The following is a 223,211-nucleotide window of genomic DNA, read 5'->3' as shown; positions in this document are numbered from 1 at the left end:
GGCGCTCGATCATGCGACGGGTTATCTCGCGGCGTTCGGCGCGATGATCGCGCTCGCGCGCCGTGCGACGGAAGGAGGGAGCTGGCACGTGCGGCTGTCGCTCGCGCAGACGGGGCGCTGGTTGCAATCGTTCGGCACGGTGCCGGATGGCCTGCATGCACCGGATTTCACGTTCGACGACGTGCGTGACCGGATCGACCGGACCGCTTCGCCGTTCGGCGTGATCGATGCCGTGCGTCCGGCCGAACGCCTGTCGGCGACACCGTCGCGATTCACGCGGCCGCCCGTGCCGCTCGGCACGGACGAAGCGCGCTGGCGATGAGCGCCGGCGGCGCCGCGCGCATTACTTGCGCAGCTCGACGACGAAGTCGTAGTAGTCGTTGCGGCAGTAGGTATCGGTGAGCTCGATCGCGCGCTGGTCGGCCGTATAGCCGATTCGCGTGATCAGCAGCAGCGCGTCGTGCGGCGCGATGCCCATCTGCTGCGCGATCTCGTCGGTCGCGTTGACCGCGCGGAAATGCTGCAGCGCGCGCACGATCGGCGTGCCGCGTGCTTCGAGATAGCTGTACAGCGAACCGCCGATCGCTTGCGGATCGGGAATCAGCGTGGCGGGGAACGTCGAGTTCTCGACGGCCATCACGATGCCGTCGGCGAGACGCAGGCGTTTCAGCCGTGTAACCGACGCGGCCGGCGACAGGCCGAGCTGGATGACTTCGTCGCGGTTCGCCGGCTGAATCTCGCGTTCGAGCCACTGCGAGCTCGGCTTGAAGCCACGGCGCTCGAGCATCTCGCTGAAGCTCGACAGCCGCGACAGCGGATCCTCGTAGCGCGGCTGGATGAAGTTGCCGGCGCCTTGCGTGCGGCGGATCAAGCCCTGCTCGACAAGCAGCGCGATCGCCTTGCGCGCGGTGATGCGCGACACGCCGAGCGCTTCGGACAGCACGCGTTCGGACGGTAGCGCCTCGCCGGCCGCCCAGCGATTGTCGTGGATCGCGTCGCCGAGCTTGCGGGCGAGCTGCAGGTAGAGCGGCGTATCGTTCTCGGGGTCGGGGCGCAGGTCCTGCCAGCGGTCGTCCGTGGGTGCCTTCATGGAATGGGTATCGATCAGATTGCCGGCCATTCTAAGTCATCATGCGGCGCCGTTATATCCGGTTTTTGCCGTGCAGCGGGTGGACGCCGCACCGATTGACTACACTGATGCGTCGTATTCGATGCCACGGCCGCGGGTGCGCGGCCACCAATCCGCAGCGAGGAGCGCATGACAGACACGATCGCCACGGTCGTCCTGCCGGACGGCGAGACCATTCCGAAGCTCGGCCTGGGCACGTGGGAAATGGGCGAGCGGCCCGCGCGTCGCGCGGACGAGATCACCGCATTGCGCGAAGGAATCGCGCTCGGGATGACGCTGGTCGACACCGCGGAGATGTACGGCGACGGCGCGACCGAGGTGCTCGTCGGGGAGGCGCTGACCGGATTGCGCGACGGCGTGTTCCTTGTCAGCAAGGTGTATCCGCATCATGCGAGCCGGCGTGGCGTCGTCGCCGCGTGCGAAGCGAGCCTCAAGCGTTTGCGTACCGACCGTCTCGACCTGTACCTGCTGCACTGGCGTGGTTCGGTGCCGCTCGAGGAGACGGTCGAGGGATTCGAGGCGCTGCGGCGCGCGGGCAAGATCCGCCATTGGGGTGTCAGCAACTTCGATACGGCCGACATGGCGGAACTCGTCGACGAGGCGGGCGGCGGCGCGTGCGCGACCAACCAGATCCTCTACAACATCGCGCGGCGCGGCGCGGAATTCGACCTGCTGCCATGGCTCGCCGAGCACCGGATGCCGGCGATGGCGTACAGCCCGGTCGATCACGGGCGGCTGCCGAAGCGTTCGCCGCTCGACGAGATCGCGCGGCAACGCGGTGTGTCGGTGATGCGCGTCGCGCTTGCCTGGGTGCTCGCGCGGCCGGGTGTATTCGCGATCCCGAAGGCGTCGCGGATCGAACACGTTCGCGACAATCGCGCGGCGCTCGATTTCGTGTTGAGCGATGACGAGCGCGCGCAACTCGACGGCTATTTCCGTCCGCCGCGCAGCAAGCGCGCGCTCGAAATGCTCTGACCGTACCGGGTCAGGCGATGCGTCGATCAGTGGCCATGGCCACCGGCCGATCCGCCGTTGCCGCCGGCGCCGCCATTGCCGTTCCCGACACCGTTGGCACCGCCGTTGCCGGCGCCGCCGCTCCCGTTGCCATTACCGTTGCCACCGCCGTTGCCGTGGCCACCGTTGCCGCTGCCGCTGCCGCTGCCGCTGCCGCTGCCGCCGCCGCCGCCGGTGCCGCTGCCGCCACCATTACCGTGACCGCCGTTGCCACCGCCGGTACCGCCGGTACCGCCGCTGCCGCCGCCACCGTTGCCGCTGCCGCTGCCGCCACCATTACCGTGACCGCCGTTGCCACCGCCGTTGCCACCGCCGTTGCCACCGCCGCTGCCACCGCCGCTGCCACCGCCGCTGCCACCGCCGGTACCGCCACCATTACCGTGACCGCCGTTGCCGCCACCGCCACCATTACCGTGACCACCACCGCCGCCGCCGTTACCACCGCCGTTACCACCGCCCCCATGCCCACCCGAGGAGCCGCCACCCGAGGAGCCGCCGCCCGAGGAGCCACCACCCGAGGAGCCACCACCCGAGGAGCCGCCCCCTGAGGAGCCGCCGCCCGAGGAGCCACCGCCCGAGGAGCCACCGCCCGAGGAACCACCACCCGAGGAGCCACCACCCGAGGAGCCACCACCCGAGGAGCCACCACCCGAGGAGCCGCCACCCGAGGAGCCGCCACCCGAGCCACCACCCGAGGAGCCGCCACCCGACGAGCCACCGCCCGAGGAACCGCCGCCCGAGGAGCCGCCACCCGAGGAGCCGCCACCCGAGGAGCCGCCACCCGAGGTACCACCACCCGAAGTGCCGTTACCCGAGGTCCCGCCACCTTTACCCCCGTTGCCTGATGCACCGCCGCTACGACCTGTTCCGCTCGTACCACCGGATGTCGCCCCGATCGATCCACCGACGCCCGCAGGCCCGACGGCGCCGCTTCCGCCATTCCCGCTGTTCCCCGGACTGATACCGCCAGAGGTACTTCCGGCACCGCTGCCCACAGCGCCGCGGCCGGCATATATGTGTACCGCGCAAGCAGCCGGACCTGCGGCGCAGGACGCCGAGTCCTCGGCGAGCATCATGACGGGGTCTGCGCTGGCGGTCGGGTCGGACGCGACGTCGGGCATCGAGTCCTGAGCAATCGCGTAAGAACAGCAGCACGCAAACGCGGCTGCGGCCAGCAGGGTCGTGCGATAGCACCGTCCCGCCGCGCGGGACAGTTGATTCGTTCTGCTCATTATTGATCTCCCCGATGCGCGCGATGCCTCGTCACGCGCGACCATCAACGTGTGATGCAGGGGACCAGCAACGATGCATTGTCGTATCGGCGGCCGATGCGTGTCGGACTGGCGTCGGAGGCCAGCCGGGAACACGAATCGGCCCGCGGGCCCGCCGTGCGAATCCCTAACTGCGAGATTCGTGCCAACGGCCGGCCGTGTCCGTGGCGCAAGGCGCGCACGTATCGCGTGACAGCGCGTGATACGCCGTCGTGAGCTTTTTGTTTCCGAAATGAAACGTCTGACTACGTCTATCGCGCCATCGTGTCGGCAGCGCGCGGCCAGCGATGGCAGAGGATCGACGCGATCCAGGCGACGAGAAACAGCGCGACGATGCCGTAACCGATCGCGCCGAAGCGCGCGCCAAGCGCGTCGAGCACATCGCGTACGGGGCCCGTCAGCGACAGCTTGTCGGCGAGCAGGCCGGCGGCCTCGATCCCGCCGACCGCCAGTGCGACGGCCGCCGACAGCAGCGTGATGCTCGCGTTATAGAGCAGCTTGCGCCGCGGATCGTCCATCGCCCAGCCGTACGCATGGATCATCAGCACATTGTCGGTCGAGTCGATCAGCGTCATGCCGGCCGCGAACAGTGCGGGAAACAGCATGACCGAATGGATCGGCAGCGCGTGGCTCGCCTGCGTGGCCGCGATCGCGAGCAACGCGATTTCTGTTGCAGTATCGAAACCGAGGCCGAACAGCACGCCGACCGGATACATGTGCCAGCTTTTCGACACGAACCGGAACAGCGGGCGCAGCAGTCGCGATACGAGGCCGTTCGCGCGATGCGTGTGCGCGGCGCCGTGAGCCGCGTCCGGTGCGCTGCGATAGCGCCGCCACACGTCGCGCAGGATCGCCAGGTTCATGCACGCGAGCACGAGCAGGAAGGTCGCGGACACCGCCGTGCCGATCGTGCCGCCGATCTCGCGGAATGCGTCGAAGCTGTCGCGCAGCGCGAACGCGCTCAGCGCGATGCCGAGCGTCGCGACGACCACGATCGTCGAGTGGCCGAGCGAGAAGAACAGGCCGACCGTCACCGGACGCTGGCCGTCCTGCATCAGCTTGCGCGTCGCGACGTCGATCGCGGCGATGTGATCGGCGTCGACCGCATGACGCAGCCCGAGGCCGTACGCGATCGCCGCGGTGCCCAGCAGCAGCGGATGGTCGTGCAGCACCGCGAGCGCCCACAGCCAGACGGCGACATTTGCGGCGATCAGGCCGGCATACAGCATCAGCAGGCAGCGCAGGGCAGGAGTGGGCGGCATCGGGGTGGTTCCATCGGACGAATCGCGATGCATTGTGGCATGCGCAAAAATGGCCTGGCGTGCCGATCAGAAACGGCGTCGGGGCGTCGGCCACCGGCCGTGCCGCGTTGGACGGATGAAAAAAAAGGCCCGTCCGGAACCGGACGGGCCTGAGGTCTGCGCGCAGCAGGGCGCGCGCCCCGCGCTTACTTCACTTTCGCGTTGATCACGCCTTCCGACACGTTCGCCGGCGTTTCCGCGTACTGCTTGAACTCCATCGTGTACGTCGCACGACCTTGCGTCGCCGAGCGCAGCGACGTCGAATAGCCGAACATCTCGGCAAGCGGCACCTCGGCGCGCACCAGCTTGCCGCCGCCGCCCGCGATGTCCTCCATCCCCTGCACGATGCCGCGCCGGCTCGACAGGTCGCCCATCACGTTGCCCATGAAGTCCTCGGGCGTCTCGACCTCGACTGCCATCATCGGCTCGAGCAGCACCGGCTTCGCACGGCGCATCGCTTCCTTGAACGCCATCGAGCCGGCCATCCGGAACGCGTTTTCGTTCGAGTCGACGTCGTGGTACGAGCCGAACGTCAGGTGCACCTTCACGTCGACGACCGGGTAGCCCGCGAGCACGCCGCTCTTCAGCGTTTCGATGATGCCCTTGTCGACGGCCGGGATGAATTCGCGCGGAATCACGCCGCCCTTGATCTCGTCGAGGAACTCGTAGCCCTTGCCGGGGTTCGGCTCCAGCGTGATCACCGCATGCCCGTACTGGCCGCGCCCGCCCGACTGCTTGACGAACTTGCCCTCGACATCGGTCGCCGTCGTGCGCACCGTTTCGCGATACGCGACCTGCGGCTTGCCGACCGTCGCCTCGACGCCGAACTCGCGCTTCATCCGGTCGACCAGGATTTCGAGGTGCAGCTCGCCCATCCCCGAGATGATCGTCTGGCCGGATTCCTCGTCGGTCTGCACGCGGAACGACGGATCTTCCTGCGCGAGACGGTTCAGCGCGAGGCCCATCTTTTCCTGGTCGGCCTTCGTCTTCGGCTCGACGGCCTGCGAGATCACCGGCTCCGGGAATTCCATCTTCTCGAGGATGATCGGCTTGGTCGGATCGCATAGCGTGTCGCCCGTCGTCGCTTCCTTCAGGCCGACCGCCGCCGCGATGTCGCCCGCGCGCACTTCCTTGATTTCCTTGCGCTCGTTCGCATGCATCTGAAGGATCCGGCCGAGCCGCTCCTTCTTGTCCTTCGTCGCGTTCAGGACCGTGTCGCCCGATTCGACGACGCCCGAATACACGCGGAAGAAGATCAGCTGGCCGACGAACGGGTCGGTCATGATCTTGAACGCGAGCGACGAGAACGGCTCGTCGTCGCTCGGATGACGTTCCGCCGGCTTCTCCGGATCGTGGAAGTCGTGGCCGAGGATCGCGGGCACGTCGACCGGCGACGGCAGGTAGTCGATCACCGCGTCGAGCATCGCCTGCACGCCCTTGTTCTTGAACGCGCTGCCGCACAGCATCGGCACGATCTCGTTCGCGATCGTGCGCTGGCGCAGCGCGGCCTTGATCTCGTCCTCGGTCAGCGATTCATGGTCGTGCAGGTACTTCTCGAGCAGTTCCTCGCTGGCTTCCGCGGCGGCTTCGACCATCTTCTCGCGCCATTCGTGCGCGAGCTCGACGAGATTCGCCGGGATGTCCTCGTACGTGAATTTCACGCCCTGGCTTTCGTCGTCCCAGACGATGGCCTTCATCTTCACGAGATCGACGACGCCCTGGAAATGATCTTCCGCGCCGATCGGAATCTGGATCGGCACGGCGACGCCCTTCAGACGCTCGCCGATCTGGCGCTGCACGCGGAAGAAGTCTGCGCCGATGCGGTCCATCTTGTTGACGAACGCGATGCGCGGCACCTTGTACTTGTTCGCCTGGCGCCACACGGTTTCGGATTGCGGCTGCACGCCGCCGACCGAGTCGTAGACCATGCACGCACCGTCGAGCACGCGCATCGAGCGCTCGACCTCGATCGTGAAGTCGACGTGCCCGGGGGTGTCGATGATGTTGATCCGGTGTTCCGGATAGTTGCCGGCCATGCCCTTCCAGAAGGCCGTGGTCGCGGCCGACGTGATCGTGATGCCGCGTTCCTGCTCCTGCTCCATCCAGTCCATCGTGGCCGCGCCGTCGTGCACTTCACCGATCTTGTGGCTCACGCCGGTGTAAAACAGGATGCGCTCGGTCGTCGTGGTCTTGCCGGCATCGATGTGAGCGCTGATCCCGATATTGCGATAGCGCTCGATGGGGGTTTTGCGGGGCACGTGAACCTCCTGGTGGTTCGGATCGTAAGCGGGCCGGTTGCACCGGCCCGGGCTGGAACTAGCGAGATTTAAAGCATAGCGCTTGTCCGTGGCTTTTGCAGATGCGGGCACCATTGGCCGAATCAAGGCACGCGTCGCCCTCGGCCGGCGAAAAAAAACCGGCGCCCAACACAAGAATGGGCGGCCGGCTTCGGTCGACGTGCGGCGGCGCCGCGGCAATGGCCGTTACTGGGCCTTGGGCAGGCCTTCGAGCTTCATGCCAGGCTTGATGCCCTTCGCCGCGAACCAGCCCTTGCTCATTTCGAGCGCATAGACGCCGTTGTTGCGCGGGCAGTGGTTGTCGGTCGTCTCGGCCTTCATCTCGTCGATGTCGGTGATCGTGCCGTCCGCGCGGATGAACGCGATCGACAGCGGGATCAGCGTGTTCTTCATCCAGAAGCAGTGCACGGCGTTCTCGTTGAACACGAACAGCATGCCTTCGTTTGGCGCGAGTTGCGACCGGTACATCAGCCCCTGTTCGCGGTCGGCGTCGTTTGCGGCGACGGCTGCGTCGATCACGTACATGCCGGCGCGCAGCTTCGCGCGCGGGAACTCGCTCGGCTGCTTGGCGCCGGGCGGCATCTGCGCGTGGGCGGTCTGCATGCCGAGCGCGAGGACGGCGAGCGCGGCGGGAAACAAGGCGGCGCGCGCAAGGCGGCCGAGCGACGAGCGCAGGGAGAATCGCACAGCAGGGCTCCTATCGGGAAAACGAGACCCGCATGGTACGCGAAGCGCGCCGGCGGGCACAAAAAAGAAAAAGGCAGATCGCCTCGCGGTGATCTGCCTTTCAACGCCGTAAGAACGGCAAGACTGCGTGTTCTTGACTGCGTTATTACAGCTTGCTTACTTAGTTCGAAGCAGCTGCCGGTGCTTCGGCTTCGCTAGCTGCCTTCTTAGCTGCGTGGTGCTTCTTAGCAGCGTGGTGCTTCTTGTGCGTTGCCTTCTTAGCCGGTGCCGAAGCAGCTTCTGCCGGAGCAGCAGCAGCCGGAGCGGCCGGAGCCGAAGCTTGTGCGAAAGCAGCCGTTGCGAAGAGGCCAGCGACCAGAGCAGCGATCAGTTTGTTCATGTTGTGTTCCTCAGCTTTAGTTAATTAACCAAATGACCCGGCAATAGGAGTCATGTCGTCTAACGGTGCCATCCACCTTTCGGTTGACAGACGCTTCGAGAAATTTCTCATTGCGCTGCGGGCGCCGAATCGTATTCGATGAAAACGTCGCTTTCGTGACGCAAACACGGATTCGGCTGCCAATGCCGGATAGCTAAGGTTGGCATCTGCGTGGTTTAACGCGCGATCTTCGCAGGCGGTTGACGAAAAAGATGACGAAAAATTCGTGCGGCCGGAATGCGTCATTCAGCGCGCGCGAAACCATCCCACGGGGCGCGCGGCGGCAGCGCGATTGTTTCGCCCGGTGCAATGCCGAGCGCGAATATGTCGAGCGCGCCGATGCCGACGCGCACGAGACGCAACGTCGGGAAGCCGATCGCGGCCGTCATGCGCCGCACCTGCCGATTCTTGCCTTCGGTGATCGCGAGTTCGATCCACGTGGTCGGGATCGCGGCGCGATAGCGGATCGGCGGATTGCGCGGCCACAGCGTATCGGGCGGCTCGATGAATTCGGCGCGGCACGGACGCGTCACGTAGTCGCCGAGATCGACACCGCGCGCGAGCGCTTTCAGGTCGGCCGGGCCCGGCGCGCCGTCGACCTGCGCCCAGTAGCGCTTGACGAGCTTGTGGCGCGGCTCGGCGATGCGCGCCTGCAGCGCGCCGTCGTCGGTGAGCAGCAGCAGGCCCTCGCTGTCCGCGTCGAGCCGGCCGGCCGGGTAGACGCCGGGTGCTTTCACCCAGTCGCCGAGCGACGGCCGCGTCTCGTGCGCGGAAAACTGGCAAATCGTGCCGAACGGCTTGTTGAGGGCGATCAGGGTCATGTCGAGGCGCCCGCCCGACGTGCCGCGGGAAGCGGGACGGGCGGTCTATGGCAAATGGCGGAATCTTAATGCATAATACGGAACGGCAAGTCCTCTGTCTTATATAAGACATAAGGGAAGACTTGATACGCAGCGTCGCGCTTCGTGCCGCCGGCCCCGGTTGGGGCGCTAGAATAGCGCTCGCTGTTGCCGTCACGAGGGTGGCAGGGCCACCTCGCCGCGCGCGCAGTTTCGACCAGCATCACCTGCTCAGCCACGTCACTGGAGTCGATCATGCCGTATCAGCACATCAAGGTTCCGGAGGGCGGTGACAAGATCACCGTCAACAAGGACTTCTCGCTCAACGTTTCCGATCAGCCGATCATTCCCTATATCGAAGGCGACGGTACGGGCTTCGACATCACGCCGGTGATGATCAAGGTCGTCGACGCGGCGGTCGCGCATGCCTACAAGGGCAAGCGCAAGATCCACTGGATGGAGATCTTCGCGGGCGAGAAGGCGACGAAGGTGTACGGTCCGGACGTGTGGCTGCCGGACGAAACGCTGCAGGTGCTGAAGGAATACGTGGTGTCGATCAAGGGGCCGCTCACGACCCCGGTCGGCGGCGGCATCCGTTCGCTGAACGTCGCGCTGCGCCAGGAGCTCGACCTCTACGTATGCCTGCGCCCGGTCCAGTATTTCAAGGGCGTGCCGTCGCCGGTGCGCGAGCCGCAAAAGATCGACATGGTGATCTTCCGCGAGAACTCGGAAGACATCTACGCGGGCATCGAATGGGCCGCGGGCTCCGAGCAGGCGAAGAAGGTCATCAAGTTCCTGCAGGAAGAAATGGGCGTGAAGAAGATCCGCTTCCCGGAAACCTCGGGGATCGGCGTCAAGCCCGTGTCGACGGAAGGCACCGAACGTCTCGTGCGCAAGGCGATCCAGTATGCGATCGACAACGATCGCAAGTCGGTCACGCTGGTGCACAAGGGCAACATCATGAAGTTCACGGAAGGCCTGTTCCGTGACGCCGGCTACGCGCTCGCGCAGAAGGAGTTCGGCGGCGAGCTGATCGACGGCGGCCCGTGGATGCGCGTGAAGAACCCGAAGACGGGCAACGAGATCGTCATCAAGGATTCGATCGCCGACGCGTTCCTGCAGCAGATCCTGCTGCGCCCGGCCGAATACGACGTGATCGCGACGCTGAACCTGAACGGCGACTACATCTCCGACGCGCTGGCCGCTCAGGTCGGCGGCATCGGGATCGCGCCGGGCGCGAACTTGTCGGATTCGGTCGCGATGTTCGAGGCGACCCACGGCACGGCGCCGAAGTACGCGGGCAAGGATTACGTGAACCCCGGTTCCGAGATCCTGTCGGCGGAAATGATGCTGCGCCACCTCGGCTGGACGGAAGCGGCCGATACGATCATCGCCGCGATGGAGAAGTCGATCCTGCAGAAGCGCGTCACGTACGACTTCGCGCGCCTGATGGAAGGCGCGACGCAGGTATCGTGCTCCGGCTTCGGCGAAGTGCTGATCGAGAACATGTAAGTCCCCTTCCGGGGCAGGCCGGCGGACCGCCGGCAGCCCCGGCGCCTACTGCCGGCGCCGGGGCATTTCATGAACGGCAGGTTTGTTGGCAGGGCGGTCCGGCATGCGGGCCGCGGCGCCGCGATGCGGCTCGCACGCCCTGCAATGTAGAACATGACGGCCCTCGCAACACCACCGTCCGGCTAGCCGGCACGCCCCTTTCGCGATCGACCCGGTCGCTCCCCGCCGATTACCGTCGGCGCTCCTCAGTCCCAAATTTTCACGTAGCAACGCATCGACCATGTCCACTTCGCCCAAGATCATCTACACCCTCACCGACGAAGCGCCGGCGCTCGCGACCTATTCGCTGCTGCCGATCGTCAAGGCCTTCACGCGCTCGTCGGGCGTCGCCGTCGAAACGCGCGACATCTCGCTCGCCGGCCGTATCATCGCGGCATTCGCCGACGTCCTGCCGCCGGAGCAGAAGGGTTCCGACGATCTGGCCGAACTGGGCCAGCTCACGCTGAAGCCGGAAGCGAACATCATCAAGCTGCCGAACATCAGCGCGTCGGTGCCGCAGCTCAAGGCCGCGATCGCCGAATTGCAGGCGCAGGGCTACAAGCTGCCGGCGTACCCGGAAGAGCCGTCGACCGACGAAGAGAAGGCCGTCAAGGCCCGCTACGACAAGATCAAGGGCAGCGCGGTGAACCCGGTGCTGCGCGAAGGCAACTCCGACCGTCGCGCGCCGCTGTCGGTCAAGAACTACGCACGCAAGCACCCGCACAAGATGGGCGCATGGAAGGCGACGTCGAAGGCGCACGTCGCGCACATGAGCGAAGGCGACTTCTACGGCAGCGAGAAGTCGGCGCTGATCGCCGATGCCGGCAGCGTGAAGATCGAACTCACGACGGCCGACGGCGTGAAGAAGGTGCTGAAGGAAAAGACGGCCGTGAAGGCCGGTGAAGTTATCGATGCATCGGTGATGAGCCGCAAGGCGCTGCGCAGCTTCATCGAAGCGCAGATCGCCGACGCGAAGGCGCAGGACGTGCTGTTCTCGGTGCACCTGAAGGCGACCATGATGAAGGTCTCGGACCCGATCCTGTTCGGTCACTTCGTGTCGGTGTTCTACCGCGACGCGCTCGCGAAGCACGCGGACGTGCTGGCGCAGGCCGGCTTCAACCCGAACAACGGCATCGGCGACCTGTACGCGCGCCTGAAGGACCTGCCGGCCGACACGCGCGAAGCGATCGAAGCCGACGTCAAGGCCGAATACGCAGCGCGTCCGCGCCTCGCGATGGTCAACTCGGACAAGGGCATCACGAACCTGCACGTGCCGAGCGACGTGATCGTCGACGCATCGATGCCGGCGATGATTCGCGAGTCGGGCTGCATGTGGGGCCCGGACGGCGAACTGTACGACGCGAAGGCCGTGATTCCGGACCGCTGCTACGCGGGTGTCTACCAGGCCGTGATCGAGGACTGCAAGCAGCACGGCGCATTCGACCCGGTCACGATGGGCAGCGTGCCGAACGTCGGCCTGATGGCGCAGGCGGCCGAGGAATACGGTTCGCACGACAAGACGTTCCAGATCCCGGCCGACGGCGTCGTGCGCGTCACGGACGAAGCCGGCAACGTGCTGCTCGAGCACGCGGTCGAGTCGGGCGACATCTGGCGCATGTGCCAGACGAAGGACGCGCCGGTGCAGGACTGGGTCAAGCTCGCGGTGAACCGCGCCCGCGCGACCGGCGCGCCGGCCGTGTTCTGGCTCGATCCGGCACGTGCGCACGACGCGCAGATCATCGCGAAGGTCGAACGCTACCTGAAGGATCACGACACGAACGGCCTCGACATCCGCGTCATGACGCCGGAAGACGCCACGCGCTTCTCGCTCGAGCGCATCCGCGCGGGCAAGGACACGATCTCGGTCACGGGCAACGTGCTGCGCGACTACCTGACCGACCTGTTCCCGATCATGGAACTCGGCACCAGCGCGAAGATGCTGTCGATCGTGCCGCTGATGGCCGGCGGCGGGATGTTCGAAACGGGCGCGGGCGGCTCGGCGCCGAAGCACGTGCAGCAGTTCGTCGAGGAAGGCTTCCTGCGCTGGGATTCGCTCGGCGAATTCCTCGCGCTGGCCGCGTCGCTCGAACATCTCGGCAACGCGTATCAGAACCCGAAGGCGCTCGTGCTCGCGAAGACGCTCGACCAGGCGACCGGCAAGTTCCTGGACGAGAACAAATCGCCGGCGCGCAAGGTCGGTGGCCTCGACAACCGCGGCAGCCACTTCTATCTGTGCCTCTACTGGGCGCAGGCGCTGGCCGAGCAGACCGAGGACGCCGCGCTGAAGGCGCAGTTCGAAGGCGTCGCGAAGTCGCTGTCCGACAACGAGGCGCGCATTCTGGAAGAACTGTCGGCCGCGCAGGGCAGCGCGCAGGCGATCGGCGGCTACTACCGTCCGAACGTCGAGCTGACGAGCCAGGCGATGCGCCCGAGCGCAACGCTGAACGGCATCGTCGACGCAGTCGCCTGACGCCAGCCGCGCCATCGCGCGCGCCACGGCAACGGCGGCAGCCGATGCGGCGGGCCTGGCGGCTCGCCGTTCCGCCGAACATGAAAACGCCCCGGTCACCCGGGGCGTTTTTCGTTGCGAGCGTGTCATTCAGACGTGCACGATTTCCCACTCGGCGATTTCGTGCGGCACTTCGAGCGTGGCCGTATCCAGTTCGGACAATTGCTCGCAGTCGCCGCGGGAGATGTGGTCGGCCGCCACTTCCGGGCACGAGAACGCGCCGAGCAGGGCGTTGCCGAACGTCGCTTCCCAGCCGCCGTTACCCGGCAGGATGTAGAACGACCCGAGCGCTGAACCAAAGCGAAATCCCTTCATTTCCGTTCTCCCTTTCTGATCACAAGCGATTCTGTTGTGCCGCCCGCCGGTTCGTCCGGCCGTGGCCCGACTGGCTGCTTGCGCCGGATTCCGTATCGACCGTCGTGGCGAAGCGTCAGTGCATGGAACAAAGTCTACGTCCGCGGCCCCGCCCGATGGTGCACGTAGAGCGCTTTCTCGAAACAAAAAATATCATGTAAAAACAATTACTTATCGCGTGCGTTTTGTATTGCGGAACGTTTTTTGGCATCGCGAAACAACGAATTTGTGCCGTGCACCACGAATTTTTATAACGCAGGGACTTGTTCCGCATCGTGAAAAATTGGCGGGTTCGCACACGGGGGGGCCCGGCACGCCGATCGCGGGATGAGCAGCAGGGGCGAATTGTCTCGACGTGACGTGGCGAAAGCGGGCGGCGAAGGCCGCCGGTCGGCGCCGATTGCGGTGAATGCGGTGAGGCGCCGCAGCACCCGGCGACGGTCGAAAACGCTCGACGATCCTGGTCCGTTCGTCCGACCGGCCGCGCGCTGCGTCGTATCGACGCTCGCTTGCTGTCGCCGCGCCTCCGCCGAGGGCTGCGGTTATGATGACGCGGGCATCAGGATTCGCGTCGCGCACGAGCGCTTCTCCGTGCCAGCCGGCGCGAGCGTCGCGACGGCCGCGCGACGCAGCACGAATAACGAGGAACGATTGATGATACGGAGAACCTTCCTGTCGCACGCCATTGGCGTCGCGGCGGCATCGCTGTTTGCGCGCACCGCCTGGGCGCAGCATGCCGGTCATACGGGCATGGCCGGCATGGATCAGATGGACGACATGCCGGGGATGTCGGGCATGTCAGGGATGGCGGACCACGCGCAGCACGCGAAACCGGCGCCAGCCGCGCTCGCGGCGGCCGATGCGCTGCCGTCCGGCGCACCGCTCGCGTCGCTGCGCACGCTCGCGAACGAAAGCCGCGAGCCCGGCACGTTTCGCGCGACGCTGGTCGCCCAGCCGGTTGCGCGTCCGATGCTGCGCGGTGCGCGTCCGACGACGTTCTGGCAGTTCGGCGCGGGCACGCAAGGGCCGGTGGTCGGCCCGCTGATCGACGTGCGCGAGGGCGACACGGTCGAAATCCGCTTCGTGAACAAGCTGCCGCAGCCGTCGACGATCCACTGGCACGGCCTGCCGGTGCCGCCCGACCAGGACGGCAACCCGTCCGATCCCGTCGCGCCGGGCGCGTCGCGCGTGTATCGCTTCACGCTGCCGAAGGGAAGCGCCGGCACCTACTGGTATCACCCGCATCCGCACATGATGACCGCCGAGCAGGTGTTCCGCGGGCTGGCGGGCCCGTTCGTCGTGCGTGCCGCCGACGATCCGCTCGCCGGCTGGCCCGAGCGCAACCTGTTCGTGTCCGACCTGAAACTCGCGCGCGACGGCACGATTCCGCCGAACGACATGATGGACTGGATGAACGGCCGCGAAGGCCAGTTCGTGCTGGTTAACGGTGCGCGCCGGCCGCGGATCGACGTCGCGCGCGACGAGCGCTGGCGCGTGTGGAACGCGTGCAGCGCGCGCTACCTTCGCGTTGCGTTCGACGACGGCCGAGCGTTCGAGCAGGTCGGCACCGACGGCGGGTTGTTCGATGCGCCGCGCCGCGTGACGTCGCTGCTGCTCGCGCCGGGCGAACGCGCGGAACTGCTGGTGCGCGCGGGCGATCGCGCGTCACGCGCGGTGCTGCAGGCGGCCGAATACGACCGCCGCAAGATGGCGATGTCGCACGACGGCGGCCACGGCAGTCTGCCGCCCGATCCGACACTGCCACTCGCCGACGTCACGTTCGCACCGGCCGCCGCCCGTGCGCTGCCGGCCACGCTGCGCGCGGTGCCTGCCCTCGGCGAACCGGTTGCGCACAAGGAGGTCGCGTTCGGCGAGGAGATGGACATGGACGCGATGATGAACAGCCCGGCGCATGGCCGCCCGGCCGGGATGCGCTTCACGATCAACGGCGCGACCTACGCGCCGCACCGTGCGACGCTGACGAGCCGCCGCGGCGACGTCGAACGCTGGGCGATTCGCAATGCCACCGACATGGATCATCCGTTCCATTTGCACGGCACGCAATTCCAGGTGATCGAGCGCGCATCGGACGGCACGCGCACGAGCGAACCGTTCCGCGCGTGGCGCGACACCGTGAACGTGCGCAGCGGCGAGATCGTGACGATGCTCGTCATGCAGGACATGCCCGGCGAGCGCATGTTTCACTGCCATATTCTCGAACACGAGGATCTCGGCATGATGGGCACGCTGAAGGTCGTGTAACGAGTATTGAATATGTTTCACGCGTATGACGGCATTCGATCTGCGCGTGCGACAAGACAATACGTGTTCAATTATCGGGATTGAACGAAAAGGCCGGCCAATCGAATTAACGCGTGGCCGGCCTGAAAAAAAAGAAACCCGGCGCAATGCCGGGTTTCTTCGTCTGATATCCGGTGCCTTTACGCGGCCTGGATGTTCGACGCTTGCTTGCCCTTCGGCCCTTGAACGACCTCGAAGCTAACCTTCTGGCCTTCCTTCAGGGTCTTGAAGCCCTGCATGTTGATGGCCGAGAAGTGCGCAAACAGATCTTCACCGCCCTCGTCGGGAGTGATGAAACCGAAGCCCTTCGCGTCGTTGAACCACTTAACGATACCAGTTGCCATTTTCCTACTTCCCCTGTCACACAGTCGCTGCTACTTACCACGAGCACGCTCGAAAAGCTAAACGACCGGAAAATACAGCCGTTCCCCCCTCACAAGCTCACCTTCGGCCTCTTTCATTTCGCCAACCGACGAGTTGAAAAAAGTGCCAGCTTGATTGTTGGCGCTCTTTATTTGAGTGTCAAGCGGAATTTTTAGACGGTTAGAGGGCCGTTGTAAAGAACCCATTTTCAGGGTTTTTCCGGCTTTGCTTTGCAGCATGCCGCCGAGCGCGCGGACTTGAAAAGTCGCATAATCGGCTCATATACCAGGCTCGAGTGACACGCGATCGAGTCGTCCCGGCTTGTGGGATACTGGATGCGGATGCGACGGTCCGGTGCGGTTTCCCCCTGACGGTTCGTGTTCCGCGCCACGCGTGAAAGCCGGCACCGCAGCCGGCTTTCGTATGGCACGAAGACGATCGCGAGTCGTCGGGAACCAGGGAGGGCGCCGGCCGGTCGGTCGGGTAATGGCAGGATTGCGGGCCTGTCCGAGTTGTTTAGAATGGGTGTATGGCGATTATCCCGGACAAGCAGGACAGCACCGTCCTGGAACGCAAGCAGCAGAAGCTCAAGCCGCCTTCGATGTACAAGGTGGTGCTGCTGAACGACGACTTCACGCCGATGGAGTTCGTCGTGATGGTCGTACAGGAGTATTTCAAGAAGGATCGCGAGACGGCCACGCAGATCATGCTGAAGGTCCATCGTGAAGGGCGAGGGGTTTGTGGGGTCTATACGCGGGACATCGCGTCGACCAAGGTTGAGCAAGTCGTTACCCATGCGCGGCAGGCCGGGCATCCGCTGCAGTGCGTGATGGAGGAAGCATGATTGCCCAGGAATTGGAAGTCAGCCTGCACATGGCGTTCATGGAAGCACGCCAGGCGCGCCATGAGTTCATTACGGTCGAGCATCTGCTGCTGGCCCTGCTGGATAATCCGACGGCAGCCGAGGTGTTGCGCGCGTGTGCGGCCAACATCGAGGACTTGCGTCAGAACCTGCGCAATTTCATCCACGACAACACACCGACCGTCCCGGGCACCGACGATGTCGATACCCAGCCGACGCTCGGTTTCCAGCGCGTGATCCAGCGCGCGATCATGCACGTCCAGTCGACGTCGAACGGCAAGAAGGAAGTCACCGGCGCGAACGTGCTGGTCGCGATCTTCGGCGAGAAGGACTCGCACGCCGTCTATTACCTGCAGCAGCAGGGCGTCACGCGCCTGGACGTGGTGAACTTCATTTCGCACGGCATCGCGAAGACGAACGGCGGCGAAGCCGCGAAGTCGGCCGACGCGAACGCGGAAAGCGAAGACGCGAACGCGCAAAAGGAAACCCCGCTCGCGCAGTTCACGCAGAACCTGAACCAGATGGCGAAGGACGGCCGCATCGATCCGCTGATCGGTCGCGAGCCGGAAGTCGAGCGCGTCGTGCAGGTGCTGTGCCGCCGCCGCAAGAACAATCCGCTGCTCGTCGGCGAAGCCGGCGTCGGCAAGACCGCGATCGCCGAAGGGCTCGCCTATCGCATCACGCGCGGCGAAGTGCCGGACATCCTCGCGAACGCACAGGTGTATTCGCTCGACATGGGCGCGCTGCTCGCGGGCACCAAGTATCGCGGCGACTTCGAGCAGCGTCTGAAGACGGTGCTGAAGGAGCTGAAGGAACGGCCGCACGCGATCCTGTTCATCGACGAAATTCACACGCTGATCGGCGCGGGCGCTGCTTCGGGCGGCACGCTCGACGCATCGAACCTGCTGAAGCCGGCGCTGTCGTCGGGCACGCTCAAGTGCATCGGCGCGACCACGTTCACCGAATATCGCGGCATCTTCGAAAAGGACGCGGCGCTGTCGCGGCGCTTCCAGAAGGTCGACGTGACGGAGCCGACCGTCGAGCAGACGGTCGCGATCCTGCGCGGGCTGAAGTCGCGCTTCGAGGAGCATCACGGCGTCAAGTATTCGTCGGGTGCGCTGTCGGCCGCGGCCGAGTTGTCGGCACGCTTCATCACCGACCGTCACCTGCCGGACAAGGCAATCGACGTGATCGACGAAGCGGGCGCCGCGCAGCGCATCCTGCCGAAGTCGAAGCAGAAGAAGACGATCGGCAAGAGCGAGATCGAGGAAATCATTTCGAAGATCGCGCGCGTGCCGGCGCAGAGCGTGTCGCAGGACGATCGCAGCAAGCTGCAGACGCTCGATCGCGACCTGAAGAGCGTCGTGTTCGGCCAGGATCCGGCGATCGACGCACTCGCGGCGTCGATCAAGATGGCGCGCGCGGGCCTCGGCAAGATGGACAAGCCGATCGGCGCGTTCCTGTTCTCCGGTCCGACGGGCGTCGGCAAGACCGAAGTGGCGCGTCAGCTCGCGTTCACGCTCGGCATCGAGCTGATCCGCTTCGACATGTCGGAATACATGGAGCGTCACGCGGTGAGCCGCCTGATCGGCGCGCCGCCGGGCTACGTCGGGTTCGACCAGGGCGGCCTCCTGACCGAAGCCGTCACGAAGAAGCCGCACTGCGTGCTGCTGCTCGACGAAATCGAGAAGGCGCATCCGGACATCTTCAACGTGCTGCTGCAGGTGATGGACCACGGCACGCTGACGGACAACAACGGCCGTAAGGCGGATTTCCGCAACGTCATCATCATCATGACGACGAACGCGGGCGCCGAGTCGATGCAGAAGGCGACGATCGGCTTCACGACGCGCCGCGAGACGGGCGACGAGATGACCGACATCAAGCGCCTGTTCACGCCGGAGTTCCGCAACCGTCTGGATGCGATCATCAGCTTCCGCTCGCTCGATGAGGAAATCATCATGCGCGTGGTCGACAAGTTCCTGATCCAGCTCGAGGAGCAGCTGCACGAGAAGAAGGTCGACGCGCTCTTCACCGACGCGTTGCGCAAGCATCTCGCGAAGCACGGCTTCGACCCGCTGATGGGCGCGCGGCCGATGCAGCGGCTGATCCAGGACACGATCCGTCGCGCGCTGGCCGATGAACTGCTGTTCGGCAAGCTCGTCAATGGCGGTCACGTGACGGTCGACGTCGACGAAAACGACAAGGTGCAGTTGTCGTTCGACAAGCTGGCGAATCCGCCGCACAAGCCGAACGAAGAGACGGTCGAAGTCGAGTAAGCGATAATTCGTTGTTCATGCGAACGGCGCGGGAAGTTTTCCGCGCCGTTTCGCTTTATCGGGCGCCGGTGGCGCGATGGTGGTGCAGGGGAGTGGTAACGCGGTGACACAACAACAACGGTCGTTCGACAACATCGTCGCGCGCGAACTAGGATTGCGCCATGCGCTGACGTCGGGGCAGATGGCGATGATCGCGATCGGCGGCGCGATCGGCACGGGGCTGTTCCTCGGCAGCGGGTTCGCGATCGGGCTCGCGGGCCCGAGCGTGCTGGTTTCGTACGCGATCGGCGCGCTGATCGCGCTGCTGCTGATGGGCGCGCTCGCGGAAATGACGGTCGCGCATCCGACGGCCGGCTCGTTCGGTGCGTACGCCGAGCATTACGTCGGCCCGCTCGCGGGCTTTCTCGTGCGCTATGCGTACTGGTTCGCGGTCGTGTTCGCGATCGGCACCGAGATCAGCGCGATCGCCGTCTTCATGAAGTACTGGTTTCCCGCCGTGCCCGGCTGGTACTGGGTGATCGGCTTCTCCGCGCTGCTGATCGCGGTGAACCTCGCGAGCGTCACGCTGTACGGGTCGGTCGAATATGCGTTCTCGTTGCTGAAGATCGCGGCGATCGTCGTGTTCATCGCGCTCGGCGCGTATCTCGTGTGGTCAGCGCCGGCGGCTTCGGGCATCGGCTTCGCGAACTACACCGCGCACGACGGCTTCATGCCGAAAGGGCCATGGGGCACCTGGGTCGCGGTGATCGTCGCGATCTTCAGCTACATGAGCATCGAGGCGGTCGCGATCGCGGCCGGCGAGGCGCGCGATCCGCAGCATGCGGTCACGCGCGCGTTCCGCTCGACGGTGTTCCGGCTCGTGCTGTTCTACCTGCTCACGCTGTCGCTGATGCTCGCGATCGTGCCCTGGACGCAGGCCGGCACCGACGAAAGCCCGTTCGTGAAGGTGATGGCCGCGACGCACGTGCCGTACGCGGCCGGCGTGATCAACTTCGTGTTGCTGATCGCGGCGCTGTCGGCGATGAACAGCCAGCTCTACGTGACGACGCGGATGATGTTCAGCCTGTCGCGCGCGCGGCTCGCGCCGGCCGTGTTCGGCCGGCTCGGCAACAATGGCGTGCCGCGTGCGGCGCTGTGGATCTCGACCAGCGGCGTCGCGGTCGCGGCGGTGCTGGTCGCGCTGTCGCCGGATACCGCGTTCACCGTGATGATGGCGATCGCGATGTTCGGCGCACTGTTCACATGGCTGATGATCTTCGTCACGCACCTGCGTTTTCGCGCGCAATATCGCGGCCCGGCGCTCGCGTTCCGGATGTGGGGGCACCCGTTCGGCAGCCTGCTCGGTGCAGGGCTTGTCGGCGCGATCCTGCTGACGACCGCTTTCACGCGCGAATTCCGGATGACGATGGTGGTCGGCGTCGTGTTCGTCGTATTGCTGACGCTCGCGTACGCACTGCACTACCGGCACCGGCACGCGCGTTGACGCGTGGCTGCGCGCGCCGCGCGGCGCCGCCACACCGCTAAGGTTCTGTTAAGCCGGCGGCGACTACATTCGAACCTGTCCGCGATCCGCGGCTGGCGCAGGCCAGTCCGTCGCCATCTGTAAAAAGGGGTTCGAATGAACAAACTTCCTGAAATCACGCTCGCGTTCTGGATCATGAAGATCTGCGCGACGACGCTCGGCGAGACCGGCGGCGACCTGCTGTCGATGACGCTGAACGTCGGCTATGCGGTGAGCTCGATCCTGCTGTTCGGTTTCTTTCTCGTGACGCTGGGCGCCCAGCTCAGAACCACGCAGTATCGCCCGGCGATCTACTGGGCGGTGATCGTCGCGACGAGCACCGCCGGCACGACGATGTCCGATTTCATGGACCGGACGCTCGGCCTCGGCTATGCCGCCGGCTCGTCGATTCTCGTCGCGATCCTGCTGGCGATCTTCGCGGTATGGCGGCTGAGCGGCGAATCGCTGTCGGTCGACCTGATCCGCACGCGCAAGGTCGAACTGCTGTACTGGATCGCGATCCTGTTCTCGAACACGCTCGGCACGGCGCTCGGCGATTTCCTCGCGGACAGCTCGGGCCTCGGCTTCGGCGGCGGCGCGCTGCTGATCGGCGGGCTGCTCACATTGATCGTTCTGGCCCACTATTTCACGCGCATTTCGGGCGTGCTGCTGTTCTGGGCCGCGTTCGTGCTCACGCGTCCGTTCGGGGCGACGGTCGGCGACCTGCTGACGAAACCGGTTGCCAAGGGCGGACTCGCGCTCGGCACCGTCGGATCGTCGGCGGTGCTGCTCGGCGTACTCGTCGCGATGGTGATCTACGCGATCATCGTGCAGGCGCGGCGACGCGAGCTCGTGCCCGCGCGGATTGCGCAGACGGCCGATCGGTGAACGGTCACGGAAAAGGAAAGGGGCCGCGAGGCCCCTTTTTTGCGTGGCGTCGTTCAGTGTCGGCCGGTGCTGCCGAAGCCGCCTTCGCCGCGATCGCTTTGCGCGAAGTCGTCGACGATGTTGAATTGCGCCTGCACGACCGGCACGATCACGAGCTGCGCGAGCCGCTCGAACGGGTTCAGCACGAACTCGGTCTGGCCGCGGTTCCATGTCGAGATCATCAGCTGACCCTGGTAATCGGAATCGATCAGGCCGACGAGGTTGCCGAGCACGATGCCGTGCTTGTGGCCGAGGCCCGAGCGCGGCAGGATCAGTGCCGCGTAGCCCGGATCTGCGAGGTGGATCGCGAGGCCGGTCGGCACGAGCGTCGTTTCGCCCGGCTGCAGCGTGACGGGCGCGTCGAGACACGCGCGCAGGTCGAGGCCCGCGCTGCCGGTGGTGGCGTAGGCGGGCAGGTAGTCGCGCATGCGCGCGTCGAGAATCTTCAGATCGAGTTTCATGCGGTCGTCGAATCGGTCGGGAAGGGCGCGGCGGCGCGGGCCGCCGCGCGGGTGATCAGATCAGGCGGTTGTCCGGCAGGCGCTTCGCGATTTCCGCGACGAGCACGTGCGCGAGTTCGTCCTTCGGGGCGCGCGGCAGGCGCGTGAGGCCGGCCGCCTCGAACAGCACGACTTCGTTGTCGTCGCGGCCGAACGTCAGCGGGCCGAGATTGCCGACCAGGAGCGGCACGTTCTTGCGCTTGCGCTTCTCGTCGCCGTGCACGTCGAGGTCGCCGCTTTCGGCCGCGAACCCGACGCAATACGGCGGATCGGGCAGCGCCGCGACCGACGCGAGGATGTCCGGGTTCTCGACGAACGCGAGCGCCGGCATCTTGCGGTCGGCCGTCTTCTTCATCTTGTGCTCGGCCGGATGATCGACGCGCCAGTCGGCGACCGCGGCCACCGCGATGAAGATGTCGGCGTCGGACACGGCTTGCATCACCGCGTCGTACATCTGCTGTGCCGTCTGCACGTCCTGGCGGTACACGCCCCACGGCGTGTCGAGCGCGACCGGCCCCGCGACGAGATGCACGTCGGCGCCGGCCTGCTGCGCGGCGCGCGCGAGCGCGAAGCCCATCTTGCCGCTCGAGCGGTTCGTGAGGCCGCGCACCGGATCGAGCGGCTCGAACGTCGGGCCGGCCGTGATCAGCACGCGACGGTGCGCGAGCACCTTCGGCGCGAAGTGCGCGACGATCGCTTCATAGATCGCCTCGGGTTCGAGCATGCGTCCGTCGCCGACTTCGCCGCACGCCTGCGCGCCCGAATCGGGGCCGAGCACCGTCACGCCGTCGGCGCGCAGTTGCGCGGCGTTGCGCTGCGTGGCCGGGTTCTGCCACATCTGGCGGTTCATCGCAGGCACGACGAGCAGCGGGCAGTCGCGCGCGACGCACAGCGTCGACAGCAGGTCGTCAGCGAACCCGTGCGCGAGCTTCGCGAGGAAATCCGTCGACGCGGGCGCGATCACGATCGCGTCGGCTTCGCGCGACAGGTCGATGTGCGCCATGTTGTTGTCGATGCGCGCATCCCACTGGCTCGTGTAGACGGGCCGGCCGGACAGCGCCTGCATCGTGACGGGCGTGATGAACTGCGTGGCGGCTTCGGTCATCGCGACCTGCACGGTCGCGCCCGCCTTCGTCAGCAGCCGGGTGAGCTCGGCGATCTTGTAGCAGGCGATGCCGCCCGTCAGGCCGAGAACGAGGTGTTTTCCTGCGAGTTCTGCGTGTGCCAACTCAGGCCTCCAAGGGTCAAACGGAACGGCCGGCGCGAAGCCGGCCGTCGACACCGAGTATGCGCGCTCAGCGCGAGCCGCGCACGCGACGCAGTTCGTCGTAAATCAGCAGCACCGCACCGATCGTGATCGCGGAATCGGCGAGGTTGAACGCCGGGAAGTGCCAGGCGCCGAGGTGGAAATCGAGAAAGTCGATCACGTGGCCGTAGATCAGCCGGTCGATCACGTTGCCGAGCGCGCCGCCGAGGATCAGCGCGAGCGACAGGCTGAACAGCCGCTGCTGGCCGTGACGGCGCAGCAGGAAGCAGATCACGAGCGTCGCGCCGATGCCGAGCGCGGTGAACGCCCAGCGCTGCCAGCCGCTCGCAGTCGACAGGAAGCCGAACGCGGCGCCTCGGTTGTACACCAGCACGAGGTTGAAGAACGACGTCAGCGCATGCTGCGCGCCGTACGCGAACGTTTTCAGGATCGCGATCTTCGACAGCTGGTCGAACAGAATCACGATCAGCGAAATGCCGAGCCAGGGCGCGAGCGCGCCGCTGGCCGGTTTCGACACAGTCTTCGCCATATTCAAGCAGCGCTCCGGTTTTCGCCGTTTTCAAACAGGTTCGAGAAGCAGCGGCCGCACAGCGTCGGGTGATCGGCGTGCGCGCCGACGTCCTCGCGGTAGTGCCAGCAGCGTTCGCACTTCTGGTACTTCGACGCCGCGACGTCGACGCTTTCCTGCGCTTCGTCGTCGACCTTCACGACCGTTGCCGCCGACGTGATCAGCACGAACTTCAGGTCTTCGCCGAGGCTCGCGAGGGCGTCGTAGCGTGCACCGCTCGCATGCACGGCCACTTCCGCCTGCAGCGACGAACCGATGCGGTTCGCGGTGCGTGCCTCCTCGAGCGCCTTCGTCACATTGCCGCGCACGTCGCGCAGCAGCGCCCACTTCTCGATCAGCGCGGCCGCGCCGGCGACTTCCGGATACGTGTAGTAGGTTTCCGTGAACACGGTGTCGCTGGCCGGCTGGAACACCTTCCACGCTTCTTCCGCGGTGAACGACAGGAACGGCGCGAGCACGCGCAGCAGCCCGTGCGTCAGGTGGTACAGCGCGGTCTGCGCGGAGCGACGGGCGCGCGAATCGGGAGCGCTCGTGTACAGGCGGTCCTTCAGCACGTCGAGGTAGAAGCCGCCGAGGTCTTCCGAGCAGTACGTCTGCAGCTTCGCGACGACCGGATGGAACTCGTACTTCTCGTAGTGGCCGAGCAGTTCCGTCTGCAGTTGCGCGGAGAACGCGACCGCGTAGCGGTCGATCTCGAGCCATTCGCCGACCGGCACCGCATGCTGCGCGAAGTCGAAGTCCGACAGGTTCGCGAGCAGGAAGCGCAGCGTGTTGCGGATGCGGCGATAGCCTTCCGTCACGCGCTTCAGGATTTCCTCGGAGATCGCGAGCTCGCCCGAATAGTCGGTCGACGCGATCCACAGGCGGATGATTTCCGCGCCGAGACGGTTCGCGACTTCATGCGGGTCGATGCCGTTGCCGAGCGACTTGCTCATCTTGCGGCCTTCGCCGTCGACCGTGAAGCCGTGCGTGAGCAGGCCCTTGTACGGCGCGCGGCCGTCGATCATCGACGCGGTCAGCAGTGACGAGTGGAACCAGCCGCGGTGCTGGTCCGAGCCTTCGAGGTACAGGTCGGCCGGGAACTGCAGCTGATCCTTGTGCGAGCCGCGCAGCACGTGCCAATGCGTCGTGCCCGAGTCGAACCACACGTCGAGCGTGTCGCGGTTCTTTTCGTACAGGTTCGCGTCGTCACCGATCAGCTCGCGCGGGTCGAGCGTCTGCCATGCCTCGATGCCCGACTGCTCGACGCGTTTCGCGACTTCCTCGAGCAGCTCGAGCGTGCGCGGGTGCAGCTCGCCGGTTTCCTTGTGCACGAAGAACGCCATCGGCACGCCCCATTGGCGCTGGCGCGACAGCGTCCAGTCGGGACGGTTCGCGATCATGCTGAACAGGCGCTGCTTGCCCCACGACGGATAGAACGCGGTCGCCTCGACGCCTTCGAGCGCGGTTTCGCGCAGCGTCTTGCCGTCGTCGCGCGGCTTGACGTCCATGCCGGCGAACCACTGCGACGTCGCGCGATAGATGATCGGCGTCTTGTGGCGCCAGCAGTGCATGTAGCTGTGCGTGTATTTCTCGCTGCGCAGCAGCGAGCCGGCTGCGTTCAGCGCGTCGACGATCTTCGGGTTCGCGTCCCAGATCGACAGGCCGCCGAACAGCGGCAGCGATTCAATGTAGCGGCCGTCGCCCATCACCGGGTTGATGAAGTCCGAATCGGTCATCCCGTGCGCCTTGCACGACTGGAAGTCCTCGATACCGTAGGCCGGCGACGAGTGCACGACGCCGGTACCCGTGTCGGTCGTCACGTAGTCGCCGAGGTAGACGGGCGCGGTGCGCTTGTAGCCGGGGTGGGCCGATGCGAGCGGGTGGTGGAAGCGCAGGTTCGCGAGCTTCACGCCGGGCGCGGTCGCGACGACGCGGCCCGTCAGCTTGAAGTCAGCCATGCAGGCTTCGACGCGTTCTTCCGCGATGATCAGCAGCCCGCGCTCGGTGTCGACCAGCGCGTAGACGATTTCCGGATGGAGGTTCAGCGCCTGGTTGGCGGGGATCGTCCACGGCGTGGTGGTCCAGATCACGATGCCGCCCTCGGCGCGCGGCAGCGCCGGCAGGCCGAACGCCTGCGCGGTCTTTTCCGGTTCCGCGAACGCGAACATCACGTCGATCGTCGGGTCGGTGCGGTCTTTGTACTCGACTTCCGCCTCGGCGAGTGCCGAGCCGCAGTCGAAGCACCAGTTCACCGGCTTCAGCCCGCGATACACGTAGCCCTTCTCGATGATCTTGCCGAGCGCGCGGATCTCTTCCGCCTCGTTGACGAAGTTCATCGTCTTGTACGGGTTCGACCAGTCGCCGAGCACGCCGAGGCGCTTGAAGCCGACCTTCTGCTTCTCGATCTGCTCGGTCGCGTACGCGCGCGCCTTGCTCATCACTTCGGCCGCCGGCAGCGACTTGCCGAACTGCTTCTCGATCTGGATCTCGATCGGCATCCCGTGGCAATCCCAACCCGGCACGTACGGCGCGTCGAAGCCGGCCATGTTGCGCGACTTCACGACGATGTCCTTCAGGATCTTGTTGACCGCGTGACCGAGGTGGATGTCGCCGTTCGCATACGGGGGGCCGTCGTGCAGGATGAACTTCGGCCGGCCTTGGCTGGCCGCGCGGATCTTCTCGTAGATGCCGCGCTCTTCCCATTCCTTGACCCACTGCGGTTCGCGCTTGGGCAGGTCGCCGCGCATCGGGAACGGCGTGTCGAGCAGGTTGACCGGATACTTGGCCTGCGGTTTCGAATCGGCTTTCTTGTTGCTCATGATGGGATCGCTATCTAAATCGGGGGACGCTCGTGCGTCGTGAATCGGGGATGCGCGCGAGGGTGCGGCGCGAGGGTGCGGCGCGGGGCGCCACCGGCCGGATCAGCTAATTCGGTCGGTCGCCGATGTCGCGAAGCCGGTCGCGCGGCTGCCCGGCGCGCGGTCGCGCTCGATGAAGTACGCGCGCGCGTTCGCGACGTCCAGCGCGATCGCGCGCGACAGCGCCTCGAGATCGTCGAACTTCGCCTCGTCGCGCAGCTTCTTCAGGAATTCGACGCGGATGAGCTTGCCGTACGCGTCGCCGTGCCAGTCGAGCAGGTGGACTTCGAGCAGCACGCGGCCGGAATCGTCGACGGTCGGACGCAGCCCGAGGCTCGCGACGCCCGGCAGCGGGGCGGGGCCCAGGCCGTGCACCTGCACGACGAAGATGCCCGCGAGCGCCGGCCGCTTGTGCGCGATCGGCAGGTTCAGGGTCGGGAAGCCGAGGTCGCGGCCGAGCTTCAGCCCGTGCGCGACGTGGCCGCTGATCGCATAGCCGTGGCCAAGCGCCTGCGCGGCCGCGTCGAGATCGCCCGCAGCGAGCGCGGCGCGCACGCCCGAGCTGGAGATGCGCGTGCCGTCGCTGCCGGCGACCGTGCCCATCTGCTCGACCTCGAAGCCGTACTGCTCGCCGGCCGCCTTCAGCGTGTCGAAGGTGCCCGCGCGCTTCGCGCCGTAGCAGAAATCGTCGCCGACCATCATCCAGCGCGTGTGCAGCCCGCCGACCAGCGTGCGTTCGACGAACGCCTGCGGCGACTGGCTCGCGAACGTATGGTTGAAGTGCTCGACGACGACGCGGTCGACCCCGTGTTCTCGCAGCGCTTCCAACTTGTCGCGCAGCATCGCGATGCGCGGCGGCGCGCCGGCCGGGTTGAAGAATTCGCGCGGATGCGGCTCGAAGGTCATCACGCACACGGGCAGGCCGCGCGCGTCCGCTGCCGCGCGCACGCGCGCGAGCAGGGCCTGGTGGCCGCGATGGACACCGTCGAAGTTGCCGATCGTCAGCGCGCACGGCGCGCGGCTCTCGGCGTTGGGCAGGCCGCGGAAGACTTTCACGATAGCGGATGCAGCGTCGGGGGAATGGGCGGTGGGATGCCGCAAAGCAAAAGATTATAAACGTTCGGGCGGCCCGGCGGCCGAGAAGGGGGGAAACGCGGGGGCGAATGGTAAAATTCGCGGATGAAAAAACTCGTGATCCTGATTTCCGGTCGCGGCAGCAACATGGAGGCCATCGTCCGCGCGTGCGCGCAGGAGCGCTGGCCGGCCGAGGTTGCCGCCGTGATCGCCAACCGGCCCGACGCGGCCGGCCTGGCTTTTGCCGCGTCGCACGGGGTGGCGACCGCGGTGGTCGACCACCGGTCGTTCGACAGCCGCGACAGCTTCGACGCGGCGCTCGCCGCCGAAATCGACCGCTTCGCGCCCGATCTCGTCGTACTCGCCGGCTTCATGCGCATCCTCACGCCCGATTTCGTCAGACGATATGAAGGCCGGCTGCTGAACATCCACCCGTCGCTACTACCGAGCTTCAAGGGCATCCACACGCACCAGCAGGCGCTGGATGCCGGCGTTGCGCTGCATGGCGCGAGCGTGCATTTCGTGATTCCTGAACTCGACAGCGGCGCGATCGTCGCGCAGGGCGCGGTGCCCGTGCGCGCCGGCGACGACGCGGCCGCGCTCGCGCAGCGCGTGCTGACGGTCGAGCACGTGCTGTATCCGCGTGCGGTGCGCTGGTTCGTCGAGGGGCGCCTGCGCCTCGAGAACGGCCGGGCAGTGGTGGCGCCGGAAGAGGCGCGCTGGATTTTCGCGGATCAACCGCATACCGAAACGAGCGAGGGCGTATGAAGCTGCACGGATTCCTGATTGGCCAGACCGAGACCTTGCTGGCCGAGGTGCTGAAGTTCACCGGCCCCGCCGACGCGACCACGAGCCGGTTCTTCCGCGCGCACCCGAAGCTCGGCCATGCCGAGCGCGGCGTGATCGCCGAGGCGGTGTTCGCGGTGCTGCGCCGGAAGATGGAGTTTTCGCACCTGGCCGAGAGCGGCACGGGCAGCCCCGCGCGGCGCCTGACGTTGCTCGGCCTGATGCAGACGCTCGGCCGCAATGCGCTCAAGCCGTTCGTGTCCGACACCGAGGCCGCGTGGCTCGAGCACGTGTCGAAGATCGATCCGGCGAGCCTGCCGGTGCGCGTGCGCACGAACCTGCCGGACTGGATCTACCAGGCGCTGTCGGCCCGTTTCGACGCCGAGGAGCTCGCGCAGCTCGCCGCGGCGCTGAACTACCCGGCGCCGCTGGACCTGCGCGCCAACGCGCAGAAGGCGACGCGCGAACAGGTGATCGACGCGCTGCGCGCGAACGGCATCGACGCGGGCGAGACGCCGTTCGCGCCGCAGGGCGTGCGCGTCGTCGGCAAGCCGGCGCTCACGCGCCTGAAGCTGTTCGAGGAAGGCCAGATCGAGGTGCAGGACGAGGGCAGCCAGTTGCTGTGCTCGCTGGTCGCGCCGCGTCGCGGCGAGATGGTCGTCGATTTCTGCGCGGGCGCCGGCGGCAAGACGCTCGCGCTCGGCGCGATGATGCGCTCGACCGGGCGCCTGTATGCGTTCGACGTGTCGGAAAAGCGCCTGACGAAGCTGAAGCCGCGCCTCGCGCGCAGCGGACTGTCGAACGTGAATCCGGTGCTGATCGACAGCGAGCACGACGCGAAGATCAAGCGGCTCGCCGGCAAGATCGACCGCGTGCTGGTCGACGCGCCGTGCAGCGGCCTCGGCACGCTGCGCCGCAACCCCGACCTCAAGTGGCGCCAGACGCGCACGTCGATCGAGGAGCTCACGCCGAAGCAGGCGTCGATCCTCGCGAGCGCGGCGCGTCTCGTGAAGAAGGGCGGCCGGCTCGTCTATGCGACCTGCAGCGTGCTCGACGCGGAGAACGAAGCGATCGTCGAGCAGTTCCTCGCCGATCATCCGGACTTCGTGCTGGTGCCCGCGCAGAAGGTGCTGGCCGACCAGCGCATCGAGCTCGAGACCGGCGACTACCTGTCGCTGTGGCCGCACCGCCATGCGACCGACGGCTTCTTCGCCGCGGTCCTCGAACGACGCGCGCAGTAACGGCAGGACCCACGGATGATGCAGAACCGCCTGCTGTCGCACCGGCTCGCGTCGGTGATCCGCGACTTCAACCAGCCCGTGATGATCTGGCAGGCGGCGATCCTCGTCGGCGCGCTGTGTTTCGCGTGGGTCGCCGCGCGCTTCGTGCACGGCCGCATCGACGCGCGCCGGCGCGCGGCCGGCCGGACGCCGGGTGCCGGTGCGCAAAGCCTGAAGCGCGCGCTGTTCCCGCTGTTCGGCGGCCTGTTCGTGCTGGCCGCGCAGCTTGGGTTCGACCCGTTCATGTCGACGTCGCTCCTGTCGCTCGCGCTCGTGCCGCTGTTCGGCATCGGGCTCATCTACGTGCTGTTCTTCTTCGCGCGGCGCGTGTTCGCGCGCGACGGCCACACGCATGCGTGGCTGTCGATCGTCGAGAAGATCGTGTCGGTGATCGTGTGGGCGGCGATGGTGCTGACCGTGCTCGGGATCCAGCGCGACGTGATCGCGTGGCTCGACAGCGTGCAGTTCCGCGTCGCGAATGCGCACCTGACGCTGCTGTCGGTGATTTCCGGCGCGTTGTGGGTGTGCGTGACGCTGATGGTCGCGATGTGGCTCGGCTCGGTGCTGGAGGAGCGCCTCGCGCGCGCCACCACGCTCGACGCGAACCTGAAGGTCGTGATGTCGCGGGTCGGCCGCGCGCTGCTCGTGTTCGCGGCGATCCTGATCGGGCTGTCGCTCGTCGGCATCGACGTGACGGTGCTCGGCGTGTTCGGCGGCGCGGTGGGCGTCGGCCTCGGCTTCGGGCTGCAGAAGATCGCCAGCAACTACGTGTCGGGCTTCATCATCCTGCTCGATCGCTCGCTGCGGCTCGGCGACGCGATCAGCGTCGGCGGGCTGCAGGGCGTCGTCACGCAGATCCGCACGCGTTATACGGTCGTGCGCGGCCTCGACGGCAACGAGACGCTGATCCCGAACGAGAAGCTGATCACCGACGTCGTGCAGAACCAGTCGTCGTACCTGACGCGCGGCTACGCGAAGGTCGCCGTGCAGGTCGCCTATACCAGCGACGTCGAACTGGCGCTCTCGGTGCTCGCGGAAGCCGCGAAGGACGTGCCGCGCGTGCTCGCGGACCCGGCGCCGACCGCTTATCTGGTCAGCTTCGGCGCGGACGGGATCGATCTGGAGCTCGGCTTCTGGATCGAGGATTCGGCGAAAGGCACGTCGGGCGTGCGTTCGTCGGTGAACCGCAACATCTGGCGGCTTTTCGGCGAGCATGGCATCTCGATTCCGTTCCCGCAGCGCGAAGTGCGCGTGGTCGGCCTGCCGGACGGTCTGGCCGCGACCGGCGCCGTAGCGGACGGGATGCCCGTGGCGGCGGTGGTCGGCGGTGCGGCGGACGGACGGGCGTCGGCGGCCTAGGCGCGAATCGGGCGGTCAGAACCGGATCGCCGCGCTTTCCCGGTCCGCCGATGGACTGTTTGCGTTGCGTCAAGACAAGAAAATATTCATTTTTTACAAAGACTTGGAACGGTTGAAGTAAAATTCCGGTCTACACGCGGTATGCTTTCATTTTTATGACGTCGGCTTGCGCCGGCATCGCTCTCACCACAGGTAACTGCCTTGTTGAATTCCCTGCTCGATTTTCTTTCCCACGGGCTCCTGCGCTTTTCGTGGTGGCAGGTCGCGTTGTTCGCGCTCGCCGTCACGCACGTCACGATCATCGGTGTGACGGTCTACCTGCACCGGTGCCAGGCGCACCGCGCGCTGGAGCTGCACCCGATCGCGAGTCACTTCTTCCGTGCCTGGCTGTGGATGACGACCGGCATGCTGACGGGCCAGTGGGCCGCGATCCATCGCAAGCACCACGCGAAGTGCGAAACCGAGGAAGATCCGCACAGCCCGCAGACGCGCGGCATCTGGAAGGTGTTCCTCGAAGGCGCCGAGCTGTATCGTGCGGAAGCGAAGAACGAAGAAACGATGCGCAAGTTCAGCCACGGCACGCCGAATGACTGGATCGAGCGCAATCTGTACTCGAAGTACCCGATCCTCGGCGTGAGCCTGATGATGGTGATCGACATCGCGCTGTTCGGCGTGCTCGGCCTGACCGTGTGGGCCGTGCAGATGGTCTGGATCCCGTTCTGGGCCGCGGGTGTCGTGAACGGCTTCGGCCACTTCTGGGGCTACCGCAACTTCAACTCGGCCGATGCGAGCACGAACCTGTTCCCGTGGGGCATCGTGATCGGCGGCGAAGAGCTGCACAACAACCACCACACGTTCGCGACGTCGGCGAAGCTGTCGAACAAGTGGTACGAGTTCGACATCGGCTGGATGTACATCCGCATCATGTCGGCATTCGGTCTCGCAAAGGTGAAGAAGGTTGCGCCGACGCCGCGTCTGAACAAGCCGAAGACGGTGCTCGACCAGGAAACGCTGCAGGCCGTGCTGTCGAACCGTTACGAAGTGATGGCGCGCTACGGCAAGGCCGTGAAGCGTGCGTACCGCCAGGAGCTCGCGCATCTGAAGGAACTCGGTTCGAGCGAGAAGTACCAGCTGATGCGCGGCGCGCGCAAGTGGTTCCACAAGGACGCCGACGGCCTCGACGAGCCGCAGAAGAAGCTGCTGCCGGAGATTTTCGCGAACAGCCAGAAGCTGCATACGTACTTCCAGCTGCGCCAGGATCTGGCCGCGATCTGGGATCGCTCGACCGCCTCGCGCGAACAACTGCTCGCGCAATTGCAGGATTGGTGCCATCGCGCGGAACAAAGCGGCATCAAGGCGCTGCAGGAATTTGCGACGCGCCTGCGTCGCTACGCCTGATTCGAAATCGATTAGAATCTCAGGACGTCACAAACCCCGCGTTGGCGGGGTTTTTTCATTTGGGCGGCCGGTTTTCGAAGGGCGACCCGACGTGCCGGAATTCGCATGAGACTCGGGGCCGCGCCGACGTGGCGCCCCGGGGCAAGCGTAGAGGATGGGGCCAGAGCAGGTGCTCACGCACTAACTCTGGTCGACCGCGAAGCATGGGACCCGAGTAAGTGCTGAAGCACTAACTCTGGTCGACCGCGAAGCATGGGACCCGAGTAAGTGCTGAAGCACTAACTCTGGTCGACAGGAGATATGGAGATGCAATCGACGATCAAACCCGTCGAGTACGACCGGCCGATCTCGGCAGGGACCGTCTGCGGCGTGGGCCAGGCGTGGGCCAAGGTGCCCGAGGCACCGTCCGCCGAAGAACGCACCGCACTGAAGGCGCGCATCAAGGCGCTGCTCGCGCGTGAAAAGGCCGTGCTCGTCGCTCACTACTACGTGGATGCCGAGCTGCAGGAACTGGCCGACGAAACCGGCGGCTGCGTCGCCGATTCGCTCGAGATGGCCCGCTTCGGCCGCGACCACGACGCACAGACGCTCGTCGTCGCCGGCGTGCGCTTCATGGGCGAAACCGCGAAGATCCTGAGCCCCGGCAAGCGCGTACTGATGCCCGATCTCGACGCGACCTGCTCGCTCGATCTCGGCTGCCCGGTCGACGAATTCTCCGCGTTCTGCGATGCGCATCCCGACCGCACCGTCGTCGTCTACGCGAATACCAGCGCCGCCGTGAAGGCGCGCGCCGACTGGATGGTCACGTCGTCGATCGGCCTCGAGATCGTCGCCGACCTGCACGCACGGGGCGAAAAGATCATCTGGGCACCCGATCGCCATCTCGGCAGCTACATCCAGAAGAAAACCGGCGCGGACATGCTGTTGTGGCAGGGTTCGTGCCTCGTCCACGACGAATTCAAGGGCATCGAGCTCGACCTGCTGCGCGCCGAGTATCCGGACGCGAAGGTGCTCGTGCATCCCGAGTCGCCGGAAAACGTCGTCGCGCAGGCGGACGTCGTCGGCTCGACGACGCAGCTGATCGACGCTGCCGTGAAGTTCGACGCGACGCACTTCATCGTCGCGACCGACCTCGGCATCCTGCACAAGATGCAGCTCGCGGCGCCCGGCAAGACCTTCATCGCCGCGCCGACTGCCGGCAACAGCGCGACCTGCAAGAGCTGCGCCCATTGCCCGTGGATGGCGATGAACGGTCTCGCGAACCTCGCCGACGTGCTCGAGCGCGGTCACAACGAGATCTTCGTCGATCCCGCGATCGGCGCGCGCGCGCGTTTGCCGATCGACCGGATGCTCGATTTCGCAGCAGCGCACAAGAAGCGCGTGCAGGCGAGCGGCGACCTGCAGCGCGATCAGCAACTGTTTGCGAACGTGGGGGCGGCATGACCAGCGCAGTCTCTCCGTTGTTCGAAGCCGTGCGCGCCCAATACGGCGCGGCATTCGACGAAGCGATCGCGCGCAACGTCGCCGATGCGATCGCCGAAGACGTCGGCACCGGCGACCAGACCGGGCGGCTCGTGCCGGCAGGCGAGCGGCGCCGTGCGCGCATCATCGTGCGCGAGGAGGCGGTGTTGTGCGGCGTGCCGTGGTTCGAGGCCGTCGTCGCGCGAATCGATCCGTCGATCGTCGTGCAGTGGCGGTATCGCGAAGGCGACCGGATGACGCCGGATTCGACGGTCTGCGAACTCGAAGGGCCGGCGCGCGCGCTGTTGACGGCCGAGCGCAACGGGCTGAATTTCCTGCAATTGCTGTCGGGTGTCGCGAGCGCGACCCGTCGTTACGTCGATCGCGTCGAAGGCACGCGCGCGAAGATCCTCGATACGCGCAAGACCCTGCCGGGCCTGCGGCTCGCGCAGAAGTACGCGGTGCGCGTCGGCGGCGGCGAGAACCAGCGTCTCGCGCTGTACGACGGCATTCTGATCAAGGAAAACCATATCGCGGCAGCCGGCGGTGTCGGTGAAGCGCTCGATGCGGCGTTCGCGCTCGATGCCGGCGTGCCGGTGCAGGTCGAAGTCGAGACGCTCGCGCAGCTCGATACGGCGCTCGCGCATGGCGCGCAGTCGGTGCTGCTCGACAACTTCACGCTAGACATGATGCGCGAGGCGGTGCGCGTTGCGTCCGGCAAGGCCGTGCTCGAGGTGTCGGGCGGTGTCAATTTCGATACGGTGCGCACGTTCGCGGAGACGGGCGTCGACCGCATCTCGATCGGCGCGCTGACGAAGGATGTGCACGCGACCGACTATTCGATGCGGATCGTCGACTGATCGCACGACATACCGTCTGACGAAGAAAGCCGCTGGCGCGCAAACGCCAGCGGCTTTTTTCGTGGGCCGCAAGCCGGAAGGGCGTGCCGCTCAGCGGCGCGAGCGGGGCGTAAGCACGCTCGGCAGCGCCTTCGGCAACGTGTGCGGCCAGTCGCGGCTGTAGTGCAGCCCGCGGCTTTCGCGGCGCGAATACGCGCTCTTCACGATCAGCGTCGCGACGTCGACGAGATTGCGCAGTTCGAGCAGGTCGCGCGTCACGCGGAAGTTCGCGTAGTACTCGTGGATCTCGTCGCGCAGCAGCGACAACCGGTGCTTCGCGCGCTCGAGACGCTTGTCGGTACGCACGATGCCGACGTAGTTCCACATCAGCCGGCGCAGTTCGTCCCAGTTGTGCGCCACGACGACTTCCTCGTCCGCATCCGACACGCGGCTTTCGTCCCATGCGGGCAGCGTGCCCGGCGTTTCGGCGTCGAAGCCGGCCGCCTCGATTGCCTCGGCCGCCGCGCGGCCGATCACGAGACATTCGAGCAGCGAATTGCTCGCAAGCCGGTTCGCACCGTGCAGCCCCGTGTACGACGTCTCGCCGACCGCATACAGGCCCGCGAGATCGGTGCGTCCCGCGAGGTCGGTGACGACGCCGCCGCACGTGTAGTGCGCGGCCGGCACGACCGGAATCGGCTGCTTCGCGATGTCGATGCCGAATTCGAGGCAGCGCGCGTGGATCGTCGGGAAGTGTTCGCGCAGGAAGGCTTCCGGCTGGTGGCTGATGTCGAGATACACGCAGTCGATCCCGCGCTTCTTGATCTCGAAGTCGATCGCGCGCGCGACGATGTCGCGCGGCGCGAGTTCCGCGCGCGGATCGTGCGCGGGCATGAAGCGCGTGCCGTCCGGCAGCTTCAGCAGGCCGCCTTCGCCGCGCACGGCCTCCGAAATCAGGAACGATTTCGCGTACGGATGGAACAGGCAGGTCGGGTGGAACTGGATGAATTCCATGTTCGACACGCGGCAGCCCGCGCGCCACGCCATCGCGATGCCGTCGCCGGTCGCGGTGTCGGGGTTCGTCGTGTACAGGTAGACCTTGCCGGCGCCGCCGGTCGCGAGCACCGTGTGCGGCGCCTCGATCGTGATCGTGCGATCGTTGTCGACGTCGAGCGCATACAGCCCGTGACAGCGGCGGCCGGGCAGCCCGAGCCGGTCCGACGTGATCAGGTCGATCGCATGGTGGTTTTCGAAGAACGTGATGTTCGGATGCTGGCGCGCGCGGTCGGACAGCGTCGCGAGCACCGCATGGCCGGTCGCGTCGGCCGCGTGGATGATTCGACGGTGACTGTGGCCGCCTTCGCGCGTCAGATGGAAACCGAGTTCGGCCGCATCGTCCTTCGTGAACGGCACGCCTTGCGAGATCAGCCACTCGATCGCTTCGCGGCCGTGCTCGACGATGTAGCGCGTCGCGCCTTCGTCGCACAGGCCGCCGCCGGCGACCAGCGTGTCGTCGACGTGGTTCTCGATGCTGTCCGCCGAATCGAGGACGGCCGCAATGCCGCCTTGCGCGTTATCGCTTGCTCCCTCCATCATCGAACGTTTCGCGATCAGCGCGACACGTCGCGTGCTGGCCAGGTTGAGTGCGACCGACAGCCCTGCCAGGCCGCTGCCGACGATCGCCACGTCGAATTTCATGCTGCATCTCCATCGTTACGCTTTAGCTCTTGTGCGTTCCGTCGACCGTGGCCGCGGAAAGGGGAGAGCATACCGCGTCGGGCCCGCGCGTGCGCGCAAAACCAAAAAGCCCCGCATGTGCGGGGCTTTTTGGTCGCCGTCAGGCTGGCAGAAACCGGAGATTACTTGATCTTGGTTTCTTTGTATTCCACATGCTTGCGGACGACGGGATCGAACTTCTTGATCGCCATCTTTTCCGGCATGTTGCGCTTGTTCTTCGTGGTCGTGTAGAAGTGACCCGTACCAGCGGTCGACTCGAGCTTGATCTTGTCGCGTGCGCCTTTTGCCATGATTGTGCTCCTTGGGCTTAGGCTTCGCCGCGTGCGCGCAGGTCAGCGAGCACGGAATCGATGCCGTTCTTGTCGATCAGGCGCAGGCCGGCGTTCGAGACGCGCAGGCGCACCCAGCGGTTTTCGCTCTCCACCCAGAACCGGCGGTTTTGCAGGTTCGGCAGGAAGCGGCGCTTCGTCTTGTTGTTTGCGTGGGAAACGTTGTTGCCGCTCATCGGCGCTTTCCCAGTTACTTGGCATACGCGTGCCATGAGAGCACTCCTAATACGCTAAATTCGGGGTTCGATCGCCGATGAAGGTTCCATCGTACCGCCACGTGATCCATGGCTGCACTCAGAACGCCGAAGCCTTTACAGACAAGGCCCTTCGATGGCTAGAACTGGTTGGAAAAAAGACAGACGACGATTCTAGCAGAAAAAGTTCAGAAAAATCAAACCTAATTTCGCTTCGTCGTTGCGGCCACCCCGGGGCGGGTCGCCGGGCCACAGTCTACAGCCAACCGGCGCGTGCGAACGAAAATGTATCGGCGGTGCCGACGACCACGTGATCGAGCAGCTTCGCGTCGACGAGCGTGAGCGCTTCGTGCAGCATGCGCGTCAGGCGGCGATCCTCCGCGCTCGGCTGCACCGCGCCGGACGGGTGATTGTGAGCGATGATCAGCGCGGCGGCATTCAGCATGAGCGCGCGCCGCACGATCTCGCGCGGATAGACAACCATTCGCGTCAGCGAGCCGCGGGCGCTCTCTTCCACGTCGATGAGACCGTGACGGGCGTCCAGGTACAGCGTGACGAACACCTCGTGCGGACGCGTGCCGATCCTGAGCCGCAGATAATCCTCGACCGCGCCTGGCGAGCCGATCTGCATTCGCTCGCGGGCTTTCTCGGCCAGTGCGCGCCGCACGATCTCCGTTACCGCGATCAGCACCGCCGAGCGCGCGGGGCCGATGCCGGGGTGCATGGCGAATGCGCCGGGCTCCGCGTCGAGCATGTCGCGCAGCGAATCGTCGAAACGTGCGAGCAGCGCGCGGGCGCTGGCGAACACGTCGTGGCCGCCGCCGCCCGTGCCGAGCAGCAGCGCGATCAGCTCCGCGTCGGTCAGCGCCGCCGGCCCGCGTTCCAGCAAGCGCTCGCGCGGCAGATGGGGTTTCCAGTTTCGCGGGCGGCGCTTGCCTGGCGGCCCGGCTGCGTCGATGAGGCGGGCCGGAGCGACGGGGGCATCGGCGGTGTCGCGACATTCGGTCGCCGGTGCGGCGGGACAGGGTGACAGCATGATCCAGACTCCATTGGCGGCGGGCGCGGGCGCGATGTCGTCGCACTTTCAGCCTTGCGCGCTCAGGTGACTTACAATATTGGCTTTGCGCCGGGCCTTTCGGCCAGTTCGGGCGCCGACGAACACGAGTCATTCATGAGCATCATCGATCTATCCGAAGTGAAGCCCGGTTCCCATGTCACGCTGCATTACCGGCTTGCATTGGCCGACGGCGCCGACATCGTCAACACCTTCTCCGACAAGCCCGCTACGCTGCTGCTCGGCGCGGGGCAACTGGCGCCCTCGCTGGAACAGATTCTGATCGGGCTCAGGGTGGGCGACCATTCGACTTATCAGCTAACGCCCGAGCAGGGGTTCGGTCCCCGCAATCCCGACATGCTCCAGCGCGTGACGCTGTCGACGCTGCGCGAGAACGGGATGGTCGGCGACGATTTCACGCCGGGCGACCTGATCGAGTTCAACGCGCCGGACGGCGGCCGCTATGCAGGGGTGCTGAAGGAAGTCAGCGAAACCTCGGCGCTGTTCGACTTCAATCATCCGCTCGCGGGCCAAGCGCTCACGTTCGAAGTGAAAATCATCGGAATCCTGTAATCATGAGCACCACCGATACGCTGTCCGGGCAGACCGTCGCCGCCGATGCCGAAATCCTGCTGGCCCAGCCGCGTGGCTTCTGCGCGGGCGTCGATCGCGCGATCGAGATCGTCGAGCGCGCGATCGCGATGCACGGTGCGCCGATCTACGTCCGTCACGAAATTGTCCACAACAAGTACGTGGTCGAGGATCTGAAGAAGAAAGGCGCGATCTTCGTCGAGGAACTCGAGGAAGTGCCGGCCGGCAACACCGTGATCTTCAGCGCGCACGGCGTGTCGAAGGCCGTGCGCGACGAGGCGGACGTGCGCGGGTTGCGCATTTACGACGCAACCTGCCCGCTCGTCACGAAGGTGCACGTCGAAGTGGCGAAGATGCGCCAGGACGGGGTCGACATCGTGATGATCGGCCACAAGGGCCATCCGGAAGTCGAGGGCACGATGGGGCAGGTCGAGCGCGGCATGCATCTCGTCGAAAGCGTCGAGGACGTGCAGAAGCTCGAGCTCGCCGATCCCGAGCGCATCGCGCTCGTCACGCAGACGACATTGTCCGTGGACGACGCCGCCGAGATCATCGGCGCGCTGAAGGCGAAGTATCCGAAGATTCGCGAACCGAAGAAGCAGGACATCTGCTACGCGACGCAGAACCGCCAGGATGCGGTGAAGTTCATGGCGCCGCAGTGCGACGTCGTGATCGTTGTCGGCAGCCCGAACAGCTCGAATTCGAGCCGCCTGCGTGAAGTGGCCGAGAAGCGCGGCGTGGCCGCGTACATGGTCGACGCACCCGATCAGATCGATCCGGCATGGGTCGCCGGCAAGCGCCGCATCGGCGTGACGGCCGGCGCATCGGCGCCGGAAGTGCTCGCCCAGGCCGTGATCGCGCGGCTGCGCGAGCTCGGCGTGCGCAACGTCCGCGCACTCGACGGCATCGAGGAAAACGTGTCGTTTCCGCTGCCGCGCGGGCTGAACCTGCCGCCTGCCGCCTGATTGCCGCATCGCACCCGCGATACCCCGAAGCGCGCCGTTTGGCGCGCTTTTTTTTGCGTTGCGAAAATGAGATCGCAACCATTATTCACACCAATGGTGCAACCCGGTTGCTATCGCTGCGCTTAACCGTCTCTCAAAAATGGTTGCAATGCAGGAAAACCCCATCGAATCAGGATTATTGGCGTCCTATAAATGGAGTTACAATGCGCCCGTTTTCAGGCCGGAATGGCTTTGAAATCGGGTTTTGGCAAGGCGCGGGAGACCTACTCGATGCATGTGAAGTTGGCTTACGCCATGTCCGTCGCCGCACCGGTTGCAATGCTTGCCGGCTGCAGCAAAAAGAGCGACGACGAGGCGGGCAGGGACGCTGCGGCACGCGCAGTGCCGGCTGCCAGCGACGTGCGCGCTGCCGGAACCGGTCGTGCGGTGCCGTCGGCGTGCCGCGTTGCGCAATCGGACAGTGACAAGGACAACGGGGCACGTTTGGCGATCGAGGAAATCAACGCGCAGGGCTCGAAGATCGGCATGCGTTCGGCACGGCCGGCAGCACGCGCCGGCGGCGCTGCCATCGACCGGGCGACGGGCATGCAGATTGTCCGACAACGAGCCGCGGACCGTGATGCGGCGACAGCAGGGCGCGTCGAACGACGGACGCCCGGGTTTCGGGGCAACGCAGGCGACGTGCAGATGTCACTGATCCCCTTTCATTTCGATTCGACGAAACAGCGTGTCGCCGCGACCCATCGCGTCGCGGCGGGCGGGCTGCTTCGTTTCACGGATTCCGACGCAGTCCTGACGAAAGTCGGGCGCCACCTTCGCGATGCCGGTTCGGGCGCCGCGCGGGCGGCGGCGGACGGCCCGCTTGCAGCGCAGGCGACGGCGTCCGGCATCGGAGTGCAAATCCTTGGCGACAACGGCATGTGCGCCGCCAAGGTGGTCGAGCCCGCGGGCGACGCGGCGCGGAACCTGATCTGCCCGGAAGCGGGGTTCGCCCCGGCCCGGACGGAAAAAGGCACGGCGTTCGGGCAACCGGACACCGTTGCGGCACGCTGCCCTACGACTTCAAGGAGGCCAAGTACACCGTCCTCGATGTCGTGACGATTTAGCGACGGGACTCATGATGGCACCGGAACAGTGCGGTGCCGTTTCTGTATCCGCTCCGGCGGCAGGTCCGGCCGTACAGGCCGGGCGGCGCGCGCCGGGACGATCCACCCTTACCGGTATCGACTAGTACCCGCAGTGTCGCCGAGAAGGCGCGATTCCTCGCTTACCCGCGGGGCGCAACGTCCTCCGGCAGCATGGGCCAAGGAGCTTTAAATGGATATTTTCATCCAGCAGATCCTCAACGGGCTGGTGCTCGGCAGTGTGTACGCCATCATCGCGTTGGGTTACACGATGGTGTACGGCATTCTCGGCATCATCAACTTCGCGCACGGCGACGTGCTGATGATCGGCGCGATGGTCGCCCTGTCGGCGATCACCGTGCTGCAGAACCATTTCCCCGGACTCGGCAACGTCGCGACGCTGACGATCGGCCTTGGCATCGCCGCCGTCGTCTGCGCGTGCGTGGGCTACACGATCGAGCGTGTCGCGTACCGGCCGCTGCGCCGTGCGCCGCGTCTCGCCCCGCTGATCACCGCGATCGGCGTGTCGATCCTGCTGCAGACGGCCGCGATGATCATCTGGTCGCGCAACCCGCTGCCGTTCCCGCAATTGCTGCCGACCGATCCGATCAACGTGATCAAGGCGACCGACACGACGCCCGGCGCCGTGATCTCGGTGACTGAAATCGTGATCATCGCGGTGGCGTTCATCGTGATGGCGGGCCTCCTGCTGCTCGTGCACAAGACCAAGCTCGGCCGCGCGATGCGTGCGATCGCCGAAAGCCCGAACACCGCGAGCCTGATGGGCGTGAACCCGAACTTCGTGATTTCGGCGACGTTCATGATCGGCTCCGCGCTCGCCGCGCTGGCCGGCGTGATGATCGCGTCCGAATACGGCAACGTGCACTTCTACATGGGCTTCATCCCCGGCATGAAGGCGTTCACCGCGGCGGTGCTCGGCGGGATCGGCAACCTCGGCGGCGCGATGGTCGGCGGCGTGGTGCTCGGCCTGATCGAGCAGCTCGGCGCGGGTTACATCGGCAACCTCACGGGCGGCGTATTCGGCAGTAACTACCAGGACGTGTTCGCATTCATCGTGCTGATCATCGTGCTGGTGTTCCGTCCGTCGGGCCTGCTGGGTGAACGTGTCGCGGACCGCGCGTAACGGAAGGGGAGCAAACAACATGACATCCATTCAACCGATCGAATCCTCGACGTCGCTCGTCGAAGAACGCAACACGACGAAGACCGTCGTCATCGGCATCCTGACCGCGGCCTTCGTGATCGCGGCGCCGATCATCATCGGCTCGGCAGGCGGCAATTACTGGGTCCGCGTGCTCGACTTCGCGATGCTGTACGTGATGCTCGCGCTGGGTCTGAACGTGGTGGTCGGCTTCGCCGGCCTGCTCGACCTGGGCTACATCGCGTTCTACGCGGTGGGCGCGTACACGGCGGCGCTGCTGAGCTCGCCGCACCTGAGCTCGCAGTTCGAGTGGATCGCGGCGCTCGCGCCGAACGGCCTGCACATCCCGTTCCTGATCATCGTGCCGATCGCGATGGCGCTGGCGGCGACCTTCGGGATCCTGCTCGGCGCGCCGACGCTGCGTCTGCGCGGCGACTACCTGGCGATCGTGACGCTCGGCTTCGGTGAAATCGTCCGGATCTTCATGAACAACCTCGACCGTCCGGTGAACATCACCAACGGCCCGAAGGGGATCACGGGCATCGATCCGGTGCACGTCGGCGGCTTCAACCTGTCGCAGACGCACTCGCTGTTCGGCTTCCAGCTGCCGTCGGTGTACATGTACTACTACCTGTTCGTGCTGTGCTCGCTGCTGGTGATCTGGACGTGTACGCGCCTGCAGCACTCGCGTATCGGCCGTGCCTGGGCGGCGATCCGCGAAGACGAAATCGCCGCGAAGGCGATGGGCATCAACACCCGTAACGTGAAGCTGCTCGCATTCGCGATGGGCGCGTCGTTCGGCGGCCTGTCGGGCGCGATGTTCGGTTCGTTCCAGGGCTTCGTGTCGCCGGAATCGTTCACGTTCTGGGAATCGATCGTCGTGCTTGCCTGCGTGGTGCTCGGCGGCATGGGCCACATCCCGGGCGTGATCCTGGGCGCGGTGCTGCTCGCGATCTTCCCGGAATTCCTGCGCTCGACGATGAGCCCGCTGCAGCATGCGATCTTCGGTCACGACATCGTCGACACCGAAGTGATCCGTCAGGCGCTGTATGGCCTCGCGATGGTGATCATCATGCTGTACCGCTCGGAAGGCCTGTGGCCGGCGCCGAAGCATGAGGACAAGATCGCGAAACTGGCGAAGCGCAACAGCAAGAAGCCGGTGCGCGCTTAACCAACGGACAAGGGGATATCACACATGAGCGACAAGCAAATCCGACTGTCCGTCAAAGGCGTGAACAAGCGCTTCGGCGGCTTGCAGGCACTGTCCGACGTCGGCCTCGAGATCAAGGAAGGCGAGATCTACGGCCTGATCGGCCCGAACGGCGCCGGCAAGACCACGTTCTTCAACGTGATCACGGGCCTGTACACGCCGGACTCCGGCGAGTTCAAGCTCGACGGCACGGAATACAAGCCGACCGCGGTGCACCAGGTCGCGAAGACGGGCATCGCGCGCACGTTCCAGAACATTCGCCTGTTCGGCGGGATGACCGCGCTCGAGAACGTGATGGTGGGCCGCCACGTGCGCACCAAGCACGGGCTGCTCGGCGCGGTGTTCCAGACGCCGGCCGAACGCCAGGAAGAGCGCGAGATCAAGGAACGCGCGATCGAGCTGCTCGAATACGTCGGCGTGCTGCAGTACGCGGACTACACGTCGCGCAACCTGTCGTACGGCCACCAGCGCCGGCTGGAAATCGCCCGCGCGCTGGCGACCGACCCGAAGCTGCTCGCGCTCGACGAGCCGGCGGCCGGGATGAACGCGACCGAGAAGGTCGAACTCACGCGCCTGCTCGACAAGATCCGCTCGGACGGCCGCACGATTCTGCTGATCGAGCACGACGTGAAGCTCGTGATGGGACTGTGCAACCGGATGACGGTGCTCGATTACGGCAAGGTGATCGCCGAGGGTCTGCCGCAGGACGTGCAGAAGAATCCGAAGGTGATTGAGGCATATCTCGGCGCAGGGGTGCACTGATGGCAGCGGCAATGTTGAAAATCAAGGGCTTGCAGGTCAACTACGGCGGCATCCAGGCCGTCAAGGGTGTTGACATGGAAGTCCGCCAGGGCGAACTCGTGACGCTGATCGGCGCGAACGGCGCGGGCAAGACCACGACGATGAAGGCGATCACGGGTCTCAAGCCGTATTCGGCAGGCGACATCGAGTACGACGGCAAGTCGATCAAGGGCGTGCCGTCGCACGAACTGCTCAAGCGCGGGCTCGCGATGGTGCCGGAAGGCCGCGGGATCTTCGCGCGGATGTCGATCATCGAGAACATGCAGATGGGCGCGTATCTGCGCAACGACAAGGAGCAGATCAAGAAGGACGTCGACCGGATGTTCGGCTTCTTCCCGCGTCTGAAGGAGCGTGCGACGCAGCTTGCGGGCACGCTGTCGGGCGGCGAGCAGCAGATGCTGGCGATGTCGCGCGCGATCCTGTCGAAGCCGAAGCTCCTGCTGCTCGACGAGCCGTCGATGGGCCTGTCGCCGATCATGGTCGAGAAGATCTTCGAAGTGGTGCGCGAGATCTCGAAGGAGGGCATCACGGTGCTGCTGGTTGAGCAGAATGCACGCCTCGCGCTGCAGGCGGCCGACCGCGGTTATGTGATGGATTCGGGCACGGTCACGATGGAAGGTGACGCGAAGCAGATGCTCGACGATCCTAAGGTGCGGGCCGCGTATCTGGGTGAATGAGCGAGGCCGGCGCGGCGCGGCGGCGGATGCCGGCGTGCCGCGCAAGGGCTTTCGAAAAGCTGTCACGGGATGCCGTGGCAGCTTTTTTTTCGTGCGGCGCACCCGGCGGCGAACTTGTGCGTGCGGAGGCGACTCCATTCATTCGGCGGTGACGCCGACCATGCGGCGCGGGACGCGGCAACCGGCCGTCCGCAAACCGACACGCGGGCTGCGTAGCATGGTCGATCCATCGGGACACGGAGAGCACGCATGAGTCTGGACTACGGTTTCGTGAAGGCGAAGGTGACGTCGGTGGCGCAACTGAAGGGCTCGCCGCACGGCAGCGAGATCCAGTATCACATCCACCTGACACTCGCACTGCCGACGGGCGACTGGGACGTCGCGATCAACGTCGGCACCAACGACGCGGACGACTTGCTGAACTACAAGCTCGTCTACGATTTCCATCATCCGGTCACGGCGACGCTCGCGGCCGCGGCCGAAGGCTACACCGATCTCACCGGGCAAACCGCGCTGCCGGCGCTCGACTATCTGCGCAGCGACATCCTGAACGAGACGGGCGCATGGCGCGCCAGCGCGGTGATGGACGGTACCGAGAACGCGGAGCCGATCCCGTCGCTGCTGCGGCTCGTCAACGCCGCGCAGTCGCAGGGGCTCGACGTCGTCGTGTTCGGCCGCACGTATTCGGAAGGCAACGGCATTCACGACACGCACATGAACCAGGGGTCGACGGGCTCGAACTACCTGCACCGCGCGGGCGACGACCACAACGATCACAACGACGTCTGGCAGGACGGCGCGCTGATCGTGCGCGTGAGCGAGTCGCAGTGGGCCGCGTATTTCGCGGCGTTCGAGCAGCAGGCCGTGCCGACCGACGCGCTCGGCAATCCGCTGCCGGACGCGGGGCCGATCACGCGCTGATGGGGGCTGCCGGCGTCAGGCGGCCGGCAACGTCTTGCCGAACGAAATGCGTTCCTCGACGCGATAGCCGAGCGCCGCATAGAAGCGGCACGCATCGTCGTTGCCGGGCAGCACCTGCAGATTGATCTTCAGGCAGCCGCGCGCGGCGAGCGCGCGTTCCGCATGCGCGATCAGCGCGCGGCCGATGCCGAGTCGCCGTGCATCGTTCGACACGCCGAACGAGTAGAGCCAGCCGCGATGTCCGTCGAAACCCGCCATCAGCGTGCCGACGACCCGCGCGCCGCTGGTCGCGACGAAGAACAGTTCCGGCTGCGTCGCGAGCTTCAGCTCGATCGATCGCAGCGGATCGCGGTGCGGCGGCGCGCCGGCTTCGTCGTACTGCGGGAACGCGTCGCGCCAGACCGCGAGCACGGCATCGGTGTCGGCGCGTTCGAACGGGCGGATAGCGACAGCATCGGCGGCGGCATCCATCGCGGCGGTCTCCTCAGAGCGTGTCGAGGATCGACCGCAGCATCGCCATCATCTGGTCGATTTCCTCGGTCGTGACGTTCAGCGCGGGCATGAAGCGCAGCAGGTTCGGGCGCGCCGCGTTCAGCAGCAGGCCGTCGGGCTGCATGTCGCGGGCCTTCTCGACGATCTGCGGGCCGATGTCCTTGCCGAGCAGCAGCGCGCGCAGCAGGCCTTCGCCGCGTTCGCCTTCGAAACCGCGCTCCTCCGACAGCTCGAGCAGCTTGCGCTTCAGGTATTCGCCGCGCGCGCGCACGCCTTCGAGGAAGCCGGGCGCGACGAGTTGCGAGATCACCGAATGGCCGACCGCCGTCATCAGCGGGTTGCCGTTGTACGTGCCGCCCTGGTCGCCGGCCTCGAACACCGCGACGTCGGCCTTCGACAGCAGCGCGCCGAGCGGTGCGCCGCCGCCGATGCCCTTCGCGAGCGTCATGATGTCCGGCTCGATGCCGGACAGCTCGTACGCGAACAGCGTGCCCGCGCGGCCGCAGCCGCTTTGCACTTCGTCGACGATCAGCAGCAGGTCGTGCTGCTTCGTCAGCGCGCGCAGCGCCTGCATGAATTCACGCGTCGCCGGAATCACGCCGCCTTCGCCCTGGATCGGCTCGAGCATCACCGCGACGGTCTTGTCGGTGATCAGCTTCTCGACCGAGTTGATGTCGTTCAGCTCGGCCTTCGGGAAGCCCGGCACTTGCGGTGCGTAGATCGTGTCCCAGCCCGGCTTGCCGCTGGCCGACATCGTCGCGAGCGTGCGGCCGTGGAAGCTGTGGTCGAACGTGATGATCTCGTACGCGCCGTTCTTGAACTTGCGGCCCCATTTGCGCGCGAGCTTGATCGCGCCTTCGTTCGCTTCCGCGCCGCTGTTCGTGAAGAACACCTTGTCGAACACGCTGTGCTGCGTCAGCAGCCCCGCGAGCTTCGCCATCGGTTCGTTGTAGAACGCGGGCGACGGGTTCAGCAGCTTCTCGGCCTGCGTCTTCAGCGCTTCGACGATGCCGTCGTTGCAGTGGCCGAGACTGTTGACGGCCCAGCCCTGAATGAAGTCCAGATAGCGCTTGCCGGTGTGATCGTAGAGCCACGAACCCTTGCCGTGCGTAAACACGATGTCGGGGCGGTTCGTGATGTACATCAGCGAGTCGATCGGGTAATCGTTCAGGGACATGACAGCAGACTCCAGCGGACGTTGAAAGGGAAACGGGCAATAAAAAAGCCACGGAAGGCCGTGGCTGGTAGGTCGAACAGCTTGTGCGTAACCGGTGAAGCGGAGGGAGGGTTACGCGCGAGTCCGTGACGAGCCGGCGGCATCCGGGCGGAGCGGCGAGCGGCGACGTCGGAGAGCGGACAGGAAGCGGTTCATGTGCGCAAGCATAAGGCATCCCGCGCCCCACTGTAAACCGCCGCGATGCCACGGATGTGACACGGCGGCGCGCAGCGGGGACGCGGGCGCGCCCGGTGCTCAGACCGGGTGCGCGAGATCGGCGGCGCTCGTGAACGAGTCCGCGTAGAACTCGTCGGCCGGCAGCGCGTGGTGCTGCGTGAAGTCGCGCTGCGCGGATTCGACCATCACCGGCGCGCCGCACGCGTACACCTGGTGGCCCGACAGATCGGGCAGGTCCTCGATTACCGCGCGGTGGACGAAGCCGGTGCGGCCCGTCCACTGGTCGGCGTCGTCCGGCTCGGACAGCACCGGCACGTACTTGAAGTTCGGGATCTCGCGCGCCCATTGCTCGGCGAGCTCGCCGAGGTAGATGTCCTTCTTGCGGCGTGCGCCCCAATAGAGCGTCATCGGGCGCGTGATGCCGGAATGCCTGACGTGCTCGATGATCGCCTTGATCGGCGCGAACCCGGTGCCCGATGCGAGCAGCACGATCGGCTTGTCGGAATCCTCGCGCAGGAAGAACGTGCCGAGCGGGCCTTCGAAGCGCAGGATGTCGCGCTCCTTCATCGCGCCGAACACATGGTCGGTGAACTTGCCGCCCGGCATGTGGCGGATGTGCAGCTCGATCGGGCCTTCCTCGTGCGGCGCATTCGCCATCGAGTAGCTGCGGCGCGAGCCGTCCTTCAGGATGAACTCGACGTACTGGCCCGCGAGGTATTGCAGGCGCTCGTTGGCGGGCAACTGCAGCTTCACGACCATCACGTCGTCGGCGCGGCGCTCGAGCGCGGCGATCCGGCACGGCAGCTTCTTCACCTGCACGCCGTCGACGCCGGCGATTTCACGCACGTCGATCTCGAGGTCGCATTGCGCCTTCGAACAGCAGAGCAGCGCGAGGCCGCGCGTGCGTTCGTCGTTGGACAGTGCCGACGCGGCGTGCGGGCCCTGTTCGATCTGGCCCGACACGATCTGGCCCTTGCAGGAGCCGCACGCGCCGTTCTTGCATCCGTACGGCAGATGGACGTTCTGGCGCAGCGCCGCCGCCAGCACGGTTTCGTCCGACTCGACCTGGAACTGCCGGCCGCTTTGCTTGAGAGTAACGTTGAATGCCATAGAACCAAATAGAACAAAATGTGGGGACCGTGCATGTCGGCACGGCAGCTACAATGCAAACCCGTTGCGCGCCGCGCAACGGTGGCTACTGAATTCGCAACCATCATGATCGCGACTCGAATCCTGCGCCGGCCGCGCGCACTGATCGTCGGCTGCGGCGACGTCGGCCTGCGTTGCGTCGCGCAATGGCGCGCCGCGCGCCGCAACCTGCGCATCGTCGCGCTGACGAGCCATCCGGGCCGCTGCGACGAATTGCGCGCGGCAGGCGCGACGCCGATCGTCGGCGACCTCGATCGCCGCGCGACGCTCGGACGTATCGCGGGGCTCGCCCGCACGATCCTGCATCTCGCGCCGCCGCAATCCGACGGCCGCGACGATCGCCGCACCCGCGCGCTGATCGCCGCATTGTCCGTGCCTGCACGGCGGCCATCCGCACCGCCGGTATCGTCGGTCGGCCGGCTCCGCACGCTGCGTGCCGCGACCCGGCAGGCCGGCGTGCCGGCGCGGGCAGCGCGTATTGTACCCGACGCCCTTCGCGCGCCGACGCTCGTCTACGCCAGCACGACGGGCGTATACGGCGATTGCGGCGGGGCGCGAATCGACGAGACGCAGCCGCTGCGCCCCGCGAATCCGCGCGCGTTCCGGCGCGTGTCGGCCGAGCGTCAGTTGCGCGCGGCGACGGTGCGCGGCGTGCTGTCCGCGCGCATCGTGCGCATTCCCGGCATCTACGCGGCGAACCGGCTGCCGCTCGCGCGGCTCGAGCGCGGCACGCCGGCGCTCGACGCGGCCGACGACGTCTACACGAACCATATCCACGCGGACGATCTCGCGGCGATCCTGCGGCGGGCGGCCGTGCGCGGCAAGCCGGCGCGCGCCGTGCACGCGTCGGACGACAGCGAACTGCGGATGGGGGAGTATTTCGACCGGGTCGCGCAGGTGTTCGGCCTGCCGCTGCCGCCGCGGATCAGTCGCGCGGACGCCGAGCATCGGCTCGAACCGACGCTTCTGTCGTTCATGCGCGAGTCGCGGCGCCTGTCGAATGCGCGGCTCAAGGCCGAATTGTGCGTGACGTTGCGCTATCCGACCGTAGACGAATTCCTTCAAACGCTCGCGCCGCGCGGCGCGTCAGGTGAGCGCCGGTAACGCCTCGATCAGCAGGAAGCACAGCAGCGCGCCGATCAGCGCGCCGATCAGGTTCGGATGATATTTGTGCTTCATGTGCATCGCGGCCAGCAGCCCGCCGATCGCGATGGCGCCCACGACCGCGAAGGCGATCGTCACGTACGACAGTTCGAAAGAATGGTTGATGTTCATGATGTCTCCCCTGCATTGCTGCTCGTACAGCTTGTGATTTCAGTATAGCGGGGGATCGTGCGGCCGCGACGCGGCCGGGCACCGAACGATCGTGCGGATTTTCCCTTACAGGGTTTTGACGGAATTGCGCAGGGCTGAAAGGTCGTCTTCCCCGAGCCAGCGCCATGCGCCCGGCGCCAGGTCGTCCGGCAACGTGAAACCGCCGATGCTTTCGCGGTGCAGCGCCTCGACGCGGTTGCTGGCCGCGGCGACCATGCGTTTCACCTGATGATATTTGCCTTCAAGGACGGTCAGCGCGAGCGCGTGCGTGTCGCGCGCGTCGGCGGCGACCGCCGCGATCGGCTTCGGCTCGTCGTGGAGCTGCACGCCGGCGCGCAGCGCGTCCAGTTGGGCATCGTCGAGCGGGTGGCGCACGGTCGCGACGTAGGTCTTCGGCACCTTGCGCTTCGGAGACGTGTACGCATGCACGAACTGGCCGTCGTCGGACAGCAGCAGCAGGCCGGTCGTGTCCTGGTCGAGGCGGCCGACGCACTGCACGCCGCGTGCGACGAGCGGCGCGGGCAGCAGGCTGAACACGCTCGCGTGGTGTTGCGGGTCGCGCGAACATTCGTAGCCGGCCGGCTTGTTGAGCGCGAGATATGCGCGGGCGTGGAACGGCCAGGCGATGTCGTCGACCGTGAACACGAGGCCGTCGGTGTCGAACGACGCGTCGGGGTCGGTCGCGCTCGCGCCCGCGACGGTGACGCGGCCCGTTTCGATCAGGCCGCGGCACTGGCGGCGCGAGCCGAAGCCCTGCGTGTAGAGAATGCTTTCGAGATCCATAGCGCGCGCATTCTATCAAGCGGCGCGCCGGCGCCGGCACGAACTCGCCCGCGCTGGTAAGCTGCGGAGCGCTGGGCGCGACGCGGGGCACGTTCCTTCTTCATGGAAAGTGGACATCGCACGCAAGGTACGTATGGCTCCAGCGTGAAGCAGTGCCACCGCGGCGGCGGGTCCGTGCCAGGGCTGTTGCCGTCTTCACCCGACACGGAGTTTGCCGCATGAATCCGACGACGCTCGATGCACTCGCCGATTTTCCCCGCCAGCTCGAAGCCCATTTCGCCGCCGTGCCGGACGGCTATGCACGCTGGACCCCGGACGACTGGAACGGCATCCCGAGCGAGCACTTCTCGCCGCTCGGGCAACTCTGCCACGTGCGCGACTTCGAGATCGACGGCTACCACGTGCGGTTGAGGCGGATGCTCGATGAGGATCATCCGCTGCTCGTGTCGGTCGACGGCGACGCGCTCGCGATCGAGCGCCGCTACGACGCCGCGAACGCGTCCGACGTGCTCGCGGCGATCCGCGACGCGCGGCGCGAGACGCTCGACGTCGTGTCGCGCCTGACGCCCGGGCAGCTTGCACGCACCGGCGAATTCGACGGCTATGGCGTGCTGACCGTGCGCGGCCTCGTTCATTATCTGTGCAGCCACGACCAGCAGCATCTGGCCGGGATGCAGTGGCTGCTCGGCAAGATCGACGCGGCGCTTTACGCACGCTGATTCACGCGTGCGAGGAGGCCGTGCGACGTGTCGCGCCAAGGCCAAGCAGATTTCGCCGCCCGCGTCGGTGGGGTAGCCCACCGTTCCGGATGCCTGATTGGATCGCTTTTCTGGATAATTCATCCAGCCATGCCCGGCTGACCGGCGCGTCGCGCGTGCCTACACTCCTAGCTTCACCCAACGCAAAAAGGAGTCAACCGTGGCTACTCACACGCTCGCAGACAAGGTCGTCCTGATCGCAGGCGGCGCCAAGAATCTCGGCGGCCTGATCGCCTGGGATCTGGCCGGCCACGGCGCGAAGGCGGTGGCGATTCACTACAACAGCGCGGCATCGCAGGCGCAGGCCGAAGAAACGGCCGCCGCCGTGCGCGCGGCCGGCGCGCAAGCCGCGACGTTCCAGGCCGATCTGACGACGGCCGCCGCGGTCGAGAAGCTGTTCGGCGACGCGAAGCAGCGCTTCGGCAAGATCGACATCGCGATCAACACCGTCGGCAAGGTGCTGAAGAAGCCGTTCACCGAAATCTCCGAGGCCGAATACGACGAGATGTTCGCGGTGAACAGCAAGTCCGCGTTCTTCTTCATCAAGGAAGCGGGGCGGCACCTCGAGGATCACGGCAAGCTCGTCACGCTCGTGACGTCGCTGCTCGGTGCGTTCACGCCGTTTTATGCGGCCTATGAAGGATCGAAGGCGCCCGTCGAGCACTTCACGCGCGCGGCGTCGAAGGAATACGGCGCGCGCGGCATCTCGGTGACGGCGGTCGGGCCGGGCCCGATGGACACGCCATTCTTCTATCCGGCCGAAGGCGCCGACGCGGTCGCGTATCACAAGACGGCGGCCGCGCTGTCGCCGTTCAGCAAGACGGGCCTCACCGACATCGAGGACGTCGTGCCGTTCATCCGCCATCTCGTGACCGACGGCTGGTGGATCACCGGTCAGACGATCCTGATCAACGGCGGCTATACGACCAAGTAACGGGCCGTGCCGGCGGTCGTCGCGTGCGCGCGGGCGACCCGCAATGGACCGTTTGCATGGACAATGGACGGGCGCGCGGGCACAAGACCGCGCGCCCGTTTCTTCTGTGCCGCCGGGATCGGCCGCGACGCGCGGCGCTTGCCGGTGACGGTCGTCCGAACCCACGTTTTCCGCCCGCCGATGGACAAGCTGGACCAGGTCAGGATCTTCCTTCAGGTTGCCGAGATGGGCAGCTTCATCAAGGCCGCGCATGCGCTCGACGTGCCGCGCGCGACGGTGTCGGCCGCCGTCCAGCAACTCGAGACCGCGCTCGGCACGCGCCTGTTGCACCGTACGACGCGGCAGGTGCAGCTGACGGCCGACGGCGCGCTGCTGCTGGAGCGTGGCCGGCGCCTGCTCGCGGAAGCCGACGAGCTCGACCGGCTGTTCCGGCGCCGCGATCGCGACGTGATCGGGCGGCTGAACGTCGATGCGCCGAGCCGGATCGCGCGCCGCGTGATCGCGCCCGCGCTGCCGTCGCTGTTTCGCCGCTACCCGAAGCTGCAACTGTCGCTCGGCTCGACGGACCGCTCGATCGATCTCGTGCAGGAGGGCGTCGACTGCGCGATCCGGGTCGGGCGGCTCGCGGACAGCAGCCTCGTGGTACGGCCCCTCGGCCAGTTCGCGCTGATCAACTGCGCGAGCCCCGACTACCTGCGCGAATGCGGCGTGCCCGAGCACCCCGATGCGCTCGCGCACGGGCACTGGGCGATCGGCTATGCGTCGCCGACGACCGGCCGCGAGCTCGGCTGGGAATACTGCGCGGACGGCGAGCACCGCACACTGGCGCTGCCGAGCCGCGTGATCGTCAACAACGCCGAGACCTATATCGCGAGCTGCATCGCCGGGATGGGGCTGATCCAGATTCCGCGCTTCGACGTCGTGCATCTGCTCGACAGCGGGGCGCTGGTCGAGGTGATGCCCGGCCATCGGGCCGCGCCGATGGACGTATCGGCCGTCTATCCGCATCGCCGGCATCGGTCGAGGCGGCTCAATGCGTTCGTCGAATGGTTCGCGGAGTTGATGGCGGATGCGCTGAACGACACGGGCGCGGCAGCGACCGGCGACTGAAAAAGGGCGCCGCGCCCGCCCGCGCCGGCCGCGACCAAGGGGGCGGCGGCCTGCGACTTGTATCGCGGCCGGCGCGCGCATTCAGTCGGCGTGTGCCGAGAACTGCCGCGTGCGCCCGGTGGCCCGCACCGCGTCGATCAGCGCGGCGCCGGCACCGCCGGGCTTCGAGGCGAACGCGTAAAAGCGTGCGGCCGGCAACGTCGGCAGGCCATCGCGCGGCCCGCATGCGCGCAGGCCGTCGCGCAATTGGCTGCGCGCGAGCGCCGTGACCGCGAAGCCGGCGAGCGCGGCCGACACGCAGCCGGCCATGCTCGCGCTTTCGAACTGCACGCGAAAGCGCCTCAGTGCGGCCGCGAGCGCGGATACCGCAGCTTCCCGGTACACGCATGGCTCCGGAAACAGCGCGAGCGGCACGTCGCTTTCGGCCTCGAGCGGCGTATCCGACGCGAACGCCCATACCAGCGGCTCTTCCCACAGCAGTTCGCCCGGCGCGTCGACCTGCCGGCATTGCTTGCCGAACACGACGTCGAGCCGGCCCAGCGTCTGCTCGCGCAGCAGCGCCGCGGTGATGCCGACCTTCAGTTCGATCGACGTGCGCGGATGGCTGTCGCGGAACGTGCGCAACACCTGCGGCAGCCACGTTCCCGCGAAGTCTTCCGACGCGCCCACGCGCAGCCGGCCATACGCCGACGCGCCGCGCAGCCGGGCGCGCACTTCGCGCTCCATGTCGACGATGTTGCGCGCGTACGCGTACAGCGTATCGCCGGCCGGCGTGAGCGCGATGCGGCGCGTGGTGCGCGCGAGCAGCACCGTGCCGGCCGCCTGCTCGAGCCGCTTGATGTGGCCGCTGACCGCGGACGGCGTCAGTGCCAGGCGTTCCGCGGCCGGGGCGAAGCCGCGGCTGTCGACGACTTCGAGGAAGGTGCGCAACAGCGCGATGTCGAGCGCGGTCGACGCGGGATCGGTCAGCGGTTCCATGGGTAATTCAACGCAATATTCGAAGAATGAATGATGATACGCCGCGAATCGTGATGAAAGGCGGGTCTACCATGGGCTGTTCAGGCTTACTCACTGGAGTGCACATGACCGCTTATCGATATGCGACGACCGCGTCGCTCGAACTTGCCTATCTCGAATGGAATCCGCGCGGCGAACGCGTGGCCGTGCTGCTGCATGGCTGGCCGGACAGCCCGGTCGGCTGGGAAGCCGTGGCCGAAACGCTGGCCGCGCACGGCTACCGCGTGCTCGCACCCGCGCTGCGCGGCTTCGCGCCGACCCGCTTTCGCGATCCCGCGACGCCGCGCAGCGGCCAGCTCGCGGCGCTTGCCCGCGACCTGCTCGAATTCATCGACGTGCTCGGCATCGAACGGCCGGTCCTGGTCGGGCACGACTGGGGTGCCCGCGCGGTTGCGAACGCGTGCGGATTGCGCGACGGCGCGGCCTCGCATCTGGTGATGCTGTCGGTGGGGTACGGCACGAACGACCCGGCCCAGCCGCTGTCGCTGCCGCAGGCGCGCAACTACTGGTACCACTGGTTCATGGCGACACCGCGCGGCGAGCAGGCGCTGCGCGACGATCGCCGTGCGTTCGCGCGCCTGATGTGGGACACGTGGTCGCCGGCTGGCTGGTACGACGCGCGCGACTTCGACGCGGCGGCGACTGCCTTCGACGGGCCGGACTGGATCGACGTGGTGCTGCATTCGTACCGTTATCGCTGGGGATTCGTCGACGGCGGGGCCGCCTATGCGGAAGACGAAGCGCAACTGACGCCCGCGCCCGTGCTGTCGGTGCCGACGCTGGTGCTGCACGGCGGCGCGGATACCTGCAACGGGCCGGAGACTTCGGCCGGGCGCGAGCGATTCTTCACCGGCCGCTATGAGCGCACCGTGCTCGATGGCGTCGGGCACTTTCCGCAGCGCGAGGCGCCGGCGGCCGTCGCGGACGCGATCCTGCGGTTCTGCGAGCAGGGCTGAACGCGCGGCGCGCGCCTTGGGGCGAGGTCGGTCGTGCCGGTCACTCGGTGCGGTGCGGAATGTTGTCCGGGAACGGGTAGGGTGCATGCGGCCCAGGCCAGTCGGGCACGGGCGGCTCGCGGAGCAGATCGCATCCGCCCAGCATGATCGACAGCAGCGCGACGAGCATGCCGCGGCCAAACCGGCTCGAAAAGAAGACGCGCGTGGACATGAGCGGCCTCCGTGCTTGCGTGTCCTGATGCTTGGACCGCCGGCGGAGGGTGCGCGTTGCGGTGTGCGATGCGCGCGGGAAAAACGCGCGGCAAAAACAAAAAACCCGCGAAGCGGCGAGCTTGCGCGGGTTTCGACAGGGTGCAGCGCATGACGCTGCGAAATACTGGTGCCAGGGCCGGAATGAAATAATTCTATGTAAGGCCCGTTGTGTAAGGGAGTCGCTCGGGGGGGCGCTATAGAGTTGCCCCCATAGTTGCCCCCATATCGTTTTGCGTCAACGCTTCCCGATCTTGATAAGTTCGTCGGCGTTCAAATGACGCGGTTCTCGGAGATTTTTGCGAATCGGTTCGAAGACTGCCAACATTGCACGATAGCGAGCGATGCTAGGCATGTGCGAATTGAATTCTCTGCCCTTGAACTCGGTGAAGCGGTCCAGTTCTTCCACGAAAAAACGGGCGATCGACATATATTCGGTCTCGTTATTTCCGTCGAAGCCTTCAAAGCTGCTAATGCCGTACGGAACTTCCGCATCGACGCGCGCCTTATCGCCAGCGGACAACCCCTTGTACCCGCGTTCGATAAACGACCACATGTCCAACACATCTATAACAAATTTGACCGGCTCCGGCGTTGGTTCAACGGAATCGCCAAAAATACCTTGGTACTTCCACTCCAAACCCCAAAGATGATCGTGGAAAATTGCTTCCTTCACGAACTTGGGATCAATTTCGCCCTTGGTTTTGAGGCCCTCCAGAATCTCAGCGAGCATAAAGGTCATCAGTTTTTCAGCATTCGTCATTTTCATGGTCTACCTTCGTTGGTGGATGGCAAATTATAGAGTTTGCTCGTTACACGTGTGTTGAAGAGGTGTCACCCGAATGGATGGCTCGGGCTTTTGTGACGTGAGCGCATGCTCCGTACGAAGGGGGAGGGTTTAGCTGACCTCATACCGGCTCCGTTGCCACGGCGCCATGCTTGCCGAATGGGCCGGTTTACGTAATGCTTACCGATCCAATCTATAGAGGTGGTAAATGGGTGAATATACGTTTCGGGGCGATGGTGAAAAGCAGGTATCCGTCGACAAAGACGGCACGACTACTATCAGCTCGGACAAGCCGGTAAACTTTGATCCTGCACTTCCGGTTACTGATATCCGCGTCAACCTTCTTGAAGTTACCGCGCTCTCGCTCACCGTTGAGGGGAGTACGCGGATTGTCCGCGGTCAATACGCTGACGGTGGGAGCTTCGAGGTATCGCTGGATTTGAGCGGCGGAAAGCTCAGCGGCTCCGGCAACAACGTTACGACGGTTGTTCAAAATGGGGACGATCAATCGCATACGGTGGTGACATACCTGCCGAAAGTGAGATCCATCACCAAAGCGACGCACTAACAAAGTAAAAGAGCCCGCTTGGATCGCTCCGGCAGGCTCTTCGTGTGAGTGAATATGGTGCGCGTCGACAGTATGTGCGGTCAGAGTTCGTGCCTGTCGTCTTCGCTGGACAGTGGCTCGTGATAGTAGGGCATCAGGGCTTTCGCGGCCTCGATGCGATCCTCCATTGCAATGCCGGGGTGGGCCATTACCAACGCCAGAAACTCGCGCGGGTCGTCGGTCTTCGGGATTTCCTGCCATGCGTTGCAGGCGGTCGGTCGCTTCGGCGTCATACGCGCTTACCTCCCGCCGCCGCCAGCTTTGGCGGCGGCGGTGCGCCGAACTTCGACGCTGCTACCTTCGCCGCGTCGGCCTGCTGTTCCTTCTTGCCCTGCTCGCCCTTCTTTGCGTGTGTGTACTGCACCGCCGCGATTGCTGCGCGCACCTGAAGCGCTGTAGCTTCTACGCGGCCGAGCGCGATATCTTGGAGTAGCTGGAGCATGTCACGCCCCTCTAGCGGAGTAGGGGGCGGCTGAACTTTTTTGGGTCGCCCCGCGCCTGGCCGAGCCCCGCCGCTATTGGCTCGCGGCCCGCCGGAGCGGCCTTTGACACCTGCCATTTGCTGAATTCCTATAAAAAGGGGGAAATTTTCTGCGCATGCGGGAGCGGTCGGTCTAGACGAAAAAGGGGCCGGAAGTTTTGACACCCCCCGGCCCCGTTTGAATCCGCGCCGCCGCGCGGGTGCATCACCGGCGGCCAGCGCGCCGCCGGTGCGCCTTAGCTCGTAACGCCCTCAATCACGGTGATCGCGTCCGGGTACTGCGCAACCACGTCGAAACGTGCATGGCACAGGAACACGAGTTGACCGTTCGAGCTTGCCGTTTCTTGCAACAGGCGAACGTTGAAGTTTTCGCGCAGCACGAATTGCACCGTGTTGAAATTGCCGATAAACGCCAATGACTTGTTCGCGCCATCGCCCAAGTTGGTCGGAATGCCAACGCTCGTGCGGCGCGCCACGCCATCCAGCAGCGCCGGAGCGTTGAGCGGTTGGCCGGTCGAATCCACCAGACCGGCGAGGCCGACCAACGTGCGCGGGGCCATGATGATGGACGTAGGCGCGGGCGCGTCGGCCTCCGTTTGCGCTTGATACGCGGCCAGCATGTCGGCATAGCTGAACTTCGCGCCGATCTGCTGGATTTTCTTCACGCTATCCATGCCGTACAGGCCCAGCGGCTCGGGAACCTTGCCGGAGCCCACGAGCGCGGCGCGGTCGAATGCCTTCGCGAACGCCATTGCGAGAGCGAGCGTCACGGCGCGGTTCATATCAACGGCATCGGCCAGCAACTCGCGACTGATCGGCACCGCGATTGCGATGCTGCGCGGCGTGGCCGTCACTGCGCGGAACGCCGGGCCACCGATTGCAACCGGGTCATTCTCGTTACGCCATGCCGGTTCCGGCAACTCGTCCACGGCGGCAATGCTCACGCTCTTGGCGGCATCCAGCGGGAGAATGCTTGCGCCCGCCGCGAGCAGCGCCGAACTGCTTACCATCGCATCCAGAATCCTAGGCATCACAACGTCCGGCACTGCATAGCCGCCGTCCTTACCCACGCCTTCGGACAGGGCCGCGCGCACGCCATCGCTCGTGCCCGCCATACCAGCAGCGCCGCGAATGAAGTCAGCGATACCGAAATTGGCCCGTGGATTGAACGCGCCCGCCGCCGACGCTTGAGCGCGATTGCGATAGAACGCGCCGATCTGCGAGCCACGGTAGCCGGTCGATGCGTGAACCGGTTGTTGCTCCTGTTGTGCAGCGGAATCACCCGCGCCGCCGATCATTTCGCGTCCTGCCATCTTGATCGCCATCTTGTCCATGCCGCCGCGCAGTTCTTCAATGTCGGCCTTGACACTTTCCCTGAACGAAGCGAAAGCGGGGCCAATCGTATCGAGCATTGCTTTGACTTCACCCGGCGACACTTCGGCGCGCACCGACCGGATGCCGCGCGGGTTGATGCCAGCCAGTGCCGCGTGAACAGTTTTGATGCTGCGTTGAACTTGAGTCGATTGCATGTGATTCCTCGTACAGTGAATTTGATTTGCTTGACAAGCAGGCCCATGCACAAATGGTCCTGTTTGTCAAAGTGCTAATATTTTACGTAGTCCTCAGTGTGTGGTCGCTCCCGTCTCAATCCTGCACACTTCCGACTTCTCGCCCGCCGCATCCACGACGCTGATAGCCGTCTCCAACACGCCGCCAGCCATTGCACAACTGCGAAGCTCGACCATGCCGCCGGACGCCAGCACGAGCGAGCATGAGGCGTAGTATTCCGGGTCCTCGACGCGCAATTGATCGAATGCGGCTTGAAACAGGCGCTTCACGGCCCCTTGGTAGTCGCCAACCGCCTTGTCAGTGCTGTTCATTCTTCTTCTCCGTTTTGATGCTGGCCCGCGCCGCCGCGAGCCGTTCAGTGAAATGGGTTAGGTCGGGGCGCAGCGTCGATAGCGGCTGCCGCTCGATACACGACACCACGTGGTCATAGTCGCGATGCGGCCAGCGTTCTAGCCGTGCCAGTTCCGTAACGGCGTCGTATAGCTCGCGCTGCCATTGCCTGACCAGTTCGGGCGTCATATACGGGCCCCAGGGGAGGAACGGGCCATCTTCCAGCGGCAGGCCGTTCAGTTCACGCGCGCACTCGCGCAACGCGATCCGATTCGCACGCATGGCGGGCAACAGTCGATCAGCAGCATCCTTCGGCCCGCGCCACGTAAACCGGTCGCCGTCGACAATCAGCTTGATCCCGCTGCGCCGGCACTCGATCCAGATTTCGAGGGGCGTCATACGTCACCCCCGATGTCAGAATTCGAAGAATCCCCCGAAGGCGACACTCCCTTGGCAATGTCCCCTTCGGGAAAATCGCCAAAATCTACCGCCCGCAAACCCTTGCCAGAGCCGAAGGGGACATGAATTCCCGAAGGGGACACGGTACAGAGAGTGGGATTCTTCGTGTCTTCTTCGGGGGCTGTCTCCTTCGCAAGCGCCCACTCCCATCCTTCCTTCATTCCGATCTTGCGTTTCTCAACGCCGAGTTTCGACCCGGCTCGCTGCATCATCTTCCAGTGGTACCCGGCTCCGTCTGCGTCGGCTTTCAGTACCTTCGTTCGAACCGGCCCATCCGACAGCAGGCCGGCTAGAAACTCGCACGCGTCATCTAGGCCAGTTCGTTCCTCGTCATCCCGCTCAACGTCACCAAGAATGTCGCGAGCCGATCCGTCGATCAGTTCACCCCATACAACGCGGCTGCTTGGGATGCCTTCGATCTCGCCTTGCTCAAGCGTGTAGGAAACGCCGCCTTCGTCCGGTGCGATGTTGGATTTCGCACGCGCGAGGATACGGCGCTCGGCTGTCTCGTCTTTGCCTGCGACAAGCACCATACGAGCCAGAGCAACGAATGCTTGCGACCCGATGACACGCTCGGCGGGCGAACTGCCCTTGGTGCCCTTAGCAAAGTGGCTGATACCAAGCACCGCGCATCGGTACGCGCTCGCCATGTCGACAAGCGATTGCAGATTTCGGCGTACATCATTAACGCGATGCGCGTCCCCGGAAACCGCAGCAACAATCGGATCGAGAATCAGCAGGCTCGCGCCGCCGATTTCTGCCAGTCGCTCGGCCAGCAGAGGAATGTCGTGGGCCGGATCGAACGGCATGATTTCGCCGCTTTCGTCGACGCGGCCGCCGACCTGATAAACCCGGCTCATATCCGCGCCGGCATACAGCAGTCGCGGTGCGAGCGTATCGCTGGCGTCGTCTTCGCCTGACCAGATCAGCACGTTGCCGGGGGTTTGGCAGATCGTTCCATCCGGCCACTTACCGCCGCGCGAGACGGCGGCAGACAGGGCGAGTGCGAGCGTGGTCTTACCGGTTCCCGGCGAGCCTGCGAGAAGCGTCAACTTCCCTTCCGGGAGCCAGTCCGGCCAAAGCCAGCGAATGGCTTCGGGCTTGATGTTCGCGAACGACGTAAGCACGACGGATTGGCGCGCTTTGGTCGACGCGCCGGGAATGCCGACGCAGCCGGGCGCGGTAGCGGCATCCACGCATGCCCGCACCGCCTCCAATCCGCTGAGCGCGTGCAGGTCGTTGAAGTCCGTTGTTGTCTCCGGGCGGTCGGTGCCGAAGTCGGGAACAGCTATCTGTGCGTCGATGACGCGCGCCGCCTCCCTTGCCTTCGCCATACCCGGATTGCCAGCGGTCGCCGTGTCGTCATCCGCGCAGATCACGATACGCAGGCGCGGATACTTTGCCCGCCATGCCTTCGCCACGGCCATCAAGTTCCCTGCGTTCATCGCAGCCGCTACCGGATAGCCGGTAGCCTCGTGCAACGAGCAGGCAGTTGCGAATCCCTCGCACACGAGCAGGGGAGTGTCGTTACCGGGCTTCGCGCCGCCAGTCACGGCGACAAAGCAACCGCTGATACGTCCACCGGTCTGGAACGCCTTGGAGCCGTCCGGCTGGATGTACTGCGCCGAATGGTGCGCGCCGCCAATATCTTGCACCTTCAGGACAAGCTGTTCACGCAGTTGCTTCGCACCGTATGGCTTGATGTTCTTGGCGCGCACATAGGGATGGTCGGCACGGACCGCGCCAGCTTTCTCCCACAGGTCGATGGCCTTCTCTGCTGCCTCTGCCTGCGTGCGTTCGTGACGCGCAGCGGCCGCCCGCGCTTCGTGCTCGCGCTGGCTCTTGCGTCGCGCGATTTCGTCGGCGTCGATCGACTTCAATGGCTCGCTTTCGCGGTAGCCGTGACTGATTGCCTCTTTGAACAGAGTCGCGATAGTAATGCCGCCAGCCTTGAACGATCGCCAGACGGTCGCGGAGTCACGCTCGCTGTAGCTGTCCGCGCCGCCCGACCATGCGTCCCAGAGGTCGAAGCCTGCTTCGCCAAGCTCGGCCTTTACTGCCATGCCCATCTGTACCCACGTATCGCGGGAATCCGCCGGGACGTGACTCAACGCGGCGCGGATGCGGTCCTCTTCGGTCTGTACAGTCATACAGCACCTCGTGAGGAGAACTCAGCACCTTGAATACGCCGACATTCGCCGTTGCAGCGGGCTTCAACTTCCACGTCGGCATCGAGCGCGGCTTGAATGCCTTCCACGAGGTCAACCATCACCCACGAGAAATTACTTCTAGTGATTGAGTCCAGCTCGTCGCAGGCGTATTCGTTCGCTATGGCGATCACGTCCAACATCGCCTTGAGCTGGCCGGCCTTGGTGGAAATTGCGTCGTGAGTCGAGTTACGCATGGCGCACCTCCAGCGGACGGGCCAGCGCGGCGAGCGCGAGCAAGGCGTCCGCCAGCACGTCGAGGGCGTCGATATAGGTGGGTGCAAGCGCAGCGTCGCTGAGCGCACGATTGACGAGCGTAGGGACGTTTTCCGGGAGACGTGCGGGCACGAGGCCCGCGCGGGTTACGGCTTGTCGAGTTCGATCGTTGCGCCGATTGAGCGCATGCGAGCAAGGATGCGATTCACCGTTGCTTCGTCCAATTCCAGCAGGGCAGCCATCGTGAAGAGCATTTGCGCGCTCATCTGCCGCCGGGTGTCGGGATTCGGATTGGTGTACTTCCGCCAGTGCTGGTCCCCAGCTAGCCAAGCCAGTTCGGCCATTTGCTTGCCGGTCTTCCCCAGCGAGTTCTTGAGTGCCGAAAGGTCGTCCGGCGAAGGAGGTGTGTATTTGATGGGCATGGGTAGCCGCGCGGCACGCGGGTAACGTGAGCTTCATGGTTTCGTCCTTACGGGATAAACGGGACTCGCAACTGCGTTTCCCTAGGGATGAAAATGTAGCTCTATTGGGGCTAGTCGTCAATGTGAGATTGTAGCGTGCGTGCATCAGTTCGCCCCCTTCGGATCGGCGGCCAGCGCAGCGAGCCGCAACGCCTGCATCACCTCGCCAGCCTGTTCCGGGCGCAGCGATACGCCAGCACGGCCGGGCTTCCACGCGCCGCCATCCACGACGAACCAGAGGCGGAGGTCGATCAGCGTCCGGCCGCGATATTCCCCGACCGTGACACGCAGACGTTCGGTGTCGGAGCGGCGCAGATCGAGAAAGCAAGTTCCGCGATGTGCGCAACCAATACTAGAGCCGGTGTTAACATCGCCGCACTTGATGAGGTTGCTTACTTGGCTGGCGTTCGCGCTGGCCATTTTTTTTGTGCCATTCATCTTATGCGGCCTCCGCATTGGAGGCCGACCGGTCTTGCTCGCACGCCGACAGCCACGATTCAACGTCCGACTGTCGCCAGCCGACCGAGCGCGTGCCGAGTCGAAGCGGCACGGGGAATTTCCCGTCTTTAACCCACTGGTAGATGGTCGACTTCTTGACGCCAACCGCCTCGATGACGTCAATGATTCTCAGGACCCTGTTAGCCATTCTCTATTCCAAAATGGCCGGCCTCCGGGGTGATGCTGTACGAATGTACAGCCCTATGATCGCATGTAAGTCGATGATTTTTAGTAATAGAACAACATCATCATTTACCGCTTAGGGCGTCAGCCCTAAGATGCGTGCAGCGAGTTCACCATTTCCAGTGGCGGGCTCGCTGTTCCCTCCGGGAACCGGCAGTTCTCACACAGCCAATCGCCAAGGGTCGCGCTCCAACGCTTCCCTCGGCACCTTCCCTCTAGAAAGCCAAGGTCCGACTTCATCCGTCGTAGTCCGGCTTGTCTAAATGGTCTGCGGAGTCTGCCGCGGACGATCGCGGGCCATCCATCGTCCGATCCGACTATTAAGTGATTTCCGGCAACATAATTTCTATTTTTCGTATATTTCAGTGAAATATGCTGACTTATGGTCCTATGTCGGAAGAAGTGATTGAAATTTTAACAAACAAGACAGAATCTACTTATTTTTGATGGGCGCGGGGAGTGCTGTGGTGTTGGTGCCGGCCTTCAGTTGGTCGAGGTAGTCCGCCCATTGCTGCATCATCGAACGGCGTGCCTTGATGAATTTCGTTCGGTTGTACGCCCGCCCAAGGGCGTCGGGCACGGTATGCGCTAGTTGATGCTCGATCACCTCGGGCTTTTCCTCCAACTCCTCATGCAGGATCGTCCGGGCCATCGCACGGAAGCCGTGGCCGGTAATCTCGGTGCGAGTGTCGTAACCAAGCCGACGAAGGGCTGCATTGATTGCGGCCTCGCTCATCGGCCGATTTCGGTCGCGAGCCCCGGGGAACACGTAGACGCCTCCGCCAGTCAGCGCGTGAAGTTCGCGCAAAATCGCAACCGCTTGCGTAGCCAGCGGCACAAGATGATCCGTTTTCGTTTTGTTGACGAAATAGCGCCACTCGCCCTTGTCGAGGTCGAATTGTGACCATTCTGCCTTTCGCAACTCACCAGGCCTCACGAACAGCATCGGGGCCAGCTTGAGCGCGCAGAGAACCGGGAAGGTGCCCGTGAAGCCGTCGAACGCCCGAAGCATCTCACCCACTTTCTCAGGCTCAGTGATCGAGGCAAAGTGTGTTGTCTGTGCGGGCGGGATTGCGTCTACCAGATCGCGGGCCGGATCAGCCTTGCAGTGCCCCTCTTTGATGCCGTAGCGGAACACGCGGCTTATCTCGCTGCGGATGCGGTGGGCGGTAAAACGCGCGCCGCGCCCGTCGACGCGCTTCAAGACGGTAAGAATTTCCGGGGCGTCGATTTCAGCGATAGGGCGCTTGCCGAGCCACGGAAATACATCGTTTTCCATGCGGGCGAGCGTCTTGTCATGCTGCGCTGGCTCAACAGTCGTCTTGCGCTCGTCCATCCAGCCACGGGCGACAACCTCAAACGAATGGGCGGCCGCGAGCAGGCTGGCCCTTTTTTCGGCTTTCTTCGCTTCGCCCGGATCGATGCCGGCAGCGAGCCTTTCACGGGCTTCGTCGCGCTTCTTCCGTGCGGTCGCCAATGGAACGTCAGGGTAGACGCCGAGCGAGTAGCGCTTTTCCTTGCCCCCAAACCGGTATTTGAGCCGCCACCACTTGCCCCCGCTCGGGGCGATTTCAAGATAGAGGCCGCCTCCGTCGAACAGGCGCACGGGCTTGTCGGCGGGCTTGGCGTTCCGTATGGCTGTATCGGTTAGTGGCACGGGGGCAACTCCTGACGGGTAAGGCATTGTTGGGCTGGTTGCCCCCAATATTGCCCCCACTTGCCCCCGGATGTCCATGGACCACGCCAGACTACGCCGGAATGAAAAAACCCGCGAAGCCTTGCGCTGTCGCGGGTTTGTGGACTTTGCCGAACTACGTCGGACTAGCAACTGGTGCCCAGGGCCGGAATCGAACCGGCACGCCTTGCGGCGGGGGATTTTGAGTCCCCTGCGTCTACCAATTTCACCACCTGGGCTTTGATCCTGGCCGCGCATGCGATTGTGCGCGGCGAAACGCGGATTATGGCGGAAAACGGGGCACCGGGCAAGCTGTCCGGCGATCGTCCTTGCGTTACTGGCTCAGATAGACGAACTGGCCGTGCTTCACGATCCCCATCACGCTCGCGCGTTGATCGAGCCCCACGTGATCCTTGTCGCTGGTGTTGACGACGCCGTTCGGCACGACGAGCTCGTGCGCACGCTCGAGCTCGCGCCGCAGCGCCGCGCGGAAGGCCGGCGTGCCGGGCTGCGCGGCCTTGAGCGCGCGGCCGACCGCGTCGGCGAGGCGCGGATACACACCCGCCGCGTCGCCCGCGAACTGCGTGACGGTGCCGGCGCCGTATTTCGCTTCGTACGCATCGACGAACGCGAGCGCGGCCTTGCGGGCCGGATGGTCGGCGGGCAGCGTGCGCGCGACGACGACCGGCTGGGTCGGGAACAGCGTCCCGTCGACGTCCTTGCCGCCGAGCTTGATGAATTCGGGCGTCGCGATCCCGTGCGTCTGGTAGATCGCGCCCTTGTAGCCGCGCTCGATCAGCGTGCGCTGCGGCAGCACGGCCGGCGTGCCCGAGCCCGCGATCAGGATCGCGTCCGGCTTCGCCGCGATCAGCTTCAGCGCCTGGCCGGTGACGCTGGCGTCGGTGCGATTGAAGCGCTCCGTCGCGATCACGCGGATCTTGCGGACTTCCGCGAAGCGTGTGAATTCATTCAGCCAGCTGTCGCCGTAGCTGTCCGCGAAGCCGATGAAGCCGACCGTCTTCACGCCGTGGTTGGCCATGTAGCGTGTCATCACGTCGGCCATCGCGCTGTCGCTCTGCGCCATCTTGAATGCCCAGGTTCGCGCGCCTTCCTGCGGCTCGACGATCGCGCCGGAGCCGACCAGCGTGATCATCGGCGTCTGCGCGGCCGCCACCGCGTCGAGCGCCGCGAGCGCGGCCGGCGTGATGTTCGGCCCGACCACGACGTCGACGTGATCCTCGTCGACCAGCTTGCGGATGTTGCGCACGGCGGCGCCCGGGTCGGACGCGTCGTCGAGCACCGTCACCTGCAGCGGCTGCCCGGCGATCGTCTTCGGCCACATCAGCATCGCGTTCTTGCTGGTGATGCCGATCGCGGCGGCCGGGCCGGTCGACGACAGGTCGACGCCGACCTTCAGATCGGCATGCGCGGCCGCGCAGGCGAGCACGAGGGCGGCGCCGGCGGCGCGGCGCAACAGGGCGGGAAGCGTCATGCGGGAATCTCCGTCGGGCGATAAAAAGGGGCGCAATGTGCGCCCCTGTGTTTATACCTGTCCTTCAAAGCTCGTACGATTCGGATTCGCCCTTGAGCGCCTGTTCGATCAGCTTGCGGTTCAGCGTCGGCGACAGCAGCTCCACGAGCGTATACACATAGCTGCGCAGGTAGGCACCTTGCTTGAGCGCGACGCGCGTCACGTTGCTGCCGAACAGGTGGCCGACCGGAATCAGCCGCAGGTTGCGGTCGCGCTCCGGGTTGAACGCGATGTCGGCCATGATCCCGACGCCGAGACCGAGCTCGACGTAGGTCTTGATCACGTCGGCGTCGATCGCCTCCAGCACGATGTCCGGCGACAGCCCGCGCAGCGCGAACGCATGGTTGATCTTCTTGCGGCCGGCGAACGCGTCGTCGTATGTGATCAGCGGGTATTGCGCGAGATCGTCCAGCGTGACCGGCTTGCGTTCGAGCAGCGGGTGGTCGGCCGGGACCACGGCCGCGTGATGCCACTGGAAGCAGGGCAGCGACACGAGTTCCTTGTAGTCGGCGATCGCCTCGGTCGCGATCGCGAGATCGGCCTGGTCGTGGATCACCATCTCGGCGACCTGCGTCGGGCTGCCTTGCAGGATCGACAGGTGCACCTTCGGGAAGCGCTTCTTGAATTCGGCGATCGCGGCCGGCAGCGAATAGCGGGCCTGCGTGTGGGTGGCGGCGATCGTCAGGTTGCCCTGATCTTGCGCCGCATAGTCTTTTCCGACCCTTTTCAGGCTTTCAACTTCCTGCAGGATCCGCTCGACCGACGCGAGGATGATCCTGCCCGGCTCGGTGAGCGAGCGCACGCGCTTGCCGTGCCGCGTGAAGATCTCCACGCCGAGCTCGTCCTCGAGCTCGATGATCGCCTTCGACACCCCCGGTTGCGACGTGTAGAGCGCCTTGGCGGCCTCGGTGAGGTTGAAATTCTGCCGGACGGCTTCGCGCACGAAGCGAAATTGGTGCAGGTTCATTTATAACCCTTCCGCATATCAACAGAATTTTTTAGTCGTTTGAAATATAAGGCGAGTTTATTACGATTCACCGGAGTTTTTCAAATATGGATATCTGTTTTCGTCATTAGCAATCCAGCCGGGCCGCGGAAGGCCGGCGGTGGCGGCGGAACGGAGATTCGGGCGCGACGTGGCTAGGACGTCGCGCGGTCACCACGAAAACCCTGGGGTCCCCGAATGTATCAGTACGACCAGTACGACCAGACGATCGTCGACGAGCGAGTCGCGCAGTACCGCGATCAGGTGCGCCGCCGCCTGTCGGGCGAGTTGAGCGAAGACGAGTTCCGTCCGCTGCGCCTGCAGAATGGCCTGTACATGCAGCGCCACGCGTACATGCACCGCATCGCGATTCCGTACGGCAACCTGCGCAGCGAGCAGCTCCGCATGCTGGCGCGCATCGCCCGCGAACACGACCGCGGCTACGGCCACTTCTCGACGCGCTCGAACATCCAGTTCAACTGGGTCCAGCTCGAGGAAACGCCCGAAATCCTCGCGAAGCTCGCGTCGGTGCAGATGCACGCGATCCAGACGTCGGGCAACTGCATCCGCAACATCACGGCCGACCAGTTCGCCGGCGTTGCTCAGGACGAGGAGATCGATCCGCGTCCGTGGTCGGAAATCCTGCGCCAGTGGTCGACGTTCCATCCCGAATTCGCATGGCTGCCGCGCAAGTTCAAGATCGCGGTGTCCGGCTCGAAGCACGACCGCGCGGCCGTGCAGATCCACGACCTCGGCGTGTACCTGAAGAAGAACGCGCAGGGCGAAGTGGTCGCGAGCATCCTCGCGGGCGGCGGTCTCGGCCGCACGCCGATCGTCGGCGCGGTGATCAAGGAAGACCTGCCGTGGCAGCACCTGCTGACCTACTGCGAAGCCGTGCTGCGCGTGTACAACCGCTACGGTCGCCGTGACAACCTGTACAAGGCGCGTATCAAGATCCTCGTGAAGGCGCTGTCGCCCGCGAAGTTCGCGCAGCAGGTCGAGGAAGAGTGGCAGCACCTGAAGGACGGCCCGTCGACGCTCACGCAGGCGGAAGTCGACCGCGTGTCGCAGTACTTCTTGCCGCCCGTCTACGAGAAGCTCGCCGACACCGACGCGTCGTTCGAACAGCACCTGCTCGAGAACAAGGCGTTCGCGCGCTGGGTCGAGCGCAACGTCGCGCCGCACAAGGTGCCGGGCTATGCCGCCGTCACGCTGTCGCTGAAGGATCACCGCGTGGCCCCGGGCGACGCGACCGACGCGCAGATGGACCTGGTGGCCGACTGGGCCGACGCGTACTCGCTCGGCGAACTGCGCGTGTCGCACGAGCAGAACCTGATTCTCGCGAACGTGAAGAAGCGCGACCTGTTCGCGGTGTGGGAAAAGGCGAAGGCGGCCGGTTTCGCGACGCCGAACGTCGGCCTGCTGACCGACATCATCGCGTGCCCGGGCGGCGACTTCTGCTCGTTGGCGAACGCGAAGTCGATCCCGATCGCGCTGGCGATCCAGCAGCGTTTCGACGATCTGGACTACGTGTACGACCTCGGCGATCTGTCGCTGAACATTTCCGGTTGCATGAACTCGTGCGGTCATCATCACGTGGGCAACATCGGCATCCTCGGCGTCGACAAGGACGGCGCCGAGTGGTACCAGGTGTCGCTCGGCGGCGAGCAGGGCACGGGCCGCAACGGCGCGCGCCTCGGTCGCGTGATCGGGCCGTCGTTCTCCGCGGAGGAAGTGCCGGACGTGATCGCGAAGCTGATCGACACGTTCGTCGAGACGCGCGTCGACGGCGAGCGCTTCATCGACACGTACGACCGCATCGGCATCGCACCGTTCAAGGAGCGCGTGTATGCGGCGCGCCAGGCAGTGAACGCGTAACCAACCGGGTAGAAGGAATTTGCAGATGGCTTCGATTATCAAGAACCGCGCAGTGATCGACGACGCATGGCAGGTCGTGCGCGCGGCGGAAGACGGTGCGCTGCCCGCGGTCGACGCGTTGCCGGCCGGCAAGGTGCTGGTGCCGTTCGCCCTGTGGCAGGCCGAGCGCGCGGCGCTCGTCGCAGCAAAGACGAAAGACGAACTCGGCGTGTGGCTCGCGCCGGACAGCGAGCCGGCCGATCTCGTGGCCGACTTCGGTGCGATCTCGCTGATCGCCGTCGATTTCCCGCGCTTCGCGGACGGCCGCGGCTACAGCATCGCGCGCCTGCTGCGCGAGCGCCACGGCTGGACCGGCGAGCTGCGCGCGATCGGCGACGTGCTGCGCGACCAGCTGCTGTACATGTCGCGTTGCGGCTTCGACGCGTTCGCGGTGCGTGCCGACAAGGACATCCGCGACGCGCTGAACGCGTTCGGCGAATTCACGCAGCGTTACCAGGGCGCGTTCGACGAGCCGGCGCCGCTGTTCCGCCGCCGCGATGCCGCGGCCGACGCCAAGGTGAGCGCATGAGCACCGCGACCGCACTGACGCCGGAACTCGCCGCGAAGGTCGAGCGCCTCGACGCGCTGCTCGCGCAGATCGGCGCGCGCCACGAGAAGGTGAAGTTCGCGAGCAGCCTCGCCGCGGAAGACATGCTGCTCACGCACGCGATCCTGTCGAAGGGCGTGTCGATCGGCATCTTCTCGCTGAACACCGGCCGCCTGCACGCGGAAACGCTGGGCATGATCGACCGCGTGCGCGAGCGCTACGGCTACGAGATCGAGCAGTTTCACCCGCGCCAGGACGCGGTCGACCAGTACGTCGCCGAGCACGGCCTGAACGCATTCTACGAAAGCGTCGAGCTGCGCAAGTCGTGCTGCCACATCCGCAAGGTCGAGCCGCTGAACCGCGCGCTGGCCGAGGTCGGCGCGTGGGTCACTGGCCAGCGCCGGGAGCAGTCGGTCACGCGTGCGGAACTGCATGAGGAAGAACAGGACGAAGCGCGCGGGATCGCGAAGTACAACCCGCTCGCCGACTGGACGGAAGCGGACGTGTGGGCGTACCTGAAGGCGTTCGACGTGCCGGTCAACCCGCTGCATGCGCGCGGCTACCCGAGCATCGGCTGCGAGCCGTGTACGCGCGCGATCCGCCCCGGCGAGGACAGCCGGGCGGGCCGCTGGTGGTGGGAGTCGCGCGACACGAAGGAATGCGGGCTGCACATCACGATCACGCCGATTCCCGCGAACGCCGAAGCCGGCGCCGCGCACTGAAAGCCGACAAGAAACCGAATATTGCGCCGCCCGCGACAGCGGGCGGCACGAACCCAGAAGAGAAGGACTGAAATCATGAGCACGACGCTCGAGCAATCCGCCTTTGCCCCGCCCACCGGCGCCGACGACCGCATGGGCCACCTCGACTGGCTCGAAGCCGAGTCGATCCACATCCTGCGCGAACTCGTTGCCGAATGCAGCAAGCCGGCGCTGTTGTTCTCGGGCGGCAAGGACTCGGTCGTCGTGCTGCACCTCGCGCTGAAGGCATTCGGCCTCGGCGCGAACCGCAAGACGACGCTGCCGTTCCCGCTCGTGCACATCGATACGGGCCACAACTACGAGGAAGTGATCGACTTCCGCGACCGCCGTGCGCAAGAGCTCGGCGCCGAACTGGTGGTCGGCCACGTCGAGGATTCGATCAAGCGCGGCACGGTCGTGCTGCGCCGCGAAACCGATTCGCGCAACGCCGCGCAGGCCGTCACGCTGCTCGAGACGATCGAACAGCACGGCTACACGGCGCTGATCGGCGGCGCGCGCCGCGACGAAGAGAAGGCGCGCGCGAAGGAGCGGATCTTCTCGTTCCGCGACGAATTCGGCCAGTGGGATCCGAAGGCGCAGCGCCCGGAACTGTGGAGCCTGTACAACGCGCGCCTGCACAAGGGCGAGCACCTGCGCGTGTTCCCGATCTCGAACTGGACCGAGCTCGACGTGTGGCAGTACATCGCGCGCGAAAATCTCGAACTGCCGTCGATCTACTACGCGCACCAGCGCGAGATCGTGCGCCGCAACGGTTTGCTCGTGCCAGTCACGCCGCTCACGCCGATGCGTGACGGCGAGACGAGCGAACTCGCGCAGGTGCGCTTCCGCACGGTCGGCGACATCAGCTGCACGTGCCCGGTCGAGAGCGACGCGGACGACGTCGAGAAGATCATCGCCGAGACGGCGGTGACCGAGATCACCGAACGCGGCGCGACCCGGATGGACGATCAGGCATCCGAAGCCGCGATGGAACAGCGCAAGAAGCAAGGTTATTTCTGAAGCACACGAGGACATTCACATCATGAGCATCATCGAGAACACCGAAGACCTCGGCGTGTTGCGCTTCATCACCGCGGGCAGCGTCGACGACGGCAAGAGCACGCTGATCGGCCGCCTGCTGTACGACAGCAAGGCCGTGCTGTCCGACCAGCTGTCCGCGCTGTCGCGCGCGAAGAACAAGCGCACGGTCGGCGACGAGATCGACCTCGCGCTGCTGACGGACGGGCTCGAAGCCGAGCGCGAGCAGGGCATCACGATCGACGTTGCATACCGCTACTTCGCGACCGCGAAGCGCAAGTTCATCATCGCCGACACGCCGGGCCACGAGCAGTACACGCGCAACATGGTGACGGGCGCATCGACCGCGCATGCGGCGATCATCCTGGTCGATGCAACGCGCGTGACGGTCGAGAACGGCGTCGCGGAACTGCTGCCGCAAACGAAGCGCCACAGCGCGATCGTGAAGCTGCTCGCGCTGCAGCACGTAATCGTCGCGATCAACAAGATGGACCTCGTCGAGTACAGCGAAGCACGCTTCAACGAGATCCGCGATGCGTACGTCGCGCTCGCGAAGCAGCTCGGCCTGAAGGACGTGCGTTTCGTGCCGGTGTCGGCGCTGAAGGGCGACAACATCGTCGGTGCGAGCGAGCGCATGCCGTGGTACGCGGGTGAGCCGCTGCTCGACGTGCTCGAATCGCTGCCGGTCGAGACGCAAGCGCATGACGCGCTGCGCTTCCCGGTGCAGTGGGTCGCACGCCAGGACGGCAGCTCGGCCGACGATTTCCGCGGCTACATGGGCCGGATCGAATCGGGCGAGGTGAAGGTCGGCGACGAAATCGTCGTGCTGCCGTCGAACCGCACCGCGACGATCGCCGAGATCGTCGCGCCGGTGCCGGGCGGCACCGCGTCGGTTGCGCACGCATTCGCGGGCCAGACGGTGACGATTCGCCTCGAACAGGACGTCGACGTGTCGCGCGGCGACATGTTCGTTACGACCGCCGAGACGGTCGCGCCGGCGAAGAAGCTCGAGGCGGACCTGTGCTGGTTCGACGAGACGCCGCTGTCGCCGCAGCGCAAATACCTGCTGAAGCAGACCACGAGCACGGTGTTCGCGAAGATCGGTGCGGTCAAGGAAGTGCTCGATGTGCATACGTTGTCGCACGCGACCGACCGCCAGGAACTGAAGATGAACGACATCGGCCGCGTGGCGCTGACGCTGCAGAAGCCGATCGTCTGCGACACGTACGACGCGCATCCGGGCACGGGCGCGTTCGTGCTGATCGACGAGGCGACGCATCATACGGTCGCCGCCGGCATGATCCGGGCGTTCTCGGCGTAACCGGCGTTTAGCGCCGCCCGTGCGGGCGGCGCGCGCCGGTCGCCGTTCACGAGCAGGACAAGCGAAGCGACAAACATGGGCAAGGTGTATCTGATCGGAGCAGGGCCGGGCGCGGCGGACCTCATCACGGTGCGTGGCGCGCGGCTGCTCGAGCAAGCCGACGTCGTGCTGCACGACGCGCTCGTCGAGCCGGCGATGCTCGACTATGCGCCGAACGCGCGGAAAATCGCGGTCGGCAAGCGCTGCGGGCAGCGTTCGACCGCGCAGCACTTCATCAACAAGCAAATCGTCGACGCGGCGCGCGAGCATGCGTGCGTCGTGCGCCTGAAGGGCGGCGATCCGATGCTGTTCGGGCGCGCCGAAGAGGAAATGCGCGCGCTCGAGGCGGCCGGCATCGATTACGAGGTCGTGCCGGGCATCACCGCGGCGCTGGCAGGCGCGGCGACGCTGAAGCGCTCGCTGACGTTGCGCGGCGTGTCGCGCAGCGTCGCGTTCGCGACGCACAGCCGCGCACCGGGCAGCGACGAGATTCGCGAGGCCGCGCGCGCCGATTCGATCGTCTACTACATGGGCCGCGACAGCGCGCCGGGCATCGCCCGCGAACTGATCGACGCGGGACGTGCGCCCGCGACGCCGGTCGCGATCGTCGAGGCGTGCAGCACCGCGCGCGAACGCACGCTGACGCTCACGCTTGCGCAGATGGCGGCGGGCGACGCACAGGCGTGGCTCGACCCGACGGAGCCGAGCCTGTTGATGATCGGCGATGCGTTCGCCGAACGCGTGCGGCACGTGAAAGAGGGTGATGCGCTGCAGGATGCCGCTTGAGTCGAGCGCGTGGTTCGCAGGCGTAAAAAAAGCGCTGGCTTCCGAAGCCAGCGCTTTTTTGTTTGGGCTCGCCGATTCGCTTACGCGTCGGGGCCGACCTGGTCGATGCAGTAGCGTGCGATCGCATCGAGCACGCCGTCGTCTTCACCGACGGCCGTCGCGCAGCGGATCTCGATGCCCGGATGCACGGCGCGGCACGCGTCGACGAGCTGCGGCAGGTCGCGGCGCACATGGCCGCCCTGGCCGAAGAACACGGGCACCACGGTGATGCGCGTGCAGCCGGCCGCGACCTGCGCGGCAACGGCCGTATCGAGCGACGGCGTCATCAGTTCGAGAAACGCGAGCGACACGTGCGGGGCAGGGGAGCCGGCCGCGCGCAGCCGCGCGGCGAGCCGCTCGAACGGCTCGGCCCAGCGCGGATCGCGTGCGCCGTGGCCGAACAGGACGATGCCGTGCAAACTCATGTCGAAGCCTCCGTCGTGACGGCGCTCAGTGCCGGTCGACCCACTTGAGCGCGAACAGGCCGAGCGCGAGATAGATCAGGCCCGGTGTCGCCGCGGTCAGCGGCGCGGGCCACGTGTTCAGCGTGCCGATGTGCGAGAACAGCGTGTTGAGCAGCTGGAAGCTCATGCCGAGCATGATGCCGCCGAACACCTTCACGCCGACCACGCCGGCACGCGTATGCAGGTACGCGAACGGCAGCGACAGCACGAGCATCACGAACACCGCGAACGGGTAGAGCAGCTTGCGCCACAGCGCGATGTCGTAGCGCTGCGTGTCCTGCTGGTTTTCGCGCAAGTGCTGGATGTAGCGGAACAGGTTGATGAGCGACATCCGTTCCGGTGACACGAGCAGCACCGACAGGATCTGCGGCGTCAGGTCCGAGCGCAACCGGTATTCGGGCAGCGTCACCTGCTGCGATCGGTACACGGGGTTCAGCGCGTCGGCCGGTTCGCCGCTGATCGGCTTGATCGGCGTCAGTTCGGTTTCCGTCACGCCCTTGAGCAGCCAGTGGCCGGGCGGTTCGTAGCGGCCTGTTTCCGCGATCCGCACGTTCTGCAGCTGGAATTTCGAGTCGAATTCGTAGATGCGCACGTTGCTGATCGTCGAATCGGGCGACAGGCTGCCGACGTTGACGAAGCGCGTGACCTGCTCGCCGTTCTCGCGGGCCGCGAGCGTGTCCTTCACCCACACGCCCGACTGGAAGTTCGACGACACCGACGCGCCGAGCGCCTGCAGCCGCACGCGTTCGGACAGCTGGTCGGCGTACGGGCCGACGAATTCGCCGATCAGGTAGGTGATGATCACGAGCGGAATGCCGATCTTCAGCAGCGAGCGCAGCGCCTGGTTGGTCGCGAGGCCCGACACGCGGAAGATCGTGAATTCCGAGTTCGCGGCCATCTGCGCGAACACGTAGATCGCGCTGATCAGCGCGGCGACCGGGATGATCTCGTAGAAGCGCGACGGGGTCTGCAGCGCGACGCGCAGCACCGCGTAGCCGAACTTGTAGTTGCCGTGCCCGACCGAGTTCAGTTCGCTGATCAGGTCGAAGAAGAAGAACAGGCCCGAGAACGCGAACAGGATGAAGATGAACGTGACGTAGATCTGCCGCGCGAAGTATTTTTCATAGAGCCGCATCGATCATGCTCCCGAGCGGCCGAACAGCGCGCGTGTAAACAGCGGACGATTGCGCACGCGCAACCAGAAGATGACCGCGACGATCGCCGCCACGACCAGGTGCAGGCCGACGAGACCGACGCCGAACGACATCTTGCCCTGCTCGATCTGCGCCTGCACGACGTTCAGCAGGTTCGAATACGTGAGGTAGATCAGCACGGCCATCACGAGGTTGATCGTGCGGCTGCGGCGCGGGTTCTGGTACGACAGCGGAATGCCGAGCACCATCAGGTTGATGGCGATCAGCGGCAGCCCCGCGCGCCACGCGAATTCCGCGAGGTTGTCGCGCGTCGGATTGCGCAGCAGGTCGGGTGTCGGCGTGCTGTTGGTAGTCGGCACGTTGGTGACCGGCGTGCTCGTGATCTTCACGCCGTAGCGCTGGAACTCCATGATCTTGAAGTTCGGCTGGCCGGGCGTGCCGTCGTAGCGGCGGCCGTCCTCCAGCACGACGAAGCGATCGCCGTCCTTCGTTTCCGTGTGGCCCGTGTGCGAGACCACGACGTTGACCTTGCCGTTCTCGGTCGACGTGACGAACACGTTCTGCACCTTGCTCTGGTCCGGCGACATCTTCTCGATGAAGAACACGCGATGGTTCGACGCCGATTCGCGGAACTGGCCGGGCGCGAGCAGCGAGATCTCGTCGCGCTGCTGGAAGCGCGCCTTGATCATCTTGCTCTGCTGGTTCGACCACGGCCAGCCGACGAACGCGAAGAACGCGATCAGCAGGACGATCGGCGTGGCGAACACGCCGATCGGCTTGATCAGGCGCGTGAGGCTCACGCCCGACGCGAGCCAGACGACCATTTCGGAGTCCCGGTACCACCGGGTCAGCACGAACAGGATCGACACGAACAGCGTGACGACGAGCATCACGGCGAGATAGCCGATCACGGTCAGGCCGATCAGCACGAGCACGTCGCGCGGATCGATTTCGCCGGACGCGGCGTAGCCGACGATGCGAATCATCATCGTCGTGAGCATGATCGTGAGCAGCACCATGAACACGGCGCCAGCCGTATACGCAAGCTCGCGCTGGAGGGAGCGTTCGAAGATCATTCTTGATGAGAAGAGGGCGGGAGGCTGCGCACGCGTGGTGGAGCGCTCGCGCCGCCACGGGAAAAATAGCGGATAATTGCGGCTTTCATCCTTAGCCCAGATTTTATCCGAGGACAAGCGCGATGGACTTTAGCATAAAAGGCTGTGATTGGAGCAAAGGCGAGGCCAAGGGGTTCCTGACCGGGAAGTCGGACTGCATCGTGCTCGGCATCTTCGAGGCGCAGACTCTCTCGGGCGCGGCGCTCGACATCGACACGGCCACCAAGGGGCTGATCTCGCGCGTGGTGAAGGCCGGCGACATGGACGGCAAGCGCGGCAAGACGCTGTTCCTGCACGAGGTTTCGGGCATCGGGGCGTCGCGCGTGCTGCTCGTCGGCCTCGGCAAGCAGGATGCTTTCAATCAGAAAGCCTACAACGACGCGGCGACGGCCGCATGGCGCGCGCTGCTGGCGACCAAGGTCGTCCAGGTCACGTTCTCGCTCGCGCAACTGCCGGTCGACGAGCGCGGCTCCGACTGGGGCGTGCGTGCGGCGATTCTCGCGCTGCGCAACGAGACGTACCGCTTCACGCAGATGAAGAGCAAGCCGGAACCGGCGTCGCATACGCTCAAGCGCGTCGTGTTCAGCGTCGATCCGGCCGATGAAAAGGCGGCGAAGCTGGCGGCCAAGCAGGCCGTCGCGCTGGCGAACGGGATGGACCTCACGCGCGACCTGGGCAACCTGCCCGGCAACGTGTGCACGCCGACCTATCTCGGCAACACCGCGAAGAAGATCGCGAAGGATTGGGGTCTGAAGGTCGAGGTGCTCGGCCTGAAGCAGATCCAGGCGCTCAAGATGGGCTCGTTCCTGTCGGTCGCGCGCGCGTCGGTCGAGCCGCCGCAGTTCATCGTGCTGCATTACCAGGGCGCCGCCGCGAAGGCCGCGCCGGTCGTGCTGGTCGGCAAGGGCATCACGTTCGACACGGGCGGCATCTCGCTGAAGCCGGGCGAGGGCATGGACGAGATGAAGTACGACATGTGCGGCGCGGGCTCGGTGCTCGGCACGATGCGTGCGGTCGCCGAAATGGGCCTGAAGATCAACGTCGTCGCGATCGTGCCGACCTGCGAGAACATGCCGGGCGGCAATGCGACGAAGCCGGGCGACATCGTCACCAGCATGAAGGGGCTGACGATCGAGGTGCTCAACACCGACGCCGAGGGCCGCCTGATCCTGTGCGACGCGCTCACTTATGCGGAACGCTTCAAGCCGGCAGCCGTGATCGACGTGGCGACGCTGACGGGCGCTTGCGTGATCGCGCTCGGCGCCCACAACAGCGGCCTGTTCTCGAAGGACGATGCGCTCGCGGGCGAGCTGCTCGACGCCTCGCGCGAAGCGAACGATCCGGCGTGGCGCATGCCGCTTGACGACGAATACCAGGAACAGCTGAAGTCGAATTTCGCGGACATCGCGAACATCGGCGGACGTCCGGCCGGCGCCGTGACGGCGGCTTGCTTCCTGTCGCGCTTCACCGACAGCTATCCGTGGGCGCACCTGGACATCGCCGGCACGGCGTGGAAGGGCGGCGCGGCGAAGGGCGCGACCGGCCGTCCGGTGCCGCTGCTCGCGCAGTTCCTGATCGACCGCGCCGGCCAGTGATGGCGGGTCTCACGACGATGCGGGTGCGCGGGCAATGACACGAATCGATTTCCATTCGAACGTCGGCGATTCGCTCGCGTACGCATGCCGGCTGCTGCGCAAGGCCTACCTGGCCGGGCAGCCGGTCGTCGTGCTGGCGGAACCCGCGCGCCTGCGCGCGCTCGACGAGCGGCTCTGGACGTTCTCGCCGCTCGATTTCATTCCGCACTGCGGCGTCGACAGCGCGCACGCGGCCGGCACGCCGATCGTGCTGACCGCTGATCTTGACCAGGCGCCGCATCACCACGTGCTGCTGAACCTCGGCGCGGCCGTGCCCGCGCAGTTCGCCCGCTTCGAGCGCCTGCTCGAGGTGGTCGGCAATGCGCCGGACGAGCTGGCCGCGGGCCGCGATCGCTATCGCTTCTACCGCGATCGCGGATACGCGCTGAACAACTACAAGCAAGGCAGCTAGCCGAAACCGTCGACGGAGCGTCCCCGTGACACAAGCCGATTCCTCTTCGATCCCGACGCTGACCGACGTGCTGGTGCCGGGCAAGCCGGTGCCGGCGCGTTCGTCCGCGACCGATGCGCAGCCGCGCGACGATGCCGCCGCGCCGGAACACGCGGAAACCGACCCCGAATTCGTGGTGGTCGAGCCGGTGCCGACGCCGGACGTCACGGCCGTCGAACTGCCGGGCGACAGCGATGCGCCGGCGCAACCCGATGCTGCCGGGCACGTCGTCGCCGAGGAGTCGGCTGCGGCACAGGCGCCGTTGCGCTCCGCGCTGGCCGAGGACGAGGGGCAGCAGGCAGGCGCCGCCGCGATGCCGCGCGATGCCGGCGAAGCGATGCCGTCTCACGCGGTCGCACCGGCTGCCGACGAACTGGCCACCGATCATCTGGCTCGCGCAGTGCACCCGGAGTCGCATGCGGCCGCCGCGCTGACGCCAGAGGACGCGCAACATATCGCCGAGCGTCTGCGCAATCGGCTGACGAATTATCTGACCGGGGAAGGACGCGAGGCCATCGAGGCACGCTGCCGCGAGGCGCTGCACGACCATACGGCCTGGCTGGTCGGCCAGATCACGCGCGAAGTGGCGCTGGCGCTCGAAACCGAAGTGATGGAATGGGTTCGCGACGCGGTCGACGAAGAGATCGCTCGCCGCCGGATCGGACGTTCAGCCTGAGCGCACGGCGCGTTTCGTGCGCGGGTGCCGCGGGCGCGGCTCCTGTCGCAACGAGAAGCATGGCGCGCGTGCACGCGCCCGGTCATCCGGTTCAGCGCAGCGACAGCACCCATTGCGCGAGCGTATGCGCTTCGCCGCTCGTCAGCTGCGTATTGGCGGGCATCGGCACGCCGCCCCACACCCCGACGCTGCCTTTCACGATCGATTGCGCGAGGTAATCGACGGCGTCGGCACGTGCGGTGTACTTGCCGGCGATGTCATGGAACGACGGGCCCATCAGCGGCTTGCCGACCGCATGGCAGGCCATGCAGTTCTTGCGCTGCGCGAGCACGAGTCCGTCGCCGGCCTGGTCGGCGTGTGCCGCCGCCGCGCTGCCGGTCAGCAGCGCCACGAGCAGCGCACGCGATATCGTCTGTTTCATGCGAGTCTCCGCCGGCGGGAACGGCCGGCTTCACGGTCCGCGCATTATAAAAGCAAAGGGAAAGCGCGTTTTGCGCGTTTTCCCGGCGGCCGTCCGCAATGGGGTCGCATGACCCGCGTGCCGCGTCAGCCGGTGACGGCACCCTTGTTCGCCGGGCGCGCGAGGGCCGCGTACTTGGCGAGCACGCCGCGCGTGTAGCGCGGCGCCGGCTGCTTCCATGCAGCGCGCCGGCGCGCGAGCTCGGCGTCGTCGACGTTCAGCTGCAGCACCAGCCGGTGCGCATCGATCGTGATCGAGTCGCCTTCCTGCACGAGCGCGATCGTGCCGCCGACGAAGGCCTCGGGCGCGACGTGCCCGACCACCATCCCCCAGGTGCCGCCCGAGAAGCGGCCGTCGGTGATGAAGCCGACCGATTCGCCGAGCCCCTTGCCGATGATCGCCGACGTCGGTGCGAGCATTTCCGGCATGCCGGGGCCGCCCTGCGGGCCGAGATAGCGCAGCACCAGCACGTCGCCCGCGCGGATCCGGTCGCCGAGGATCGCGTCCATCGCGCTTTGCTCGTCGTCGAACACGCGCGCCGGGCCCGTGATCACCGGGTTCTTCAGGCCGGTGATCTTCGCGACCGCGCCGTCTTCCGCGAGGTTGCCCTTCAGGATCGCGAGATGCCCTTCCTTGTACAGCGCGCGATCGATCGGGAAGATCACCTTCTGGTCCGCGCGCGGCACGCCCGGCACATCCTTCAGCTCCTCGGCGATCGTACGGCCGGTGATCGTGATGCAGTCGCCGTGCAGCAGCCCCGCATCGAGCAGGATCCGCAGCACCTGCGGGATGCCGCCGGCCTGGTGCAGGTCGGTGGCCACGTACTGGCCCGACGGCTTCAGGTCGCAGATCACCGGCACGCGCTTGCGGATGCGCTCGAAGTCGTCGATCGTCCAGTCGACCTCGGCCGCGTGCGCGATCGCGAGATAGTGCAGCACCGCGTTGGTCGAGCCGCCGGTCGCCATGATCAGCGACACTGCGTTCTCGATCGACGCCTTCGTGATGATGTCGCGCGGCTTCAGGTCGCGCTTCACGGCCTCGACCAGCACGCGCGCCGATTCGGCAGCCGAGTCGACCTTCTCCTGATCGGGGTTCGCCATCGTCGACGAGTACATCAGCGACATGCCGAGCGCCTCGAACGACGAGCTCATCGTGTTCGCGGTGTACATCCCGCCGCACGACCCCGACGTCGGGCACGCGTTCTGCTCGACTCCTTCGAAATCTTCCTGCGACATCCGGCCCGCGGTGAACTCGCCGACCGCCTCGAACGACGACACGATCGTCAGGTCGCGGCCCTTCCAGTGGCCGGGGCGGATCGTGCCGCCGTACACGTAGATGCCCGGCACGTTCAGGCGCGCGAGCGCGATCATCCCGCCGGGCATGTTCTTGTCGCAGCCGCCGACCACCACCACGCCGTCCATCCACTGGCCCTGCACGCAGGTCTCGATGCAGTCGGCGATCACTTCGCGCGACACGAGCGAGTACTTCATCCCCTCGGTGCCCATCGACATGCCGTCCGAGATCGTCGGCGTGCCGAAGATCTGCGGGTTCGCATCGGCCGCCTTCACCGCCGCGACGGCCGCGTCCGACAGCCGCTGCAGGCCCGAGTTGCACGGCGTGATCGTCGAGTGGCCGTTCGCGATGCCGATCATCGGCTTGTCGAAATCGTCCTTCTGGTAGCCGAGGGCGTAATACATCGAGCGGTTCGGCGAGCGGGCCACGCCTTGCGTGATGTGCTTCGAGCGACGGTTGTACGGCATGGGGGACTCCATCGTTGTATTGGCGACGCCCGCGAACGGCGCGCCGGTTCGGATCAATCAAGAATGGAGTTTCCGGTTTGGGATGTCCAATATATTATTTGTCGCTTATTAAGTCGTTTTGCGAATGAGTGAAATATGGCTGACCCGACGCCCGATCTGCGCCAGTGGCGCTATTTCGTGACCGTTGCCGACGAGCGCCATTTCGGCCGTGCGGCCGAGCGCCTGTCGATGACGCAGCCGCCGCTGTCGCAAGCGATTCGGGCGCTCGAGGACGCGCTCGGCGTCGCGCTGTTCGCGCGTACCAAGCGCTCGGTCGCGCTGACGGCAGTCGGTGCGGCGCTGCTGCCCGACGTCCGCCGGCTGCTCGCGTCGGCCGACGCGCTGCCGCCGCTCGCGCGGCGTCTCGCGCGCGGCGAAGCCGGCTCGCTGTCGCTTGCGTTCGTGTCGACCGCCGATTACGGGCTGCTGCCGTCGCTGCTGCGCGCGTTCGGCGCACGCTATCCGCAGGTGCGGCTGCAACTCGCGGAGGCGACGAGCGACGTGCAGATCGACGAACTCGTCGCGGGCCGCATCGACGCGGGGCTCGTGATTCCACCGGTACCGCCGCGCCACGCGGCCGGGCTGTCGTACCTGCCGGTCGTGCGCGAGCCGCTGGTGGTCGCGATGCCGGCGGCCGCGGCGCCCGGCGTGCCCGAAGACGAACCCGTGCATCTGGCCGAGCTGGCCGCGCTGCCGCTCGTCATCTTCCCGCGTCGTTTGGCGCCCGGCTTTTATGACATCATTACGGGCTGCTACGGCGCGGCGGGGGAAACCCCGCGCATCGGCCAGGAGGCGATCCAGATGCAGACGATCGTCAGCCTCGTGTCGGCCGGCATGGGCGTCGCACTGGTGCCGCAGTCGTTGCGTAACCTGCGGCGCACCGGCGTGGTCTACCGGCCGCTCGCCGGCGACGCGCCGGTCGTCGAGACGGGCCTCGTGTGGCGCACGGGCGATGTCAGCCCCGTGCTCGCCGGCTTCATCGACGTCGTGCGCGCGCACGGTCTCGCCGCATGATGCGAACGATGGCGCGCCGGCGCCGTCCAATGCGCGGTGCGGCGCCGGTGGGCGCGCCGTACCGCATTCGAAAACTTCATCGCTAACCCATGATCATTCACCCGAATTTCGACCCCGTAGCGATCCATCTCGGGCCGCTGGCCGTACGATGGTACGGCCTCATGTATCTCGTCGGCTTCATCGCGGCGATCGTCGTCGGCCGGATCCGCCTGAAGCTGCCGCACGTCGCGGCGCAGGGCTGGACCGCCAAGGACATCGACGACATGATGTTCTACGGCGTGCTCGGCACCGTGCTCGGCGGCCGGCTCGGCTACGTGCTGTTCTACAAGGCCGACTTCTACTTCTCGCATCCGCTCGACGTGTTCAAGGTGTGGGAAGGCGGCATGTCGTTCCACGGCGGCTTTCTCGGCGTGACGCTCGCGATGGCGCTGTTCGCGTGGCAGCGCAAGCGCCACTGGCTGCAGGTCACCGACTTCGTCGCGCCGATGGTGCCGACGGGGCTCGCGGCCGGGCGGCTCGGCAACTTCATCAACGGCGAGCTGTGGGGCCGCGTGACCGATCCGAACGCGCCCTGGGCGATGTTGTTCCCGGGCGCGATGCGCGACGACGCGGCATGGCTGCCGAAGCATCCGGCGCTCGTCGAACAGTGGCACCTTGCCGACGTGTTCATGCAGTACCAGATGCTGCCGCGCCATCCTTCGCAGCTCTACGAGATCGCGCTCGAAGGCATTGCGCTGTTCTTCGTGCTGTTCTTCTTCTCGCGCAAGCCGCGGCCGATGGGCGCGATATCCGCGCTGTTCCTGATCGGCTACGGGCTCGCGCGCTTCACCGTGGAATTCGCGCGCGAACCGGACGACTTCCTCGGCCTGCTCGCCCTCGGCCTGTCGATGGGGCAGTGGCTGTCGTTGCCGATGATTCTCGCGGGCATCGCGCTGCTGGTGTGGGTGTATCGTCGCCGCGCGGCGAGCGTGGCGGCTTGATGTTGCATGCGTCATGCGGTCGCGTCATGCGCGAGCTGTGTGACGCATGACGCGTGATGCGATGCGGATGCGCACGATCGGCGTGCGCATCGATTGCAGGATCCCGAACGAAAAACGCCGGCCCGAAGGCCGGCGTTTTCACATCTGCCGCGCGTTGCCCGACGTGCGTTACTTCATCTGCACCGAGCCGTTGACCGTGACCGACACGGTCGCCTTGCCGCCTTCGACCGCGATCGGCGCGCTCATCTTCGCGCTGTCCATCGGTGCCGCGGCCATCGCCATCATGCGCGGGTACGGCTGCACGTTGCGGCTGCCGCCGACGTTCACGTCGCGGATCGAGTAGCTGTTGTAGCCGAAAGCCTTCGCGGCTTCGTCCGCGCGCGCGCGGAACGACTTGATCGCTTCGGTCGTGAGCTTCTGCTCGGCCGCGCGCTGCGCTTCGGGCGACAGCGAGAACTCGACGTTCGCGACCTGCATCTGGTTCGACAGCTGGCCCGCGAGCTTCGACGCCGCCGCGAAATCGCGCGATTCGAGCACGACTTCGGTACGGCCGCGCCATGCGGAGATCTTGCCGTCGCGATCGGTGGTCGGATACACGGAGAACGCGCCGGTGTGCGCGGTGACGCCCGATACGCCCTTCGCCTGCGCGAGCGCCGCGTCGGCGCGCTGGTTGAGCGCGGACGTCAGGCTGCCCGGGTCCTTCGCCTGCTGTTCGTAGAACAGCGTGATGTGGATGATGTCTTGCGGCACGTCGGCGCTGGCCTGCGACGACAGCGACAGCACGCCCGCCGGTTCCGGAAAGTGCGGGTTCGCGGTTTGCGCGTGCGCGGCCGGCGACGCGAGCGTCAGCGCGACGGGCACGGCGGCGGCGAGGGCGAGCGACAGCGCGAGTGCGGATTTCTTGGTCATTGTTGGACTCCTTGTGCGAGGGCGCGCATGCGGATCACGCGTGCGCGACGCGGGCGTACCGCGCGACGAAAAAAACAGCCGTCGTCCCGATCGGGCGACAGCGGTTGCTTAGGCTGCACGAACGCGCCGCGAGTTCCGTGGCGGCGGCGCGTATTGACCGGATTTGACCTTTGGCGTGTGTCTGTTGCGTGGACCGACGCGTGCGCCGACTGTGTGCGCCTACTTCATCAGCTTTTCGGTGATGAAGCGCCACTCGGCGCGCGTGACGGGTGTGATCGACAGCCGGTTGCCGCGCGCGAGCACGCGCATGTCGGCGAGTTCGTCATGCTCGCGCAGCGCGGCGAGCGGCACGAGCGGCGACTTCTTCACGAAGCGCACGTCGACGAGCAGCCAGCGCGGTGATTCCTGCGTCGACTTCGGATCGTAATACGGGCTTTTCGGATCGAACTGGGTGGGGTCGGGGTAGGGCGTCGACGAGACTTCGGCGAGGCCCGCGATGCCCGGCTCGGGGCAGCTCGAGTGATAGAACAGCACGCCGTCGCCGATCTTCATCGTGTCGCGCATGAAATTGCGCGCCTGATAGTTGCGCACACCGGTCCACGGCAGCGAGTGCTGCGGCGCGTGCGCGAGATCGTCAATGCTTGCTTCGTCCGGTTCGGACTTCATGAGCCAGTATTGCATGGATCGTAATCGACGCAGAAAGGGCATGAAGGTCTGTTTGCATGCGCGTTTCGCATGCAAACAGACCCTGAAAAAGGAAACGGCATCGGGGTTCCCCGATGCCGTTGGATAGGCCCCCGCCTTGGCCGCTAGGCCGGCATCCTGAACCTGAGGTTCAGAATTGGTCGCAGTTAGCAGCACTTCGGGTACATCAGACAGAGTGACGCGCGCGCCCGTGCTACAAATTTCCGCAACCGTGCACATGGCATTGGTTCAAGGAATATATGACCTTGGCGAACCAGGCAGGGAAGCTGACTGAACTGTGTTTCGTTGCGCCAATTTGACCACCGTTGATCGCCGAGATCAAGGGGAATCGACGCATCGATCAAACGTTACTGCGTCTCGTGCTGTGCGAGCACCGCGCCGAGCTGTTCGTTCATCTGGTGCATTGTACGACGGATTTCTTCCGCCGGAAATGCTTCACCGTGACGCACGCTCGTTTGCAGTCGCAGCAATTCGGATGCGAGCGACAGGGCCGCCATCACCGCGATACGGTCGGTGCCGCGCACCGAACTGTTCGCGCGGATCTTCGACATTTCGGCGTCGACGCGTGCGACGGCCTCGAGCAGCGCCGCTTCGGTCTCGGCCGAACAGGCGAGCCGATAGGGCTGACCGAGAATCGAGACTTCGATCTGCTTGGTGCTCATGCATGTTCTCCGTGGCTGGCCGCGTCGTCGCCATCCGTGCGCGCCTGCGCATCCAGCAGGTCGAGCTGGTTGTCGGCTTGCTCCGCGCTCTTCGTGCGCGGCAGTTTTTCGAGAATCGCGTTCAGTTTGACCTGGGCGTCATCGATCTTTGCCGACAGCGTGTCGCGCTCGGCCGCGAGCGCGTTGCGTTCGTCGCGCAGTTGCGCGAGTTCCGCGCGGACCGTGTCCGCTTCCGCGCGCATTTGCGCGACTTGCTCCTCGAGCGCGAGCCGTTCCGAGTGATAGCGCTTGTTCAGCGAGATCAGACGGCCAATATTTTGAGATAAGGTTTCGAGTTCGTTGAGCATTTGCTGCGTCCTCTAAAGACCCAGCATTTTAGCGCGGAATAACGCGCATTCCGACATCTGTAACGTTTCCAGTCGTAACACCCCGGCTTCTTGCCGCGAATACGCGGCTGCGGCGCGTTCGCCGCGCGCTCCCGGCATACGTTCGGCCGCTTTCTTGACGCTCGCGCGACCCGCTCCTAAACTGGCGCCGCCTCGGTGCTCGCGCGTGCGTCGCGCGGTTAAACGGGAAGCAGGGCGCGCGCTCCGCATGGAGATCGCCAACCTGCGCTGCCCCCGCAACGGTAAGCGGCCGCGTCGGACGACGCAGGCCGGCTCGGGCGCGTTTCGCGTGCAGGTCGCACGCGGGCGCGGGCCACTGCGCGTGATTCGCGCGGGAAGGCGAGCCGGTACGCCGCCAGCCCGGATACCGGCCGAGGCGAGGAGCCTGCACGGCTTCATGACGCGCGGCCTGCGGGGAAGCGGGGCGCGCAGTGCTTCACGGGACTTGTCTTCGATGCTGACCCCAATCGTCCGCACGGTCTCCGACGCATGCCGCGGCGTGCCGCATCCCGCCGTCGTGCACATCGCGGCGGCGGCTGGCTCGCCCGGATCGACGACGCAGGTCGTTGCGGCGCCGGGACCGGTCGCGCCGCGCGCCGACGCACCGTTGCCGCCGGAAGTCGCGATCACCGCGCCGATCATGCGTGACGGCGACGCAACCGCGATGCCGATCGACCCGATGCGGCGGCTTCCACTATATTGCGCAGAATGTCGGCCGCACGCAGGTGCGGCTCGATGGGTCGTGGTCGTGTCACGCCGGTGCGACCGACGTTCGGCCGGCCGATCGCTTGCGGGATACGATCGGCGAAACGCGGGAATCGGGGTGCCGTTCGTGGCGCGCGCTATTGTGTGCCATCGGCCGAGCATCGCTCGCTTTGCCGCACACGGGCACGGCATCCGCGCCGCGCGCGCGACGATATCACCGGGTCGCGGGTCGCCCGTGCATGCATCAACAACCTGTTCGACGAGGATGACGAGCTTGCGTATTCCTGCCACACGTCGCAGCGCGACGCCGGTGCCGCGCCCGGCCGGCCACGACGGTCAGCGGAAGTATCGTGCGTCGTGCGCGACGCCGTGCGGCGCATGAGCGCCGCGCGTGCCACCGCGATCTGGGCCGCGCTCGCGGCCGTGGTCGCGTTGCTGTTCGTCGCATCGCTGTCGATCGGCAGCGTGCCGATGTCGCCGTGGCAGGCGCTCGCGTCGCTCGTGCCGCACGGCGGCGACGCATTGTTCGCCGACATCGTGCGCACGCTGCGGCTGCCGCGTGCGCTCGCGGGGTTCGCGTGCGGCGCGTTGCTTGCGCTGGCCGGTGCACTGCTGCAGGTGCTGCTGCGCAATCCGCTCGCGGAGCCGTATGTGCTCGGCGTATCCGGCGGCGCGGCCGGCTTCGCGCTCGTCGCGATGATCGCGGGCGGCGCGTGGTGGCTCGTCGATGCATCCGCATTCGCCGGCGCGCTCGTGTCGGTCGCGCTCGTGCTCGGCCTTGCTCGCCGCGAGCTGTGGCGCGGCGACTCGCGCGACGCGTCGCCGCGGCTGCTCCTCACGGGCGTCGTGATCGCGGCCGGGTGGGGCGCGCTCGTCACGCTGCTGCTGTCGCTCGCACCCGATGCGCGCCTGCGCGGCATCATCTTCTGGCTGACGGGCGACCTGAACGGCGTGACGGCGCCGTGGTTCGCATGGGGCGCGCTGCTGGTGGCCGCATGCGTCGCGCTGCCGGCCGCGCCGCAGCTCAACGTGCTGCTGCGCGGCGACGCGACCGCACTCGCGCTTGGCGTGCCGGTCGCGCGAGTTCGCGTGCGGATCTACCTCGTCGCGTCGCTGGCTGCCGCGGCCGCGGTGACGACGGCCGGCACGATCGGTTTCGTCGGCCTCGTCGTGCCGCACGCGCTGCGGCTCGCGTTCGGCAACGACCAGCGCATGCTGCTGCCGGCCGCGATGCTCGCGGGCGGCGGCGGAGTGATGGCCGCCGACCTGCTCGCGCGCACCGCGATCGCGCCCGCGCAATTGCCGGTCGGCGTGATGACCGCGTTGATCGGCGTGCCGGTGTTCCTGTGGATGTTGCTGAGGAGACCGATGCGATGACGCACGCCGCACCGCACGCTGCCGGCGAAATGACCTATGCGGCGATCGATCTCACGCTGACGGCCGGCGAACGGACGCTGCTCGAGGGCTTCACGCAGGCGTTCCGTCCCGGCGAGATCTGGTGTGTCGCGGGGCCGAACGGCGCAGGCAAGACGACGCTGCTCGCGACGCTCGCGGGCCTGCAGCGACCGGCCGGCGGCCACGTCGAGATCGACGGCCGGCCGCTCGCCGCATGGCCGCCCGAACAGCTCGCACGGCGCCGCGCACTGATGCCGCAGCAATTGCACGACGCGTTCAGCGCGACGGTATTCGACACGGTGCTGCTCAACCGCTTTCCGTATCTCGGCGGCTGGGGCTGGGAGCGCGACGGCGACCGCGCGGCCGCGCGCGACGCGCTCGCGACGTTCGGGCTGACCGCACTCGCGTCGCGCGACGTGCTGTCGCTGTCGGGCGGCGAGCGGCAGCGCGTCGCGCTGGCCGCGACGCTGTGCCAGGACGCGCCGCTGATGCTGCTCGACGAACCGCTCGCCCACCTTGACCTGCATCACCAGATCGATGGCCTGACCGCGCTGAGCGCATGGCTCGACGCGGGGCCGCGCACGGTGCTGTTCTCATGCCACGATCTGAATCTCGCGCGGCGTTACGCAACGCACGCGCTGTTGCTCGACGGCCGCGGCCATGCGTGGGCGGGCCCCGTGCACGACGTGCTGACGCCGGCGCGTGCGAGCGACGCGTTCGGCTATCCGCTCGTGCTGATCCGCGAGAACGGCCGCGACGCGCTGCTGCCCGCGTGGCCCGAGCGACGATGAACTTCCTTCTTTCGATGCGCGGCACCGGCCGCGCCAACGAGGCAACCTTCCGATGACGAATCCGACCGACTTCCCGCCCGCGATCGCGCCGCTCGACGAGACGCTGCGCAAGCGCCTGCAGCATGTGATCGATCACAAGACCAAGCCGCCCGGCAGTCTCGGCCAGCTCGAGGCGCTCGCGCTGCAGGTCGGCCTGATCCAGCGCACCGAGAAGCCGCACGTACAGCGTCCGGTGACGATCGTGTTCGCGGGCGACCACGGGATCGCGGCCGAGGGCGTGAGCCCGTATCCGCAGGCGGTCACCGCGCAGATGGTCGCGAACTTCCTGGCCGGCGGCGCGGCGATCAACGCGTTCTCGGGCGTCGCGCAGAGCGTGCTCGAGATCGTCGATGCGGGCGTCGCGTCACCGTTGCCGGTGTCCGACCGGCTCGTGTCGCTGCCCGTCGCGCGCGGTACGCGAAACTTCGCGGCCGAACCGGCGATGACGCCCGACGAGGCGCAGACGGCGCTCGCCGCCGGTGCGGCGCGCGTGCGCCTGCACGCCTCGCTCGGCACGAACGTGATCGGCTTCGGCGAAATGGGGATCGCGAACACGTCATCGGCCGCATGCCTGATGAGCCGTCTGCTCGACGTGCCGATCGACGCGTGCGTCGGGCGCGGCACGGGCCTCGACGACCAGGGGCTCGCGCACAAGCGCGCGGTGCTCGGCCGCGCGCTCGTCCGGCATTCGCATGCGATCGCGCCGCTCGATGTGCTGGCGACGTTCGGTGGTTTCGAGATCGCGATGATGACGGGCGCGTATCTCGCGGCCGCGAGCGAGCGGATGACGATCCTCGTCGACGGCTTCATCGCCACGGCCGCGCTGCTGGTCGCCGAGCGCATCGCGCCCGGCGTGCGCGACTACTGCGTGTTCTCGCATGCGTCGCACGAGGCCGGGCACCGGCGCATGCTCGAGCATTTCGGCGCGAAGCCGCTGCTCGCGCTCGACCTGCGCCTCGGCGAAGGCACGGGCGCCGCGCTCGCGCTGCCGCTGGTGCGCGCGGCGGTCGCGTTCCTTACCGAGATGGCGAGCTTCGAATCCGCGGGCGTCGACAATCGTGACGCCTGAGCGCGCGAACGGTATACGCGCCGAACTGCGCTATTTCTTCGTCGCGCTCGGCTATTTCACGCGCGTGCCGGTGCCGCGCGCGATCGGCTACGCCGCCGGCGATCTCGACCAGGCCGCACGTTACTTCCCGCTGGTCGGCGCGTGCGTCGGCGCGTGGGGCGCGCTCGTCTATCTCGCGGCACTGCGCGTGTTGCCCGCGTCGATCGCGGTCGGACTGTCGATGGCCGCGACGCTGCTTGCGACGGGCGCGTTCCACGAGGATGGCCTGGCCGACAGCTGCGATGCGTTCGGCGGCGGCTACGCGCGAGACGACGTGCTGCGCATCATGCACGATTCGCGAATCGGCACGTTCGGCGCGGTCGCGCTCGTGATCGCGCTCGGCCTGAAATGGCAGGCGCTCGCGGCCATGCCGCCGCTGCGCGCCGCGTGGACGATGATCGCCGCGCATGCGGCGAGCCGCGTGGGGGCCGTGAGCCTGCTGATGTCGCTCGACTATGTCCGGCCGGAAGGCAAGGCGAAGCCGGTCGCGCAACGCATGGGCGCACGCGCGGCCTGGATCGCGGCCGCATTCGGGCTGCCGTGGCTGTTCTGGCCGGACTGGCGCGCGGGCCTCGCGGCGCTCGTCGCGCTCGTGCTCGTGCGCGCATGGGCGGCCCGCTATTTCGTGAAGCGGATCGGCGGTTATACGGGCGACTGCCTCGGCTTCGCGCAGCAGTTGAGCGAACTGGCGATCTATCTCGTGGTGCTCGGATGGATCTCGTCCTGATTCGCCATCCGGCCGTCGATGTCGAACCGGGCGTTTGCTACGGACGCAGCGATGTGCCGCTCGCCACGTCGGCCGAGGCGGGGGCGCGGGCCGTGCGTGAGCGTCTGGCGGCCCTCGGGGCGCCGTTGCCCGAGCAGGTCTGGACGAGCCCGCTGATGCGTTGCGCGTCGGTCGCCGAGCGGCTTGCGCAGGCGTTCGATGTGCCGCTGCGGCGTGACGCGGGCTGGCAGGAAATGGACTTCGGCGCGTGGGAGCTGCGTCGCTGGGACGATATCGACCGCGCGGCGCTCGATGCGTGGGCGGCCGACCTGATGCATGCGTGCGCGCATGGCGGCGAAAGCGTCGCGCGGTTCGCCGCGCGCGTCGCACGGACTGCGGACGCGGTCGCGCGGACCGACGCGCCGCAATGGGCGCTCACGCACGCAGGCGTGATTCGCGCATTCGCGTCGCATGCGTTGCGCGTGCCGCTCGATACGCTGTTGTCGCGACCGGTGCCGACGGGCGGCGTCGTCTGGTTGCGGACGGAGGATGCCGCCCGCACATGGGACGTCGTCCACTGGGACGCATAGGCGACCGCTTGCTCGTCTGACGTGCGGAAGGGCATCGAAGCCCGAAATCAGCGCGCCGGCCGCCGCGCTCGCGCGGCGTCGAGATCCTCGCACAATGCGGCCGCGCCTTGCGCGATCCGCGGCGATGGCCGGGTCAGCAGATCGCCGTCGATCGCGAACAGGTTGTTGCGCGCTACGGCCGTCAGCGCGGGCCATGCACGCCAGCGCGCGAGGCTCGGCAGCGGTGCGTCCGAACGTGTCGCGCCGGCACTCGTCGTCACGATCGCTTCCGGATTCGCCGCGAGCACGGCTTCGTCGGTGACGGTCGGTGCGAGTGGTTTCAGCGCCGCGAACACGTTGCGGCCGCCGCACAGCGAGATGACTTCGTTGAACAGATGCGCGCCGTTGAGCGTCGTCAGCGGGCGGTCCCATACCTGGAAGAACATCGTGACCGGCGGGCGTGCCGCGTAACGCGCGCGCAGCGCCGCGATGTCGCGCGAGAACGATGCCGCGGCCGCGTCGGCGGCTGGCTCGGTGCCGAGCAGCGTGCCGAGCCGGCGCAGCGACGTGGTCACGTCGTCGAGATGTTTCGGTTCACTGAAGAACAGCGGAATGTGCAGCGCACGCAGCGCATCGGTTTGCCGCTCGGCGTTGCCGTGTCGCCAGACGACGATCAGGTCGGGCTTCAGCGCGGCGATTCGCTCGAGGTCGAGCGCCTTGTTGTCGCCGACACGCGGCACCGCCTGCGCGGCGGGCGGGTAGTCGCTGTACGTAACCGTGCCGACCAGTTTCGCACCGCCGCCGGCCGCGTAGACCAGCTCGGTCGCATGCGGCGCGAGGCTGATCACGCGTTGCGCCGGTGCGGGCAGCGTGACGGTATTGCCGGCATCGTCACGGGTCGTTACGTCGGCGTGAGCGAAGGGCGCATGCGCGAGCGCGATCAGCGATGCGAGGGCCGGCAGCCGGCGGAGCAGGCAGGCGGTCATGCGGATGCCTGTGGCAGCGTCGGAACACACTGCGAGAGTGCGTCGGCGAAGCGCCGCCATTCGGCTTCGTTGCCCGGCAGGCCGACGCGCACGCTCGACGGTCGTGCAAAGTATCGCGTCCAGATCCCGTGTGCGGCGAGCGCCGCGTGCAACGCGGCGGCGCGCGGGTCGTCGGTCCAACTGAACAGCGGCGTCGCGTGCACCGCGAAGCCGTGCATGCGCAGCAGTGCGGCGAGGCGTTCGCCGTCGGCCGCGAGCCGCATGCGCGCGGCGGCCTGCCATGCGTGGTCGCCGAATGCGGCGGCGACCGCATGACGCGCGGGACCGCTGACGGTCCACGCGCCGAGCATGTCGCGCAGCGCGGCGACCAGCTCGGGACGGGCGAGCACGAAGCCGGCTCGAATGCCGGCGAGTCCGAAGAACTTGCCGACCGAGCGCAGCACGACGAGGCCCGGACGATCGGTGAACTGCGCGAGCGACGGGTTGGCGCCGGTATCCGCGAATGCCTCGTCGATGATCAGCGTGCCGCCGCGTGCCGACAGCTGCGCCTGCCAGCCGAGCAGCCGTTCGGTCGGAACGAATTCGGCGGTCGGATTATTCGGATTCCCGACGATGACGTGACGCAGCGACGCGGGCAGCACGTCCGAACCGATGTCGAGCGCGACGACGCGATGGCCGTGGCGCGCGAACGCAGGGGCGTATTCGCCATACGCGAGCGCGGCGACACCGGCGTCGCCGGTCGGCAGCAGCGCGGGCAACGCGCGGATCGCGGCCTGGCTGCCGGCGACCGGCAGCACGTGCGCGGCATCGGGCGCGTGGTAGTAGCCGGACGCGCATGCGGCGAGCGTATCGCCATCGTCGGGCAGCCGGCGCCATGCGTCGGCCGGGACCGGCGGCACCGGATAGCCGACCGGATTGATGCCGGTCGACAGGTCGAGCCACGCGTCGTACGGAATGCCGTGGCGGCGCGCGGCTTCGTGCAGGTTGCCGCCGTGCGGGATGCGTGCGTCAGACATGATGGGTAGCGAGGATGAGTGCGCCGCCCGTGACGAGCAGCGCGAGCCACAGCGCGAGCGTGCGCGTGACGAGCGACAGCGCGGCGACGACGTGCATGGCCGTCGCCGGCGCGCCGGTGCCGAGCGCGGGACGGTCTTCGATTTCGCCGTGATAGACGGCCGGGCCGCCGAGCTGCACGTTCAGGCTGCCGGCGCCCGCGGCCATCACGGGGCCCGCGTTCGGGCTGTCCCAGTGGCGCGCCTGCGTGCGCCAGCAGCGCCATGCTGCGGCCGTGTCGCCGAGCAGCGCGTAGCTCGCGGCGGTGAGGCGCGCGGGAATCCAGTTGAGCGCGTCGTCGAGGCGCGCGGCGGCCCAGCCGAACGTCAGGAAGCGCGGCGTGCGGTAGCCCCACATCGCGTCGAGCGTGTTCGCGAGCCGAAACAGCAGCGCGCCGGGGCCGCCCGCGACGACGAACCAGAAGAGCGCGCCGAAGATCGCGTCGTTGCCGTTCTCGAGCGCCGATTCGACGGCGGCGCGCGACAGCGCGCCTTCGTCGGCTTCGCTGGTGTCGCGCGATACGATGCGCGCGGTCAGCGCGCGCGCGGCGTCGAGGTCGTGCCGCAGCAGCGCGGCGGCGATCGGTGCGACGTGGTCGGCGAGGCTTTTCGCGCCGAGCGCGAACCACAGCAGCGCGACGTGCAGCGCGGCCGCGAGCGTCCAGGGCAGCACGGCCGCGAGCCACGCGGCGACGGCCACCGGCGGCACCACCGCCGCGAGCCAGGCGGCGACGCCGACCATGCGGCCGCGCCGGCCCGTGTTCAGCGCGCCTTCGATGCGCGCGGCGAGCCGGCCGAACGCGACGAGCGGATGCCAGCCGGCCGGTTCGCCGACGATGCGATCGACGATCGCGGCCGCGACTGCAAGCATCGCGACGACCGGCAGCGACAGCATCAGCATGACGGGGCTCCGGCCTTGAGTTCGAGCGGCAGCCCGGCGACCAGCAGCGTCACGCGCGTCGCGAGCGCGGCGATGCGCTGGTTCAGGCGCCCGAGTTCGTCGACGTAGCGGCGCGTGACCGACCCGAGCGGCACGACGCCGAGCCCGATTTCGTTGCTGACGACGATCACCTTCGCGCGCGCACCGCGCAACGCGTGCTCGAGCCGCTCGACCTGCGCCGCATACTGCGCGTCGTCGAGCGGTTCGCCGTCCAGCGGACACAGCAGGTTCGTGAGCCACAGCGTCAGGCAGTCGACGAGCAGGCACGCGCGCGGATCGTCGAGCCGCGCGAGCGTGCCGGCGAGGTCGACGGGCGCGTCGGCGAAGCCCCAGTCGGCCGGCCGGCGCGCGCGGTGATGCGCGATGCGCCGTTCGAATTCGGCATCGGCGGCCGTCGCGGCCGCGGTCGCGATATAGGTGACGGGGCGGCCGCTGTCGGCGGCGAGCCGCTCGGCGTGCGCGCTCTTGCCCGAGCGCGCGCCACCGAGGACGAAAGTGAGGTCGTGCGGAATCATCGCGTGATTGTAACGGCGCGCGCGTGGCGGCGCGGGCGATAATGCGGCCTTTGCTTCGCCACGACCTTGCATACGATGAATGCACCCGAACCGCAGCCGCGCGGCACGTTGATGATCCAGGGCACGACGTCCGACGCCGGCAAGAGCACGCTCGTCGCGGGCCTGTGCCGCCTCGCGCGTCGCGCGGGCGCGCGCGTCGCGCCGTTCAAGCCGCAGAACATGGCGCTGAACAGCGCGGTGACGGCCGATGGCGGCGAGATCGGCCGCGCGCAGGCGTTGCAGGCGCTCGCCGCGGGTGTCGCGCCGCATACCGATTTCAACCCGGTGCTGCTGAAGCCGACGAGCGATCGCGGCGCGCAGGTGATCATCCACGGCAAGGCGCGCATGAACCTCGATGCGCGTGCGTACCACGACTACAAGCCGGTCGCGTTCGACGCGGTGCTCGAGTCGTACGCGCGGCTGCGTGCCGGCTACGACACGGTGCTCGTCGAAGGCGCGGGCAGCCCGGCCGAAATCAACCTGCGCGAAGGCGACATCGCGAACATGGGCTTCGCCGAACGCGTGGACTGCCCGGTCGTGCTGGTGGCCGATATTGACCGCGGCGGCGTGTTCGCGCATCTGGTCGGCACGCTCGCGTGCCTGTCGGACAGCGAGCGCGCGCGCGTGCGCGGCTTCGTGATCAACCGCTTTCGCGGCGACATCAAGCTGCTCGAACCGGGCCTCGACTGGCTGCGCGCGCAGACGGGCAAGCCGGTGTTCGGCGTGCTGCCGTACCTGCACGGATTGACGCTCGATGCCGAGGACATGCTGCCGTCGCAGGCGCGCAGCGCCGCCTTGCGCGGCGACGCCGGCGTGTTGCGCGTGGTGGTGCCCGCGCTGCCGCGGATCAGCAACCATACCGATTTCGACCCGCTGCGCGCGCATCCGCAGGTCGAGTTCACGTACTGGAAGAGCGGCCCGGTGCCGGATGCCGACCTGCTGATCCTGCCCGGTTCGAAGAGCGTGCAGCGCGATCTCGCGTGGTTGCGCGACACGGGCTGGGACGCGGTAATTCGCCGGCATCTGCGCTATGGCGGCAAGGTGATCGGCATCTGCGGCGGCATGCAGATGCTCGGCCGCACACTGGACGATCCACTCGGCCTCGAAGGCGCGCCCGGCAGCGTGCCGGGGCTCGGACTGCTCAATTTCGATACGACGCTGCAGCCGGACAAGACGCTGAAGAACGTGACCGGGCATCTCGCGCTGCCCGGCGCGGCCGCCGTGCACGGCTACGAGATCCACATGGGCGATACGCGCGGGCCCGCGCTCGCGACGCCCGCGCTGGAGCTGGCGACGGGCGACGCTCCGGGCGGCGTGCGCGCGGACGGCGCACGGTCGGCCGACGGGCAGATCCTCGCGACCTACGTGCACGGGCTGTTCGACGCGCCCGACGCGTGCGCGGCACTGCTCGCGTGGGCGGGGCTCGACGGCGCGGAGCGCATCGACTACCCGGCGCTGCGCGAGGCGTCGCTGGAGCGGCTGGCCGATTCGTTCGCCGAGCATCTCGATTTGCGCGCGCTGTATGCCGAGTTCCGCTGACGCAGGGCGTGCCCGGCCTGGCATTTTGCGGCGGATCGCGTACAACTCAGATGGGCGGAGGTCCGCCCGAAGGAGCGCGACGATGAAGGCTCGATGGTGGTTGGGCGTGCTGCTCGCGGCGCTGCTGGGCGCGTCGGCGGCGGCGCACGCATGTGACTCGTACGCACCGGGCGGCGGGCCGGCCGGTTCGGGTGACGCCACGCAGGGCAAGAGCGGCGGCTGAGGTCCGTAGCCGGGTACGGGCAGCGGGGCATGATCGGTCATGCCCTTTTTTACGACCCGATTCGTTCTTTTTGGGAATCAGTTAAAGCCATGTCGCGTGTTTATTGGTCGAATCGATTCGAATAGAGTGCGATCCATTCTCATCCACTCATGAAGGAATTCGCCATGAACTCCCAACGTCTCAACGATCTCGGCGCGACGCTTCTGCGCGTCGCACTCGGCGTGCTGTACCTCGCGCACGTCGCGCAGAAGGTGTTCGTCTTCACGCTGCCCGGCACCGCGCAGTTCTTCGCGTCGATCGGCCTGCCGGGCTGGCTCGCGTATGTGACGACGTTCGTCGAGCTGGCCGGCGGCCTTGCGCTGCTCGTGGGCTTCCGCGTACGGATCGCCGCGCTGGTGCTGCTGCCGTTCATGCTCGGCGCGGTGTCCGCGCATCTGCCCAACGGCTGGAGCTTCGCGTCGCCCAACGGCGGCTGGGAATATCCGGCGTTCTGGGCCGTCACGTTGGCCGTGCAGGCGCTGCTGGGCGGCGGCGCGTTCGCGCTCGGCGCACCGCGTGCCGCGACGCGAACCGCATAAAAGAGGGCGGGCATCGGCGCAACCCGTTCCGGTGACACCCCGTTTGCCGATATCATCGCTCCCTGTATCCGCAATCGAGCGGCGCTTGCCAGGCGGCAGGCGCCGCGTGGCTTTTTCGGGGGAATTCATGACGGTCATCGTGGTGGCGAATCCGAAGGGCGGCGTGGGGAAAAGCACGCTGTCCACCAATCTTGCCGGCTATTTCGCGGCGCAGGGCGCATGGGTCGCGCTCGCCGATCTGGACCGGCAGCAGTCCGCGCATGCGTGGCTCGACCTGCGGCCGGCCGACCTGCCGGCGATCGAGGCGTGGGATCTCGATCCGGACGCGCCGTCGAAGCCGCCGCGCGGCCTCGAATATGCGGTGATCGACACGCCGGCCGGCCTGCACGGCAACCGGCTCAACGTCGCGCTGCAGCTCGCCGACAAGGTGATCGTGCCGCTGCAGCCGTCGATGTTCGATATTCTCGCGACCCAGCAGTTTCTGGAGCGCCTGGCCGGCGAGAAGGCGGTGCGCAAGGGCAGCGTGGAGGTCGGGATCGTCGGGATGCGGGTCGACGCGCGCACGCGCTCGTCCGACCAGCTGCACCGTTTCGTCGAAGGGCTCGGGCTGCCGGTGCTCGGCTACGTGCGCGACACGCAGAACTACGTGCAGATCGCCGCGCACGGCCTGACGCTGTGGGACGTCGCGAAAAGCCGCGTCGAGAAGGATCTCGAACAGTGGCGGCCGATCGTCGAATGGGCCGAGCGTCGCGCGCCGAAAGCGGAGAAGGTCGCCAAGGCGTCTTGATTGCCGAGGGCCGGACGCCGACGAGGCCAATTACAGCAGGGTGAATGAAGAAGGGCCTGATCCGGCATCGTGACGGATCAGGCCCTTCCCGCATGGGCGACTGCGCGGTGGCCGTCATGGCGCGGCACGACACGCCGGCCGCCGCGTGAATCAGGTCCAGTTCTGCGTCGGCACGTGATCGCGATGGCCTTTGATCTTGTTGCCTTCGTCGATGAACACGAGCTTCGGCTTCCAGCCGGCCTGCAGCTCGGCTTCATCGACCATCGCGAACGCCGCGATGATCACGAGGTCGCCGAGTTGCGCGCGGCGCGCCGCCGAGCCGTTCAGCGAAATCATCCCGCTGCCGCGCTCGCCCTTGATCGCGTACGTCGAGAAGCGCTCGCCGTTGTTGATGTTCCAGATGTCGATCCGTTCGTTTTCGATGAGGCCCGCTGCTTCGAGCAGGTCTTCGTCGATCGCGCACGAGCCTTCGTAATGCAGCTCGCAGTGCGTGACGGCCGCGCGGTGGATCTTCGATTTGAGCATATGGCGCTGCATGGTATCTCCGTGATGCGTGAGAGGCGAGGGCGGGCGGCCCGTCAGATTTCCAGGTTGTCGATCAGGCGCGTCGCGCCGAGTTTCGCGGCCGCGAGCACGACGAGCGGCTCGCCGGCTTCGAGTTCGGCGGCGCTCGGCGCGATCAGGTTCGCGCGGCGGCGGATCGCGATGTAGTCGGGCGCCCAGCCGCGCTCGGCCAGGTGCGTGCGCGCGTGCTGCTCGAGCGTGCCGAGGTCGCGCTCGCCGCCGAGCACGCTGTCGCGCACGCGCTGCAGCGTCTTCGCGAGTTCGGGCGCTTCCTTGCGCTCGTCGGTCGTCAGGTAGCGGTTGCGCGACGACAGCGCGAGGCCGTCCTCGTCGCGCACCGTCTCGGCGGCGATGATCTCGACCGGCAGTGCGAGTTGCTGGCACATGCGGCGCACGATCATCAGCTGCTGGTAATCCTTCTTGCCGAACACCGCGACGCGCGGCTGCACGCAGGACATCAGCTTGGTGACGACCGTGCACACGCCGGCGAAGAAGCCCGGGCGGAACTCGCCTTCGAGGATCCCGCCGAGGTCGTCGGGCGGCAGCACGCGGTACTCCTGCGGCTCCGGATACATGTCGCGCTCGGTCGGCGCGAACAGCACGTAGACGTTTTCCTTCTGCAGCTTCTCGATGTCGTCCTGGAGCGTGCGCGGATATTTGTCGAAATCCTCGTTCGGGCCGAACTGCAGCCGGTTGACGAAGATGCTCGCCACGACCGGGTCGCCGTGCTGGCGCGCGAGGCGCATCAACGACAGGTGACCTTCGTGCAGGTTGCCCATCGTCGGCACGAACGCCGTGCGGTTCTGGCCGCGCAACTGGTCGCGCAGTTCCTGGATCGAGCTGATGACTTTCATGATCGGGTAGCGGGTTCCTCGCGCAGGCGCGCGTTGGCGCCGCAACAGCGGCGTCGGGGTCGAAGCGGAGAACGCCGGCGCGCGGGCGGCGCATCGGGCGTCGGCGGATTGTAGAGGATTTGGCCGCCGGACGCATCGAAAAAAGTACGATCGTTCACTTTTTGGTCGGGCGCACCGCGAGCGAGCCGCGTGGGCGGGCCCGGCGGCGGGATGCGGTGTGTTTCGGTGTGCGGGGGTGACGCGGGCGCGGCGGCGCGCGTTACGCGGGCAGGTACGCGAGGCGCACGTAGATCGGCGCGAACGGTTCGGCCTGCGTGATCTCGACGAGCGATTCGCGCGCGAGTTCGAGCATCGCGATGAAGTTCACGACGACGACCGGCACGCCGCGCGACGTGTCGAACAGGTCGGCGAACTCCATGAAGCGTGCGTTCTGCAGCCGTCGCAGGATCAGGCTCATGTGTTCGCGTACCGACAGCTCCTCGCGGGAGATCTTGTGGTGCTGGACGAGCTTCGCGCGTTTGAGCACGTCGGCCCACGCGGCGCGCAGGTCGTCCGAATCGACGTCCGGGAAGCGCGGCGTGATGCTCTGCTCGATGTAGACCTCGGCGCGCAGGAAGTCGCGGCCGAGCTGCGGCAGCTGGTCGAGGCGTTGCGCGGCGAGCTTCATCTGCTCGTATTCGAGCAGGCGGCGCACGAGTTCCGCGCGCGGATCCTCGGCTTCCTCGCCGGTATCGGCCTTCTTGACCGGCAGCAGCATCCGCGACTTGATCTCGATCAGCATCGCGGCCATCAGCAGGTATTCGGCCGCCAGCTCGAGGTTCGACGTGCGGATCTGGTCGACGTAGCCCAGATATTGCGCGGTGACCTGCGCCATCGGGATGTCGAGCACGTTGAAGTTCTGCTTGCGGATCAGGTACAGCAGCAAATCGAGCGGGCCTTCGAACGTCTCGAGGAACACCTCGAGCGCATCGGGCGGGATGTAGAGATCCTGCGGCAGCTTGAAGAGCGGCTCGCCGTACAGACGCGCGAACGCCGCGACTCCGTCGACCGTGTCGGGCGTCGAATCGGCGCCCGCAGGCGCCGCGATCGCGTCGTCCTGCCGGGCGGCGCTGGCCTCGTCGGCGGCGCTCACGTCGTCAGAAGTTCTGGTAGTAGACGTAGGACGTTTGCTTCACGCGCGATTCCTGCTGCTCGGCGCGCTCGTCGAGGTCGATCGGCTGCTTGTCCCACAGCAGCGAGCGGCCCTTGCGCTGCTCTTCTTCGAGCGTCGGCTTCTGTTGCTTGAGCTGATTCAGGAATTGCGTGACGTCGGACTGATACGGCATGGCTTGGCTTTCCGTTTCGGGCGGCGCACGATGCGCCGGGTTCGCGATGGCGGGATTTTACCGCATAGCGGGGAACAGCCGGCGGCAATCGCGCGTCGAATCCGCTGGCCGACACCCGCGGCGCGTCCGGCCGGCCCCGCGCGCGTCGCGTTGCGTCCAGGCGTCAAAGCGGCGCCCGTGCGGGCAGCGCCGCCGCCCTGTGGTCAAATACGGGGTTTTCCACAAAATCACCAACCGAGGACGAGGTCATATTTGGCGGGTCAGGTGAACCAGCAGGCACATACGGCGCATGAGGCGAGCCCGCGCGCGGCGCGTCACCACGGTCGTCGCGCGCGGCGTGGCGCCGGCGCGGCGGCCCGGGCGGCCCTCGCGGGCTGTGTCGCCGCGTGCTTCGTGCTGCCAGCGTATGCGAAGTACGACGTCGAGATCGACTCGCCGCGCGCGATCCGCAAGCTCCTCGAGGCCCATCTCGACATCGCGCGCTTCGCCAAGCGCGACGACATCAGCGACGACCAGTTCGACTTCCTCGTGACCGCCACGCCGCAGCAGGTGCGCGACCTGACCGCGACGGCCGGCTATTTCTCGCCGGTCGTGCGCACCGACGTGCGCACGCGCGACGGCAAGCGTGACGTGCGCGTCGCGGTCGATCCGGGGCCGCAGACCGTCGTGTCGACGGTCGACCTGGCGTTCAAGGGCCCGGTCGAGACCGAGGATCCGAAGCAGGAGGCCGCGACCCGCTTCGCGTTCTCGCTGAAGCCGGGCGACCCGTTCACGCAGTCCGACTGGGACGGCGCGAAAGGGGCGGCGCTCAGGCAGTTGCAGTCGCGCCGCTACCTGGGCGCGAAGATCGCGTCGTCGGAAGCGCGCGTCGATCCGCGCACGCAGCGCGCGACGCTGGCCGTCACGTTCGACAGCGGCCCGACGTTTACGATCGGCAAGGTCGACGTCGACGGCGTGCGCCGCTATCCGGAAAAAATCGTCACGAACGTCAATCCGCTGTCGGAAGGCGAGATCTACGACGTGCAGCGGATCACCGAGCTGCAGCGGCAGCTGCAGAACACGCCGTACTACGCGAGCGTCGCGATCGACGTCGGCGACGATACGGCGAAGCCCGAGCGCACGCCCGTGCACGTGAAGGTCAGCGAGTTTCCGTACAACAACATTCGCGGTGGCGTCGGCTACGCGACCGATACGGGCCCGCATGTGCAGGGCTCCTACACGTATCTCGACACGTTCGGCGCCGCGTGGCCGCTCACCGTGTCCGGCCGGCTCGACCAGATCCAGCAGTACGGCCAGGTCCAACTGTCGATGCCGCCCGGCGAGAAAGGCTGGACCAACAGCGTGCTCGCGTCGTACACGAACACCAACGTGTCCGATACCCGGATCTACAGCGCGCGGATCGGCGCGCAGCGCACCCGCACCGGTCAGTTCATCGACTACGCGTATTCGCTGATGTTCTACCAGGACCGGCTCGACCAGAACGGCGCCGGCCCGACCACCAGCCGCGCGCTGGTGCCGCAGTGGGCATGGACGCGCCGCAACGTCGACGATCCGTTGTTCCCGCGCTCGGGCAACCTGATCCACGCGGAGGCCGGCTTCGCGATCAAGGGCGTGTTGACCGACCAGACCTTCATCCGCGGCTACGCGCGCGGCCAGCAGTACGTGCCGATCGGCAAGCGCGACCTGTTCGTGTTCCGCGCGGAGCTCGGCGGCGTGTTCACGAGCGGCAGCTCGGCCGGTGTGCCGGCGTCGCTGCTGTTTCGCGCGGGCGGCTCGAATTCGGTGCGCGGCTACGGCTACCAGAGCATCGGCAACAGCGTCGACGGCTCCGTGCTGCCGACCAAGTACCTGATGACGGGCACCGCCGAATACCAGCACTGGTTCAATCGCGACTGGGGCGCCGCGACCTTCTTCGACATCGGCACCGCGACCGATGCGTGGGGCGAGAAGGTGTTCTACCCGGGCGTCGGCATCGGCGCGCGCTGGCGCAGCCCCGTCGGCCCGATCAACGTCGACGTCGCGTACGGACTGCGCAACCACAGCGTGCGCCCGTACCTGACGCTCGGCATCGCTTTCTGACCTTGTTGCACGAGCCACGACGAACCGCATGACGAAGGATCCGAACGACACGCCGCCGCCTCACGATCCGGACTCGCCCGAGCGCGCGCCCGACGCGCCGCCGCGCGCGCGGCGCCGCGTGCGTGCGGGCCGGATCGTCGCGTGGACGCTCGTGACGGTCGTGCTGCTCGCCGTGCTGGCGGCCGGGCTCGTGCTGGCCGCGGCGACGACCGAGCGCGGCACGCGGCTCGCGTGGCAGACGGCCGTGCGCGTGCTGGGCGGCCGGCTGGCGGGCACGCTGGAAGGCGGCGCGCTCGCGACGGGCGTGCGGTTGCGCGGCTTCGCGTGGACGAGCCCCGGCGGCGCCGGCACCGAAGTGCGGATCGACCGGCTCGACGGCCGCTGGGCGCTGACCCGCGCGCCGTGGCGGTTGTCCGTCGACTATCTTCGCGCGGGCACGATCGACGTGCGGATCGCGCCGGGGCCGTCGACGCCGAGCACGACGCCGCAGGACCTGCGCCTGCCGCTGCAGTTGCGGATCGACGATCTGCGTGTCGATCACCTGGCGATTCACGAAGGCGGGTCGACGACGCAGCTCGACCATCTCGCGCTGAACGGCCGCAGCGACGGCCGCCACCATGAACTTGCGCTCGACGGTGTCGACACGCCGTACGGCGCGCTGACCGCGCGCGCGAAGCTCGACGGCGTGAAGCCGTTCGCGCTGACGGGCAACGCGACCTACGTGGGCAAGCTCGCGAACGAACCGGTCAACGCGAGCGCGAACGTATCGGGTTCGCTCGAAGCGCTCGTCGCCGACGTCGCCGCGAGCGGGATGAAGCTGAACGGGCGCGCGCACGTCGAGGCCGCACCGTTCGGCGCGGTGCCGCTCACGCGCGCGTCGCTCGCGTTCGATCACGTGAACCCGCAGGCGATCGCGCCGGGCGCGCCGGCCGCCGATCTCGCGGTGCGCGCGGAGCTGGCGCCCGTGACCGCGCCGGCCGGTGCCGCACCGGCGAAGGGATTCGCGGTGACCGGCCCGGTGTCGATCGTCAACGCGAAGCCCGGCACGCTCGGCGAGCACCTGCTGCCCGTCGTCGACGCACATGCGACCGTCAATCTCGACGCACACGCGCAGCGGATCGACGGCCTCGCGCTGAAACTGATCCGCGACGGCAGCGTGACCGGCAACGGCGCGCTGACCGGCGGCAAGGGCCGCTTCGACCTGAAGGTCGCGAACCTCGACCTCAATGCATTCGTCGCCGAGTTGCGGCCGATGCGCCTCGGCGGCCCGCTCGGCGTGACGCTCGCAGGCGACGTGACGACCGTCGACTTCAACCTGAACGATCCGAAGCTCGCGCTCGGCGCGCGCGCGAAGGTCGCGCTGACGCAGCAGCAGACGGTGCTGACCGATGCGCGCGTGACGGCGGGCAAGGGCCGTATCGACCTGACCGGCGTGTTCCGCCACGACGCGCATTCGAGCTACGACGCGAAGGCGACGCTGACCGCGTTCGATCCGCTGCTGCTCGCCGCGATGCGCGCGCCGGGCGCGGGCGGCGGCAAGCCGGCCGCCAAAGCGGCGAAGGCGACCGCGAAGGCGCCGGCCCGGCGCGGCGAGACGCGCGTATCGGGCACGCTGACGGCCTCCGGCGCGTTCGCGCCGCAGGTGTCGACGAAGGCGACCTTCAAGCTCGGCGACAGCCTCTACGACGGCGTGCCGCTGACCGGCGCGGGCGTCGTGCAGCTCGTCGGCGCGCGGATCCTGCCGAGCAACGCGAACCTGTCGATCGCGGGCAACCACGTCGATCTGCGCGGCAGTTTCGGCGCGCCGGGCGACCGGCTGCGCTTCGTCGTCGACGCGCCCGAGCTCGACCGGCTCGGCTTCGGCGTGCAGGGGCTCGTGCAGGCGCAGGGCGAGCTGACCGGCAGCTTCGCGCATCCGAACGTGACGGGCACCTACAAGGCCCAGCACGTCGTGGTCGGCTCGAACCGGATCGGTGCCGCGCAGGGGCGCGCCGACATCCGCGACGGCGCGCACGGTGCGCTCGTGTTCACGGCCGATGCGACCGACATCGCGCTCGGCTCGCTGCAATTGAAATCGCTGCGCGCGAACCTCGACGGCACGCGCGCGAAGCACACGCTCGACGCGTCGGCGATCGGGACCGCCGGCGGCCGCGTGATCGACCTGACGCTCGCGGCGAACGGCGGCGTGGTCGAGAATCGCGACGGGATGCGCTGGGACGGTACCGTCACGCGCCTCGCGAACCGCGGCACGCCGTCGGTGGCGCTGCAGGCGCCGCTTGCCGTGTCGGCCGGCGCCGGCCGCGTGACGCTCGGCGCGACGCGGCTCACGCTCGAAGGCGCGGCGATCGACCTGAAGTCGTTCGTGTTCGATCACGGGCAGATGCGCTCGGCCGGCGCCGTGCGCGGCGCGTCGGTCGCGCGCTTCCTCGAGATCCGCCAGGAGTTGACGGGCCAGCGGCCGCCGGTGCGCACCGACGTCGTGCTCGATGCCGACTGGGATTTCTCGCTCGGCGCGAACGCGACGGGCTACGTGCAGTTGAAGCGGCGCGGCGGCGACGTGACGATCGAGACCGGGCGCGGCATCGCGTCGCTCGGGCTGACCGACCTGTCCGCGCGCGCGAGCTTTGCACCGGGCAACCGGCTCAACGTGGTGGCGCTCGCGAAGGCGAACCGGGTCGGCACGCTCGACGCGAACGTCACCGTGCCGTTCGCGCTGCGCGACGGCGTGTTCGGCGTCGTCGACGACGGCCCGCTGTCGGGCCGCATCGACGCCGACATCCCGTCGCTGAAGTCGACCGGCAACCTGTTCGGGCCGAGCTACCTGCTCGGCGGGCGCGCGGCGCTGAAGCTGACGATCGCGGGCACGCCGGTGAAGCCGAACGTGTCGGGCATGCTGACGGGCGACGATCTGTCCGCGACGCTCGTCGACCAGGGCGTGCAGTTGAAGGACGGCATCGTGCGCGTGAAGCTCGCGGAGAACCTCGTCGAATTCCAGCAGGTCGAGTTCCACGGCGGCGACGGCACGCTGCGCGCGATCGGCCGTGTGCGTCTCGACGGTGAGGCGCCGGACCTGACCGCGAGCATCGTCGCGGACAAGCTCGAACTGTTCGCGGCGCCGGACCGCAAGCTGTCGCTGTCGGGCAAGGCGACCGTCGCGAACGACGGGCCGCGCGGCGCGCTGTCGATCGACGGCAAGTTCGTCGTCGACCGTGCGTTGTTCGACCTGCCGGAAGACGCGGCGCCGCACTTGTCCGACGATGTCGTCGTGGTGCGGCCGGACGGGACGGTGCGCGGCGAGACGCCGACCGGCACGGCGGTCGCGAAGCCGCAGAAGGTCGAGGACAAGCCGGCGCCGTCGCTCGCGCCGCGCGCGAACATCGACATCGGCCTCGGCAACAACTTCCGCTTCAAGGGGCACGGCGCGGATCTCGGGCTGCGCGGCACGATCACCGTGATGAGCGCGCCGGGCGTGCCGCTGCGCGCGGTCGGCAACGTGCGCGTGACGGAAGGGTCGACGTATACGTCGTTCGGCCGCAAGCTCGCGGTCGAGAACGGCTTCTTCACGTTCAACGGCCCCGTGTCGAATCCGGGCGTGAACATCCTCGCGATGCGGCGCAACCAGGAGGTCGAGGCCGGCGTGCAGGTCACCGGCACGATTCAGTCGCCGACGGTCAAGCTCGTGTCCGAGCCGAACGTCACCGACAACGAAAAGCTGTCGTGGCTGCTGTTCGGGCACGGCACCGACCAGGGCAACAACGTCGGCCAGCAGAATGCGATGACCGCCGCGCTCGGGCTGCTTGGCAGCGCGACCGGCAGGCGCGTCGCGCAAAGCATCGGTCTCGACGAGTTCTCGATTGGCCGCAGCGACGTCGGCCTCACCGACGCACAGGTCGTGCAGATCTCGAAGGCGATCAACGAGCGCTTCGTGCTCGGTTACGAGCAAGGGCTGCAATCGGCGAGCAACGCGTTCAAGGCGACGATCAACCTGACGCGCTTCTGGTCGGTGTCGGCGTATGGCGGCACGTTCCAGGGCGTCGACCTGAACTACACGCGGCGCTTCGATCGCTGGTTCAGCCAGCGGTGACGATGCCGCGCGCCGGCTCGCACCGCCGTCGCGCGGTCCCCGTTGCGAACATAAAAAAGCCCCGCACACATCGGTGCGGGGCTTTCTCGTGCAAGCGGCCGTGCGTGCGGCTTACTTCACGCGCATGCCGGGCTTCGCGCCGCTGTGCGGCTCGAGGATGTAGAGGCCCGGCTCGGCCTTCTCGTCGGCAGCCGACGCGGCGAGCACCATCCCTTCGGACAGCCCGAACTTCATCTTGCGCGGCGCGAGGTTCGCGACCATCACCGTCAGCTTGCCGACGAGCTGCTCGGGCTGGTACGCGGACTTGATGCCCGAGAACACGTTGCGGGTCTTTTCCTCGCCGATGTCGAGCGTGAGCTGCAGCAGCTTGTCCGAGCCTTCGACGGCCTGGCACGCGACGATCTTCGCGATGCGCAGGTCGACCTTCGCGAAATCGTCGATCGAGATCGGACCGTCGTCGGCGCCGTTCGCAGCGGCCGCCTTCGCGTTCGCCTTGGCGTTCTTGCCTTCCTTCGCGGCGTTGGCCGTGGCCGCGGCAGCGGCGCCGGAGGCCTCGGCCTGCAGCGAATCGCGGTTCGCGGCGAGCAGCGCGTCGATCTGCTTCGGATCGACCCGCGTCATCAGGTGCTGGTACGCCTTGATCGGTTGCGTGGACGACAGCGGCTTCGTGGCATCGACCCACGTGAGCGGCGCGATCCCGAAGAAGGCCTCGACGGCTTCGGCCACGCGCGGCATCACCGGCTTCAGCGCGAGCGACAGCAGGCGGAACGCCTCGAGGCTCACGCTGCAGGTTTCGTGGAGGGCGACCGCATTGGCCGGATCCTTCGCGAGTTCCCACGGCTTCGCGCCGTCGACGTATGCGTTCACTTCGTCGGCGAGTTCCATCGTCTGGCGCAGCGCACGGCTGTATTCGCGCGCTTCGTAGTGCGCGGCGATCGCGGGAATCGCATCGCGCAGCTTCGCGACGAGCGGATGGTTCATCGCGCTGTCCTGCACGCGGCCGTCGAAGCGCTTGAGCAGGAAGCCGGCCGCACGGCTCGCGATGTTGACGTACTTGCCAACGAGATCGCTGTTCACGCGCGCCTGGAAGTCGTCGAGGTTCAGGTCGATGTCTTCCATCGTCGCGTTCAGCTTCGCGGCGAAGTAGTAGCGCAGCCATTCCGGGTTGAGGCCGGTGTCGATGTAGCTCTGCGCGGTGATGAACGTGCCGCGCGACTTCGACATCTTCGCGCCGTCGACCGTCAGGAAGCCGTGCGCGAACACGTTGGTCGGCGTGCGATGGCCCGAGAACTCGAGCATCGCCGGCCAGAACAGCGTGTGGAAATACAGGATGTCCTTGCCGATGAAGTGGTACTGCTCGGCGGTCGAGCCCGACCGGATCCACGCGTCGAAGTCGATGCCCTTGCGGTCGCACAGGTTCTTGAAGCTCGCGTAATAACCGACCGGCGCGTCGAGCCACACGTAGAAGTACTTGCCGGGCGCGCCCGGGATCTCGAAGCCGAAGTACGGCGCGTCGCGCGAGATGTCCCAGTCGGCGAGGCGGGCTTCGCCGGCGTCGCCGAGCCACTCGCGCATCTTGTTGGTGGCTTCGGGCTGGGCGAGGCCGCTGACCCACTCGCGCAGGAACGACTCGCAGCGCGGGTCCGACAGGCGGAAGAAGTAGTGCGTCGACGTCTTGCGCACCGGCGTCGCACCGGACACGACCGAATACGGGTTCAGCAGGTCGGTCGGCAGGTAGGTCGAACCGCACACTTCGCAGTTGTCGCCGTACTGGTCCTTCGCGTGGCACTTCGGGCATTCGCCCTTGATGAAGCGATCCGGCAGGAACATTTCCTTGACCGGGTCGTATGCCTGCTCGATCTCGCGCTCGGCGATCAGGTCGTTGTCCTTCAGCGCGAGGTAGATCTTCTCGCTCAGCACGCGGTTCTCGTCCGAGTCGGTCGAGTAGAAGTTGTCGAACGACACGCCGAAGCTGTCGAAATCGCGCTTGTGCTCGGTCCACACGCGGTCGATCAGCTGCTTCGGCGTGAGGCCTTCCTTCTCCGCGCGCAACATGACCGGCGTGCCGTGCGTGTCGTCGGCGCCGATGTAGTAGACCTCATGGCCGTGCATTCGCAGCGTCCGCACCCAGATGTCGGTCTGGATGTACTCGACCAGATGGCCGATATGAATCTGGCCGTTGGCATAGGGCAGTGCGGACGTAACGAGGATCTGGCGGCTGCCTTGCGGCGCCGCGGCCTGCACGGAAGTGAGGTCGGATGCGGACATAGGGTCTATAGAAGAACGGCGGGAAACGACGGAAACTGCGATTCTAGCAGGGGCGCGGGCAGGTCAGCCGGCGCGGGCGCCATGGACCGGGCGCCGGAGGGGGCGGGGCCGCCGTGGCGGCGTGCCCGGCGGCGTGATGCTGCGGCGCAGCACGCAAATTCCGGGCAAAAAAAACCGGGGCGGATACGGCCCCGGAGCAACAACGACAAGAGGAGAATGGTGACGCGCCGGCTGCGCCAGCCGCGTACCGTAAAGAGAGACCGCGGGCCGAGACAGAAGTTCGAAATTTTTTTCGATTTGTTACGGGCCCCGCGGGAAGCCTTGTGCGACGGGGGCGCGCGCCCCCGTTCCCTCCTCTCGCGGCGATGCTTACTGCTGTGCTGCGCGCAGGTAGATCTCGACGCGGCGGTTCTGCGCACGGCCGGCTTCGGTCGCGTTGTCCGCGATCGGGTTCGACGGGCCCATGCCTTGTGCCGACAGGCGGCCGCCGGCGACACCGCGCTGCACCAGCGCGTTCACGACGCTCTGCGCACGGTTCTGCGACAGCGTCTGGTTCAGCTGTGCCGAGCCCGTGCTGTCCGTGTAGCCGACGATCGATGCCGTCACTTGCGGGTTCTGGTTCAGCGTCGTCGCCAGGTCGTTCAGCAGCGGCGTGAAGGCCGGCGTGATCGCGTACTGGTTCGTCGCGAACGTCACCGAGCTCGGCACGTTCAGCTTCAGCGAGCCGTCCGGCTGCTCGGTGACCTGCGTGCCCGTCTTGGCTGCCGACGGCGCGAGCTTGTTCTTGATCGCTTGCCAGTTGTAACCCGTCACGCCGCCGACCAGTGCGCCGACGCCCGCGCCGATCGCCGCGCCCTTGCCGCCACCGGCCAGCGCGCCGATGCCCGCGCCCAGCGCCGCACCCGTGCCGGTGCCGACGGCCGTATTGTTGCCTTGCTGCGTGGCGCAGCCTGCCAGCAGCGCGCCGGCGAGTGCGAAGACGGACAGGCGAGTCGCGATTTTCATGTTCATCTTGGATTCCTCTCTTGGTTGAACGAGTCGACAACGACAAACAACAGTTACGGCTCCCTGCACGGACGCCCGAAAAAGGAAGGGCAGGCCCGTGCTCGCGGCAGCCGCCGAGGCGGCTGCATGCCCTGTTCGCCAGCGGGGCTGTTCCGGACAGGGCGACGCATCAGCCTCTACAATATAGGCGGTTGGCGGCCGATTTGGCCCCATAGCATGCCGCACGCGAAGATTGCTCCGACGCGCGCGTTCGCGCAATGGCGTGCAACAGATTCTTTCACTTTTCCCGATTTTCGCAGCGTTATTTGATATTTTTTGACGTTTGCGCGAGAGAAAAACGTTTTCACGGAGTTTCGATGAGCATTGACCGGGCACAAGTCGACGCCGCATTGGCGGCTGTCGTCGACCCCAATACCGGCCGTCCGTACGCGGCGAACAAGGGCGTGCGCAACGTCGCGATCGACGGCGATGCCGTGGCGGTCGACGTGGTGCTCGGCTATCCCGCGCGCAGCCAGCACGACGGCGTGCGCGCGCGCATTGAAGACGCGCTGAAGGCCGTGCCGGGCGTGCGCGACGCACGCGTCGCCGTGTCGCAGGAGATCGTCGCGCACACGGTGCAGCGCGGCGTGAAGCTGCTGCCGAACGTGAAGAACATCGTCGCGGTCGCATCGGGCAAGGGCGGCGTCGGCAAGAGCACGACGGCCGTGAACCTCGCGCTCGCGCTCGCCGCGGAAGGCGCGTCGGTTGGCATTCTCGACGCCGACATCTACGGTCCGTCGCTGCCGACCATGCTCGGCATTCACGGCCAGCGCCCCGAGTCGCCGGACAACCAATCGATGAATCCGCTGGTCGGCCATGGGCTGCAGGCGAACTCCATCGGCTTCCTGATCGAGGAAGACAACCCGATGGTGTGGCGCGGCCCGATGGCGACGTCGGCGCTCGAGCAGCTGCTGCGGCAGACCAACTGGCGCGAGCTCGACTACCTGATCGTCGACATGCCGCCGGGCACGGGCGACATCCAGCTCACGCTCGCGCAGCGCGTGCCGGTGACGGGCGCCGTGATCGTGACGACGCCGCAGGACATCGCGCTGCTCGACGCGAAGAAGGGCCTGAAGATGTTCGAGAAGGTCGGGATTCCGATCCTCGGCATCGTCGAGAACATGAGCATCCATATCTGCTCGAACTGCGGCCACGAAGAGCACATCTTCGGCGCGGGCGGCGCCGAGCGGATGGCCAAGGATTACGGCGTGAACGTGCTCGGCAGCCTCCCGCTCGACATCGCGATCCGCGAGCGCGCCGACAGCGGCACGCCGACGGTCGCGGCCGAGCCGGACGGCGCGCTGGCGCGGCGCTACCGCGACATCGCGCGCGGGGTCGCGCTGGCGATCGCCGAGCGCGCGCGCGACATGACGTCGAAGTTCCCGTCGATCGTTGTTCAAAATACGTAAAACCCTTGCGGGGCGGGGCCTCACGCTGTTTACGGCGCCGCGAGGCGCGGTATCATGGCGACTTTCCCCGGGTCCCTTTACCCGCCCGGCATGGCCGCCGTATCGAACGGCCGCCAGCCGGCATGAGGATCGAATGAACCAACGACATCACGGCGTGTACGCCGGCCGCGCGCGGCGCGCGCTGCTGGTCGCCGCCGCGCTGGGCCTGCTGGCCGGCTGTACCTCTTTTTCCTCGTCGCACGAGAAGCGCGCCGACGCGCAACTGCAGCCGACCGTCGGCTCGCAGACACGCGGCGCGGTGACGTTCGTCGAACGCCCGGACGGCGTCCAGGTCACGTACAACCTGGCCGGCCTGCCGCCGAACAGCGATCACGCGCTGCAGGTGCACGAGCGCGGCGACTGCAACGCGGGCGACGGCTCGAGCGCCGGCCAGGTGTTCGCGCCGGCCGCCGACCGGTTGCGCGCGGGCGCGCGCGTCGCCGGCGATCTCGGCAACATCCATGCGGATGCGAACGGCGTCGCGGCCGGTTTCATCGTCGCGCCCGATCTGGCCCTCGACGGCGTGCGCTCCGCGCTGAATCGCGCGGTGCTGGTGCACCGCGAACCGAGCGACCCGGCGTTTCCGCAGCATGCAGCGGGCCCCGCGCTCGCCTGCGGCGTGATCCGTTGACGGCCGCCGCGTGCGCGCGCCGATGATCGCGTAAAATGTGCGCCTTCCCCGGCCGCCGCCTTGAACCGGCGGCCGTCGTTTACCGTCACGCAGCGTTTCCTGGCGCCCCGTTATGAGCATCAAGTCCGACAAGTGGATTCGGCGCATGGCCGAAGAACACAAGATGATCGAGCCGTTCGTGCCCGATCAGGTTCGCGCGTCCGAGGACGGTCGCAGGATCGTCAGCTACGGCACGTCGAGCTACGGCTACGACATCCGCTGCGCGGACGAATTCAAGATCTTCACGAACATCAACTCGACGATCGTCGATCCGAAGAACTTCGACGAGGGTTCGTTTGTCGATTTCAAGGGCGACGTGTGCATCATCCCGCCGAACTCGTTCGCGCTGGCCCGCACCGTCGAATATTTCCGCATCCCGCGCACCGTGCTCACCGTTTGCCTCGGCAAGTCGACGTACGCGCGCTGCGGGATCATCGTCAACGTGACGCCGTTCGAACCCGAGTGGGAAGGCTACGTCACGCTGGAATTCTCGAATACCACGCCGCTGCCCGCGAAGATCTACGCGAACGAAGGTGTCGCGCAGGTGCTGTTCTTCGAAAGCGACGAAGTGTGCGACGTGTCGTACGCCGATCGCGGCGGCAAGTATCAGGGTCAGCGCGGTGTCACGCTGCCGAAAACCTGATCTGGTTGCATAACGTCTCACCAGTTTCCGGGTGACCGCTGCGCGTGACGCGCCGCGGTCGTTCTTTTTGGAGAATCGCCCATGAAGTTTCGTTTCCCCGTCGTCATCATCGACGAAGATTTCCGCTCCGAGAACATCTCGGGCTCCGGCATCCGGGCGTTGGCCGAAGCGATCGAGAAGGAGGGCGTCGAAGTCCTCGGCCTCACGAGCTACGGCGATCTGACGTCGTTCGCGCAGCAGTCGAGCCGCGCGTCGTGCTTCATCCTGTCGATCGACGACGACGAACTCATGCTCGGCGAAACGGGCCCGGACGGCGAGCTGCCCGAACTCGCGACCGCGATCATCGAGCTGCGCGCGTTCGTCACCGAAGTGCGCCGCCGCAACGCGGACATCCCGATCTTCCTGTACGGCGAAACGCGCACGTCGCGCCACTTGCCGAACGACATCCTGCGCGAACTGCACGGCTTCATCCACATGTTCGAGGACACGCCGGAGTTCGTCGCGCGCCACATCATCCGCGAGGCGAAGGTCTATCTCGACTCGCTCGCGCCGCCATTCTTCAAGGAACTGGTGAAGTACGCGGACGAAGGCTCGTACTCGTGGCACTGCCCGGGCCACTCGGGCGGCGTCGCGTTCCTGAAGAACCCGCTCGGCCAGATGTTCCACCAGTTCTTCGGCGAGAACATGCTGCGCGCCGACGTCTGCAACGCGGTCGACGAACTCGGCCAGCTGCTCGATCACACGGGCCCGGTCGCGGCGTCCGAGCGCAACGCGGCGCGCATCTTCAGCGCGGACCACCTGTTCTTCGTGACCAACGGCACGTCGACGTCGAACAAGATCGTCTGGCATGCGACGGTGGCGCCGGGCGACATCGTGCTGGTCGACCGCAACTGCCACAAGTCGATCCTGCACGCGATCACGATGACGGGCGCGATTCCGGTGTTCCTCACGCCGACGCGCAATCACTTCGGCATCATCGGGCCGATCCCGCGCGACGAATTCAAGCCGGAGAACATCCGCAAGAAGATCGAGGCGAACCCGTTCGCGCGCGAGGCGCTGCGCGAGAACCCGGACATGAAGCCGCGGATCCTGACGATCACGCAGAGCACGTACGACGGCGTCGTCTACAACGTCGAGATGATCAAGGACCTGCTCGGCGACCTGCTCGACACGCTGCACTTCGACGAAGCGTGGCTGCCGCATGCGACCTTCCACGATTTCTACCGCGACATGCACGCGATCGGCGACGGCCGTCCGCGCACGGGCGCGCTCGTGTTCGCGACGCACTCGACGCACAAGCTGCTCGCGGGCATCTCGCAGGCGTCGCAGATCGTCGTGCAGGATTCGGAGAACCGCACGTTCGACAAGCACCGCTTCAACGAGGCGTACCTGATGCACACGTCGACGAGCCCGCAGTACGCGATCATCGCGTCGTGCGACGTCGCGGCCGCGATGATGGAGCCGCCGGGCGGCACCGCGCTCGTCGAGGAATCGATCGCCGAGGCGATCGACTTCCGCCGCGCGATGCGCAAGGTCGACGCCGAATACGGCGACGACTGGTTCTTCAGCGTGTGGGGTCCTGACGACCTGTCGGAAGAAGGCATCGGCTCGCGCGAGGACTGGATGCTGAAGCCGAACGACCACTGGCACGGCTTCGGCCCGCTGGCGGAAGGCTTCAACATGCTCGACCCGATCAAGGCGACGATCATCACGCCGGGGCTCGACGTCGACGGCGAGTTCGGCGAGACGGGCATTCCGGCCGCGATCGTCACGAAGTACCTGGCCGAGCACGGGATCATCGTCGAGAAGACGGGCCTGTACTCGTTCTTCATCATGTTCACGATCGGCATTACCAAGGGCCGCTGGAACTCGATGGTGACCGAGCTGCAGCAGTTCAAGGACGACTACGACAACAACCAGCCGCTGTGGCGCGTGCTGCCGGAATTCGTCGCGCAGCATCCGCGTTACGAGCGTGTCGGCCTGCGCGACCTCTGCACTCAGATCCACGACGTGTACCGTGCGAACGACATCGCGCGCCTGACGACGGAGATGTACCTGTCGGACATGGAGCCCGCGATGAAGCCGTCGGACGCGTTCGCGAAGCTCGCGCACCGCAAGATCGACCGCGTGCCGCTCGACGAGCTCGAAGGCCGCGTGACGAGCATCCTGCTCACGCCGTACCCGCCGGGCATCCCGCTGCTGATTCCGGGCGAGCGCTTCAACAAGACGATCGTGAACTACCTGCGGTTCGCGCGCGACTTCAACGAGCGCTTCCCGGGCTTCCACACCGACATCCACGGCCTCGTCGCGGAAGAGGTGAACGGCCGCGTCGAGTACTTCGTCGATTGCGTGCGCGACTGATGGCGGCGCAGGGACGAATCCGGACGATGCGTGCGGCGCTGGCCGCGCTCGTCGTCTGGGCAGGCTGGTCGGCAGGGCCGGCGGGGCTGAACGTCGCGCATGCGGAAGTGGCGGCGGCCGACCCGATCGACGTCGCGATGCGGCAGTGTCTCGCGCGGCGCGACCGGTCGTCGACGGCCGGCCAGATCCAGTGCATGGGCGAAGCGCAGCAGCAGTGGCAGGCGGTGATGGACGGTGCGTACCAGCGCCTGTCGAACGACGCGCCGGCCGACGCGAAGCGCGGCTGGCAGGACAGCCAGCGCCGCTGGGTCACGTGGCGCAAGGATGAAGTTCATCTGCTGAAGGCCGTGTACGACACGACGCGCGGCACCGCGTACGCGATGTCGAGCGCCGACATGCAGTTGCAGCCGGTGCGCGATCGCGCATTGGCGCTGCGCGCGGCGGCCGACCGCTATGCGCCGGCCGCCGCCGTGCCGGTGGCGGCCACGAGCGGTGCGCAAGGCGACACCCAGGGCGGTGCGGGCACTGCCGCGGCGGCCACCGGCAAGCCGGCGAACGCGCCGCGCGAACCGGCCATACGCCGTGTGCGGCCGTGCGTGCAGGATGCCGCGTGCGAGCACGCGCTGTTCGATTTGAACCGCTATTACCAGAAGCTGCGTCGCAAGATGCCCGCGCATTCGGCCGCGACGCTCGTGCGCGCGCAGCGCGCGTGGGTCGCGTTCAGCGATGCGACGGCGCCGCTCGTCGGCGAGGACGGACGCGTCGACCTGATCGGCGCGCGCATCGCGACGATGAAGCGTCTGTCGGAGACGGCCGGCAACGACTGACGATCGCCGCGAGGCCGGTCATTCGGCGCGGAAACGGAAAACGGGCACCCGAGGGTGCCCGTTTTGCATGTGGCGTGCCGCGTGCGGCGCCTACGCGGGCTGCTGCGTGTCCAGACGGCCGAACCACGATGGCACGAGCGCGACCGCATCGTCGAGCGACGCGAGCACGTGCAGGCTCAGCGCGACGATTTCGGGCGTCGGCGCCTTCAGGTCGGGCACGGTGACGACCGATGCGCCCGCGCCGGCGGCCGATTGCGCGCCGAAGTCGCTGTCCTCGAACGCGACGCACGCGTGCGCCGGCACGCCGAGGCGTTCGGCCGCGAGCCGGTACACGGCCGGGTCGGGCTTGCCGCGCGCGACTTCGTCGCCGCCCGCGATCGCGCGGAAGAACGGCAGCACGCCGACCGCATCGAGCCGCGCACGGATCACGTCGCGCGCGGACGACGATGCGACCGCGCACGGAATGCCGGCCTGCGCGAGCGTCTCGAGCAGCGCCAGTGCGCCGGACTTCAGCGGAAATTTCGGATGAGGTTCGGGCGCGGCGAGCCGTTCGCGCACGAGGGTGCGCACGGCGTCGAACGTGTCGGTGTCGCCGATCAACCGCGCGAGAATGACCTGGCCCTCGGCGAACGAGCGGCCGACGATCTGCAGGTAGTCGATCTCGGTCAGCACGACGCCATGTGCGGTCGACACGTCGATCCACGTGTTCATGATGGTCCGCTCGGAATCGACGAGCAGGCCGTCCATGTCGAAGAGCGCGGCGGAGAAGGTCATCGGCGGTATCCGGGAAGCGGGAAGGGCGTCGGGCGGCGCGGCGGCCGCCCGAGCGAAAGACCGACGCCGACGGCGCCGGTCCGTGCCGGCTGGCTTACTTGCCGAGCGCGGCGCGAGCGGCCTTGACCGCCGCACGCACTTGATCGGGCGCGGTGCCGCCCGGGTGGTTGCGGCTTGCGACCGAACCTTCGAGCGTCAGGTAGCCGAACACGTCGTCGCCGATCAGGTGCGCGACGTTCGGCAGTTCCTGCTTCATTTCGTCGAGCGTCAGGTCGGCGAGGTCGATCCCGCGATCGTCGCAGATCCGCACCGCGTGCGCGACGGCTTCGTGCGCATCGCGGAACGGCAGCCCGCGCTTCACGAGATAGTCGGCGAGGTCGGTGGCGGTCGAGAAGCCCTGCAGCGCGGCCGCGCGCATCGCGTCCGGCTTCACCGTGATACCGGCGACCATCTCGGCGAAGATCCGCAGCGTGTCGGCGACGGTGTCGACCGTGTCGAACAGCGGTTCCTTGTCTTCCTGGTTGTCCTTGTTGTACGCGAGCGGCTGGCCCTTCATCAGCGTGAGGAGCGCCATCAGGTGGCCGTTCACGCGGCCCGTCTTGCCGCGCGCGAGCTCGGGCACGTCCGGGTTCTTCTTCTGCGGCATGATCGAGCTGCCGGTGCAGAAGCGGTCGGCGATGTCGATGAAGCCGACGCGCGGGCTCATCCACAGCACGAGTTCTTCGGAGAAACGCGACACGTGCGTCATCACGAGCGCGGATGCCGCCGTGAATTCGATCGCGAAGTCGCGATCCGACACCGCGTCGAGCGAGTTCGCGCAGATGCCGTCGAAGCCGAGCGTTTTCGCCACGGCGTGACGGTCGATCGGATAGCTGGTGCCGGCGAGCGCGGCCGCGCCGAGCGGCAGGCGGTTCACGCGGGTGCGGCAGTCGCGCATGCGCTCGGCGTCGCGCGTGAACATCTCGACGTATGCGAGCAGGTGGTGGCCGAACGTCACCGGCTGCGCGACCTGCAGGTGCGTGAAGCCCGGCATGATCGTGTCTGCGTTCTGTTCAGCGAGGTCGATCAGCGCGCCGCGCAGGTCGTTCAGGAGGCCGCCGATGCGGTCGATCTCGCCGCGCAGCCACAGACGGATGTCGGTCGCGACCTGGTCGTTGCGCGAGCGGCCCGTGTGCAGGCGCTTGCCGGCGTCGCCGATCAGCGCGGTCAGGCGCGCCTCGATGTTCAGGTGGACGTCCTCGAGATCCAGCTGCCATTCGAATTCGCCGCGCTCGATCTCGCCCTTGATTTGCGTCATCCCGCGTTCGATGGCGGCGAGGTCGTCGGCGCTGATGATCTTCTGCGCCGCGAGCATGCTCGCGTGCGCGAGCGAGCCGGCGATATCGACGAGCGCGAGGCGCTTGTCGAAAAACACCGACGACGTGTAGCGCTTGACCAGCTCCGACATCGGTTCCGAGAAGCGGGCCGACCAGGCCTCGCCCTTTTTGTGCAGTTGGGACGTCATGGCGATTCTTCGAAGGGGAGTTGGGCGGCGTGCGCCGCCGAGGGAATCCCGCAATTCTAGCATTCGCGGGGCTGGCGGCCGGCGTGCGCGTCGGCCGCGAACGGGCGCGGATTACCGGGGGCCGCAGGTCAGCGGCCCGATGCGCGGCAGCGTGCCGTCGTCCGGGCGCCGGTACGCGAATTCGACGGCGCAGTCGCGGCCGCCGCCCGAGATTTCGAGATGATTGTTCGCGCCGAGGCCGTCGACGAAGGTCAGGCCGTCGTAGCCGACGATCGTGCGCTGGCCGCTTTCGACGTGGCGAACCTCGAGCCCGGGCGGCAGCGGGGTGCCGTCCGGCGCGCGCAGCGCGATCGACGCGGCGCTGTAGCGCGTCACCGCGAAGTGCGCGAGCACGCCGGAGCGCGCCTGCGGCACGACGTCGAGCGTCGTGTCGGCGATCCGCGCGTCGGCGGGCAGCGCGGTGCCGTCGATCGCGACGCGATTGCTCTGGTACGCATTCAGGTCGGGCACGAGCAGGTAGCCGGCCCGGTCCGTCTCGCCGATCAGCCGGTTCTGGTGGAGCACGGGGACGCGCCCGGTGTCGGTCGAGACGAGCGCGAAACCGTCGTCGACGCGGCGCGCGGTCATCAGCCGGCCGTCCATCAGCACGAACGCACCCGTGACGTCGACCGACGCGTTGCCGCGGCCGTCGAACGATTGCGCGAGCAGCGTGACCTGGCCGGCGCGGCCGAGATACTGCAACTGCCCCTGCGCGTAGCGGATACCCGCGTTGGCGCCCGCCTGCACGTTCCAGCCGACGCCGCCGCCGTAATCGGGCGGCTTCGTCGCGTTCAGCGTGTAGGTCGAGTCGCCGTTCTGCCGGCCGGCGTTCGCCGAGACGGACGTGTTGCCGCCGAGCCCGATGCTCAGGCTCACGAAGAAGCCGCGTGCGTCGTGCTGCCGGAAATCCTGGAAGCCGCTGAACGTGATCGAGCTCAGCCCGCCGAGATTGACGAGGTACGCGATCGAGCCGATCCGCGACGGGGCGACGCCCGGATACTTGAGGCCGAGATAGCTGAACGACAGCGTCTGCGCGCGCAGGAACGGGAACGAGACCGTGACGCGGTCGGTGGCGCGCGAGACCGGCACGCCTTCGCGGCTGCCGAGGTCGCCGTAGTCGCCGAAGGCGCGCAACGTCTGCGCATCGATCGAGAAGCGCGGCGTCACGTACTGGTAGCCGACGCCGGCCTGCACGCCCGCGCGGCCCGGCGCGCTGAGCGCCAGCGATGCGTTCGCCACGCCACGCTCGCCGAGGCGCGCGAGCGCGCCGGCGCCCGCGTTATAGACGCCGGCCGTCGCTTCCGCATGCGCCTCGACGGTCAGCCGCTCGCTGATGCCGTAGCGCAGCGAGCCGCTCGCCGCCGGCGTGCGCGCATAGTCGAACGAATCATTGCCATACGCGCGGCGCAGGAACCCGGCTTCCGCCGAATAGCTGGCGAGGCCGGGCGCGAGCAGGCGCGTGTCGACGTACAGCGGAATGGTCGTCGCGATCGAGCGGCCGAGCGCGTCGCGCGTGACGACCGTCGCGTTGCCCGCGCCGGTGATTCCGGGCACGCTGTTGATCACGAACGGCCCGCTCGGCACGTCGCCGCTGAACTGGCGCACGTTGTTCACGTACAGGTCGACGGAAGTCGGCACGACCGCGCTGCCGGACAGCGCCGGTACCGGAAACGTGACGAGGTCGGGGCGCAGGCCGAAGTTGCTGCGCCACTGCACGCCGCCGAGGCGCAGCGAGCGGGTCCATGACAACGACGACGAAATCGTGTCGCCGATCTGGGTCGTCGTGAGCGTGCCGGGATTCGAGTGGCTCCACGACGTGTCGTAGCGCACGTAGCGCCGGCGGTCGTCGTACAGGTACGCGATGCCGGTACTGCTGAACACGCCGGCCGGATCGAAATAGCGCGCCTCGCTCCAGACCGCGAGCGGGGCGTGGGCGACGGTCTGCGCGTAGGCGTCGTAGTTCAGCACGAAGCCGCGGCCGGAGGTGGCGGGCGGCGCGGCCGCGAGTGCGCGCGTATCGAACGTATGCGGGATGCGCAGCGCATCGGACACGCGCAGGTCGAGCGTCTGCCGACCCGCGTCGTAGTCGTAGCGCAGCCCCGCGAGCGTATCGAGTGCGACGAGCGTGTTCGACGGCGCGGTCGCCCGGTCGCCGGTCGCGATGCCCAGGTCGTTCAGGTCGGCGGACGCAGCGTACAGCCGGCCGTCGATTCGCTGGAAGCGCGCGATGCGGTGCGTCGGTTCACCGTTGAGCGACACGTCGAGAAACAGCGTGTCGGGGGCAGGCGCGGGTGCGGCTGCCCCCGGCATTGGCATCGGCACCGGCTGAGCACGGACGGCGCCGGCATGCGGTGCCAGCGCCGCCGCGAGTGCCAGCACCGCGGCGGCGGGCCGGGCGTATCGGGCGGGGCAGGCAGCCCGGAGGGCCGTGCTCGTTGTCGGAACGGGCAACGTCGTGCGATCCTCCGGCGTGGATCAGGGCGGTGCCAGCCGGGCTTCGACCGGCTGCGCATTGACGGTCGCCTGGATCCTGACGAACCCGGCCGCGCCCGCGTCCAGCTTGAGCGGCCAGCGTCGCGTGCTGCCCGCGAGCGCATAGCCGAGCAGGCCGCGCGTGACGTCGTGCACGGTGCCGCGCGCGTCGACGAGACGGACCGCGGAAATCTGCGCACGGCGTCCGCCGCGATTGTCGACCGCGAGCCGCGTGCTGGATCCGTCGCGCTCGACGCGCCAGTCGAGGCGTGGCATTTGCGGTGTGCCGGCGGACTCGACGAAGATGGGCACGGAATAGCGCAGCCGGATCGTGATGCCGTTCTCGGCCGGCGTGCCGGGCGCGGGCAGTTCGTCGATCAGCACGCGATAGCTTTCCTCGGCGGCCGGCGCGCCGCGTCCCGTGCGTACGAGCCGGATCAACTGCTCGGCGTTCGCGCCGATCTGCAGCAGCGGCGGCGAGGCGGCGAGCGCATCGGTTGGCATCATCACGTCATCGCCGTTTTCCTGCGTCCAGCGATAGGCGCGGACCTGGCCGTAGATCGGCTGCCCGCCCGGATTGCTGAGCGTCATGCTCGCCGCAGCCGCCGACGGCGGCAGCTCGATCGTCACGGGCGTGATCTGCAGTGTGGCGGCGCACGTGGCCGCGGACGCCGACGCGACGCACAGCGCGGCCAGGGCGCGCGGGATCGATGCCACGGCGCGTCAGAAGTACACGGTGGCGGTGACGGCGGCCTGGTAGGTGTCCGGCTTCGGCGTCGCTTGCGTCGGCACCTGGCCGTACACGTTCAGCACTTGCGCGGAGCCGGTGCCAGTGCCGCCGACCGTGTCGGTGCCTTGCGTGTTGCCCCAGACCGTCGTGTGGCCCGAGTCCTGGTAGAGCTGGTAGCCGACCGTCGTGCTGGTATTGCCGCTCGTCGTCCCGGCCATCAGCCGGCTGGAGACCGTCGAGCCGCTTACCGAGCCGGCATCGAGTCCGATGTTGTACGGCGTCGAGTTCGAGCAGGTGACGGAGACCGTGGTCTGCTGGTTGATCGCCGCCGTGAGCACGCCGGACGAGCCGAATGCAAGCGGATTCGCGGCGATCGCGCAGTTTGCCTGGATCGTGAGCGTGACGTTGAACTGGGCGGTGGCCGTGCCGTTCGAATAGACTGCGGCAACGGTGACGGGCTGCAGCGCGGGCGCGAATGCGAAGATGGCCGCGAGCGTGGCTGAAAGAATACGACGTCGGGAAGCGTTCATTATGATTATCTCCTGCCGTTCAATGGGGTCGCCCGGCCGCGGAGTGCCCGCCGCGTGGTCTGTTGCCGGTCGCCGTAACCGCTCTGTCGTTGGTGGAAGACTACTCCACGGATTCGCTCGCGCGCAATGGAGAAAACGCCGACTCGGAGCGCATTGTCAGGGGTTCGAGATCGATGGCCATCGGCGGTTTTGACATGGATCAAGTAACAGTGCGAATGATTGGTGCGCGGACGGATACCATGAGGGCGCTGCCCGGGCCGGAAGCCGGGTCGAACGGACGGGCATTTTCGGGGGAATGCATGGCGGATCACGGACTCCACACGGCGCGCCGCTGGTTGCGCGCGCTATCGTGCCTGTTGCTGGTCGTGCTGCTCGGCTTGCCGTGGATGTCGGCCCGCGCGGATTCGTGTTCGGTGACGCCGCCGGTGCCGAGCTTCGGCTCGGTCAGTCCGATTACGCAGCAGGCCTATACGACGAACAGCACGATGACCGTGAGTTGCACGTGGGACACACTGAGCCTGAACACAGGTGTGCTCGTTTGCGTGAACCTCGCCGGCACGAGCCCGCGCTACCTGACCAACGGGGCGAACCAGATGCAGTACGACCTGTATCAGGACTCGGGTTATTCGCAGCCCTGGGGCGCGGTCAGTGCCGGCACGACGCCGATATCCGTCTCGTTGACGAAACCGGGGCTCGGCACGTCCGCGAGTACGAACGTGACCATCTACGGCCGCATCGCGGCGAACCAGCCCACCGTGCCGACCGTGAACAATGCCAGCACGGTCTATACGCAGAGCTTCAGCGGCAACCAGGCCGCCTACAGCTACAGCTTTTCGCTGCTCGGCGTGCTGCCGACGCCGTGCGCATCGCAGGCAACGGCGGGCACGACGAGTTTTACCGCCACCGCCACCGTCATCAACAACTGCATCATCAGCGCGACCGGCGTTGCGTTTCCGGCGTCGGGCGTGCTGGCGTCGGCGCTGACCGCGAGCGGCTCGATCAGTGCGCGATGCACGAACGGCGATGCGTTCCAGATTGCGTTGAACGGCGGCGCCAGCGGCAGTGTCAGCGCACGCACGATGCAGCGCACGGGCGGCGGTTCGGTCGGCTATCAGCTCTATCAGGACAGCGCCTTTACACAACCGTGGGGCGACGGCACCGGCGGCACGACGATGGCGACCGGAACCGGGAGCGGGTTCGCGCAGGCGATCACGATATACGGCCGCGTACCCGCGCAGACGACACCGGCGCCCGGCAACTACAGCGACACCATTACTGCGACGATCAGCTTCTGAGGGGCATCAATCGCGCACGAGCACGACCAGCTTCAGGTCCTCGCGATGCGCGGGCTTCAGCGTGATCTGCTGATACACGAGGCGGCCGTCGGTCGGATGGTCGAATTCGCGCAGGCCGCCTTCGCGCTCGAAGACGTCCTGCGATGCCCAATACTGCGCGAAGGCATCGCTGCCGGCCATCAGTGCGTCGATCAGCGCGCGGGTCGGCGCATCGGCGAGGTGGCGGATCGAGTCGGCGCGGAATTCGGCCGCGAGTCGCCGCGCGCGGGTTTCCCAGTCCACGATCAGCGTGCGCGCGGCCGGTGCCATGAACGTGAAGCGCAGCAGGTTGCGGTCGTGTTCGCCGTCGAGCCAGCCCGTGAACAGCGCGGCGGCCGGTGCATTCCATGCGAGCGCGTTCCATTGCCGGTCGAGCACGTAGGCGGGCGTGGCGATCGCGGCGACGGTTGCCGCGAGCGTCGGCGGCAGGTCGCCGGCCGCGACGTCGGGCTCGGCCGGATCGCGCTGCGCTGCCAGTTCGAACAGGTAAGCGCGTTCGGCCTTCGACAACTGCAGTGCGACGGCGATCCGCGCGAGCGCATCGGCCGACGCCGACACCGGGCGGCCCTGCTCGATCCACGTGTACCAGGTGGGGCTGACGCCGCACAGCTGCGCGACTTCCTCGCGCCGCAGCCCCGGCGTGCGGCGGCGCGGGCCGGGCGGCAGGCCGACGGCCTGCGGCGACAGCCGTTCGCGGTGCGCGCGGATGAATTCGCCGAGTGCGCGGGCGGGCGTGGCGTCGAGGGGCGGGGTGGGGGCGGAGGACGGCAGGTTCATGCGGAAACGGCTGAAAAGGGGCGCCGAAGGCGCGACAAGGATCAGGCAGGTGTAACAAATACCAGAATAACTGCTTAACTTGTACTGGTACAAGCGCGGCCCTATTGTAGCGATTCGCGCGCTGACAGGCAGCGAGCGCCCCACCCAAAGAAGGAGCGAACGATGAAACACCACGACCAGGTCGCCGACGCATTCGGCACGACGGCCGCCGCCTACCTGACGAGCACGGTCCACGCGACGGGCGCCGATCTGCAGGCGCTGGCCGACGCCGTGCGCGCGACGCCCGACGCCGCGGTGCTCGATCTCGGTTGCGGTGCGGGCCACGCGAGCTTCGCGGTCGCGCCGCACGTGCGCGAGGTGGTCGCATACGATCTCGCGGCGCCGATGCTCGCGACCGTCGACGCCGCCGCGCGCGAGCGCGGGCTCGCGAACATCCGCACGCAGCAGGGGCCGGCCGAACGGCTGCCGTTCGAAGCCGGCACATTCGACTGGGTGGTCAGCCGGATGAGCGCGCACCACTGGCACGACGTGCGCGCGGCGCTCGCCGAGGTGCGTCGCGTGCTGAAGCCGGGCGGCCGCGTGCTGATGATCGACATCGCAGGCAACGACCATCCGCTGCTCGACACCTATCTGCAGGCCGCCGAAGTGCTGCGCGACGCGTCGCACGTGCGCGACTACCGCGCCGACGAATGGCTCGCGATGTTCCGCGACGCCGGGTTCGACGCGCACGTGCAGAGCCGCTGGCGCTTGCCGATCGATTTCGATACATGGGTCGAGCGGATCCGCACGCCGGCCGACAGCGTCGCGGGCATCCGCGCGCTGTGGGCGCATGCGCCCGACGAGGTGCGCGGCTACTACGCGGTGCGGACGGACGGCTCGTTCGAGCACGACGCGCTGCTGATCGACGCGCAATGAGCGTATGAGGCGACACGGCGGCCGGCGCCGTCGTGCCGCTCCATGAAAAAAAGCCGCGATACGCGTGGTTGCGTATCGCGGCTTTCGTTTTGCGGCTTTCGCTTCGCGATGCCGGCGCGGTGCCGGGCAGGCCCGCGCCGCGCACGGATCAGCCCGTATTGCGCAGGCCGGCCGCGATCCCGTTGATGGTCAGGTGAATCCCGCGGCGCAGCCGAGCGTTCGTGTCGCCCGCGCGGTGACGCTTGATCAGCTCGACCTGCAGGTGGTTCAGCGGATCGAGATACGGGAAGCGGTTCTTGATCGAGCGCGCGAGCAGCGGGTTGGTCGCGAGGCGGCCTGCGTGCCCGGTGATTTCCGCGAGCGCCTGCGACGTGCGCTCCCATTCCGCGACGATCCGCTCGAACACGTGCTTGCGCAGCTTGCGGTCGGCGACCAGCTGCGCATAGCGCGACGCGACCGCGAGATCGGTCTTCGCGAGCACCATGTCCATGTTCGACAGCAGATTCGCGAAGAACGGCCAGGTCTTGTTCATCTTCTTCAGCAGCGCGACGCGCTTCGTGCGTTCGGCCGCGTCCTGCGCGCCGTCGAGATACGCGCTCACCGCGCTGCCGAAGCCGTACCAGCCCGTCAGCAGCAGCCGGCACTGGCCCCACGAGAAGCCCCACGGAATCGCGCGCAAGTCTTCGATCCTGCGGTGCTTCGGATCCTGCAGCTTGCGCGAGGCCGGGCGACTGCCGATGTTCAGCTCGGCGATCTCGGTGATCGGCGTCGACGAGAAGAAGTAGTCGGTGAAGCCGGGCGTTTCGTAGACGAGCGCGCGATACGACGCCATCGCGGCGTCGGACAGCGTCTGCATCACGGCTTCGAACGCGGGCAGCTGGGCGGGCGCGTTCGATTGCGGCAGCAGCGACGCCTCGAGCGTCGCGGCAACCACCGTCTCGAGATTGCGCCGGCCGATTTCGGGGTTCGCGAACTTGCTCGCGATCACCTCGCCCTGTTCGGTCAGGCGGATCTGGCCGTTCACGGTGCCCGGCGGCTGCGACAGGATCGCCTGGTAAGTCGGGCCGCCTCCGCGGCCGACCGTGCCGCCGCGGCCGTGGAACAGCCGCAGCGTGATCTTGCGTTCGCGGAACAGGTCGACGAGCGCGAGCTCCGCGCGATACAGCTCCCAGTTCGACGTCAGGAAGCCGCCGTCCTTGTTGCTGTCCGAGTAGCCGAGCATCACTTCCTGCTCGGCACCCTGGTGCGCGATCAGCGCGTCGATGCCCGGCAGTGCGAAGTATTCGCGCATGATGCGCGCGGCGTCGCGCAGGTCGGGGATCGTCTCGAACAGCGGAATCACCATCAGGCCGTTGCGCGCGCTGTCGTGAGCGGCGCCGAACGCGCCTTCGAGCAGCCCGGTTTCCTTCTGCAGCAGCAGGACTTCGACGAGGTCGCTGACCGTCTCGGTGTGCGAAATGATGTAGTTGCGTACCGCGCGCGGGCCGAACTGCGCACGCACCTCGCGTGCCTTCTCGAACACGCCCAGCTCGCTCTGCGCGAGCGCCGAGTATTCGATGTACGGCGAGCGCAGCGGACGCGGATCGGCGAGCGCGGCAAGCAGCGCGATCAGCTTGTCGTCCTCGGAGAGCGACGCGTAGTCTGCGTGCACGCCGGCACGCGCGAACAGCTCGGCGACCACGGCTTCGTGGATGTCGGAGCTCTGGCGCAGGTCGATGCTCGCGAGATGGAAGCCGAACACCTCGGCCGCGCGCACGAGCGGTGCGAGGCGCGGCGCGGCGAGCGACGTGCCGTGATGTTCGTCGAGCGAGGCGGTCAGCACCTTGAGGTCGGCGACGAAGGCCTCGGAATCGGCATACGGCACCGCACGCACCGGCGGCGCGCCGCGGCCGGCGCTGCGCACGGGCACCGTGCCTTCGCCGAGTCGTACGCGCGCGCTTGCGGCTAGCCGCGTGTAGATGCCGATCAGCGCACGGCGATACGGTTCGTCGACACGGTGCGGCGACTGGTCCGGCGACGCGGCCGCGAGCGCTTTCACCGCGTCGTTCGCGCCGACCAGCAGGTTCGACACCGACAGCTCGGCGCCGAGCTTGTGCACCTGTTCCAGGTAGTGTTCGAGAATCACCGCGGCCTGGCGGTTGATCGCTTCTTCGAGCGTCGGGGCGGTCACGTTCGGGTTGCCGTCGCGGTCGCCGCCGATCCAGCTGCCCATTTGGAAGAACGCGGGCACGCGCGCGGACAGGCCGTGCTCGGCGAGCGCGGCCTCGATGTCGCCGTACAGCGCGGGCAGCTCGTCAAGGAACGTCGCGCGGTAGTACGACAGCGCGTTCTCGATCTCGTCGCCGACCGTCAGGCGCGCGTCGCGCAGCATGCGGGTCTGCCACAGCGCGGTCACGCGCGCGCGCAGCATCGATTCGTTGTACGAGCGTTCGCGGGCCGTCAGCGGCTGGTCGCGCTCGGCGAGCAGGCGCGCGATGTCGTGCTGCGCGTCGAGGATGCTCTTGCGCTGCACTTCGGTCGGGTGCGCGGTCAGCACCGGGACGATCAGTGCGTCGTCGAAGAAGCGCTGGAGCAGGCGCTTCGACGCGTTGCCGGTCGTCTTCAGCTGCTCGAGCGCGTACGCGACGGTGCCCGGCTGTGCCGCCGACCCGGCCAGCGCGTGGATGCGGCGGCGGCGGTTGTGATGGCGGTCTTCGGCGATGTTCGCCAGATGCGAGAAATAGCTGAACGCGCGCACGACGCTCACCGTCTGCTCCGGCGTCAGCTTGCGCAGCTTCTTCTCCAGCGTTTGCGCGGCCTCGCTGTCGTCCTCGCGGCGAAACTTCACCGCCGTCTGGCGAATGGTCTCGACGACGTCGAACACGGTGTCGCCTTCCTGTTCGCGCACCACGTCGCCGAGCAGGCGGCCGAGGTAGCGAATGTCCTCGAACAGCGGGCCGTCCTTGTCCTCGCGCGTGCGGGCGCCGGGCTTCGCCGCGCCGGCCTTGCCGTTAGCCGGGGCGGCGGTCTTGATCGCGCGTTTTGTCTGACGTATCGGGTCTTTCGGTTTCGTTGCCGTTTTCGCACGGCCGTTCGCGGCGGTGGCGATGGAGCCCGTCTGGGCGTCGGAGGAGGGCAAGGCAGCATTGCGGCGCGTCGTACGCGCCGATCCGGAAGACTTCACGATGGGTTTCCTTGGGAAAGCTCGAGTCAAAAGGGACTGCGGGGACTGCGGAAACTACGGGAACTGCGGTCAAGCAATCAGCTACGTGCGGCACATCCGCGCATCGGTGTCGCCGCCGGCGCCGAAGCGCGGCGGGCGCAGGCGCCGGGCCCGGGCGGGCCGGGGCGTGCGTGCTACCATTGTTCGATCTTCAATCCCGTCCTTCGATTGTTCCTGCAATGAATTCCGAGATCTCTTCGGCCGGGCCGCGGTCGGCACAAGCCCCCGTGACGCTGACGATTGCTTCGCGCGAGAGTCGCCTGGCGATGTGGCAAGCCGAACATGTGCGTGATGCGCTGCGCAAATTATATCCAGCTTGTGACGTGAAAATCCTCGGGATGACGACCCGTGGCGATCAGATTCTCGACCGCACGCTGTCGAAGGTCGGCGGCAAGGGCCTGTTCGTGAAGGAACTGGAGAATGCGCTCGCCGACGGCCGTGCCGACCTGGCCGTGCATTCGCTGAAGGACGTGCCGATGGCGCTGCCCGACGGCTTCACGCTCGCCGCGATCATGGAGCGCGAGGATCCGCGCGACGCGTTCGTGTCGAACGACTACGCGTCGCTCGACGCGCTGCCGGCCGGCGCGGTCGTCGGCACGTCGAGCCTGCGCCGCGAGGCGATGCTGCGCGCGCGTTATCCGCACCTGAACGTGCTGCCGCTGCGCGGCAACCTCGACACGCGCCTGTCGAAGCTCGATCGCGGCGACTACGCGGCGATCATTCTCGCGGCCGCGGGCCTGAAGCGCCTTGGCCTCGAAGCGCGAATCCGCGCGCTGATCGGCGTCGAGGACAGCCCGCCGGCCGCCGGCCAGGGCGCGCTCGGCATCGAAATCGCCGCGCATCGCACGGACGTCGCCGGATGGCTCGCGCCGCTGCACGACCCGCGGACCGCGCTCGCGGTCGAGGCCGAGCGGATGGTGTCGCGCGCGCTCGGCGGCAGCTGCGAGGTGCCGCTCGCCGCCCACGCGGTGTGGCGCGCGGGCGAGCTTTACCTGACGGGCCGCGTGTCGACGACCGACGGACAGCGCGTGCTGACCGCGGAGGAGTGCGGTGCCGTCATGACCGTCGCCGATGCGCTCGCGCTCGGCCGCGCGGTGTCCGACGAGCTCGAGGCGCAGGGCGCACGCGACATCGTCAACGCACTGCTCGCCGGCTCGCAGGCCGGCAAGGGCGACGCCTGATGGCGGGCGGCGCGCGCGCATTCACCGCCGTCCTGACACGCCCGGACGGTCAGTCGGCCGGACTTGCGGCCCAATTGGCCGAGGCCGGTTGCGACGTGCTCGAATTCCCGCTGATCGACATCGCGCCGGTCGACGATCCGGCGCCGCTCGACGCCGCGTTCGCGGCGCTTGAGCGTTACGCGCTCGTGATCTTCGTGTCGCCGAACGCGATCGACCGCGCGCTCGCGCTGTACGGCGCGATCTGGCCGAATGCGCTGCCGGTCGGCGTCGTCGGCCCCGGCAGCGTCGCGGCGCTCGAGCGCCACGGCATCGCGGCGCCCGCGCATCGCGTGATCGCGCCGCAGGCGCCCGCCGATGGCGGCGTCCCGCATTACGATTCGGAAAGCCTGTTCGCGAGCATCGAGGCCGCGTTCGGCGGCGCGCACGCGCTCGCCGGCCGGCACGTGCTGATCGTGCGCGGTGACGGCGGCCGCGAATGGCTCGCCGAGCGGCTGCGCGAAGCCGGGGCGGAGGTCACGCTGGTCGCGGCCTACCGGCGCGTCGTGCCCGAGCCGCGCATCGGCGCGTGGGAGCGCGTGCATGCGCTGCTCGCCGGCGCGCCGCACGCGTGGCTCGTCACGAGCTCGGAGGGCGTGCGCAACCTGCACGAACTCTCTCGCGCGCATCTGAACGACGCCGAGATCGAGGCGCTGAAGCATGCGCCGCTCGTGACGCCGCATCCGCGCATCGAGCAGACCGCGCGCGCACTGGGTTTTGATAGGATTACGCTGACCGGCGCGGGCGATGAGCGCATCGTCCGCGCGTTTCGAACGATGGCCGACGAGGCCGTCCAACCGGCGACAGCCGCACCGGTGACTAAACGCATGACAGATACCAACGATTCCAAAGGCGTCGCTTCCCAGCCGGCCGCTGCATCCGCACCGCCGTCCAGTCCTCCTTATCTCGCGTCCGAACCGCACGCGCGCCGCGGCGGCAGCGCGGCGCTGTGGTTCGTCGTCGTCGTGCTCGGCTGCGCGGCGGGTGTGGGCGGCTACGCGCTGAACCGCAAGGTCGACCGGCTCGACGAGTCGTTCGTCGCGCGCCAGAAGGCGCTCGATGCGCAGACGGCCGAAACCCGCACGAAGACCGAGCAGGCGCTCGCGAGCACGCATCAGGTCGACACGCAGCTTGCGCAGCTCGACGGCAAGCTTGCCGACGCGCAGAGCGCGCAGCAGGCGCTGCAGCAGCAATACCAGGACCTGTCGCGCAACCGCGACGCCTGGATGCTCGAGGAGGTCGACCAGATGCTGTCGAGCGCGAGCCAGCAACTGCAGCTGACGGGGAACACGCAACTCGCGCTGATCGCGCTGCAGAATGCCGATGCACGCCTCGCGACGTCGCAGAGCGCGCAGGCAGTCACGGTGCGCAAGGCGCTCGCGCAGGACATCGAGAAGCTGAAGGCCGCACCGTCGGCCGACCTCACGGGCCTCGCGATCAAGCTCGACGACGCGATCGCGAAGATCGACGCGCTGCCGCTGTCCGGCGAGGCGATTGTCCCGCATGCGGCACCGAAGGCCGTGCCGGCCGACGCTGCTTCGTCGGCCGCGGCCGTGGCCGGCGAGCCGCGCTGGAAGGTGTGGTGGCATGACTTCTCGGCCGGGCTCGGTCAGCAGTTGAAGGGCCTCGTGCAGGTGCGCCGGATCGACAACGCCGACGCGATGCTCGCATCGCCGGACCAGGGCTACTTCGTGCGCGAGAACGTGAAGCTGCGCCTGCTCACCGCGCGGCTGTCGCTGCTCGCGCGCAATGACGGCGCGATGAAGGCCGACCTGCATGCGGCGCAGGCGTCGCTCGGCAAGTATTTCGACCAGGCATCGAGGGACACGCAAACCGTCGAGGATCTGCTCAAGCAGGTCGACGGCGCATCGCTGACGGTCGCGGTGCCGAACCTGAACACGAGCCTGAACGCCGTTCAGCAGTTCAAGAGCCGGGGGTAACGATGACGCTTCGAGGAATCGTCTGGCTCGCGATCCTGTTCGCGATCGCCGCGGCACTCGCCACCGTCGGCCATTTCGACGCGGGGCAGGTGCTGCTCGTCTATCCGCCGTACCGGGTCGACGTGTCGCTGAACCTGTTCGTGATCTCCATCGTCGTGTTGTTCATCGTCGTGTACGCGCTGCTGCGCATCGTGCGCAACATCTGGCGCATGCCGCAGCGGGTCGCCGCGTATCGTGCGCGTTCGCGCAACGAGAAGGCACAGGCGTCGCTGCGCGACGCGATCGCGAACTTGTACGCAGGCCGTTTCTCGCGCGCTGAGAAGGCCGCGCGCGACGCGCTCGCGGTCGATGCGAACCAGGGCGCCGCGAGTCTCGTCGCGGCGACCGCCGCGCACCGGATGCACGAATACACGCGCCGCGACGACTGGCTGTCGAAGGTCGACGCACCGGAATGGCAGGACGCACGGCTGCTTGCCGCGGCCGACATGCGCGCGGATGCGCGCGACGCCGACGGCGCGCTCGCCGCGCTGGCCGACCTGCAGGCGGGCGGCAAGCGCATTCATGCACAGCAGGTCGCGCTGCGCGCTCAGCAGCAGCTGAAGAACTGGGCCGAGGTGCTGAAGCTCGCGAAGGCGCTCGAGAAGCGCGAGGCGCTGCATCCGGCCGCGGCCGTGCGGCTGCGCCAGCAGGCGGCGGAGAATCTGCTGCGCGAACGCCGGCACGACCCGGACGCGCTCCTCGAGGTGTGGCAGTCGCTGTCGCCGCTCGAGCGCCAGTCGCCGCGCCTGGCCGATCTCGCGGCCGACCTGCTGGTGACGCTCGAGCGCCGCACCGAAGCGCGCCGCATCGTCGAGGAAGCGCTCGCGCACAACTGGGATGCGCGCCTCCTGCGCCGCTATCCGGACACGGCCGGCGGCGACGCGTTGCCGCTGATCCAGAAGGCCGAAGGGTGGAAGAAGGATCACCCGGAGGATGCCGACCTACTGTTCGCGCTCGGCCGTCTCTGCCAGCAGCAGCAGCTGTGGGGCAAGGCGCAGTCGTTCCTCGAAGCCGCGCTGAAGCAGGCCGACAACGAGGCGCTGAAGGTGCGTGCGCACCGTGCGCTCGCCCGCCTGTTCGAGCATCTCGGCGAAACCGACAAGGCGGCCAAGCATTACCGCGAAAGCGCGCTCGCGATCACCGTGGTCTGACGCGGCGGCGCTTGCCCGCCGCGCGTAAAAAAGCCCCGAACGCCAATTGGCCTTCGGGGCTTTTTCATGCATTTCACTGCGGCAGGCACGTCGTCACGTGCGGCATCACCTGTCGACAAGCCGCTTCGGCACCGACAGCGCAAGCAGTCCGCCGAGCACGAGGAACCCGGCGAGCATGTACATGCCTGCATCGTTGGCGCCCGTCGCCTGCTTGAGCCAGCCCATCATGTACGGGCTCAGGAAGCCCGCGAGGTTGCCGATCGAATTGATCATCGCGATGCCCGCTGCAGCGGCCGCACCGCCGAGGAACGCGGTCGGCAGGCTCCAGAACAGCGGTAGCGTCGTCAGGATGCCCATCGTCGCGAGCGTGAGGCCGAGCATCGCGAGCGCCGTCTGGTGCGCCCAGATCACCGACAGCACGAGCCCGAGCGCGCCGAACGCGGCCGGAATCGCGAGGTGCCATCGTCGTTCGCGGCGCTTGTCCGCGCTGCGCGCGATCAGGATCATCGCGACCACCGCCGCCGCATACGGAACCGCCGACAGCAGGCCGATCATGAACGTGTCGGTCACGCCGGTTGCCTTGATGATCGTCGGCAGCCAGAAGCCGACGCCGTACAGCCCCATCACGAACGAGAAGTAGATGAGCGCCATCAGCCACACGCGCGGGCTCGCCATCACCGCGCCGAGCGGCAGGTCTTCCTTCGTTGCTTCTTCCGCGTCGACGTTGCGCGCGAGCAGCGCCTTTTCGTCGTCGGTGAGCCATTTGGCCTTCGCGATCCGGTCGTCGAGCGCGAAGAACACAAGCACGCCGGCCAGCACCGACGGGATCCCTTCGAGCAGGAACAGCCATTGCCAGCCGTGCCAGCCGCTCACGCCGTTGAACGCCTTCAGGATGAAGCCGGAGATCGGCCCGCCGATCACGCCGGACAAGGCGACTGCCGTCATGAAGAACGTCGTCATCCGGCCGCGCCGATGCGCGGGATACCAGTAGGTGAGGTACAGGATCACGCCGGGGAAGAAGCCGGCTTCGGCGACGCCGAGCAGGAAGCGCATCACGTAGAACATCGCGGGCGTCGTGACGAACATCGTCAGGATCGAGATCACGCCCCACGTCGCCATGATGCGCGCGATCCAGACGCGCGCGCCGACCTTGTGCAGGATGATGTTGCTCGGCACTTCGAACAGGAAGTAGCCGAAGAAGAAAATCCCGGCGCCCAACCCGTAGACCGTGTCGCTGAGATTCAGGTCGCTCGCCATCTGCAGCTTCGCGAAGCCGACGTTCACGCGGTCGAGATACGCGACCACGTAGCACAGCAGCAGGAGCGGCGTGAGCCGCCAGGACACCTTGCGGTAGGTTGCTTCCTCGAATGCGCCGGACGAGCCCGGCAGCGACTGCGTCGATGTTGCCATGTTGTCTCCAGTTCTTGTCGTTGTCCGGACCTGGCGCGTCGGCGCCCGATCCGGTGTCGTGCGAAGCAATGATGATGCTTGGATACGGCGCCGGCGGGCGATGCCGATGCGCGCAATTCACGGCGGCGCGGCTAGATGCAGCGCCCGCCGTCGACTTCGAGGCAGACGCCGGTGATGAACTCGGCTTCGTCGGATGCAAGGTACAGCGCCGCGTTCGCGATGTCCTGCGGCGTCGAAAAGCGGCCGAGCGGAATCGTCGCCAGGAACCGGCGGCGATTCTCCGGCGTGTCCTCGCAGCCCATGAACTCGGTCATCAGGCCCGTCTCGCCGAGCACCGGGTTGATGCAGTTCACGCGGATCCGGTCGGCGCCGAGCTCGGCCGCGAGCGACTTGCTCGCGGTGATCATCGCGCCCTTCGTGCTGTTGTACCAGACGAGGCCCGGGCGCGGCCGCACGCCGGCCGTCGACGCGACGTTCACGAACACGCCGCCGCCCTGGGTGCGGAAATATGGCACGAAGGTCTGCACGCTCCAGAACAGGCTCTTCATGTTGACGGCATACACGCGGTCGAACTCGGCTTCCGTCACGTCGAGCACCGGCTTGTTGCGGTGCGTGGTGCCGGCGTTGTTCACGACGATCTGCACCGAATGGAAATCGTCGAGCGCGGCTTGCAGCAGCGCGCGCCAGTCGGTGTCCTTCGACACGTCGCCCGCGACCGCGATCGCCTTGCCGCCCGCCAGCGCGATCTCGCTCGCGACGCGCTCGGCCGCCGCGCCGTTCAGGTCGTTGACGACGACGTTCGCGCCTTCTCGCGCATAGGTCTTCGCAATGCCCTCGCCGAAGCCCGAACCGCCGCCTGTGACGATGGCCGTCTTGCCGCTCAGCCGCATGATGTGTCTCCTATGTTGGAAGCGTGCGTGGTGTTTCGGTGCGCGGCCGGTCATCGCCGGCCGCGTTCGTCCGGTTCAGCCGTGCCGGATCGCGATCGTCTTCAGCGCGGTGAAGCCGTACAGCGCCTCGAAGCCTTTCTCGCGACCATGCCCCGAGTGGCCGACGCCGCCGAACGGCAGCTCGACGCCGCCGCCCGCGCCGTAGTTGTTGATGAACACCTGGCCCGCGCGCAGGCGGCGCGCGAGACGCAGCTGGCGTGCGCCGTCGCGGGTCCAGATGCCGGCGACGAGGCCGTACGGCGTGCCGTTCGCGAGCGCAACCGCTTCGTCTTCGTCGACGAAACGCATTGCGGCAAGCACCGGGCCGAACACTTCTTCCTGCGCGAGGCGGTGCGACGGCGGCACGTCGCGCAGCAGCGCGGGGGCCTGATAGAAGCCGCTTTCGGGCGCCTCGGCGACGACCTGGCCGTGCGCGGCCATCGGAATGCCGTCGTGCTGCGCGTCGGACAGGAAATCCCACACGCGCTGCTGCTGCTTCGCGTTGATCAGCGGGCCGCAGTCGAGATCCGCGCGGCTCGGGCCGACCCGCAGCCCGTTGAAGGCGGTGGCGAGCCGTTCGACGAGCGGCTCGTACACCGCGCGCTCGATCAGCACGCGGCTGCCGGCCGAGCAGGTCTGCCCGCCGTTCTGCACGATCGCCGACACGAGCACGGGCAGCGCCGCGTCGAGATCGGCGTCGGCGAATACGATTTGTGGCGACTTGCCGCCGAGCTCGAGCGTGACGGGGACATGATTCTCCGCCGCCATCTGCGTGACCAGCTTGCCGGTTGCGGGCGAGCCGGTGAACGAGATGTGGTCGATGCCGGGATGGCGCGCGAGTGCGGCGCCTGCTTCATGGCCGTAGCCGGTGACGACGTTCAGCGCACCGGACGGCAGCCCGGCTTCGGCGGCCAGCTCGGCCACGCGCAGCACGGACAGGCACGCATCCTCGGCCGGCTTCACGACGCATGCGTTGCCGGCCGCGAGCGCCGCGCCGACGCTGCGCCCGAAGATCTGCATCGGGTAGTTCCACGGCACGATGTGGCCGGTGACGCCGTGCGGCTCGCGCACCGTGAGCACCGTGTAGCCGGCCTGATAGGGGAGGGTCTCGCCGTGCAGCTTGTCGGCGGCGCCCGCGTAGAACTCGAAGTAGCGCGCGAGCGCGGCGGCGTCGGCACGTGCCTGCTTCAGCGGCTTGCCGGTGTCGCGCGCCTCGATCGCGGCGAGTTCCTCGATGTGGTCGGCGACGCGCGCGGACAGCCGCATCAGCACGCGGCCGCGCTCGGCGGCGCTCGCCGCGCCCCACGGGCCCGCGAACGCGTCGCGGGCCGCGGCGACGGCGCGCTCGATGTCGGGCGCGGTGCCGCGCGCGATCGTCGCAAACGGCTGACCGTCGGATGGGTCGACGACCGGAATCGTCTCCAGTTGCGCGGGCAACGTCCATTCGCCCGCGATGAAGTGCTTCGCCTCTTCCATGCCTGCTCCTGTCGACCCGGGTTGGCGCTTCGGCGCTTGCTCGGGTCCCATGCAAATCTGTTGGTGCTTCAGCGGTTACGCGGATCCCATGCAACGTCGCCCGCGGTTCGATGGCCGGACATCCGGAACGATTATCGCGCCGATCGTCATCCGGACGCCACCGGTCGATTGGCTATAATGGCGCATTCCCTGCGGGGACGCCCGCGGCGGTGCATCGGCTGCGGCGCCCTGTCCCGAATTCCCATCGACCAACAGAGAGCGCTATGAGCTTCAATCATGTTCCGGCCGGCAAGGACCTGCCGCACGATTTCAACGTGATCATCGAGATCCCCGCGCAAAGCGATCCGGTGAAGTACGAGGCGGACAAGGAGCTGGGTCTCCTCGTCGTCGACCGCTTCATCGGCACGGGCATGCGCTACCCGGTGAACTACGGCTACATCCCGCAGACGCTGTCGGGCGACGGCGATCCGGTCGACGTGCTGGTGATCACGCCGTTCCCGCTGCTGGCCGGCTCGATCGTGCGTTCGCGCGTGCTCGGCATGCTGCAGATGACCGACGAGTCGGGCGTCGACGCGAAGCTCGTCGCCGTGCCGCACGACAAGGTCTGCCCGATGACGGCGAACCTGAAGTCGATCGACGACGTGCCCGAGTACCTGAAGGACCAGATCAAGCACTTCTTCGAGCAATACAAGGCGCTCGAGAAGGGCAAGTGGGTGAAGGTCGAAGGTTGGGCCGGCATCGACGCCGCGCACAAGGAAATCGCCGACGGCGCCGCGAACTACAAGAAGTAAGCCGGCACGCCGGCCTCGCGGCCGGTTCGTTCGGAACGCAAACCGCGCGTGTCTCCTCAGGAGGCCGCGCGGTTTTGTTTTGTGCGCGCGGTGGCGCGTGCGAGGGTTTTCTTGCGGGCCGGCGCCGGCTGGGCGCCAGCACTCGCCGCGGCCTTCGCACGTTTCGCGCCCGTTGCGCTGCGCGCCGGGGCAACGGGGGCCGGGGCGGCCTCGATGACTTCGGCGGTTACTTTCCTTGCCGACGGACGGCCGCGCGCCGGGGCGGAAGCAGGGGCGGCGAGTCCGTTCGCAGCAGGCTTGCCGCCGGCTGCCGACGCTTTCCGCTTCGGCAATGCGTTCGTGGCCGGCTTGTTCAGTTTTGCCGGCGTGCCTCGCGAGGCGGTCTTTTTCCCTTCCGTGTCGTCGGCGGTCCCGGCACGTTTCCTGGAAACAGGCGAGGCTTTTGCCGACGTTGGCGCCGTTGCGGCGCGTCGGGTCTTCGCGGTTTTCGCGGACGCGGTCTTTTTTCCGGCAGTTCGGCTCTTCGCGGCCTTATCGCGAGCCTCTTCAGTTTCGGCCGGCTCGTTCGCAATGTCGGCGGGCTTCGCTTTCACCTTCTTCTTTTCGCGTGTGCCGTCCTGCGGCCCTGCGGCGTCGACGTTTCCGTCGATCGACATCCCTGCCGGCAACACCGATTCGAGCGTCCGGATCCCGGCCGCCAGCTCGCGTTTCTGCGCGGCCGTGAGCCGTTTCACCCAGTATTCGGCGCGCGATGCGATCGACCGGTCGGGCAGCGGGAACGATGCGAGCACGGCGCGCGGCTTGCGCGAGCGCGTATAGCGCGCGCCCTTGCCGGACGCGTGCTCGTCGAAGCGCGCGGCGACGTCGGTCGTGATGCCCGTGTAGACGCTGTCGTCGGCGCACTCGATCAGATACAGAAACCAGGACATGGGAAGGCGGCGGGATGCGAAGCCGTCAGTGTCTCAGAAATGGCGGGCGTCAACGCCACCGATCGCCGTGACCGTCGCTGAAGCGGATGTGCCGGCCGGCCAATGCTACCCGGCACTCCGCCGGAACGGATCGTGTTCGCGCAGCTCGTCGACGTACGCGTGGATATGCTCGGTCTCGCGTTCGAGAAAGCGCGCGACCGCATCGGAGAACGCCGGATGCGCGAGCCAGTGCGCGGAATGCGTGACGGTCGGCAGGAAGCCGCGCGCGAGCTTGTGCTCGCCCTGTGCACCGCCCTCGAACGTGTCGAGCCCGGCCTCGATGCAGAACTCGAGCAACTGGTAATACGCCGCTTCGAAATGCAGGCACGGCACGTGTTCGAGCGCGCCCCAGTAGCGGCCGTACAGCGTGCCGCCGCTGCCGTTCGCGCCGCGCCGGTACACGGCGAGCGAGCTCGCGATCGGCTTCCCGTCGGCTTCGGCGATCACGAGCAGCAGGTTCTCCGGCATCGTCGCGCCGATCGCGCGAAAGAAGTCGAGGTTCAGGTACGGGCTCGAATAGTGCTCGCGGTAGGTCTGCCGGTAGCAGCGCGTGAAGAAGCGCCAGTCGGCGTCGGTGATCTGCTCGCCGGTGAGCCGCCGGAACGTGACACCGGCATCGCGCACCTTGCGCCGTTCCGCGCGGATGTTCTTGCGCTTCTTCTGCTCGAGCGTGCCGAGGAAGTCGTCGAAATCGCGATAGCCGTCGTTGAGCCAGTGGAACTGCACGCCTTCGCGCAGCATCATTCCCATCGACTCGAGCAGCCGCGCTTCGTCTCCGGTCGGGAACAGCACGTGCAGCGACGACACGTCGCTCTGCTCGGCGAACGCCAGCAGCGTGGCTGCGAGCTGGCGGCGTGCGTCGTCGTCGGCGGCGAGCAGGCGCGTGCCCTGCACGGGCGTGAACGGCACCGCGCACAGCAGCTTCGGGTAATAGGGCAGGTCGTTGCGCTGATATGCATCGGCCCACGCCCAGTCGAACACGTATTCGCCGTACGAATGCTGTTTCGCGTAGACGGGGGCAGCGGCCGCGAGCCGGCCCGTGCGCGCGTCGGTCAGCGTGACGAAGTGCGGCGACCAGCCGGTGTCGTCGACCGCGCAGCGCGCGACGTGCAGTGCGTCGAGGAATTCGTGGCGCAGGAACGGCGTCGGCTGCGCGTCGCGCTCGAGCAGCGCGTTCCATTCGTCGGCCGGCACCTCCGCGGGGGACGACAGGATGCCCGTGCGATAATCGATGCGTTCGTGTTTCAAGCGTGAATCCGTACTGTTGGATGCCGCCGGATGCGTGCCGCCGTGGCCCGCGTCCGGGACGATTTCGTCAGCCGTTCAGGGCGCGCCACCGGGCTGCGCCGATCCCGTCATGAAGACCCGACTCGCTCTCGCCCAGATCAACGTCACCGTCGGCGATTTCGCCGGCAACGTCGCGCGGATCATCGCCGCTGCCCGCGCCGCGCACAACGACGGTGCGCACCTGATGATCGCGCCCGAACTCGCGCTGTCCGGCTACCCGCCGGAAGACCTGCTGCTGCGGCCCGCGTTCTACACGGCGGCGGCTGCCGCGCTCGACACGCTCGCCGATGCGCTGCGCGCGTTCGACGGGCTCGCGGTGCTCGTCGGCCATCCGCTGCGGAGCGCGGGCGGCGATCCGCACGCGCCAGCCGTCGATGGTAATGCAAACCGCCCGATCGAGCGCGGCGTGCCGCCGACCGACACCTACAACGCGGTGTCGCTGATCGTCGGCGGCGAGATCGTCGGGACGTACCGCAAGCAGGATCTGCCGAACGCAGACGTGTTCGACGAGAAGCGCTACTTCGCGACGGACACCGAGCCGCTCGTGTTCGAGCTGGACGGCGTCAGATACGGCGTGATCATCTGCGAGGACGCCTGGCATGCGTCGGCCGCGCAGATCGCGAAGGCCGCCGGCGCGCAGGTGCTGCTGATCCCGAACGGCTCCCCGTACCACATGAACAAGGAAGCGCTGCGCATCGACATCCTGCGCGCGCGGATCCGCGAAACGGGGCTGCCGATGGTGTACGTGAACCTCGTCGGCGGCCAGGACGAGCTCGTGTTCGACGGCGGCTCGTTCGTGCTCGACGCGCAGGGCGCGCTCGTCGCGAAGATGCCGCAGTTCGACGAAGGGCACGCGATCGTCGAGTTCGACGGCGCGCGCCCGCTGCCCGGCGCGATCGCGCCCGAGTTGCCGGTCGACGCGCAGGTCTATCGCGCGCTCGTGACCGGCGTGCGCGACTACATCGGCAAGAACGGTTTTCCCGGCGTGCTGATCGGGCTGTCGGGCGGTGTCGATTCGGCGCTGGTGCTCGCGGTCGCCTGCGACGCGCTCGGGCCCGAGCGCGTGCGCGCGGTGATGATGCCGTCGCGCTACACGGCCGACATCTCGACCACCGACGCGGCGGAGATGGCGCGGCGCGTCGGCGTGCGCTACGACGAGATCGCGATCGCGCCAATGTTCGACGCGTTCCGTGCGGCGCTCGCGGGCGAGTTCGCGGGCCGCGCGGAGGACGCGACGGAAGAGAACATCCAGGCGCGCATCCGCGGCACGCTGCTGATGGCGCTGTCGAACAAGTTCGGCTCGATCGTGCTGACGACCGGCAACAAGAGCGAGATGGCGGTCGGCTATTGCACGCTGTACGGCGACATGGCCGGCGGCTTCGCGGTGATCAAGGACATCGCGAAAACGCTGGTCTACCGGCTGTGCCGCTATCGCAACGCAACGACGGACTACGGGCTGCGCGACGTGATTCCCGAGCGGATCCTGACGCGTGCGCCGTCGGCCGAGCTGCGCGAGAACCAGACGGACCAGGACAGCCTGCCGCCGTACGACGTGCTCGACGCGATCATGCGGATGTACATGGAGGAGGACCGGCCGCTCGCGGAGATCGTCGCGGCCGGCTATGCGGAGGCCGACGTCGCGCGCGTGACGCGGCTCATCAAGGTCAACGAATACAAGCGCCGCCAGGCGCCCATCGGCATTCGCGTCACGCATCGCGCATTCGGGCGCGACTGGCGCTATCCGATCACGTCACGCTTTACCGAACGTCTCGACTGAGCCGCGCTGGGCCGTACGCGGCCGGCCGGCTTACAATCGGGATCGCGATTCTGCATCCAAACGAGCATTGAGGGACAACCATCATGAAACGCATCACCGCCATCATCAAGCCGTTCAAGCTGGACGAAGTCCGCGAAGCGCTCGCCGAAGTGGGCCTCACCGGCCTGACCGTGACGGAAGTGAAGGGCTTCGGCCGCCAGAAAGGGCACACCGAACTGTATCGCGGCGCCGAATACGTGGTCGACTTCCTGCCGAAGATGAAGATCGAGGTGGTCGTCGCGGAAGCGCAGGTCGACCAGGTGATCGACGCGGTGATCGGCGCGGCGCGCACCGGCAAGATCGGCGACGGCAAGATCTTCGTGTCGGACGTCGAACGCGTGATCCGCATCCGCACCGGCGAAGAGAACGAAGCGGCGGTCTGAGCGCCGCTTCGGGCACGGTCGACCCAACGGTCGATCGGGCCGTGGATCGTACGATCCCGGCCCGCCAATAAAAAACGGTGCGGATACCCGGAAGGGTACCGCACCGATACGCGCCTCTCGCAGCAGCGTGGAAAGTGTTGTCGAATCGTTCTCTGGACGGCGCCTGATCAGAACAGGTGCTGGATGCCGGCGTAGACGCCGGTCTGGCTGCCGCCCGGATGCGGGTTGCCCGTCGAGACGTCGGTACCCGCGCCGTTTGCGTTCAGACCGAAGTTTGCGGTCTTGCTGTTGCGTACCGTCGCGACTTGCACGTCGAACAGCGTGCGCTTCGAGATGTTGTACGAGCCGCCGACCGTGTAGATGTTCGCGTTGCCGCCGCCGTGGTTGGCATTCACGTGGTACACGGCCGCGATCAGCGCTGCCGCTGGCGTTGCCTGCCACGTCACGCCGCCCCAGACTTGCTGGGTGCCGGTCACGCCATTGTTCGCGGGCGGGCCGCCGCTGCCGTCTGCATGCGATGCCTGGTAAGCTGCCTGCAGCTTGAACTGGCCGAGGAACACGTTCAAGCCGGCAAAGTATTCACGCGAGTAATTGAACACGTCCGAGAAGCGGCCGTTGCTATCGCGCGTTTCGTCATAGATGCCGCGCAACTGGAACAGCGAGTTCGTGTACGTGATCTGAGCGCCGGCTGCACGACCGGGTTGTTTCGGGTCGGTGTTGCCGTTGAAGCTGGTCGAGTTCGAGAACGCGAACTGGCCGTAGAAGTCGAGGCCGTAGAGCGACGGCGACTGGTACGACACGTTGTTGCTGGTCTTGTTCCAGTTGCGGCCGCGCACCAGCGATGCCGACGACCAGCTCGACTGGCCCAGCGGATCGAAGTCCCACACGCCGTTTGCGATCGCGAGTTCGCGACCCAGCAGCAGCGTACCGTAGCGGTCGTTCGAGATACCGACGGTCGCGAAACGATCCCAGATCGAGCCGGACGTGCCGAGACCGCCGTTCATCGTGTTGAACGCGCCTTCGAGGTGGAACAGGACCTTGTTGCCGCCACCGATGTCCTCGCTGCCCTTCAAGCCCCACAGGCTCGTGCCCCAGTCGCCGCTTTCTGCGCGAACGCGATGGCCATCCTGCAGCCCGTTCATGTACTCGAGGCCGGCATCCAGGCGACCATACAGCGTGACGCTGCTCTGCGCGTGCGCCGTAACCACCCCAGCAGCCATCAGCGCGGCCGCGACCAAAGCTTTCTTCATCATCTCCTCCATACCCTGTCAAAAAGTCAACCCAGACTGCACGAGATGCCCGGAGCAGCGAACGCCGGGCAAAAGCGAAAAGCGGGATAACCAGGGAGACCTCGTGCAGAGCCGGTAAGCGCGGCACGCGGGCAAGCGGACGGAAAACCGTTGAGCGGTCCCGCGCGGCCGGGTCGGCTTGCGGGGTCTCCTTGTTGTGTCGTGAAGCTAAACTACATTTCACGAACTTCGTTTTGCTACTTTGGTTACTAATTTAGCAAAAATACAATTTTGTGGCGATGGAAATCGTTGTTTGACTAACCGCTGTCGCCAATTTGCCATGCAACACTGTGCGCGATGGGTGCCCAAAGGGGCGTCGATTCCCGGAAAACCCTTGTCACACAAGGGAGACACGGATTCGATACGCATGGGTCAAGGATTGCCACTATTGACGCCATCGGGGCGCGAGCGTAAGCGCCGCAGAGACGAAATTGGTAAGTATTTCGTAATGATTTGGCGGTGGTCAGCCGTTGTCGGGAGGCCCGAAACGCTTGTCCGGCAACGGCTGACCGCCGCCCGCCGTGGAAGCGCGCCAGGCTCAAGCGGATGCCGCCCGGGCGTCGAGCAACTGCGCGCGAAGCCATCGGTGCGCGTCGGTGCGCGCGTGCTTCGCGTGCGAGTAGATTTTCACCGTGTAGCGCGGGATCTCGAACGGCGCGGGGAAGATGCGGATCGGCGCCGCGTGGCGCAGCGCCTGCGCGGCACGGTTCGGCACTGTCATCAGGAGTGCCGATTCCGCGATCACGAACGGTGCGGCCAGCACGCTGGGCAACTGCACGGCGACCTGCCGCGCGAGGCCGAGCCGGTCGAGCACGTAGTCGACGACGCCGCGCGACTCGTTCCAAGGCGTGACGATCACGTGGCGTGCCGCGAGGTACTGGTCGAGCGTCAGCCGCCGGCGGATGTCCGGATGCGTGGCGCTCGCGATCACCACGTAGTCGTCCGAGAACCAGTCGAAATCCTCGATGCCCGGCGCGTCGGCGGCCGACTCCTCGTGATAGCCGAGCGCGAAGTCGATGCGTCCGGCCGCGAGTTCGTCGGTCGAAATCTTGCGGTCGGAGTGGACGACGCGGATCCGCAGCCGCGGCGCGACCTGCTCGATGCGCGCGAGCAACGCCGGCAGCACGGCGAATGCCGTGTAGTCGCTCGCGGCGAACACGAACGTGCGGTCGCTTTGCGCGGGATCGAACCGGCGCGCGCGGGCGAGCCCCTTCGACATCGTGTCGAGCGCATCGCCGGCCCAGGTGGCGATGTCGTCGGCGCGCACGGTCGGCTGCATCTCGTTGCCGAGCCGCACGAACAGCGCATCGCCGATCGCGTCCCGCAGCCGGGCGAGCGCGTGGCTCAGCGCGGACGGGCTCATCGCCAGTTCGTGCGCGGCCGCGGCGACCGACCTGTGGCGGTACAACGCGTCGAACGCGAGCAGCAGGTTCAGGTCGAGACGGCGCAGGTCGGGATGCATCATGTTCATGTCCGGATGAAGAAACTGCACTTCCTGCAGTTGAACCGCGAACGTAGCATGTCGATCTGTCCGGTGCCAGGCGCGCTTGCGCGGGCGCCGCATTCCGTTTTCAGTCCGGGCCGAAGGAGGGCTCCTCACCGTGCAAATCGACATTCGTTCTGCCACCGTCGCCGACGTGCCGCAAATCCTGCGCTTCATCACCGAGCTGGCCATCTACGAGAAGGCGGAGCATGAAGTGGTCGCGACACCTGCGTCGCTCGAGCGCAGCCTGTTCGGCGAAGGAACGCCGGCGCGCGCGCTGATCTGCGAGGTCGACGGCGAGCCGGCCGGCTTCGCCGTGTATTTCTCGTCGTACTCGACGTGGCTCGGCCGCCAGGGCTTGTATCTCGAGGATCTGTACGTATCGCCGCGCTTTCGCGGCGCGGGTGCCGGGCTGCGGCTGCTGAAGGCGCTCGCGCGCATCGCCGTGGACACCGGCTGCGGGCGCTTCGAATGGAGCGTGCTCGACTGGAACGAGCCGGCGATCCGCTTCTACGAAAGCGTCGGCGCGGCGCCGCAAAGCGAATGGGTGCGCTACCGGCTCGCGGGCGATGCGCTGCGCGCGTTCGCCGACGGCGTACCGGTGGACGCCGTGTAAACGCAAAACGGGCGCCGCATGGCGCCCGTCCGCGTGTCGTCGCGCGTCGCGCGCGTTACTTGAGGCTGCCCGACAGGAACCCGCGCAGGCGTTCGCTCTTCGGGTTGGCGAACACCTCGGACGGCACGCCTTCCTCCTCGACGCGCCCCTGGTGCAGGAACATCACGTGATTCGACACGTTGCGCGCGAAGCCCATCTCGTGCGTGACGACGATCATCGTACGGCCTTCCTCGGCCAGCTTCTGCATCACCTTCAGCACTTCACCGACCAGTTCCGGGTCGAGCGCCGACGTGGGCTCGTCGAACAGCATGACGTCCGGATGCATCGCCAGCGCGCGCGCGATCGCGACACGCTGCTGCTGCCCGCCCGACAGATGCGACGGATACTGCTTCTCGACGCGCGGCGCGAGGCCGACCTTTTCGAGATACTCGCGCGCACGGTCTTCGGCTTCCTTCTTCGGGATGCCGAGCACGTTGACGGGCGCTTCCATCACGTTCTCGATCACGTTCATGTGCGACCAGAGATTGAAATGCTGGAACACCATCGACAGCTTGGTGCGCACGCGTTGCAGCTGCTTCGAATCGGCCGCGCGCAGCGCGCCCGTCTTGTCCGGCGTGGTGCGCACTTCCTCGCCGTCGACGATGATGCGGCCCGCGTTCGGCTGCTCGAGGAAGTTGATACAGCGCAGCATCGTGCTCTTGCCGGAACCGGACGAGCCGATCACGCTGATTACGTCGCCCGAGTTCGCCTTCAGCGACACGCCCTTGAGCACCTCGTTGTCGCCGTACCGCTTGTGCAGATCGTCGACGAAAAGCTTTTGAGTCTGGGAATTCATCAATAGTCCTGCGAAAACTTACTTGCCTTGCGGGCGCAGATACGCGAGCCAGCGACGCTCGGCCTGGCGGAACAGCCACACGAGCGTGAACGAGATCGCGAGATAGAGCAGGGCGGCGATCCCGAATGCGTGGAACGACATGTAGGTCGCCGAGTTCACGTCGCGCGCGATCTTCAGGATGTCCGGCACGGTCGCGGTGAACGCGACGGTGGTTGCGTGCAGCATCAGGATCACTTCGTTGCTGTAGAGCGGCAGCGCGCGGCGCAGCGCCGACGGCAGGATCACGCGGCGATACATCGTGAAGGTGGACATCCCGTATGCGCGCGCGGCCTCGATCTCGCCGTACGACGTCGCCTTGATCGCGCCCGCGAAGATCTCGGTGGTGTACGCGCAGGTGTTCAGCGTGAACGCCAGCAGCGTGCAGTGCATCCCGTCGCGAAAGAACGCGTCGAGCAGCGGCGTGCCGCGCACGACCTGCAGGCTGTAGAGGCCGGTGTAGCAGAGCAGCAATTGCACGTAGAGCGGCGTGCCGCGGAACACGTACGTGTAAAGCCACACGGCGCTCGACAGCCACTTCCTTTTCGACACGCGGGCCACCGCGAGCGGCACCGACAGGCAGAAGCCGAGGCCGATCGACACGACCAGCAGCCACAGCGTGATCGCGACGCCGGTGATCCGGAAGCCGTCGGTATAGAGGTAGTTGCGCCAGTATTCTTGGATGAGTTCGATCATAGGTCAGCCTTGCGGACACCGGTCGAGTAGCGCTTTTCGAGCCAAATCAGCACGAAGTTCGAGATCGTCGTGATGGCGAGGTAGACCGCACCGGCGATCAGCGTGAAGAAGAAGAACCGCAGCGTGCCCTTGCCGGCGTCCTGCGACGCCTTCACGACGTCCGCGAGGCCGATGATCGACACCAGTGCGGTCGACTTCACGAGCACCTGCCAGTTGTTGCCGATGCCCGGCAGCGCGAAGCGCATCATCTGCGGGAACATGATCCGCGTGAACACCTGCCAGTTGGTCATCCCGTACGCGCTGCCGGCCTCGAGCTGGCCGCGCGGCACCGACAGGAATGCGCCGCGGAAGGTCTCGGTGAAGTACGCGCCGTAGATGAAGCCGAGCACGAGCACGCCGGCGAGGAACGGATCGATGTCGATCTGGTCCCAGCCGAGTGCGTCGGTCGCCATGTTCAGCCAGATCTGCAGGCTGTAGAACAGCAGCAGCATCAGCACGAGGTCCGGCACGCCGCGGATCAACGTGGTGTAGACGGTGCCGACGCCGTTCGTGAAGCGGTTGCGCGACAGCTTCGCGCCCGCGCCGAGCAGGCCAAGCAGGAACGACAGCGCGAGCGAAAGCACCGCCAGTTTGACGGTTTGCCAGGTGCCTGCGAGGATCAGCGGGCCGTAGCCTTGTAGAAACATATGTGGTCCCTGGTGTGGTCCCGGACGGCGCACGCGGTGCGCCGCGAAAGACGTGCCCGCCAAGCTGCGCGGAACGCCCCGTGCGTATCATGACCGTCCGCCCCGGCAACGGTGCCGGGCCAGCCCGTCGCGGGGAGCGGCGGGCGAGGGGCGGGCGGCGCGTGGTGGACTGCCTGTACTGCCGGACGCGGGGCGCCCCCGCATCCGCTTCCCGTCATTGTCTGCGCTCAGCGAGCCGAGTAGACGCTGAACGAGAAATACTTGTGCGACAGCCGGTCGTACGTGCCGTCCTTGTGCATGTCGGCCAGCGCCTTGTTGATCTTGAGCTTCAGGTCCGTGTCTTCCTTGCGCAGGCCGATCGCGGTGCCGTCGCCGATCGTCTTCGGATCCTTCACTTCCGGACCGGCGAACGCGAAGCCCTTGCCGCGCGGCGTGCGCAGGAAGCCGTAGTCGGCCTGCAGTTCATCCTGCAGCGTCGCGTCGAGGCGGCCCGAGCCGAGATCGGCATAGACCTGGTCCTGGTTCTGGTAAGGAATGATCGTCACGCCTTGCGGTTCCCAGTACGCCTTCGCGTAGGATTCCTGCGTCGAACCCTGCTCGACGCCGACGCGCTTGCCCTTGAGCGACGCGACTGTCGGCAGCAGCGGCGAGCCGGCCTTCGCGATCATCCGCGCGGGCGCGTCGTACACCTTGTCGGAGAAGTCGATCTGCTCGCGACGCTTGTCCGTGACGGTCAGCGACGACACGATGACGTCGTACTTCTTCGCCTTCAGCGCGGGAATGATCCCGTCGAGATCCTGCGCGACCCACACGCACTTTACGTTGATGCGCTTGCAGATTTCCTTGGTGAGATCGACGTCGAAACCGACGATCTCGCCGCTCGGCGCGGTCGACTCGAACGGCGGGTAGCTGGCATCGACACCGATCCGCACGGTCTTCCATTCTTTCGCGAAGGCGCTGCCCGCCACGAGGGCGAGGGCGGCGCACAGGGCGGCCTTCTTCATTTCCATCCTTTTGTCGCTCACTTCCGGTGGGCGCTCGCGGCCGGTCGGGCCGGGCGCCGCGGCGTATTCTAGACGGCCAAAATTCGTGTTTCGGCGCGCGGGCAACGGCGCTCGCCGGACGGGCGAACGCCAAAAGGGCGGTATTTTACCCGAACGCGATACCCGGAAAACGGCAATCCGGCGCGACCGATGGATTCTTCGATCCGGGCGTTGCGGCAATCGTGGTATTCGCAACGAGCATTGCGCCGATTGGATTCGTGGGTGCAACGATGCGGTGCGCGGGCGGCGGATTGTGGCGCGCTTGGCGCGCCCCTACAGTGCAGGTAAACCCGAAGAAAGAATGTCTGCCTGCCGGAGTGCCCGCCCCATGTTCCACATCCGCCGCGCCGCCGACCGCTGCCACACGCGCCAAGGCTGGCTCGAGTCGAGTCACAGCTTTCCGCTTGACGGCCACGCCGAGGCCGCCCATCCGCCGTTCGGCGCGCTGCGCGTGCTGAGCGAGGACCGGATCGCGCCGACGCGCGGCTTCGGGATGCAGCCGCGCCGCGACCTCGAAATCGTCACTTACGTGCTGGACGGCGCGCTCGCGCACCGCGACAGCCTTGGCAACGGCGCGATCGTGCGGGCCGGCGGCATCCAGCGGATGAGTGCCGGCACGGGGCTCATGCACAGTGAAACCAATGCGTCGCGCGACCGGGTGCTGCATCTGCTGCAGATCTGGCTGCAGCCGGCCGAGCGCGGCGGGCGGCCCGGTTACGCGGAGCGGCATTTCGCCGACGACGGGAAGCGCGGCCGCCTGCGGCTCGTCGCGTCGCCGGATGGCGACGACGGCGCGCTGTCGATCGGTGCGGATGCGCGGATCTTCGCGGGGCTGATCGACGGTGACGAGGAGGCGGTATTCGGTGTGCCGGCCGGACGTGGCATTTATGTGCACGTGGCGCGTGGCGACGTGGAGGTCAACGGCCACGCGCTGGCTGCGGGCGACGGCGCGCGGATCGCCGGGGTGGAAGCGATCGCGTTCGCACGCGGCCGGGCGGCCGAGGTGCTGCTGTTCGACGTCGCTTGAAACGAAACAGGGGACGCGGGCCGAGTACCCGCGTCCCCTGCGAAGCCGCCTGGGGAGGCGGCCCGCCGACTTACTGCGCCGGCGCCGACGCGGCCTTGGCCGCGCGGTGCTCCTGCCAGCGTTCCTTCATCTTCTCGTGACGCTGTTCCATCCGCGCGAACTGCTGCTTCAGCGCGGTGCTGACCGTCGTCTTCTGCTGGTCGTTCAGTCCGTTGTAGAACGCGAGCCAGGCGGCCGAGCTTTGCTCGCGCAGCTGCGCATTCTGCTGCTCGGCCTGCTGGCGGGCGGCGTGCATCGCGTTCAGGTCGAGGATCGGCTGATTCTGCTGCGCCTTGAACTGCTCGCGCATCTGCTCGTGGCTCTTGCGCATCGCTTCATGGTTCTGCTTCATCGTGTTGACGGCCGTCTGCCATTGCTGCTCCTGCGATGCGTTGAGTTTCAGCTGATCGTGCAGCTTCATGATCACGCCGAACGGGCCGCCGTCATGGCCGCCGTGCATCTGGTGCATGCCGGGGCCGCCCGGCGGCGGCATGTCGTTGGGCTGCGCGGCATGCGCGGTGCCGAATGCGAGAGCGAGCACGGTGGCGGCCGCGATGGCCACGCGGGAAGTCTTCTTATACATTTCAGAAACTCCTGTATCCAAAGGGTCCGGCGATGCGGTGCGCGGGTGACCCGTGTGCCGCATCCGGTAAGACGCAGGTTAGCGGTGCGTGCCCCGGCGGGTGTTACGCGGGGTGGCTGCCGGGTTACGGTGCATTACAGTTCCCTTGCGCCGTAACCCGCAGTAACCCTTTCGTTCCTTTGTTTCGTTCTTCGACTCCGCACTCGCGCGGTAAACTTCGAGCCATGACTACCCAGATCCTCATCGTCGACGACGACCAAGAACTCCGTGACCTGCTGCGCGACTATCTCGTGCGCCAGGGGATGGAAGTGTCCGTGCTGCACGACGCGGCGACGCTCGAGAAGCGTCTCGAGCGCGAGCGGCCCGACCTGATCGTGCTGGACCTGATGATGCCGGGCGTCGACGGCCTGACCGCGCTGCGCCAGCTGCGCGCGGCCGGCGACGACATCCCCGTGATCATGCTGACGGCGCGCGCGGACGACGTCGACCGCATCGTCGGGCTCGAACTCGGCGCGGACGACTACCTCGGCAAGCCGTTCAACCCGCGCGAGCTGCTCGCGCGTGTGCAAGCCGTGCTGCGCCGCCGCCGGGCGACGCCGTCGGCGGCGGCGCCCGAGCAGCGCGAGCCGTTCGCGTTCGGCCGTTTCGTGCTCGACTTCCAGGCGCGCACGCTGGCGGTCGACGGCAAGCCGGCAACGCTGTCGAGCAGCGAATTCGCGCTGCTGAAGATCTTCGTGAACCACGCGCTGCGCACGCTCACGCGCGAGCGGTTGCTCGAGCTGCTGCACGGGCCCGAGTACGACGGCACCGACCGCGGCATCGACGTCCAGGTGTGGCGCCTGCGCCGCATCCTGGAAACGGATCCGTCGACGCCGCGCTTCATCCAGACGGTCCGCGGGCGCGGCTACGTGTTCGTGCCCGACGGCGAGGCCCATGCGCAAACCCATTGATTCACTGTTCGGACGGCTGGCGCTGCTGGTCGTCGGCGTGCTGCTCCTGTCGCACTTCGCGTGGTTCTTCGCGATGCGCCTCGAGCGCAGCCAGATGCAGACGCGTTACGCGGTCGAGGAGGCTGCCTTCCTCGTCGATGCCGTGCGCCAGCACGTCGAGCGCACGCCCGACCAGCCGCTGCCGTCGCGGGTGCGGCTGGTGTCGCCGGACAGTCCGGACGTGCCGACGAGCGCAGGCTCGAATCTGCCGGCGCCGCTCAAGCGATTTCGCGACGACGTGAGCGAGCGCATGCCGGCCGGCACCCTGGTCGAGATCGGCGCGCCGGGCCACCCGCCGGTGTTGTGGGTCAAGGAGCCGACCGACCGCAACTGGATCGTGGTGCCGGTGCAGCCGCTGCGCCCGCCGCGCTCGCTCGACCGGATGCTGCTGTGGCTCGGCACGATCTTCTCGGCAGGCGTGATCGCCGCGCTGTTCGCGGCCTGGCAGCTGCAGCAGCCGCTGCGTTCGCTGGCGCGCGCGGTCGCGCGCTTCGGCCGCGGCCAGCCGGTGCCGCCGCTGCGCGAGCGCGGCCCGCGCGAGCTGCGTCAGCTCACGCATGGCTTCAATCAGATGGTGGAACAGGTGTCGCAGGCCGAGAGCGATCGCGCGGTGATGCTGGCTGGCGTCGCGCACGACCTGCGCACGCCGCTCGCGCGGATGCGCCTGCGCGCGGAAATGATGGACGACGCGCGGCTGCGCGACGGCGTGGTGCGCGATGTCGACTCGATGTCGCACATCGTCGACCAGTTCCTCGTGTTCGCGCACGGCGGGGCGGACCGCAGCGAGCCCGTGCCGGTCGACCAGACCTGCGAGCGGATCGCGCGCAGCTATCGCGCGGTCGCACCGAACGCGCCGGCGGTCCAGACGCATCTGGCCGCCGACGAAGGTTTCCGCCTGCCGACCGCGACGCTCGACCGGATCTTGTCGAACCTGCTGGACAATGCGCATGCGTACGGCGCGCCACCCGTGCTCATCGAGACGTTGCGTACGCCGACGGGTTACGTGTTGTCGGTCAGCGACAGCGGCGGCGGGATCGCGCCGCGCGACCTGGCGGCCGCGACAAGGCCGTTCGTGCGGCTCGACCCTGCGCGCGGCGGCAATGGCCACAGCGGGCTCGGGCTTGCTATCGTCGAGCGGCTGGTGCTGAGGCTGGGCGGGGCGTGCGAGATCGGCAATCGTCCCGAGGGCGGCCTGCGCGTGGCGATGACGTTCCCGTTCGACGTGGTGCCGAAGGACGAACTGCACGCCCAGGCCGCGTAAGCGGCGGATGCGGCGCCTGCCGGGCAGGCGCCGCGCGGCATCATTCGCCGAACAGCGTGCCGAGCGTCTCGGCGGCGTTGCTGTCGATGGTGTTGTAGGTCACGCTCGTGGCCTCGAAGATATAGACGGTCGTATAGCGGCCAAGGCGCTCCAGAATCTCGTCCTGCAGCGATTCCGGCACGACGTTCATGTTCAGGTACCATGCCGTCGACGACAGCCGCGTCTGGAACGACCCATATTCCTGCATCAGCTCGTAGAACGCATCGGCATCCTGATCGCGGCAGACGATCACCAAGTTTCCTGCCATTCCCTTCCTCCCGCTGGTCGGTCGATCCCTGGCGGCAGTGGTCGACACCGACGCCAGGGGCTAGCCCCGATCATACCTGCTTCGCCGCAATCGTCCGATGACGTCCGGCATGGTTTGCGTCCGCATGCGGCTGGCGGGTTCCCGGCCGGCCCGGATCACGGCATAATTCGGGGCCTGCGTGCCGGCCGGAGGACTGCGGCCGGGCTGCTCCGCATCGCACGCCTGCCGTTCACCCGCGTGCCGGGCACGATCCGTGCGCCGTCCGCGCGTCGCATGGCACCGCGCCGGCCCCGGACGGTTGAACCTGAAATACAGGTTGGTGTAGTGTCGTGCCGTCGCGGCCTGACTCGCCGCGCCGGGGGCGCAGCTTGCACGCACGGCGCCTCGCGCCGGCGTCAGATCGTGAATCAATCGAATTACCGCGTCGAATTACCGCGCCCGTGCGCTTTGCCATGAATCAACATCGTCTGCCGGCTTCGTTCGGCCTTACCGGGGAGGGCGCCTGATGGACGTCGGATTCTTCAATCCGAACCGGACCGCCAACGCGTCCGCGTGGCGCGTTCTGCCGAACCGGTGGGACTTCATCGCGTTCCCGCTGATCATCTGCCTGATCGCGATGGCGGTCGTCGGTTTTCATGAAACGATGGCGCCGATCGGGACCCTTCAAACCCAGAAGATCTCGCTCGATTCGTCGAACCTGCCCGAATACGCGTTGCGCACCACGCTGCGGATGCTCGCCGCGATGGTCGCGTCGCTCGCGTTCACGCTGGTCTACGGCACGCTCGCCGCGAAAAGCCGCCGCGCCGGCATGGTGCTGATCCCGATCCTCGACATCCTGCAGTCGGTGCCGGTGCTCGGCTTCATCTCGTTTACGGTCACGTTCTTCCTCGCGTTGTTCCCGAGCCGCGTGCTCGGCGCCGAACTGGCCGCGATCTTCGCGATCTTCACGAGCCAGGCGTGGAACATGACGTTCAGCTTCTACCAGTCGCTGCGCACGGTGCCGCGCGATCTGGACGAAGTGTCGCGCGGCTTCCACCTGACGTCGTGGCAGCGCTTCTGGAAGCTCGAGGTGCCGTTCTCGATGCCGGGGCTGATCTGGAACATGATGATGTCGATGTCGGGCGGCTGGTTCTTCGTCGTCGCATCGGAGGCCATCACCGTCGGCAACCAGACCATCACGCTGCCCGGGATCGGCGCGTATCTCGCGCAGGCGATCTCGGACAAGAACCTCGGCGCGATCGGCTGGGTGATCCTGACGATGACGGTGGTGATCCTGGCCTATGACCAGTTCCTGTTCCGCCCGCTGATTGCGTGGGCCGACAAGTTCCGGATGGAGAACACCGCGTCGGGCGACGCGCCGCAATCCTGGCTGCTCGACCTCGTGCGCCGTACGCGCCTGATCCATCAACTGCTCGTGCCGGCCGGCTGGTTCTTCGCGAAGGCCGCGCGGATTCCGCTGCGTCTGCCGGTGTCGGGCGCGATGCGCTTCACGCTGCCCAAGGTCGAGAAGAAGGCGTCGCGCACGGTCGACATCGCGTGGGCGGTGCTCGTGCTGCTCGGCACGGCCTATATCGTGTGGCGTGTCGTCAGCTTCGTGTCGACCGGCGTGACGATGGCCGAAGTCGGCCACGTGATCGTGCTCGGGCTCATCACGCTGCTGCGCGTGGTCGTGCTGATCTCGATCGCGTCCGTGATCTGGGTGCCTGTCGGCGTGTGGGTCGGGCTGCGCCCGAAACTCGCCGAGAAGCTGCAGCCGCTCGCGCAGTTCCTCGCCGCGTTCCCGGCAAACCTGCTGTTCCCGGTGTTCGTGATCGTGATCGCGCGCTTCCACCTGAACGCCGACATCTGGCTGTCGCCGCTGATCGTGCTCGGCACGCAGTGGTATATCCTGTTCAACGTGATCGCGGGCGCGACGTCCTATCCGAACGACTATCGCGAAGCCGCGACGAACTTCCGGATCCGCGGCTGGCAGTGGTGGCGTCAGGCGATCCTGCCCGGCATCTTCCCGTACTACGTGACCGGCGCGATCACCGCATCGGGCGGCGCGTGGAACGCGAGCATCGTATCGGAAGCGGTGCAGTGGGGCACGACCCGGATCGAGGCGCACGGCCTCGGCGCCTATATCGCGCAGACCACCGCCGCCGGCGACTTTCCGAAGATCATCCTGGGCATCGCCGTGATGTCCCTGTTCGTTACCCTGTTCAACCGCCTGCTGTGGCGCCCGCTGTATGCCTTCGCCGAAGCGAAGCTGCGGCTCGACTGAGACCGATTGAGAGCGAAACGCGATGCACAATCCGAATGCTGTAAACGCCCCCGTCCAGACGTCCCAGCCGCCGCGACTCGGTGAGGAAATCCTGCGCGTCGATCACGTCTGCCGCGGCTTCAACAAGACGCAGGGCGAACTGCTCGTGCTCGACGACGCGAACCTGTCGCTGCGCGAAGGCGAGATCGTCGGGCTGCTCGGCCGTTCGGGCTCGGGCAAGTCGACGCTGCTGCGGATCATCGCGGGGCTGATCGAGCCGACCGGCGGTGAAGTGACCTACCTCGGCAAGCCGCTGACCGGCCCGGCCGAAGGCGTCGCGATGGTGTTCCAGACCTTCGCGCTGTTCCCGTGGCTGACCGTGCTGCAGAACGTGGAGGCCGGGCTGGAAGCGCTTGGCGTCGGCGCACGCGAGCGGCGCGAGCGCGCGCTCGCCGCGATCGACCTGATCGGTCTCGACGGCTTCGAGAACGCGTATCCGCGCGAGCTGTCGGGCGGCATGCGTCAGCGCGTGGGCTTCGCGCGCGCGCTCGTCGTCGACCCGACGATCCTGCTGATGGACGAGCCGTTCTCGGCGCTCGACGTGCTGACGGCCGAAACGCTGCGCACCGACCTGCTCGATCTGTGGACGCAAGGCCGCATGCCGATCAAGTCGGTGCTGATCGTCACGCACAACATCGAGGAAGCGGTGTTCATGTGCGACCGCATTCTGGTGCTGTCGTCGAACCCGGGCCGCGTGATCGCCGAGATCAAGGTGCCGTTCAAGCATCCGCGCAACCGCCTCGACCCGGCCTTCCGCAAGCTCGTCGACGACATCTACGCGAAGATGACCGCACGCCAGACCGGCGAGGCGACGAAGAAGGGGCTCGAGCTCGGCAGCTGGCTGCCGCAGGTGTCGACCAACCTGATGGCCGGCCTGATCGAGACGCTCGCGATGGCGCCGTACCACGGCCGCGCCGACATGCCGGAAATTGCACGCACGCTGCATCTGGAGGTCGACGACCTGTTCCCGATCGCCGAAGTGCTGCAATACCTCGGCTTCGCCGACGTGCGGGAAGGGGACGTGTTCCTGACGCCGCCGGGGCGCGTGTTCGCGGAATTCGGCACGCAGGAGCGCAAGCTGATGTTCGCGGATCACCTGCTGAAGCATGTGCCGCTCGCCGCGCGGATCAAGAAGGTGTTGAACGAGCGCCCCGGCCATCGCGCGCCGCGCGTGCGCTTCGAGCAGGAGCTGGAAGATTTTCTGTCGGACGGCGCGGCCGAGGAAACGCTCGATGCGGTGATCGACTGGGGCCGTTACGGCGAGATCTTCTCGTACAACGACCAGACCGAAATCTTCAGTCTCGAGGACGTCGAGTCCTGAGCCATCGCGCCGGGCCGCAGGGCCCGGCATTCGCATGCGCCGCGCGTGTCGGGCGCCGCGCATCGCCTCGTTACTGCAGGTTGCCCCAGCGGTCGACGGCCGGTTCGGCCGACGCCCACTTCCAGTGCGTGCCTTGCTGGCACGCATTCGCGAAATACCAGTCGGCCTTGTCGCCGTCCTTCACCGAGAACGCGAATTCCTTGCACAGCGCGAGCGCCGTCGAGTACGCACGCGTGACGCGCACCTCGCCTTCGCCGTTTTCGAGCGGCAGCGTGTTCTTCACCTTCCACGGCTTCACTTCGCCGACGGCCAGGCTGCCCGCCGCTTTCGCGATCGCGTCCTGCTGATTCTGATGAAGCTGCTTCATCGTGCGGTTGACGGCCTCGTCGGTCGCCGCCTGCACGGCGATCCCGACACCGACGCCCACGGCCGGGTTCGCGGTGACGAGGCCCGTCGCCGCGCCGGCGAGCGCGCCGCTCGCCGCGCCGACCGAGCCGCAGCCCGACAGCGCGGCGCTGGCCGCGCACAGCGCGCCGATCGCCGCGATACGGATCGCGATGGTCATTGCAGCGCGCCCCAGCGTTCGGTCGCGGGTTCCGCCGACGCCCATTTCCACACGGGGCCGTCGCGGCAGATCGTGGCCACGTAGAACGCCGATTCGGCGGCCTTGTCGGCCTTCGCGGGCGTGTCGACCGCGAACACGATTTCCTTGCAGTCGAGCGGGCCGATGCTGATCATCCGGCTGACCGTCACGCGGCCCTGCTCGTCGTCCTCGATCGGGAACGAGTGGTGCGTCGTCCACGGCGCGACGCCGCCGACGTCGAGCGGGCCGGCCGCTTTCGCGATCTGCTCCTGGGTGTAGCGGTGCGCGACGCGCTGCGTGTACTGGACGCCCGCTCGCGCGCCGGCGACGGCGCCGAGGCCGATGCCCGTCGCGACGGCGGCGTTGTTGGTGACCTTGGAGGCAATCGCGGCGCCCGCGATACCGGCGCTGGCGGTCGCGCCTTCGCTGTACAGCGAGTTGCAGCCGGACAGCAGTGCGGCCGTGGCGATCGCGGCCAGCACGATGCGCGCCGGCATGGCCCGACGCGGCGGTTCGAAACGAATGTTCATCCCTGAGTGCAAGTCCTGTCTGGGTGAGCGGCGACGCATGCGCGCCCCCATGCCGTGTCATTGTTTCGCAATTGTCATAGGAAAACTGCAAAGCTTTGACAAATCGGCGGGCGACGGCTCGCGCGCGTACGCGCGGCGGTATTGTCGGACAGTTGGCTGAGCGGGGGTCGAAAGGTTACAAATTGAAGGCAATTGTTACCGTGGCATGCGAGCAAGCCACCTAGACTGTTTTGTTATGGAATGTTTCTACGACGGCTCCGAGCCGCGTTGCATATGAGACACCCAGCCATGCGCCGTTCCAAACGGTTTTCTCCCCGGCCGCCCGATGCGGGTGCCGAGCGCCCGCGTCCGCAAACCGACGCGCCGGCCGGTGCGCCCGACGAGACGCCGTCCGACGGCGATCACAACCAGGGCGGCGCACGCCCGGAAGGGCTCGACTATCAACGCGACCTCGGCCAGGAGCAGGACGCCTGATGCCGTCGCCGTTGCATTCCGCCGCCGCATTTCATTGCGCTCTTTGTTGCATCGCTCACATCTGAATCGCCGCGCGACCGCCTCCGGGCCGTCGCGTCCGCCTTGGCGCGCGCCGCGCGTCATCCAATCGAATCGAGGAGGGGAAGCCGCATGAGCAGATTGATCGTGGTATCGAACCGTGTCGCCGCCGGCGAGGACACGCGCCCGAGCGCAGGCGGCCTCGCGGTCGGCGTGATGGACGCGCTGAAGGAAACCGGCGGCGTCTGGTTCGGCTGGAACGGCGAGATCGTCGGTACGCCCGACGCCGCGCCCGCGATCCAGCGGGACGGCAACGTCACGTATGCGACGCTCGGGCTGACCCGGCGCGATTACGATCAGTACTACCGCGGCTTCTCGAACGCGACGCTGTGGCCGGTGTTCCACTACCGCGGCGATCTCGCGCGCTTCGACCGGCAGGAGTATGCCGGCTATTTGCGCGTGAACGCGATGCTCGCGAAGCAGCTCGCCGCGCTGCTGCTGCCCGACGACCTGATCTGGGTGCACGACTATCATCTGCTGCCGTTTGCGCATTGCCTGCGCGAACTCGGCGTGAAGAACCCGATCGGCTTCTTCCTGCACATCCCGTTTCCGTCGCCCGACATGCTGCGCGTCGTGCCGCCGCACGAGGAACTTGTGAAGTTCATGTGCGCGTACGACATCGCGGGTTTCCAGACCGATGCCGACAAGCGGGCGTTCACCGACTACATCGAGCGGCGCGGCATCGGCGCGGCGAGCGACGACGGGATGCTGCATGCGCACGGCCGCGTCGTGAAGGTCGCCGCCTATCCGATCGGCGTGCATCCGGATGCGATCGCCGAGGCGGCTGTCCAGTACGGCTCGCGCAAGCCGGTGAAGATGCTGCGCGATGCGCTCGCCGGCCGCAAGCTCGTGATGAGCGTCGACCGGCTCGACTATTCGAAGGGGCTCGTCGAACGCTTCCAGTCGTTCGAGCGGATGCTCGCCAACGCGCCGGGCTGGCAGGGGCGCGTGTCGCTCGTGCAGATCGCGCCGCCGACGCGCTCCGACGTGCAGACCTACCAGCGCATTCGCGAAACGCTCGAAGGCGAGGCCGGTCGCATCAACGGCCGCTTCTCGCAGCTCGACTGGACGCCGATCCAGTACCTGAACCGCAAGTACGAGCGCAATCTGCTGATGGCGTTCTTCCGGATGTCGCAGGTCGGCTACGTGACGCCGTTGCGCGACGGGATGAATCTCGTCGCGAAGGAATACGTCGCGTCGCAGGATCCGGCCGATCCGGGCGTGCTCGTGCTGTCGGAGTTCGCGGGCGCGGCGGCCGAGCTGACCGGCGCGCTGCTCGTCAATCCTTACGACCTGTCGCAGATGGCGGACGCGCTCGAGCGCGCGTTGTCGATGCCGCTCGCCGAGCGGCAGGCGCGTCACGAAGAGAACCTCGCGCGCCTGCGCGAGAACAACCTGTCGGTCTGGCGCGATACGTTCGTCGCCGACCTGCGCAGCGTCGCGGCGGCCGCGTCGGTCACGCAGCGCGCGGGCCGGCGAGCCGTGCATGTCTGAGCGCATGGAGGAGGGCGGCGCGGAGGCGGCGTCCGCCCGCTTCTTCGTCGTCACGGGCGGCCCCGGCTCCGGCAAGAGCACGCTGCTCGATGCGCTCGAGCGCAGCGGTTTCGCGCGCTCGCACGAGGCCGGGCGTGGTGTGATCCGCGACCAGATGGCGATCGACGGTCCGGCGCTGCCCTGGCGCGACCCGGCCGCGTTTGCCGAGCAGATGCTGAACTGGGAGATGCGTTCGTATCATCTCGCACGAGGCGCGCGCGGGCCCGTGTTCTTCGACCGCGGCGTGCCGGACGTGATCGGCTACTTGCGTCTGACGGGCCTCGCGGTGCCCGCGCATGCGGAGGCCGCGGCGCGGCGCTTCCGTTATCACCGGCGGGTGTTCATCGCGCCGCCGTGGCCCGACATCTACACGCAGGACACCGAGCGCCGGCAGGATTTCGCCGAGGCGGTGCGCACCTACGACGCGATGGTCGATTGCTATACGGCCTACGGGTATCGGCTGATCGAGCTGCCGTGCGTGAGCGTGAAGGCGCGCGTGCGCTTCGTGATGGACGCGCTCGACGCCGCGTGACCGGCGGGCGCGGCGGCGTCAGGTCGTCGCGTCGGGGCGCGGCGACGCGATGCGCAGCATGCTGACCACCGCGGCGAGCGCCGCGAACACCGTGGCGACATAGAGCGCGATCGTCGGCCCGCGGTCGGGCGCCAGCCCGAAAATCAGTGCGACGAGCGCGGCCCCGAGCGTCTGGCCCGTCAGGCGTGCCGTGCTCAGCATCCCGCCCGCGCCGCCGCTGCGCTCGCGCGGCGCCGACGACAACATCGCGCGATTGTTCGGCGACTGGAACAACCCGAAACCTGCGCCGCACAGCGCCATCCGCCACACGATGTCGACGGTGCCCGGATGCGCGCCGATCGTCGCGAGCGACAGCAGCCCGGCCGCGAACAGCGCGAGCCCGATTCCGCCGAGAATGCCGGCCGAGTAGCGATCCGACAGCACGCCGGCAAGCGGCGCGGCGAATACGATCACGAGCGGCCACGGCGTCATGTAGAGGCCGGTTTCGACCTGCGAGAACCCGAGCGAATGCTGCAGCCAGAACGGCAGCGCGACAAACGCGAGCATCTGCGACGTGAACGACGCAACCGACGTGCAGATCGACAGCGCGAACATCGGGATGCGCATCAGGTCGACCGGCAGCAGCGGTGCCGGCTGCGACAGCTGCCGCTTCACGAAGAAGTAGCCGACGGCGAACGCGATCGCCAGTTCGCCTGCGACGTACGCGTGGTTTTCGCCGTGACCGAGCCCGTCGACGGCCATGATGAGCAGGCCGAACACGCACGCGTTCATCAGCGCGCTCGGGAAGTCGTACGGCGCGTCGTGCAGCGGGTTGGCCGGCAGCGCCCGGAGGCTGCCGAACACCGCGGCGATGCCGATCGGCACGTTGACCGCGAACAGCCAGGGCCACGACGCGAACGACAGGATCGCCGATGCCACCGTCGGGCCGATCGCCGACGACAGCGCGACCACCATCGCATTGATCGACAGCCCGCGCCCGAGCATCGACGACGGGTAGATCATCCGCACGAGCGCGGCGTTCACGCTCATGATGCCGGCTGCACCGAACCCCTGTATCACGCGCATCACGGCCAGCACGGGCAGCGAGCCGGCGAGCGCGCAGCCGAGCGACGCCGCGGTGAAGAGCGCAAGCCCGGCGATGTAGATGCGGCGATAGCCGACGCGTTCGCCGAGCGACGCGAGCGGCAGCAGCGTGATCGTGACCGCGAGCTGGTACGCGTTGACGATCCAGATCGACGCGGCGTCGGACGCGTGCAGGTCGCGCGCGATCGTCGGCAGCGCGACGTTCGCGATGGCGCCGTCGAGCACGGCGAGCGTGATGCCCAGTGCGACGCAGACGATTGCCCAGTAGCGTTGCGGAAGCGGCAGGCCGGTATCGGCGTTCATGACGGGAGCGAAGGCGTGATTGTCCGCATGCCCGGATGCCGGTTGCGTGCGCAACCATGCTCGCGGGTGGAGGCGGCGGTGAACGGTCCGGTCAGCCTCGCGGCGCCGGAGCGGGACCGGTCGAGTGTATCACCGGACCGTTTCGCGCGACGCCGCCAGCGGCCGGCCGGCGGCCGGTGCGTGCGCTCAGCCTTCGAAGTCGAGGCCGCCGAGCCGCACGAGCGGGTCGGCCTGCGTGCGCGACGCGAGATCGATGTCGCGCGCGCCCTGCCATGCGCTCAGTTTCCTCGGCAGCGCGCTCAGGTAGTGCTCGAATCGCGCGGGCCCGTCGGGTGCCATCAGTCGTTCGATCTCGTCGGTGTCCCAGGTCAGCTCGAGGTTCAGCGGATGCGCGAAGCCGCTCACGTGCTCGTGCGGCGCGCTGCGGATCTGCACGCGCGTCGGTTGCCCGTGCCCGCCGTATGGGACGACGCCGGTTAGCACGTGATCGGCGAAGTAGGCGGCGATCGCCTGCGCAATGCGCGGCGCGAATTCGGTATCGAAACGGCGGGCGGTTTCGGGCTGCATGAAGGCGTCTCCTGTGTGCCGAAAATCGTAGCACGGCGGTGCCGCGTTTCGGTGTGCGTGATACGCGTAATGGCGCGTTACCACTTGCTGCATCTATTACGGCCGTGCGCAGCCACAATGCATCGCATCAAGTACCACTTCGCGTGGGAGTCCATCATGAAAAGAATTGCCGCAGTATGTGTCCTCGCCGGTTCGCTCGCCGTGGCGGGCCCGGCGTCCGCGCATGGCCGCGACGGGGGCGCCGTCATCGGCGCACTGATCGGCGGCGCGGTGCTCGGCGCGATCGTGACGTCGGCGATGAATCCGCCCGTCGCGTACCAGGCGCCGGTGTATCAGGCACCGGCCTATCAGCCGCCGACGTACTACCAGGCACCGGCTTACCAGCAGCCGGCGTATCCGACCTATCAGCAGGCGCAGTACCAGGACGACGGCTCGGATTACTGCTACGACCGCTATCAGCGCGCGTACGTGTGCGGCGCGCCGGTGTCAGGCGGCTATGCGCGGCCGGCCGGGTGGTAAGCGGGCACGCGTCTGACGAGTGGGCAGGCTCGGCGCTGCATCGCCGGCGTTGCCGGACTCCCGGCAGGGCGGACGACAAAAGGCCCTCGCAGTGATGCGAGGGCCTTCGTCTTTTGGTGGTCGTCTATCGGTTCGTTTCGGTCTCGTGTGACTGTGTGCGGATACAAACGGTTGCAATTGCGTCAGTGGCGATGACCGCCGCCGTTGCCTTGGCCGTTCCCGCCGCCGTCATTCCAATCGGCGCGGCGTCCGTCGCCGCGGCCCCAGCCGCCATGACGGGCGCGCTCGCCGCGGTCGCGGTCCCAGCCGCCGCGGTCACGATTCCAGCCGTCGCGTCCGCGATCCCAGCCGCGGCGGTCGCGGTCCCAGTCGCGCCCGCCGCCACCGCCCCAGATGTTGACCGTGCCGTACACGGGCGACGGTGCGTAGGCCGGGCCGTACGCATAGCCCGGATCGGAATAGTAGGTCGGTCCGTAGCCGTATCCGGCGTCCGGCCCGACGACGCACCCGGCCAGCAGCGTGGCGACGCCGGCGGCGGCAATGAGCTTGAGCATGATGATCTCCGTTGGTTCCCCTATAAGTACCGCGCGCGGGGATTGCCGGCTGTTTGCAATTGTGTCGTCAAATTACAGCCTCGTAAGGTCGAGCGACGAAAGTGTTAGCATCGGGGCCTATTTTGTTTATCAGGAGCACATCGATGAAATTCGCGATCCGGGCCGTCCTGGCCGCCTTTTGCGTGACGACCGCTGCCGCCGCCTGCGCGGCCGGGCCCGCATCGGCGCCCGCCGTGCCGGCCGAATCGATCAAGATGTTCCCGCAGCCGGCGGCTGGCCAGCAGCGCGCGGTGATCGCGCTGCCCGCGCTCGAGAACGAAGGCGACGCGCGCGTCGAGCTGATGATCGGCAAGACGCTGCAGACCGACTGCAACCAGCAATGGTTCGGCGGCGAGCTGACCGCCGAGGACGTGAAGGGCTGGGGCTATACGTATTACCGGTTGACCGACGTGAAGGGGCCGGCATCGACGCTGATGGCCTGCCCCGGCCAGACGCCGCAGCAGCGCTTCGTGCAGGTGCGCGGTGACGGCCAGCTGCTGCGCTACAACAGCCGCCTGCCGCTCGTCGTATACGTACCGGACGGTTTCGACGTGCGCTACCGCGTGTGGCATGCGTCGAAGGATGTGCAGCACGCCGTCACGCAGTAACGCACCGACCGGCGCGGTCATGCGGGGGCGCTTGCCGCTGCATGACCGTGCGGCCTTGCGGGTTTCTCTCCGGAGCCCGTTACTCTATCCGCCGCTCGCGTCCGCGAGCGCCGGCCATGCGGCCAGCGCGGTTTGCGCGGCCACCTCCAAATCGCGACGGCTCGCGCCGTAGCGCGTCTGAATCGACATCCCTTGTTGCAGTGTCACGTAGAAGCGCCCGATCGCATCGAGGTTCGCGTGCGCGGTGAGCTCGCCGGTTACCACGTCTTCGCCAAGGCGCGTGCGTCACGCGGCGACCGTCTGCTCGTGCATCGCGATCTGCGTTTGCCGGACTACACCGCTGAACGCAGGGGCTTGCGCACGATCTCGGCGCGTGCGGCATCACGGTCAATCTCGTGCATTCGGCGACCGATACCGACATGAATCCGGCCGACAGGTAGCACACCGCCGCACAACCCATTGCGGATGGCGATTCCGCAGGACGGCAGGGCCAAGGTTGTGGCCGCGCTCGTCGTCGGGCCAGTGGGGGAGGTCGATTGGCGGGACGGGGTTGACGATCGACGGCGGCGCGAATGCGCAAGGGGCGATGGCCGGTGCGACCTGATCGGACGGCGTGACGTTTACGGCTGGCAGCCGAGCTGCCGATGCTCGACCTCCAGATCGGCTCGTTTGTCGTAAGCACGCAGCTCGTTGCGCGGCTTGCCGTCCGGGCCGATGCCGCGCACGACCTTGTGGCCGCGGTCCGGCGCACGTTTGACGGCATCAATGCCGGCGGCCAGTTCGCTGCAGCGAGCAACGGGCGACGCGCGTTCCGGCCGGCGTGTTGCGGCATCCGCGACGTTGGCGACGCCCGGGCTGACGTATCGATGCTTCGGCGTCGCCGTGCCGGTCGCGCTTGCGACGCCGGCGGCATTCGCCGTGCAGATCAGCGCCGAAAACATGGCCAGGGCCGCGAGTGTTCGAATCATGGTCGAGGTCCGTGTGCAGATGAAGGTTCGGGATTCTACGTAATCTCCGGTACATGTCGATTGTGCTCGGCCAGGGTGCGATCGCGTGTCGCATGTCGTCGTGATGACGTCGTGATGAATGGAAGAGGACAACGAAATATTTCACAGGTGAAATGTGGAATTCATTTACAAAGTGATCAAGCGTACTTACGATGACGCCAATTTGGGCTAGCGGAACTTCGTATGCGTACAGTCGATCAGGCGACGTTTGCCGCGCTCTGCCTTTGTCTTGCCGCATGTGGCGGCGGCGACGACAACGCGGCCGCGGGCGCGCCGACCGTTGCGGGCACATCGACATCGTCCGTCGCGCCTGCCGGTGCAGCATCCGGTGCATCGGCTTCATCGACGAATTCCGGCAGCCCGGTGTCGACCGCCGGGGCGACCGGTACGGCGTCCGGCGCGACGCGTGCGCCTTCCAATGGCATCAAACCCGTTCTCGTCGCCGATGTGACGGTCTTCCCGGCCGCCGACGGCAGCGACCAGGCCGACGCGTTGCAGAAAGCATTCGACAGCCTGCGTGCCGGTCAACGCTTGGTCATCGCACCGGGACGCTACGTCGTCGGGCATTCGCTTGCCGTGACGGTGCCCCAGACGGTGATTTCCGGATACGGCGCGACGCTGGCCGCCACGAATCCGGCCGACCAGACAATCGTGATGCGCGGCACCGGTTCGACGCTCGTTGGCGTGACGCTGGCCGGCACCGGCACGACGCGCCTCACGACGCCCGAGTCGACGAAAGTCGAGGTGACGGGCTCGGACGTTCAGGTGCTCGGCGTGACGATCCAGGGCGGCGCGAGCGCCGGGATCTTCGTGTTCGGCGGCAACGGCATCGCGATCGTGGGCAATACCGTGCGGGCGACGCTGGCCGACGGCATCCATACGACTTACGGATCGGCCAACGTGCTGGTGCAGAACAATACGGTGGCCGGCACCGGCGACGATCTGATCGCCGTGGTCAGCTATCTCGGCGACGGCCGCCTGAGCAACAACGTGCTGATCGACCATAACGCGGTGTCGGGCAACGCGTGGGGGCGCGGCATCACCGTCGTCGGCGGGCAGGCGGTAACGATCTCGAACAATACGGTCGACGGCGTCGAGAAGGCGGCGGGGATTCTGGTCGCGCAGGAAGACAGCTGGAAAACCTACGGGTCTTCGAACGTCGTCATCAAGGGCAATACCGTGACCAACATCCAGAACGCGAACGTGAACAACGGGCTGCAGCCGACGCAGCAGGGCGCGATCGAGCTGGATACGTGGTCGGGAACCGTGTCGGATGTCACGGTGGCGGACAACCGCGTGTCGGGGTCCGGCTATGCGGGTTTCCGGGCGTACGGGAACGTCTGTTCGTTCAGTGTGACGGGCAACACGTTCTCGTCGATTGCCGGCTTGCCGGTCTGGTTGTTGACGAATGGTTGCGCGGCGAACCAGATCGTCGTCGATGCGAATCGGCTCGGGGACGGCAGTCTGCTGGTGCTGCCGGCCGGGGCGTCGCCGACGGGGACGTTTGCCGTGACGGGCGCGAATGCGAGTCTGATGCCGCAGGTCAGGACGGGGTTGATGCAGTGACGGGGCGGTGAGGCCGGAAGGCGGGTGGGCGTTGTGGCAAAGCCCGATGGAGGTGGTCGCGGCCGAGCAGGCGACTAGGTGAGCACGTGCACGACCCTGCGCCCAGATGCAGCAAATGCGGGCGACGCGGGTTTGGGACAGGGGGGAAATCGGGAAATTGCTGGTCCCCCGACAGAATTCATGTCTCCATGACTGGAGGGCGAAAGATTTGGCCTCTTGATAAAAAGACCCCCAAGAAAACCCCCAGGCGATCGAGGTTATGCGGGGAACTGTCGGTAGCTGCAGCGTCAGCTTGATGACATGGAGGAGGCAAAGCTGGAAGATAGGCACGGGCAGAGCTGTCTGCGCATTTGTATATGTGCCACATGGATCCGCGAGGATAAGATGAGAAAGAAGAAGGCAAAGCATGCTGGACGTGCTATGAACGCCAAGGACTGGCTTGACTTAGAACATCTTGTCGCGAACATTCAGCGAAGCCTTGCTCCGGCCGCGAAGGTCGAGCACAACGTGAAAGTCAAAGGCCGGAACTCGGAAGTTGATCGTCAGGTGGACGTGCTGGTGACGCAAAACATCGGCCAATACACAATGACCATAGCTATCGATTGTAAAGATTATAAAAAGCCAATCGATGTGAAGGGCGTAGAAGAGTTCGCCGGCATGGTAAGTGACATTGGTGCAAACAAGGGGGTGCTGGTCTGTCCGGCCGGGTTTACCGAGACTGCAAAGACCGTCGCGAAGAAGCTCCAGATGGAACTTTATCGACCGATCGATACTGGAGACCATAAGTGGCGCGCTCGACCAACTATTCCGGCTGTCTGCGAATATGTCAGCACGACAATGGCGTTTCAGATTACGTGCTCGGCGCCTAAACCTCTCAGACTTCCGTACAACCTCGCCCATATAGAAGCATTTGACGAAAACGGCGTTTCATTGGGTACCGCACTTGAATGCGCATTGCGACGGTGGAATAACGCGGAGTATCCGACTACCACCGGGCGACACGATGGACTCACAATCTCCGCGAACGGCCCGGTACAGGTGGACAATGGCTACGGAGAGCGCGTGCCTGTTGATTTCACGGTCTACCTAGACGTGAAGATCGAACGATATTTTGGGCAATTGAAAATCGAACGCCTTAGCGGATTTTTGGATGAGCAGACTGGCCTGACGCACGCGAACTCGTTCTCCATCGGAGTAATTGAGCCGGAGGAGGTGGAGGCGCATTGGATGAAGCTTGACGATGAACAAGCGCCTCCTATTCGTCCCGTTCTAACGCTACGTGGGTTGATTGGGTGGGAGGCTTAGTCCGTTGTCCAATGCTGTTCACGCTCGAAACCGCCAATCCGAGATCCCGTGGTATTAATGCTGTAACAAATGCGACACCGCAATGTACCATTGGATGATGGAGATGAGCGCATAAACGGCCGAGGCTATTCCGAAATAGAAAAAGGTAAGGAGCGTGCGGACGGCCCAGCGAGGTGGCTGAGGAGATGGAAGCACGTTCAAGAACCGTGCAGAGCCTTCGTCTGATTTGGTGTACGCGTTGATTTGAGGCCAAGTCAGCGGAGGGAAATAGAGATACGAGACGAGGACTTGCTCATTGGGTACAAGAGCCGGAAGCACGATCTCCCAAGGGCCGGTCGATGATTCCTTTTTCTCGTGTTGTACTTGTGGATCCAGGACGTAGTTGTGCACCGGCATATTGTGCCCTAGCCGAACGTTGAAAGCGGTTTTCTTCCCGGTATTTCTGACCACGATGCTATGCACATTCACCTGGACACCCGGGGCTAGCACGACCGTCGTGGGTATTGCAGCGGGTGCCGTTTGCAATGACTTGTCGCGTGGAGGAACTGATGGTTTCGCTGGGCCTGCGATTGGTGGCATCGAGAAGCCAGCCGCGTGCGCCATGTAGGTGACCAGCTTTGGTTTGTATTCTAACCGTCTACCTATCGCAGCGACTAATAGGGCGACGATGAGGGGGAACGCCAATTTAGTCACTATGTCCCAATTCGTCACGTTTGCGTCCTGTTTTCGTCGACACAGTAGGCATTATATGTTTTCTAGGTGATTTGGGGCGTGCTAATGGCGTGCTTTCGCTGCTGTTTCAGTCGCTTACGGGTTTGTTGGGATGTGCATTAATCAGACGAATTTAAAAATTCTCTAGAATATTGACGGGCTGGGCTTCCTGTAGTTGAGTCGATAATTTATAAAGGTTGAAAGCCGATATGGCTTTTTACGGGTGATCGAGCGTGCGATCTGGGCGTAAGGATCGTTCGCGCATTCAACTATGGCAGCCCCTGCTGCGGGACTGCCCGCACGAAAGAACTAAAAGACCTGCTGGGAACGACGTTTAGATCGCCCGAGATTCCAGGTTCCCGCCCTTGCCATCTGTAGCGAGCCAGATGAGGAGGGGCAGTCAAGTTGGTTGAGTGTGCCGGTCCTGCGAGTCAGGCCACGGCCGGATCGCGCAAGCGCATGAGAAGCGACTCGACCGCCGGCGTGAGCGGGTCGGTCGTGCCTTCGCGGTCATCGTACAGGGTGCCTAGCACGAGCAGGACAGCCGAGCGCACTGAGCCGGGAACGGTGCTCGTAGTGTCGCCGTCTTCGAGCGCCCAAGTCTCGGGGATTTCCTTGAGTTTCAGATAGTCCACGACGATGTCGCTGGCCGCGTCGATCAGATCCTTGATCGTGTCGTCATCGTCGCCCGCCTCGACGCGCAGATGCGAAAGCGCGCGATTGAATGAGACAAGCTGCTTAATTGCCATTTGTCGGCTCCATTCGTTCAGGCGTGCTGGCCGCCGAAGCGCTGCTCGGCGCCGGATCCTTGTCGCGCTCGGCGAGCGCACGCAGCGAGTAATTCTGCTGTTGGAGATACGGGGTGTCGCCACCTGGCACTGGCGGCATGTTCTCCGCCGCCCGCGCCTCATTTGGGGCCATCCAGCCGCCGCCGACGGCTTTCGAGTGCGCATCATATCGCGCGGCCGGGTCCATGCGCAGCAGCCCGCGCACGTCAACATCAAACCCTTGACCGTCCGGGACTTCGAAGCCGTCATCGAGACAGAGCTCGAGCTCTTCGATTGGGGCTTGCAGGCAATCGGTGTAGTACGACTGCTCGAGCGCGCCGATGTTGGCTGCCGTTTTAGAACCGGTCGGGTCGGCACCGATCTTGTAGAGCGGGACGTGATAGCAACGCGCCACGTCTTCGACAGCCCAGCGAAGCTGTTCGACGAGCTGCGCATCCGTCGCGGTCATCATGACGGTTTCGTACTTCAGCCCTTCACCCACTACGGCCAAACGACCGGCGTTCTCGCCACCATAGTTCGTTTCCCAATGGGTCTTCAGCCGGTTTGCGGTTTCGTCGCTGATCTTGCCGGGTGCGGAGAGGATGCCGCCAGGCCGCGACATGTTCCCGAAGAACTTCCGGCTGTTCTGCTGGATACGGTTTCCCATCGTGCCGGCTGCTGCTGCAGCGACGATCGGTGATACACCAATGAGCGGATGCCACGGGCAGATACCGCGATCGTGGATGATCTCGGACGCCGGAATCGTGACTTTCTCTGGCAGTCCGCGCAGCGGATCGGCGGCCACCTGATAGAACACCGCACCGCTGGGCGCGACGAGCGGAACAACGCGCGTCGGGTCGAGCACGTACATGGCGATCACATTGCGCAGCATGTCGCGGACGAGCAGCACATACGCGTTGCCGGCAAGCAGCTTCGACACCTGCCACGCCTTCACGAACTGAATTCGATTTTGGTACGGATTCGGCCGGCGCAGCGGCCCCGTGAAGCGGGGCGCACTGGCGTCCTGCCAGATATTGCCGATCTGCTTCACGTACCGGATGCCGAGTTTCGAAATGTCCGAGGCGATGCGATCCACGCACGCGTATACGGCCGAGAACGCGAGCAGGTCGTGGCGGCCATCAATTCCCATACTGGCCTGCCACGCGCCCGCGAACGGCTCGCGCACGACGCCGGCAATCGAGCTGCCGCCGCCAACCGCAAGCGGCGGGGCGGCTTTCCGCATCCACGAGAAGAGCCGCATCAGCCCTCCGGCCGCATGTCGCGGCGCTTGTACGCGGAACGCTTCGACGCCGGCTCGCGAATCTTCCGGAGCAGGATCAGCAGTTGGGCATGCTTCGGATCGCTGATCTCGATTCGCTCGCCGACGTGCCGCGTGCGCCCTGCATAGGGGAACGCCTCGGCTACCTCATAGGTTTGCATGACGTTCTCCGCTTACGCGCCGTCGGTCGCCGCGTCGCCGTAGGCTGCGCCGGAGATGTACTGAACACCTTCGAGCCGGCGGCGCTTCCAGTTGATGAACCGCTCGGCCTTCAGGGCGATGAAGCCGCTTTGCCACAGCGACACCAGTTCCGTAGCGCCAGCAACGGGTGCGCTATCCATTTGCAGCGACGCTTCACGGCTCACGTCGAGCGTCACACCGCCGTCGTCGGCAAACAGGATTTCGCTTGCCTTCGCGAGTACGATGTTGTTGCCGGCCGTTTGCGACAGGATCGCCGGCAGACCGAAGAACGTGCCGCCCGCCATCGTCAGGCCCGGAAACTCCGGTTGCCCCATCACGTTCAGCATCAGCGACAGCGCGAGGGCCGTCGTCTCCGACATGATCCAGACCGCGCCCGCGACCGACAGATTTGCTGCGATGTACGCCTGGAATACCTTCTTCACGTCGGCGCGCACGGCTTCCGCATCCTTGCCTGATGCCGGAATCGCCTTGATGCCGTTCGTGATCGACGCGGGCGACAGACCATTTGCGCCGGCTTCAACAGCCGGGTCGATGAATTGCCCGTCGAGGAATTGGCTGATCGTCGAAATGAGATCCTGCTGGATGACCCCTTCGGCGCTCGGCGTCGAGAAGCGCGCAAGCTCTTCCGTGATCGCGACGATGCCTGCCACCTTCGAGAAGCCGAGCGTCGTCGTATTGAACGCCAGTGCCGACACGGGCGCGGGCTTGCCTTCGCCAACCCAGCCGACCGACGAACCCGTCGCCTGGCCGGGGATGCGGACATTGAACGGCACACGACGCAGACCTTCGATGCGGCCGACGATCGTAGCCGGGCGCAGCAGTTCGATGAATTCGCCGGCCATGTTCTGATATTCGACGAGCGGCGCGGCCCACGTCGGGTCCGTAGTCGTGCCGGCTGCGACGGCCGCCTTGAGCACCGTTTCAACCTCCGGCGTCGAATCCTTCCATTGCTTCGCGATCTCGGCCGCTTGCATGAGGTTGCCCTTCGAGCGCGCGAGCGCAATCGCATACCGCGTGAACGCCGTGCCTTTGGTGACGTTGGGCGTCACGATGACGGGCGAGTGCGCGGCCGGGCCGCCGGCGACCGGAACGGCCGACTTGGCTTCGATCGCTTGCTGTTCCTTGAGGCGCGTTTCGTGGGCGTCGAGCGACTTCAGCTCTGCGTCGAGCTGGTCGTATTCCGTCGACTCGGCTTCGTTCAGCGTGCGGCCACCGTCTGCGTCAGCGCCATCCATCAGCGCCTTTTTGCGCGCGATGTGTTCCGCTCGCTTCTTCGCGAGAGCCTTGAGTCGTTCAGCAATGGTCATGTCATGTTCCTTGATGATGGGAGCGTTCAAACGCACGACGGGCGCTCCCACACGGGACTTGTCATGCGCTTTGATTGATTGAACTGCCGCATCAGCGTTTGCCGGGATCGTCACGGCGCTGAGTTCGAACAGCTCGCAGGATTTGATAAGGAAGCCGCCTGTCGCCTTGTCGTACACGGCGTCGAGAGGGCGGAATCCGATGGACAGGCCCGGCACCAAACCGGCCTTGATGAGGTTGTATGCCTCATCGATGTATGCGGCAGTGCCGGGGGGGGCGATCGTCGCCTCAACCTCGGCGCCGGCCGCTGTGACCGTCATTTTGTTGACGGTGCCGATGGGCTTGCTTGGATCGTGCTGCCACAGCAGCGGGAACGGCGTCTTGAATCGGATGCCTTCCGGGACGACGGTATCGCCCACGCGATCGGGCGTCGGCGTGGAGGCAATGCCCTTGAGCATTCGCGTCCCGTCGTCGAGGGTCTTCACCTCGAACCGCGAGAACGCCTTATTCGACGCCTTCGCAGTTTGCTTGGTGATAAATTTCGAAATTTGCTGATTCATTGGCATTTGATTGCGTGAATATTGTCATTATCACGCATAGAGTGCAAATGTCAAGGCTATATGAAGAACATTTGCGGTTCAATTTCTGATTCTGTCGAATTTTGTTGCGTGGCGCCGACCGCCATCGCCAAAGCCACCATGCCGTCGATGCGGCCGGTCGACTTCTGTTTCGTGAATTTGCGGTTGCCCGCCGGATCGGAAACGGCGACCGCGTTCACGGCACACATTTGCAGGACGGGGTGTCCGCCGTGTCGGAGCTTGCGCGCAAGCAGCCGCGCTTCCAGCTCGCGAATAGCTGGCGACATGGAAACGAAGCCCTGGCCGAATTCGACGAACCGGCTCAACTCCTCATCCGTGAAGCCGACCCGCTCAAGCCACGGTTTCAGGAATCGCATGTTGTACCGGTCGAACGCGAGCGCGCGCACGTTGCAGCGGTCGAACACGCCGCGCAAGTATTCGGCGACGAATTCGTATTCGATGGCGCTGCCGGGCGTCGTCTGAAGCAGGCCATCACGCGCCCACACGTCGTAAGGCACGCGATCGGCCCGCGCCTTCGCTTCGAGGCCGTCCTCCGGGAGCCAGAATGTCGGATGAACGTCACCGCCCTCCGACAGCAGAACGAGCGCCGTCAAGTCACTCACGCTCGATAGATCGAGGCCGCCATAAACGTCCTCGCCGTCCAGCTCGGCAGGTTCGCCGCTGTTCTCCATCCAGATCGCACGCGCGACAAACGGATTGCGAGCTTCGACGCGCTGATTCAAAACCAAGTTGCGATAGGCCGATTCGCGGCTCGGCAGGCGCTTCGCATCCGACGCCATGCGACGCACTTCCTCGCGATTCATGAACACGTCGAAATGCGGGTTCGCCAGCCGGATCGCCTCATCGCTGAATGGATCCATGTCGAGCGGCGCGGTATAGAGCGCCACCTTCAGACGCGGATCGGCACCGCTCAGCGCGTCGTCGATGAGCAGGCTGAGCAGATCACCATCGGTAGGGGCCTGCGTGCTGATGACGATCGATAGTGGGCTTTCCTGCGCTGCGCTCGCCGTTTCCAGTGCCTCGTACAGTTGGGAGCGGGGGCCTTTGACCTGGCCGAGCTCGTCGTGGATCGTGAGTGCGGGGCTCAGGCCGAATTTGGTCGCTGCGTCGGCCGACAGCGCCTTGTAGATCGTGCCGAGGTCGTGACACAGCAGCTCCTTCGCCGTGTCTCGGATGGTGACGTACTGCGACAGATCCTCGGACATGCGAACAACCTTCGCCGCGAGTTCGAACAGCACGGCCGCCTGGTCGCGCGATTGCGCTGCGCTGTATAGCTGGCTGTTCGGCCGCGCCTCCGGGCCAACGAGGTGAAGCAACACGAGGAACGCGGAGAGGGCCGTTTTGGCGTTCTTGCGCGCCATCGAGAGGATGAAGGTGCGCGTCGGCGTGTCGTATATCTGCTTGATCCAGCCGCGTTGCTCTTTCGTGAGCTTGACGGGCTGCCCGACGAGTCGGCCTTCAGGGATGCGGCAGTGCTCTTCGATCCATCGGATGTTGCGCTCGCCGCGAGAGACACGCTTTACGCGGGGAGTTCCCATGGTTTCCTTGCCTTCTTCTGGTTCGTCAGTGAACGACCTACCGTCGTCGGATGCTCGACGGCCTGCCGCGTGATGCGCAGTCGCGTCGCAAGCGACGAGGCCGCGCGACTCTCACGCTCGGACATTGCGAGCAGTCGGTCGTAGCGTTTCAGGCCATCGTCGTCTGCGAGCCATGCGCGCTCGAAATTCAAAATCTCTTCGGCCAGTACGCGAGCGTTCGTGACGTGACGACAGTACATTTCCAGCAGCGGCGCATGGGTTGCCGTGAACGCGCTCGCCGGTTGATCGTTGACGACCTCTATCCAGACCGCACGCTCGCCGTCACTCAGGTGGAGTGGCGGCGCAAGACGCTGTTCCGCCGCAACCGGCGCGGCTGTCGCCGTTACGATCGATGCGGTAGATTTCCGTCCGCGTTGAGCCATTTTTTACCTTTTTTGTCCACGTTTATGAAAGCGAAGGGGGCGGTCGGTTTCCCGGGCTTTGAATCCCTAGAAATCGACCATCCCCCCGGGCCGGGGGCTACAGCTCATAACCAACTGCCGTCGAGTGGCAGGCCGTCAGGTCCGAACGCCTTGCGCCGCTCCCGATGGCCGAACTGCTGGCGCGTCACCTGGTCATGGTGATCGGCACACAATCCGCGAAGGTTGTCGTCGGCATCGGTGCCGCCATGCTCGAGCGGCTTGATGTGGTCCACGACAACCGACTCGCGCACAACGTCCTGTTCAGCACACAGCACGCAGATCGGATCGCGCCGGAGGATGCGGGCGCGGATCTTCATCCACTTGCTGCCGCGTGTGCGCAGTTGGACGCGTGCGCTCATCGCATCGACCTCGGCGGCGGTAGCGTCAGGAATCGTCGTGACGGCTGCGTGCCCGCGCTGACCCAGCAGTACAGGATTCGCTCCAACTCGCCGCGCGCGATCAGCGCGTGCGCGACCGTCGCCTCAATCTGATCGTTGGACCGATGCTTGAGCTCTGACGCAGTGGTAGCTAGGGGTGCGCCTGAAAATGGCATTTAATTGCTTGAATGTTGGATATCTAGCAATTATCCGCTACGTCGCCGACGTTTACAACAGACGGGACGGAGGCGTGGTGGAACGTTGCCGTAACGTTTCAGCAACGCGTGGCGGTGTGTACTTGGGGTAAGCGAGCCTTGCCGGGGGAGAAGGGGGAGATTTGGAGGGTGTCGAATATTGCACCCTTTTCCGTGCGCTGGATTGCACCCTTTGGCGGGGCAGGCCGAACGCTCTATCCGGTTCGGAGCTATATAAACGAAGGGTTTGATGGAGATCGGGCCAAATTTCCGCCGATCCAAATAGTCCCGATTTCGCCTGAAACGGTGCTGCTTTTGCACCCTTTTCGACCCGCGCGGGCTTCCATGTGGATAACTCCATGAATCACCCGATCACCAGGCATTCATTTGCCTGCCAGTAGCACGGATTCAGCGCGTAGGTATGGCAATACTATAAAAGAGTTCAGTTTCTGAACATGGAGCGAAGCGGCAAAAAACGATATAAAAAAAGCCCGAAAACCCTTGATAGGTGGGCATTTCGGGCATTTTCGCTCCCTGTTCAGTTTCTGCATTGGAAAGGTGCTTCCCTGTTCAGTTTCTGGACTGGAAATTCTGCGCCGCGGGTTCACTTTCTGAACTGGACGGGTTCAGCTTCTGAACAGGGGATTTTTTCTTCGTCTGCTGCTTCTTTCTGCCCGCCTCCTGCAGTTTTTCGAGCCCCGCCACAAGTTCGCGCTCGGCATCGCGTACCGACTCGAAGCGACGAAAGTCGTAAGTCGCTTTGACTGCCTGCACGCCGGTTTTTGGCTGCTCGTACACCTCCAGGTCCGTGAAGCGATAGAGCGACGGCACGCGCGTTCCCTGCCGTAGACCGCCCTCGATGGTCACGGCGATGAAACCGAGCGCACGCAGCTCGTACAGCGCCTTCGCGAGCGTTGCGCTGGCCGTCCATCCTTTATGCTTCATCAGCGACAGGGAAGCACCAATGCTGCCGTTGTTCGAGCCGTTGAGCGTCATCCGCATGTCTATGTATAGCTTGACGGCGGACGGGCCGAGAACCCGCCACGCCGGAGTATTCAACAGCGAGTGATAGATTCGAACGTGCGGCCCGAGCGGATCGGACCACGTTTTCTTTGCCATCAGCCCTCCCGCGCGGCAAGCGTCAGACCTTGAATGATCTGGGCGAGCAGTTCGGGGCGGATGCTGATTCCCTGCCGAGTCGGCACGAAGTCGCCGACCCGGTCGACTACCATCAGGCGCACGTCGACATACCGCCGGCCCATGTGCCAATGGTGGGCGATGCGGATACGCTGCGTGGCGTTTTTCTGTACCTCCAGCACGGTGCGATCGTTGTCGTATGTACTCATGCGCCTCCCGTTCCTTGTGAGGACTGCTTAGGGGCGCGTCGACGCGAAGATTCGATTACGGAGCGGGCGGCACGGTCGCGAAGTTCGAAATCAGCCTCGCTCGCGATGAATGCCAGCTGTCCGATTGCGTCCACCTGCCGGGCAATGCTCCAAAGCAGCGACGGAACGCTGGATTCTTGAAAATTCCCGATGCGTTGCCCGCGTTCCTTTCTCAAGTCTTCCGACACAAGGCAGGCGATTCCATCCAGCGTGTCGCGCAAAGCGCCTGCCTCGTCCGGCGCTGTTGACGACGACAGAAATTCGAGCTCTTCGGTCGAAGCGGATTTCATGTCGAAGCGACCGTAAAAGAACGACAGCAGGCCGGCGGCGTCAGGTCGCCTATCAAGCATGGCGTGCCTCCGCTTCGATTGATTCGGCCGTTTCCAGCGCATCGCTCAGCTTGGTTCTCAGCACGGACGTGAGTAGGCGAATCGTCTCGATGGACCATTCGTGTTCGCCATCGTCGTACTTCTCGAAAAGCCACTTGATGCAATGAGCAGCGGACCCGCAGTCGAGCAAGGTTTCGACGAGGGTGAGCTCGGGAATTGGCTTCGTTGTGGCCTTGCTCATGCCGACACCTCCGCACGCGTAGCCATGCACAGTTCGCCAAGCTCGGTCGCCGTGCGCTGAGCGACGTCGCGGCCAATGTCGCACATCACGCACGCGCGCATCGTGATTTGCGCCTCGCTTTGGATCACGTTGAACAGCTCTTCAAGCTGTTGGAGCTTGCTGCCGAGATCTGCCAGGGCCTGACCGTCGATGAGGAACTTAGCCATGCGGCACCTCTTCCTGACGGCAGAGTTCTGCGAGCTGGCCCATTGCCGAGCCGAGCAGGTCGAGGGCGTCGAACACGGTCGGCGCGAGCGTGGCATCACGCAGTGCGCGATTGATGATTTCGAGTGCGGTCGGATTCACGCGCGCACCTCCGTTGCTTCACCAGTGGCGCTGGGCATTGCGGTGAGCGCACCGTTGTCGACGTGACTGGTATGCGTTACGACTTGTCCGTTTCGACTGTTGCGCCGCACGCTCGCATTCGCGCTAGCACTCGTTCGAATGTCTGCGGATCGAGTTCCAACTGAGCCATTGCGAAGAACAGCATGTGCATACCCATTTCCCGGCTGTTGTTCGCATCCGCCGCCATGTACTTCCGCCACTGACGGCCGGTCGATACGCCGAACAGCTCCGCCATTTCCGTGCTGCTTTTCCCGAGCTCCTGTTTGAGGCGCTCCATGTCTTCCGGCGAGGGGGGAGTGTAGGTAATCATTTTTTTGAGGCGCGAGCAGGCGCGCACGAAGGTAAGTCTTCATGATGGGCATCCTTTCGGAGAAGCGGTCCTCGCGGAGTGCGCGAACCTGAACGGTCAATGTAGGCCCTTTGGGTACCTTTGTCAATTCCTCGGAAAGCTGCGTGGGCATCATGCGACTCTGTTTTTGCACAGGATCGCGGCGATTTCCTCGGCGACCTCTGCCGGGTTGCGGTAGCCCGTCAGGCGGTAGCGCAGCACGCGGGCCGTCTTGCCGAAGCGGGTCGGTACGGTTTCCCATTGGCCCGTTATGAGCCAACCTTCCGCGCGCAGCGTCGAGATCGTCGTATTCAGGCAGTGGTCGCCCATGCGCTCAGCGTCGAAACGATTCAGCGAGATTCCGCGACGCAACTCGAGCAACACGCGATCGATTTTGCCGAGCGGCTTTTGGGCGAGCGTCGTGTTAACATTCGCGTTCGAATTGAGATTCTTTTTGTCTTGGCTGGCCTGCGGGTCGGCCATTTTTTTTGTTTGCATGGCTCAGCCCTCAGCGCGGTAATTTGCGGGATCGGAGAGCCAGCGATGAATCTCGCGGTTTGGCCATGCAATGCAGCGCTGCGAGCCGAGCTGAACGCGCCGCGGAAAGCGACCGGCGATTTCACGCAGTCTGATTGACTCGCGCGAGAGCGGCACGAACGTCTTGAGATTCTGCCAGCGCGAGTAACCGTCGAGCGGCAAGGCTTGGGGGGCGGTGGTGAGCGCCTGTGCGCTCGGTTGTGCGGATGTTGTATTGGCAGCCATGCCGTAAACCTCGTACAAGGTTGTTGAACATGGCGCTAGTTAAATATGTTGCGTCGGGCGCGGGTGCCAGCTGGCAAAACTCGCTGCTAGCTGGCAAATCGATCAAGCTTCATTGAGCAGATCAAGGCCCGCCTTGATACTGGCTCTGATCGATGACGATCCCGTGCCTTGTCGCTTGGCATCTGGCAGGGCGTCGAGAAATTCCGTGACTGCCTCGGCGATTCTCGACGAGTTTGGATCGTCCCCCTTCCTATAGCGATTCGATGCGCTCGCTAGAGCAAGCGCGAGAGCGCCAATTTGCTTGTGAAGGGACGCCCGTTCTCGGTCTCCAAGTTCGGACGGCGCAGAAGCGTCAGTGCTGGTACGGTCATCGTTCAACAGATTGCGGAGATCGGCGCTACCGATTCGAAACGTGTCTGGAGAGGGAAACTCCAAATCGACGATGAAATCCCGCGCGCTGTTTGAGCCTGCGGGCCGGGAGGGCATCCTTCGAAGTACCTGCAACAGCGAGTCGTTGTCTTGATCGAGCAGCAGGATTCCGTCCGCGAATTCGATTTTTCCCACCCGATCGCCATCGAAGATTTCCTGGCGGTCCTTCCTCGCGTTGACGGCAATACGGTGAAAGCCGTCAAGCAAGCGGACATGATCGGAAAGTGGCGACCAGAATTCCCGCTGAGCTGGAGAAAGCTTGCGTCGTTGCGCGAGCATCGTTTGATCCGGACGTATGCCGAAGCAGTGACTACCCCTGGCAATGGGCATTGCGTATCGTCCAGTCGCGTCCCACCACACTGCGATCTCTCCCGCATACACGCGGTCAAGGACATCGATCTCCGTGATGTCTTCGCCGAACGATTCTCGCAAGACTGATGCTGCCTGAGCGACGGTGAACCATCGCTTAAATGAACCCAACTCCCGCATTGCTAGCCCTGAAGCAAAGCCCTCTTTAGGAACCGCGCCAACCGGGTAGGGCACCCGGCGTTCGCCCCGTCGAGCTAGGCGCGGTTTGACTTTGGGATGCCGTCAGTGAGCAACCGTGGTCATTGATTGTAGATCGACATACTGTTTTTTTGTACAGGTATGGCAATTAGGCATTGGATGATGCGAGGGGCAGGCGTGGCACCGGGATAATGCTCGTCTACGACGGTCCGATTGCTGAGGCGTTGCCCCGACCGTATGTCACGGATGCCGGGATGCCTCAAATCGCTCCCGGCGGATGGTGGATCCAGCGCCACAAGTTCGGCCACTGCCGTTATGGAACAGTCATCGGTGAGGGCGTGCCTGCCGCTAAATTTTTTGCCAGAGCTAACGTTCACGCTATCGTCTATGTTTGCAGATGATACGATAGGCTGGAACTGTATAGCCAAACCTGACAAGACCATCAAAGGAAATAGACTCGTGGCCACGATTTTTCTGGAAGACACGCGCGTGAAATGCCTGTCCGGGCTTGGGCAGCTGGATGTCAAAGAATATCTAGAAATGATAAACGAGGTCTATCGTGACAGCGGCGGCATACCCGGGCAACGAGCTCCGCTCAAAACAAAGACCGGGATCAATATCCGAAAGCGCATGATTGATGACATTAAGATGGGTGCAATTCTGCCGCCTATCGTTATCGGTGCAGTCGTTCAACCGGATACCTTTGAGGCTGCCTTGAAATGTAGGACGAACGATGACTTTGCTGGGCTTATCCGGAGTATCGATAAGTCCACGCTCTCGATTATTGATGGGATGCAGCGAACGACAGCACTCGACGCGGCAATCAACCAAGAAAATCCTGGTGACTTCAATAAGGTTATTCGCATCGACCTATGGCTCGCCAAAAATATCGATAGTCTTGTGTATCGTATGCTGGTACTCAACACCGGCCAAGTTCCTTGGGATATTAAGCGTCAGCTGGAAACAATCTACAAACAAGTATTGATTGAAATACAAAAACAGGTCCCGAATATCGATGTTTTCAACATCGACGAGAAGGAGCGGCGGAGCGGTGCTGGTCAGTATCGATCTACACGGATAGTAGAGTTGTTCTTGGCTTTCACTTCGAGGAAGCCGCACATTGAAGTGAAAGAGAAGGTCGCTGAGGATTTTGCCAGAATGGACGCCACGGAAGCTACGGCGAACGAGCAAGCTCTTCCCGCATTCATCGAAACTATGAAGCTTCTCGCAGAGCTTGATCGAGCGTTCGCGACAACAGCTACGCCGCCTGAATATATTGATGAAAGCACCCGATTCAAGGAGGGGCGCGATATCTTTACCAGCGCACCGGCAAGCATTGCCTTTGCAGCAGCGGCGGCTCAGTATTTACTGGGTCGGCCGGGTTACTCGTTCGAATTCGAAAATCTAAAAAATAAACTAGATTCTCTCAGTGCGAGTATCAGAACAATCACGGGAAAGATTGGTGTTGCGGCTTCAAAAGCGGAATTCGTTGACTATCTAACGTTAAACCAAAAGGTCTCGGCGCGATCTGGTCGTATTGGCGAGTACGAGCGGGAGTTTTTTTTCAGAGCATTTGAGCACATGTTTGCGCACGCAGACAATCTCGAAAGCCTCACCCCGTGCTGGTCAGCATATAAATGACAAAGAACGTAAAACGATTGTCGCAAGCTCTCCTCGGAAAGTTCTCGGACTCGAACGGGAGACCTGTTACGGGCAAACTTAGCGCGCCGGCCGACTTGACCGCCGAAATCGATGCTCTTCAACAGTTGATCGTCGGTGACACTTGGCAATCGGCCAGTGGTGCGAAAGTATTTGAGTTTCTGCATCAGGATAATTACTGCATTGCGCTCTCTTTTGCGCCCACAGAGGACGAACAGGCATCTTTGTACGAGCAAAGTGAAAATACGATTAACACGATAGATGTTCCCGGGTCCATATTCCTTCTCCTGGCTGAGCGCCTTGATCTGCGCCCTATCCAGTTGGATCCGCAATGGGTGGAAGAGCACATAGCAGGACCGGCTGAAGAAGATGGCGTTGATCTTGATGTAATTAAGAAATGTTTGGAAGGAGTATCTGTCTTCCAATTGAGCAACGAGTCAATTTTCAGGAAGCAGACGCCGGGGCGATACGTTGCGAATTATATTTGTACTTTCGATTCGCGATTCACGAGTGGAAATAGACTTACGCCTCGCTCGCTGGAAATAGTGCGGGAAATATTTCTTCAGGAAAAATATTATCTCATTGAAGAGAATTTGTTTTCTGCAATGACAACGCCATTGCTGCAGCATGCATTTCTGGAAATCTATAGAATTCTGGAATTTGTGTTTGTTCTGCCGCGCGCCGGCTCACTCCTTGAACAGCTTCGACTTGCGGCCGTTTCTTTAAACATAAAAATTCTTGATTTTGCAAGATCCTGCAATAAAGAGCTTGGATGGAAGCGCGTGGAGCGCGACTCAATTGGCAAGTTATTTCGGGAATACGCGGCATCAAACTATGGTGCTTTTCAAGCGCTGGCTCAAGACTGCAAACCGTTTTCTGGCTTCACGGTACCATTGGCCACTGATCCGGAAGATCAGCGAACTGTATTTGTGGACAAACAGGCCGACAAGTATTACGCGCTTCGGAACCAAATCGTTCATCAGTTTTGGCCCGAAGAAGTTGTTCCTTGCGATGACGCGGATTGGCAAGCACTAATCGAATTCACTCTCGGGTGCATTGCCTATTTTTATAACCGGTATCTCAGCAAGACCGCATAGCGCAACGGGAGTAAGCTTCCGACGGTTCGCTATCGGGGCGGAACCGGAGTGCGAACGTTCGCGTGGAGGCGTGACCCAGCGTCGGAAGATGGCCGAGTGCCGACGTGTCGGCCCCGCACCCCTCAGAAATCCGCCATGCCTCTTTTTTGGACAGGTATCGCAATTAGCCATTGGATGATGCGAAGGGCAGTACCTTTGCGCCGACCTTCAGTTCGTCAAGGTAGTCGGCCCAGCGCTGCATCATCTTGCGACGCTCCGGCAGATACTCGGCGTGGACGTAGGCTGCGGTTACTTGGTTGCGTTCCGCGTGAGCCATCTGGCGTTCGACAACGTCGCGGCTGTATCCGAGTTCACGGAGTGCTGTCGCTGCAAGGCCGCGGAAGCCGTGCCCGGTCATGCGAGACTTGTAGCCCATCCGATAGAGCGCATAGAGCATGGTGTTGTTCGAGATATGGCTCCGGCCCTGTACGCTGTAGAAGACGAAGCGCTGCTCGCCGTTGATCGCGCGCAATTGTGTCAGAACGTCAATTGCCTGCCGGGACAGCGGGACGATGTGCGGATCGCGCATCTTCATGCGATCGGCGGGCACGCGCCATTCAGCAGCATCGACATTGATCTCAGGCCACTCGGCCTGAATCATTTCTTTCGTCCGCACGAACGTCAGCGCCATGAACCGCAGGGCGAGCCGCGTGACCAGATCGCCTGAGTATTCGTCGATGTCGCGCATGAGCTGCGGGATCTCGGTCGCCTTCACTCGCGCCATATGCTGTACGCCCGAGCTCTTTTTCAATACCGTTTCCGCGTCGATGTCGGCCGCCGGGTTTCGAGTACAGCGGCCGGTCATGATGCCGTACTGAAACACGGCACGCGAACGCTGTAGTACCCGCTTTGCCGTCTCGCGAACGCCGCGAGATTCGACAGTGCGAATGATCGCCAGCAGTTCGGGAGCATCGATGCTCGCGATAGGGCGGGCGCCGAGTCGAGGAAATACGTCGACTTCTAGGCAGTTGATGACCTTGCCTGCATACACCTCGGACCATCCACCACGCTGAGTCTCAAACCATTCGCGCGCAACGATTTCGAACGAGCTGGCGGCGGCCAGCTGCGCAGCGCGCTTGTCGGCTTTCTTGGCTTCGCCTGGGTCAACACCTGCGGCAAGCTTTTCACGCGCGCTATCGCGGCGAGCGCGTGCCTCGGCAAGCGAGACCTCCGGATACGTGCCGAGTGCCAGGCTCTTTTCTTTACCGTCGACGCGGTACTTGAGAACCCATCGCTTGCCGCCGGCCGGCGTTATCAATAGCAGCAGTCCGCCACCGTCATAAAGCTTCTGTTGTTTCTCAGTGGGCTTGGCTGTGCGGACCTTGAGGTCGGTGAGCGCCATGTGCTGGTGCCTCGGGGGTTGTTTTCTGGGGGTGTTTTGCAGAACCCCCAAAACAACCCCAAGTCGGGGGTTGTTTCCACTGGGGGTTGCTGGTGGAAGTTTGCAACAAAAAACCCCGCACAGCCAAGCGTGACGGGGTTCTTGTGGCGAAGCTGGTGGAGCTTTGGGGGATTCTTGGTCCCCCCGACAGGAATCGAACCTGTATCTAGCGCTTAGGAGGCGCTTGTTCTATCCATTGAACTACGGGGAGAGCCATGTCCGCAGTTTCACGCACAGAAGACGCGAACGGGACGGCAATGTGGACAGCGCGCAGAGTATAGCAAACGCGCGGCGCATCGCGCGGACGGAATGCGTGCCGATGCGCGCCGCGCGCGCTCGATCATGTCCGGAAGCCCGAATCAGAAATCGACGACGACGAAATCTTCCTTGCCCACGTCGCACAGCGGGCAGCGCCAGTCGGCGGGAATGTCGGCGAAACGGGTGCCGGCGGGGATGCCCTCGTCGGGCAGGCCTTCCGCTTCGTTGTAGACCCACCCGCAAATCAGGCAGACCCAGCTCTGGTATTCGGTTACTTCGCTCATGTGGTGCTCGGAATGATGAAAATCTGTGATGCCGTCCGCGGCGTGGCCGGCGGACGAAAGGCGCAATGGTACCGGAATTTCGCCGAACGCCTCTGCAACGTCGTTTTAAACGTGCGCATCGCGAACAACGGGCGTCATCGCGCGGGCCGGGCACGCAGTGTATGCTTCGTGAGCCTTTCAATCTGAAGGAGTAAACGATGCTCAACAAGAAGTGGATCGCGGGTGCGGTATGTGTCGCGGCTCTGGCCGTGTCGACGCTCGCGCGCGCCGAGGCGCGCGTGTTTTTCGTCGAGCCGAAGGACGGCGCGACGGTGTCGAGCACCGTGCACGTGAAGTTCGGCCTCGAAGGCATGGGGCTCAAGCCGGCCGGCGACATGACGCCGGATACGGGCCACCATCACCTGCTGATCGACGGCAAGCCGGTGCCGAAGGGCGACGTGATCCCCGCGACGGACCATTCGCTGCACTTCGGCAAGGGCCAGACCGAAACCGACGTGACGCTGCCGCCCGGCCAGCACACGCTGACGCTGCAGCTCGGCGACGGCGCGCACCGTTCGTACGGTCCCGAACTGAGCTCGACGATCTCGGTCAACGTGAAGTAATCGCACCGCCCGCATGCGGGCACCCGGCCGGGAAGCTGCGGCCGGATGCCCGCCGCGGGGGCTGCGCAACATCGCCGCGTCGCATGCCGGCCCCGTCCGCCGGGCGCGCCGTCATGCCGCCGCGGCACGAAATGAGCCGCGCACCGGCCTAGTCCGTCCGGCCATCCCGGCGCAGGCGTCCGCCACCGGTACAATGGGCGCTTCCGATTTCTCTCTCCGCCGTCTCCCCATGTCGCTTTATTCCATTACCGGCGCGCAACTCGCGTTCGGTCACGTCGCGTTGCTCGATCACGCGGATTTCTCGCTGGAGGCCGGCGAGCGCGTCGGCCTGATCGGTCGCAACGGCGCGGGCAAGTCGTCGCTGCTCAAGATCGTCGCCGGGCTGGCGAAGCCCGACGACGGGCTGATCACGCGCCAGCAGGAGCTCGTGACCGTCTACGTGCCGCAGGAGCCCGAATTCGAACCGGGCGCGACCGTGTTCGACGCCGTCGCATCGGGGCTCACGCACACGCGCGAAGTGCTCGAAGAATACGATTCGATCGCGCACCGCCTCGCGGAGACGCCCGAAGGCGCCGAGCACGACGCGTTGCTCGCGCGGATGAACGCGCTGCAGTCGTCGCTCGATGCGCACGATGCATGGAACTGGCGTACGCGCGTGTCGATGACGCTCGCGCAGATCGGCCTGACGGACGGCGACGCGCAGGTCGACGCGCTGTCGGGCGGGATGCAGAAGCGTGTCGCGCTGGCGCGCGCGCTCGTGCTCCAGCCAGACGTGCTGCTGCTCGACGAACCGACCAACCACCTCGACTTCGACGGCATCCGCTGGCTGGAAGAACTGCTCGTCTCGCAGCGCGCGGGCCTGCTGTTCATCACCCACGATCGCGCGTTCCTCGACCGCGTCGCGACGCGCATCGTCGAGCTCGACCGCGGCCGGCTGCTGTCGTATCCGGGCAATTTCTCCGCGTATCAGACGCGCAAGGCGCAGCAGCTCGAAGTCGAGCGCGTGGAAAACGAGAAGTTCGACAAATTGCTCGCGCAGGAAGAAGTGTGGATCCGCAAGGGCGTCGAGGCGCGCCGCACGCGCAGCGTCGGCCGCATCGCGCGCCTCGTGCAGATGCGCAACGAGCGCGCGGAGCGCCGCAATTCGCAGGGCAACGTGAAGCTCGACGTCGCGCAGGGCGAGAAGTCGGGCAAGATCGTCGCGGAGTTGACGGACGTGACGAAGCGCTACGGCGATCGCACGGTCGTCGACACCTTCTCGACGACGGTCATGCGCGGCGACAAGATCGGTTTCGTCGGCCCGAACGGCGCCGGCAAGACTACGCTGCTCAAGCTGATCCTCGGCGAACTGAAGCCCGACGCGGGCACGGTGCGCACCGGCACGAACCTGCAGGTCGCCTATTTCGACCAGATGCGCGCGCAGCTCGACCAGGAAAAGAGCCTGGCCGACACGATCAGCCCCGGTAGCGAATGGGTCGAGATCGGCGGCGTGCGCAAGCACGTGATGAGCTATCTCGGCGACTTCCTGTTCGCGCCGGAGCGCGCACGCTCGCCGGTGAAGTCGCTGTCGGGCGGCGAGCGCAACCGGCTGCTGCTCGCGCGCCTGTTCGCGCGGCCGGCCAACGTGCTGGTGCTCGACGAACCGACCAACGACCTCGACATCCCGACGCTCGAACTGCTCGAAGAGCTGCTGGCCGACTACGACGGCACGGTGCTGCTCGTCAGCCACGATCGCGCGTTCCTCGACAACGTCGTCACGTCGGTGATCGCGGCCGAGGGCGACGGCAAGTGGCGCGAATACGTCGGCGGCTTCACCGACTGGCAGATCCAGAGCGAGCGTTCGCAGCAACTCGCGCAGCAGGAGGCGGCGAAGCGCGCGGTGAAGGAAGCGGCGCCGATCAAGGAAGACGCGGCGAAAAGCGCGGCCGGCCGCAACGCACAGCGCACGGTGAAGCTGTCGTTCAACGAGCAGCGCGAACTCGATGCGCTGCCGGAGAAGATCGCGGCGCTCGAGGAAGAACAGAAGACGATCAACGCGCAGCTGGAGGACGGTTCGATCTTCGCGAAGGATCCGCAGGAAGGCACGCGCCTGACCGAACGGTTCGCGGCGATCGACGACGAGCTCCTCGCCGCGCTCGAACGGTGGGAGACGCTCGAGGCAAAGCGCAAGCCGGTCTGACGCCCCGTGCGCCGCGTGAGTGATCTTGCGACGGCGCGCCACGCGGAACCAGTAAAATACCGCGCGTCCCGGGCAGCGCAGCGAACGCCGCGCGCCCGCTTTCGGAGCAGTCCAAGCACACCGTTGTTTCGATTCGCTTTTTTACGGAACTCAACGTTTTGTCCACGACGTTATCCACACGAGGTGTGGACAACGTCCCGATGAATGACGAAATTCAGCGCCTATGTCAACGAAGAAGCCCAGCGCGGCCTATAGCGAAGCATCGATCAAGGTGCTCAAGGGTCTCGAGCCGGTCAAGCAGCGGCCCGGCATGTACACCCGTACCGAAAATCCGCTGCACATCATTCAGGAAGTCATCGACAACGCGTCCGACGAGGCGCTCGGCGGCTACGGCAAGCAGATCACGGTCACGTTGCATGCCGACCAGTCGGTGTCGGTCGAGGACGACGGCCGCGGCATCCCGTTCGGGATGCACCCCGAAGAGGGCGTGCCGGTCGTCGAGATCGTGTTCACGCGCCTGCACGCGGGCGGCAAGTTCGACAAGGCCGCCGGCGGCGCGTACACGTTCTCGGGCGGCCTGCACGGCGTCGGCGTGTCGGTGACGAACGCGCTCGCGACGCGTCTCGACGTGACGGTCTGGCGCGACGGCAAGATCGCCGAGCTCGGCTTCGCCGAAGGCGACGTCGTGAAGCCGCTCGCGACGCAAGGCGCGGGCCGCGGCGAGAAGAAGTCCGGCACGCGCGTGCAGGTCTGGCCGAATCCGAAGTATTTCGATTCGCCGAACCTGCCGCTCGGCGAGCTGCAGCGTCTGCTGCGCTCGAAGGCCGTGCTGCTGCCGGGCGTCGAAGTCGTGCTCGTCAACGAGAAGACTGGCGAGCGCCAGGCGTGGAAGTACGAGGACGGCCTGCGCGGCTACCTGCTCGACGAGATGAACGGCAGCGAGCTGCTGATTCCGCTGTTCGAAGGCGAGCGCTTCGCCGATGCGCGTTCGACCGACGAAACCTTCGCCGAAGGGGAAGGCGCGTCGTGGGTCGTCGCATGGAGCGAGGAAGGATCGCTCGTGCGCGAGTCGTACGTGAACCTGATCCCGACGCCGGCCGGCGGCACGCACGAGTCGGGCCTGCGCGACGGTCTCTACCAGGCAGTCAAGAGCTTCGTCGAACTGCACAACCTGCAGCCGAAGGGCGTGAAGCTGCTCGCGGAAGACGTGTTCGCGCGCGTGTCGTTCGTGCTGTCCGCGAAGGTGCTGGATCCGCAGTTCCAGGGGCAGATCAAGGAGCGCCTGAACAGCCGCGACGCGGTGAAGCTCGTATCGTCGTTCTCGCGTCCGGCGCTCGAATTGTGGCTGAACCAGCACGTCGAGCACGGCAAGAAGCTCGCCGAGCTGGTGATCAAGCAGGCGCAGGCGCGCACGCGCGCCGGCCAGAAGGTCGAGAAGCGCAAGAGCTCGGGCGTCGCGGTGCTGCCGGGCAAGCTGACCGACTGCGAGACGGAAGATATCGCGCGCAACGAACTGTTCCTCGTCGAGGGCGACTCGGCGGGCGGTTCCGCGAAGATGGGCCGCGACAAGGAATATCAGGCGATCCTGCCGCTGCGCGGCAAGGTGCTGAATACGTGGGAAACCGAGCGTGACCGCCTGTTCGCGAACAACGAGGTGCACGACATCTCGGTCGCGATCGGCGTCGATCCGCATAGCCCCGACGACACTGTCGACCTGTCGAACCTGCGCTACGGCAAGATCTGCATCCTGTCGGACGCGGACGTCGACGGCTCGCACATCCAGGTGCTGCTGCTTACGCTGTTCTTCAAGCATTTCCCGCAGCTGATCGAGCGCGGTCACGTGCATGTCGCGCGGCCGCCGCTGTTCCGCGTCGATGCGCCCGCGCGCGGCAAGAAGCCCGCGCAGAAGCTCTATGCGCTCGACGAAGGTGAACTCGAGGCGACGCTCGACAAGCTGCGCAAGGACGGCGTGCGCGAAACGCAGTGGAGCATCAGCCGCTTCAAGGGTCTCGGCGAAATGAGCGCGGAGCAGTTGTGGGACACGACGATGAACCCCGACACGCGCCGCCTGATGCCGGTGAAGCTCGGCGAACTCGACTACGAGGCGACCGTCGCGCGGATGACCATGCTGATGGGCAAGGGCGAGGCAGCCGCGCGACGCGGCTGGCTCGAGGAAAAGGGCAACGACGTCGAAGCGGACATCTAAACCCGCGCGGCCGGGCATGACGCCCGGCCCGGCCTCACGCCACTTACGAATACGGAATTCAGATGGACGACAATACTTCCGATCTCTTCGCCGGATCCGACGCACCGGACGCCGATGCGCTGACGCTCGGCAACTACGCGGAGCAGGCGTACCTCAGCTACGCGGTCAGCGTCGTGAAGAGCCGCGCGCTGCCCGACGTGTGCGACGGCCAGAAGCCGGTGCAGCGCCGGATCCTGTTCGCGATGAACGAAATGGGCCTCGGCCCGGACGCGAAGCCGGTGAAGTCGGCGCGCGTGGTCGGCGACGTGCTCGGTAAATACCACCCGCACGGCGACCAGTCGGCATACGACGCGCTCGTGCGTCTCGCGCAGGATTTCTCGCTGCGCTATCCGCTGATCGACGGGCAGGGCAACTTCGGCTCGCGCGACGGCGACGGCGCGGCGGCGATGCGATACACCGAAGCTCGGCTCACGCCGATCTCGAAGCTGCTGCTCGACGAGATCGACCAGGGCACGGTCGACTTCATGCCGAACTACGACGGCTCGTTCGAGGAACCGAAGACGCTGCCGAGCCGCATGCCGTTCGTGCTGTTGAACGGCGCGTCGGGCATCGCGGTCGGTCTCGCGACCGAGATTCCGTCGCACAACCTGCGCGAGGTCGCGGCGGCGGCGGTCGCGTTGATCCGCAATCCGAAGCTCACGCATGCGGAGCTGATGAACCTGATCCCCGGCCCGGACTTCCCGGGCGGCGGCCAGATCATCTCGAGCGACACCGAGATCGCGGCGGCCTATGAAACCGGCCGCGGCAGCCTGAAGGTGCGCGCGCGCTGGAGGATCGAGGATCTCGCACGCGGCCAGTGGCAGCTGGTCGTCACCGAGTTGCCGCCGAACACGTCGGGCCAGAAGGTGCTCGAGGAAATCGAGGAACTCACCAACCCGAAGCTCAAGCTCGGCAAGAAGACGCTCACGCCCGAGCAGCTCAACACCAAGAAGGCGATGCTCGACCTGCTCGACGCGGTGCGCGACGAGTCGGGCAAGGAAGCGGCGGTGCGGCTCGTGTTCGAGCCGAAGTCGCGCACGATCGACCAGACGGAATTCGTGAACACGCTGCTCGCGTACACGAGCCTCGAGTCGAACGCGACACTGAACCTCGTGATGATCGGCGCCGACGGCCGGCCGGGCCAGAAGGGGCTGCTGACGATCCTCGACGAATGGGTGAAGTTCCGCCAGCTGACGATGACGCGCCGCTGCCGCCATCGTCTCGCGAAGGTCGACGACCGCATCCACATCCTCGAAGGGCGGATGATCGTCTTCCTGAACATCGACGAGGTGATCCGCATCATCCGCGAGTCGGATGAGCCGAAGGCCGCGCTGATGAGCGCGTTCGGCCTCAGCGACCGCCAGGCCGAAGACATCCTCGAAATCCGCCTGCGTCAGCTTGCGCGGCTCGAGAAGATCAAGATCGAGAAGGAACTCGAGGCGCTGCGCGACGAGAAGGCGAAGCTCGAGGAACTGCTCGCGAACGAAAGCGCGATGAAGCGGCTGATGATCAAGGAGATCGAGGCCGATGCGAAGCAGTACGGCGACGATCGCCGCACGCTGATCCAGCAGGAAAAGCGCGCGACGTTCGAGGCGAAGGTCGTCGACGAGCCGGTGACGGTCGTCGTATCGCAGAAGGGCTGGGTGCGTGCGCTGAAGGGCCACGGGCTCGACCCGGCCGGCTTCTCGTTCAAGGCAGGCGATCACCTGTATGCAGCGTTCCAGTGCCGCACGCCCGATCGAATGATCGCGTGGGGCAGCAGCGGCCGCGTGTACTCGGTCGACGTGTCGGTGCTGCCGGGCGGGCGCGGCGACGGCGTGCCGGTGACGTCGCTGATCGAGCTCGAGTCGGGCTCGCACCTGATGCACTACTACGCGGCGCCGGCCGACCAGCAACTGCTGCTCGCGTCGAGCAACGGCTTCGGCTTCCTCGCGAAGGTCGGCGACATGGTGAGCCGCGTGAAGGCCGGCAAGTCGTTCATGACCATCGATGCGGGCGCGGTGCCGCTCGCGCCGATGCCCGTGCTGCCGAACGCGACGCAGGTCGCATGTCTGTCGAGCGGCGGCCGTCTGCTGGTGTTCGGGATGGACGAGATGAAAACGCTGTCGGGCGGCGGTCGCGGCGTGATCCTGATGGCGCTCGACGACAAGGAAACGCTCGTGCAGGCGCTCGCGATCGACCCGGCCGGCGTCGTGCTGATCGGCACCGGTCGCGGCGGCAAGGCGCAGGACGAAACGCTGTCGTACGCGGGGCTCGCGCCGCACGTCGGCAAGCGTGCACGCAAGGGTCGCGCGCCGGAAACGAAGCTCAAGGTCGTCAACGAGCTGCGTCCGCTGCTCGGCTGACGCCGCATCCGTTGGCCGGTTCGACCGGCATCGAAGGCCGCACCTCCGCTTCGGCGGGCGTGCGGCCGGTTCTTTTTTGCGCGACGCATTCAGGTAAGCGCGAGTGGCGCCGTCACACGGAACTTGCAAAATATTGTGAAATTCCGCCAAGGGTCTGAACCGCGCGGCGGCGCGCCGGTCGAACGTCGCTCGAGACCGCGCGTGACGCGGCCGTTCGTTGCACTCAACTCATACCAGGATTGCCGCCATGTCCCACGCCGTTGCCGTCGCGCTGTTTCTTCATCTGCTGGCCGTCGCCGTGTGGGTGGGCGGGATGGTCTTCGCGAACTTCTGCCTGCGCCCGGCGCTGTCCGACCTGACGCCGCAGTTGCGGCTGCCGCTGATCGAGGGCGTGTTCGGCCGCTTCTTCAACTGGGTGTCGGGGTCGGTGATCGTGATCCTGCTGTCCGGCGGTTTCCTGCTCACCGCATTCGGCGGCGCGCACGCGACGTGGACGCTGCACGCGATGGCGGGGCTCGGTGTTGTGATGATGCTGATCTTCGGCCACATCCGCTTCGCGCTGTTCCCGCGCATCCGCCGCGCGGTGCAGGCGCAGAACTGGCCGGACGGCGCGCGCGCGGTGAACACGGTGCGCCTGCTCGTCGTCGTCAACCTCGTGCTCGGCGTCGTGACGATCGGCGCGGCCGTGCTGTCGCGCGGCTTCTGAGCGTGAACGCCTGACCTTGCGGCGCCGTTCGGCGCCTGCCGCCGGCGCGATGCCGCGCGCCGCTATGCGGCCAGCATCGCGTCGAGCAGCCACGCGCCGGCCGGGCCGAGCGGCCGGTTGCGCGACCACACCGCATCGACCCGCACGCGGCGCGGCCAGCCGCGCGAGCGCAGCTCGCAGAGGCGATCGCGCGCGAAGTGCTCGACCATCCAGCGCGGCAGCTCGGCCCAGCCGAACCCCAGCACCGCCATCTCCAGCAGCATCAGGTAGCTCGGCGCGAGCCAGCGCTGCGTGCCGATGACGATCCGGTCGTCGGCGCCGCGATCCTCCGGTTTCACGTACGTGTTGAGGCGCAGCTCGCGCGCGTCGCGCAGCGCCGAATGCGGCACGTCAGCGTCGCCGCAGGCCGCCAGCGCGTGCGTGCGCCCGACGAACAGCCCGATCTCCGATTCCTCCGCCACCGTCGCCGCGCCGATATCGGGCGGGTAGACGGCGCGCGCGGCCATCAGCCCGAGCTGTGCGCGGCCCTGCTGGATCAGGTCGAGCACGTCCTCGTGTTCGGCAATCTGGCATTCGAGTTCCAGCGTCGGAAAGCGCCGCTCGAGCGCCATCAAGGTTTCCTCGTAACGCTTCGATTGATACGTATCGGACACGACGAGCGTCAGCCGTGCTTCCTCCCCCTGCGCGAGCCGCGCGGCGGTGCGGTCGATCGCCGCGCCGGCTTCCAGTGCGCGCTGCACCTGCGGCAGCAGTGCGCGTCCGGCATCGGTCAGCGTCGGTGTGCGCGTCGAGCGGTCGAACAGCTGCACGCCGAGATCGATCTCGAGGTTCGCGATCGCTTCGGACACCGTCGACTGGCGCTTGCCGAGCTTGCGCGCGGCGGCCGTGAACGAGCCGAGCAGCGCGGCTTCGGCGAAGGCGAGCAGGGCTTCGGGGGCGTGGCGCATGCGTGGATCTCACATTGTTATATCGGTAAAACCGATGATATCAAACTGGATTCATGCAGTTGCGCCGATCAAAATGGCCGGCATACGTTGCACAGATTAATTGGAGGGAACCATGAAACAGATGAACAAAACGGTGACGGAACGCCTCGTTCACGCGCTGACGTTCGAGCTGGTGGCGATCGCGCTGTGCGCGCCGATCGGCGCGTGGCTGCTTGACATGCCGGTATCGCACGTCGGCGTGCTGACGGTGATGGTGTCGCTGATCGCGATGGCCTGGAACATGACGTTCAATACGCTGTTCGACCGTTTTGAGCGCCGCGCCGGCCTCACGCGCACGCTCGGGATGCGGATCGCGCACGCGGTCGTGTTCGAGCTCGGCCTGGTCGCGATGGTGGTGCCGGTGGCCGCGTGGTGGCTGAACGTGAGCCTCGTCGAGGCGCTGCTGCTCGACCTCGGCATCGTGCTGTTCTTCCTGCCGTACACGTTCTGCTTCAACCTCGCGTACGACGCGCTGCGTGCACGCTGGGTCGCACGCCGCGTCGCGGTGCAGGCGAGCTGAGCGGCGAGCGGCCGGCGGTGGTGGGAGGGGTTGCCGTCAGTGCGCGATGGCGGCCCACAACAGCCATCCGCCGCATACGATCGCGACCGCACCGTAGACGGCGTACACGGGCACCTTGAAGCGCGCGAAGCACAGCGTCGCAAAGGCGCCCGTGAGCCAGTAGACGGGATCGGCCGGTTCGCGGTGCAGGATCCTCACGACGGCGACGACGAGAAAACCCGTCGTCGCCGCGCGCAGCAGGCGCATCCCGTGCTCGAAGCGCGAGTGGCGCTTGAGCCGGAACAGATGGTTCTGCGCGAACACGACGAGACACCCCGACGGAATGAACAGCGCGGCGGTCGCGAGCAGCGCGCCGGTCCAGCCGTCGGTCAGGTAGCCGAGAAACGGCACGACGTTCAGCAGCGGGCCGGGCGACACCGGCGACAACGCGAACGCGAGCGTGAAGTCGTGATCGGAGATGCCGGTGGCCGGCGACACGAACAGCGTCTTGAGCACGGGCAGCGCGGAGAAGCCGCCGCCGAACAGTGTCATGCCGGCGCCGGCGAGCCGCGGCCACAGCAGCGTCTCCTGGTAGTCGCCGGGCAGCGGCAGCGCGAACAGCGCGACGAGCACGGCGAGCAGCACGAGCAGGTTGCGGTCGCGTTTGGACAGCGTGAAGTCGACCGCGTCGTGTTGCGGCGGCCCGGTCAGCCAGCCGGCCGCGAACGCAGCGAAGAGAATCCCGACGAAAGCGGCCGGACTATGCGCGAAAGCGAGCAGAATCGTCGAGAGCGCGGCGATCGCCCGTTCGAGCCGCGTGCTCGCGAGCGTGCGCAGCTGCTTGACCCACGTGACGCCGATCAGCGCGGCGAGCACCATCCCGAAGTGATTGATCAGCATCGGCGCCGCGAGCGAGCGCACGATCGGCGTGCGGTAGAAGATCGCGAACAGCGTCATCAACACGGAGAACGGCAGCACGCTCGCGATGCCGGCGATCCATGCGCCGATGCGGCCGTGCAGCGTCTGGCCGACCTGCACCGCAACATTGCAGCCGACGGGGCCTGGCACGAGCCATGCGAGCGCGACGAGATCGGCGAACACGTGCGGCTCGATGCGCTGCAACCGGTCGACGTAGTGGCGTTCGAGCTGCGCCATCATCGAAAGCCCGCCCCACGACACGGCGGAAATGCCGGCCACGACCTTGAACAAGGCCCATAGGGATGCCTGTGTCTGTTCGACACGTTCGGCCGCTTCGACTTCGATGGTTGTCATGACGGTGCTGTTGGCGCTGGGCCTGGTCTCGCGCGTGGAAACGTGCCGGCGGCCCGCCGACACGATGGCCCTCCCGATTGTCCGCCGCGCATCGTGACACTGCCATGCGCGAAAACGCTAGTTAATGAACTAAACAACCGGATCGGAAACCGAAATAATCGGTGTGCTGCGCAACATAGCCGCGCGGGCTGGGAGCAGCGGGCTCAGGCGCCCGTGCTGCCGGTTGCGCGGTGCGCGAGGACACTCGGCCGGTCGCCGCGCACGCCGAAGCGCGCGATCAGCGCGGGGATCGCGTCGGCCGGCACGGGGCGGGAGAACAGGAAGCCCTGCGCCTCGATCTCGCCGAGCGCGGACAGCCATGCGATCTGCTCCTCGGTTTCGGTGCCTTCGACGACCACCGTCAGGCCGAGCGAGCGCGCGAGATGCACGATCGACGACACCATCACGCACACGCTGCGATCGTTCGGAATCGCCTGCACGAACGAGCGGTCGACCTTCAGCGTATCGACGGAGAAGCGGTGCAGGTACGACAGCGACGAATAGCCGGTGCCGAAATCGTCGAGCGCGATCCGGATGCCGAGCTTCTTCAACGCGACGATCTTCTCGGACACGAGCTCCGGATACTCCATCATCGCGGTCTCGGTGATCTCGATTTCGAGCCGGTTCGCCTCGATGCCGGTGTCCTGCAGCGCCTGCGAAATCGTCTCGATCAGGTCGCCGCGCCAGAACTGCACCGGCGAGATGTTGACCGCGAGCGTCAGCGTGTCGTGGCCGTCGTCGCGCCAGCGCGCGATCTGTTCGCACGCGGTGCGGATCACGAAGTCGCCGATCGGCACGATCAGGCCCGTCGACTCGGCAATCGAAATGAATTCGTTCGCGGAGATGATGCCGTGCTCGGGGTGATCCCAGCGCGCGAGCGCCTCGAAGCCGGTGATCGTGCGGTGCGTCAGGTCGATCTTCGGCTGGTAGGCGAGGAACAGCTGCCCCTCGGCGAGCGCGACGCGCAATTGCTGTTCCCAGCGCATCAGGTGGTCCGCGCGATGCGACAGGTGCGGCGCGTAGAACTGGTAGCAGTTCTTGCCCGCGTCCTTCGCGCTGTACATTGCAAGGTCTGCCTTCTTCAGCAGGTCGATCTCGCTTTCGTTCGCGACGGTGTGCAGCGCGATGCCGATGCTCGCGTGCAGCACGAACGAACTGCCGCGCACGTCGAACGGCTCGGCGAACATCCGGATGATCGCTTCCGCGAGCCGCACCGCGCGCCGTTCGACGTCGTCGCCCTTCATCACGACGACGAACTCGTCGCCGCCAATCCGTGCGAGCGACCCTTCGTCGCCGACGGCATCCGACAGGCGCGACGCGGTCATCTGCAGCACGATGTCGCCGGCGTTGTGGCCGAGCGTGTCGTTGACGGTCTTGAAGTTGTCGAGGTCGATGAACAGCAGGCCGAGCCGCGACAGGCTGGCCGGCATCGACACGTCGTTGCGCAGCCCGCGCAGCGTCGCGTAGCGGTTCGCGAGGCCGGTGAGGAGATCGTATTCGGCGAGCTGGGTCATCTCGCGCTCGCGGCCGAGCAGTTTGCCGATCAACCCCGTCGCGACGCCGAAGAATGCGAGCATCGCGAGTGTGATGAAGCTCGTCATCAGCAGATAGACGTTGCGCGTGTGGTAGTAGTCCGCGAATTCCTCGGACTGCGACAGCCCGACCATCACCGCGAGCGGATAGCCGTCGAGGTGGCGGTACGACACGATGCGCGTCACGCCGTCGATCGGGTCGATGATCGTGCCCGTCACGCGCTCGGCGATCGGATAGACGCCCGACGCGGAGAACGCACCGGGCGCGTTGTTGAGCGAGCCGGTTCGCCGCGCGAGGACGGTACCCGTGTCGGACACCACGGCGATCACGCCTTCCTTGCCGATCGCCGCGTTGTTGTAGAAGTCGTTCGTGAAGTAGCTCGGGTCTTCCGACACCACGACGATGCCCGCGAAGCTGCCGTCCGGATTGTTCAGGCGCCGCGTCATCTGCAGCGTCCAGTGGCTCGACACGCGGCCGAGCACGGGCTTGCTGATGTACAGGCGATCGTCGTTGTGCGCGAGGTGGACCTTGAAGTGCTCGCGGTCGGCCAGGTTGATCGGCTTCGGATGGAGTTCGGCCGTGTTCGCGAACAGGACGCCCTTCGCGTTGACGAGCGAAACCTGGATCAGCGTGTCGCTCGGCACAACGCCTTTTTCGACCGCGCTCGCGAGGTTGAAGTGCGCGGGCGATTTCTCGAATTCGAACTTGACGAAGCGGGTGATCTGGTCGACCTGATGGATGGCCTTGACCGTGTGCTGTTCGAGCGCGGACGACAGGATCGCCGCAGAAGCCGCCGCTTCCTTGTACGCGCTGTCCTTTTCGACCGACAGCCGCGCGACGATCACCGCCCACAGCAGCGCGAGCGCCAGCATCCCGAGCAGCGGGATCGCGAACAGCGCGCGTCGGCGCGACTTGCGCGGCGCGCGCAGCGGTCGGGTCGGCGGCGTGTGGTTTGACCGGGCGGAGCTCATCTGAGAGGGCGGCGTCCTGCTCGCGTGCGTCATCCGTCAGGATGGCTGGCTATGGTTCGGGTTGTCCCGACGTCTGTTCGTTCGCGGGACACGCAACCATGGACAGACCTCCGAAACAACGGATTAGGCCCGATATTACTGGCTGGAACGCTTTTGCGATAGTTGGGCGAATCGTAGGGGCGCCGGCGGGCCGGCGCCAGCGCACATCGCGAAATGTTACACGGGCGACCGGAAGGTGCCGTCGACGACCGTGACGACGTGGCCGCCGATCCACGTGGTGCCATCTTCGTCATAGCTGACGGAGATGCGGCCGTCGCGGCCGATCGCCGTACCCTGGCGGGCCGTATACGACTGGCCGGGGCGGCGTTCCTGCCGCGTCAGCAGCCCGGCCAGCGCGGCGTTTGCGCTGCCGGTGACCGGGTCCTCGCCGAAGCCGAAGTTGCCGCCCGTCATCAGGCAGCGGATTTCGAACGTCGCGGGGCCGCCTTCGGCGTGCGGCGCGTAGACCGCGAGGCCGTCCATGCCGTAGCGGTGCGTGAGCGCCTCCAGCGCGGCCGGATCCGGCGACAGACCGATGCACGCGTCGGCCGACTTCAGCCGCACGACCAGCCACGGCGCGCCGTTGTCCACCGCGCACGGCTCGGCTTCCAGGTCGATCGCGTCGCTGCGCAACGCGGCAGCCAGCGCCGCGTAGTCCGAACGGTCGAGCGGCGTGACGCGGGCCGGCGGCGCGGCGAACGCCCAGCCGCCGGCCTGCTCGCGCAGCGCGACCCGGCCGACCCCGCACTGCTGGATCAGCCGGCCCGGCGTGCGTGGCCTCGCGCCGCTTTCCAGGAACGCATGGGCGGTGCCGAGCGTCGGGTGGCCGGCGAACGGCAGTTCACCGGCCGTCGTGAAGATCCGTACGCGGTAGTCGGCGTCCGGATCGGTCGGCGTGCAGACGAACGTCGTTTCCGACAGGTTCGTCCAGCGGGCAATCTCGAGCATGGCGTCGTCGCCGAGCGAATCGGCGTCGAACACGACGGCGAGCGGGTTGCCCTTGAACGGCACCGACGTGAAGACGTCGACCTGCTTGAAGCGGACGAGACGACCGGTCATCTCGATGCGCCCGTTACGCGACTTCGGCGATCAGTTCGATCTCGACGCACGCGCCGAGCGGAATCTGCGCGACGCCGAACGCCGAACGCGCGTGCTTGCCTGCGTCGCCGAACACTTCGGCGATCAGTTCCGACGCACCGTTCGTCACGACGTGCTGTTCGGTGAAGTCGAGCGTCGAGTTGACGAGGCTCATCAGCTTCACGATGCGCGTGACCTTGTTCAGGTCGCCGGTGTGCGCGTGCAGCGTCGCGAGCAGGTCGATCGCGATCGAGCGGGCGGCCGCCTTGCCGTCTTCCGTCTGCAGATCCGCGCCGAGCTTGCCGGCCCAGACCTTGCCGTCCTTCTTCGCGATGTGGCCCGACAGGTAGACCGTGTTTCCGCTTTGCGCGCTCATCACGTAGGCGGCGGCCGGTGCGCCGGCGGTCGGGAGTTCGATGCCGAGCGACTTCAGTTTGTCGTAGACGTTAGCCATGTGTTCGATTCCTCGTTGAGAGTCGTGACAGGAAAAAGGGGATCAGAGACGCTCGCGCAGCAGCTTGCCGAGACGCGCGACGCCTTCCTCGATCTTCTCCGGCGGCACCGTCACGAACGACAGGCGCAGCGTGTTCTGCTGCGGGTCGTTCGCGAAGAACGGCGCGCCCGGCACGAAGGCGACGTGGTTGGCGACCGCGGCCTCGAGCAGCTTCATGCTGTCGATCTGCGCGGGCAGGTTCACCCAGATGAACATGCCGCCGTCCGGGCGATTCCACGTGACGCCTTCCGGCATGTGGCGCGCGAGCGACGCGAGCATCGCCTCGCATTGCGCGCCGTACAGCTGGCGGATCGTCGGGATGTGCTCGTCGAGGAAGCCGTCCTTGATCACTTCGTGCGCGATGCGCTGCGTGAGCGTCGGCGTGTGCAGGTCGGTGGCCTGCTTGGCCTGCACGAGCTTGAAGTGGAGTTCCTCGGGGGCAATGATGTAGCCGATCCGCAGGCCCGGCGCGAGCACCTTCGAGAACGTGCCGAGGTGCACGATATGGTCCGGCGCCATCGACAGCATCGTCGGCAGCGGCTCGCCCTGGTAGTTCAGCGCGCCGTAAGGGTCGTCTTCCAGCACCGGGAACGGGCTCGACTGCGCGAACGCGGCGAGCGCGCGGCGGCGCTCGACGGGCAGGCGGCGGCCGGTCGGATTCTGGAAGTTCGGCTGCGCGTACAGCAGGCGCGCGCCTTGCGTCAGATCGGGCGTGAGGCCTTCGGACAGCAGGCCCAGCTCGTCGGTCGGCACCTGCACGTAGCGCGGCTCGTACAGCGAGAACGACTGCAGCGCGCCGAGGTAGGTCGGGGTTTCGACGAGGATCGGGCTGTCCGGATCGATCAGCGCCTTGCCGAGCAGGTCGAGCGCCTGCTGCGAGCCGGTCGTGATCAGCACCTGCGACACGCGCACGCTGTAGCGCTCGGCGATCCATTCGCGCAGCGGCAGGTAGCCTTCGGTCGCGCTGTACTGGAGCGCGGCGGCCGGCGCGTCGCGCAGCACGCGGTCGGCGGCGGCGCGCATGCGCTCGGCCGGGAACGTCGCGGGAGCGGGCAGGCCGCCTGCGAACGAGATGACCTCGGGGCGTTCCGTGACCTTCAGGATCTCGCGGATCGCAGAACTCGTCAGCTTGCGGGCGCGTTCGGAAAGCTGCCAGTGCGGCGGATGCAGGTCGCTCGGATTCATAGTCTCCTCGTTCGGATATCGTGGTCAGTCAAGAAAGGTCGATCGGGCTGATCGCGTCGACGCGGCCGGGTGGGCGTGCGGGAGCGCGACCGGGCCGTCGCGGCCGGGTGGGCACAACCGTTCAGGCAAAACGAACATTATGGCGCACCTCATCAACCGGCGCGAGCGGGACGCGGGGCCGTGGCCACCGCCGAGCGCCGGCCGAGCATCACGGTCGCGATCACGGCGGCCGCGAACAGCCACGTCGACGGCGTCACCGTCTCGCCGAACAGCAGCGCGGAAAAGGCGATCGTGAAGAAGATCTGCAGCAGCTGCACCTGGCCCACGCGCGCGATGCCGCCCATGGCGAGCCCGGCGTACCACGCGAAAAAGCCGATGAATTGCGAAAAAAGGGTCACGTAACCGAATGCGAGCCACGTGCGCAACGCGAGCGGGGCAGGGTGCGCGACGTGCTGCATCCACGCGAGCCAGCCGACCGGCAGCACCAGGAACGGTGCGGACACGACGAGCGCCCAGCAGATCACCTGCCAGCCGCCGATCTGGCGCGCGAGGCGCGCGCCTTCCGCATAGCCGAGCGCGCCGATGCCGACCGCGACGAGCATCAGCGCGTCGCCGGCCTGCACCGTGCCGCCGCCGTCGCGCAGCGCGAACGCGATCACGAGCGCGCTGCCCGCCAGCGCGCTGGCCCAGAACGCCTTCGACGGCCGTTCGTGCGACAGCCACGCCGCGTACAGTGCGACGAACAGCGGCTGCAGCCCGTTCACGACCGCGCCGTGCGAGGCCGGCACGGTTTTCATCGCCCAGGCGGAGAACACCGGATACGCAATGATCACGCCGGCCGACACGACCGCGAGGCTTTTCAACTGCGCGCGGGTCGGCAGCCGTTCGCGGCGCCACCACAGCAGCAGGCCGGCCGGCACCGACGCGGCGAGCGCGCGGCCGAGCCCGTTCAGCAGCGGGTTGAGTTCGGAGACGACGATACGCGTCATCGGCAGCGTCAGGCTGAAGATCATCACGCCGATGAGGCCGAGCAGCATGCCCCGGGTTTCGCGCGAATTCATGAAATGGGTGTCTCCGTATTGCGGGTTTCGTGTAATCGAGGGGCGGCAGCGGCGTTCAGCGCAGCGTGCGTGCGCCTTGCGGCGTGTCGAATTCGGCGACGAGCGCCGGCGGGCCGTCGCCGCTGTCGAGGTCGAGCAGATGGCCCGCGCCGAGCCAGTCGAGCTGCTCGCGGATGACGTCCGCACGCGGGTGGACGCCCTTGAGCGCCTTCAGTGCGACGCCGTCGTTCGGCAGCGATTCGGCCGGGTGGCGCGGGCTGTCCCACTGGATCAGCGATGGCACGAGGCCGTCGCCGGCGCCTTGCCAAGCGGGGAAGGCGCCGTCGTCGGGCACCGTGAGACCCCAGCTCAGGTCGTCGCGCCGCATCGCGACGACCGGCGCGATGCGCGCCGGGTACTGGCTTTGCCACATCGCGAGCTGGCGCGGGCGGTCGACGCGTGCGACCCAGTGCGCGAGGAACGGGCCCTGCGCGAGTCTGGCATGCATCGCCGGATCGTCGAGGCCGAACAGCCGCGTGCGCGGCGGCGTGGCGTCGTCGCCCGTGACGGGAGCATCGGGATCGATCGCGATCACTTCGAGGTACAGCCCGCCCCACGCGCCGAACAGCGCGTTATGGGTGCGCATCAGCGGATGGCGGCCGCCGCCGGCCGGTTCGATGCCGAGCGACGCGGCGACATGGCGCACGCCTTCGTCGAGCGTGCGCGCGGCGATCACGAGATGGTCGAGGGTCAGGGAGCGGGCTGGCATGAACGTCGGTCGGGAAGCGAAAGTGTCATGGTAGGCGGGCGATGCGCCGGGCGGTTGCGGAACCGGCCGGTGCCCGGGCCGCGATACGGGCCCGGCGGTGCGGCGCCGCGTGCGGCAAGGCCGCGACGGCGGCCGCACGATCGCCATTCCGGTCAACTGTAATCGTCGGCACCGGCACAGTAACGGTACAATCGGCGCGATAGCCTTCGGTACAGTTGGAGTCGCCGCTCATGTCCACCGTCCCACTCGCCCAGATTCCCGCGCCGCACGATACGGCCACGCTCACGCTCGTCGACCAGCTCGTCCAGTGGGCGCGGCGCCGAATCGACGAACGCGTGTTCCGGCCCGGCATGCGCATGCCGTCGATCCGCAAGCTCGCGCTCGACAAGAGCGTGTCGCGCTTTACCGTGGTGGAAGCGTACGAACGGCTCGTCGCGCAGGGCTACCTCGACTCGCGACGCGGCTCGGGCTTCTACGTGCGCGAGCGCACGGCCACCGGCCCGCAGCCGGCCGACAACGTGGTGCGCGTGGCCGAGGCCGCGCCCGTGCACAACACGATCGACGTCGTCTGGCTGCTGCGCAACATGCTGCATACCGTCAGCCCGGAAAAAGGGCCGGGTCTCGGCTACCTGCCAGGCCGCTGGCTCGACGGCGAGCTGATCACCGGCGCGCTGCGCGCGCTCGGGCGCCAGTCCGGCGCGCAGATGCTCGGTTTCGGCACCGCGCAGGGCTTCCTGCCGCTGCGCCAGCAATTGCAGACGCGGCTCGCGGAAGTCGAGATCGGCGCGAAACCCGAGCAGCTCGTGCTGGTGTCGGGCATCACGCAGGCGATCGACCTGATCTCGCGGATCTACGTGCGGCCCGGCGATGCGGTGATCGTCGGCGATCCCGCGTGGTTCCAGATGTTCGGCCGCTTCGCGTCGCAGGGCGCGCAACTGGTCGGCATGCCCTATACGCCCGACGGCCCCGATCTCGACGCGCTGGAAACGCTCGTGCAGATGTGGCGGCCCAAGATGCTCGTGATCAATTCGGTGCTGCAGAATCCGACCGGCACGTCGCTGTCCGCGGCGCAGGCGTTCCGGATCCTGAAGCTTGCCGAGGCGTACGACTTCCTCGTGGTCGAGGACGACGTGTACGGCGACCTGTGCCCACCGAGCTATCCGGCCACGCGACTCGCGAGTCTCGACCAGTTGAAGCGCGTGATCTACCTGGGCAGCTATTCGAAGACGCTCGCGGCGAATTTGCGGGTCGGCTATGTCGCCTGCGCGCCGGAGATCGCGAAGGCGGTCACCGACCAGAAGATGCTGGTCGGGATGACGACGCCGGAGCTCAACGAGCGCGTGTTGTACAAGATCCTGACCGAAGGGCATTACCGGCGTCACGTCGAGCGGCTACGCGCGCGGCTCGACGGCGTGCGCGACAAGACCGCGCGGATGCTCGAGCGTACCGGGCTGCGGCTCTTCACGATGCCGGCGGCGGGGATGTTCCTGTGGGCCGACACGGGCGTCGATTCGGACGCGCTCGCGGCCGCCGCGCACGAGGAAGGGTTCCTGCTGACGCCGGGAAGCCTGTTCTCGCCGCAGCAGTCGTCGTCGACATGGACGCGCTTCAACGTCGCGAACTGCGGCGATCCGGCACTGCCGGGGTTTCTCGCGCGCTATATCGAAGCGGCGGCGCGGCGCGCGTCGTGACGGCGGCGTGCCGCGCTTCGTCATCTCGCCGCCCGGTTCCAGCATTTGCGAAGCGGGCGGTCCGGCGCGCGGGACGCGGCGCCCAAGAGGTCATTCGAGACGGGATCGATTGAACCGTCCGAAGATCCGGCAGCAGATGAACGTAAGAAGGCTTACTACCGCCGCGGACACGACAAGTGCGTAGTAGATATCGAAATTCGCTGAAGACTCGCAATCGTGCGCGGAGAACAGGCGGTCCAGCCACAGCGAGAGCGCTAGCGGCGGGGCAGGGACAAGGTCGGGATGACGAATCCACCAATAGGTCAGTGCAAGCGATGCAAACGAAATCCATGCAATGACCGTGCAGATTCGGAGTAGCCGCTTCACCACACTGTCACCATTCCGTATGCGCGCAGCATGCTTCCGGGTATGGGATGCAGGCCGTTGTTGACCAGGAGCTCCCGCAAACGCCGGAAGTCGCTTTGACTGTCGATCACGATGCATCCACGGCTGATTCCGCGAAGGCCGCGCGGATGCAGGCGGAACTGGCCTCGTTGCACGTCGTCGCACAGTGTGGCGTCGTCAATCGAGCCATCGGCCGCATATAGTGCGAACCATTCCGATTTTCCGCCGACACGATCATGCAGCCATCCGAGCCTGCCCCCTGATCGTCGGTCGACAACGTAATATTCTCCGGGCGGAATCGGTCCGCGTTCTGCAACGCAGGCAGCCGTCCGAGCGTTGACGTAAGGGGGAAGTCCTGAGAATGCCGGCAGTTCAAGGCCGCGAATCTGGAAGTGGCTGATGGGTTGATCATTAAGCTCAAAGCTGCATGGAATCATTTCGTTCTCAATTCGGGTAGCGATACGGTATTTCAGCGAATTGAAAGCGGCGCGAACATTGGATCGGTCCGAAATTCGCGCGGTAAAAGCGCTAATTCGCGACTCGACCCACACGTGCATCCGGACAAGGCACCGAAGCACACGGCCGAGCCCTTGAAATCCAGCCGGCCGCCCCCAGATGGCGGCAACAACCGGTCGGCCCCGGCATCGTGCGCCGGGTGCCCGGGGTTACACCATTCATGTAAGAGGAAACAGCATCCATGGCACACGAAACGATGAGCTTTCAGGCAGAGGTCAAGCAACTCCTCCACCTGATGATTCATTCGCTCTACAGCAACAAGGAAATCTTCCTGCGCGAACTGGTGTCGAACGCGTCCGACGCGGCCGACAAGCTGCGTTTCGAAGGGCTCGCGGACAACGCGCTGTACGAGAACGATCCGAATCTGCGCATCCGAATCGGCTTCGACAAGGCCGCACGCACGATCACGATCGAGGACAACGGCATCGGCATGAGCCGCGACGAGGCGATCGCGAACCTCGGCACGATCGCGCGTTCGGGCACCAAGGAATTCTTCACGAAGCTGTCCGGCGACCAGCAGAAGGACGCGGCGCTGATCGGCCAGTTCGGCGTGGGCTTCTACTCGGGCTTCATCGTCGCGGACAGGATCACCGTCGAGACGCGCCGCGCCGGCCTGCCGGCGAACGAAGCCGTGCGCTGGGAAAGCGCGGGCGAGGGCGATTTCACGATCGACGCGATCGAGCGCGCGCAGCGCGGCACGACGATCACGCTGCATCTGCGCGAAGGCGAGGACGAGCTGCTGTCGTCGCACCGCCTGAAGTCGATCATCCAGAAGTATTCCGATCACATCGCGCTGCCGATCCTGATGCAGAAGGAAGAGTGGGATCAGGAAAAGGGCGAGATGGTCCTGAAGGACGAGGACGAGACCGTCAACCAGGCGAGCGCGCTCTGGACGCGTTCGAAGAGCGACGTCACCGACGAGCAATACACGCAGTTCTACCAGCACATCGCGCACGACCACCAGGATCCGCTCACGTGGACGCACAACCGCGTCGAGGGCCGCAGCGAATACACGCAGCTGCTGTTCGTGCCGGCGCACGCGCCGTTCGACCTCTGGAACCGCGATTACCGCGGCGGCCTGAAGCTGTACGTGAAGCGCGTGTTCATCATGGACGACGCCGAGCAGCTGCTGCCGCAATATCTGCGCTTCGTGAAGGGCGTCGTCGATTCGGCCGACCTGCCGCTGAACGTGTCGCGTGAAATCCTGCAGGAAAGCCGCGACGTGAAGGCGATCCGCGAAGGCGTGACCAAGCGCGCGCTGTCGATGCTCGAGGAACTCGCGAACGCGGAAGAGGACGCCGGCAAGGAGAAGTACAAGACGTTCTGGAGCGCGTTCGGCCAGGTGCTGAAGGAAGGTCTGGGCGAGGATCACGCGAACCGCGAGCGGATCGCGAAGCTGCTGCGCTTCGCATCGACGCACGGCGACACCGACGCGCAGGACGTGTCGCTCGCCGACTACGTGTCGCGCATGAAGCCCGAGCAGAGCAAGATCTACTACGTGACCGCCGATACGTGGCAGGCCGCGAAGAACAGCCCGCACCTGGAAGTGTTCCGCAAGAAGGGCGTCGAGGTGCTGCTGCTGACCGATCGCGTCGACGAATGGATGCTGTCGTTCCTGCATGAATTCGACGGCAAGCCGCTCGCGAGCGTGGCCCGCGGCGATCTCGACCTCGGCGAGCTGAACGACGAGGAAAAGAAGGCGCAGGAGCAGGCGGGCGAGGCGATCAAGCCGGTCGTCGAGAAGATGAAGGAAGCGCTCGGCGACAAGGTGAAGGAAGTGCGCGTCACGTTCCGCCTGACCGATTCGCCGTCGTGCCTCGTCGCGGACGACAACGACATGAGCGGCTACCTGCAGCGGATGCTGAAGGCGGCAGGCCAGAACGCGCCGGCGATGCAGCCGATCCTCGAGATCAACCCGGAGCACGCGCTCGTGAAGCAGCTGAACGCCGACAGCGCCAATTTCGGCGACTGGTGCCACCTGCTGTTCGACCAGGCGTTGCTGGCCGAAGGCGGGATGCTCGACGATCCGGCGAGCTTCGTGAAGCGGACCAACGCGCTGCTGCTGTCGCGCACCGCGTGAACGCGCGGATGCGATTCGACGGCGCACGGGCGGGCTGGCGCGAAACGCCCCGGCCCGGCTGCACGCTCGATCAGCGCGACTGGCTGACGCGCGGCGGTTCGCTGACCGCGCATCTGGCGCGGCTCGGCAGCGTGAGCGTGCGCGTGACGCGCGAGGCCGTCGACTGTCCGTGGTTCGACGAACCGGACGCGCTCGACAGTGCGCCGCGCGCGCCGATGTGGGTGCGCGAGGTGATCCTGTCGGTCGACGGCATGCCGTACGTCGCCGCGCACAGCATCGCGCCGCTCGCGGCCAGCAAGGGTGTCTGGCAAGCGATGCGGCGGTTGCGCACGCGGCCGCTCGCGGAGCTGCTGTACAGCGATCCGCAGGTCGAGCGCTCCACGCTCGTCAGCCGGCGCGTAATCGCCGGTCATCCGCTGTATGCGCTCGCGAGCCATGCATTGCAGGGCGCGCGGGCGCCGCATGCGTTCGCCGCGCGGCGCTCGGTGTTCCAGCGGCACGGCAAGCCGTTGATGGTCACCGAATGCATGCTGCCCGTGCTGTGGCGCCATCTCGATGCGCACGGCGACGGGCCGCGATCCGTCGGGCCGCGCGGAGCGGCGTGATGCTGCAGGGCTTTCCGCCGGTCGTCGGGCCGCATACGCATACGATGATTCTCGGCAGCTTTCCGGGCGAGGCATCGCTCGATGCCGCGCAGTACTACGCGCATCCGCGCAACCAGTTCTGGCGGTTGCTCGGGGCGGTGCTCGGCGAGCCGGGGCTGCACGAGCTCATGTACGACGCGCGGCTCGAGCGCGTGCTTTCGCACGGTATCGGCATCTGGGACGTCCTCGATGCGTGCCACCGGCAAGGCAGTCTCGATTCTGCGATCCGGAATGCGAAGCCGAACGACTTCGCGTCGTTGCGCGCGCATGCGCCGTTGCTGAAGAAAGTGTGTTTCAACGGCAAGACGGCGGGGCGGTTTGCCGACGTGATCGGCCAGGCCGGGTACGACACGCTGGTGCTGCCGTCGTCGAGTCCGGCGAATGCGATGCTGTCGTTCGAGCAGAAGCTGGTGCAGTGGCGGGCGATTCTCGCCTGACATCGATCTGGATCGCGCGCGGCCGTCGCCGCGGCGCTCAGTCGTCCTTGCCCCATCTCCACCTGGGCTTTTCGCCCTTGATCCAGCAAACGGCGGTCAACAGCGCGACCAACACCACGATGCATGCAGCGTATGCGATCGGCGACCGCTGCGGCGGCGCGAGCCATGCGCTCGCGATGATCCCGATCGCGAACAGCAGCAGTACGACCCAGCCTTGCCAGGCAATCGGCAACCCCCATCCCCATCCGTAGCGCTTCGCCGGAAACCAGATCCTTTTGCCGTTGGGGTTCATGCGTCCTCCTTCGATCACCGAGTGCAGCGTAGCGCCAACCGGCTTCGAAGTCATCCAGGGCAGGGCAGGCGGCACGGCCGCCGTCGCCCACCAATGCTATCCTCTCGTCCGCTCATCCAGCGTCACCCAGCGAGATTCAATCATGACCCGACTGATCAAGCGCGCGTCCGCCGAGGCGCGCGCGTTCAAGCAACGCAAGCCGGCCGCCTACAACGGCTCCGAAAAACTCCAGCCGGCGCGCGTGAAGCGCCGTCCGGAGATCGACGAACACGACGACGTGCCCGTCCTCGAGGCGCCGCGCAAGCCGCGCTTCGCGCCCGTCACGTTCTCCGAAGAGCGCGGCGTGCGCTTCCTGCACTTCGGTACCGAATGGGTGCAGGGTGCGATGCGGATCTCGAAGCCGCTGCACATCGAGCTCGAATACGCGCAGCAGATGATGGCGTGGCTGCTGTTCCTCGAAACGCCCGAGCGGATCGTCCAGCTCGGGCTCGGCACCGGCGCGCTGACCAAGTTCTCGCATCGCTTCCTGCCGCACGCGAAGGTCGAGGCCGTCGAACTGAACCCGGCCGTGATCGTCGCGGCGCGCACGATGTTCGCGCTGCCGCCCGATGACGCACGCCTCGTCGTGCACGAAGCCGACGCATGGGATTTCGTGAACGATCCGGCCAACCGCGGCACGACGGGCGCGCTGCAGATCGACCTGTACGACGCGACCGCGCGCGGCCCGGTGCTCGACAGCGTCGCGTTCTACCGCGCGGTGCGCGGCTGCCTCGCCGACGCGGGCATCGCGACGATCAACCTGTTCGGCGACCATCCGAGCTTCGTGCGCAACATGAAGCATCTGAACGCGGCGTTCGACCATCGCGTGATCGCGCTGCCGGAAGTACACGACGGCAACCGGATCGCGATCGCGTTCTCGGGCCCCGCGCTCGACGTGTCGTTCGCGCAGCTGGAGGCCCGCGCGAAGCTGATTGAGGACACGCTGAAGCTGCCCGCGCGCAAGTGGGTGAAAGCTTTGAAAGAAACGACCGGCGCACGCGAATCCTCGTTCGCGATCTGACGCTCATGCACCGGTCGCATGCCGGTGCAACCAGCCTGACTGGGGGCGGATCACCTCGGGTTCGCCCCCGCTTGACCGCTCGCTCGCGGCTCCTATACTGGCGCGAAGCCAGGGGAGCCGCAGCTTACCCGTTTTGCCCCTCCTCTCGCCGCCGTACCCGCTTGACAAGATCGATAACCGGGAAAGATGAGGAGACGTCATGGCTCACGATGCCGACGCCAATCGGGCCGCCAAGCGCTGGCTCTGGCTGCTGGTGCTGCCGCTGATCGCGATGGTCTGGGTGCCGTCGTACAGCAAGATCGAACCGCAATGGTTGGGTTTTCCGTTTTTCTACTGGTACCAGTTGCTGTGGGTGTTCATTAGCGCGGTGATCACCGCGTTCGTGTATTTCAAGACCAAGAACGCGTGGAAGGCGAGCGGCCCGCAAGGAGGTGCGCGATGAACCTCGGCGCAACCTTCGTCTTCGTCCTGCTCTTCATCGGCGTCACGATCATCGGCTTCCTGGCCGCGAACTGGCGGCGCGGCGATCTCGCCCACCTCGACGAATGGGGCCTCGGCGGACGCCGCTTCGGCACGATCGTCACGTGGTTCCTGCTCGGCGGCGACCTCTATACGGCCTATACGTTCGTCGCGGTGCCCGCGCTCGTGTTCGGCGCCGGCGCGATGGGCTTCTTCGCACTGCCGTACACGATCCTGATCTACCCGTTCGCGTTCGTCGTGTTTCCGAAGCTGTGGAGCATCGCGAAGCGACACGGCTACGTGACGGCCGCCGACTTCGTCAACGCGCGCTACGGCAGCCGGATGCTCGCGCTCGCGATCGCGGTGACGGGCATCCTCGCGACGATGCCGTACATCGCGCTGCAGCTCGTCGGCATCGAAGTCGTGATCGGCGCGCTCGGTTTCGACACGACCGGCTTCATCGGCGACCTGCCGCTCATCATCGCGTTCGCGATCCTCGCCGCATACACGTACACGTCGGGGCTGCGCGCGCCCGCGATGATCGCGATCGTGAAGGACATCCTGATCTACATCACGATTGCCGCGGCGGTCATCGTGATCCCGGCGAAGCTCGGCGGCTTCGGCCATATCTTCGCGTCGGTGCCGCCGGCGAAGCTGCTGCTGAAGGCGCCCGACGCGGCGAGCCTGAACGGCTACAGCGCTTACGCGACACTCGCGATCGGGTCCGCGCTCGCGCTGTTCCTGTATCCGCACTCGGTTACGGCGATCCTGTCGTCGGCGTCGGGCAACTCGATCCGCCGCAACATGGCGATGCTGCCCGCGTACTCGTTCGTGCTCGGCCTGCTCGCGCTGCTCGGCTACATGGCGCTCGCCGCGGGCGTGAAGGACATGCCGCAGTACGCACCGTACTTCAAGGCGTTCGGCCCGAACTTCGCGGTGCCCGCGCTGTTCCTCGAGTATTTCCCGTCGTGGTTCGTCGGCGTCGCGTTCGCGGCGATCGGCATCGGCGCGCTGGTGCCGGCGGCGATCATGTCGATCGCGGCCGCGAACCTGTACACGCGCAACATCCACCGCGAGTTCGTGAACCGCAACATGACGCACGACCAGGAGACGCACGTCGCGAAGCTCGTGTCGCTGATCGTGAAGGTCGGCGCGGTGGCGTTCATCCTCGGGCTGCCGCTGACCTATGCGATCCAGCTGCAGCTGCTCGGCGGGATCTGGATCATCCAGACGCTGCCCGCGATCGTGCTCGGCCTGTACACGCGGCTGCTCGACCACCGCGGCCTGCTGGCCGGCTGGGCGGCAGGCATCGTGTGCGGCACGTGGATGGCGGTGTCGCTGAAGCTTGCGAGCTCGATCTTCACGATCCACCTGTTCGGCTTCGCGATCCCCGGCTATGCGGCCGTGTGGTCGCTGGTCGTGAACCTCGTGGTGTCGGTGGTGGTCAGCGTGCTGGTGCGCGCGATGGGCATGGCGCATGCGGAGGACCGCACGCGGCCGGAGGATTACCTCGACGTCGTCGAGAGCTGATACGGGCGGCGCGGCCGCGTGTCGCGCCTCGAGCAACAACAAGGACGCCCGCCACGGCGAAGTGGCGGGCGTTTTCGCTGGCGTCAGCCCTGTGCGCGTTTCGCGAGATCCTCGCGTTGCGAGAGGTCTTCGACGTTGACCATCCAGTGCACGCCGAAACGATCCTTCGCCATCCCGAAGCCGAGCGCCCAGAACGTCTTGCCGAACGGCATTGTGACTTCGCCGCCGTCGGCGAGCGCATTGAACAGCTTCTGACCTTCCTCGACCGTCGCCGGGTTCAGCGACAGCGAATAACCCGAATGCGTGCCGCCCGGCTGGCTGCAGTCGCCGTCCGAGCACATGATCATCGAGTCGCCGATCGTGAAGCTCGCATGCATCACCTTGTCGCTCATCTCCAGCGACATCGGGTAGTCGGGATTCGGCGGCGCGTCCTTGAAGTGCATCTTGAACATCGTCTTCGCGCCGAGCGCCTTTTCGTAGAACTGAAGGGCCTCTTCCGCGCGGCCGTAGAACGTCAGGTACGGTTGGACTTGCATCGTTGTCTCCTGTTGGCCGGCCCGGCGTGTCGGTGCCGGCCCGGGTACTTCCAAGATTGACTGGGAAGAGCGCGCCGGGATGCGGCCGGCGCACTCGTGACGTGGATTGTAGTGCGCGCGCTTGACGATGGAATGAAAAATAAAAGCGGCCGCGAACACGCAGTTCGCGGCCGTTCGCCACGCTTGCTGACGGCTGTTGTCAGGCTTGCTGACAGTTCAACTGACAGCCGTCACGTGCAGCGCGGTTCAGCGAAGCGCATCGATCAGCTTCTCGAGCTTCACCGCGTCGGCGGCGAACACGCGGATGCCCTCGGCCAGTTTTTCCGTTGCCATTGCTTCGTCGTTCAACTGGAAGCGGAACGATGCCTCGTCGATGGCGACGCGCTCGGTCGGCTTGTCCAGCAGCGCGTCCGGCGACAGCTTGCGTGCCACCGTGTCGTTGCTTTCCTGCAGCTTCTGCAGCAAATCGGGGCTGATCGTCAGCAGGTCGCAGCCCGCGAGTTCGGTGATCTGGCTCGTCGTGCGGAAGCTCGCGCCCATCACTTCGGTGTTGTAGCCGAACGTCTTGTAGTACGTGTAGATGCGTCGCACCGACTGCACGCCCGGATCGTTCGCACCGCCGTTCTTCGCTTCATCCCAGTCGGCGCCGGCCTGCTTCTTGTACCAGTCGTAGATGCGGCCGACGAACGGCGAAATCAGTTGCGCGCCGGCTTCCGCGCATGCGGCGGCCTGGACCAGTGAGAAAAGCAGGGTCATGTTGCACTTGATCCCTTCCTTCTGCAGCACCTCGGCCGCGCGAATGCCTTCCCACGTCGACGCGAGCTTGATCAGGATGCGCTCGCGGCCGATGCCGGCGGCTTCGTACAGCTTGATGAGCTCGCGGCCCTTGTCGATCGAACGCTGCGTGTCGAACGACAGGCGTGCATCGACCTCGGTCGACACGCGGCCCGGGATCAGCTTCAGGATCTCGGTGCCGAATGCGATCAGCAGGCGGTCGATGATGAAATCGGTGCTTTCGTCGCGGTGATCGCGGACGGTTTTCTCGAGGATCGGCTTGTATGCGTCCTTCTGGACGGCCTTCAGGATCAGCGACGGGTTCGTGGTCGCGTCCTGCGGCTTGTATTGCGCAAGCTGCTGGAAATCGCCCGTGTCGGCGACGACGGTCGTGTACTGCTTCAGCTGGTCGAGTGCGGTAGTCATGGCGATTCGGGAGGAGGGCGCAAGGCGCCGGGGTTCTCACGGGCCGCGCGAGCGCGGCAGCGAAGCGAGGCGGCGCCGGGCGCCGCCTCCGGTCCACTATTCTAGGCCCGAATCGCGTCGCGCACGTTTCGGCGTGCCGTTTGCGGTGCGGGCCCGCGCCATGCGGCGCTATGCGGGGCGCCGCGCGTTCAGGATCACCTGCGTGACGATTCCCGCGACGAGCCCCCAGAACGCCGAGCCGATCGACAGCAGCGTGAGGCCCGACGCGGTGACCATGAACGTGACGAGCGCGGCTTCGCGCTGCTTCACGTCCTGCATCGCGTTCGCGAGCCCGCTCATGATCGAGCCGAACAGCGCGAGCGCGGCGACCGACGCGACGAGCGCCTTCGGCAGCGCCGCGAACAGCGCGGCGATGGTTGCGCCGAAGATCCCGGCGATCAGGTAGAACGTGCCGCACCACACGGCGGCCGTGTAGCGCTTCGCGTGATCCTCGTGCGCTTCGGGGCCCGTGCAGATCGCGGCGGTGATCGCCGCGAGGTTCACGCCGTGCGAGCCGAACGGCGCGAGCAGCAGCGATGCGAGGCCGGTGGTCGCGATCAGCGGCGACGACGGCGTCGAATAGCCGTCCGCGCGCAGCACCGCGATGCCGGGCACGTTCTGCGACGCCATCGCGACGACGAACAGCGGAATGCCGATGCTGACGATCGATGCGATCGAGAACGCGGGCATCGTGAACACGGGCTGCGCGAGCGCGATATGGAAGCGGCTGAAGTCGAGCAGGCCGAGGCCGCCGGCCACGGCGGTGCCGACGATCAGCGTCGTGACGATCGCGTAGCGCGGCGCGAGCCGCTTGACGATCAGGTAGGTGAAGAACATCGCGAGCACGAGCGCGGTCTGGAACTGCGCGGCGCGGAAGATCTCAATGCCGATCTCGAACAGGATGCCCGCGAGCAAGGCGGCCGCGATGCCGGCCGGAATGCGCCGCATCAGCGTGTCGAACAGCCCGCTCAGGCCGATCGCGGTCAGCAGCAGCGCGCACACGACGAACGCGCCGATCGCCTCGGCGTAGGGCACGCCGGGCAGCGACGCGATCAGCAGCGCGGCGCCGGGCGTCGACCAGGCGACCACGACGGGCGCGCGAAAGCGCAGCGACAGGCCGATCGTCGTCAGCGCCATGCCGATCGACAGCGCCCAGATCCATGACGAGATCTGGGCATCGGTCAGGTGCGCGGCGCGACCGGCCTGGAACATCAGCACGAGCGAGCTCGTGTAGCCCGTCATCATCGCGACGAAGCCGGCGACGAGCGTCGAGACGGACGTATCGGTGAAAAAGCGGCGGCCGCCGGCGCGGCCAGCGCTCGCGGTGGGCGAAGGGTTCATGCTATCTCCGGGGGAGGCCGCCTGGACGCGGCCTTCGTGTCTGCAGGGCGGGTTCGTTATTTGCTGAGTGCGCGCATCGCGGTTTCGAGGCCCGCGAGCGTGAGCGGATACATGCGCTGACCGAGCAGATCGCGGATCACCGCGACCGATTGCCGGTATTCCCATAGCCGCTCGGGCTCGGGGTTCAGCCAGGCATGGTGTGGGAACTGGTCCGCGAGGCGGCGCAGCCAGACGGCGCCGGCTTCCGGGTTGTTGTATTCGACCGAGCCGCCGGGCTGCAGCACCTCGTACGGGCTCATCGTCGCGTCGCCGACGAAGATCAGCTTGTAATCGGGCGTGAACTTGTGCAGCACGTCCCACGTTGCGGTGCGCTCCGAGTGGCGGCGGCGGTTGTTCTTCCACAGATGGTCGTACACGCAGTTGTGGAAGTAGTAGAACTCCAGATGCTTGAATTCGGCCTTCGCGGCCGAGAACAGCTCTTCGGTGCGCTTGATGTGATCGTCCATCGAGCCGCCGACGTCGAGCAGCATCAGCACCTTCACGTTGTTGTGGCGCTCGGGCACCATCCGCAAGTCGAGCCAGCCCGCGTTCGCGGCCGTGCTGCGGATCGTGCCGGGCAGGTCGAGTTCCTCGGCCGCGCCTTCGCGCGCGAAGCGGCGCAGGCGCCGCAACGCGACCTTGATGTTGCGCGTGCCGATCTCGACCGAATCGTCGTAGTCGCGGTAGGCGCGCGCCTCCCACACCTTGACCGCGGTGCGGTTGCCGTTCGACGGGCCGCCGATGCGCACGCCTTCGGGGTTGTAGCCGCCGTGCCCGAACGGCGACGTGCCGCCGGTGCCGATCCACTTGTTGCCGCCTTCGTGGCGTTCCTTCTGCTCGTCGAGCAGTTGCTTCAGGCGCTCCATCAGCTTGTCGAGGCCGCCCATCGCTTCGATCTGCGCCTTTTCCTCCGGCGACAGCTCGCGCTCGAGACGCTTCTCGAGCCAGTCGAGCGGAATGTCGAACGCTTCGGACGGCAACGCGGACACGCCATGGAAATACGCGCCGAACGCCTGGTCGAACTTGTCGAAATACTGCTCGTCCTTGACGAGCGTCATCCGTGCGAGGAAGTAGAACGCGTCGATCGACGGCGAGATCAGCCCGGCCTTCAGCGATTCGAGCAGCGTCAGGTATTCCTTCACCGAGACGGGCAGCTTGGCTGCGCGCAGCGCGTAGAAGAAATTGAGCAGCATGGCCGGGCCTTCGCGGGTGGGTTACCGGTTGTGCCGGTTCATGTAGACGAGCCGCTCGAGCAGGCTCAGATCCTGCTCGTTCTTCAGCAGCGCGCCCGCGAGCGGCGGCACGATCTGCTTCGCGTCGGCGCCGCGCAGCGCGTCGGCCGGGATGTTCTCGGCGAGCAGCAGCTTCAGCCAGTCGAGCAGTTCGGACGTCGACGGCTTCTTCTTCAGCCCCGACACGGCGCGCAACTCGAAGAAGCTCTCGAGCGCCGCGCGCAGCAGCTCCTCGCGGATGTGCGGGAAGTGGACCGCGACGATCTGCTGCATCGTCGACGGATCGGGAAACTGGATGTAGTGGAAGAAGCAGCGGCGCAGGAACGCGTCGGGCAGTTCCTTTTCGTTGTTCGACGTGATGATCACGAGCGGGCGGTGCTTCGCGCGTACCGTCTCACGCGTCTCGTACACGTGGAATTCCATTCGGTCGAGCTCGCGCAGCAGGTCGTTCGGGAATTCGATGTCGGCCTTGTCGATCTCGTCGATCAGCAGCACGCTCGGGTGCTCGGCGTCGAACGCCTGCCACAGCACGCCCTTCACGATGTAGTTCGAGATGTCTTTCACGCGCTCGTCGCCGAGCTGCGAGTCGCGCAGCCGCGATACCGCGTCGTATTCGTACAGGCCCTGCTGCGCCTTCGTCGTCGACTTGATGTGCCACTGCAACAGCGGCATGTCGAGCGCGGCCGCCACTTCCTCGGCGAGCATGGTCTTGCCGGTGCCGGGCTCGCCCTTGATCAGCAGCGGCCGTTGCAGCGTCAGCGCGGCGTTGACCGCGAGCTTCAGGTCGTCGGTGGCGACGTAGTGCGAGGATCCTTCGAAACGCATGGCGGCGCTCTTTCCTGGTCGCAAAAAAACCCAGTATAAGTCAGAAGGGCTGTCCGGTTGGGCCGGGGCCGCGTATCGTTGCGGGGCTGCGGCGGGGCGGGCCGGGGCGCCGTATGGACGCATTCCCCGCCGACGCGGTACAATCTGGCCGTTTTTTTTGGCCTGCGTGGCGACCGACAAGCAAAACGGCGCGGGCCGTTGCCGCTTCGGCGCCAGTTTCCCCTCAAGCTAGGTTACAAGAGCTATGAACAAATTCGTCGGCAAACACGTCGTTGTCGCAGCGCTCGTGGCGCTCGCGGGCAGCGCGCAGGCGGCCGGTGTGGTCGGCAACCCGAAGGACGGGGCGAGCAAGGCCGCCATGTGCATCGGTTGCCACGGCATCCAGGATTACCGCGCGGCATACCCGGAGGTCTACCGGGTGCCGGTCCTCGGCGGCCAGAACCAGCAATACCTCGAGAACGCGCTGAAGGCCTACCGCAAGAAGGATCGTCACTTCCCGTCGATGAACGCGATCGCCGGTTCGCTGACGGACCAGGACATCGCGGATCTGGCGGCCTACTACGCCGCCCAGAAGGCCGACACGAAGGACAATCCCTACAAGTAAAGCGCGCGCCGCCGATCTGACCGGCGGGACAGGAGCATTCATGAACAACGCATTCAAGACGGCGGCGGTTGCACTGGCGGCCGGCCTCGCGATCGGTACCGCGCATGCGGCGGACACCACGAAGGGCAAGGAGCTGGTCGAGTCGCACAACTGCGCGGCCTGCCACGGCGCGCAGCTGAACAAGCCGATCAACGCGGAGTATCCGCGCCTCGCCGGCCAGCACGCCGACTACCTCGTGTGGGCGATGCGCCAGTACCAGATGGGGCTGACGAATCCGCTGCTCGGTCGCAACAACGCGATCATGCAGGCGCAGGTGCAGAACCTGTCGGTCAGCGACATGAAGGACATCGCGGCCTACATCGAGTCGCTGAAAGAGACCGATCTCGTCTTCAAGAAGTAAGCGCGCCGGACCTCGCCGGTCCGTGCAGCCAGCATACCCCGCCGCGGCGGGGTATTTTTTTGTCCGCGTCGCTCAGTCGCGCGACGCGCGGCGCAGGATGCGCTGCAGGTACGCGTCGGTATCCGGCGGCGTGCCGGTGCGTTGCGCTTCCCAGATCGTCTCGCCGAGGCATTCCATGATCATGTGCTGCGCCTCGTGGGTCGAATCGAGCTTCGCGGCCAGCTTGTCGTGCGCGGCGCGGATGCCGGGCGGCTGATCGATCGACAATTGCTCGCTGATCGCGAGGTGCATCGACAGGTGCAGGAACGGGTTCGTGCGGCCTTCCTCGGGCGTGTAGTTGCGCGCGGCGGCGCTGTCGGCGTCCGCGAGGTCGTCGTGGTATTCGGGATGCTCGACGATCCAGTCGGCCGCCATTGCTTCCAGCGGCGTCAGGATCTCGCCGGCGCGCTGCTTGCGCCAGGTCTCGGTGAAAAAGCGACGGACTTCGTCGCGACTCGGATTGAACATGGTGGGGACGCGTGGTGATTCGGGCGGCGTCATGCCGCGTCGCGCATTGTACGCCGGGTCGGCGCATGGCGCTGGCAGCGGGCGGGGTGGGCGCGCCGTGGCGTAGCGCGGCGACGTCGATTGGCGTCGGCCGGCGCGGGCTGCGGCACGGCGCAACAGGTAAGCGAGGGCTAGGCTGCCGGCCAGCGGGCCGCTACACTCCGACGATTCCCGTCGTCGCACTTGCCCACTTACATCATGTCCGCCACCGCCCGCTCATCGTCCGCCGCGCTGCAGGGCGCGTTCTACGTCGCGCTGTCCGCCGCCGCATTCGGCGCGATGGCGATCTTCGGCCGCTATGCGTATGCGGCCGGCGTCGACGTGCTCGGGCTGCTGATCGTGCGCTTCGCGATCGGCGGTGCGGTCCTGGCCGCGATCGCCCGGCACCGCCGCGTCGCATGGCCGCGCGGCCGCGCGCTCGCGCCGCTCGTGGCGATGGGTGCACTTGGCTACGTCGGGCAGTCGTTTTGCTATTTCAGCGCGCTCCAGCATGCGCAGGCGAGCCTCGTCGCGCTGCTGCTGTACCTGTATCCGGCCTTCGTCACGCTGTTGGCCGCGTGGTGGCTCGGCGAGCGCCTCACGCGCGCGAAGGCGGTTGCGCTCGTGCTCTGTGTCGCGGGCTCCGCGCTGATGGTCGGCGGCGGCCACGGCGAGCCGCTCGGCATTGTGCTCGCGCTGGCCGCTGCGGTGATCTATTCGCTGTACATCGTCGGCGGCACGAAGGCGACGCGCGGCGTCGATCCGCTCGCGACCACCGCGATCATCTGCCTGTCGGCGACCGCGACGCTCGTCGCGATCGCGGTCGTGCGGACCGCGGCGTTCGGCGCGCCGCCGCGCTGGCCGGCGACGGCCGGCGGCTGGGCGTCGATGCTCGCGATCGCGCTGGTGTCGACGGTCGCCGCGATGCTCGCGTTCTTCGCCGGGCTCGAGCGGCTGGGGGCTGCGCGCACGTCGATGCTGTCGACGCTCGAGCCGGTCGTGACGGTCGCGCTCGCGGCGCTGCTGTTCGGCGAGGCGCTGTCGCCGTTGCAGTGGGCCGGCGGCGTCGCGATCCTCGCGGCCGTGCTGGCGCTCGTGCGTGCGGGCGGCGCGGCGGCCGACGACGCGACGGCGACGTCCAACGCATAAGCAGCGGAAACTGGGAAAGTCGTGGGCGCCGCACCGGCGCTTGCGGGTCGCGCCGCGCGCCGCGCACGGCCAGGCCGGCCGCGTGAGGCGCGTCGGCCGCGGCCGGCGCTCACTCGTTCGGCGGTGGTGTCTTCGGCCGGAATTCGCACAGCGGCTCGATCGCGCAGTGCCAGCATTCGGGCTTGCGGGCCTTGCACACGTAGCGACCGTGCAGGATCAGCCAGTGATGCGCGTCCTGCAGGAATTCCTTCGGCGTGAACTTCTCGAGCGCGGCCTCGACGGCCCGTACGTCCTTGCCCGGCGCGAGCCCCGTGCGGTTCGCGACGCGGAAGATATGCGTGTCGACCGCGATCGTCGGCTGGCCGAACGCGGTGTTCAGCACGACGTTCGCGGTCTTGCGACCGACGCCCGGCAGGCTCTCGAGCGCTTCGCGATCGGCTGGTACCTCACCGTCGTAGCGCTCGAGCAGGATGTTGCACGCCGCGATCACGTTCTTCGCCTTGGTGCGGTACAGGCCGATCGTCTTGATGTAGTCGGCGACGCCTTCTTCACCGAGCGCGACGATTTGTCGCGGGGTGTTCGCGACCGGGAACATCTTGCGCATCGCCTTGTTGACCGACACGTCGGTCGCCTGCGCGGACAGCATCACCGCGATCAGCAACTCGAACGGCGTCGTGTATTCGAGCTCGGTGGTCGGATGCGGATTGAGGCTCTGCAGCGTTTCGTAGATCGCGCGTCGTTTGGTGGCGTTCATGGACGGTTCTTGTCGGGCGGCGCGGTCGGGTCGCTTTGGTCGTCGTTGTTCGGAACGTCGCGGTCGTCGCGCGCAGCCGCAGCTTCGGCGTCGCGCTGCGCCTGCTGTTCGGCGAGCCGCTTGCGGCGGGCTTCGGCCGCGTCGATCTGCGCCTGCACGGCCGCGCTCACGCCTTCGGTGTTCTTCGGCGCGGCGCCTTGTTCGGACAGTTCTTCCTTCTTCTTGCGGGCGCGTTCGAGCGCGGCGGCGATGATCGCGCGTTTCTTCGCGTCGGCGTCGTCGGCCGGGGCGGCGTCCGGTGTGCCAGCCGGCGCCGCGGCCGGCGCCGCCTTGGCCGCACCGGCACTGGCCGCGCGGCGGGCGGCGGCGCGCGCTTCGGCGGCCTCGCGTTCGCGACGCTGACGGGCGAGCCGGCGGTCGTGGCGTTCGCGCGCGGCGTCCGCCTGTTCCTGCGACCACGCGTCCCAGCCGGTGCGCTCGTCGGTCACGGGGACCATCGCGATGCAGTCGACCGGGCAGGGCGGCACGCACAGGTCGCAGCCCGTGCACAGCGATTCGACGATCGTGTGCATCTGTTTCGGCGCGCCGATGATCGCGTCGACCGGGCATGCCTGCATGCACAGCGTGCAGCCGATGCACAGGTTTTCGTCGATGAACGCGACGGCGCGCGGATGCTCGGTGCCGTTGACGGGGTTCAGCGGGATCACCGGCTTGCCGAGCAGGCGCGCGAGGCGCGCGATGCCTTCGGCGCCGCCGGGCGGGCACTGGTTGTAGTTCGCGTCGCCGGCGGCGATCGCGTCGGCGTACGGACGGCAGCCGTCATAGCCGCACTTCGTGCATTGCGTCTGGGGAAGCAGATCTTCGATGCGATCCGCGAGGGTCTTGGAATCGGTCACGGTGACAACGGGCGCAGCAGCGCCGAATGGCTCTCGGCCGCGTCTGGCGCGGCCGGAAAGGTTTGCCAAACCTCGATTATCGCCGATTTCCCGCATTGCGCTGGACGCTGTCTGTGCGCATAATCGAACCGCTTTTTTGCAGGGGCTCAGCAGGAGGGCGGCCGCACGCGGCGCGCTCGTTCCAGGGCAGCCGGCGCCGAGGCGGTGGGGGTGTCGGTCCGGATCACGCGGCTCACATAGCAAAACGCCACCATGAATCAGCCAAAAATCAAAAGAGATCCTGAAGGTACCCGCCGCCGCATCCTGATGGCGGCAGCCGAAGAGTTCGCGAGTGGAGGGCTGTTCGGCGCGCGCGTCGACCAGATCGCGCGCCGGGCCGAAACCAACGAGCGCATGCTCTATTACTATTTCGGCAGCAAGGAGCAGCTGTTTACGGCCGTGCTCGAACATGCGTTCTCCGCGCTGACCGAGGCCGAGCGCGTGCTCGATCTCGACGGCGTCGCGCCCGTCGAGGCCGTCACGCGGCTCGCGCACTTCGTGTGGGATTACTACCGCGATCATCCGGAGCTGCTGCGGCTCATCAACAACGAGAACCTGCACGAGGCGCGCTACCTGCACAAGTCGACGCGAATCCGCGAGATGATGTCGCCGATCGTCGCGAAGCTCGGCAACGTGCTGATGCGCGGCCAGAAGGCCGGGCTGTTCCGCAGCGACGTCGATCCACTGCGCTTCTACGTGACGCTGTCGGGGCTCGGCTACTACATCGTGTCGAACCGTTTCACGCTCGCCGCGACACTCGGCCGCGACTTCAGCCAAGCCGACGAACGCGCGGAGATGGTCAGGATGAACACCGAGGTGCTGCTCGCGTATCTGTTGCGCCGATGAGTGGCCCACCCGTGGCCGCCGGATAAAAAAACGCCGCCGTGCGCAAGTAACGGCGGCGTTTTTGCGTCGGAACGCGGCGCGTCAGGCGGCCTTGCGCGCGCGAACGGTTTTGGCGCGCGTGGCGCCCGCGCGTTTCGCGGCCGGTGCGGCCTTCGCGGTTGCCGTCTTGGCGGGCGCAACCGTCACGGCCGGCGCCTTCGCGCGCGCGCGCTTCGCGGCAGTGGCTCGCGCCGTCGCTTCGGGCTGCGGCTTGACGGCCGGCACGGCAGCGAGCGTCGTCGCGGCCGGTGCTTCGGCGGGCGCCTTGGTCGCGCCGTTCTTCGGTTCCGGCGCATGCTCGCGGATGAAATCGCGCAGCTGCGGGTAGATGATCGTGCGCCAGCGGCGGCCCGAGAAGATCCCGTAGTGACCGCATTTCTCGGCGGTCAGGCTGCGGCGATCGTCCTGCGGGATGCCCGTGCACAGCTCGTGCGCGACGTGTGTCTGGCCGCTGCCCGAGATGTCGTCGAGTTCGCCCTCGATCGTCATCAGCGCGGTGTGCTTGATGTCCTGCGGACGCACGCGCTCGCCTTCGACATCCCACGTGCCTTCCGCGAGCCGGAATTCCTGGAACACGACGCGGATCGTCTCGAGATAGTACTCGGCGGCCATGTCGAGCACCGCGTTGTACTCGTCGTAGAAGCGGCGGTGCGCCTCGGCGTCGTCCTCGTCGCCGCGCAGCAGGCTCTGGTAGAAGTCCCAGTGCGATTGCGCGTGACGTTCCGGATTCATCGCGACGAAGCCCGTGTGCTGCAGGAAGCCCGGATACACGTGGCGGCCTTCGCCCGGATAGTTCGCGGGCACCGTGTGGATCACGTTGTT

The 223,211-nt window shown here is 66.4% G+C and carries 218 protein-coding genes, 2 tRNA genes, 1 other RNA gene, 4 pseudogenes and 1 riboswitch (1 of these 226 running past the window's edge); of the genes and pseudogenes, 97 read left to right on the top strand and 128 right to left on the bottom strand.

What is annotated here, in order from left to right; genetic code table 11:
• A protein-coding gene (locus HWX25_RS08230; RefSeq protein WP_175908073.1) for a CoA transferase crosses the window boundary here: on the top strand, positions 1–322 show its final stretch. It extends 1,070 nt beyond the left edge of the window; 322 of the gene's 1,392 nt are visible here — the last part of the coding sequence; its start codon lies off the left edge, out of view; it ends in the stop codon at positions 320–322.
• 21 nt (positions 323–343) lie between these two features.
• Here the strand turns inward: HWX25_RS08230 and HWX25_RS08225 are convergent, their stop codons facing one another.
• Positions 344–1,090, bottom strand: a complete 747-nt coding sequence (locus HWX25_RS08225) for a GntR family transcriptional regulator (protein ID WP_059528318.1) — start codon at positions 1,088–1,090, stop codon at positions 344–346.
• 168 nt (positions 1,091–1,258) lie between these two features.
• On the opposite strand from HWX25_RS08225, the gene HWX25_RS08220 reads away from it, so the two are divergent.
• Positions 1,259–2,104 (top strand): aldo/keto reductase, encoded by an 846-nt coding sequence (locus tag HWX25_RS08220; RefSeq protein ID WP_175908071.1) that lies wholly within the window; start codon positions 1,259–1,261, stop codon positions 2,102–2,104.
• 26 nt (positions 2,105–2,130) lie between these two features.
• Here HWX25_RS08220 and HWX25_RS33385 read toward each other — a convergent pair whose 3' ends face one another.
• The 6 genes from HWX25_RS33385 to HWX25_RS08190 form a co-directional block, all read right to left on the bottom strand.
• The gene (locus HWX25_RS33385) at positions 2,131–3,375 is read right to left on the bottom strand and encodes a hypothetical protein (protein WP_244138745.1); all 1,245 of its coding nucleotides are present in this window, start codon (positions 3,373–3,375) and stop codon (positions 2,131–2,133) included.
• A gap of 290 nt (positions 3,376–3,665) precedes the next feature.
• The gene (locus tag HWX25_RS08210) at positions 3,666–4,676 is read right to left on the bottom strand and encodes a HoxN/HupN/NixA family nickel/cobalt transporter (protein WP_175908067.1); all 1,011 of its coding nucleotides are present in this window, start codon (positions 4,674–4,676) and stop codon (positions 3,666–3,668) included.
• A gap of 185 nt (positions 4,677–4,861) precedes the next feature.
• Entirely contained in the window at positions 4,862–6,973 is a 2,112-nt protein-coding gene (gene fusA / locus HWX25_RS08205) for an elongation factor G (protein ID WP_175908065.1), read from the bottom strand.
• Between the two features lie 225 nt (positions 6,974–7,198).
• Positions 7,199–7,699: a DUF192 domain-containing protein gene (locus tag HWX25_RS08200; protein WP_175908063.1), complete on the bottom strand. Its 501-nt coding sequence runs from the start codon at positions 7,697–7,699 to the stop codon at positions 7,199–7,201.
• Between the two features lie 160 nt (positions 7,700–7,859).
• On the bottom strand, positions 7,860–8,078 hold the full coding sequence (locus HWX25_RS08195) for a hypothetical protein (RefSeq protein ID WP_072444916.1): 219 nt from the start codon (positions 8,076–8,078) through the stop codon (positions 7,860–7,862).
• A 281-nt stretch (positions 8,079–8,359) separates the two neighbouring features.
• Complete coding sequence (locus tag HWX25_RS08190) at positions 8,360–8,938, bottom strand: pseudouridine synthase (RefSeq protein ID WP_059527744.1); 579 nt, start codon at positions 8,936–8,938, stop codon at positions 8,360–8,362.
• Between the two features lie 273 nt (positions 8,939–9,211).
• Here HWX25_RS08190 and icd point away from each other — a divergent pair, with 273 nt between their 5' ends.
• On the top strand, positions 9,212–10,468 hold the full coding sequence (icd, locus tag HWX25_RS08185; RefSeq protein ID WP_044845581.1) for an NADP-dependent isocitrate dehydrogenase: 1,257 nt from the start codon (positions 9,212–9,214) through the stop codon (positions 10,466–10,468).
• A 280-nt stretch (positions 10,469–10,748) separates the two neighbouring features.
• Positions 10,749–12,977: an NADP-dependent isocitrate dehydrogenase gene (locus HWX25_RS08180; RefSeq protein WP_175908062.1), complete on the top strand. Its 2,229-nt coding sequence runs from the start codon at positions 10,749–10,751 to the stop codon at positions 12,975–12,977.
• A gap of 129 nt (positions 12,978–13,106) precedes the next feature.
• On the opposite strand, the gene HWX25_RS08175 is transcribed toward HWX25_RS08180, so the two are convergent.
• Positions 13,107–13,331 (bottom strand): hypothetical protein, encoded by a 225-nt coding sequence (locus tag HWX25_RS08175; RefSeq protein ID WP_006490888.1) that lies wholly within the window; start codon positions 13,329–13,331, stop codon positions 13,107–13,109.
• A 693-nt stretch (positions 13,332–14,024) separates the two neighbouring features.
• Here HWX25_RS08175 and HWX25_RS08170 point away from each other — a divergent pair.
• Positions 14,025–15,632, top strand: coding sequence for a multicopper oxidase family protein (locus tag HWX25_RS08170; RefSeq protein ID WP_175908061.1), 1,608 nt, complete (start codon positions 14,025–14,027; stop codon positions 15,630–15,632).
• Positions 15,633–15,811: 179 nt separating this feature from the next.
• On the opposite strand, the gene HWX25_RS08165 is transcribed toward HWX25_RS08170, so the two are convergent.
• Positions 15,812–16,015: a cold-shock protein gene (locus HWX25_RS08165; protein WP_004196460.1), complete on the bottom strand. Its 204-nt coding sequence runs from the start codon at positions 16,013–16,015 to the stop codon at positions 15,812–15,814.
• A gap of 548 nt (positions 16,016–16,563) precedes the next feature.
• On the opposite strand from HWX25_RS08165, the gene clpS reads away from it, so the two are divergent.
• The 4 genes from clpS (at position 16,564) to HWX25_RS08145 (ending at position 21,564) form a co-directional block, all read left to right on the top strand.
• The gene (clpS, locus tag HWX25_RS08160) at positions 16,564–16,878 is read left to right on the top strand and encodes an ATP-dependent Clp protease adapter ClpS (protein WP_006398529.1); all 315 of its coding nucleotides are present in this window, start codon (positions 16,564–16,566) and stop codon (positions 16,876–16,878) included.
• Positions 16,875–19,175 carry an ATP-dependent Clp protease ATP-binding subunit ClpA gene (clpA, locus tag HWX25_RS08155; RefSeq protein ID WP_059527738.1) on the top strand — a complete coding sequence of 767 codons (2,301 nt, stop codon included), beginning with the start codon at positions 16,875–16,877 and terminating at the stop codon, positions 19,173–19,175. Before clpS ends, clpA begins: the two co-directional genes overlap by 4 nt.
• A gap of 103 nt (positions 19,176–19,278) precedes the next feature.
• On the top strand, positions 19,279–20,658 hold the full coding sequence (locus tag HWX25_RS08150) for an amino acid permease (protein ID WP_175908060.1): 1,380 nt from the start codon (positions 19,279–19,281) through the stop codon (positions 20,656–20,658).
• A gap of 135 nt (positions 20,659–20,793) precedes the next feature.
• A complete protein-coding gene (locus tag HWX25_RS08145; RefSeq protein WP_175908059.1) occupies positions 20,794–21,564 on the top strand; it encodes a hypothetical protein in 771 nt (256 codons plus the stop codon).
• Positions 21,565–21,617: 53 nt separating this feature from the next.
• Here HWX25_RS08145 and dut read toward each other — a convergent pair whose 3' ends face one another.
• From dut to HWX25_RS08120, 5 genes are all read right to left on the bottom strand, one after another.
• Entirely contained in the window at positions 21,618–22,064 is a 447-nt protein-coding gene (gene dut, locus HWX25_RS08140) for a dUTP diphosphatase (protein WP_059468295.1), read from the bottom strand.
• Between the two features lie 55 nt (positions 22,065–22,119).
• Entirely contained in the window at positions 22,120–23,331 is a 1,212-nt protein-coding gene (gene coaBC / locus HWX25_RS08135; protein WP_059692215.1) for a bifunctional phosphopantothenoylcysteine decarboxylase/phosphopantothenate--cysteine ligase CoaBC, read from the bottom strand.
• 67 nt (positions 23,332–23,398) lie between these two features.
• Positions 23,399–23,899, bottom strand: coding sequence for a signal peptidase II (gene lspA, locus HWX25_RS08130; RefSeq protein WP_059527727.1), 501 nt, complete (start codon positions 23,897–23,899; stop codon positions 23,399–23,401).
• A gap of 2 nt (positions 23,900–23,901) precedes the next feature.
• On the bottom strand, positions 23,902–26,739 hold the full coding sequence (gene ileS / locus HWX25_RS08125; RefSeq protein ID WP_175908058.1) for an isoleucine--tRNA ligase: 2,838 nt from the start codon (positions 26,737–26,739) through the stop codon (positions 23,902–23,904).
• A 102-nt stretch (positions 26,740–26,841) separates the two neighbouring features.
• A complete protein-coding gene (locus tag HWX25_RS08120) occupies positions 26,842–27,834 on the bottom strand; it encodes a bifunctional riboflavin kinase/FAD synthetase (RefSeq protein ID WP_059527721.1) in 993 nt (330 codons plus the stop codon).
• A 123-nt stretch (positions 27,835–27,957) separates the two neighbouring features.
• On the opposite strand from HWX25_RS08120, the gene purN reads away from it, so the two are divergent.
• The 6 genes from purN (at position 27,958) to nadC (ending at position 34,996) form a co-directional block, all read left to right on the top strand.
• On the top strand, positions 27,958–28,620 hold the full coding sequence (gene purN / locus HWX25_RS08115; RefSeq protein ID WP_059527718.1) for a phosphoribosylglycinamide formyltransferase: 663 nt from the start codon (positions 27,958–27,960) through the stop codon (positions 28,618–28,620).
• A complete protein-coding gene (locus HWX25_RS08110; RefSeq protein ID WP_059692217.1) occupies positions 28,617–29,879 on the top strand; it encodes an RsmB/NOP family class I SAM-dependent RNA methyltransferase in 1,263 nt (420 codons plus the stop codon). The genes purN and HWX25_RS08110 overlap by 4 nt, the downstream gene beginning before the upstream one ends.
• A 15-nt stretch (positions 29,880–29,894) precedes the next feature.
• A complete protein-coding gene (locus tag HWX25_RS08105; RefSeq protein WP_175908057.1) occupies positions 29,895–31,277 on the top strand; it encodes a mechanosensitive ion channel domain-containing protein in 1,383 nt (460 codons plus the stop codon).
• Between the two features lie 201 nt (positions 31,278–31,478).
• Positions 31,479–32,675 (top strand): acyl-CoA desaturase, encoded by a 1,197-nt coding sequence (locus HWX25_RS08100; RefSeq protein WP_059527709.1) that lies wholly within the window; start codon positions 31,479–31,481, stop codon positions 32,673–32,675.
• 306 nt (positions 32,676–32,981) lie between these two features.
• Positions 32,982–34,118 carry a quinolinate synthase NadA gene (gene nadA, locus HWX25_RS08095; protein ID WP_059820932.1) on the top strand — a complete coding sequence of 379 codons (1,137 nt, stop codon included), beginning with the start codon at positions 32,982–32,984 and terminating at the stop codon, positions 34,116–34,118.
• Positions 34,115–34,996 (top strand): carboxylating nicotinate-nucleotide diphosphorylase, encoded by an 882-nt coding sequence (gene nadC, locus HWX25_RS08090; RefSeq protein ID WP_059820923.1) that lies wholly within the window; start codon positions 34,115–34,117, stop codon positions 34,994–34,996. Before nadA ends, nadC begins: the two co-directional genes overlap by 4 nt.
• A 90-nt stretch (positions 34,997–35,086) precedes the next feature.
• On the opposite strand, the gene nadB is transcribed toward nadC, so the two are convergent.
• The 4 genes from nadB to radC all read right to left on the bottom strand — a co-directional run bounded on the left by nadB (position 35,087) and on the right by radC (position 38,271).
• Entirely contained in the window at positions 35,087–36,673 is a 1,587-nt protein-coding gene (gene nadB, locus HWX25_RS08085; protein WP_059692220.1) for an L-aspartate oxidase, read from the bottom strand.
• A 161-nt stretch (positions 36,674–36,834) separates the two neighbouring features.
• Positions 36,835–37,002, bottom strand: a complete 168-nt coding sequence (gene rpmG / locus HWX25_RS08080; RefSeq protein ID WP_006478046.1) for a 50S ribosomal protein L33 — start codon at positions 37,000–37,002, stop codon at positions 36,835–36,837.
• 17 nt (positions 37,003–37,019) lie between these two features.
• Positions 37,020–37,253, bottom strand: coding sequence for a 50S ribosomal protein L28 (rpmB, locus tag HWX25_RS08075; RefSeq protein WP_004186391.1), 234 nt, complete (start codon positions 37,251–37,253; stop codon positions 37,020–37,022).
• A 238-nt stretch (positions 37,254–37,491) separates the two neighbouring features.
• A complete protein-coding gene (gene radC / locus HWX25_RS08070; RefSeq protein ID WP_175908055.1) occupies positions 37,492–38,271 on the bottom strand; it encodes a DNA repair protein RadC in 780 nt (259 codons plus the stop codon).
• Positions 38,272–38,406: 135 nt separating this feature from the next.
• Between radC and HWX25_RS08065 the strand changes: the two genes are divergently transcribed.
• The 8 genes and pseudogenes from HWX25_RS08065 (at position 38,407) to HWX25_RS08030 (ending at position 45,740) form a co-directional block, all read left to right on the top strand.
• The gene (locus tag HWX25_RS08065; protein ID WP_059468284.1) at positions 38,407–38,862 is read left to right on the top strand and encodes a peptidylprolyl isomerase; all 456 of its coding nucleotides are present in this window, start codon (positions 38,407–38,409) and stop codon (positions 38,860–38,862) included.
• A 2-nt stretch (positions 38,863–38,864) separates the two neighbouring features.
• Positions 38,865–39,845 (top strand): 4-hydroxy-3-methylbut-2-enyl diphosphate reductase, encoded by a 981-nt coding sequence (ispH, locus tag HWX25_RS08060; protein WP_006488968.1) that lies wholly within the window; start codon positions 38,865–38,867, stop codon positions 39,843–39,845.
• Positions 39,846–40,115: 270 nt separating this feature from the next.
• Positions 40,116–40,951: pseudogene (locus tag HWX25_RS08055) on the top strand (branched-chain amino acid ABC transporter).
• A gap of 211 nt (positions 40,952–41,162) precedes the next feature.
• Positions 41,163–42,113: a branched-chain amino acid ABC transporter permease gene (locus tag HWX25_RS08050; protein ID WP_059468282.1), complete on the top strand. Its 951-nt coding sequence runs from the start codon at positions 41,163–41,165 to the stop codon at positions 42,111–42,113.
• Between the two features lie 19 nt (positions 42,114–42,132).
• The gene (locus tag HWX25_RS08045; RefSeq protein WP_175908053.1) at positions 42,133–43,302 is read left to right on the top strand and encodes an ABC transporter ATP-binding protein; all 1,170 of its coding nucleotides are present in this window, start codon (positions 42,133–42,135) and stop codon (positions 43,300–43,302) included.
• Between the two features lie 24 nt (positions 43,303–43,326).
• Positions 43,327–44,103 (top strand): ABC transporter ATP-binding protein, encoded by a 777-nt coding sequence (locus HWX25_RS08040; protein WP_011352945.1) that lies wholly within the window; start codon positions 43,327–43,329, stop codon positions 44,101–44,103.
• Positions 44,103–44,819, top strand: coding sequence for an ABC transporter ATP-binding protein (locus HWX25_RS08035; RefSeq protein ID WP_027785191.1), 717 nt, complete (start codon positions 44,103–44,105; stop codon positions 44,817–44,819). The genes HWX25_RS08040 and HWX25_RS08035 overlap by 1 nt, the downstream gene beginning before the upstream one ends.
• 249 nt (positions 44,820–45,068) lie before the next feature.
• A complete protein-coding gene (locus HWX25_RS08030) occupies positions 45,069–45,740 on the top strand; it encodes a DUF2278 family protein (protein WP_175908051.1) in 672 nt (223 codons plus the stop codon).
• A 15-nt stretch (positions 45,741–45,755) separates the two neighbouring features.
• Here HWX25_RS08030 and HWX25_RS08025 read toward each other — a convergent pair whose 3' ends face one another.
• The 3 genes from HWX25_RS08025 to HWX25_RS08015 form a co-directional block, all read right to left on the bottom strand.
• Positions 45,756–46,211: a GNAT family acetyltransferase gene (locus tag HWX25_RS08025; protein WP_021160763.1), complete on the bottom strand. Its 456-nt coding sequence runs from the start codon at positions 46,209–46,211 to the stop codon at positions 45,756–45,758.
• A 13-nt stretch (positions 46,212–46,224) separates the two neighbouring features.
• Entirely contained in the window at positions 46,225–47,409 is a 1,185-nt protein-coding gene (locus HWX25_RS08020) for an acetylornithine transaminase (protein WP_059527689.1), read from the bottom strand.
• Between the two features lie 294 nt (positions 47,410–47,703).
• Positions 47,704–48,735: a CDP-6-deoxy-delta-3,4-glucoseen reductase gene (locus tag HWX25_RS08015; protein WP_059527685.1), complete on the bottom strand. Its 1,032-nt coding sequence runs from the start codon at positions 48,733–48,735 to the stop codon at positions 47,704–47,706.
• Between the two features lie 105 nt (positions 48,736–48,840).
• On the opposite strand from HWX25_RS08015, the gene HWX25_RS08010 reads away from it, so the two are divergent.
• On the top strand, positions 48,841–49,878 hold the full coding sequence (locus HWX25_RS08010) for an NAD-dependent epimerase/dehydratase family protein (RefSeq protein WP_175908049.1): 1,038 nt from the start codon (positions 48,841–48,843) through the stop codon (positions 49,876–49,878).
• Here the strand turns inward: HWX25_RS08010 and HWX25_RS08005 are convergent.
• Positions 49,861–50,049 (bottom strand): hypothetical protein, encoded by a 189-nt coding sequence (locus HWX25_RS08005; RefSeq protein ID WP_175908047.1) that lies wholly within the window; start codon positions 50,047–50,049, stop codon positions 49,861–49,863. The genes HWX25_RS08010 and HWX25_RS08005 overlap by 18 nt on opposite strands.
• Before the next feature lie 105 nt (positions 50,050–50,154).
• Entirely contained in the window at positions 50,155–50,871 is a 717-nt protein-coding gene (locus HWX25_RS08000; protein ID WP_175908045.1) for a 16S rRNA pseudouridine(516) synthase, read from the bottom strand.
• A 218-nt stretch (positions 50,872–51,089) separates the two neighbouring features.
• On the opposite strand from HWX25_RS08000, the gene HWX25_RS07995 reads away from it, so the two are divergent.
• The 3 genes from HWX25_RS07995 to HWX25_RS07985 all read left to right on the top strand — a co-directional run bounded on the left by HWX25_RS07995 (position 51,090) and on the right by HWX25_RS07985 (position 53,673).
• Entirely contained in the window at positions 51,090–51,590 is a 501-nt protein-coding gene (locus HWX25_RS07995; RefSeq protein ID WP_175908043.1) for a DinB family protein, read from the top strand.
• A 199-nt stretch (positions 51,591–51,789) separates the two neighbouring features.
• On the top strand, positions 51,790–52,563 hold the full coding sequence (locus HWX25_RS07990) for an SDR family oxidoreductase (RefSeq protein ID WP_175908041.1): 774 nt from the start codon (positions 51,790–51,792) through the stop codon (positions 52,561–52,563).
• Positions 52,564–52,743: 180 nt separating this feature from the next.
• On the top strand, positions 52,744–53,673 hold the full coding sequence (locus HWX25_RS07985) for a LysR family transcriptional regulator (protein ID WP_175908039.1): 930 nt from the start codon (positions 52,744–52,746) through the stop codon (positions 53,671–53,673).
• Positions 53,674–53,754: 81 nt separating this feature from the next.
• Here the strand turns inward: HWX25_RS07985 and HWX25_RS07980 are convergent, their stop codons facing one another.
• Entirely contained in the window at positions 53,755–54,651 is an 897-nt protein-coding gene (locus HWX25_RS07980) for a LysR family transcriptional regulator (RefSeq protein ID WP_175908037.1), read from the bottom strand.
• Between the two features lie 104 nt (positions 54,652–54,755).
• Here HWX25_RS07980 and HWX25_RS07975 point away from each other — a divergent pair, with 104 nt between their 5' ends.
• Positions 54,756–55,646, top strand: coding sequence for an alpha/beta hydrolase (locus HWX25_RS07975; RefSeq protein ID WP_175908035.1), 891 nt, complete (start codon positions 54,756–54,758; stop codon positions 55,644–55,646).
• 40 nt (positions 55,647–55,686) lie between these two features.
• Here HWX25_RS07975 and HWX25_RS07970 read toward each other — a convergent pair whose 3' ends face one another.
• Together HWX25_RS07970 and HWX25_RS07965 are read right to left on the bottom strand one after the other, a co-directional pair.
• The gene (locus HWX25_RS07970) at positions 55,687–55,857 is read right to left on the bottom strand and encodes a hypothetical protein (RefSeq protein WP_175908034.1); all 171 of its coding nucleotides are present in this window, start codon (positions 55,855–55,857) and stop codon (positions 55,687–55,689) included.
• A gap of 276 nt (positions 55,858–56,133) precedes the next feature.
• Complete coding sequence (locus tag HWX25_RS07965; RefSeq protein WP_175908033.1) at positions 56,134–56,664, bottom strand: YfbU family protein; 531 nt, start codon at positions 56,662–56,664, stop codon at positions 56,134–56,136.
• A gap of 226 nt (positions 56,665–56,890) precedes the next feature.
• On the opposite strand from HWX25_RS07965, the gene HWX25_RS07960 reads away from it, so the two are divergent.
• Entirely contained in the window at positions 56,891–57,250 is a 360-nt protein-coding gene (locus HWX25_RS07960) for a hypothetical protein (RefSeq protein ID WP_060354516.1), read from the top strand.
• Positions 57,251–57,330: 80 nt separating this feature from the next.
• Here HWX25_RS07960 and HWX25_RS07955 read toward each other — a convergent pair whose 3' ends face one another.
• From HWX25_RS07955 to HWX25_RS07885, 15 genes are all read right to left on the bottom strand, one after another.
• Positions 57,331–57,522, bottom strand: coding sequence for a hypothetical protein (locus HWX25_RS07955; RefSeq protein ID WP_175908032.1), 192 nt, complete (start codon positions 57,520–57,522; stop codon positions 57,331–57,333).
• Positions 57,519–57,731 carry a hypothetical protein gene (locus HWX25_RS33285; RefSeq protein ID WP_060277932.1) on the bottom strand — a complete coding sequence of 71 codons (213 nt, stop codon included), beginning with the start codon at positions 57,729–57,731 and terminating at the stop codon, positions 57,519–57,521. The genes HWX25_RS07955 and HWX25_RS33285 overlap by 4 nt, the downstream gene beginning before the upstream one ends.
• A gap of 275 nt (positions 57,732–58,006) precedes the next feature.
• Positions 58,007–59,299, bottom strand: coding sequence for a phage major capsid protein (locus tag HWX25_RS07945; RefSeq protein WP_175908030.1), 1,293 nt, complete (start codon positions 59,297–59,299; stop codon positions 58,007–58,009).
• Between the two features lie 93 nt (positions 59,300–59,392).
• Positions 59,393–59,650, bottom strand: a complete 258-nt coding sequence (locus tag HWX25_RS07940) for a hypothetical protein (protein ID WP_038724891.1) — start codon at positions 59,648–59,650, stop codon at positions 59,393–59,395.
• Positions 59,637–60,068 (bottom strand): hypothetical protein, encoded by a 432-nt coding sequence (locus HWX25_RS07935; protein WP_052141560.1) that lies wholly within the window; start codon positions 60,066–60,068, stop codon positions 59,637–59,639. The genes HWX25_RS07940 and HWX25_RS07935 overlap by 14 nt, the downstream gene beginning before the upstream one ends.
• Entirely contained in the window at positions 60,065–62,278 is a 2,214-nt protein-coding gene (locus HWX25_RS07930) for an AAA family ATPase (RefSeq protein ID WP_175908028.1), read from the bottom strand. Before HWX25_RS07930 ends, HWX25_RS07935 begins: the two co-directional genes overlap by 4 nt.
• Positions 62,275–62,532 (bottom strand): hypothetical protein, encoded by a 258-nt coding sequence (locus HWX25_RS07925; protein ID WP_175908026.1) that lies wholly within the window; start codon positions 62,530–62,532, stop codon positions 62,275–62,277. The genes HWX25_RS07930 and HWX25_RS07925 overlap by 4 nt, the downstream gene beginning before the upstream one ends.
• Positions 62,525–62,683: a hypothetical protein gene (locus HWX25_RS07920; RefSeq protein ID WP_175908024.1), complete on the bottom strand. Its 159-nt coding sequence runs from the start codon at positions 62,681–62,683 to the stop codon at positions 62,525–62,527. Before HWX25_RS07920 ends, HWX25_RS07925 begins: the two co-directional genes overlap by 8 nt.
• 14 nt (positions 62,684–62,697) lie before the next feature.
• A complete protein-coding gene (locus HWX25_RS07915) occupies positions 62,698–62,973 on the bottom strand; it encodes an XRE family transcriptional regulator (RefSeq protein WP_175908022.1) in 276 nt (91 codons plus the stop codon).
• 144 nt (positions 62,974–63,117) lie between these two features.
• Positions 63,118–63,450 (bottom strand): transcriptional coactivator p15/PC4 family protein, encoded by a 333-nt coding sequence (locus tag HWX25_RS07910; protein WP_244138744.1) that lies wholly within the window; start codon positions 63,448–63,450, stop codon positions 63,118–63,120.
• 1 nt (position 63,451) lies between these two features.
• Entirely contained in the window at positions 63,452–63,658 is a 207-nt protein-coding gene (locus tag HWX25_RS07905) for an AlpA family phage regulatory protein (protein WP_175908020.1), read from the bottom strand.
• Between the two features lie 468 nt (positions 63,659–64,126).
• Entirely contained in the window at positions 64,127–65,350 is a 1,224-nt protein-coding gene (locus HWX25_RS07900; protein WP_175908018.1) for an integrase arm-type DNA-binding domain-containing protein, read from the bottom strand.
• 172 nt (positions 65,351–65,522) lie between these two features.
• Positions 65,523–65,607, bottom strand: a tRNA-Leu gene (locus HWX25_RS07895).
• A gap of 95 nt (positions 65,608–65,702) precedes the next feature.
• Positions 65,703–66,860 carry an ABC transporter substrate-binding protein gene (locus tag HWX25_RS07890; protein WP_175908016.1) on the bottom strand — a complete coding sequence of 386 codons (1,158 nt, stop codon included), beginning with the start codon at positions 66,858–66,860 and terminating at the stop codon, positions 65,703–65,705.
• A gap of 64 nt (positions 66,861–66,924) precedes the next feature.
• On the bottom strand, positions 66,925–67,866 hold the full coding sequence (locus HWX25_RS07885; RefSeq protein ID WP_009689198.1) for a CysB family HTH-type transcriptional regulator: 942 nt from the start codon (positions 67,864–67,866) through the stop codon (positions 66,925–66,927).
• 216 nt (positions 67,867–68,082) lie between these two features.
• On the opposite strand from HWX25_RS07885, the gene HWX25_RS07880 reads away from it, so the two are divergent.
• From HWX25_RS07880 to cobA, 6 genes are all read left to right on the top strand, one after another.
• The gene (locus tag HWX25_RS07880) at positions 68,083–69,762 is read left to right on the top strand and encodes a nitrite/sulfite reductase (RefSeq protein ID WP_175908014.1); all 1,680 of its coding nucleotides are present in this window, start codon (positions 68,083–68,085) and stop codon (positions 69,760–69,762) included.
• Between the two features lie 25 nt (positions 69,763–69,787).
• On the top strand, positions 69,788–70,330 hold the full coding sequence (locus HWX25_RS07875) for a DUF934 domain-containing protein (protein WP_059527659.1): 543 nt from the start codon (positions 69,788–69,790) through the stop codon (positions 70,328–70,330).
• A complete protein-coding gene (locus HWX25_RS07870) occupies positions 70,327–71,070 on the top strand; it encodes a phosphoadenylyl-sulfate reductase (RefSeq protein WP_175908012.1) in 744 nt (247 codons plus the stop codon). The genes HWX25_RS07875 and HWX25_RS07870 overlap by 4 nt, the downstream gene beginning before the upstream one ends.
• A 75-nt stretch (positions 71,071–71,145) precedes the next feature.
• Positions 71,146–72,108 (top strand): sulfate adenylyltransferase subunit CysD, encoded by a 963-nt coding sequence (cysD, locus tag HWX25_RS07865; RefSeq protein WP_059468264.1) that lies wholly within the window; start codon positions 71,146–71,148, stop codon positions 72,106–72,108.
• 22 nt (positions 72,109–72,130) lie between these two features.
• Positions 72,131–73,447, top strand: coding sequence for a sulfate adenylyltransferase subunit 1 (locus HWX25_RS07860; RefSeq protein ID WP_175908010.1), 1,317 nt, complete (start codon positions 72,131–72,133; stop codon positions 73,445–73,447).
• Positions 73,448–73,522: 75 nt separating this feature from the next.
• Positions 73,523–74,272 carry a uroporphyrinogen-III C-methyltransferase gene (gene cobA, locus HWX25_RS07855; RefSeq protein ID WP_059820239.1) on the top strand — a complete coding sequence of 250 codons (750 nt, stop codon included), beginning with the start codon at positions 73,523–73,525 and terminating at the stop codon, positions 74,270–74,272.
• Positions 74,273–74,352: 80 nt separating this feature from the next.
• Here cobA and HWX25_RS07850 read toward each other — a convergent pair whose 3' ends face one another.
• From HWX25_RS07850 to lptF, 3 genes are read right to left on the bottom strand one after another with little or no spacing between them, the layout of a single operon-like run.
• Positions 74,353–74,736 carry a CbiX/SirB N-terminal domain-containing protein gene (locus HWX25_RS07850; RefSeq protein ID WP_175908008.1) on the bottom strand — a complete coding sequence of 128 codons (384 nt, stop codon included), beginning with the start codon at positions 74,734–74,736 and terminating at the stop codon, positions 74,353–74,355.
• Positions 74,737–74,761: 25 nt separating this feature from the next.
• The gene (gene lptG, locus HWX25_RS07845) at positions 74,762–75,910 is read right to left on the bottom strand and encodes an LPS export ABC transporter permease LptG (RefSeq protein WP_175908006.1); all 1,149 of its coding nucleotides are present in this window, start codon (positions 75,908–75,910) and stop codon (positions 74,762–74,764) included.
• Between the two features lie 3 nt (positions 75,911–75,913).
• The gene (gene lptF, locus HWX25_RS07840; RefSeq protein ID WP_059820241.1) at positions 75,914–77,005 is read right to left on the bottom strand and encodes an LPS export ABC transporter permease LptF; all 1,092 of its coding nucleotides are present in this window, start codon (positions 77,003–77,005) and stop codon (positions 75,914–75,916) included.
• A gap of 122 nt (positions 77,006–77,127) precedes the next feature.
• Between lptF and HWX25_RS07835 the strand changes: the two genes are divergently transcribed.
• Genes HWX25_RS07835 through HWX25_RS07825 form a run of 3 tightly spaced genes read left to right on the top strand, consistent with a single transcriptional unit; the run spans position 77,128 to position 79,805 of the window.
• On the top strand, positions 77,128–78,639 hold the full coding sequence (locus tag HWX25_RS07835) for a leucyl aminopeptidase (RefSeq protein WP_059820242.1): 1,512 nt from the start codon (positions 77,128–77,130) through the stop codon (positions 78,637–78,639).
• A 34-nt stretch (positions 78,640–78,673) separates the two neighbouring features.
• Positions 78,674–79,090, top strand: coding sequence for a DNA polymerase III subunit chi (locus tag HWX25_RS07830; RefSeq protein WP_059527631.1), 417 nt, complete (start codon positions 78,674–78,676; stop codon positions 79,088–79,090).
• A 25-nt stretch (positions 79,091–79,115) separates the two neighbouring features.
• Entirely contained in the window at positions 79,116–79,805 is a 690-nt protein-coding gene (locus HWX25_RS07825; protein WP_175908004.1) for a DUF2486 family protein, read from the top strand.
• A gap of 91 nt (positions 79,806–79,896) precedes the next feature.
• Here the strand turns inward: HWX25_RS07825 and HWX25_RS07820 are convergent, their stop codons facing one another.
• Both HWX25_RS07820 and ilvD read right to left on the bottom strand, forming a co-directional pair.
• Positions 79,897–80,226, bottom strand: coding sequence for a c-type cytochrome (locus tag HWX25_RS07820; RefSeq protein WP_059692234.1), 330 nt, complete (start codon positions 80,224–80,226; stop codon positions 79,897–79,899).
• 125 nt (positions 80,227–80,351) lie between these two features.
• Complete coding sequence (gene ilvD / locus HWX25_RS07815; protein ID WP_175908001.1) at positions 80,352–82,025, bottom strand: dihydroxy-acid dehydratase; 1,674 nt, start codon at positions 82,023–82,025, stop codon at positions 80,352–80,354.
• A 135-nt stretch (positions 82,026–82,160) separates the two neighbouring features.
• Here ilvD and HWX25_RS07810 point away from each other — a divergent pair, with 135 nt between their 5' ends.
• Complete coding sequence (locus HWX25_RS07810) at positions 82,161–83,078, top strand: LysR family transcriptional regulator (RefSeq protein ID WP_059527619.1); 918 nt, start codon at positions 82,161–82,163, stop codon at positions 83,076–83,078.
• 89 nt (positions 83,079–83,167) lie between these two features.
• Entirely contained in the window at positions 83,168–84,058 is an 891-nt protein-coding gene (lgt, locus tag HWX25_RS07805; RefSeq protein WP_175907999.1) for a prolipoprotein diacylglyceryl transferase, read from the top strand.
• 168 nt (positions 84,059–84,226) lie between these two features.
• Here the strand turns inward: lgt and HWX25_RS07800 are convergent, their stop codons facing one another.
• The 5 genes from HWX25_RS07800 to HWX25_RS07780 form a co-directional block, all read right to left on the bottom strand.
• Positions 84,227–84,967: an SIMPL domain-containing protein gene (locus HWX25_RS07800; RefSeq protein ID WP_175907996.1), complete on the bottom strand. Its 741-nt coding sequence runs from the start codon at positions 84,965–84,967 to the stop codon at positions 84,227–84,229.
• Positions 84,968–85,186: 219 nt separating this feature from the next.
• Positions 85,187–85,648 (bottom strand): EVE domain-containing protein, encoded by a 462-nt coding sequence (locus HWX25_RS07795; RefSeq protein ID WP_059527611.1) that lies wholly within the window; start codon positions 85,646–85,648, stop codon positions 85,187–85,189.
• A 109-nt stretch (positions 85,649–85,757) separates the two neighbouring features.
• Positions 85,758–85,939: non-coding RNA, 6S RNA (gene ssrS, locus HWX25_RS07790), on the bottom strand.
• Between the two features lie 80 nt (positions 85,940–86,019).
• Positions 86,020–86,334 (bottom strand): cell division protein ZapA, encoded by a 315-nt coding sequence (locus HWX25_RS07785; RefSeq protein ID WP_011885730.1) that lies wholly within the window; start codon positions 86,332–86,334, stop codon positions 86,020–86,022.
• Positions 86,331–86,681 carry a hypothetical protein gene (locus HWX25_RS07780; RefSeq protein ID WP_059527607.1) on the bottom strand — a complete coding sequence of 117 codons (351 nt, stop codon included), beginning with the start codon at positions 86,679–86,681 and terminating at the stop codon, positions 86,331–86,333. Before HWX25_RS07780 ends, HWX25_RS07785 begins: the two co-directional genes overlap by 4 nt.
• A gap of 176 nt (positions 86,682–86,857) precedes the next feature.
• Positions 86,858–87,111: riboswitch (cobalamin riboswitch) on the top strand.
• 692 nt (positions 87,112–87,803) lie between these two features.
• Here HWX25_RS07780 and HWX25_RS07775 point away from each other — a divergent pair.
• Genes HWX25_RS07775 through cobC form a run of 5 tightly spaced genes read left to right on the top strand, consistent with a single transcriptional unit; the run spans position 87,804 to position 92,054 of the window.
• The gene (locus HWX25_RS07775) at positions 87,804–88,802 is read left to right on the top strand and encodes an iron ABC transporter permease (protein WP_059820291.1); all 999 of its coding nucleotides are present in this window, start codon (positions 87,804–87,806) and stop codon (positions 88,800–88,802) included.
• A complete protein-coding gene (locus HWX25_RS07770; protein WP_175907994.1) occupies positions 88,799–89,611 on the top strand; it encodes an ABC transporter ATP-binding protein in 813 nt (270 codons plus the stop codon). Before HWX25_RS07775 ends, HWX25_RS07770 begins: the two co-directional genes overlap by 4 nt.
• Before the next feature lie 52 nt (positions 89,612–89,663).
• Complete coding sequence (gene cobT / locus HWX25_RS07765; RefSeq protein WP_059820290.1) at positions 89,664–90,719, top strand: nicotinate-nucleotide--dimethylbenzimidazole phosphoribosyltransferase; 1,056 nt, start codon at positions 89,664–89,666, stop codon at positions 90,717–90,719.
• Positions 90,709–91,485 (top strand): adenosylcobinamide-GDP ribazoletransferase, encoded by a 777-nt coding sequence (locus HWX25_RS07760; protein ID WP_175907992.1) that lies wholly within the window; start codon positions 90,709–90,711, stop codon positions 91,483–91,485. The genes cobT and HWX25_RS07760 overlap by 11 nt, the downstream gene beginning before the upstream one ends.
• A complete protein-coding gene (gene cobC, locus HWX25_RS07755; protein WP_175907990.1) occupies positions 91,470–92,054 on the top strand; it encodes an alpha-ribazole phosphatase in 585 nt (194 codons plus the stop codon). The genes HWX25_RS07760 and cobC overlap by 16 nt, the downstream gene beginning before the upstream one ends.
• A 47-nt stretch (positions 92,055–92,101) precedes the next feature.
• Here the strand turns inward: cobC and HWX25_RS07750 are convergent, their stop codons facing one another.
• Genes HWX25_RS07750 through cobU form a run of 4 tightly spaced genes read right to left on the bottom strand, consistent with a single transcriptional unit; the run spans position 92,102 to position 95,526 of the window.
• The gene (locus HWX25_RS07750; protein ID WP_059820251.1) at positions 92,102–93,019 is read right to left on the bottom strand and encodes a cobalamin-binding protein; all 918 of its coding nucleotides are present in this window, start codon (positions 93,017–93,019) and stop codon (positions 92,102–92,104) included.
• Entirely contained in the window at positions 93,016–94,035 is a 1,020-nt protein-coding gene (gene cobD, locus HWX25_RS07745; RefSeq protein ID WP_175907988.1) for a threonine-phosphate decarboxylase CobD, read from the bottom strand. Before cobD ends, HWX25_RS07750 begins: the two co-directional genes overlap by 4 nt.
• Complete coding sequence (gene cbiB, locus HWX25_RS07740; protein WP_175907986.1) at positions 94,028–94,972, bottom strand: adenosylcobinamide-phosphate synthase CbiB; 945 nt, start codon at positions 94,970–94,972, stop codon at positions 94,028–94,030. Before cbiB ends, cobD begins: the two co-directional genes overlap by 8 nt.
• Positions 94,966–95,526 carry a bifunctional adenosylcobinamide kinase/adenosylcobinamide-phosphate guanylyltransferase gene (gene cobU / locus HWX25_RS07735; protein WP_059528305.1) on the bottom strand — a complete coding sequence of 187 codons (561 nt, stop codon included), beginning with the start codon at positions 95,524–95,526 and terminating at the stop codon, positions 94,966–94,968. The genes cbiB and cobU overlap by 7 nt, the downstream gene beginning before the upstream one ends.
• A gap of 75 nt (positions 95,527–95,601) precedes the next feature.
• Here cobU and HWX25_RS07730 point away from each other — a divergent pair, with 75 nt between their 5' ends.
• The 4 genes from HWX25_RS07730 to HWX25_RS07715 all read left to right on the top strand — a co-directional run bounded on the left by HWX25_RS07730 (position 95,602) and on the right by HWX25_RS07715 (position 98,692).
• A complete protein-coding gene (locus HWX25_RS07730) occupies positions 95,602–97,104 on the top strand; it encodes a cobyric acid synthase (protein WP_175907984.1) in 1,503 nt (500 codons plus the stop codon).
• An 82-nt stretch (positions 97,105–97,186) separates the two neighbouring features.
• Entirely contained in the window at positions 97,187–97,327 is a 141-nt protein-coding gene (locus HWX25_RS07725; protein ID WP_175907982.1) for a hypothetical protein, read from the top strand.
• A 164-nt stretch (positions 97,328–97,491) separates the two neighbouring features.
• Complete coding sequence (locus tag HWX25_RS07720; protein WP_175907981.1) at positions 97,492–97,905, top strand: DoxX family protein; 414 nt, start codon at positions 97,492–97,494, stop codon at positions 97,903–97,905.
• Positions 97,906–98,032: 127 nt separating this feature from the next.
• On the top strand, positions 98,033–98,692 hold the full coding sequence (locus HWX25_RS07715; RefSeq protein WP_175907979.1) for a ParA family protein: 660 nt from the start codon (positions 98,033–98,035) through the stop codon (positions 98,690–98,692).
• A 150-nt stretch (positions 98,693–98,842) separates the two neighbouring features.
• On the opposite strand, the gene panD is transcribed toward HWX25_RS07715, so the two are convergent.
• The 4 genes from panD to HWX25_RS07695 form a co-directional block, all read right to left on the bottom strand.
• Entirely contained in the window at positions 98,843–99,229 is a 387-nt protein-coding gene (gene panD / locus HWX25_RS07710) for an aspartate 1-decarboxylase (protein ID WP_006484038.1), read from the bottom strand.
• Between the two features lie 41 nt (positions 99,230–99,270).
• Positions 99,271–100,110 carry a pantoate--beta-alanine ligase gene (gene panC / locus HWX25_RS07705; protein WP_044849221.1) on the bottom strand — a complete coding sequence of 280 codons (840 nt, stop codon included), beginning with the start codon at positions 100,108–100,110 and terminating at the stop codon, positions 99,271–99,273.
• A gap of 259 nt (positions 100,111–100,369) precedes the next feature.
• Entirely contained in the window at positions 100,370–101,242 is an 873-nt protein-coding gene (locus HWX25_RS07700; protein WP_059527573.1) for a ScpA family protein, read from the bottom strand.
• A 4-nt stretch (positions 101,243–101,246) separates the two neighbouring features.
• Positions 101,247–101,435 (bottom strand): DUF3460 family protein, encoded by a 189-nt coding sequence (locus HWX25_RS07695; RefSeq protein WP_044849219.1) that lies wholly within the window; start codon positions 101,433–101,435, stop codon positions 101,247–101,249.
• Between the two features lie 252 nt (positions 101,436–101,687).
• Between HWX25_RS07695 and HWX25_RS07690 the strand changes: the two genes are divergently transcribed.
• Both HWX25_RS07690 and HWX25_RS07685 read left to right on the top strand, forming a co-directional pair.
• Positions 101,688–103,514 carry an autotransporter assembly complex family protein gene (locus HWX25_RS07690; RefSeq protein WP_175907977.1) on the top strand — a complete coding sequence of 609 codons (1,827 nt, stop codon included), beginning with the start codon at positions 101,688–101,690 and terminating at the stop codon, positions 103,512–103,514.
• A gap of 28 nt (positions 103,515–103,542) precedes the next feature.
• A complete protein-coding gene (locus tag HWX25_RS07685) occupies positions 103,543–107,598 on the top strand; it encodes a translocation/assembly module TamB domain-containing protein (RefSeq protein WP_175907975.1) in 4,056 nt (1,351 codons plus the stop codon).
• A 111-nt stretch (positions 107,599–107,709) separates the two neighbouring features.
• On the opposite strand, the gene metG is transcribed toward HWX25_RS07685, so the two are convergent.
• On the bottom strand, positions 107,710–109,866 hold the full coding sequence (metG, locus tag HWX25_RS07680; RefSeq protein WP_175907973.1) for a methionine--tRNA ligase: 2,157 nt from the start codon (positions 109,864–109,866) through the stop codon (positions 107,710–107,712).
• 369 nt (positions 109,867–110,235) lie between these two features.
• Positions 110,236–110,877 (bottom strand): OmpA family protein, encoded by a 642-nt coding sequence (locus tag HWX25_RS07675; RefSeq protein ID WP_059527561.1) that lies wholly within the window; start codon positions 110,875–110,877, stop codon positions 110,236–110,238.
• 350 nt (positions 110,878–111,227) lie between these two features.
• On the opposite strand from HWX25_RS07675, the gene apbC reads away from it, so the two are divergent.
• The 5 genes from apbC to HWX25_RS07650 all read left to right on the top strand — a co-directional run bounded on the left by apbC (position 111,228) and on the right by HWX25_RS07650 (position 116,859).
• The gene (gene apbC / locus HWX25_RS07670) at positions 111,228–112,319 is read left to right on the top strand and encodes an iron-sulfur cluster carrier protein ApbC (protein ID WP_175907971.1); all 1,092 of its coding nucleotides are present in this window, start codon (positions 111,228–111,230) and stop codon (positions 112,317–112,319) included.
• Positions 112,320–112,452: 133 nt separating this feature from the next.
• Positions 112,453–112,989: a superoxide dismutase family protein gene (locus HWX25_RS07665; RefSeq protein ID WP_059820259.1), complete on the top strand. Its 537-nt coding sequence runs from the start codon at positions 112,453–112,455 to the stop codon at positions 112,987–112,989.
• Between the two features lie 112 nt (positions 112,990–113,101).
• On the top strand, positions 113,102–113,671 hold the full coding sequence (gene dcd / locus HWX25_RS07660; protein ID WP_006398615.1) for a dCTP deaminase: 570 nt from the start codon (positions 113,102–113,104) through the stop codon (positions 113,669–113,671).
• 81 nt (positions 113,672–113,752) lie between these two features.
• Positions 113,753–116,032 (top strand): arginine/lysine/ornithine decarboxylase, encoded by a 2,280-nt coding sequence (locus tag HWX25_RS07655; RefSeq protein WP_059527551.1) that lies wholly within the window; start codon positions 113,753–113,755, stop codon positions 116,030–116,032.
• The gene (locus HWX25_RS07650; RefSeq protein ID WP_175908136.1) at positions 116,032–116,859 is read left to right on the top strand and encodes a lysozyme inhibitor LprI family protein; all 828 of its coding nucleotides are present in this window, start codon (positions 116,032–116,034) and stop codon (positions 116,857–116,859) included. Before HWX25_RS07655 ends, HWX25_RS07650 begins: the two co-directional genes overlap by 1 nt.
• A gap of 90 nt (positions 116,860–116,949) precedes the next feature.
• Here HWX25_RS07650 and HWX25_RS07645 read toward each other — a convergent pair whose 3' ends face one another.
• The 5 genes from HWX25_RS07645 to HWX25_RS07625 form a co-directional block, all read right to left on the bottom strand.
• Positions 116,950–117,633 carry an HAD family phosphatase gene (locus tag HWX25_RS07645; protein WP_059692251.1) on the bottom strand — a complete coding sequence of 228 codons (684 nt, stop codon included), beginning with the start codon at positions 117,631–117,633 and terminating at the stop codon, positions 116,950–116,952.
• A 94-nt stretch (positions 117,634–117,727) separates the two neighbouring features.
• Positions 117,728–119,137, bottom strand: a complete 1,410-nt coding sequence (gene argH / locus HWX25_RS07640) for an argininosuccinate lyase (RefSeq protein WP_059701917.1) — start codon at positions 119,135–119,137, stop codon at positions 117,728–117,730.
• A gap of 111 nt (positions 119,138–119,248) precedes the next feature.
• Positions 119,249–121,492 carry a fimbria/pilus outer membrane usher protein gene (locus tag HWX25_RS07635; RefSeq protein WP_244135274.1) on the bottom strand — a complete coding sequence of 748 codons (2,244 nt, stop codon included), beginning with the start codon at positions 121,490–121,492 and terminating at the stop codon, positions 119,249–119,251.
• 159 nt (positions 121,493–121,651) lie between these two features.
• Entirely contained in the window at positions 121,652–122,365 is a 714-nt protein-coding gene (locus HWX25_RS07630; protein WP_175907969.1) for a fimbria/pilus periplasmic chaperone, read from the bottom strand.
• 6 nt (positions 122,366–122,371) lie between these two features.
• A complete protein-coding gene (locus tag HWX25_RS07625; protein ID WP_059527537.1) occupies positions 122,372–122,908 on the bottom strand; it encodes a spore coat U domain-containing protein in 537 nt (178 codons plus the stop codon).
• Between the two features lie 299 nt (positions 122,909–123,207).
• Between HWX25_RS07625 and HWX25_RS07620 the strand changes: the two genes are divergently transcribed.
• Complete coding sequence (locus tag HWX25_RS07620; RefSeq protein WP_244135273.1) at positions 123,208–124,203, top strand: spore coat U domain-containing protein; 996 nt, start codon at positions 123,208–123,210, stop codon at positions 124,201–124,203.
• A gap of 6 nt (positions 124,204–124,209) precedes the next feature.
• Here the strand turns inward: HWX25_RS07620 and HWX25_RS07615 are convergent, their stop codons facing one another.
• Positions 124,210–125,019 carry a helix-turn-helix transcriptional regulator gene (locus HWX25_RS07615; RefSeq protein WP_175907967.1) on the bottom strand — a complete coding sequence of 270 codons (810 nt, stop codon included), beginning with the start codon at positions 125,017–125,019 and terminating at the stop codon, positions 124,210–124,212.
• Between the two features lie 162 nt (positions 125,020–125,181).
• Here HWX25_RS07615 and HWX25_RS07610 point away from each other — a divergent pair, with 162 nt between their 5' ends.
• Positions 125,182–125,934, top strand: a complete 753-nt coding sequence (locus tag HWX25_RS07610) for a class I SAM-dependent methyltransferase (protein ID WP_059527529.1) — start codon at positions 125,182–125,184, stop codon at positions 125,932–125,934.
• Positions 125,935–126,082: 148 nt separating this feature from the next.
• On the opposite strand, the gene ppc is transcribed toward HWX25_RS07610, so the two are convergent.
• Positions 126,083–129,097, bottom strand: coding sequence for a phosphoenolpyruvate carboxylase (gene ppc / locus HWX25_RS07605; RefSeq protein WP_059701929.1), 3,015 nt, complete (start codon positions 129,095–129,097; stop codon positions 126,083–126,085).
• Positions 129,098–129,315: 218 nt separating this feature from the next.
• Between ppc and hemC the strand changes: the two genes are divergently transcribed.
• The 3 genes from hemC to HWX25_RS07590 are packed head-to-tail and all read left to right on the top strand — an operon-like array spanning position 129,316 to position 133,483.
• Positions 129,316–130,317 carry a hydroxymethylbilane synthase gene (gene hemC / locus HWX25_RS07600; RefSeq protein ID WP_059820265.1) on the top strand — a complete coding sequence of 334 codons (1,002 nt, stop codon included), beginning with the start codon at positions 129,316–129,318 and terminating at the stop codon, positions 130,315–130,317.
• Positions 130,317–132,293: a fused uroporphyrinogen-III synthase HemD/membrane protein HemX gene (gene hemDX, locus HWX25_RS07595; RefSeq protein ID WP_175907966.1), complete on the top strand. Its 1,977-nt coding sequence runs from the start codon at positions 130,317–130,319 to the stop codon at positions 132,291–132,293. The genes hemC and hemDX overlap by 1 nt, the downstream gene beginning before the upstream one ends.
• Positions 132,294–132,295: 2 nt before the next feature.
• Entirely contained in the window at positions 132,296–133,483 is a 1,188-nt protein-coding gene (locus tag HWX25_RS07590; RefSeq protein ID WP_059527516.1) for a heme biosynthesis protein HemY, read from the top strand.
• A gap of 105 nt (positions 133,484–133,588) precedes the next feature.
• On the opposite strand, the gene HWX25_RS07585 is transcribed toward HWX25_RS07590, so the two are convergent.
• From HWX25_RS07585 to HWX25_RS07575, 3 genes are all read right to left on the bottom strand, one after another.
• The gene (locus tag HWX25_RS07585; RefSeq protein ID WP_059820267.1) at positions 133,589–134,893 is read right to left on the bottom strand and encodes an MFS transporter; all 1,305 of its coding nucleotides are present in this window, start codon (positions 134,891–134,893) and stop codon (positions 133,589–133,591) included.
• A gap of 131 nt (positions 134,894–135,024) precedes the next feature.
• Positions 135,025–135,783, bottom strand: coding sequence for an SDR family oxidoreductase (locus tag HWX25_RS07580; RefSeq protein ID WP_059527501.1), 759 nt, complete (start codon positions 135,781–135,783; stop codon positions 135,025–135,027).
• 75 nt (positions 135,784–135,858) lie between these two features.
• The gene (locus HWX25_RS07575; RefSeq protein ID WP_175907965.1) at positions 135,859–137,298 is read right to left on the bottom strand and encodes an aldehyde dehydrogenase family protein; all 1,440 of its coding nucleotides are present in this window, start codon (positions 137,296–137,298) and stop codon (positions 135,859–135,861) included.
• Positions 137,299–137,561: 263 nt separating this feature from the next.
• Between HWX25_RS07575 and ppa the strand changes: the two genes are divergently transcribed.
• A complete protein-coding gene (ppa, locus tag HWX25_RS07570; RefSeq protein WP_011885693.1) occupies positions 137,562–138,089 on the top strand; it encodes an inorganic diphosphatase in 528 nt (175 codons plus the stop codon).
• A 56-nt stretch (positions 138,090–138,145) separates the two neighbouring features.
• Here ppa and HWX25_RS07565 read toward each other — a convergent pair whose 3' ends face one another.
• Positions 138,146–139,018 (bottom strand): GIY-YIG nuclease family protein, encoded by an 873-nt coding sequence (locus HWX25_RS07565; protein ID WP_175907964.1) that lies wholly within the window; start codon positions 139,016–139,018, stop codon positions 138,146–138,148.
• Between the two features lie 105 nt (positions 139,019–139,123).
• On the bottom strand, positions 139,124–140,305 hold the full coding sequence (locus HWX25_RS07560; protein ID WP_175907963.1) for a GNAT family N-acetyltransferase: 1,182 nt from the start codon (positions 140,303–140,305) through the stop codon (positions 139,124–139,126).
• Between the two features lie 109 nt (positions 140,306–140,414).
• Between HWX25_RS07560 and HWX25_RS07555 the strand changes: the two genes are divergently transcribed.
• Entirely contained in the window at positions 140,415–142,121 is a 1,707-nt protein-coding gene (locus tag HWX25_RS07555) for an NAD+ synthase (RefSeq protein WP_175907961.1), read from the top strand.
• 83 nt (positions 142,122–142,204) lie between these two features.
• Entirely contained in the window at positions 142,205–142,543 is a 339-nt protein-coding gene (locus HWX25_RS07550) for a P-II family nitrogen regulator (RefSeq protein ID WP_006398637.1), read from the top strand.
• A 167-nt stretch (positions 142,544–142,710) separates the two neighbouring features.
• Here HWX25_RS07550 and HWX25_RS07545 read toward each other — a convergent pair whose 3' ends face one another.
• The gene (locus HWX25_RS07545) at positions 142,711–143,796 is read right to left on the bottom strand and encodes a porin (protein WP_175907958.1); all 1,086 of its coding nucleotides are present in this window, start codon (positions 143,794–143,796) and stop codon (positions 142,711–142,713) included.
• 574 nt (positions 143,797–144,370) lie between these two features.
• Positions 144,371–145,297: a LysR family transcriptional regulator gene (locus HWX25_RS07540; protein WP_175907956.1), complete on the bottom strand. Its 927-nt coding sequence runs from the start codon at positions 145,295–145,297 to the stop codon at positions 144,371–144,373.
• Positions 145,298–145,433: 136 nt separating this feature from the next.
• Here HWX25_RS07540 and HWX25_RS07535 point away from each other — a divergent pair, with 136 nt between their 5' ends.
• Entirely contained in the window at positions 145,434–145,931 is a 498-nt protein-coding gene (locus HWX25_RS07535; protein WP_175907954.1) for a GNAT family N-acetyltransferase, read from the top strand.
• Between the two features lie 55 nt (positions 145,932–145,986).
• Here the strand turns inward: HWX25_RS07535 and HWX25_RS07530 are convergent, their stop codons facing one another.
• The 4 genes from HWX25_RS07530 to HWX25_RS07515 form a co-directional block, all read right to left on the bottom strand.
• Positions 145,987–146,766: an ABC transporter ATP-binding protein gene (locus HWX25_RS07530; RefSeq protein ID WP_059527484.1), complete on the bottom strand. Its 780-nt coding sequence runs from the start codon at positions 146,764–146,766 to the stop codon at positions 145,987–145,989.
• Between the two features lie 18 nt (positions 146,767–146,784).
• Positions 146,785–147,498: an ABC transporter permease gene (locus HWX25_RS07525; protein WP_059820273.1), complete on the bottom strand. Its 714-nt coding sequence runs from the start codon at positions 147,496–147,498 to the stop codon at positions 146,785–146,787.
• On the bottom strand, positions 147,495–148,184 hold the full coding sequence (gene hisQ, locus HWX25_RS07520) for a histidine ABC transporter permease HisQ (protein ID WP_059527478.1): 690 nt from the start codon (positions 148,182–148,184) through the stop codon (positions 147,495–147,497). Before hisQ ends, HWX25_RS07525 begins: the two co-directional genes overlap by 4 nt.
• A gap of 227 nt (positions 148,185–148,411) precedes the next feature.
• Positions 148,412–149,188 (bottom strand): ABC transporter substrate-binding protein, encoded by a 777-nt coding sequence (locus HWX25_RS07515; RefSeq protein ID WP_059451025.1) that lies wholly within the window; start codon positions 149,186–149,188, stop codon positions 148,412–148,414.
• A 367-nt stretch (positions 149,189–149,555) separates the two neighbouring features.
• On the opposite strand from HWX25_RS07515, the gene HWX25_RS07510 reads away from it, so the two are divergent.
• Entirely contained in the window at positions 149,556–150,254 is a 699-nt protein-coding gene (locus tag HWX25_RS07510) for a pirin family protein (protein ID WP_175908134.1), read from the top strand.
• Between the two features lie 70 nt (positions 150,255–150,324).
• Here HWX25_RS07510 and HWX25_RS07505 read toward each other — a convergent pair whose 3' ends face one another.
• Complete coding sequence (locus HWX25_RS07505) at positions 150,325–150,876, bottom strand: periplasmic heavy metal sensor (protein WP_059701941.1); 552 nt, start codon at positions 150,874–150,876, stop codon at positions 150,325–150,327.
• A gap of 224 nt (positions 150,877–151,100) precedes the next feature.
• Here HWX25_RS07505 and HWX25_RS07500 point away from each other — a divergent pair, with 224 nt between their 5' ends.
• Complete coding sequence (locus HWX25_RS07500) at positions 151,101–151,826, top strand: response regulator (protein ID WP_059527468.1); 726 nt, start codon at positions 151,101–151,103, stop codon at positions 151,824–151,826.
• Positions 151,810–153,126 (top strand): ATP-binding protein, encoded by a 1,317-nt coding sequence (locus HWX25_RS07495; protein ID WP_059527465.1) that lies wholly within the window; start codon positions 151,810–151,812, stop codon positions 153,124–153,126. Before HWX25_RS07500 ends, HWX25_RS07495 begins: the two co-directional genes overlap by 17 nt.
• A gap of 40 nt (positions 153,127–153,166) precedes the next feature.
• On the opposite strand, the gene HWX25_RS07490 is transcribed toward HWX25_RS07495, so the two are convergent.
• The gene (locus HWX25_RS07490; protein ID WP_006398649.1) at positions 153,167–153,433 is read right to left on the bottom strand and encodes a hypothetical protein; all 267 of its coding nucleotides are present in this window, start codon (positions 153,431–153,433) and stop codon (positions 153,167–153,169) included.
• A 505-nt stretch (positions 153,434–153,938) separates the two neighbouring features.
• On the opposite strand from HWX25_RS07490, the gene HWX25_RS07485 reads away from it, so the two are divergent.
• Positions 153,939–155,696, top strand: coding sequence for an ABC transporter permease subunit (locus tag HWX25_RS07485; RefSeq protein ID WP_175907952.1), 1,758 nt, complete (start codon positions 153,939–153,941; stop codon positions 155,694–155,696).
• Positions 155,697–155,718: 22 nt separating this feature from the next.
• The gene (locus tag HWX25_RS07480; protein ID WP_059468207.1) at positions 155,719–157,056 is read left to right on the top strand and encodes a nitrate/sulfonate/bicarbonate ABC transporter ATP-binding protein; all 1,338 of its coding nucleotides are present in this window, start codon (positions 155,719–155,721) and stop codon (positions 157,054–157,056) included.
• Between the two features lie 70 nt (positions 157,057–157,126).
• Here the strand turns inward: HWX25_RS07480 and HWX25_RS07475 are convergent, their stop codons facing one another.
• Together HWX25_RS07475 and HWX25_RS07470 are read right to left on the bottom strand one after the other, a co-directional pair.
• Positions 157,127–157,621: a hypothetical protein gene (locus HWX25_RS07475; protein ID WP_175907950.1), complete on the bottom strand. Its 495-nt coding sequence runs from the start codon at positions 157,619–157,621 to the stop codon at positions 157,127–157,129.
• Positions 157,618–158,169 carry a hypothetical protein gene (locus tag HWX25_RS07470; protein WP_059820279.1) on the bottom strand — a complete coding sequence of 184 codons (552 nt, stop codon included), beginning with the start codon at positions 158,167–158,169 and terminating at the stop codon, positions 157,618–157,620. Before HWX25_RS07470 ends, HWX25_RS07475 begins: the two co-directional genes overlap by 4 nt.
• A gap of 288 nt (positions 158,170–158,457) precedes the next feature.
• Here HWX25_RS07470 and HWX25_RS07465 point away from each other — a divergent pair, with 288 nt between their 5' ends.
• The 3 genes from HWX25_RS07465 to HWX25_RS07455 all read left to right on the top strand — a co-directional run bounded on the left by HWX25_RS07465 (position 158,458) and on the right by HWX25_RS07455 (position 160,786).
• Positions 158,458–158,643, top strand: coding sequence for a hypothetical protein (locus HWX25_RS07465; RefSeq protein ID WP_059527452.1), 186 nt, complete (start codon positions 158,458–158,460; stop codon positions 158,641–158,643).
• 150 nt (positions 158,644–158,793) lie between these two features.
• Positions 158,794–160,215: an alpha,alpha-trehalose-phosphate synthase (UDP-forming) gene (gene otsA / locus HWX25_RS07460; RefSeq protein WP_175907949.1), complete on the top strand. Its 1,422-nt coding sequence runs from the start codon at positions 158,794–158,796 to the stop codon at positions 160,213–160,215.
• Positions 160,208–160,786, top strand: coding sequence for an AAA family ATPase (locus tag HWX25_RS07455; protein ID WP_175907946.1), 579 nt, complete (start codon positions 160,208–160,210; stop codon positions 160,784–160,786). The genes otsA and HWX25_RS07455 overlap by 8 nt, the downstream gene beginning before the upstream one ends.
• A gap of 18 nt (positions 160,787–160,804) precedes the next feature.
• Here the strand turns inward: HWX25_RS07455 and HWX25_RS07450 are convergent, their stop codons facing one another.
• Entirely contained in the window at positions 160,805–162,172 is a 1,368-nt protein-coding gene (locus HWX25_RS07450; protein WP_175907944.1) for an MFS transporter, read from the bottom strand.
• Positions 162,173–162,358: 186 nt separating this feature from the next.
• Positions 162,359–162,739 carry a DUF5594 family protein gene (locus HWX25_RS07445; protein WP_059527440.1) on the bottom strand — a complete coding sequence of 127 codons (381 nt, stop codon included), beginning with the start codon at positions 162,737–162,739 and terminating at the stop codon, positions 162,359–162,361.
• A gap of 117 nt (positions 162,740–162,856) precedes the next feature.
• Here HWX25_RS07445 and HWX25_RS07440 point away from each other — a divergent pair, with 117 nt between their 5' ends.
• Complete coding sequence (locus HWX25_RS07440) at positions 162,857–163,258, top strand: hypothetical protein (protein ID WP_175907942.1); 402 nt, start codon at positions 162,857–162,859, stop codon at positions 163,256–163,258.
• A 182-nt stretch (positions 163,259–163,440) separates the two neighbouring features.
• Here HWX25_RS07440 and HWX25_RS07435 read toward each other — a convergent pair whose 3' ends face one another.
• Positions 163,441–163,812 carry a hypothetical protein gene (locus HWX25_RS07435; RefSeq protein WP_175907940.1) on the bottom strand — a complete coding sequence of 124 codons (372 nt, stop codon included), beginning with the start codon at positions 163,810–163,812 and terminating at the stop codon, positions 163,441–163,443.
• A 143-nt stretch (positions 163,813–163,955) separates the two neighbouring features.
• Here HWX25_RS07435 and eco point away from each other — a divergent pair, with 143 nt between their 5' ends.
• Complete coding sequence (eco, locus tag HWX25_RS07430) at positions 163,956–164,459, top strand: serine protease inhibitor ecotin (protein WP_175907938.1); 504 nt, start codon at positions 163,956–163,958, stop codon at positions 164,457–164,459.
• Between the two features lie 84 nt (positions 164,460–164,543).
• On the opposite strand, the pseudogene HWX25_RS07425 reads toward eco, so the two are convergent.
• Positions 164,544–164,792 (bottom strand): annotated as a pseudogene (locus HWX25_RS07425) (TetR/AcrR family transcriptional regulator); the annotation flags it as partial.
• Between HWX25_RS07425 and HWX25_RS33885 the strand changes: the two are divergent.
• Positions 164,768–165,063: pseudogene (locus tag HWX25_RS33885) on the top strand (hypothetical protein); the annotation flags it as partial. The pseudogenes HWX25_RS07425 and HWX25_RS33885 overlap by 25 nt on opposite strands.
• Positions 165,064–165,079: 16 nt before the next feature.
• Here the strand turns inward: HWX25_RS33885 and HWX25_RS07420 are convergent.
• Positions 165,080–165,559, bottom strand: coding sequence for a hypothetical protein (locus HWX25_RS07420; RefSeq protein WP_244138743.1), 480 nt, complete (start codon positions 165,557–165,559; stop codon positions 165,080–165,082).
• Between the two features lie 354 nt (positions 165,560–165,913).
• On the opposite strand from HWX25_RS07420, the gene HWX25_RS07415 reads away from it, so the two are divergent.
• Both HWX25_RS07415 and HWX25_RS07410 read left to right on the top strand, forming a co-directional pair.
• A complete protein-coding gene (locus HWX25_RS07415; RefSeq protein ID WP_175908130.1) occupies positions 165,914–167,032 on the top strand; it encodes a right-handed parallel beta-helix repeat-containing protein in 1,119 nt (372 codons plus the stop codon).
• A gap of 384 nt (positions 167,033–167,416) precedes the next feature.
• Positions 167,417–168,337 carry a restriction endonuclease gene (locus HWX25_RS07410; RefSeq protein ID WP_175907936.1) on the top strand — a complete coding sequence of 307 codons (921 nt, stop codon included), beginning with the start codon at positions 167,417–167,419 and terminating at the stop codon, positions 168,335–168,337.
• Between the two features lie 54 nt (positions 168,338–168,391).
• On the opposite strand, the gene HWX25_RS07405 is transcribed toward HWX25_RS07410, so the two are convergent.
• The 18 genes from HWX25_RS07405 to HWX25_RS07320 form a co-directional block, all read right to left on the bottom strand.
• A complete protein-coding gene (locus HWX25_RS07405; protein ID WP_175907934.1) occupies positions 168,392–169,048 on the bottom strand; it encodes a hypothetical protein in 657 nt (218 codons plus the stop codon).
• 431 nt (positions 169,049–169,479) lie between these two features.
• Positions 169,480–169,797 (bottom strand): head-tail connector protein, encoded by a 318-nt coding sequence (locus HWX25_RS07400; RefSeq protein ID WP_175907932.1) that lies wholly within the window; start codon positions 169,795–169,797, stop codon positions 169,480–169,482.
• Positions 169,787–171,076: a phage portal protein gene (locus HWX25_RS07395; RefSeq protein WP_175907929.1), complete on the bottom strand. Its 1,290-nt coding sequence runs from the start codon at positions 171,074–171,076 to the stop codon at positions 169,787–169,789. The genes HWX25_RS07400 and HWX25_RS07395 overlap by 11 nt, the downstream gene beginning before the upstream one ends.
• On the bottom strand, positions 171,076–171,255 hold the full coding sequence (locus HWX25_RS07390) for a hypothetical protein (RefSeq protein ID WP_175907928.1): 180 nt from the start codon (positions 171,253–171,255) through the stop codon (positions 171,076–171,078). Before HWX25_RS07390 ends, HWX25_RS07395 begins: the two co-directional genes overlap by 1 nt.
• Positions 171,256–171,267: 12 nt before the next feature.
• Positions 171,268–173,160 (bottom strand): phage major capsid protein, encoded by a 1,893-nt coding sequence (locus tag HWX25_RS07385; protein ID WP_244138741.1) that lies wholly within the window; start codon positions 173,158–173,160, stop codon positions 171,268–171,270.
• A 56-nt stretch (positions 173,161–173,216) separates the two neighbouring features.
• Positions 173,217–174,737: a terminase TerL endonuclease subunit gene (locus tag HWX25_RS07380; protein ID WP_175907924.1), complete on the bottom strand. Its 1,521-nt coding sequence runs from the start codon at positions 174,735–174,737 to the stop codon at positions 173,217–173,219.
• Entirely contained in the window at positions 174,719–175,159 is a 441-nt protein-coding gene (locus tag HWX25_RS07375; RefSeq protein WP_175907922.1) for a hypothetical protein, read from the bottom strand. The genes HWX25_RS07380 and HWX25_RS07375 overlap by 19 nt, the downstream gene beginning before the upstream one ends.
• A gap of 104 nt (positions 175,160–175,263) precedes the next feature.
• On the bottom strand, positions 175,264–175,515 hold the full coding sequence (locus tag HWX25_RS07370; protein WP_060272940.1) for an HNH endonuclease signature motif containing protein: 252 nt from the start codon (positions 175,513–175,515) through the stop codon (positions 175,264–175,266).
• An 824-nt stretch (positions 175,516–176,339) separates the two neighbouring features.
• A complete protein-coding gene (locus HWX25_RS07365; RefSeq protein WP_124919408.1) occupies positions 176,340–176,888 on the bottom strand; it encodes a hypothetical protein in 549 nt (182 codons plus the stop codon).
• Positions 176,888–177,115, bottom strand: a complete 228-nt coding sequence (locus HWX25_RS07360; RefSeq protein ID WP_124919409.1) for a PC4/YdbC family ssDNA-binding protein — start codon at positions 177,113–177,115, stop codon at positions 176,888–176,890. The genes HWX25_RS07365 and HWX25_RS07360 overlap by 1 nt, the downstream gene beginning before the upstream one ends.
• Positions 177,112–177,504, bottom strand: coding sequence for a hypothetical protein (locus HWX25_RS07355; RefSeq protein WP_175907920.1), 393 nt, complete (start codon positions 177,502–177,504; stop codon positions 177,112–177,114). The genes HWX25_RS07360 and HWX25_RS07355 overlap by 4 nt, the downstream gene beginning before the upstream one ends.
• A complete protein-coding gene (locus tag HWX25_RS07350) occupies positions 177,497–177,724 on the bottom strand; it encodes a hypothetical protein (protein WP_060272914.1) in 228 nt (75 codons plus the stop codon). The genes HWX25_RS07355 and HWX25_RS07350 overlap by 8 nt, the downstream gene beginning before the upstream one ends.
• A complete protein-coding gene (locus HWX25_RS07345) occupies positions 177,721–177,930 on the bottom strand; it encodes a hypothetical protein (RefSeq protein WP_175907918.1) in 210 nt (69 codons plus the stop codon). Before HWX25_RS07345 ends, HWX25_RS07350 begins: the two co-directional genes overlap by 4 nt.
• A complete protein-coding gene (locus HWX25_RS07340; protein ID WP_175907916.1) occupies positions 177,923–178,069 on the bottom strand; it encodes a hypothetical protein in 147 nt (48 codons plus the stop codon). The genes HWX25_RS07345 and HWX25_RS07340 overlap by 8 nt, the downstream gene beginning before the upstream one ends.
• A gap of 76 nt (positions 178,070–178,145) precedes the next feature.
• Complete coding sequence (locus HWX25_RS07335; RefSeq protein WP_347879251.1) at positions 178,146–178,418, bottom strand: XRE family transcriptional regulator; 273 nt, start codon at positions 178,416–178,418, stop codon at positions 178,146–178,148.
• A gap of 150 nt (positions 178,419–178,568) precedes the next feature.
• The gene (locus tag HWX25_RS07330) at positions 178,569–178,934 is read right to left on the bottom strand and encodes a helix-turn-helix domain-containing protein (RefSeq protein WP_124919412.1); all 366 of its coding nucleotides are present in this window, start codon (positions 178,932–178,934) and stop codon (positions 178,569–178,571) included.
• A gap of 3 nt (positions 178,935–178,937) precedes the next feature.
• Positions 178,938–179,198: an AlpA family phage regulatory protein gene (locus tag HWX25_RS07325; protein ID WP_175907914.1), complete on the bottom strand. Its 261-nt coding sequence runs from the start codon at positions 179,196–179,198 to the stop codon at positions 178,938–178,940.
• Between the two features lie 102 nt (positions 179,199–179,300).
• On the bottom strand, positions 179,301–179,906 hold the full coding sequence (locus HWX25_RS07320) for a hypothetical protein (RefSeq protein WP_175907912.1): 606 nt from the start codon (positions 179,904–179,906) through the stop codon (positions 179,301–179,303).
• A 687-nt stretch (positions 179,907–180,593) separates the two neighbouring features.
• Here HWX25_RS07320 and HWX25_RS07315 point away from each other — a divergent pair.
• On the top strand, positions 180,594–181,775 hold the full coding sequence (locus HWX25_RS07315) for a hypothetical protein (RefSeq protein ID WP_208457043.1): 1,182 nt from the start codon (positions 180,594–180,596) through the stop codon (positions 181,773–181,775).
• Complete coding sequence (locus tag HWX25_RS07310) at positions 181,772–182,890, top strand: hypothetical protein (RefSeq protein ID WP_175907910.1); 1,119 nt, start codon at positions 181,772–181,774, stop codon at positions 182,888–182,890. Before HWX25_RS07315 ends, HWX25_RS07310 begins: the two co-directional genes overlap by 4 nt.
• Positions 182,891–183,053: 163 nt before the next feature.
• Here HWX25_RS07310 and HWX25_RS07305 read toward each other — a convergent pair whose 3' ends face one another.
• The 3 genes from HWX25_RS07305 to HWX25_RS07295 form a co-directional block, all read right to left on the bottom strand.
• Complete coding sequence (locus HWX25_RS07305; RefSeq protein ID WP_175907908.1) at positions 183,054–184,271, bottom strand: integrase arm-type DNA-binding domain-containing protein; 1,218 nt, start codon at positions 184,269–184,271, stop codon at positions 183,054–183,056.
• Between the two features lie 175 nt (positions 184,272–184,446).
• Positions 184,447–184,521, bottom strand: a tRNA-Arg gene (locus HWX25_RS07300).
• A gap of 148 nt (positions 184,522–184,669) precedes the next feature.
• On the bottom strand, positions 184,670–184,852 hold the full coding sequence (locus HWX25_RS07295) for a rubredoxin (protein ID WP_006478164.1): 183 nt from the start codon (positions 184,850–184,852) through the stop codon (positions 184,670–184,672).
• Between the two features lie 197 nt (positions 184,853–185,049).
• Here HWX25_RS07295 and HWX25_RS07290 point away from each other — a divergent pair, with 197 nt between their 5' ends.
• The 5 genes from HWX25_RS07290 to HWX25_RS07270 all read left to right on the top strand — a co-directional run bounded on the left by HWX25_RS07290 (position 185,050) and on the right by HWX25_RS07270 (position 192,929).
• Positions 185,050–185,454 (top strand): DUF4399 domain-containing protein, encoded by a 405-nt coding sequence (locus tag HWX25_RS07290; protein ID WP_175907906.1) that lies wholly within the window; start codon positions 185,050–185,052, stop codon positions 185,452–185,454.
• Between the two features lie 193 nt (positions 185,455–185,647).
• Positions 185,648–187,633 carry an ATP-binding cassette domain-containing protein gene (locus HWX25_RS07285; RefSeq protein ID WP_175907904.1) on the top strand — a complete coding sequence of 662 codons (1,986 nt, stop codon included), beginning with the start codon at positions 185,648–185,650 and terminating at the stop codon, positions 187,631–187,633.
• A gap of 223 nt (positions 187,634–187,856) precedes the next feature.
• Complete coding sequence (locus HWX25_RS07280; protein WP_059527399.1) at positions 187,857–189,839, top strand: DNA topoisomerase IV subunit B; 1,983 nt, start codon at positions 187,857–187,859, stop codon at positions 189,837–189,839.
• Positions 189,840–189,901: 62 nt separating this feature from the next.
• Positions 189,902–192,223 carry a DNA topoisomerase IV subunit A gene (gene parC, locus HWX25_RS07275; RefSeq protein WP_175907902.1) on the top strand — a complete coding sequence of 774 codons (2,322 nt, stop codon included), beginning with the start codon at positions 189,902–189,904 and terminating at the stop codon, positions 192,221–192,223.
• A gap of 247 nt (positions 192,224–192,470) precedes the next feature.
• Positions 192,471–192,929 carry a CopD family protein gene (locus HWX25_RS07270; RefSeq protein WP_059448642.1) on the top strand — a complete coding sequence of 153 codons (459 nt, stop codon included), beginning with the start codon at positions 192,471–192,473 and terminating at the stop codon, positions 192,927–192,929.
• A gap of 62 nt (positions 192,930–192,991) precedes the next feature.
• Here HWX25_RS07270 and HWX25_RS07265 read toward each other — a convergent pair whose 3' ends face one another.
• On the bottom strand, positions 192,992–193,876 hold the full coding sequence (locus HWX25_RS07265) for a LysR family transcriptional regulator (protein WP_059527394.1): 885 nt from the start codon (positions 193,874–193,876) through the stop codon (positions 192,992–192,994).
• 112 nt (positions 193,877–193,988) lie between these two features.
• Here HWX25_RS07265 and HWX25_RS07260 point away from each other — a divergent pair, with 112 nt between their 5' ends.
• Positions 193,989–194,435 (top strand): multidrug/biocide efflux PACE transporter, encoded by a 447-nt coding sequence (locus tag HWX25_RS07260; protein ID WP_059527391.1) that lies wholly within the window; start codon positions 193,989–193,991, stop codon positions 194,433–194,435.
• Positions 194,436–194,471: 36 nt separating this feature from the next.
• Here HWX25_RS07260 and HWX25_RS07255 read toward each other — a convergent pair whose 3' ends face one another.
• From HWX25_RS07255 to HWX25_RS07225, 7 genes are all read right to left on the bottom strand, one after another.
• Positions 194,472–195,686, bottom strand: coding sequence for a chromate transporter (locus tag HWX25_RS07255; RefSeq protein WP_059527389.1), 1,215 nt, complete (start codon positions 195,684–195,686; stop codon positions 194,472–194,474).
• Positions 195,687–195,889: 203 nt separating this feature from the next.
• The gene (locus HWX25_RS07250; RefSeq protein WP_059527386.1) at positions 195,890–198,229 is read right to left on the bottom strand and encodes an EAL domain-containing protein; all 2,340 of its coding nucleotides are present in this window, start codon (positions 198,227–198,229) and stop codon (positions 195,890–195,892) included.
• A gap of 216 nt (positions 198,230–198,445) precedes the next feature.
• Positions 198,446–199,327 carry a PhzF family phenazine biosynthesis protein gene (locus HWX25_RS07245; RefSeq protein ID WP_175907900.1) on the bottom strand — a complete coding sequence of 294 codons (882 nt, stop codon included), beginning with the start codon at positions 199,325–199,327 and terminating at the stop codon, positions 198,446–198,448.
• A gap of 13 nt (positions 199,328–199,340) precedes the next feature.
• Positions 199,341–199,799 carry a RidA family protein gene (locus tag HWX25_RS07240; protein WP_006478174.1) on the bottom strand — a complete coding sequence of 153 codons (459 nt, stop codon included), beginning with the start codon at positions 199,797–199,799 and terminating at the stop codon, positions 199,341–199,343.
• Between the two features lie 42 nt (positions 199,800–199,841).
• A complete protein-coding gene (locus HWX25_RS07235; protein ID WP_175907897.1) occupies positions 199,842–201,023 on the bottom strand; it encodes a PLP-dependent aminotransferase family protein in 1,182 nt (393 codons plus the stop codon).
• A gap of 152 nt (positions 201,024–201,175) precedes the next feature.
• The gene (locus HWX25_RS07230; RefSeq protein WP_175907895.1) at positions 201,176–202,084 is read right to left on the bottom strand and encodes a DMT family transporter; all 909 of its coding nucleotides are present in this window, start codon (positions 202,082–202,084) and stop codon (positions 201,176–201,178) included.
• A 55-nt stretch (positions 202,085–202,139) separates the two neighbouring features.
• Complete coding sequence (locus HWX25_RS07225) at positions 202,140–202,832, bottom strand: VOC family protein (RefSeq protein WP_175907893.1); 693 nt, start codon at positions 202,830–202,832, stop codon at positions 202,140–202,142.
• A 230-nt stretch (positions 202,833–203,062) separates the two neighbouring features.
• On the opposite strand from HWX25_RS07225, the gene HWX25_RS07220 reads away from it, so the two are divergent.
• Entirely contained in the window at positions 203,063–204,523 is a 1,461-nt protein-coding gene (locus HWX25_RS07220; RefSeq protein ID WP_059600355.1) for a PLP-dependent aminotransferase family protein, read from the top strand.
• Positions 204,524–204,885: 362 nt separating this feature from the next.
• On the opposite strand, the gene HWX25_RS07215 is transcribed toward HWX25_RS07220, so the two are convergent.
• Complete coding sequence (locus HWX25_RS07215; RefSeq protein WP_347879250.1) at positions 204,886–205,464, bottom strand: DUF2778 domain-containing protein; 579 nt, start codon at positions 205,462–205,464, stop codon at positions 204,886–204,888.
• 140 nt (positions 205,465–205,604) lie between these two features.
• Here HWX25_RS07215 and htpG point away from each other — a divergent pair, with 140 nt between their 5' ends.
• From htpG to HWX25_RS07200, 3 genes are read left to right on the top strand one after another with little or no spacing between them, the layout of a single operon-like run.
• On the top strand, positions 205,605–207,503 hold the full coding sequence (gene htpG, locus HWX25_RS07210) for a molecular chaperone HtpG (RefSeq protein ID WP_175907891.1): 1,899 nt from the start codon (positions 205,605–205,607) through the stop codon (positions 207,501–207,503).
• An 8-nt stretch (positions 207,504–207,511) separates the two neighbouring features.
• Positions 207,512–208,108 (top strand): chorismate lyase, encoded by a 597-nt coding sequence (locus HWX25_RS07205; RefSeq protein ID WP_175907889.1) that lies wholly within the window; start codon positions 207,512–207,514, stop codon positions 208,106–208,108.
• The gene (locus HWX25_RS07200; RefSeq protein ID WP_175907887.1) at positions 208,108–208,584 is read left to right on the top strand and encodes a DNA-deoxyinosine glycosylase; all 477 of its coding nucleotides are present in this window, start codon (positions 208,108–208,110) and stop codon (positions 208,582–208,584) included. Before HWX25_RS07205 ends, HWX25_RS07200 begins: the two co-directional genes overlap by 1 nt.
• A gap of 37 nt (positions 208,585–208,621) precedes the next feature.
• On the opposite strand, the gene HWX25_RS07195 is transcribed toward HWX25_RS07200, so the two are convergent.
• A complete protein-coding gene (locus HWX25_RS07195) occupies positions 208,622–208,876 on the bottom strand; it encodes a hypothetical protein (RefSeq protein WP_175907885.1) in 255 nt (84 codons plus the stop codon).
• A 142-nt stretch (positions 208,877–209,018) separates the two neighbouring features.
• Here HWX25_RS07195 and HWX25_RS07190 point away from each other — a divergent pair, with 142 nt between their 5' ends.
• The 3 genes from HWX25_RS07190 (at position 209,019) to HWX25_RS07180 (ending at position 211,925) form a co-directional block, all read left to right on the top strand.
• On the top strand, positions 209,019–209,936 hold the full coding sequence (locus tag HWX25_RS07190) for a spermidine synthase (RefSeq protein ID WP_175907883.1): 918 nt from the start codon (positions 209,019–209,021) through the stop codon (positions 209,934–209,936).
• A 199-nt stretch (positions 209,937–210,135) separates the two neighbouring features.
• The gene (locus HWX25_RS07185) at positions 210,136–210,378 is read left to right on the top strand and encodes a DUF3311 domain-containing protein (protein ID WP_011352801.1); all 243 of its coding nucleotides are present in this window, start codon (positions 210,136–210,138) and stop codon (positions 210,376–210,378) included.
• Positions 210,375–211,925, top strand: a complete 1,551-nt coding sequence (locus HWX25_RS07180; protein WP_175907881.1) for a sodium:solute symporter family protein — start codon at positions 210,375–210,377, stop codon at positions 211,923–211,925. Before HWX25_RS07185 ends, HWX25_RS07180 begins: the two co-directional genes overlap by 4 nt.
• Before the next feature lie 83 nt (positions 211,926–212,008).
• On the opposite strand, the gene HWX25_RS07175 is transcribed toward HWX25_RS07180, so the two are convergent.
• From HWX25_RS07175 to HWX25_RS07155, 5 genes are all read right to left on the bottom strand, one after another.
• The gene (locus tag HWX25_RS07175) at positions 212,009–212,461 is read right to left on the bottom strand and encodes a VOC family protein (RefSeq protein ID WP_175907879.1); all 453 of its coding nucleotides are present in this window, start codon (positions 212,459–212,461) and stop codon (positions 212,009–212,011) included.
• A gap of 246 nt (positions 212,462–212,707) precedes the next feature.
• Complete coding sequence (tal, locus tag HWX25_RS07170) at positions 212,708–213,661, bottom strand: transaldolase (RefSeq protein WP_059527350.1); 954 nt, start codon at positions 213,659–213,661, stop codon at positions 212,708–212,710.
• A gap of 168 nt (positions 213,662–213,829) precedes the next feature.
• A complete protein-coding gene (locus tag HWX25_RS07165) occupies positions 213,830–215,041 on the bottom strand; it encodes a benzoate/H(+) symporter BenE family transporter (RefSeq protein ID WP_175907877.1) in 1,212 nt (403 codons plus the stop codon).
• 56 nt (positions 215,042–215,097) lie between these two features.
• Positions 215,098–216,273, bottom strand: a complete 1,176-nt coding sequence (locus HWX25_RS07160) for a VWA domain-containing protein (RefSeq protein ID WP_059820617.1) — start codon at positions 216,271–216,273, stop codon at positions 215,098–215,100.
• A 21-nt stretch (positions 216,274–216,294) separates the two neighbouring features.
• Positions 216,295–217,137 carry a MoxR family ATPase gene (locus tag HWX25_RS07155; RefSeq protein WP_059527339.1) on the bottom strand — a complete coding sequence of 281 codons (843 nt, stop codon included), beginning with the start codon at positions 217,135–217,137 and terminating at the stop codon, positions 216,295–216,297.
• Positions 217,138–217,381: 244 nt separating this feature from the next.
• Here HWX25_RS07155 and HWX25_RS07150 point away from each other — a divergent pair, with 244 nt between their 5' ends.
• Entirely contained in the window at positions 217,382–217,741 is a 360-nt protein-coding gene (locus tag HWX25_RS07150; RefSeq protein ID WP_011885616.1) for a cytochrome c, read from the top strand.
• Positions 217,742–217,781: 40 nt separating this feature from the next.
• Positions 217,782–218,141 (top strand): cytochrome c, encoded by a 360-nt coding sequence (locus HWX25_RS07145; protein WP_011885615.1) that lies wholly within the window; start codon positions 217,782–217,784, stop codon positions 218,139–218,141.
• 72 nt (positions 218,142–218,213) lie between these two features.
• On the opposite strand, the gene HWX25_RS07140 is transcribed toward HWX25_RS07145, so the two are convergent.
• Positions 218,214–218,648, bottom strand: coding sequence for a DUF1841 family protein (locus HWX25_RS07140; RefSeq protein ID WP_059527336.1), 435 nt, complete (start codon positions 218,646–218,648; stop codon positions 218,214–218,216).
• A gap of 237 nt (positions 218,649–218,885) precedes the next feature.
• On the opposite strand from HWX25_RS07140, the gene HWX25_RS07135 reads away from it, so the two are divergent.
• The gene (locus HWX25_RS07135; RefSeq protein WP_175907875.1) at positions 218,886–219,815 is read left to right on the top strand and encodes a DMT family transporter; all 930 of its coding nucleotides are present in this window, start codon (positions 218,886–218,888) and stop codon (positions 219,813–219,815) included.
• A gap of 109 nt (positions 219,816–219,924) precedes the next feature.
• Here HWX25_RS07135 and nth read toward each other — a convergent pair whose 3' ends face one another.
• Positions 219,925–220,569: an endonuclease III gene (gene nth / locus HWX25_RS07130; protein WP_006754450.1), complete on the bottom strand. Its 645-nt coding sequence runs from the start codon at positions 220,567–220,569 to the stop codon at positions 219,925–219,927.
• A complete protein-coding gene (gene rsxB / locus HWX25_RS07125; protein ID WP_175907873.1) occupies positions 220,566–221,561 on the bottom strand; it encodes an electron transport complex subunit RsxB in 996 nt (331 codons plus the stop codon). Before rsxB ends, nth begins: the two co-directional genes overlap by 4 nt.
• A gap of 156 nt (positions 221,562–221,717) precedes the next feature.
• On the opposite strand from rsxB, the gene HWX25_RS07120 reads away from it, so the two are divergent.
• Positions 221,718–222,350 (top strand): TetR family transcriptional regulator, encoded by a 633-nt coding sequence (locus tag HWX25_RS07120; RefSeq protein ID WP_059527327.1) that lies wholly within the window; start codon positions 221,718–221,720, stop codon positions 222,348–222,350.
• Positions 222,351–222,431: 81 nt separating this feature from the next.
• On the opposite strand, the pseudogene HWX25_RS07115 reads toward HWX25_RS07120, so the two are convergent.
• Positions 222,432–223,211: pseudogene (locus tag HWX25_RS07115) on the bottom strand (polyhydroxyalkanoate depolymerase); the annotation flags it as partial.

It is taken from the genome of Burkholderia sp. BCC1640 (assembly GCF_902833125.1).
GTDB classification, from domain to species: domain Bacteria; phylum Pseudomonadota; class Gammaproteobacteria; order Burkholderiales; family Burkholderiaceae; genus Burkholderia; species Burkholderia diffusa.
This window is presented reverse-complemented; position numbering and strand designations above follow the sequence as displayed.

Bases quoted from the DNA above. Each gene is read 5' to 3' on its own strand.
- HWX25_RS07905 (WP_175908020.1), bottom strand. From the start codon at position 63,658: ATGGCTAACAGGGTCCTGAGAATCATTGACGTCATCGAGGCGGTTGGC.
- HWX25_RS07330 (WP_124919412.1), bottom strand. From the start codon at position 178,934: ATGCAAACAAAAAAAATGGCCGACCCGCAGGCCAGCCAAGACAAAAAG.
- HWX25_RS07550 (WP_006398637.1), top strand. From the start codon at position 142,205: ATGAAACGCATCACCGCCATCATCAAGCCGTTCAAGCTGGACGAAGTC.
- HWX25_RS07795 (WP_059527611.1), bottom strand. From the start codon at position 85,648: ATGCAATACTGGCTCATGAAGTCCGAACCGGACGAAGCAAGCATTGAC.
- HWX25_RS08015 (WP_059527685.1), bottom strand. From the start codon at position 48,735: ATGGCATTCAACGTTACTCTCAAGCAAAGCGGCCGGCAGTTCCAGGTC.
- HWX25_RS08175 (WP_006490888.1), bottom strand. From the start codon at position 13,331: ATGAAGGGATTTCGCTTTGGTTCAGCGCTCGGGTCGTTCTACATCCTG.
- HWX25_RS07695 (WP_044849219.1), bottom strand. From the start codon at position 101,435: ATGCCGTATCAGTCCGACGTCACGCAATTCCTGAATCAGCTCAAGCAA.
- HWX25_RS07385 (WP_244138741.1), bottom strand. From the start codon at position 173,160: ATGAATCAGCAAATTTCGAAATTTATCACCAAGCAAACTGCGAAGGCG.
- HWX25_RS07980 (WP_175908037.1), bottom strand. From the start codon at position 54,651: ATGGAACCGCTGACCGATCCCGCGTCGACCGCGCTCGACATCGCGCTG.
- HWX25_RS07195 (WP_175907885.1), bottom strand. From the start codon at position 208,876: ATGAACCCCAACGGCAAAAGGATCTGGTTTCCGGCGAAGCGCTACGGA.
- HWX25_RS07250 (WP_059527386.1), bottom strand. From the start codon at position 198,229: ATGAGCTCCGCCCGGTCAAACCACACGCCGCCGACCCGACCGCTGCGC.
- HWX25_RS07240 (WP_006478174.1), bottom strand. From the start codon at position 199,799: ATGGCTAACGTCTACGACAAACTGAAGTCGCTCGGCATCGAACTCCCG.
- HWX25_RS07835 (WP_059820242.1), top strand. From the start codon at position 77,128: ATGGACTTTAGCATAAAAGGCTGTGATTGGAGCAAAGGCGAGGCCAAG.
- nth (WP_006754450.1), bottom strand. From the start codon at position 220,569: ATGAACGCCACCAAACGACGCGCGATCTACGAAACGCTGCAGAGCCTC.
- HWX25_RS07875 (WP_059527659.1), top strand. From the start codon at position 69,788: ATGGCTTCGATTATCAAGAACCGCGCAGTGATCGACGACGCATGGCAG.
- ispH (WP_006488968.1), top strand. From the start codon at position 38,865: ATGAGCACCACCGATACGCTGTCCGGGCAGACCGTCGCCGCCGATGCC.
- HWX25_RS07360 (WP_124919409.1), bottom strand. From the start codon at position 177,115: ATGAGTACATACGACAACGATCGCACCGTGCTGGAGGTACAGAAAAAC.
- ppa (WP_011885693.1), top strand. From the start codon at position 137,562: ATGAGCTTCAATCATGTTCCGGCCGGCAAGGACCTGCCGCACGATTTC.
- HWX25_RS07255 (WP_059527389.1), bottom strand. From the start codon at position 195,686: ATGACAACCATCGAAGTCGAAGCGGCCGAACGTGTCGAACAGACACAG.
- HWX25_RS07830 (WP_059527631.1), top strand. From the start codon at position 78,674: ATGACACGAATCGATTTCCATTCGAACGTCGGCGATTCGCTCGCGTAC.
- HWX25_RS07715 (WP_175907979.1), top strand. From the start codon at position 98,033: ATGACGGTCATCGTGGTGGCGAATCCGAAGGGCGGCGTGGGGAAAAGC.
- HWX25_RS08020 (WP_059527689.1), bottom strand. From the start codon at position 47,409: ATGTCCCTGAACGATTACCCGATCGACTCGCTGATGTACATCACGAAC.
- HWX25_RS07505 (WP_059701941.1), bottom strand. From the start codon at position 150,876: ATGTATAAGAAGACTTCCCGCGTGGCCATCGCGGCCGCCACCGTGCTC.
- HWX25_RS07395 (WP_175907929.1), bottom strand. From the start codon at position 171,076: ATGCGGCTCTTCTCGTGGATGCGGAAAGCCGCCCCGCCGCTTGCGGTT.
- HWX25_RS07135 (WP_175907875.1), top strand. From the start codon at position 218,886: ATGTCCGCCACCGCCCGCTCATCGTCCGCCGCGCTGCAGGGCGCGTTC.
- HWX25_RS08050 (WP_059468282.1), top strand. From the start codon at position 41,163: ATGGATATTTTCATCCAGCAGATCCTCAACGGGCTGGTGCTCGGCAGT.
- HWX25_RS08180 (WP_175908062.1), top strand. From the start codon at position 10,749: ATGTCCACTTCGCCCAAGATCATCTACACCCTCACCGACGAAGCGCCG.
- HWX25_RS07165 (WP_175907877.1), bottom strand. From the start codon at position 215,041: ATGAACCCTTCGCCCACCGCGAGCGCTGGCCGCGCCGGCGGCCGCCGC.
- HWX25_RS07230 (WP_175907895.1), bottom strand. From the start codon at position 202,084: ATGAATTCGCGCGAAACCCGGGGCATGCTGCTCGGCCTCATCGGCGTG.
- HWX25_RS07580 (WP_059527501.1), bottom strand. From the start codon at position 135,783: ATGCGGCTGAGCGGCAAGACGGCCATCGTCACAGGCGGCGGTTCGGGC.
- icd (WP_044845581.1), top strand. From the start codon at position 9,212: ATGCCGTATCAGCACATCAAGGTTCCGGAGGGCGGTGACAAGATCACC.
- HWX25_RS07530 (WP_059527484.1), bottom strand. From the start codon at position 146,766: ATGAATTCCCAGACTCAAAAGCTTTTCGTCGACGATCTGCACAAGCGG.
- HWX25_RS07380 (WP_175907924.1), bottom strand. From the start codon at position 174,737: ATGGGAACTCCCCGCGTAAAGCGTGTCTCTCGCGGCGAGCGCAACATC.
- otsA (WP_175907949.1), top strand. From the start codon at position 158,794: ATGAGCAGATTGATCGTGGTATCGAACCGTGTCGCCGCCGGCGAGGAC.
- HWX25_RS07890 (WP_175908016.1), bottom strand. From the start codon at position 66,860: ATGACGCTTCCCGCCCTGTTGCGCCGCGCCGCCGGCGCCGCCCTCGTG.
- cobA (WP_059820239.1), top strand. From the start codon at position 73,523: ATGGGCAAGGTGTATCTGATCGGAGCAGGGCCGGGCGCGGCGGACCTC.
- HWX25_RS07565 (WP_175907964.1), bottom strand. From the start codon at position 139,018: ATGTCCTGGTTTCTGTATCTGATCGAGTGCGCCGACGACAGCGTCTAC.
- HWX25_RS08045 (WP_175908053.1), top strand. From the start codon at position 42,133: ATGACATCCATTCAACCGATCGAATCCTCGACGTCGCTCGTCGAAGAA.
- HWX25_RS07945 (WP_175908030.1), bottom strand. From the start codon at position 59,299: ATGCAATCGACTCAAGTTCAACGCAGCATCAAAACTGTTCACGCGGCA.
- HWX25_RS07270 (WP_059448642.1), top strand. From the start codon at position 192,471: ATGTCCCACGCCGTTGCCGTCGCGCTGTTTCTTCATCTGCTGGCCGTC.
- HWX25_RS07180 (WP_175907881.1), top strand. From the start codon at position 210,375: ATGAACCTCGGCGCAACCTTCGTCTTCGTCCTGCTCTTCATCGGCGTC.
- HWX25_RS08000 (WP_175908045.1), bottom strand. From the start codon at position 50,871: ATGGATCTCGAAAGCATTCTCTACACGCAGGGCTTCGGCTCGCGCCGC.
- HWX25_RS07730 (WP_175907984.1), top strand. From the start codon at position 95,602: ATGAATGCACCCGAACCGCAGCCGCGCGGCACGTTGATGATCCAGGGC.
- HWX25_RS07485 (WP_175907952.1), top strand. From the start codon at position 153,939: ATGGACGTCGGATTCTTCAATCCGAACCGGACCGCCAACGCGTCCGCG.
- HWX25_RS07265 (WP_059527394.1), bottom strand. From the start codon at position 193,876: ATGCGCCACGCCCCCGAAGCCCTGCTCGCCTTCGCCGAAGCCGCGCTG.
- HWX25_RS07555 (WP_175907961.1), top strand. From the start codon at position 140,415: ATGAAGACCCGACTCGCTCTCGCCCAGATCAACGTCACCGTCGGCGAT.
- HWX25_RS08105 (WP_175908057.1), top strand. From the start codon at position 29,895: ATGATGCAGAACCGCCTGCTGTCGCACCGGCTCGCGTCGGTGATCCGC.
- HWX25_RS07870 (WP_175908012.1), top strand. From the start codon at position 70,327: ATGAGCACCGCGACCGCACTGACGCCGGAACTCGCCGCGAAGGTCGAG.
- hemC (WP_059820265.1), top strand. From the start codon at position 129,316: ATGAATTCCGAGATCTCTTCGGCCGGGCCGCGGTCGGCACAAGCCCCC.
- HWX25_RS07785 (WP_011885730.1), bottom strand. From the start codon at position 86,334: ATGAGCACCAAGCAGATCGAAGTCTCGATTCTCGGTCAGCCCTATCGG.
- lptG (WP_175908006.1), bottom strand. From the start codon at position 75,910: ATGCGGCTCTATGAAAAATACTTCGCGCGGCAGATCTACGTCACGTTC.
- HWX25_RS08110 (WP_059692217.1), top strand. From the start codon at position 28,617: ATGAAGCTGCACGGATTCCTGATTGGCCAGACCGAGACCTTGCTGGCC.
- HWX25_RS07285 (WP_175907904.1), top strand. From the start codon at position 185,648: ATGGGCGCTTCCGATTTCTCTCTCCGCCGTCTCCCCATGTCGCTTTAT.
- HWX25_RS07645 (WP_059692251.1), bottom strand. From the start codon at position 117,633: ATGACCTTCTCCGCCGCGCTCTTCGACATGGACGGCCTGCTCGTCGAT.
- HWX25_RS07525 (WP_059820273.1), bottom strand. From the start codon at position 147,498: ATGATCGAACTCATCCAAGAATACTGGCGCAACTACCTCTATACCGAC.
- HWX25_RS08190 (WP_059527744.1), bottom strand. From the start codon at position 8,938: ATGACCCTGATCGCCCTCAACAAGCCGTTCGGCACGATTTGCCAGTTT.
- HWX25_RS07475 (WP_175907950.1), bottom strand. From the start codon at position 157,621: ATGACCATCGCGATCCGTATCGCGGCGATCGGCGCGCTGTGCGCGGCC.
- nadB (WP_059692220.1), bottom strand. From the start codon at position 36,673: ATGAAATTCGACGTGGCGATCGTCGGCAGCGGCCTGGCAGGGCTGTCG.
- HWX25_RS07440 (WP_175907942.1), top strand. From the start codon at position 162,857: ATGCATCGCATCAAGTACCACTTCGCGTGGGAGTCCATCATGAAAAGA.
- HWX25_RS07685 (WP_175907975.1), top strand. From the start codon at position 103,543: ATGACGAAGGATCCGAACGACACGCCGCCGCCTCACGATCCGGACTCG.
- HWX25_RS07810 (WP_059527619.1), top strand. From the start codon at position 82,161: ATGGCTGACCCGACGCCCGATCTGCGCCAGTGGCGCTATTTCGTGACC.
- HWX25_RS07675 (WP_059527561.1), bottom strand. From the start codon at position 110,877: ATGAACATGAAAATCGCGACTCGCCTGTCCGTCTTCGCACTCGCCGGC.
- HWX25_RS07620 (WP_244135273.1), top strand. From the start codon at position 123,208: ATGGCGGATCACGGACTCCACACGGCGCGCCGCTGGTTGCGCGCGCTA.
- nadA (WP_059820932.1), top strand. From the start codon at position 32,982: ATGCAATCGACGATCAAACCCGTCGAGTACGACCGGCCGATCTCGGCA.
- ilvD (WP_175908001.1), bottom strand. From the start codon at position 82,025: ATGCCGTACAACCGTCGCTCGAAGCACATCACGCAAGGCGTGGCCCGC.
- HWX25_RS07915 (WP_175908022.1), bottom strand. From the start codon at position 62,973: ATGCCCATCAAATACACACCTCCTTCGCCGGACGACCTTTCGGCACTC.
- HWX25_RS07665 (WP_059820259.1), top strand. From the start codon at position 112,453: ATGAACCAACGACATCACGGCGTGTACGCCGGCCGCGCGCGGCGCGCG.
- lspA (WP_059527727.1), bottom strand. From the start codon at position 23,899: ATGGCGAAGACTGTGTCGAAACCGGCCAGCGGCGCGCTCGCGCCCTGG.
- HWX25_RS07515 (WP_059451025.1), bottom strand. From the start codon at position 149,188: ATGAAGAAGGCCGCCCTGTGCGCCGCCCTCGCCCTCGTGGCGGGCAGC.
- HWX25_RS07935 (WP_052141560.1), bottom strand. From the start codon at position 60,068: ATGACGCCCCTCGAAATCTGGATCGAGTGCCGGCGCAGCGGGATCAAG.
- ileS (WP_175908058.1), bottom strand. From the start codon at position 26,739: ATGAGCAACAAGAAAGCCGATTCGAAACCGCAGGCCAAGTATCCGGTC.
- HWX25_RS07185 (WP_011352801.1), top strand. From the start codon at position 210,136: ATGGCTCACGATGCCGACGCCAATCGGGCCGCCAAGCGCTGGCTCTGG.
- HWX25_RS07345 (WP_175907918.1), bottom strand. From the start codon at position 177,930: ATGGCTAAGTTCCTCATCGACGGTCAGGCCCTGGCAGATCTCGGCAGC.
- HWX25_RS07175 (WP_175907879.1), bottom strand. From the start codon at position 212,461: ATGCAAGTCCAACCGTACCTGACGTTCTACGGCCGCGCGGAAGAGGCC.
- HWX25_RS07470 (WP_059820279.1), bottom strand. From the start codon at position 158,169: ATGAACATTCGTTTCGAACCGCCGCGTCGGGCCATGCCGGCGCGCATC.
- lptF (WP_059820241.1), bottom strand. From the start codon at position 77,005: ATGATCTTCGAACGCTCCCTCCAGCGCGAGCTTGCGTATACGGCTGGC.
- cobU (WP_059528305.1), bottom strand. From the start codon at position 95,526: ATGATTCCGCACGACCTCACTTTCGTCCTCGGTGGCGCGCGCTCGGGC.
- HWX25_RS07490 (WP_006398649.1), bottom strand. From the start codon at position 153,433: ATGGCAGGAAACTTGGTGATCGTCTGCCGCGATCAGGATGCCGATGCG.
- HWX25_RS07370 (WP_060272940.1), bottom strand. From the start codon at position 175,515: ATGAAGATCCGCGCCCGCATCCTCCGGCGCGATCCGATCTGCGTGCTG.
- HWX25_RS07305 (WP_175907908.1), bottom strand. From the start codon at position 184,271: ATGGCGCTCACCGACCTCAAGGTCCGCACAGCCAAGCCCACTGAGAAA.
- HWX25_RS07615 (WP_175907967.1), bottom strand. From the start codon at position 125,019: ATGAACCTGCCGTCCTCCGCCCCCACCCCGCCCCTCGACGCCACGCCC.
- HWX25_RS07390 (WP_175907928.1), bottom strand. From the start codon at position 171,255: ATGCAAACCTATGAGGTAGCCGAGGCGTTCCCCTATGCAGGGCGCACG.
- HWX25_RS07650 (WP_175908136.1), top strand. From the start codon at position 116,032: ATGGCGGCGCAGGGACGAATCCGGACGATGCGTGCGGCGCTGGCCGCG.
- HWX25_RS07155 (WP_059527339.1), bottom strand. From the start codon at position 217,137: ATGCGTTTCGAAGGATCCTCGCACTACGTCGCCACCGACGACCTGAAG.
- HWX25_RS07450 (WP_175907944.1), bottom strand. From the start codon at position 162,172: ATGAACGCCGATACCGGCCTGCCGCTTCCGCAACGCTACTGGGCAATC.
- HWX25_RS07335 (WP_347879251.1), bottom strand. From the start codon at position 178,418: ATGATTACCTACACTCCCCCCTCGCCGGAAGACATGGAGCGCCTCAAA.
- HWX25_RS07435 (WP_175907940.1), bottom strand. From the start codon at position 163,812: ATGCTCAAGCTCATTGCCGCCGCCGGCGTCGCCACGCTGCTGGCCGGG.
- HWX25_RS07965 (WP_175908033.1), bottom strand. From the start codon at position 56,664: ATGAAAATGACGAATGCTGAAAAACTGATGACCTTTATGCTCGCTGAG.
- rsxB (WP_175907873.1), bottom strand. From the start codon at position 221,561: ATGCGGGAAATCGGCGATAATCGAGGTTTGGCAAACCTTTCCGGCCGC.
- HWX25_RS07290 (WP_175907906.1), top strand. From the start codon at position 185,050: ATGCTCAACAAGAAGTGGATCGCGGGTGCGGTATGTGTCGCGGCTCTG.
- purN (WP_059527718.1), top strand. From the start codon at position 27,958: ATGAAAAAACTCGTGATCCTGATTTCCGGTCGCGGCAGCAACATGGAG.
- HWX25_RS07355 (WP_175907920.1), bottom strand. From the start codon at position 177,504: ATGCTTGATAGGCGACCTGACGCCGCCGGCCTGCTGTCGTTCTTTTAC.
- HWX25_RS07750 (WP_059820251.1), bottom strand. From the start codon at position 93,019: ATGACCGCCTGCCTGCTCCGCCGGCTGCCGGCCCTCGCATCGCTGATC.
- HWX25_RS07880 (WP_175908014.1), top strand. From the start codon at position 68,083: ATGTATCAGTACGACCAGTACGACCAGACGATCGTCGACGAGCGAGTC.
- HWX25_RS07820 (WP_059692234.1), bottom strand. From the start codon at position 80,226: ATGAAACAGACGATATCGCGTGCGCTGCTCGTGGCGCTGCTGACCGGC.
- lgt (WP_175907999.1), top strand. From the start codon at position 83,168: ATGATCATTCACCCGAATTTCGACCCCGTAGCGATCCATCTCGGGCCG.
- HWX25_RS07975 (WP_175908035.1), top strand. From the start codon at position 54,756: ATGACCGCTTATCGATATGCGACGACCGCGTCGCTCGAACTTGCCTAT.
- cbiB (WP_175907986.1), bottom strand. From the start codon at position 94,972: ATGCTGATGCTGTCGCTGCCGGTCGTCGCGATGCTTGCAGTCGCGGCC.
- HWX25_RS07775 (WP_059820291.1), top strand. From the start codon at position 87,804: ATGAGCGCCGCGCGTGCCACCGCGATCTGGGCCGCGCTCGCGGCCGTG.
- cysD (WP_059468264.1), top strand. From the start codon at position 71,146: ATGAGCACGACGCTCGAGCAATCCGCCTTTGCCCCGCCCACCGGCGCC.
- HWX25_RS07375 (WP_175907922.1), bottom strand. From the start codon at position 175,159: ATGGCTCAACGCGGACGGAAATCTACCGCATCGATCGTAACGGCGACA.
- HWX25_RS08065 (WP_059468284.1), top strand. From the start codon at position 38,407: ATGAGCATCATCGATCTATCCGAAGTGAAGCCCGGTTCCCATGTCACG.
- HWX25_RS07260 (WP_059527391.1), top strand. From the start codon at position 193,989: ATGAAACAGATGAACAAAACGGTGACGGAACGCCTCGTTCACGCGCTG.
- rpmG (WP_006478046.1), bottom strand. From the start codon at position 37,002: ATGGCAAAAGGCGCACGCGACAAGATCAAGCTCGAGTCGACCGCTGGT.
- clpA (WP_059527738.1), top strand. From the start codon at position 16,875: ATGATTGCCCAGGAATTGGAAGTCAGCCTGCACATGGCGTTCATGGAA.
- metG (WP_175907973.1), bottom strand. From the start codon at position 109,866: ATGTCCGCATCCGACCTCACTTCCGTGCAGGCCGCGGCGCCGCAAGGC.
- HWX25_RS07970 (WP_175908034.1), bottom strand. From the start codon at position 55,857: ATGTCCACGCGCGTCTTCTTTTCGAGCCGGTTTGGCCGCGGCATGCTC.
- HWX25_RS08040 (WP_011352945.1), top strand. From the start codon at position 43,327: ATGAGCGACAAGCAAATCCGACTGTCCGTCAAAGGCGTGAACAAGCGC.
- HWX25_RS07885 (WP_009689198.1), bottom strand. From the start codon at position 67,866: ATGAACCTGCACCAATTTCGCTTCGTGCGCGAAGCCGTCCGGCAGAAT.
- HWX25_RS07220 (WP_059600355.1), top strand. From the start codon at position 203,063: ATGTCCACCGTCCCACTCGCCCAGATTCCCGCGCCGCACGATACGGCC.
- HWX25_RS08195 (WP_072444916.1), bottom strand. From the start codon at position 8,078: ATGAACAAACTGATCGCTGCTCTGGTCGCTGGCCTCTTCGCAACGGCT.
- htpG (WP_175907891.1), top strand. From the start codon at position 205,605: ATGGCACACGAAACGATGAGCTTTCAGGCAGAGGTCAAGCAACTCCTC.
- HWX25_RS07500 (WP_059527468.1), top strand. From the start codon at position 151,101: ATGACTACCCAGATCCTCATCGTCGACGACGACCAAGAACTCCGTGAC.
- HWX25_RS07655 (WP_059527551.1), top strand. From the start codon at position 113,753: ATGAAGTTTCGTTTCCCCGTCGTCATCATCGACGAAGATTTCCGCTCC.
- HWX25_RS07540 (WP_175907956.1), bottom strand. From the start codon at position 145,297: ATGATGCATCCCGACCTGCGCCGTCTCGACCTGAACCTGCTGCTCGCG.
- HWX25_RS07930 (WP_175908028.1), bottom strand. From the start codon at position 62,278: ATGACTGTACAGACCGAAGAGGACCGCATCCGCGCCGCGTTGAGTCAC.
- panC (WP_044849221.1), bottom strand. From the start codon at position 100,110: ATGAAAGTCATCAGCTCGATCCAGGAACTGCGCGACCAGTTGCGCGGC.
- HWX25_RS07235 (WP_175907897.1), bottom strand. From the start codon at position 201,023: ATGAATCCGAGCGACCTGCATCCGCCGCACTGGCAGCTTTCCGAACGC.
- radC (WP_175908055.1), bottom strand. From the start codon at position 38,271: ATGCTGTCACCCTGTCCCGCCGCACCGGCGACCGAATGTCGCGACACC.
- rpmB (WP_004186391.1), bottom strand. From the start codon at position 37,253: ATGGCACGCGTATGCCAAGTAACTGGGAAAGCGCCGATGAGCGGCAAC.
- HWX25_RS07720 (WP_175907981.1), top strand. From the start codon at position 97,492: ATGAACTCCCAACGTCTCAACGATCTCGGCGCGACGCTTCTGCGCGTC.
- HWX25_RS07995 (WP_175908043.1), top strand. From the start codon at position 51,090: ATGAATCCGACGACGCTCGATGCACTCGCCGATTTTCCCCGCCAGCTC.
- cobD (WP_175907988.1), bottom strand. From the start codon at position 94,035: ATGTCTGACGCACGCATCCCGCACGGCGGCAACCTGCACGAAGCCGCG.
- HWX25_RS07120 (WP_059527327.1), top strand. From the start codon at position 221,718: ATGAATCAGCCAAAAATCAAAAGAGATCCTGAAGGTACCCGCCGCCGC.
- HWX25_RS07400 (WP_175907932.1), bottom strand. From the start codon at position 169,797: ATGGCAATTAAGCAGCTTGTCTCATTCAATCGCGCGCTTTCGCATCTG.
- hisQ (WP_059527478.1), bottom strand. From the start codon at position 148,184: ATGTTTCTACAAGGCTACGGCCCGCTGATCCTCGCAGGCACCTGGCAA.
- hemDX (WP_175907966.1), top strand. From the start codon at position 130,317: ATGGCGGGCGGCGCGCGCGCATTCACCGCCGTCCTGACACGCCCGGAC.
- HWX25_RS07225 (WP_175907893.1), bottom strand. From the start codon at position 202,832: ATGCCAGCCCGCTCCCTGACCCTCGACCATCTCGTGATCGCCGCGCGC.
- HWX25_RS07960 (WP_060354516.1), top strand. From the start codon at position 56,891: ATGGGTGAATATACGTTTCGGGGCGATGGTGAAAAGCAGGTATCCGTC.
- HWX25_RS07575 (WP_175907965.1), bottom strand. From the start codon at position 137,298: ATGGAAGAGGCGAAGCACTTCATCGCGGGCGAATGGACGTTGCCCGCG.
- HWX25_RS33285 (WP_060277932.1), bottom strand. From the start codon at position 57,731: ATGCTCCAGCTACTCCAAGATATCGCGCTCGGCCGCGTAGAAGCTACA.
- HWX25_RS07190 (WP_175907883.1), top strand. From the start codon at position 209,019: ATGACCCGACTGATCAAGCGCGCGTCCGCCGAGGCGCGCGCGTTCAAG.
- clpS (WP_006398529.1), top strand. From the start codon at position 16,564: ATGGCGATTATCCCGGACAAGCAGGACAGCACCGTCCTGGAACGCAAG.
- HWX25_RS07150 (WP_011885616.1), top strand. From the start codon at position 217,382: ATGAACAAATTCGTCGGCAAACACGTCGTTGTCGCAGCGCTCGTGGCG.
- HWX25_RS07280 (WP_059527399.1), top strand. From the start codon at position 187,857: ATGTCAACGAAGAAGCCCAGCGCGGCCTATAGCGAAGCATCGATCAAG.
- HWX25_RS07445 (WP_059527440.1), bottom strand. From the start codon at position 162,739: ATGCAGCCCGAAACCGCCCGCCGTTTCGATACCGAATTCGCGCCGCGC.
- HWX25_RS07455 (WP_175907946.1), top strand. From the start codon at position 160,208: ATGTCTGAGCGCATGGAGGAGGGCGGCGCGGAGGCGGCGTCCGCCCGC.
- HWX25_RS07850 (WP_175908008.1), bottom strand. From the start codon at position 74,736: ATGAGTTTGCACGGCATCGTCCTGTTCGGCCACGGCGCACGCGATCCG.
- HWX25_RS07625 (WP_059527537.1), bottom strand. From the start codon at position 122,908: ATGAACGCTTCCCGACGTCGTATTCTTTCAGCCACGCTCGCGGCCATC.
- HWX25_RS07510 (WP_175908134.1), top strand. From the start codon at position 149,556: ATGTTCCACATCCGCCGCGCCGCCGACCGCTGCCACACGCGCCAAGGC.
- HWX25_RS07780 (WP_059527607.1), bottom strand. From the start codon at position 86,681: ATGCTCAACGAACTCGAAACCTTATCTCAAAATATTGGCCGTCTGATC.
- HWX25_RS07590 (WP_059527516.1), top strand. From the start codon at position 132,296: ATGACGCTTCGAGGAATCGTCTGGCTCGCGATCCTGTTCGCGATCGCC.
- HWX25_RS08225 (WP_059528318.1), bottom strand. From the start codon at position 1,090: ATGAAGGCACCCACGGACGACCGCTGGCAGGACCTGCGCCCCGACCCC.
- cobT (WP_059820290.1), top strand. From the start codon at position 89,664: ATGACGAATCCGACCGACTTCCCGCCCGCGATCGCGCCGCTCGACGAG.
- HWX25_RS07495 (WP_059527465.1), top strand. From the start codon at position 151,810: ATGCGCAAACCCATTGATTCACTGTTCGGACGGCTGGCGCTGCTGGTC.
- HWX25_RS07480 (WP_059468207.1), top strand. From the start codon at position 155,719: ATGCACAATCCGAATGCTGTAAACGCCCCCGTCCAGACGTCCCAGCCG.
- HWX25_RS08035 (WP_027785191.1), top strand. From the start codon at position 44,103: ATGGCAGCGGCAATGTTGAAAATCAAGGGCTTGCAGGTCAACTACGGC.
- HWX25_RS08210 (WP_175908067.1), bottom strand. From the start codon at position 4,676: ATGCCGCCCACTCCTGCCCTGCGCTGCCTGCTGATGCTGTATGCCGGC.
- HWX25_RS07245 (WP_175907900.1), bottom strand. From the start codon at position 199,327: ATGACCGGTCGTCTCGTCCGCTTCAAGCAGGTCGACGTCTTCACGTCG.
- HWX25_RS07725 (WP_175907982.1), top strand. From the start codon at position 97,187: ATGAAGGCTCGATGGTGGTTGGGCGTGCTGCTCGCGGCGCTGCTGGGC.
- HWX25_RS07465 (WP_059527452.1), top strand. From the start codon at position 158,458: ATGCGCCGTTCCAAACGGTTTTCTCCCCGGCCGCCCGATGCGGGTGCC.
- apbC (WP_175907971.1), top strand. From the start codon at position 111,228: ATGAGCATTGACCGGGCACAAGTCGACGCCGCATTGGCGGCTGTCGTC.
- argH (WP_059701917.1), bottom strand. From the start codon at position 119,137: ATGACGTCCCAACTGCACAAAAAGGGCGAGGCCTGGTCGGCCCGCTTC.
- HWX25_RS07140 (WP_059527336.1), bottom strand. From the start codon at position 218,648: ATGTTCAATCCGAGTCGCGACGAAGTCCGTCGCTTTTTCACCGAGACC.
- eco (WP_175907938.1), top strand. From the start codon at position 163,956: ATGAAATTCGCGATCCGGGCCGTCCTGGCCGCCTTTTGCGTGACGACC.
- HWX25_RS07545 (WP_175907958.1), bottom strand. From the start codon at position 143,796: ATGATGAAGAAAGCTTTGGTCGCGGCCGCGCTGATGGCTGCTGGGGTG.
- HWX25_RS08220 (WP_175908071.1), top strand. From the start codon at position 1,259: ATGACAGACACGATCGCCACGGTCGTCCTGCCGGACGGCGAGACCATT.
- HWX25_RS07940 (WP_038724891.1), bottom strand. From the start codon at position 59,650: ATGAACAGCACTGACAAGGCGGTTGGCGACTACCAAGGGGCCGTGAAG.
- HWX25_RS07365 (WP_124919408.1), bottom strand. From the start codon at position 176,888: ATGGCAAAGAAAACGTGGTCCGATCCGCTCGGGCCGCACGTTCGAATC.
- HWX25_RS08165 (WP_004196460.1), bottom strand. From the start codon at position 16,015: ATGGCAACTGGTATCGTTAAGTGGTTCAACGACGCGAAGGGCTTCGGT.
- HWX25_RS08170 (WP_175908061.1), top strand. From the start codon at position 14,025: ATGATACGGAGAACCTTCCTGTCGCACGCCATTGGCGTCGCGGCGGCA.
- HWX25_RS07320 (WP_175907912.1), bottom strand. From the start codon at position 179,906: ATGCTCGCGCAACGACGCAAGCTTTCTCCAGCTCAGCGGGAATTCTGG.
- HWX25_RS07955 (WP_175908032.1), bottom strand. From the start codon at position 57,522: ATGACGCCGAAGCGACCGACCGCCTGCAACGCATGGCAGGAAATCCCG.
- HWX25_RS07145 (WP_011885615.1), top strand. From the start codon at position 217,782: ATGAACAACGCATTCAAGACGGCGGCGGTTGCACTGGCGGCCGGCCTC.
- HWX25_RS07610 (WP_059527529.1), top strand. From the start codon at position 125,182: ATGAAACACCACGACCAGGTCGCCGACGCATTCGGCACGACGGCCGCC.
- HWX25_RS07985 (WP_175908039.1), top strand. From the start codon at position 52,744: ATGGACAAGCTGGACCAGGTCAGGATCTTCCTTCAGGTTGCCGAGATG.
- HWX25_RS07325 (WP_175907914.1), bottom strand. From the start codon at position 179,198: ATGGCTGCCAATACAACATCCGCACAACCGAGCGCACAGGCGCTCACC.
- HWX25_RS07350 (WP_060272914.1), bottom strand. From the start codon at position 177,724: ATGAGCAAGGCCACAACGAAGCCAATTCCCGAGCTCACCCTCGTCGAA.
- HWX25_RS07160 (WP_059820617.1), bottom strand. From the start codon at position 216,273: ATGCTGCTCAATTTCTTCTACGCGCTGCGCGCAGCCAAGCTGCCCGTC.
- HWX25_RS07410 (WP_175907936.1), top strand. From the start codon at position 167,417: ATGAGAAAGAAGAAGGCAAAGCATGCTGGACGTGCTATGAACGCCAAG.
- HWX25_RS07200 (WP_175907887.1), top strand. From the start codon at position 208,108: ATGCTGCAGGGCTTTCCGCCGGTCGTCGGGCCGCATACGCATACGATG.
- parC (WP_175907902.1), top strand. From the start codon at position 189,902: ATGGACGACAATACTTCCGATCTCTTCGCCGGATCCGACGCACCGGAC.
- HWX25_RS08145 (WP_175908059.1), top strand. From the start codon at position 20,794: ATGAACAAACTTCCTGAAATCACGCTCGCGTTCTGGATCATGAAGATC.
- HWX25_RS07910 (WP_244138744.1), bottom strand. From the start codon at position 63,450: ATGAATGGCACAAAAAAAATGGCCAGCGCGAACGCCAGCCAAGTAAGC.
- dcd (WP_006398615.1), top strand. From the start codon at position 113,102: ATGAGCATCAAGTCCGACAAGTGGATTCGGCGCATGGCCGAAGAACAC.
- HWX25_RS07925 (WP_175908026.1), bottom strand. From the start codon at position 62,532: ATGCGTAACTCGACTCACGACGCAATTTCCACCAAGGCCGGCCAGCTC.
- HWX25_RS07800 (WP_175907996.1), bottom strand. From the start codon at position 84,967: ATGACCAAGAAATCCGCACTCGCGCTGTCGCTCGCCCTCGCCGCCGCC.
- HWX25_RS07310 (WP_175907910.1), top strand. From the start codon at position 181,772: ATGACAAAGAACGTAAAACGATTGTCGCAAGCTCTCCTCGGAAAGTTC.
- HWX25_RS07770 (WP_175907994.1), top strand. From the start codon at position 88,799: ATGACGCACGCCGCACCGCACGCTGCCGGCGAAATGACCTATGCGGCG.
- HWX25_RS08010 (WP_175908049.1), top strand. From the start codon at position 48,841: ATGATCGCGACTCGAATCCTGCGCCGGCCGCGCGCACTGATCGTCGGC.
- tal (WP_059527350.1), bottom strand. From the start codon at position 213,661: ATGACTACCGCACTCGACCAGCTGAAGCAGTACACGACCGTCGTCGCC.
- HWX25_RS07635 (WP_244135274.1), bottom strand. From the start codon at position 121,492: ATGCCAATGCCGGGGGCAGCCGCACCCGCGCCTGCCCCCGACACGCTG.
- nadC (WP_059820923.1), top strand. From the start codon at position 34,115: ATGACCAGCGCAGTCTCTCCGTTGTTCGAAGCCGTGCGCGCCCAATAC.
- HWX25_RS08005 (WP_175908047.1), bottom strand. From the start codon at position 50,049: ATGAACATCAACCATTCTTTCGAACTGTCGTACGTGACGATCGCCTTC.
- HWX25_RS07585 (WP_059820267.1), bottom strand. From the start codon at position 134,893: ATGGCAACATCGACGCAGTCGCTGCCGGGCTCGTCCGGCGCATTCGAG.
- cobC (WP_175907990.1), top strand. From the start codon at position 91,470: ATGGATCTCGTCCTGATTCGCCATCCGGCCGTCGATGTCGAACCGGGC.
- HWX25_RS07215 (WP_347879250.1), bottom strand. From the start codon at position 205,464: ATGCACGTGTGGGTCGAGTCGCGAATTAGCGCTTTTACCGCGCGAATT.
- HWX25_RS07860 (WP_175908010.1), top strand. From the start codon at position 72,131: ATGAGCATCATCGAGAACACCGAAGACCTCGGCGTGTTGCGCTTCATC.
- HWX25_RS07205 (WP_175907889.1), top strand. From the start codon at position 207,512: ATGCGATTCGACGGCGCACGGGCGGGCTGGCGCGAAACGCCCCGGCCC.
- HWX25_RS33385 (WP_244138745.1), bottom strand. From the start codon at position 3,375: ATGAGCAGAACGAATCAACTGTCCCGCGCGGCGGGACGGTGCTATCGC.
- HWX25_RS08030 (WP_175908051.1), top strand. From the start codon at position 45,069: ATGAGTCTGGACTACGGTTTCGTGAAGGCGAAGGTGACGTCGGTGGCG.
- dut (WP_059468295.1), bottom strand. From the start codon at position 22,064: ATGAAACTCGATCTGAAGATTCTCGACGCGCGCATGCGCGACTACCTG.
- HWX25_RS07295 (WP_006478164.1), bottom strand. From the start codon at position 184,852: ATGAGCGAAGTAACCGAATACCAGAGCTGGGTCTGCCTGATTTGCGGG.
- panD (WP_006484038.1), bottom strand. From the start codon at position 99,229: ATGCAGCGCCATATGCTCAAATCGAAGATCCACCGCGCGGCCGTCACG.
- HWX25_RS08025 (WP_021160763.1), bottom strand. From the start codon at position 46,211: ATGGATGCCGCCGCCGATGCTGTCGCTATCCGCCCGTTCGAACGCGCC.